At 41.4% G+C, this 167,673-nt stretch carries 164 protein-coding genes, 5 tRNA genes, 1 riboswitch and 1 other annotated feature (1 of these 171 cut by a window edge); of the genes, 71 read left to right on the forward strand and 98 right to left on the reverse strand.

Features of this window, described 5'->3' with window-relative positions; genetic code table 11:
- The 4 genes from arnC to btuC all read right to left on the reverse strand — a co-directional run.
- A protein-coding gene (gene arnC / locus PR766_RS12855) for an undecaprenyl-phosphate 4-deoxy-4-formamido-L-arabinose transferase (RefSeq protein ID WP_006659459.1) crosses the window boundary here: on the reverse strand, window positions 1–632 show its 5' portion. 361 nt of this gene lie to the left of the window's left edge; the window shows 632 of its 993 coding nt (coding positions 1–632); it begins with the start codon at window positions 630–632; its stop codon lies beyond the left edge, outside the window.
- Complete coding sequence (gene arnB / locus PR766_RS12860; RefSeq protein WP_006659458.1) at window positions 632–1,777, reverse strand: UDP-4-amino-4-deoxy-L-arabinose aminotransferase; 1,146 nt, start codon at window positions 1,775–1,777, stop codon at window positions 632–634. Before arnB ends, arnC begins: the two co-directional genes overlap by 1 nt.
- 125 nt (window positions 1,778–1,902) lie before the next feature.
- Window positions 1,903–2,670, reverse strand: coding sequence for a vitamin B12 ABC transporter ATP-binding protein BtuD (locus tag PR766_RS12865; protein ID WP_006659457.1), 768 nt, complete (start codon window positions 2,668–2,670; stop codon window positions 1,903–1,905).
- A gap of 1 nt (window position 2,671) precedes the next feature.
- A complete protein-coding gene (gene btuC / locus PR766_RS12870) occupies window positions 2,672–3,676 on the reverse strand; it encodes a vitamin B12 ABC transporter permease BtuC (RefSeq protein ID WP_154631212.1) in 1,005 nt (334 codons plus the stop codon).
- A 118-nt stretch (window positions 3,677–3,794) separates the two neighbouring features.
- Here btuC and PR766_RS12875 point away from each other — a divergent pair, with 118 nt between their 5' ends.
- Complete coding sequence (locus PR766_RS12875; RefSeq protein WP_154636478.1) at window positions 3,795–4,952, forward strand: RhoGAP domain-containing protein; 1,158 nt, start codon at window positions 3,795–3,797, stop codon at window positions 4,950–4,952.
- Between the two features lie 75 nt (window positions 4,953–5,027).
- Here the strand turns inward: PR766_RS12875 and ihfA are convergent, their stop codons facing one another.
- The 12 genes from ihfA to PR766_RS12935 form a co-directional block, all read right to left on the reverse strand.
- Window positions 5,028–5,324 carry an integration host factor subunit alpha gene (gene ihfA, locus PR766_RS12880; RefSeq protein ID WP_006659454.1) on the reverse strand — a complete coding sequence of 99 codons (297 nt, stop codon included), beginning with the start codon at window positions 5,322–5,324 and terminating at the stop codon, window positions 5,028–5,030.
- 4 nt (window positions 5,325–5,328) lie between these two features.
- Window positions 5,329–7,716, reverse strand: a complete 2,388-nt coding sequence (pheT, locus tag PR766_RS12885) for a phenylalanine--tRNA ligase subunit beta (protein WP_154636477.1) — start codon at window positions 7,714–7,716, stop codon at window positions 5,329–5,331.
- A 14-nt stretch (window positions 7,717–7,730) separates the two neighbouring features.
- On the reverse strand, window positions 7,731–8,714 hold the full coding sequence (pheS, locus tag PR766_RS12890; RefSeq protein WP_006659452.1) for a phenylalanine--tRNA ligase subunit alpha: 984 nt from the start codon (window positions 8,712–8,714) through the stop codon (window positions 7,731–7,733).
- A 115-nt stretch (window positions 8,715–8,829) separates the two neighbouring features.
- Window positions 8,830–8,960, reverse strand: a sequence feature (Phe leader region).
- Entirely contained in the window at window positions 8,910–8,954 is a 45-nt protein-coding gene (pheM, locus tag PR766_RS12895) for a pheST operon leader peptide PheM (RefSeq protein ID WP_126437459.1), read from the reverse strand. (Overlaps the previous feature by 45 nt.)
- Before the next feature lie 101 nt (window positions 8,961–9,061).
- Window positions 9,062–9,418 (reverse strand): 50S ribosomal protein L20, encoded by a 357-nt coding sequence (gene rplT / locus PR766_RS12900; RefSeq protein ID WP_006659451.1) that lies wholly within the window; start codon window positions 9,416–9,418, stop codon window positions 9,062–9,064.
- A gap of 45 nt (window positions 9,419–9,463) precedes the next feature.
- On the reverse strand, window positions 9,464–9,661 hold the full coding sequence (gene rpmI / locus PR766_RS12905) for a 50S ribosomal protein L35 (RefSeq protein WP_004263702.1): 198 nt from the start codon (window positions 9,659–9,661) through the stop codon (window positions 9,464–9,466).
- Between the two features lie 93 nt (window positions 9,662–9,754).
- On the reverse strand, window positions 9,755–10,294 hold the full coding sequence (gene infC / locus PR766_RS12910) for a translation initiation factor IF-3 (protein WP_071524939.1): 540 nt from the start codon (window positions 10,292–10,294) through the stop codon (window positions 9,755–9,757).
- A 284-nt stretch (window positions 10,295–10,578) separates the two neighbouring features.
- Window positions 10,579–11,121: a translation initiation factor IF-3 gene (gene infC, locus PR766_RS12915; RefSeq protein ID WP_071524940.1), complete on the reverse strand. Its 543-nt coding sequence runs from the start codon at window positions 11,119–11,121 to the stop codon at window positions 10,579–10,581.
- 3 nt (window positions 11,122–11,124) lie between these two features.
- Entirely contained in the window at window positions 11,125–13,053 is a 1,929-nt protein-coding gene (gene thrS, locus PR766_RS12920; RefSeq protein ID WP_154636476.1) for a threonine--tRNA ligase, read from the reverse strand.
- 472 nt (window positions 13,054–13,525) lie between these two features.
- Window positions 13,526–13,888, reverse strand: coding sequence for a hypothetical protein (locus tag PR766_RS12925; protein ID WP_006659447.1), 363 nt, complete (start codon window positions 13,886–13,888; stop codon window positions 13,526–13,528).
- Between the two features lie 184 nt (window positions 13,889–14,072).
- The gene (locus PR766_RS12930; RefSeq protein WP_006661973.1) at window positions 14,073–14,522 is read right to left on the reverse strand and encodes a methyltransferase family protein; all 450 of its coding nucleotides are present in this window, start codon (window positions 14,520–14,522) and stop codon (window positions 14,073–14,075) included.
- A gap of 103 nt (window positions 14,523–14,625) precedes the next feature.
- Window positions 14,626–15,024 (reverse strand): hypothetical protein, encoded by a 399-nt coding sequence (locus PR766_RS12935; protein ID WP_036960669.1) that lies wholly within the window; start codon window positions 15,022–15,024, stop codon window positions 14,626–14,628.
- 537 nt (window positions 15,025–15,561) lie between these two features.
- On the opposite strand from PR766_RS12935, the gene PR766_RS12940 reads away from it, so the two are divergent.
- Window positions 15,562–16,266, forward strand: a complete 705-nt coding sequence (locus PR766_RS12940; RefSeq protein ID WP_006661975.1) for a MarC family NAAT transporter — start codon at window positions 15,562–15,564, stop codon at window positions 16,264–16,266.
- Here the strand turns inward: PR766_RS12940 and PR766_RS12945 are convergent.
- Window positions 16,260–16,919 (reverse strand): transglycosylase SLT domain-containing protein, encoded by a 660-nt coding sequence (locus tag PR766_RS12945; protein ID WP_006661976.1) that lies wholly within the window; start codon window positions 16,917–16,919, stop codon window positions 16,260–16,262. The two genes, PR766_RS12940 and PR766_RS12945, sit on opposite strands and share 7 nt — an antisense overlap.
- A 371-nt stretch (window positions 16,920–17,290) precedes the next feature.
- Here PR766_RS12945 and PR766_RS12950 point away from each other — a divergent pair, with 371 nt between their 5' ends.
- From PR766_RS12950 to PR766_RS12970, 5 genes are all read left to right on the forward strand, one after another.
- Window positions 17,291–18,202 carry a metal ABC transporter substrate-binding protein gene (locus tag PR766_RS12950; RefSeq protein WP_154636475.1) on the forward strand — a complete coding sequence of 304 codons (912 nt, stop codon included), beginning with the start codon at window positions 17,291–17,293 and terminating at the stop codon, window positions 18,200–18,202.
- The gene (locus PR766_RS12955; RefSeq protein ID WP_006661977.1) at window positions 18,203–19,093 is read left to right on the forward strand and encodes a manganese/iron ABC transporter ATP-binding protein; all 891 of its coding nucleotides are present in this window, start codon (window positions 18,203–18,205) and stop codon (window positions 19,091–19,093) included.
- Window positions 19,090–19,980: a metal ABC transporter permease gene (locus tag PR766_RS12960; protein WP_006661978.1), complete on the forward strand. Its 891-nt coding sequence runs from the start codon at window positions 19,090–19,092 to the stop codon at window positions 19,978–19,980. Before PR766_RS12955 ends, PR766_RS12960 begins: the two co-directional genes overlap by 4 nt.
- Window positions 19,973–20,839, forward strand: a complete 867-nt coding sequence (locus PR766_RS12965; RefSeq protein ID WP_006659439.1) for a metal ABC transporter permease — start codon at window positions 19,973–19,975, stop codon at window positions 20,837–20,839. Before PR766_RS12960 ends, PR766_RS12965 begins: the two co-directional genes overlap by 8 nt.
- A 246-nt stretch (window positions 20,840–21,085) precedes the next feature.
- Complete coding sequence (locus tag PR766_RS12970) at window positions 21,086–21,955, forward strand: fructosamine kinase family protein (RefSeq protein ID WP_006661979.1); 870 nt, start codon at window positions 21,086–21,088, stop codon at window positions 21,953–21,955.
- A gap of 64 nt (window positions 21,956–22,019) precedes the next feature.
- Here PR766_RS12970 and PR766_RS12975 read toward each other — a convergent pair whose 3' ends face one another.
- A complete protein-coding gene (locus PR766_RS12975; protein ID WP_154636474.1) occupies window positions 22,020–22,559 on the reverse strand; it encodes a YniB family protein in 540 nt (179 codons plus the stop codon).
- Window positions 22,560–22,862: 303 nt separating this feature from the next.
- Between PR766_RS12975 and hxpB the strand changes: the two genes are divergently transcribed.
- From hxpB to PR766_RS13000, 5 genes are all read left to right on the forward strand, one after another.
- Window positions 22,863–23,528 (forward strand): hexitol phosphatase HxpB, encoded by a 666-nt coding sequence (gene hxpB, locus PR766_RS12980; protein WP_006661981.1) that lies wholly within the window; start codon window positions 22,863–22,865, stop codon window positions 23,526–23,528.
- A gap of 191 nt (window positions 23,529–23,719) precedes the next feature.
- Window positions 23,720–24,310, forward strand: coding sequence for a metal-dependent hydrolase (locus PR766_RS12985; RefSeq protein ID WP_036960653.1), 591 nt, complete (start codon window positions 23,720–23,722; stop codon window positions 24,308–24,310).
- Window positions 24,311–24,476: 166 nt separating this feature from the next.
- Window positions 24,477–25,868, forward strand: a complete 1,392-nt coding sequence (locus PR766_RS12990) for an L-cystine transporter (protein WP_006661983.1) — start codon at window positions 24,477–24,479, stop codon at window positions 25,866–25,868.
- Between the two features lie 251 nt (window positions 25,869–26,119).
- The gene (locus PR766_RS12995) at window positions 26,120–26,509 is read left to right on the forward strand and encodes a YkgJ family cysteine cluster protein (protein ID WP_006661985.1); all 390 of its coding nucleotides are present in this window, start codon (window positions 26,120–26,122) and stop codon (window positions 26,507–26,509) included.
- Between the two features lie 212 nt (window positions 26,510–26,721).
- The gene (locus PR766_RS13000; protein ID WP_154629803.1) at window positions 26,722–27,030 is read left to right on the forward strand and encodes a hypothetical protein; all 309 of its coding nucleotides are present in this window, start codon (window positions 26,722–26,724) and stop codon (window positions 27,028–27,030) included.
- A 154-nt stretch (window positions 27,031–27,184) separates the two neighbouring features.
- Here PR766_RS13000 and PR766_RS13005 read toward each other — a convergent pair whose 3' ends face one another.
- Complete coding sequence (locus PR766_RS13005; RefSeq protein WP_006661987.1) at window positions 27,185–27,508, reverse strand: AzlD domain-containing protein; 324 nt, start codon at window positions 27,506–27,508, stop codon at window positions 27,185–27,187.
- Window positions 27,508–28,179, reverse strand: coding sequence for an AzlC family ABC transporter permease (locus PR766_RS13010; protein WP_006659429.1), 672 nt, complete (start codon window positions 28,177–28,179; stop codon window positions 27,508–27,510). The genes PR766_RS13005 and PR766_RS13010 overlap by 1 nt, the downstream gene beginning before the upstream one ends.
- A gap of 72 nt (window positions 28,180–28,251) precedes the next feature.
- Here PR766_RS13010 and PR766_RS13015 point away from each other — a divergent pair, with 72 nt between their 5' ends.
- Window positions 28,252–28,821 (forward strand): helix-turn-helix domain-containing protein, encoded by a 570-nt coding sequence (locus tag PR766_RS13015; RefSeq protein WP_036965092.1) that lies wholly within the window; start codon window positions 28,252–28,254, stop codon window positions 28,819–28,821.
- A gap of 31 nt (window positions 28,822–28,852) precedes the next feature.
- Window positions 28,853–29,029, forward strand: coding sequence for a DUF2526 family protein (locus PR766_RS13020; RefSeq protein ID WP_006659427.1), 177 nt, complete (start codon window positions 28,853–28,855; stop codon window positions 29,027–29,029).
- A gap of 135 nt (window positions 29,030–29,164) precedes the next feature.
- On the opposite strand, the gene PR766_RS13025 is transcribed toward PR766_RS13020, so the two are convergent.
- From PR766_RS13025 to crcB, 3 genes are all read right to left on the reverse strand, one after another.
- The gene (locus tag PR766_RS13025) at window positions 29,165–30,349 is read right to left on the reverse strand and encodes a M20 family metallopeptidase (RefSeq protein ID WP_036965095.1); all 1,185 of its coding nucleotides are present in this window, start codon (window positions 30,347–30,349) and stop codon (window positions 29,165–29,167) included.
- A 57-nt stretch (window positions 30,350–30,406) separates the two neighbouring features.
- On the reverse strand, window positions 30,407–31,630 hold the full coding sequence (locus PR766_RS13030; protein WP_006659425.1) for a hypothetical protein: 1,224 nt from the start codon (window positions 31,628–31,630) through the stop codon (window positions 30,407–30,409).
- 596 nt (window positions 31,631–32,226) lie between these two features.
- Window positions 32,227–32,607: a fluoride efflux transporter CrcB gene (crcB, locus tag PR766_RS13035; protein WP_006659423.1), complete on the reverse strand. Its 381-nt coding sequence runs from the start codon at window positions 32,605–32,607 to the stop codon at window positions 32,227–32,229.
- A 109-nt stretch (window positions 32,608–32,716) separates the two neighbouring features.
- Window positions 32,717–32,785, reverse strand: a riboswitch (Fluoride riboswitch).
- Between the two features lie 144 nt (window positions 32,786–32,929).
- On the opposite strand from crcB, the gene fetA reads away from it, so the two are divergent.
- Window positions 32,930–33,583, forward strand: a complete 654-nt coding sequence (fetA, locus tag PR766_RS13040; RefSeq protein WP_006661989.1) for an iron efflux ABC transporter ATP-binding subunit FetA — start codon at window positions 32,930–32,932, stop codon at window positions 33,581–33,583.
- A 9-nt stretch (window positions 33,584–33,592) separates the two neighbouring features.
- The gene (gene fetB, locus PR766_RS13045; RefSeq protein ID WP_006661990.1) at window positions 33,593–34,378 is read left to right on the forward strand and encodes an iron efflux ABC transporter permease subunit FetB; all 786 of its coding nucleotides are present in this window, start codon (window positions 33,593–33,595) and stop codon (window positions 34,376–34,378) included.
- 43 nt (window positions 34,379–34,421) lie between these two features.
- On the opposite strand, the gene PR766_RS13050 is transcribed toward fetB, so the two are convergent.
- Window positions 34,422–35,465 carry a LacI family DNA-binding transcriptional regulator gene (locus tag PR766_RS13050; protein ID WP_230086846.1) on the reverse strand — a complete coding sequence of 348 codons (1,044 nt, stop codon included), beginning with the start codon at window positions 35,463–35,465 and terminating at the stop codon, window positions 34,422–34,424.
- A gap of 237 nt (window positions 35,466–35,702) precedes the next feature.
- Between PR766_RS13050 and PR766_RS13055 the strand changes: the two genes are divergently transcribed.
- The 3 genes from PR766_RS13055 to PR766_RS13065 all read left to right on the forward strand — a co-directional run bounded on the left by PR766_RS13055 (window position 35,703) and on the right by PR766_RS13065 (window position 38,883).
- Window positions 35,703–36,431, forward strand: a complete 729-nt coding sequence (locus tag PR766_RS13055; protein ID WP_006661992.1) for an SDR family oxidoreductase — start codon at window positions 35,703–35,705, stop codon at window positions 36,429–36,431.
- 35 nt (window positions 36,432–36,466) lie between these two features.
- Window positions 36,467–38,089: an FGGY-family carbohydrate kinase gene (locus tag PR766_RS13060; protein WP_154636473.1), complete on the forward strand. Its 1,623-nt coding sequence runs from the start codon at window positions 36,467–36,469 to the stop codon at window positions 38,087–38,089.
- Window positions 38,090–38,595: 506 nt separating this feature from the next.
- Window positions 38,596–38,883 carry a hypothetical protein gene (locus tag PR766_RS13065; RefSeq protein WP_154636472.1) on the forward strand — a complete coding sequence of 96 codons (288 nt, stop codon included), beginning with the start codon at window positions 38,596–38,598 and terminating at the stop codon, window positions 38,881–38,883.
- 54 nt (window positions 38,884–38,937) lie between these two features.
- Here the strand turns inward: PR766_RS13065 and PR766_RS13070 are convergent, their stop codons facing one another.
- Window positions 38,938–39,831, reverse strand: a complete 894-nt coding sequence (locus tag PR766_RS13070; protein ID WP_006661995.1) for an endonuclease/exonuclease/phosphatase family protein — start codon at window positions 39,829–39,831, stop codon at window positions 38,938–38,940.
- 221 nt (window positions 39,832–40,052) lie between these two features.
- Complete coding sequence (locus PR766_RS13075) at window positions 40,053–41,087, reverse strand: LacI family DNA-binding transcriptional regulator (RefSeq protein WP_006661996.1); 1,035 nt, start codon at window positions 41,085–41,087, stop codon at window positions 40,053–40,055.
- Window positions 41,088–41,323: 236 nt separating this feature from the next.
- Here PR766_RS13075 and PR766_RS13080 point away from each other — a divergent pair, with 236 nt between their 5' ends.
- From PR766_RS13080 to PR766_RS13090, 3 genes are read left to right on the forward strand one after another with little or no spacing between them, the layout of a single operon-like run.
- Entirely contained in the window at window positions 41,324–41,770 is a 447-nt protein-coding gene (locus tag PR766_RS13080) for a PTS sugar transporter subunit IIA (protein ID WP_006659413.1), read from the forward strand.
- A gap of 20 nt (window positions 41,771–41,790) precedes the next feature.
- Window positions 41,791–42,078 carry a PTS sugar transporter subunit IIB gene (locus PR766_RS13085; protein WP_006659412.1) on the forward strand — a complete coding sequence of 96 codons (288 nt, stop codon included), beginning with the start codon at window positions 41,791–41,793 and terminating at the stop codon, window positions 42,076–42,078.
- An 11-nt stretch (window positions 42,079–42,089) separates the two neighbouring features.
- Window positions 42,090–43,346: a PTS ascorbate transporter subunit IIC gene (locus PR766_RS13090; protein WP_006659411.1), complete on the forward strand. Its 1,257-nt coding sequence runs from the start codon at window positions 42,090–42,092 to the stop codon at window positions 43,344–43,346.
- Between the two features lie 86 nt (window positions 43,347–43,432).
- Here the strand turns inward: PR766_RS13090 and PR766_RS13095 are convergent, their stop codons facing one another.
- Together PR766_RS13095 and map are read right to left on the reverse strand one after the other, a co-directional pair.
- Window positions 43,433–44,239: a bestrophin-like domain gene (locus PR766_RS13095; RefSeq protein WP_006661997.1), complete on the reverse strand. Its 807-nt coding sequence runs from the start codon at window positions 44,237–44,239 to the stop codon at window positions 43,433–43,435.
- A 237-nt stretch (window positions 44,240–44,476) separates the two neighbouring features.
- Window positions 44,477–45,247, reverse strand: coding sequence for a type I methionyl aminopeptidase (map, locus tag PR766_RS13100; protein WP_006661998.1), 771 nt, complete (start codon window positions 45,245–45,247; stop codon window positions 44,477–44,479).
- Between the two features lie 280 nt (window positions 45,248–45,527).
- Between map and PR766_RS13105 the strand changes: the two genes are divergently transcribed.
- Window positions 45,528–45,947 carry a hypothetical protein gene (locus PR766_RS13105; protein WP_006659408.1) on the forward strand — a complete coding sequence of 140 codons (420 nt, stop codon included), beginning with the start codon at window positions 45,528–45,530 and terminating at the stop codon, window positions 45,945–45,947.
- A gap of 49 nt (window positions 45,948–45,996) precedes the next feature.
- Here PR766_RS13105 and PR766_RS13110 read toward each other — a convergent pair whose 3' ends face one another.
- The 16 genes from PR766_RS13110 to PR766_RS13185 all read right to left on the reverse strand — a co-directional run bounded on the left by PR766_RS13110 (window position 45,997) and on the right by PR766_RS13185 (window position 61,502).
- Window positions 45,997–47,208: a nicotinamide mononucleotide deamidase-related protein YfaY gene (locus PR766_RS13110; RefSeq protein ID WP_036965107.1), complete on the reverse strand. Its 1,212-nt coding sequence runs from the start codon at window positions 47,206–47,208 to the stop codon at window positions 45,997–45,999.
- Between the two features lie 132 nt (window positions 47,209–47,340).
- Window positions 47,341–48,540, reverse strand: coding sequence for an enoyl-ACP reductase FabV (gene fabV, locus PR766_RS13115; RefSeq protein ID WP_006659406.1), 1,200 nt, complete (start codon window positions 48,538–48,540; stop codon window positions 47,341–47,343).
- 98 nt (window positions 48,541–48,638) lie between these two features.
- On the reverse strand, window positions 48,639–48,797 hold the full coding sequence (locus PR766_RS13120; protein ID WP_036960633.1) for a hypothetical protein: 159 nt from the start codon (window positions 48,795–48,797) through the stop codon (window positions 48,639–48,641).
- 240 nt (window positions 48,798–49,037) lie between these two features.
- Window positions 49,038–49,124 (reverse strand) — tRNA-Leu (locus PR766_RS13125).
- A 103-nt stretch (window positions 49,125–49,227) separates the two neighbouring features.
- Window positions 49,228–49,314 (reverse strand) — tRNA-Leu (locus PR766_RS13130).
- 7 nt (window positions 49,315–49,321) lie between these two features.
- Window positions 49,322–49,395, reverse strand: a tRNA-Cys gene (locus tag PR766_RS13135).
- 25 nt (window positions 49,396–49,420) lie between these two features.
- A tRNA-Gly gene (locus PR766_RS13140) sits at window positions 49,421–49,496 on the reverse strand.
- A gap of 164 nt (window positions 49,497–49,660) precedes the next feature.
- Entirely contained in the window at window positions 49,661–50,209 is a 549-nt protein-coding gene (pgsA, locus tag PR766_RS13145; RefSeq protein WP_006657588.1) for a CDP-diacylglycerol--glycerol-3-phosphate 3-phosphatidyltransferase, read from the reverse strand.
- Between the two features lie 56 nt (window positions 50,210–50,265).
- Complete coding sequence (uvrC, locus tag PR766_RS13150) at window positions 50,266–52,098, reverse strand: excinuclease ABC subunit UvrC (RefSeq protein ID WP_006662001.1); 1,833 nt, start codon at window positions 52,096–52,098, stop codon at window positions 50,266–50,268.
- On the reverse strand, window positions 52,065–52,751 hold the full coding sequence (locus PR766_RS13155; RefSeq protein WP_006662002.1) for a LuxR C-terminal-related transcriptional regulator: 687 nt from the start codon (window positions 52,749–52,751) through the stop codon (window positions 52,065–52,067). Before PR766_RS13155 ends, uvrC begins: the two co-directional genes overlap by 34 nt.
- A 218-nt stretch (window positions 52,752–52,969) precedes the next feature.
- Window positions 52,970–54,202, reverse strand: a complete 1,233-nt coding sequence (gene pepT, locus PR766_RS13160) for a peptidase T (RefSeq protein WP_154636471.1) — start codon at window positions 54,200–54,202, stop codon at window positions 52,970–52,972.
- 16 nt (window positions 54,203–54,218) lie between these two features.
- Window positions 54,219–55,772, reverse strand: coding sequence for an AbgT family transporter (locus PR766_RS13165; RefSeq protein WP_006662004.1), 1,554 nt, complete (start codon window positions 55,770–55,772; stop codon window positions 54,219–54,221).
- Window positions 55,773–56,067: 295 nt separating this feature from the next.
- Entirely contained in the window at window positions 56,068–56,475 is a 408-nt protein-coding gene (gene psiE, locus PR766_RS13170) for a phosphate-starvation-inducible protein PsiE (RefSeq protein ID WP_006662005.1), read from the reverse strand.
- A 214-nt stretch (window positions 56,476–56,689) separates the two neighbouring features.
- Complete coding sequence (locus PR766_RS13175; RefSeq protein ID WP_154636470.1) at window positions 56,690–57,106, reverse strand: GFA family protein; 417 nt, start codon at window positions 57,104–57,106, stop codon at window positions 56,690–56,692.
- 101 nt (window positions 57,107–57,207) lie between these two features.
- Window positions 57,208–58,722 carry a DUF3999 family protein gene (locus tag PR766_RS13180; protein WP_224120688.1) on the reverse strand — a complete coding sequence of 505 codons (1,515 nt, stop codon included), beginning with the start codon at window positions 58,720–58,722 and terminating at the stop codon, window positions 57,208–57,210.
- A gap of 2 nt (window positions 58,723–58,724) precedes the next feature.
- Window positions 58,725–61,502 carry a DUF2339 domain-containing protein gene (locus PR766_RS13185; protein WP_230086845.1) on the reverse strand — a complete coding sequence of 926 codons (2,778 nt, stop codon included), beginning with the start codon at window positions 61,500–61,502 and terminating at the stop codon, window positions 58,725–58,727.
- Window positions 61,503–62,138: 636 nt separating this feature from the next.
- Here PR766_RS13185 and PR766_RS13190 point away from each other — a divergent pair.
- Both PR766_RS13190 and glpX read left to right on the forward strand, forming a co-directional pair.
- The gene (locus PR766_RS13190) at window positions 62,139–63,062 is read left to right on the forward strand and encodes an AEC family transporter (protein ID WP_006657579.1); all 924 of its coding nucleotides are present in this window, start codon (window positions 62,139–62,141) and stop codon (window positions 63,060–63,062) included.
- A 160-nt stretch (window positions 63,063–63,222) separates the two neighbouring features.
- The gene (gene glpX, locus PR766_RS13195) at window positions 63,223–64,200 is read left to right on the forward strand and encodes a class II fructose-bisphosphatase (RefSeq protein ID WP_179896533.1); all 978 of its coding nucleotides are present in this window, start codon (window positions 63,223–63,225) and stop codon (window positions 64,198–64,200) included.
- Between the two features lie 64 nt (window positions 64,201–64,264).
- Here glpX and dtpA read toward each other — a convergent pair whose 3' ends face one another.
- Window positions 64,265–65,734 carry a dipeptide/tripeptide permease DtpA gene (gene dtpA / locus PR766_RS13200; RefSeq protein ID WP_006657577.1) on the reverse strand — a complete coding sequence of 490 codons (1,470 nt, stop codon included), beginning with the start codon at window positions 65,732–65,734 and terminating at the stop codon, window positions 64,265–64,267.
- Window positions 65,735–66,750: 1,016 nt separating this feature from the next.
- Here dtpA and PR766_RS13205 point away from each other — a divergent pair.
- Window positions 66,751–67,812, forward strand: a complete 1,062-nt coding sequence (locus PR766_RS13205; protein WP_230086844.1) for an SEL1-like repeat protein — start codon at window positions 66,751–66,753, stop codon at window positions 67,810–67,812.
- A 42-nt stretch (window positions 67,813–67,854) separates the two neighbouring features.
- On the opposite strand, the gene PR766_RS13210 is transcribed toward PR766_RS13205, so the two are convergent.
- From PR766_RS13210 to dpiB, 3 genes are read right to left on the reverse strand one after another with little or no spacing between them, the layout of a single operon-like run.
- Window positions 67,855–68,337: a glutathione peroxidase gene (locus tag PR766_RS13210; protein WP_006657574.1), complete on the reverse strand. Its 483-nt coding sequence runs from the start codon at window positions 68,335–68,337 to the stop codon at window positions 67,855–67,857.
- A 45-nt stretch (window positions 68,338–68,382) separates the two neighbouring features.
- Window positions 68,383–69,066, reverse strand: coding sequence for a two-component response regulator DpiA (dpiA, locus tag PR766_RS13215; RefSeq protein ID WP_006657573.1), 684 nt, complete (start codon window positions 69,064–69,066; stop codon window positions 68,383–68,385).
- A complete protein-coding gene (dpiB, locus tag PR766_RS13220; RefSeq protein ID WP_154636468.1) occupies window positions 69,059–70,696 on the reverse strand; it encodes a sensor histidine kinase DpiB in 1,638 nt (545 codons plus the stop codon). The genes dpiA and dpiB overlap by 8 nt, the downstream gene beginning before the upstream one ends.
- Window positions 70,697–71,067: 371 nt before the next feature.
- Between dpiB and citC the strand changes: the two genes are divergently transcribed.
- The 8 genes from citC (at window position 71,068) to PR766_RS13260 (ending at window position 79,138) form a co-directional block, all read left to right on the forward strand.
- Entirely contained in the window at window positions 71,068–72,120 is a 1,053-nt protein-coding gene (citC, locus tag PR766_RS13225; protein WP_036965119.1) for a [citrate (pro-3S)-lyase] ligase, read from the forward strand.
- 19 nt (window positions 72,121–72,139) lie between these two features.
- Window positions 72,140–72,436, forward strand: coding sequence for a citrate lyase acyl carrier protein (gene citD / locus PR766_RS13230; protein WP_006657570.1), 297 nt, complete (start codon window positions 72,140–72,142; stop codon window positions 72,434–72,436).
- Window positions 72,436–73,332 (forward strand): citrate (pro-3S)-lyase subunit beta, encoded by an 897-nt coding sequence (gene citE, locus PR766_RS13235; RefSeq protein WP_006657569.1) that lies wholly within the window; start codon window positions 72,436–72,438, stop codon window positions 73,330–73,332. The genes citD and citE overlap by 1 nt, the downstream gene beginning before the upstream one ends.
- Window positions 73,333–73,343: 11 nt before the next feature.
- On the forward strand, window positions 73,344–74,870 hold the full coding sequence (gene citF, locus PR766_RS13240) for a citrate lyase subunit alpha (protein ID WP_036965122.1): 1,527 nt from the start codon (window positions 73,344–73,346) through the stop codon (window positions 74,868–74,870).
- Window positions 74,871–74,873: 3 nt separating this feature from the next.
- A complete protein-coding gene (citX, locus tag PR766_RS13245) occupies window positions 74,874–75,440 on the forward strand; it encodes a citrate lyase holo-[acyl-carrier protein] synthase (protein ID WP_154636467.1) in 567 nt (188 codons plus the stop codon).
- Window positions 75,400–76,290, forward strand: a complete 891-nt coding sequence (gene citG, locus PR766_RS13250; RefSeq protein ID WP_006662014.1) for a triphosphoribosyl-dephospho-CoA synthase CitG — start codon at window positions 75,400–75,402, stop codon at window positions 76,288–76,290. The genes citX and citG overlap by 41 nt, the downstream gene beginning before the upstream one ends.
- Window positions 76,291–76,564: 274 nt before the next feature.
- Window positions 76,565–77,998, forward strand: a complete 1,434-nt coding sequence (locus PR766_RS13255; protein ID WP_006662015.1) for an anion permease — start codon at window positions 76,565–76,567, stop codon at window positions 77,996–77,998.
- An 84-nt stretch (window positions 77,999–78,082) separates the two neighbouring features.
- Complete coding sequence (locus tag PR766_RS13260) at window positions 78,083–79,138, forward strand: 4-oxalomesaconate tautomerase (RefSeq protein ID WP_154636466.1); 1,056 nt, start codon at window positions 78,083–78,085, stop codon at window positions 79,136–79,138.
- Between the two features lie 44 nt (window positions 79,139–79,182).
- Here the strand turns inward: PR766_RS13260 and PR766_RS13265 are convergent, their stop codons facing one another.
- The 4 genes from PR766_RS13265 to PR766_RS13280 all read right to left on the reverse strand — a co-directional run bounded on the left by PR766_RS13265 (window position 79,183) and on the right by PR766_RS13280 (window position 83,689).
- Window positions 79,183–80,316 carry an AAA family ATPase gene (locus PR766_RS13265; RefSeq protein ID WP_036979148.1) on the reverse strand — a complete coding sequence of 378 codons (1,134 nt, stop codon included), beginning with the start codon at window positions 80,314–80,316 and terminating at the stop codon, window positions 79,183–79,185.
- On the reverse strand, window positions 80,313–81,023 hold the full coding sequence (locus PR766_RS13270; protein WP_036974739.1) for an RNA ligase family protein: 711 nt from the start codon (window positions 81,021–81,023) through the stop codon (window positions 80,313–80,315). Before PR766_RS13270 ends, PR766_RS13265 begins: the two co-directional genes overlap by 4 nt.
- A 219-nt stretch (window positions 81,024–81,242) precedes the next feature.
- The gene (locus PR766_RS13275; protein ID WP_036974708.1) at window positions 81,243–82,064 is read right to left on the reverse strand and encodes a VanW family protein; all 822 of its coding nucleotides are present in this window, start codon (window positions 82,062–82,064) and stop codon (window positions 81,243–81,245) included.
- 308 nt (window positions 82,065–82,372) lie between these two features.
- Entirely contained in the window at window positions 82,373–83,689 is a 1,317-nt protein-coding gene (locus tag PR766_RS13280; RefSeq protein WP_006662020.1) for a CitMHS family transporter, read from the reverse strand.
- A gap of 583 nt (window positions 83,690–84,272) precedes the next feature.
- Between PR766_RS13280 and PR766_RS13285 the strand changes: the two genes are divergently transcribed.
- Entirely contained in the window at window positions 84,273–85,364 is a 1,092-nt protein-coding gene (locus PR766_RS13285; protein ID WP_006657559.1) for an NADH:flavin oxidoreductase/NADH oxidase, read from the forward strand.
- A gap of 74 nt (window positions 85,365–85,438) precedes the next feature.
- Here the strand turns inward: PR766_RS13285 and PR766_RS13290 are convergent, their stop codons facing one another.
- Both PR766_RS13290 and PR766_RS13295 read right to left on the reverse strand, forming a co-directional pair.
- The gene (locus tag PR766_RS13290) at window positions 85,439–85,759 is read right to left on the reverse strand and encodes a hypothetical protein (RefSeq protein WP_006657558.1); all 321 of its coding nucleotides are present in this window, start codon (window positions 85,757–85,759) and stop codon (window positions 85,439–85,441) included.
- A 275-nt stretch (window positions 85,760–86,034) separates the two neighbouring features.
- A complete protein-coding gene (locus PR766_RS13295; RefSeq protein ID WP_006662021.1) occupies window positions 86,035–87,507 on the reverse strand; it encodes an anion permease in 1,473 nt (490 codons plus the stop codon).
- Window positions 87,508–88,209: 702 nt separating this feature from the next.
- Here PR766_RS13295 and cutA point away from each other — a divergent pair.
- Window positions 88,210–88,557: a divalent-cation tolerance protein CutA gene (gene cutA, locus PR766_RS13300; protein ID WP_006657556.1), complete on the forward strand. Its 348-nt coding sequence runs from the start codon at window positions 88,210–88,212 to the stop codon at window positions 88,555–88,557.
- Window positions 88,558–88,916: 359 nt separating this feature from the next.
- Window positions 88,917–89,261 (forward strand): carboxymuconolactone decarboxylase family protein, encoded by a 345-nt coding sequence (locus tag PR766_RS13305; protein WP_006662022.1) that lies wholly within the window; start codon window positions 88,917–88,919, stop codon window positions 89,259–89,261.
- Between the two features lie 51 nt (window positions 89,262–89,312).
- On the opposite strand, the gene betA is transcribed toward PR766_RS13305, so the two are convergent.
- The 3 genes from betA to betI are packed head-to-tail and all read right to left on the reverse strand — an operon-like array spanning window position 89,313 to window position 93,116.
- Complete coding sequence (gene betA / locus PR766_RS13310) at window positions 89,313–90,980, reverse strand: choline dehydrogenase (RefSeq protein ID WP_006662023.1); 1,668 nt, start codon at window positions 90,978–90,980, stop codon at window positions 89,313–89,315.
- Window positions 90,981–91,013: 33 nt separating this feature from the next.
- Window positions 91,014–92,492 (reverse strand): betaine-aldehyde dehydrogenase, encoded by a 1,479-nt coding sequence (gene betB / locus PR766_RS13315; protein ID WP_154636465.1) that lies wholly within the window; start codon window positions 92,490–92,492, stop codon window positions 91,014–91,016.
- A gap of 21 nt (window positions 92,493–92,513) precedes the next feature.
- Window positions 92,514–93,116 (reverse strand): transcriptional regulator BetI, encoded by a 603-nt coding sequence (betI, locus tag PR766_RS13320; RefSeq protein WP_006662025.1) that lies wholly within the window; start codon window positions 93,114–93,116, stop codon window positions 92,514–92,516.
- Window positions 93,117–93,325: 209 nt separating this feature from the next.
- Here betI and PR766_RS13325 point away from each other — a divergent pair, with 209 nt between their 5' ends.
- Entirely contained in the window at window positions 93,326–95,368 is a 2,043-nt protein-coding gene (locus PR766_RS13325) for a choline transporter (RefSeq protein ID WP_154636464.1), read from the forward strand.
- A 75-nt stretch (window positions 95,369–95,443) separates the two neighbouring features.
- Here PR766_RS13325 and PR766_RS13330 read toward each other — a convergent pair whose 3' ends face one another.
- Window positions 95,444–95,839 carry a hypothetical protein gene (locus PR766_RS13330; RefSeq protein ID WP_006657550.1) on the reverse strand — a complete coding sequence of 132 codons (396 nt, stop codon included), beginning with the start codon at window positions 95,837–95,839 and terminating at the stop codon, window positions 95,444–95,446.
- 271 nt (window positions 95,840–96,110) lie between these two features.
- On the opposite strand from PR766_RS13330, the gene PR766_RS13335 reads away from it, so the two are divergent.
- Window positions 96,111–96,551, forward strand: coding sequence for a GNAT family N-acetyltransferase (locus PR766_RS13335; protein ID WP_006662026.1), 441 nt, complete (start codon window positions 96,111–96,113; stop codon window positions 96,549–96,551).
- Window positions 96,552–96,773: 222 nt separating this feature from the next.
- On the opposite strand, the gene PR766_RS13340 is transcribed toward PR766_RS13335, so the two are convergent.
- Window positions 96,774–97,490, reverse strand: a complete 717-nt coding sequence (locus tag PR766_RS13340) for an RNA polymerase sigma factor FliA (protein WP_006662027.1) — start codon at window positions 97,488–97,490, stop codon at window positions 96,774–96,776.
- A gap of 433 nt (window positions 97,491–97,923) precedes the next feature.
- Window positions 97,924–99,069: a FliC/FljB family flagellin gene (locus PR766_RS13345; protein ID WP_036965147.1), complete on the reverse strand. Its 1,146-nt coding sequence runs from the start codon at window positions 99,067–99,069 to the stop codon at window positions 97,924–97,926.
- Between the two features lie 359 nt (window positions 99,070–99,428).
- Here PR766_RS13345 and fliD point away from each other — a divergent pair, with 359 nt between their 5' ends.
- The 3 genes from fliD to fliT are packed head-to-tail and all read left to right on the forward strand — an operon-like array spanning window position 99,429 to window position 101,647.
- Complete coding sequence (gene fliD, locus PR766_RS13350) at window positions 99,429–100,865, forward strand: flagellar filament capping protein FliD (protein ID WP_154636463.1); 1,437 nt, start codon at window positions 99,429–99,431, stop codon at window positions 100,863–100,865.
- A gap of 4 nt (window positions 100,866–100,869) precedes the next feature.
- Window positions 100,870–101,268: a flagellar export chaperone FliS gene (gene fliS / locus PR766_RS13355; protein ID WP_006657543.1), complete on the forward strand. Its 399-nt coding sequence runs from the start codon at window positions 100,870–100,872 to the stop codon at window positions 101,266–101,268.
- Window positions 101,258–101,647, forward strand: a complete 390-nt coding sequence (gene fliT, locus PR766_RS13360) for a flagellar protein FliT (RefSeq protein WP_006657542.1) — start codon at window positions 101,258–101,260, stop codon at window positions 101,645–101,647. Before fliS ends, fliT begins: the two co-directional genes overlap by 11 nt.
- A 145-nt stretch (window positions 101,648–101,792) precedes the next feature.
- On the opposite strand, the gene def is transcribed toward fliT, so the two are convergent.
- Entirely contained in the window at window positions 101,793–102,299 is a 507-nt protein-coding gene (gene def / locus PR766_RS13365) for a peptide deformylase (RefSeq protein ID WP_006657541.1), read from the reverse strand.
- Window positions 102,300–102,851: 552 nt separating this feature from the next.
- Between def and PR766_RS13370 the strand changes: the two genes are divergently transcribed.
- From PR766_RS13370 to PR766_RS13380, 3 genes are all read left to right on the forward strand, one after another.
- The gene (locus tag PR766_RS13370; RefSeq protein WP_006662031.1) at window positions 102,852–103,334 is read left to right on the forward strand and encodes a DUF4822 domain-containing protein; all 483 of its coding nucleotides are present in this window, start codon (window positions 102,852–102,854) and stop codon (window positions 103,332–103,334) included.
- A 285-nt stretch (window positions 103,335–103,619) separates the two neighbouring features.
- Window positions 103,620–104,636, forward strand: a complete 1,017-nt coding sequence (locus PR766_RS13375; RefSeq protein WP_230086843.1) for a YadA C-terminal domain-containing protein — start codon at window positions 103,620–103,622, stop codon at window positions 104,634–104,636.
- A gap of 268 nt (window positions 104,637–104,904) precedes the next feature.
- Window positions 104,905–105,369 carry a DUF1097 domain-containing protein gene (locus PR766_RS13380; RefSeq protein ID WP_006657537.1) on the forward strand — a complete coding sequence of 155 codons (465 nt, stop codon included), beginning with the start codon at window positions 104,905–104,907 and terminating at the stop codon, window positions 105,367–105,369.
- Between the two features lie 50 nt (window positions 105,370–105,419).
- Here PR766_RS13380 and PR766_RS13385 read toward each other — a convergent pair whose 3' ends face one another.
- The 6 genes from PR766_RS13385 to fliE form a co-directional block, all read right to left on the reverse strand.
- Window positions 105,420–105,779 (reverse strand): hypothetical protein, encoded by a 360-nt coding sequence (locus PR766_RS13385; RefSeq protein ID WP_154636462.1) that lies wholly within the window; start codon window positions 105,777–105,779, stop codon window positions 105,420–105,422.
- A 16-nt stretch (window positions 105,780–105,795) separates the two neighbouring features.
- Window positions 105,796–106,203: a hypothetical protein gene (locus PR766_RS13390; protein WP_006662040.1), complete on the reverse strand. Its 408-nt coding sequence runs from the start codon at window positions 106,201–106,203 to the stop codon at window positions 105,796–105,798.
- A 23-nt stretch (window positions 106,204–106,226) separates the two neighbouring features.
- Entirely contained in the window at window positions 106,227–106,640 is a 414-nt protein-coding gene (locus PR766_RS13395) for a hypothetical protein (protein ID WP_154636461.1), read from the reverse strand.
- Window positions 106,641–106,911: 271 nt separating this feature from the next.
- Entirely contained in the window at window positions 106,912–107,112 is a 201-nt protein-coding gene (locus PR766_RS13400) for a hypothetical protein (RefSeq protein ID WP_006657533.1), read from the reverse strand.
- A 48-nt stretch (window positions 107,113–107,160) separates the two neighbouring features.
- Window positions 107,161–107,367 carry a hypothetical protein gene (locus PR766_RS13405; RefSeq protein WP_154601755.1) on the reverse strand — a complete coding sequence of 69 codons (207 nt, stop codon included), beginning with the start codon at window positions 107,365–107,367 and terminating at the stop codon, window positions 107,161–107,163.
- A 61-nt stretch (window positions 107,368–107,428) separates the two neighbouring features.
- Window positions 107,429–107,740, reverse strand: coding sequence for a flagellar hook-basal body complex protein FliE (gene fliE, locus PR766_RS13410; RefSeq protein WP_006657532.1), 312 nt, complete (start codon window positions 107,738–107,740; stop codon window positions 107,429–107,431).
- A gap of 259 nt (window positions 107,741–107,999) precedes the next feature.
- Between fliE and fliF the strand changes: the two genes are divergently transcribed.
- The 13 genes from fliF to fliR all read left to right on the forward strand — a co-directional run bounded on the left by fliF (window position 108,000) and on the right by fliR (window position 119,003).
- Entirely contained in the window at window positions 108,000–109,691 is a 1,692-nt protein-coding gene (fliF, locus tag PR766_RS13415; RefSeq protein WP_036960582.1) for a flagellar basal-body MS-ring/collar protein FliF, read from the forward strand.
- Window positions 109,688–110,680, forward strand: coding sequence for a flagellar motor switch protein FliG (gene fliG / locus PR766_RS13420; RefSeq protein WP_006657530.1), 993 nt, complete (start codon window positions 109,688–109,690; stop codon window positions 110,678–110,680). The genes fliF and fliG overlap by 4 nt, the downstream gene beginning before the upstream one ends.
- A complete protein-coding gene (fliH, locus tag PR766_RS13425; RefSeq protein ID WP_006662044.1) occupies window positions 110,673–111,404 on the forward strand; it encodes a flagellar assembly protein FliH in 732 nt (243 codons plus the stop codon). Before fliG ends, fliH begins: the two co-directional genes overlap by 8 nt.
- Entirely contained in the window at window positions 111,401–112,765 is a 1,365-nt protein-coding gene (gene fliI / locus PR766_RS13430; protein ID WP_006657528.1) for a flagellar protein export ATPase FliI, read from the forward strand. Before fliH ends, fliI begins: the two co-directional genes overlap by 4 nt.
- Window positions 112,766–112,776: 11 nt before the next feature.
- Entirely contained in the window at window positions 112,777–113,220 is a 444-nt protein-coding gene (gene fliJ / locus PR766_RS13435) for a flagellar export protein FliJ (RefSeq protein ID WP_006657527.1), read from the forward strand.
- The gene (locus tag PR766_RS13440) at window positions 113,221–114,636 is read left to right on the forward strand and encodes a flagellar hook-length control protein FliK (protein ID WP_154636460.1); all 1,416 of its coding nucleotides are present in this window, start codon (window positions 113,221–113,223) and stop codon (window positions 114,634–114,636) included.
- Between the two features lie 162 nt (window positions 114,637–114,798).
- On the forward strand, window positions 114,799–115,284 hold the full coding sequence (fliL, locus tag PR766_RS13445) for a flagellar basal body-associated protein FliL (protein WP_006657525.1): 486 nt from the start codon (window positions 114,799–114,801) through the stop codon (window positions 115,282–115,284).
- 5 nt (window positions 115,285–115,289) lie between these two features.
- Window positions 115,290–116,297, forward strand: coding sequence for a flagellar motor switch protein FliM (gene fliM, locus PR766_RS13450; protein ID WP_154636459.1), 1,008 nt, complete (start codon window positions 115,290–115,292; stop codon window positions 116,295–116,297).
- Window positions 116,290–116,706, forward strand: coding sequence for a flagellar motor switch protein FliN (gene fliN, locus PR766_RS13455; RefSeq protein ID WP_154636458.1), 417 nt, complete (start codon window positions 116,290–116,292; stop codon window positions 116,704–116,706). Before fliM ends, fliN begins: the two co-directional genes overlap by 8 nt.
- A 1-nt stretch (window position 116,707) precedes the next feature.
- Window positions 116,708–117,187 carry a flagellar biosynthetic protein FliO gene (fliO, locus tag PR766_RS13460; protein WP_036960574.1) on the forward strand — a complete coding sequence of 160 codons (480 nt, stop codon included), beginning with the start codon at window positions 116,708–116,710 and terminating at the stop codon, window positions 117,185–117,187.
- Between the two features lie 12 nt (window positions 117,188–117,199).
- On the forward strand, window positions 117,200–117,943 hold the full coding sequence (fliP, locus tag PR766_RS13465) for a flagellar type III secretion system pore protein FliP (RefSeq protein ID WP_006657521.1): 744 nt from the start codon (window positions 117,200–117,202) through the stop codon (window positions 117,941–117,943).
- Window positions 117,944–117,951: 8 nt separating this feature from the next.
- On the forward strand, window positions 117,952–118,221 hold the full coding sequence (fliQ, locus tag PR766_RS13470; protein WP_006657520.1) for a flagellar biosynthesis protein FliQ: 270 nt from the start codon (window positions 117,952–117,954) through the stop codon (window positions 118,219–118,221).
- A 2-nt stretch (window positions 118,222–118,223) separates the two neighbouring features.
- A complete protein-coding gene (gene fliR / locus PR766_RS13475) occupies window positions 118,224–119,003 on the forward strand; it encodes a flagellar biosynthetic protein FliR (protein ID WP_006657519.1) in 780 nt (259 codons plus the stop codon).
- A gap of 389 nt (window positions 119,004–119,392) precedes the next feature.
- Here fliR and flgL read toward each other — a convergent pair whose 3' ends face one another.
- From flgL to flgB, 11 genes are all read right to left on the reverse strand, one after another.
- Window positions 119,393–120,328, reverse strand: coding sequence for a flagellar hook-associated protein FlgL (gene flgL / locus PR766_RS13480; protein WP_006662048.1), 936 nt, complete (start codon window positions 120,326–120,328; stop codon window positions 119,393–119,395).
- Window positions 120,329–120,377: 49 nt separating this feature from the next.
- Complete coding sequence (flgK, locus tag PR766_RS13485; protein WP_006657517.1) at window positions 120,378–122,018, reverse strand: flagellar hook-associated protein FlgK; 1,641 nt, start codon at window positions 122,016–122,018, stop codon at window positions 120,378–120,380.
- 140 nt (window positions 122,019–122,158) lie between these two features.
- The gene (gene flgJ, locus PR766_RS13490) at window positions 122,159–123,139 is read right to left on the reverse strand and encodes a flagellar assembly peptidoglycan hydrolase FlgJ (RefSeq protein WP_006657516.1); all 981 of its coding nucleotides are present in this window, start codon (window positions 123,137–123,139) and stop codon (window positions 122,159–122,161) included.
- Complete coding sequence (locus PR766_RS13495) at window positions 123,139–124,254, reverse strand: flagellar basal body P-ring protein FlgI (protein WP_006657515.1); 1,116 nt, start codon at window positions 124,252–124,254, stop codon at window positions 123,139–123,141. The genes flgJ and PR766_RS13495 overlap by 1 nt, the downstream gene beginning before the upstream one ends.
- A 35-nt stretch (window positions 124,255–124,289) precedes the next feature.
- Window positions 124,290–125,024, reverse strand: a complete 735-nt coding sequence (locus tag PR766_RS13500; RefSeq protein ID WP_036960776.1) for a flagellar basal body L-ring protein FlgH — start codon at window positions 125,022–125,024, stop codon at window positions 124,290–124,292.
- A gap of 81 nt (window positions 125,025–125,105) precedes the next feature.
- The gene (gene flgG, locus PR766_RS13505; protein ID WP_006657513.1) at window positions 125,106–125,888 is read right to left on the reverse strand and encodes a flagellar basal-body rod protein FlgG; all 783 of its coding nucleotides are present in this window, start codon (window positions 125,886–125,888) and stop codon (window positions 125,106–125,108) included.
- A gap of 19 nt (window positions 125,889–125,907) precedes the next feature.
- Window positions 125,908–126,663: a flagellar basal body rod protein FlgF gene (locus PR766_RS13510; protein ID WP_006657512.1), complete on the reverse strand. Its 756-nt coding sequence runs from the start codon at window positions 126,661–126,663 to the stop codon at window positions 125,908–125,910.
- 15 nt (window positions 126,664–126,678) lie between these two features.
- Window positions 126,679–127,947 (reverse strand): flagellar hook protein FlgE, encoded by a 1,269-nt coding sequence (flgE, locus tag PR766_RS13515; RefSeq protein ID WP_006657511.1) that lies wholly within the window; start codon window positions 127,945–127,947, stop codon window positions 126,679–126,681.
- A gap of 30 nt (window positions 127,948–127,977) precedes the next feature.
- Entirely contained in the window at window positions 127,978–128,844 is an 867-nt protein-coding gene (locus PR766_RS13520) for a flagellar hook assembly protein FlgD (RefSeq protein WP_006657510.1), read from the reverse strand.
- Between the two features lie 12 nt (window positions 128,845–128,856).
- Window positions 128,857–129,261, reverse strand: coding sequence for a flagellar basal body rod protein FlgC (gene flgC / locus PR766_RS13525; protein ID WP_006657509.1), 405 nt, complete (start codon window positions 129,259–129,261; stop codon window positions 128,857–128,859).
- A 5-nt stretch (window positions 129,262–129,266) separates the two neighbouring features.
- On the reverse strand, window positions 129,267–129,680 hold the full coding sequence (gene flgB / locus PR766_RS13530) for a flagellar basal body rod protein FlgB (RefSeq protein WP_006657508.1): 414 nt from the start codon (window positions 129,678–129,680) through the stop codon (window positions 129,267–129,269).
- A gap of 227 nt (window positions 129,681–129,907) precedes the next feature.
- On the opposite strand from flgB, the gene flgA reads away from it, so the two are divergent.
- The 3 genes from flgA (at window position 129,908) to PR766_RS13545 (ending at window position 131,579) form a co-directional block, all read left to right on the forward strand.
- Window positions 129,908–130,579: a flagellar basal body P-ring formation chaperone FlgA gene (gene flgA / locus PR766_RS13535; RefSeq protein ID WP_036960568.1), complete on the forward strand. Its 672-nt coding sequence runs from the start codon at window positions 129,908–129,910 to the stop codon at window positions 130,577–130,579.
- Window positions 130,580–130,824: 245 nt separating this feature from the next.
- Window positions 130,825–131,127: a flagellar biosynthesis anti-sigma factor FlgM gene (flgM, locus tag PR766_RS13540; protein WP_006657506.1), complete on the forward strand. Its 303-nt coding sequence runs from the start codon at window positions 130,825–130,827 to the stop codon at window positions 131,125–131,127.
- 11 nt (window positions 131,128–131,138) lie between these two features.
- A complete protein-coding gene (locus PR766_RS13545) occupies window positions 131,139–131,579 on the forward strand; it encodes a flagella synthesis protein FlgN (protein WP_006657505.1) in 441 nt (146 codons plus the stop codon).
- 421 nt (window positions 131,580–132,000) lie between these two features.
- Here the strand turns inward: PR766_RS13545 and flhA are convergent, their stop codons facing one another.
- Together flhA and flhB are read right to left on the reverse strand one after the other, a co-directional pair.
- Window positions 132,001–134,097 carry a flagellar biosynthesis protein FlhA gene (gene flhA, locus PR766_RS13550; RefSeq protein WP_036960566.1) on the reverse strand — a complete coding sequence of 699 codons (2,097 nt, stop codon included), beginning with the start codon at window positions 134,095–134,097 and terminating at the stop codon, window positions 132,001–132,003.
- Window positions 134,090–135,241 carry a flagellar biosynthesis protein FlhB gene (gene flhB / locus PR766_RS13555; RefSeq protein ID WP_006657502.1) on the reverse strand — a complete coding sequence of 384 codons (1,152 nt, stop codon included), beginning with the start codon at window positions 135,239–135,241 and terminating at the stop codon, window positions 134,090–134,092. The genes flhA and flhB overlap by 8 nt, the downstream gene beginning before the upstream one ends.
- A gap of 268 nt (window positions 135,242–135,509) precedes the next feature.
- Between flhB and yajD the strand changes: the two genes are divergently transcribed.
- The 3 genes from yajD (at window position 135,510) to PR766_RS18470 (ending at window position 136,735) form a co-directional block, all read left to right on the forward strand.
- A complete protein-coding gene (gene yajD, locus PR766_RS13560) occupies window positions 135,510–135,857 on the forward strand; it encodes an HNH nuclease YajD (RefSeq protein WP_006657500.1) in 348 nt (115 codons plus the stop codon).
- Window positions 135,858–136,287: 430 nt separating this feature from the next.
- Window positions 136,288–136,524, forward strand: coding sequence for a type II toxin-antitoxin system CcdA family antitoxin (locus tag PR766_RS13565; protein ID WP_036960564.1), 237 nt, complete (start codon window positions 136,288–136,290; stop codon window positions 136,522–136,524).
- A 127-nt stretch (window positions 136,525–136,651) separates the two neighbouring features.
- The gene (locus tag PR766_RS18470) at window positions 136,652–136,735 is read left to right on the forward strand and encodes a hypothetical protein (protein WP_409372359.1); all 84 of its coding nucleotides are present in this window, start codon (window positions 136,652–136,654) and stop codon (window positions 136,733–136,735) included.
- Between the two features lie 117 nt (window positions 136,736–136,852).
- Here PR766_RS18470 and PR766_RS13575 read toward each other — a convergent pair whose 3' ends face one another.
- The 12 genes from PR766_RS13575 to flhD all read right to left on the reverse strand — a co-directional run bounded on the left by PR766_RS13575 (window position 136,853) and on the right by flhD (window position 149,099).
- Entirely contained in the window at window positions 136,853–137,497 is a 645-nt protein-coding gene (locus tag PR766_RS13575; RefSeq protein WP_006662055.1) for a protein phosphatase CheZ, read from the reverse strand.
- A gap of 24 nt (window positions 137,498–137,521) precedes the next feature.
- Window positions 137,522–137,914, reverse strand: coding sequence for a chemotaxis response regulator CheY (gene cheY / locus PR766_RS13580; RefSeq protein ID WP_004909843.1), 393 nt, complete (start codon window positions 137,912–137,914; stop codon window positions 137,522–137,524).
- Window positions 137,915–137,955: 41 nt separating this feature from the next.
- Window positions 137,956–139,023, reverse strand: a complete 1,068-nt coding sequence (locus PR766_RS13585; RefSeq protein ID WP_036960557.1) for a protein-glutamate methylesterase/protein-glutamine glutaminase — start codon at window positions 139,021–139,023, stop codon at window positions 137,956–137,958.
- Window positions 139,020–139,859, reverse strand: a complete 840-nt coding sequence (locus PR766_RS13590) for a chemotaxis protein-glutamate O-methyltransferase (RefSeq protein WP_006657494.1) — start codon at window positions 139,857–139,859, stop codon at window positions 139,020–139,022. The genes PR766_RS13585 and PR766_RS13590 overlap by 4 nt, the downstream gene beginning before the upstream one ends.
- Window positions 139,860–139,970: 111 nt before the next feature.
- On the reverse strand, window positions 139,971–141,536 hold the full coding sequence (locus tag PR766_RS13595) for a methyl-accepting chemotaxis protein (RefSeq protein ID WP_006657493.1): 1,566 nt from the start codon (window positions 141,534–141,536) through the stop codon (window positions 139,971–139,973).
- A 111-nt stretch (window positions 141,537–141,647) separates the two neighbouring features.
- A complete protein-coding gene (locus PR766_RS13600; protein WP_006657492.1) occupies window positions 141,648–143,333 on the reverse strand; it encodes a methyl-accepting chemotaxis protein in 1,686 nt (561 codons plus the stop codon).
- Between the two features lie 111 nt (window positions 143,334–143,444).
- Window positions 143,445–143,942, reverse strand: coding sequence for a chemotaxis protein CheW (gene cheW, locus PR766_RS13605; RefSeq protein ID WP_006662059.1), 498 nt, complete (start codon window positions 143,940–143,942; stop codon window positions 143,445–143,447).
- A gap of 16 nt (window positions 143,943–143,958) precedes the next feature.
- Window positions 143,959–146,142, reverse strand: a complete 2,184-nt coding sequence (gene cheA, locus PR766_RS13610; protein ID WP_006662060.1) for a chemotaxis protein CheA — start codon at window positions 146,140–146,142, stop codon at window positions 143,959–143,961.
- 90 nt (window positions 146,143–146,232) lie between these two features.
- A complete protein-coding gene (gene motB / locus PR766_RS13615; protein ID WP_006657489.1) occupies window positions 146,233–147,171 on the reverse strand; it encodes a flagellar motor protein MotB in 939 nt (312 codons plus the stop codon).
- A gap of 6 nt (window positions 147,172–147,177) precedes the next feature.
- Window positions 147,178–148,065: a flagellar motor stator protein MotA gene (gene motA, locus PR766_RS13620; RefSeq protein WP_006662061.1), complete on the reverse strand. Its 888-nt coding sequence runs from the start codon at window positions 148,063–148,065 to the stop codon at window positions 147,178–147,180.
- A gap of 96 nt (window positions 148,066–148,161) precedes the next feature.
- Window positions 148,162–148,752 (reverse strand): flagellar transcriptional regulator FlhC, encoded by a 591-nt coding sequence (gene flhC / locus PR766_RS13625; protein WP_006657487.1) that lies wholly within the window; start codon window positions 148,750–148,752, stop codon window positions 148,162–148,164.
- On the reverse strand, window positions 148,749–149,099 hold the full coding sequence (gene flhD / locus PR766_RS13630; RefSeq protein ID WP_006657486.1) for a flagellar transcriptional regulator FlhD: 351 nt from the start codon (window positions 149,097–149,099) through the stop codon (window positions 148,749–148,751). Before flhD ends, flhC begins: the two co-directional genes overlap by 4 nt.
- A gap of 1,627 nt (window positions 149,100–150,726) precedes the next feature.
- Between flhD and PR766_RS13635 the strand changes: the two genes are divergently transcribed.
- On the forward strand, window positions 150,727–151,158 hold the full coding sequence (locus tag PR766_RS13635) for a hypothetical protein (RefSeq protein ID WP_036979119.1): 432 nt from the start codon (window positions 150,727–150,729) through the stop codon (window positions 151,156–151,158).
- A gap of 106 nt (window positions 151,159–151,264) precedes the next feature.
- Here PR766_RS13635 and PR766_RS13640 read toward each other — a convergent pair.
- Window positions 151,265–151,337, reverse strand: a tRNA-Lys gene (locus PR766_RS13640).
- Between the two features lie 255 nt (window positions 151,338–151,592).
- Here PR766_RS13640 and cycA point away from each other — a divergent pair.
- Window positions 151,593–152,993 carry a D-serine/D-alanine/glycine transporter gene (gene cycA / locus PR766_RS13645; protein WP_154636457.1) on the forward strand — a complete coding sequence of 467 codons (1,401 nt, stop codon included), beginning with the start codon at window positions 151,593–151,595 and terminating at the stop codon, window positions 152,991–152,993.
- Between the two features lie 97 nt (window positions 152,994–153,090).
- Here the strand turns inward: cycA and putP are convergent, their stop codons facing one another.
- On the reverse strand, window positions 153,091–154,575 hold the full coding sequence (putP, locus tag PR766_RS13650; protein WP_006657483.1) for a sodium/proline symporter PutP: 1,485 nt from the start codon (window positions 154,573–154,575) through the stop codon (window positions 153,091–153,093).
- Between the two features lie 502 nt (window positions 154,576–155,077).
- On the opposite strand from putP, the gene putA reads away from it, so the two are divergent.
- Window positions 155,078–159,061 carry a trifunctional transcriptional regulator/proline dehydrogenase/L-glutamate gamma-semialdehyde dehydrogenase gene (gene putA, locus PR766_RS13655; protein WP_006662065.1) on the forward strand — a complete coding sequence of 1,328 codons (3,984 nt, stop codon included), beginning with the start codon at window positions 155,078–155,080 and terminating at the stop codon, window positions 159,059–159,061.
- Between the two features lie 364 nt (window positions 159,062–159,425).
- Here the strand turns inward: putA and fliZ are convergent, their stop codons facing one another.
- Window positions 159,426–159,938, reverse strand: coding sequence for a flagella biosynthesis regulatory protein FliZ (gene fliZ / locus PR766_RS13660; RefSeq protein WP_006657480.1), 513 nt, complete (start codon window positions 159,936–159,938; stop codon window positions 159,426–159,428).
- 1,010 nt (window positions 159,939–160,948) lie between these two features.
- On the opposite strand from fliZ, the gene PR766_RS13665 reads away from it, so the two are divergent.
- The 3 genes from PR766_RS13665 (at window position 160,949) to PR766_RS13675 (ending at window position 162,293) form a co-directional block, all read left to right on the forward strand.
- Window positions 160,949–161,260, forward strand: a complete 312-nt coding sequence (locus PR766_RS13665) for a DUF5339 domain-containing protein (protein WP_036979117.1) — start codon at window positions 160,949–160,951, stop codon at window positions 161,258–161,260.
- 269 nt (window positions 161,261–161,529) lie between these two features.
- A complete protein-coding gene (locus PR766_RS13670) occupies window positions 161,530–161,775 on the forward strand; it encodes a hypothetical protein (RefSeq protein ID WP_154636456.1) in 246 nt (81 codons plus the stop codon).
- Between the two features lie 119 nt (window positions 161,776–161,894).
- A complete protein-coding gene (locus tag PR766_RS13675; RefSeq protein ID WP_154636134.1) occupies window positions 161,895–162,293 on the forward strand; it encodes a hypothetical protein in 399 nt (132 codons plus the stop codon).
- Between the two features lie 40 nt (window positions 162,294–162,333).
- Here PR766_RS13675 and mgtA read toward each other — a convergent pair whose 3' ends face one another.
- From mgtA to cspE, 3 genes are all read right to left on the reverse strand, one after another.
- Window positions 162,334–165,036, reverse strand: coding sequence for a magnesium-translocating P-type ATPase (gene mgtA / locus PR766_RS13680; RefSeq protein ID WP_006662067.1), 2,703 nt, complete (start codon window positions 165,034–165,036; stop codon window positions 162,334–162,336).
- 145 nt (window positions 165,037–165,181) lie between these two features.
- Entirely contained in the window at window positions 165,182–165,880 is a 699-nt protein-coding gene (locus tag PR766_RS13685) for an MgtC family protein (RefSeq protein ID WP_006662068.1), read from the reverse strand.
- A gap of 486 nt (window positions 165,881–166,366) precedes the next feature.
- Window positions 166,367–166,579 carry a transcription antiterminator/RNA stability regulator CspE gene (cspE, locus tag PR766_RS13690; protein ID WP_004909801.1) on the reverse strand — a complete coding sequence of 71 codons (213 nt, stop codon included), beginning with the start codon at window positions 166,577–166,579 and terminating at the stop codon, window positions 166,367–166,369.
- A gap of 480 nt (window positions 166,580–167,059) precedes the next feature.
- On the opposite strand from cspE, the gene PR766_RS13695 reads away from it, so the two are divergent.
- Entirely contained in the window at window positions 167,060–167,563 is a 504-nt protein-coding gene (locus PR766_RS13695; protein ID WP_006662069.1) for a YlaC family protein, read from the forward strand.
- Window positions 167,564–167,673 lie beyond the last annotated feature (110 nt).

Below are 167,673 nucleotides of genomic sequence, written 5' to 3' on the forward strand. Positions count from 1 at the left end.
CCAAACTCACGCTCAGCATGCGCTACATCAATTTCAATGGTTCTACGTGCAAAAGTATTCGCTAAAATAGGAATAAATGTACTGCGTTCATGACATTGGAGCATGGCTTCAATAATATGTCGACGATAAGCACGCAACATACAACCATAGTCACCCATTGAACGACCTGTTGCTTTGGTGATCATCGCATTGATCATTTTTGATGCAGTTTTACGGAACCAAGAGTCTTGACGATTCGCACGACGAGTGCCAACAACATCATAGCCTTGAGACGCGGTTTGCACTAAACGCGGGATTTCTTCCGGTGGGTTCTGTAAGTCGGCATCAAGAGTGATGACTAAGTCACCATCAGCTTGATTGAAACCCGCCATAATAGCAGAGTGTTGACCATAGTTACGGTTCAAAATGATCGCAATCACATGATTATCTGGATTTTCTGCGGCTTCCACCAGCATTTTTGCTGAACGATCGCTACTTCCATCATCAACCAAAATCAGTTCATAAGACTGAGTGAGTTGTTTACAGGATTTAATCGTACGTTCTAACAATTGAGGCAAACTTTGCTCTTCGTTATAAACAGGGATTACGACTGAGACTTTTTTAATCTCATCAAATTCATCAGCTAATGACACTATTTTGACTCCAAAAGGACTGTATTAATCGCACTCACTACCCGTTCAACATCGGCGTCAGTCATGTCTGGGAATAAAGGCAACGAGCAAAGTGTTGCGCTATTCCATGTTGATTCTGGTAATGACAGCTCTGGGTATTTTTCGCGGTAATATTTTTGTGTATGAGCTGCACGGAAATGTAAACCCGTACCAATATTATGCTCTTTTAACTTCTCCATAAATGTATCGCGGTCAATACCACAAACAGATTTATCAACACGCACCATAAATAAGTGGTTTGCATGCAAATGAGGGTATTCTGGCACAGATAACATCTGTAATGGAGAGTCTTTTAGTAATTCACGGTAACGAGCCGTTAATTCGGCTCTACGTTGATTTAAATACTCAACACGAGACAATTGTACGACAGCAATGGCAGCATGAATATCGGATAAGTTATACTTGAAGCCGGGCTCAACCACTTCCGCTTGCGGTTTTCGACCTTGCATCTGACGATCAAATGCATCCACACCTAAGCCGTGGAATTTCAATGCACGAACGCGCTGAGCAAGTGCATCATCATCTGTGGCGACTAAGCCACCTTCCGCACATGTCACGTTTTTAATCGCGTGGAATGAAAAAATGGCAGTCCCCTTTTCACCAATCCACTCATTCTTATAACGTGTTCCAACCGCATGAGCTGCATCTTCAATGAGGAAAACGCCCGCTTGTTGAGCAATAGCACGCAGTGCATCTAAATCGCAAGGCGCTCCCGCATAGTGCACAGGGATAATTGCCTTCGTTTTACTTGTTAAGGCTTTTTCTACTGCTTCTGGCTTAATCATTAAGGTATCACGATCAACATCAATCATGACAGGCGTTGCACCCAGCAACTCGATCATATTGATAGTGGAAACCCACGTTTGTGATGGCGTAATAACTTCATCGCCTGGACCTATGCCCAATGCCATTAAAACAACATGCATGCCAGCTGTCGCCGATGCAAGTGCAATTGCATGCTTGCAACCATAGCGCTTACAGAAATCTTCTTCTAATTGATGATTCTGTGGACCCGTGGTAATCCAGCCTGAACGCAGAACGTTTTCTACTGCCTTAACCTCTTCATCCCCGATTGCTGGTTTTGAAAACGGAAGGAAATTGCTCATATTGTTTGTAGCCTAATTTCATTATGAATAGGATATTCTAGTTAAATTTACTTTAACCGAACCTCAACACCAGTCATCATTACTGCAATAAATTGCCGTGATACGGGCAATAAGAACACGATTAGCTAATTAGTATGATTAATAATTTGCCATACTTTCTCCGATGAGCTTTGGCTGAGTTTTATATCAGCCATAAATACTTCTGACAAATGACTTTCTGTCATTACATCGTCAGGCTCACCTGCATAGATAATTGCACCTTTCTTAATCATCCAAATTCGACTTGCATTTTTATATGAATGACTAAGATTATGTCCACTCATTATAACTGTTCCTGCGCAATGACAAAAACATTTCACCCATTTATCTAGCATTCCTTGCTGAATAATATCTAAATTGTTTATTGGTTCATCAAATAAGATTATTTTTCCGCTCAAACAATCCTGATCCCAAACCTGCAAAAATACAGCAACAATCCGAATTCGCTGCCATTCTCCACCAGATAATTGATTAATTGGCTTAGACAATAATGACGTAAGTTGGAAATCAGAACATATTTCACTAAAAATAACCGGTGGAATTAATTTCTGTCCAATAAACAAGGTTAAGTATTGAAATACTTTTAGGCTTGGTAAAGTGCTTGCTTGCTGTGTTAAATAAGCTCGATACGTTGAAAGCGCTTGAACAGTATAATTTTCTAAATTCAGGTTATTGAGAAGAATCGTTCCTGTATAGGTGATGCAACCACTCAGAGCGGCTAACAATGTGCTTTTTCCTGCACCATTCGCACCTAAGAGGTGTATTTGCTCGCCAGCAGAAACACATTGGCTAATCCCAGATAACCGATGTTCCACCTTTAAATTTTGAGTTTCAATCACCCATGTTTTATTCATATCATTGCCGCCAAGCGTGATTTTTGACTAATAAATAGATAAAAACCGGTGCACCTAAAGTTGCCGTAATCACCCCTATCGGAATTTCCGCATTGTCTATCAATAACCGAGACAACAAATCTGCAATTAATAAACATAGCGCACCAGCAACTGCACAAGCGGGTAATAAAAAGCGGTTATCCGTTATACCGCTTAGCCTTAATATATGCGGGATAACCAACCCAATAAAACTAATGGCACCCGCCACTGCGACACTAAGCCCAATTAGTATTCCGGTAATGATAATTAATATTAACCGCCATCGATGAGTAGAAACACCCAATTGGTAAGATTGAATATCACCCAGTAATAAATAATTTAAAATTTTACCCTGTCGCATTGCCCAAAATAAGAAAGGAAGACAAGCAATAATTAACCCTATTTGACGCCAATCCACGCCGCTAAAGCTTCCCATCATCCAATACAACAATTGGCGTAAATCTAAATTGCTGCTCATATAAACCATCCACGTCATACAGGCACCACTGATCACGCCAAGAGCAACACCAACCAATAGTAGGCTAGTATTATTGATATTTTTACGGCGAGCAAAGTACAAAAGAATACCAGTAAGAATCAATGCCCCCGCTATTGCACTGAAGCTCAGAACCCAATAATTAACCACCCCTGATGAAATCAAGACGGTAAAAACCACAGCGACGCCAGCGCCATTACTGACCCCGAGTAAGCCCGGCTCTGCAAGAGGATTTTCGAATAACGCCTGCATGATCGCACCAGTAACCGCTAATGCAGCACCAATAATCACCACGGCAAACAATCTCGGCAATCGAATTTGCCAGACAAATAATTGTGCAGAATCATCCATCCATTGACTCGGCCAATACCAAACTTCTCCTGCACTGAGCGATAGTATAACAATGATAAAAAGACTCAGTAACAACAAAAAAATCAACCCCATATCAGATTGACATTGCTGTTTTTTTAATTTTTTCAAGGAAATAGTCATGACGTTTACAATAATTATTTCTTGTTAAAAAACAAGCGCGTTTTATATAAGAGAGAACATAAAAAAAAATTTAAACTACTGCCAATTTTTTACTCTTAACCACTATAAGGGGTTACACATGGCACAAACTACAGTTAACCATTCTTCCAAATCGCAACTTTCTACATATAACACAAAAGAGGTGGACCAAACTGGGGATAAGGCTAGCAGTCATTTTAAAACATCAATAAAGAAAGTAACTCAATTATTTGCTAGCTTTTTTTCTTTATTTTTTAGTAGCCAAAACAAACAAGCCAACCATAAAAAAACCGTTTCAGATGAACCCTTGGTTATGATTAGCCTTCCAAACAAGGATGCATTGTCACGCACAGTTTCCTTTACACATGAAACTTCCACAAAAAGCTTACCACATCAAGATGAAACTATATCTAAAGCGAGCTTAACTGGAAATCCTCGAGCCGATGCTGCAAAAGCTGCTGCACTACATAAAGTCGCGCAACATAAAGCCCAGCTAGCAGAAAAAACACGAAAAAACGAAACCACTAAATTGCAACAAAGGAATGTTGAGCTCATTAATAATGATGAGCGTCTTTCTGACATAGATAGAGAGAAAAACCGTACAATTAACCTGTTAGGTTGTGCGATTCTTAAACATCAGGAATATGCAACGAGTCAAGGAATCTTTCGTACTTCAGGTACCGAAACTGACATCAATAAACTCTTTAATAAGGTAAATGACCCAAAGAATGGCCATGAGCATCTGACACAACTAGAGCACTATCCTTTAACAACATTAACCAGTACGTTTAAAAAAATAGCTGGAGAATCGCTTAGAAAAAATAACAACATTGACTTCAAATCAGATATTTCATTTGGTGATTTACAAGCGTGTGCTGATGCAGTAAAAAACAAAGAGGATGTAACTCAACAAATTAAAAGTAACGAGCAATTAAAAAATAAGACCCCTTTGATTTTAAAAAACAGTGATAACAGGATCCACCGTGTGTTGAGCCGCTTGGCACCACCGCCATTAACATTACAACTTATTACTCGCTTTTGCGCTCTTATTTCCAATGATGAAGCACCCCATAAAATGTCCATCAGAAATTTAGCTATGATGTTCGCGCCACACTTAATTAACACAAGCAACGCCTCGCAACATAATAGCCAAAACGCTCTTGCTGAGCTCGAAAAAGAAGCTGCGGCAACTCAGCTAGCAGAAAATTATCTTGCTGCGTTAATCCATCAAGAAAAAAGTACATTTCATCGTCTTTAAAAAAATGTTTTTTACTTAAAAACAAAAGACCGCCTAGGCGGTCTTTTTTATTACTCTGCTATTCAGAGAATAGGATTACTCTTTTGGGGTTGCTCTTTCCACACGGCTTTTTAATTTTTGGCCAGGGCGGAAGGTGACAACACGGCGAGCAGTAATTGGAATATCTTCCCCAGTTTTAGGGTTACGACCGGGACGTTGATTTTTATCACGTAAATCAAAGTTACCGAATCCAGATAATTTAACTTGCTCACCATTTTCTAAGGAAAGGCGAACCTCTTCAAAGAAAGTTTCAACAAGGTCTTTCGCATCACGTTTGCTAACACCTAGCTTTTCAAACAAATTTTCTGACATTTCAGCTTTAGTAAGCGCCATAAGTTTAGTCCCTCAAGGAGGCTTGGAATCGCTGTTTTAACGCAGCAACACACAGATCAACGGTCGCGGTAATCTCTTCTTCTTCCATGGTACGCTGGGTATCTTGGAAGACGAGACTGATAGCGAGGCTCTTATAACCTTCTGCTATCCCCTCACCACAATACACATCAAATAAGTTTATGCCAACTATATGATTTATGCCAACTTTTTTACATTCTGCTAAAACTTCGGCAGCTGCTACATTTTCTGGCACAACCACAGCAATGTCACGACGGTTCGACGGATAACGCGAAATCGCTTTCGCTTCTGGAATAACACGCTGTGCGATTGCATCAGTACGAACTTCAAACACGACTGTTCTACCATTTAAATCGAGTTTACGTTCTAACTCTGGGTGAACAACACCAATAAAACCAATATGTTCATTTTCCAGATAAATCCCAGCACTTTGCCCAGGATGTAATGCTGGATGAGCTTCAGATTTAAATGTAATTTGATTTAGTTTTCCAGTCAATTCAAAAACAGCTTCAAGATCACCTTTTAAATCAAAGAAGTCAACAACTTGTTTATCTAATGACCAATGTTCATCAAATTTATTGCCCGTGATCACACCCGCCAGCATGTTTTCCTGACGGATCCCATATTCTGCTTGATTATCAGGTGTAAAGCGCAGACCAGTCTCAAATAAACGAATTCTATTTTGTTGACGATTTTGATTATAGACCACCGTTCCTAATAAACCAGTCAACAACGACAAACGCATAGCAGACATGTCGGCTGAAATTGGATTTGGCAGGCTCAGCACCTCTTCTTGAGGGTGTAACAAGCTTTGAACTTTAGGATCAACAAAGCTATACGTAATCGCTTCTTGATAACCACGGTCAACCAGCATCGCTTTAATGCGTTTCAGCGGTAAATCCGCTTCTTTATGATCCGTCATGATCAAATCAGCACGCAAAGGAACGTCAGGAATATTGTTATACCCATATACGCGAGCGACTTCTTCCACTAAATCTTCTTCGATTTGCATATCGAAGCGCCAGCTTGGAGCAACAACGTCCCAACAATCGTCTGAAACTTGTACTTGGCAACCTAAACGCTTCAAAATATCAGTGACGATATCATCCGCAATCACGTGACCAATTAAACGATCTAATTTTTTACGAGTCAGTTTAATATTTGCCGCTTTTGGTAAATGTGCTTCACTAGAAACATCAATGATTTCACCAACTTCACCGCCACAAATTTCCACGATCAACGCAGTTGCACGCTCCATTGCTTTAAATTGCAACTGTGAGTCAACACCGCGTTCAAAACGATGGGATGCGTCGGTGTGCAAACCATAATTACGTGCACGACCGGTAATCGCCAGTGGTTCGAAGAATGCGCACTCTAATAAAATATTTTTAGTTTCGGCGTTAACACCAGAATGCTCACCACCAAAAATCCCCGCGATACCCAGAGCTTGAGACTCATCGGCAATCACCAGAGTATCCGATTTCAAAGTAGCTTCAGTTCCATCTAGCAGAACCAGCTTCTCTTCATCTTTTGCCATACGGACAATGATAGAACCGTTTAAACGGTCTAAGTCGTAAGCATGTTGTGGTTGACCTAATTCCAGCAGAACATAGTTTGTAATATCCACAACTGCATCAATAGAACGAACACCGCCACGACGTAACTTTTCTTTCATCCACATTGGTGTCGGCGCGCTAACATCGATATTCTTGATAACACGACCTAAGAAACGTGGGCATGCCGCAGGCGCTTCAACACGGATAGGGAAAGTCTCTTTAATGGTGCTAGCAACCGGAGTGATCGCAGGTTCAACTAAATCTAATTTGTTGATCACCGCAACATCACGTGCCACACCTAAAATACTTAAACAGTCAGCACGGTTTGGAGTAATACTGATTTCAATTGCATGATCATCTAATTTTAGATACTCACGAATATCAGTACCAATAGCAGCATCTTGTGGCAATTCAATAATACCGCTGTGATCATCAGAAATACCCAGCTCAGAATAAGAGCACAGCATTCCTTCAGATGGCTCGCCACGTAATTTGGCTGCTTTAATTTTGAAATCGCCTGGCAATATCGCACCGACCGTTGCAACAGCAACACGTAAGCCTTGACGGCAATTTGGTGCACCACAAACGATATCTAATAAACGATCGCCACCTACGTTGACTTTGGTGACACGAAGTTTGTCGGCATTAGGATGCTGTCCGCATTCAACAACTTCCCCTACAACTACACCGTGAAATTGCCCTGCGACAGTTTCAACACCATCAACTTCCAGACCAGCCATCGTGATTTGGTCTGATAATTCTTCACTACTTACCGCCGGGTTCACCCATTCGCGTAACCATAGTTCACTGAATTTCATGAGATAGACCCGCCTTATTTAAACTGTTTGAGGAAACGAAGATCGTTTTCGAAAAATGCACGAAGGTCAGAAACGCCATAACGCAACATGGTTAAACGCTCCATTCCCATACCAAATGCAAATCCGGAGTAGACTTCAGGGTCAATACCAACATTGCGTAATACATTTGGATGCACCATACCGCAACCTAATACTTCCAACCATTTACCATTTTTACCCATCACGTCAACTTCAGCTGAAGGCTCTGTAAATGGGAAATAAGATGGACGGAAACGCACTTGAACCTCTTCTTCAAAGAAGTTGTTCAGGAAGTCATGAAGTGTGCCTTTTAAATTGGTAAAGCTAATGTCTTTATCAACAATCAGACCTTCAGTTTGATGGAACATTGGGGTATGAGTCTGGTCGTAGTCATTACGATAAACACGACCAGGTGCAATAATACGGATTGGTGGTTGCTGACCATTCATGGTACGAATTTGCACGCCTGACGTTTGAGTACGTAATAGACGTTTTGCATCAAACCAAAAAGTATCGTGGTCTGCACGCGCAGGGTGATGAGCAGGAATGTTTAGTGCATCAAAGTTATGATAGTCATCTTCGATTTCGGGTCCGGTCTCAACAGAGAAACCTAACTCACCAAAAAACTCTTCAATTCGCTGAATGGTACGAGTTACTGGGTGTAACCCGCCATTTTCCATACGGCGCCCTGGTAATGAAACGTCAATTTTTTCTGATGACAAGCGTGCATTCAGAATATCCGCTTGCATTGCATCTTTACGGGCGTTCAGTGCATCTTGAACTTGGACCTTAGCTTCATTAATCACAGCCCCTGCTGCTGGGCGTTCGTCCGCAGGCAGATCACGCAACGTTTTCATCTGGAGTGTGAAGTGGCCGCTTTTGCCTAAAAATTCAACACGCACTGACTCTAACGTCGCAACATCTTGTGCCTGTTCAATGGCTGCTTTTGCCTGTGCAACCAATTCAGCGAGATGTGGCATTGTTTCCCCTTTATGACCACTCGGTCTTTTGCTAGTTATTCACTAAATTTCACAAATCATATTTAATGAGATATGAATACTTGACTGATTTTACTGTATTTTCTGTTAAACCAAAAACAAAAAAGCCTCCTGACGGAGGCTTTAGCGTAACTTTTCGTTTCTATTCTACTCGCTATACGCAAAAGCCCCCGAGATTCAGGTGCTAAAGTAAAAAAAGAAACGAAAAATAACGTTGTTCATTAAAAGAGTCTCAATAAAAACAGACTTAAAGTATTAACACAAGCTAATTTTTAATACAAACAATATAAATGAAAAGAGGAAGTTTCCTTCCTCTTTTCAAGCAAACATTAAGCTAAAGCGCCTTTTGCTTTTTCAACTAAAGCAGTGAATGCTGCTTTATCGAAAACTGCGATGTCTGCTAAGATCTTACGGTCGATTTCAATTGAAGCTTTTTTCAAGCCATTGATGAAACGGCTGTAAGACAGACCGTTCTGACGAGCCGCAGCGTTAATACGCGCGATCCACAGTTGACGGAACTGACGTTTACGTTGACGGCGGTCACGGTAAGCGTATTGACCAGCTTTGATTACCGCTTGAAATGCTACGCGGTAAACACGAGAACGTGCACCATAGTAACCTTTCGCCTGCTTCATGATTTTTTTGTGACGTGCACGGGCGATTACACCACGTTTTGCGCGAGCCATAGCTATCTCCTATCGTCTTTATTCTTAATTAACTAAAATGTTTACTTATGCGTAAGGCAGGCAAGCAACTACCAGACCCAGATCGCCCTTAGATACCATACCTTTCGGACGTAAATGGCGTTTACGCTTAGTAGACTTTTTAGTCAGAATGTGACGAAGGTTTGCATGCTTGCGCTTAAAGCCACCGCCTGCAGTTTTTTTAAAGCGCTTTGCTGCGCCACGTACAGTTTTAATCTTTGGCATTTCTGTTATTTCCAACTTCGCATTGTGATTAACTACGAATTAATTAGGCGAATAATATTCACATTACTGTAAGATTATTACTTGATGGCCTAATTATTTCTTCTTCGGTGCCAGCACCATAATCATCTGACGTCCTTCAATTTTTGAAGGGAATGACTCCACTGACGCCAGCTCTTCCAAATCAGACTTAATGCGGTTAAGCACTTCCATACCGATTTGTTGGTGGGCCATTTCACGACCACGAAAACGTAGCGTTACTTTAGCCTTGTCACCATCTTCTAGAAAGCGTATCAGGTTGCGTAGTTTGACCTGATAATCACCTTCATCTGTACCAGGGCGGAATTTAATTTCCTTCACCTGAACAACTTTTTGTTTCTTTTTCTGTTCTTTTTGAGATTTGCTCTTCTCATAAAGGAATTTGCCGTAATCCATGATACGACAAACTGGCGGTTCAGCATTTGGGCTAATTTCAACGAGGTCAACGCCCGCTTCTTCAGCTTTTTCAAGCGCTTCACGTGCGCTCATAATGCCTAACTGTTCGCCGTCTAAACCGGTTAAACGGACTTCAGGAACACGGATTTCATCATTAATACGATTTGGTCGTGTTGATGGGATTCTTTTTCCGCCTTTAATACTTCATTCCTCCAACTGGATAAAGAGATTTGCTACATTCTCTAAAGCAAGCGTTCCGGTAATGTTTTCAATAACTTTTCACCAAAACGCGATATTCTTTTTGGGCTTTAACTCGAACAATGCGAGATTTTACAAAGCGATTCGACCGCGGATTTTACTGCTTATTGTGAGATTACTCAAGCAGATATTCAAATTTTTCGCGGTAAGTCATGTTAATGAGAGGATATCTTCATAAAAAAACGCGAGTGAGAGGCTATCCCCCACTCGCGTTCTTACATGACAACTTATTTATTTTTCTTCGGTGACATGACCATAATCATTTGTCGACCTTCAATACGTGAAGGGAATGATTCAACAATAGCCAGTTCTTCCAAATCAGCTTTAATGCGGTTAAGCATTTCCATACCGATTTGCTGGTGTGCCATTTCACGACCACGAAAACGTAGTGTGATTTTCGCTTTATCACCATCTTCTAAGAAACGAATGAGGCTACGCAATTTAACTTGGTAGTCTCCTTCATCAGTTCCCGGACGGAATTTAATTTCCTTCACTTGAACGACTTTTTGTTTCTTTTTCTGCTCTTTTTGAGACTTGCTCTTCTCATAAAGATACTTGCCGTAATCCATGATACGACAAACTGGTGGCTCTGCATTTGGGCTGATTTCAACTAAATCAACACCAGCTTCTTCCGCTTTAGCGAGTGCGTCACGCACACTCATCACACCGAGTTGTTCACCGTCAATGCCAGTAACACGGATTTCAGTTGCACGGATCTCTTCGTTAATACGATTCGGACGTGCTGTTGGGAGTTTTTTTCCGCCTTTAATACCTTATTCCTCCATCTGATTGAGCTGACGACTGCGAATTTCTTCCAGTAGTTTAGTCGTGAATTCGTTAACATCAAGGCTGCCTAAATCTTTACCACGACGGGTACGAACAGACACTTTACCTGATTCAACTTCTTTCTCACCACAAACCAACATGTAAGGAACACGACGCAGGGTGTGTTCGCGGATCTTAAAGCCGATTTTCTCGTTGCGTAAGTCCGCTTTCGCACGAATGCCAACACTTTGCAGTTTGCTTACTAATTCTTGAACATAGTCTGCTTGACTATCTGTAATGTTCATCACCACAACTTGTTGTGGCGCTAACCATGTTGGGAAAAAGCCCGCATATTCTTCTGTTAAAATACCGATGAAGCGCTCTAATGAACCTAGAACGGCACGGTGGATCATAACAGGCGTAATGCGTTCATTATTTTCGCCTACATATGAAGCATTTAGACGACCTGGTAAGAAGAAGTCTAATTGTACGGTACCGCATTGCCATGCACGGTCAAGGCAGTCATACAGTGTAAATTCGATTTTTGGACCATAGAATGCGCCTTCGCCTGGTTGGTATTCGAATTCAATACCTTTAGACTTCAGAGCATTCGCTAAATCCGCTTCTGCTGTATCCCACATATCGTCAGTACCGATACGTTTTTCAGGACGAGTAGACAGTTTTACAACGATTTTTTCAAAACCGAAAGTGCTGTAAACGTCATAAATCATTTCGATACAGCTTGTCACTTCACCCAGAATTTGATCTTCGGTACAGAAAATATGCGCATCATCTTGAGTAAAGCCACGTACACGCATTAAACCATGCAGCGCACCAGATGGTTCATTACGATGGCAACTACCAAACTCTGCCATACGCAGTGGTAAATCACGGTAAGATTTTAACCCTTGGTTAAAGATCTGTACGTGACCTGGGCAGTTCATTGGTTTTACACAATATTCACGGTTTTCAGATGACGTTGTGAACATCGCATCTTTGTAGTTTTCCCAGTGACCTGTTCTTTCCCACAGTACGCGGTCCATCATGAATGGACCTTTAACTTCTTGGTAGTTATAGGATTTTAGTTTGGTACGTACAAAAGTTTCCAGCTCACGGAAAATTGTCCAACCATCATTGTGCCAGAACGCCATACCCGGCGCTTCTTCCTGCATATGATATAAATCTAATTGCTTACCAATTTTACGGTGGTCACGTTTTGCCGCTTCTTCTAAGCGCAGCAGATAAGCAGCTAACTGCTTTTTGTCTGCCCATGCCGTGCCGTAAATACGTTGCAGCATTTTATTGTCGCTGTTTCCACGCCAGTATGCCCCTGCAACTTTTTGTAATTTAAAGTGATGGCAGAAACGCATATTAGGTACGTGCGGACCACGACACATATCAATGTATTCTTGGTGGTGATATAAGCCTGGGCGGTCATCTTGGCTAATGTTTTGATCCAAGATTTCAACTTTATAATCTTCGCCACGGCTTACAAATGTTTCACGAGCTTCGGCCCAAGAAACACGTTTTTTAACCACGTCATAATCTGTTTTGGCAAGCTCAAGCATACGCTTTTCTAGCTTGTCCAAATCTTCCTGGGTCAGCGTATAGTCAAGGTCAATATCATAATAGAAACCGTTGTCGATAACTGGACCGATTGCCATTTTGGTATTTGGCCACAATTGTTTAATTGCATGACCTAATAAGTGAGCACAAGAGTGACGAATGATCTCTAGACCTTCATCATCTTTACTCGTGATAATTGACAAGTTCGCATCGTGCTCGATCAGTTCACAAGCATCCACCAGCTCACCATTAACACGACCAGCAATACACGCTTTTGCAAGACCTGCACCGATATCGTGAGCCACATCCATGACAGAAACGGCATGGTCGAATTGACGCTGACTTCCATCAGGAAGAGTAATAACAGGCATTAAAAAATCCTTATCAGCAGTGGTGACCCACACGAAAGATCACTTGCTTGATTATTCCAAAGTTTATAAATCAATACGTTACTTACGATTTCTCACTTCACTATGCGAGATAGGCACACCGTTATGTACACATCATATAAGCCATTATGGATATAATTGATGACACAATTATGCACATCGCTAGCAACTCAACTCGTAATCATAACACAGACATATTTTATGGCGATAGCCAGTTGTTGATTATTATATCACTAAAATCACTGCGAATTTGGGTGACCAAACATCACATGATGAAGCGTTCGATAATGTACGGTTTAAGCGTATTGAGAACAGAAATACGTGAATAAGCTCGATGAAATCGACGTAGTTGAACAACGGCGCATAATGTGGGTCGCAAATTTCAATATTCGGTAGAAAGACAACAAAAAGGCTATCCGTTCATCAAGGGCGATAGCCTTAAACAAATGAAGGATTACCAACAACCGCGGTGATTACCACGTCCCCCCCACCCTCCATTACGGTAAGGTCGGTTGTATTGTTTGTCTTCTTCATTTCTGATTTTTAGTGATAGGTCATCAAGTTCTTTTACCAGTGCTTTCACTTTGGCATCATCATCACTAGCACCAGCATCATACAGCTTGTTCAATTCAACACGCTTATCATCAAAATCCTTCACTAGCTTAGTAAGCTCGTTATTCTGACGATAATTATTCTGGCTGTAATTATTTTGATATCGATGATCATAATTTCCATTGCAGTAAGGGCATGCTGCTGCAGATGCGGAATACAATAATATCGAAGAGACAATAGCGCCTAATAACACTTTTTTATTCACGGCAATAACCTCACAAGTTTATGGGTTATACCAGTTTATATACACCGTGGAATAAACGCCTTGAAATATGTCAAAATAATCAACTAAAGTTAAATATCATGAACCAGATCACCAAAAAAACCAAAATCAAAAGGTAAAAATACTTATAAATAATTAAATCTCAATATATTACACCAAAGAACTATCACAGCCAGCGACGAGTTTGCTGAGCATAAGACTGCCACTCATCTTTAAAGTGAGCCGACAAAAATTTCTCTTCTTCTGGAATGGTGTACAAATCCGTTATTAGCCAAAAGACCAAACCTGAAACCAAAAAATAAGGTGAATGTGAAAATAACGCCAAGCTTAAGCTCATTGAAGTAAAAGCAAGGTATAGCGGATTACGTGACAATCGATAAGGACCGCGAGTAATTAATGAAGAAGCTGGTGCCAGCGGATTAGGCGATGTTTTTTGCTGAAGAAAATAATATAAACTCGCGCCAATCCACCCGAAAGCCTCGAGAGCAACTAGAATACCAATAATTCCCATCCATCCAGAAAAGCTCCAATAAAAGCCTTCTTTGAGGTGTAGATAATAAGCAGCAAATCCGTTCAGTACTAACCAGTTAACAAATGGGAGTTTAAAAATGCGCATCACATATCCTAGATTGATATTCATATAACAAGCATATCATGGATAAAATGCTAAAAATTAGCGGTAACTATCAATAACGTTGTTCGGGTAAATACCTGCTCTTTTATGAACGGTACCCTAAAGAGAATACACTTTTTAATCCTTCAAGATTGGCATATTCTTGTTGGCATACTGAATTGCGCACATCACTAGGTAAATTATTTAATCTAGCTTGAATATTTGCAATTTGATCTTCTAATCCGTTCATTCCTTTCACTTCAACAACATCTGCATTTGCTTGCAAATAATCTGCAAAACTCCTTAAATTATTTTCTAAACTTTCGCATGCATTATTAGCCAATCCATTTTGAACCATAAAAGCGCTAACAGAGTCAGGTAATAATTGAGAAATCGATGGGAAAATAGATTGTTTCCATGTTTGAGGAAACAGAATCAATACTGCAGCAATAGCCAAAACAAGCAGCATCGATGAAGTGACTAATGGTGATAGTAACCGTCTCATTGGCTATCCTAATATTCTATTTAACATGAAAATTAGAATACACAATAAACCGTAAAGCAGTTTTTAAAATAAAAAAGAGTTTGTAAAGAATATTCCAATTATATTTCCAATAAATAGGATTATCATCTAACAATAATCTTTTAACGAATTTACATAACCTGTCAGTAAAACACATTGTACTGTATATACTCGATAACAAATGAACATAAACCCCCTCTAGCAAAATGCCCTTGACCTTTTTATCTCACATAAAAAGGTTTTTTTTTGCCCAAAATATTGAATATTTTTAATCCAGTCACGTAATCCTTTGTTATTCATTAACTAATTATACTTATTCACATCTGAATAGGGATGTTATCCACAGTTAATGTGAACAACTTTGTTGTCCTCTGAGTAAAAACATTACGTGATCCCACGTAAATAACGCTTTAGCCTTAAATTTTTAAATGAATATTCTTTAGACCTCACAAATTTGTAACAATCTTTGTTATAGTCCCAAGGAAGCAATTCTAGATTAATTGGAGGGCAGTTTTCGACATGCAAGATATTTTACAACTGTTTCAAGCTGTTGGTCTTGGGTTAGTGTTACTCCTTCCACTAGCTAACCCGCTAACTGCCATTGCTGTCATGCTAAGTATTTCATCCAATATGACCAAAGAGCAGCGAGATCATCAGTCACGACTTGCTGCAATCTATGTTTTTATTATCATGCTCGTCGCTTTTTATGCTGGTCAATTAGTCATGAGTACCTTTGGAATTTCAATTCCAGGGTTACGTATTGCTGGAGGGTTGATCGTTGTCTTTATTGGTTTTGGAATGTTGTTTCCCAACTCAGAAAATAGTGAAGATACCAACAATCCCCCTGCTGATGATTTAAGTGTTCCCAAAAAACGTCAAGGTAATCAAAATATTGCCTTCGTTCCTCTGGCAATGCCAAGCACCGCAGGACCCGGTACTATCGCCATTATTATTAGCTCAACCGCATCTTTGCAAGGAGATATTGGCTTTGCACCTTGGGTGATCATCGTTGCCCCGATTATTGTCTTTCTTATTACCAGTATGATTGTTTGGATTGGACTACGTGGTGCAACGTCAATTATGAAATGGCTAGGAAATAGTGGAATTGATGCGATAGGACGTGTAATGGGCTTTCTATTAATTTGTATGGGAGTGCAATTTGTTATCAACGGTATTGTTGAAATCATCGCGCAGCTCCCACACTTACTGGCTGAATATCAGTAATTCACCGCTAATGCGTTATACGCATTTTTGACTTTCCACAAATAACGTGGCGCTTGTGGTGCGGGGTGTTTAGATTGAACATGCTGATAAAATTCTTCTGGGGATAAGTTATTGATCATTGCAATCGCTTTTGACTTATCATTATCAAATGTTCGTAATAATGCCCCTGCGCCATTGACGTAAGCCACAACGGTTGCATAGTACATCGTTTGAGGATGGCTAATGCCCGCCAAGTGCTGCTCTTTGAGGATACGAATATAAGCGGTGCCAATATCAATATTTTTACGCGGATCTTTTAAATCGCTAGAACTTGGTTCACCCGCTCGCCCCTGAAAACGGTATGCATCGCGTCCTGCCGTAGATGCTTTAATTTGCATCAAACCAATCGCATTCGATTTGCTTACGACTTCTGGTCGGAAGTTAGATTCTACTTCAATAATCGCTCTAATCAGCGTTTCATCCACACTATAACGACTAGCAGATTCACGAATAAATTCATCATAAGGCGTTCGCGGGTAGCTAGTATTGGCTGCCGTGTTCGGCATTTGATTACGATTATCTAGCATTCTTGTTCTGTTCGCGGTTTTATTGGGATCACTTGAACAACCTGCCAATAGCAAAAGGACAAGCGCACTGCCGACCATTTTTTTCACTGTTATATCCTCTGCAAATTAAAACACCAAAAGAATAGCTAATCTTTAGAAAAATAATACATTTTTTACTTAACTTTTACTTCTGGACGTGTTTTAGTCATGTTAAATAATGATGTGAATTATCAACTCATAAACAACATAAATATCACTTTTGGCTTTTACGGGCATTTTTTATAATTGATATTGATAATCATTATCAATTGAGATATAAATATTATTCGCTAGAAAGACCATACACATTATAGCGTTAATACCCTTAATGTGAAAATGAAGGCTTATTCGAATCCCGTAATGCACTGAGTTAATTAAACAGGTGCTTTGTGAAAACATTTAGCCAATTAGTACAAGTGACCCAACGTTAGGACTTATTTATGAAAACATTTTTATTCCGATTATCTACGCCTTTGCGGACAGCACTCATCGCGCTTGCGGCTATTCTATTTGTCAGCCAACCCGCTTTAGCCAAGAAGTTTAAAGTGGTCACAACGTTTACTATTATACAAGACATTGCTCAAAATGTAGCCGGTGATGCCGCAATTGTCGAATCCATTACTAAACCTGGTGCAGAAATTCACGGTTACCAGCCGACGCCTAAAGATATTATGAAAGCCTATGATGCCGATCTTATCTTATGGAATGGAATGAATTTGGAAGTTTGGTTCCAACGTTTTTTTGAAAATCTTAAAGATGTCCCTGCGGTTGTGGTCACTGAAGGTATTGAACCAATGCCAATTCGTGAAGGGGAATATAAAGATAACCCAAACCCTCACGCATGGATGTCCCCTGCAAACGCACAGATTTATATCGAAAACATTCGTAAAGCATTCGTGAAATACGATCCCTCAAACGCAGAAACCTACAATGCGAATGCCAAAAAATATTCTCAAGAAATTGCAGCACTTGATGCGCCACTACGTGAACGTTTAAACCGTATTCCTGAAGATAAACGTTGGTTAGTCACCAGTGAAGGCGCATTTAGCTACCTAACCAAAGACTATGGTTTCAAAGAAGTCTACTTGTGGCCAATTAATGCTGAAGAGCAAGGGTCACCAATGCAAGTTAAAAAAGTCATTGATACTGTTCGTGAACACAATATTCCAGTTGTTTTCAGTGAAAGTACCATTTCAGATAAACCGGCTCTGCAAGTCAGTAAAGAAACAGGTGCAAAATACGGTGGCGTACTCTACGTTGACTCCCTGTCAACCGCCGAAGGTCCTGTACCAACTTACATTGACCTGTTGAACACGACCGTTGATACCATTGCAAAAGGATTTTCACAGTAAATGAGCCATACAAATCAGTTCGAGCATCCAACGCTAATTGTTGATGATGCAACAGTTACCTATAACAACGGTCATACTGCAATTTATGATGCTAGTTTTAATATTCATGGTGGTTCCATTTGCGCACTTGTTGGCGTGAATGGAAGTGGTAAGTCCACCCTGTTCAAAACCATTATGGGGTTAGTCACCCCATCTTCGGGTAGTGTGACCCTGAATAATCAACCCATTAAAGCGGCATTAAAAGAAAATATCATTGCTTACGTCCCCCAAACCGAAGAAGTCGACTGGAATTTCCCTGTCCTCGTATCTGATGTCGTGATGATGGGGCGATATGGCAAGATGGGGTTCTTTAGAATCCCTAAAAAGGAAGATAAAGATGCCGTTAAAATGGCATTAGAGCGCGTGGATCTAGCCGGTTTAGAAAATCGCCAAATTGGTGAGCTCTCTGGTGGGCAAAAAAAACGCGTATTTTTAGCCCGTGCGCTTGCCCAGCAAGGTAAAGTGTTATTACTCGATGAACCATTTACTGGTGTCGATGTAAAAACAGAAAACGCTATTATCGATTTGCTGCGTAGTCTGCGTGATGAAGGGCATTTAATTTTAGTTTCTACCCATAACTTGGGAAGCGTGCCTGAATTTTGTGACCATGTGATCTTAATTAACCGTACCGTGCTTGCCAGTGGTCCCACAGAAACGACCTTTACTCAACGCAATTTACAGCAAGCGTTTGGTGGCGTGCTGCGACACATTAACTTATCCGGTCAAGAGCTTCACGATGATGATGACCCTCGCTCTGTCACTGTTATTACGGATGACGAGCGCGCAGCTGTCTTCTATGGTCACGATCATGATGCACCGGTTAGAAAAAATCAGCCTAAGGAATCCGAATGATCGCGTTGTTACTGCAACCATTTGAGTACAACTTTATGGTTAAGGCAATTTGGGTCAGTGCCATCGTTGGTGCGGTGTGCGCTTTCTTATCGGCTTATTTGATGCTCAAAGGTTGGTCATTGATGGGAGATGCCCTCTCCCATTCCGTCGTACCCGGTGTAGCTGGCGCTTATGCACTAGGATTACCTTATGCCGCTGGCGCCTTTTTTACAGGGATCCTCGCGGCACTTGCGATGACGTTTGTTAAGCATCTCACTCGATTACGGGAAGATGCCGTTATTGGGTTTATATTTTCCACGTTCTTTGCCGCAGGGTTATTAATCGTTTCCTTGAATCCAACATCGGTCAATGTGCAAAGTATTATCTTCGGTAATATTTTGGGTATTGCGGACGCCGACGTGCTTCAAGTCGAAATCATCATCGCAATTTCATTTGTTGTTCTGATGTGTCTATGGAAAGATTTACTCGCAGTATTCTTTGATGAAAGCCATGCTCGTTCTATTGGTTTAAACCCACTACGCTTAAAAATTATTTTCTTCACCTTATTAAGTGCATGTACTGTTGCTGCTCTGCAAACGGTGGGGGCGATTCTCGTTATCGCGATGGTAGTCACTCCAGGTGCTACGGCTTATTTGCTCACAGACAAGTTTAAAACTTTGCTGATTATCTCAGTCTCTATTGGTACTGCAACAAGCGCGATTGGCGCTTACCTCAGCTACTTTTTAAACGGTGCAACAGGTGGGCTGATTGTGACATTCCAGACTGTCATTTTCCTACTGGCATTCTTCTTTGCACCCAAACATGGACTGATCGCCTCTCGCCGTAAAGCGCGTATCGAAGTGGCGGACCTGCATCAAAGCAAACAACAAGGAGCCACCCATGAATGATTTTATGGACTTACTCATGGCGCCTTTCGCATTTCCATTTATGCAAAAAGCCTTAATCACCGCGATTGTTACGGGTACTGTCTGCGCTATTTTATCCTGTTTTTTAGTGCTAAAAGGCTGGTCATTAATGGGTGACGCCATTTCCCATGCCGTGTTGCCTGGCATTATTATCGCGTCATTAATCGGTATCCCTCTGGCTATTGGGGCTTTTGTTTCTGGGTTATTCTGTGCTATTGCAACGGGTTACTTAAAAGAAAATAGCCGAATAAAAGAAGACACCGTCATGGGTATTGTTTTCTCTGGTATGTTTGCCATCGGCTTAGTAATGTTCGCAAAAATCGACACGGAGCAGCATCTCACACACATTTTATTCGGGGATATTTTAGGGATCACCGATGATGAGTTTAAGCAAATTTTGCTGTTTGCTGGGATAACCATTGCCATTATCTTACTCAAACGTAAAGACTTTATGCTTTACTGCTTCGACCCAAATCAAGCGCGAGTCATTGGGCTTCCTGTCAAATGGCTGCATTATGGCTTGCTCTCATTACTCGCCTTAACCATCGTGGCATCATTACAAGCTGTCGGGATCATTCTGGTGATTGCCATGCTGATTTCACCGGGAATTATCGCCTTTGTTCTATGTCGAAGTTTTGGTTGGATGTTAGTGATAGCGATTATCGCCTCCGTCACATCCAGTGTGCTGGGCACCATTGTCAGTTTTCATATCAATGCGACGACAGGCCCGACTATCGTGGTGATCCAAGCCGGTTATTTTGTTATCGCCTTAATCTACAGCAAGCTCGTCCTAGCCCGTCGAAAATCACGTATCACTCGCCAAGATTTGCATACGGCATAACCACAAAAAGCTGAATCGGGGTCTCACCTATTCAGCTTTTTACTCTACCTTATAGATTCCATATCAAAGAAACAGCCCCGTACACTCTCCTTCCCCGTAAGAATAGGCACTCATCCAATTTTTGATAAAAATCAGCCACAACCATTTTCTTGATATGGCGTAATTTTTAAACAATGATCACTGTTAATTCCTAAATTGTCGCTATAGTATGGTATGAGTGAAGACCAAATCACAGTGAGGTGGATCATGTGGCAAGCGATGAATCGTTTATTAATTGAACACTTTGGTGAAGCAGAGCTGCACAATAAAGTGATTCTTTCTGGTGGAGATATTCATAACACCTTAAGAATCGATTATGGTGAGCATACTGTGTTCGTGAAACAAAATCGCCGTGAGTTTCTCCCCCTCTTTAAACAAGAGGCAGAACAACTCGAAATGCTAGCGAAAAGCCAGACTGTGACCGTGCCGAAAGTCTACGGTTTAGGCAGTAATAAGCATAATAGCTTTCTTCTCCTCGAATATTTCCCATTAAAACATTTTGATAACACCAATGCGTGGCATTTTGGACAACAATTGGCTCGACTGCATCAATGGGAAGAGCAACCAAGTTATGGTTTTGATTTTGATACTATGCTCAGTACGACTGTTCAGCCAAATGGATGGGAAAAGCGTTGGAATGCATTCTTTGCAGAAAAACGTATTGGTCTTCAATTACAAATAGCGTCCGAAAAAGGCATGGTTTTTGGTGATATTCAAAAACTGGTTGATATTGTTAAACACCGTTTGTCCGGGCATCAGCCTCAACCTTCTTTATTACACGGTGATTTGTGGCCAGCAAACTGTGCCATCACCAACCAAATAGATGGCGTACTTTACGACCCTGCATGTTATTGGGGTGATCGGGAATGCGATATCGCCATGTTGCCATTGTATAAAGAAATTCCTATTCAAATTATTGATGGCTACCAAAGCGTTTGGCCGCTACCCGCAAGTTTCTTAGATAGGCAACCAATCTATCAACTCTATTTCTTACTCAATCAAGCCAATATGTTTGGCAATGAGCAAAGCTATCTGCATGCCCGCAATATTATTGATAATTTACTCGCAGATGAATAATCTAAACTCAGTGATGCGCTGCACGGGAATAAACCTGATGCAGCGCAGGATTATGATGGGAGAATTACCAATTCAGGAGCTTTAATGCAAAATAGATTACAATCCCTAAGACTATCGGCCAGAAATACATCAAAAAGAACTGTTTAAAAATAGTGTGTCGGGGAATGGTCACTTTAGATTCTAATTCTTCTTTTGTGACCTCACTGCCTTTAGCATTCTCTAGAATGACATGGTCTTCAATGCTTTCACGAATAAACTTAATTTGACGATACATGCGTAAGCCTGATGCGCTTAGTGCTAATCCCACAAAGATAAAAATAAAAATAACAAAAAATCCGATACAGCTACCAGAAAAACCTTGGCTTACTTCAGGAACTGGCGAATTATTCCAAAATACATTTAAAAATGGTGTGCTTTGTCGAGCCATTTCTGCCATCAATTTCACAAAATCATTAGCAACCGCATTGATCCCTTCACCTTGAATTCCTTTCAGAGCAGCGAGTTTAATTAATGATGCTAACGTAGAAATTAATGCTACAAAAAATACGATCCAGCCCAAAATACGTTTGCCAATCGCAAGAGAATTTGCCTTGTGGTAATTCATTACAACTATTCCTCAGAGTTTTTTTCTACGCTAATCATAGCCGATAATATTTGCTGGCTCCAAATTTCTATAAAAAAATGATAGTTAAAAATTGAGTTTCGGATTATTCAAAAATTTAATTGCATTCATATCACCCGCTAAATTCAAATTTTCAATAAAATCATGTGATAGCACATATATCTCTATAACCGAAAGTCATGGCTTGTTAGAATAGTTTTAGACACTAAATTGACTGTGATTAAAATGCAGCGACAGCCCCCATACCCTATTTTCAAATGGGTATCTAAATGAATGGAGTTTGCTATGTATCATAAATTACCTATCCAATCTGTTATCTTTGATATGGATGGTTTGCTGATTGACTCGGAACCTTTCTGGGAACAGGGAGAAGATGAAGTATTTGCAGAGTTAGGGGTTGATTTATCCATCAAGCACACGCTTCCAGATACCCTCGGTTTGCGTATCGACCACGTTGTTGAACTTTGGTATAACGCATCCCCTTGGCAAGGCTGCAGTTTAGAAGAGGCAAAACAGCGTATTATTGACAGAGTCATTGGCTTAGTCGAAGAGAAACGCCCATTGTTGCCCGGTGTCCAACATGCATTAGAGTTATGCCGTTCAATGGATTTAAAAATTGCGTTAGCATCAGCATCTCCGGATTACATGTTGGAGAAGGTACTGAATTTATTTGATATTCGCCATTATTTTTCTGCGGTTGTTTCCGCAGCAAAATTGCCTTTAAGCAAACCCCATCCTGAAGTTTATTTAAAAGCCGCAGCAGAATTATCGACAAAGCCTATTCACTGCGTTTCATTGGAAGATTCCTTTAATGGCATGATTGCAGCAAAAGCCGCAAGAATGCGCTCTATCGTGGTTCCTGATAACAAGCACTTCAATGACCCACGCTGGGGTTTGGCAGATGTCAAACTCGCTTCATTAAATGATTTACGTCCAGAAAATTTACGTTAATCTTAAATGAATTAGTGATGATTTCTTTCCCCTACATTATTTGCGTAGGGGAAATTTTGAAAAGTATAAAAATCTACGGTTATTAGCTAATAAATAAGAGTTTTTTTAACTCTCACCCTCTACCAAATTCCGCTCAAACCCATTATACTGCCCGCCTACTGTATAGATAAACAGATGGTATTTTATCCACCATGACTGCTGAAGGGCACCTGCTTTTTTCTGTCGCCTCACTCATAATGGCTCATAAACTGCAAATTACGCCAGAGTTCGCTCAGGGTGATTGGTTGCATATGGTGCCAGGCGTTTTGCTGGGTGCCTTATTGCCGGATATCGACCATCCATCATCCATTCTTGGGCGACTTTTTCGTATTATTTCTATTCCCATATCCAAGCTCTGCGGTCATCGAGGCTTTACGCATAGCCTTATTGCATGGCTAATTTTGCTGATTTCCAGCTATCAATGGTTACCCCATTATTGGGATTTACCCCCTGACCTTATCCAAGCGTTTTTACTTGGTTATATGAGCCATTTAATTGCCGATATGCTGACGCCATCCGGTGTCCCATTTTTATGGCCATTACCATTACGTTTCTGTTTTCCCGTTCTACGCGGTAAATCTAGTAAACGCGGAGAACGCTTTATTGCCGTGCTTTTGACCGTCTGTGCGGTGCTTATACCCGCAGGGCATCCAGCTGACTGGTTCCAGCAAATAGAAAGCGTACTAAATTATTTTAATAATCAGATAAATATACACTTACCGACAAAAACATCACTTTTGTAATATACTGTAAGTATAAATCAACCTAAATTATAACTTTTGATTATAAGTAATGACTAACTTCAACTGATATCATATAACCAGTTGTTAGAAGAAACGAAATCCTTATACCTATTAAGGATTAACAACAAGAATCATTATGTAAAATAATTACAATTTGGAGTGCGGAATGAATATTCCCCTGATTATCAATGTGCTCGTTTTCGTAGCACTTTTAATACTGTTAGCAAAACTCGGATCGAATGGTTGGAGCCTATCCAAAAAAGTCTTACTGGGTCTGGTATTCGGTGTTGCTTATGGTGTGGGACTGCACCTGGTGTATGGTTCTGGTCACCAAACGGTAAAAGACTCCATTCTTTGGTTTAATATCGTTGGTAATGGTTATGTTCAACTATTACAAATGGTGATTATGCCTCTGGTATTTGCCTCAATTCTGAGTGCAGTAGCTAGACTCCATAAGGCATCTTCTTTAGGGAAAATCAGCTTTTTAACCATTGGCACACTGCTGTTCACAACCGCTATCGCTGCTCTAATCGGTATCTTGATTGCTAACTTGTTCGGCTTAACTGCTGAAGGGTTAGTCCAAGGTCAATCTGAAACTGCACGTTTAGCTGCCATTGAAACAAATTACATTGGTAAAGTATCGGATTTAACCGTTCCGCAATTGATCCTGTCCTTTATCCCGAAAAACCCGTTTGCTGATTTAACAGGTGCAAGCCCAACATCTATTATTAGTGTGGTTATTTTTGCTGCATTCTTAGGAGTAGCGGCACTGCAACTGTTCAAAGATGATAAAGAACGTGGTGAAAAAGCATTAGCGGCTATCGATGTGATGCAGGCTTGGGCAATGAAATTAGTCCGCTTAGTCATGCGCTTAACGCCTTATGGTGTGATGGCACTGATGATCAAAGTGGTCGCAAGCTCGAATTTAGCTGACATCATTAATTTAGGTACCTTTGTGGTTGCATCATACGTGGCATTAGCCATTATGTTTGTGATTCACGGTGTCTTAATTGCGACAACCGGTTTAAATCCGATTAAATTCTTTAAGAAAGCAGGTCCTGTACTGACATTCGCCTTTACTAGCCGTTCGAGTGCTGCAAGTATTCCACTGAATATTGAAACGCAAACTCGCCGCTTTGGTGTACCAGAATCGATCGCCAGCTTCTCTGCGTCTTTCGGTGCAACTATCGGTCAAAACGGTTGTGCAGGTATCTACCCTGCCATGTTAGCGGTTATGGTGGCACCAACAATGGGTATCAATCCATTTGACCCACTGTGGATCGCGACTTTAGTCGGTATTGTGACTATCAGCTCTGCGGGTGTCGCAGGTGTGGGTGGTGGTGCAACGTTTGCTGCACTGATTGTACTGCCAGCGATGGGCTTACCTGTTACTTTAGTCGCGTTATTGATTTCAGTTGAGCCATTAATTGATATGGGTCGTACGGCACTGAACGTGAGTGGTTCAATGACTGCAGGTACCGTGACTAGCCAATTAATGGGCGAAACAGACAAATCCATTTTTAACCAAGAAGATGACGGTGATTTGAAACACGTTTAATCGTCCTTATCACCGAATACTCCCTGAAACCTGCCCGTTGAACGGCAGGTTTTTTTATAGTTATAACTCACTGAATTTTTTACTTTATTTTGACCTGATTGCAAATATTGGGCTTTTACTCTAAAAAATATTGCCAATACGTAGAGCTGCGTAACATAATAGCGGCTGAGCAACATTTTCTTAGGCTTCCTGCCTGTGTTGCGTCTCCCGTTTCCTACGGGAACTATCAACTTCATTGTTAGATTTTTTATATGACCAATATTATTCATATACTAAAAACTGATCCTTCAGATAACCCTTGTGTCAACTGTGGTGCTTGTTGCGCCTACTTTCGTGTCTCATTTTATTGGGCTGAAGCGGAAGCTGGCGGGGGCTCTGTACCTCAGCATTTGACAGAGCAAATCACCCCGTTTATGAGCTGCATGCAAGGCACAAACCAAAAACCAAATACCCGTTGTACGGCACTAACGGGTAACGTAGGTGAATGTGTGTCATGTTCCATCTATGAGCAGCGTCCGACTCCATGCCGAGAATTCGAACAATCATGGCATAACGGCATACACAATGAGGCCTGCGATCGTGCTCGTGCAGCCTATGGTTTACCCCCTCTTGAGCCTCAGCAACCACAAATTGCGTGCTAACCCCGTCAATGACCCAGAGATGTTCTGGGTTATCTTTATTCTTCTTTCGCTGTCATTCTTTTCATAAAATAACGGCATTATTTTCCATAAAATGTGTAAAGAAAGGATAAAACATGCAGGAAATATGGAGCTTTAGTCAAAGCAGGTAAAAGCCATTGCGAGCGAAACCTAATTGATGAATTATCCTCTCATCACGTAATGAGGAGATAGAAATGAACAAATTAAACCAAGGTTTACTCGCTGCTATTTTAATGTCTGTAGGCTTTGCCGCTGCTGCAGCCAATGTTGATATGAATAAATCACCACGCCATCACGGTGGCAATCACCATAATATGGTGTATAGCGTGACAGAACAAACCACCAAACCAAACGAAACCCTCAAAAAACTGGCGAACGATACACCTAAAATTGAAGATGGCAAACGTTACATGGTGAAGATGTCTGTCGTGGAAGTACCAGAGTTCAAGCCTGCACAGCCGATGCCGATGCCAGTACCGGCTACAGCACCCGCAGCAAAGTGACAAATGAATTACCCTAAACCATAGGCTATGCCTGTTACACTGATAATGCCAACCATTTGGCATTGTTATTTAAAAATCAGTATCTTACTTGCACACAATAACGTTTAGGTATATCCCTAATTTTGCCCCTAATGCCATAGGGGCTTTTTTTTGCTTAAAATAACCAACGCAATGCTGCCGTCATCAATGCTGCCGATAACACAATCACAATAAATGGCTTACGATACCAAGTGAGTATTCCTGCAACGGCCACACCAATAATTTTAGGAAAATCAGATAGTTCATCACCTGAGAAAACCGTTGCTGTCATCGCTACAGAAAATAAAATGACAATAGCTGCCGCCGAAAAGAGTGCTTTATTTTGCTCAGTGAGATTCACTCGACCTTTTAGCAAAGCCCCAGATGCACGCATCAAATACGTGCCAATTGCTAAAATAAGGATCCCACTCATCATCAACCATGAATGTTCCATCATCATTATTTCCTTATATAGATAACTAAACTCAACAGTGCGAGTAATACAGGAATACCCGCGGGTAACACTGGTGTTGTTACCATAGCGATAACCGCGCCGATTATGGCGGCTAATCTCAGGCGTTTATCTTTTAGCGCCGGCAAACTGAGCGCCAAAATAATGGCAGGAAACATTGCATCCATCCCAAGGGCATGAGTATCTTGGATAAAGCTCCCCAGGATTTCACCTATAATTACTCCGACAGGCCAGCAAATCAAAATACCTAACCCACATAGCCAGAATGCAGCTGTTTTCTCTTGCTGACTTTCTTGCGCCAAACCAAATACCACACTTTCATCATTCATAATGTGGTACCCCAGCAACGCTTTCGGTCCTTTTCCTGCTAGCTCACTCACAGCAAAACTAAATGGAATATGACGAGAATTGACCAATAAGCCCGCTAAAGCAGCGGATATCGGACTTCCCCCAGAAAAAACAACACCAATAAATAAAAACTCAGACGCGCCCGCTAAAACCAAAATAGACAATACCAGCGGAACCCACCAATCAAAGCCTTGTGAGTGAGCTAAAGCGCCATAAGATATCCCCACAATTAGGTCCGCAATACACACCAGTGCAATGTTTTTCACTGTGCTATTATGGAGAATAGAAAACTGAAATGTAGATTTCTGCATAGAACGACCGTTCGATATAAAAAACATTCGTTCATTATGTCGTTACATTAGGCTAAGTGCAATTAAAATAGGATGTTTACGTTGACCTTATTCACGCCCCCAATCGAATTAATTTCAAAATCCTTGGCTTGTGAAAGGCAAAAAAGTGGGATGTCTCTCTCCGAGCTTGCCCGTAAAGCGGGGATAGCTAAGTCCACATTATCCCAACTTGAAGCGGGCAGTGGTAATCCCAGTATTGAGACGTTATGGGCACTGTGTGTCGCCTTGGATATTCCATTTTCGCGTTTAATTGAGGAAAAGCGTGCAGCGGTAACGGTGATCCGCCACGGTGAAGGCACACCAGTTAGTGCAGAACATGCAAACTATTTGGCATACCTGCTCTCCTCTGCTCCAGTCAATTCCCAGCGAGATATTTATACGGTTGTCGCTCAACCCGGACGAGATCGTATTTCATCACCCCATATGCAGGGGGTCACTGAACACATTATTTTAATGTCAGGACGAGCCTTAGTCGGTCCTCTCGAGAATCCCGTAGAACTCAATGTCGGTGATTACATTCATTATCGTGGTGACGAGCCACATATCATGCGTGCACTTGAGCCAAACACCATGGCCGTCATGGTGATTGATAAACAGAATTGATTAACGAACGCTACGCTTAGGAGAATTTACCGTGGATTATTATCAAGATATAGCCAATAAAGTGGCATTACTGCTAGATGAAAACATCGTTCATAACATGAATGAAATGCTGATGCAGCTTTCTCATGATGAGCAGCTCACCCAAGAACAACGCTTTGAGTTACAACAACGTCTCAGAGAAGCTATTTTTGTTCATCATAATTCGTAATCAACATCATAATTCTGTATTTTGTATCAAAGCCGAAAGATCCCAGTTTATTGAGTAAAAAAAAAACCCGAACGATATTGCTTACCGTTCGGGTTATATTCAATATATCAACACTAGACTCATACAATCCCAGCCTTAGAATTTATCTTGCTGTAAATAAGACCATGCATACTGCGCATAAAGTTCCGCACCGGATGCCATGACGTCTTCATCGATGTTAAAACAACCGTGGTGATGTGCCCATTGAGTATCTTTTTCTGGGTTACCCGAACCTAATAGAGCGAAACATCCTGGGATATTTTCCATATAAAAGCTAAAATCCTCGCCACCTGGCGTCGGCTTTTCCGCCATTAAAGCCTGTTCACCGAATGCTTCCGCTATCACCGATTGCGCCAATAATGCACTACGCTCCTCATTAATAACAGGCAGTGTTCCGTAGATATAATCCACTTCTGCCGTTGCACCATACATTGCTGCTGTATGATCAGCATAACGGCGAATCGCAGCTTCAATGCGATTACGTGTTTCAATATCAAAACAACGTACCGTACCATCGAGCACCGCATTTTCGGCAATAACATTGAACCGTGTCCCAACATCCATTTTACCGATAGTCACCACCGCAGAATCTAAGGATGATGTTTCACGAGAAACGATAGCTTGCAAATTCATGACAAATGATGAGGCAACAATCGCGGCATCAACGGTAGCCTCAGGCATTGAACCATGCCCCCCGCGCCCTTTAAATTTCACGACCAATAAATCCGCAGAAGCAAAAGTGCCTCCCACATTACATGACACTTTTCCGGATGGTGTCGTTGACCAAATATGCATGCCGAACACGTTATCGACATTATCCACAGCCCCTTGTTTCACCATCGCTTTAGCGCCTTGCGCTATCTCCTCAGCAGGTTGAAAAATGAGGCGGATATTTCCTTTTAATTCATCACGAACTTCATACAATGCTTTAGCGGCGGTCAACAACATCGCCGTATGTGCGTCATGCCCGCAAGCATGCATTTTCCCTTCGTTTGTCGATTTATACTCAAGAGACTTATTCAACTCTTGCACAGGTAAGGCATCAATATCTGCACGTAAAGCGACTGTTTTTCCAGGCTTGCCGCCCTTAATGTCTGCAATAATCCCTGTTGGTTCAGTCAGCCGATATTCGATGCCTATTTTCCCTAGCTCTTCAGCAATTCGTTTTGTCGTTCTCACTTCCTCGAATGGCAATTCTGGATGAGCGTGAAGATCTCGTCGAAAAGCTATCATCCCTTCAGTGTGCTTTTTAATGGAAGCTGTAATGTTATTATTGACCATTTTCTGTCCTTATTTATTTTTTAACGCCTTATTATTATGCGTTTTTATATTCAGTTATTACGCCGCGACAGGCACGATATAAGCTACCATGATGCCCGCTAATACCACAGATACCATGGTGACAGAGATAAATCCGCCAACTAGCATCGGTCCTAACATGTGACTGGTTAAAATCTGACGCTCTTTTTCATCTTTGGTCAGCGCATTTATCGCTTCATTGGTAATGATATAATCTGCTGGGAATCCATATAGCGCAGTCAATGAAACCGCAAATGCCATCTCTTTTGATACCCCTAAAATTTTCCCTACAATCCACGATGCGATGAACATGCCCACCACAGCGGCAACAATCAACACCACCATTGGATAGACCAATCTCAGCAACATATCAGGCGTCGCGTGATTTAACGTATCAAAGATGAACAGCATCAATGCCATGATAGCGAAACCAAAACCGTTCGCTTTCTGTAACGGTTGCCTCTCCAAAAAGCCCATCGAAGACGCGATGACACCAAATAATAAGCACAGAACAAATGGGCTGATACTGACATAAGGCGCAGCAACCGTAGAAGCCAAATACGCTAAATAGCCCACTACCACTAATCGTAAAAATTGAAAATAGCTGGTGTTATAGTGACTTGGAATACGTTTAAACAATCGAGGCATTGCACTTTCTGACGCTAATGTTTTTACTTCAACATCATCCGCGCCATCAACGGCCAAAGACTCTTTCCATGCGCCACGGCGGTATTGCTCAAGCACTCGGCGCCCTTCACGTTTCAGCATAATTGCCGTTAATGGGTATCCCGCAAAGCCTTGCATCACATAAATTAAGATGGCAAATACAGATAAATCCACCAGTCCTGCTTCTGCCGCCCCTTTTGACATGATCAACGAAGAAACGATACCGCCCACTAATGGTGGAATTGCCACTAACACGGTATTTAAATCAAATAAAGCGAGACCTACGCCATAAATAAAAACGATAATTCCCAAAATACCAGATAACGAAATTAAGATAGTTTTCCATTGATGCAAAAGTTCTTTCAATGACAGCAATGTGCCCATGTTCGTAATTAACAAATACATCAACATGACAGCAACCACTTTAGGGATCCCTGCAATGCTAACAATATCTTTTGGGAAGAACGTCCAATAACCTAAAAGAAATAATACTGCGCACACAAATACCGATGGGATCCAAGCTTTTGTTCGTACCGCAATGGCATCTCCGATGTACAGTATCCCAACAATTAATAATAGAGCTAACATTTGTGACATGACTTTTCCCCGTATTTATTATTTTTATTTATTTCCGTTGTAGTTTTTTATAATTAAAATTTGGTTTTAATTAAACTTTGACATTCAAATGGCGAGTAAATTAAAACCAAACGATATATATCCATCCAACCCATTACAATTAAACAACAAATTCATCATATCACTGAAAAAATGGATGTATAGATTAAGTTACAGTGTAAGGATGAAAATACACTAATAGGGTATTACGAGTGACATAGTCATATATAAGGTTGGATAATTGAAAAACAGAAACATCACTTTGTGATAATCTGAGTTTTTGATGGGATATTTTAAAAAAGTTACTTTTACTAATAATTCATTCTTTTTCGTGACAAGGGAAATGCCAAATTTATATTCTGTTGCCCAGTAATATATTTTTATTCATTCACTATCTATTTGTCAGGTTTTCATGATAAAAGCAAATTGTTAGCCACGTTGGCAATATATTCTGCTTTATTTCACCCTTCCTCATTTTTTCTGAAAATAAAGATAAAAATAGCCTATTCGCATCCACAAATAGGCTATTAATTGAACACATCCAATGAATGAGAAATAAATCACTGCACCGATGTAGATTATCCTTGAGAAAGCATGTTATGACACAGCATACCCAATAAAGTGAAGAGCAACGCGCCGAGAACATGTATTGCAATGGTACTAAATGCGACCACTAGCTTCCCTTCTTGTAGCATCACCAACACTTCCAACGAAAACGTTGAAAAGGTAGTAAATGCCCCACAAAAACCCGTCACAATAAATAATTTGTATGCAGGATTAATATTCGCACTCGCAAAGTAAGAGACAGCAAAACCAATAATAAAGCCGCCCACTAAATTGACGAACACCGTACCAAAGGGGATATGAGGATGTAAATTATTGAGCTTCAAGCCGATTAGCCATCTTAACCAGCCACCTAACACTGAGCCCAAAGCAATAGAAATAAGAGATGCGTACATTGCTACTTTCCTTACAAGTCATATGGGAATAAATGCAAGGAAAAGCTCCCGCAGACATTTATGCCCTACATTCGGGCACATAATCCTACGTGCCCATTCAAATGAATAGGTTTACGTAGGCATCATCAGTCCACAAAAGGACGGTTAAACTAGGAGGAATGCCATCTCCTAACAAGACGTTACTTAAAATAATAAGGCAACTATTTTAGCCATGCAAATCTAATTTACCCAATCTGTTCCACATAACGCGGTGTCTATTTAGCCTAAATTGGCGCATAATATCCATAATCTCGATAATAGAATTAGATGGATTAGGTCATACATGGAAACAAAACACACCTTACTACAGCTCAAAAATATCGGTTTTCAGGTTGGTCAGAAGATAATTTTGGATAATGTGCAGATTGACCTATACCCTGGCGAATTTAAATTGATCACGGGTCCCTCAGGTTGTGGGAAAAGTACATTACTAAAAATTATCTCTTCTTTACTTCCTCCTAGCTATGGAGAGATCCTCTTTGCTGGGCAAAACATCAATACTATTTTGCCAGAAAAGTATCGCCAGCAAGTCTCCTATTGTACTCAGACACCCGCGTTATTTGGGAATACCGTCTATGACAATTTATTTTTTCCATATCAAATTCGTAACCAGTCATTTGATAAAAAAAAGATTTTAGATGATTTAAGCTATTTTTCACTGCCAGACTCAATCCTAGAAAAAGGAATTAACGAACTTTCTGGTGGAGAAAAACAGCGAGTTTCGCTGATCCGAAATTTGCAATTTCTGCCGCAAATCTTACTTCTGGATGAAATTACCAGTGCTTTAGATGAACAAAATAAAATCAAAGTCAATGAGCTAATTCATCAATTAGCGGTCAAGAATAATATTGCCATACTTTGGGTCACTCATGACCAAGATGAAATCGCCCATGCTGACGATATTATTACTCTTCCCGTACATCATAGCGAAAAATAGGAATTAACCGTGCATCAACCTACTATTTCTAATGAGTCGCTCGCTTTCTCTATCATGTTAGTCTTAGTGGCAATTTTTATTAGCCACAAAGAAAAGCTTTCTCTCGAAAAAGATATTATTTGGAGTACTTTCCGAGCTATTGTTCAGCTTTTAATTGCCGGATATATCCTCACATATATATTCCATATTGATCATAAAGCACTCACTGTTTTATTAGTGTTATTTATCTGCTTTAACGCTGCATGGAATGCAAAAAAACGCAGCAAATACCTCGACAAATTATTTATCACCGCATTAATTGCCATTACCTCAGGCACATTTTTAACCTTGTTGGTATTGATTATTACTGAAGCTATCGCCTTCACTCCAATGCAAGTGATCCCAATTACTGGCATGATTGCAGGAAACGCCATGATAGCCGTTGGTCTTTGCTTCAATAACTTGGGACAACGATTTAACACTCAACAGCAACAAATTCAAGAAATGCTGAGCCTCGGAGCAACGCCGAAAATTGCTTCAGCATCCATTATTCGTGAAAGTATTCGAGCATCATTAATCCCTACTGTGGATTCAGCCAAAACGGTTGGGATTGTTAGTCTACCGGGTATGATGTCAGGGCTAATTTTTGCAGGGGTTGACCCTTTGCAGGCAGTTAAATACCAAATTATGGTAACCTTCATGCTATTAGCGACAGCCAGTCTTTCTACCATTCTTGCTGGCTATTTAACCTATGTGAAGTTTTATAATCAACGCCATCAGCTGCGATTAGATACCTTGAATAAAAACACTCAATAATATCTTCGTCAGGCTTAATATCCACTTTAAGCCTGACTTTATTTTATGCTATTTTTCCTACCGTGATTGGCATCACTTCGATCAGTTTAGGCTGACTTTCCCCTGATTCTATCAATTGGAAAACGTGCGCTAACATGGCAGGAACATCCTGTTTAACCATATCAATATCATGACCTAGCAGTGCAACAAATGGATCCCAGTCAAAACATCCCATTAGCGGTTGATGCTTCTCCGTATAACCCTCTTGTATTAACCATCTCATCACACCTTCTAATGAAATGGTTGAGTTAACGAATAATCCGCACAGTGCTATTTTTTTAGTGTTATCAATAGATTGTTGATGTGAGAAATACGCAGACAACGCTCGCTCCGCTTTTTCAGGCGCATAACCACACGTCCAAATATGGTGGGAAGGAACATCAATATTTAATGCGTTATGAGCATCAATAAATCCTCGAATTCGTTCGAGAGTATTATGTTCATCTTCTCGCCCTCCCACAAAGACTAACGACTCCGATGAGGCTACTTTTTGGTGCCTTTTTCGTAAAATATTGAGCGTCAGTTGCTTTGCACCATGATAGTTATCTGAAATAACCGAAGGTGCCAGTGTACCGGGTAAGTCTAAATTTAATGTCGGAACGCCGGATGCATGACAAATTTGCGTAATTTTATCGGGATCTGTAGCCCCTGTAGAGATTAACCAATCCACTTGATAAGACAACATGGCCTTCGCGGCTTCCAACTCTAACTGGGGGTCCCTTCGTGTACACGTAATAATAGGAAACAAACCCCGCTCACGCGCCATTTCTTCAAAATGTTCCACAATCGAACCAAAATAACGGTTATCGTATTTGGGCACCAACATCCCAATAATTTTCGATTTATTACTACGTAATAAACTCGCTTGTTTATTAACTGAATAATTTTGTTCTTCTGCTAAGCGTATAATTTTTTCAGCCAATTTCGCGCTAATACGTCTTTTTTGCCAATTTCCATTCAATACTGCGCTAACGGCACTGGCTGAAACCCCTGCCAACTCTGCAAGGTCATAGATCGTCGTTTTCTTATTTTGTCTGATCTTGCTCACAAATTCATGCCTCCATTTTTTCCTAGCTTGACACCAAAGCGTAAAAGTCGCAATACTGCTCTATCGATTGAGCTTACATCGAAATTAACCTAGAATCGAGTTGATATGGCGTTTTGCCTGCATTCTCACTCAATGAATACACACCGCCAAATTCCCTCGTAACTGACTAAAATTAAATAATTTCTAATATTCAACCTACATCTCTATTGATTAACTAACTTATCCGGAGTGAACATCATGGCTATCTCATTAGAAAACAAAGTTGCCGCAATTACAGGTGCGGCTTCTGGTATTGGACTTGAGTGCGCACGTACCCTACTTAAAGCTGGCGCAAAAGTCGTTTTAATTGACCGAGCAGAAGAACGATTAAATCAGTTAGTTGCTGAATTAGGTGACAGTGCAATCCCGCTAGTCGTTGATTTAATGAAACCTGAACAAGTAGATGGCATGTTAGATGCTATTTTAGCAAAAGCGGGTCGCTTAGATATTTTCCATGCAAACGCAGGGGCTTATATTGGCGGTCCTGTTGCTGAAGGGGATCCTGATGTTTGGGATAAAGTGTTAAACCTCAATATCAATGCTGCATTTCGTAGTGTTCGCGCTGTTCTGCCTCACTTTATTGAACAAAAATCAGGGGACGTCCTGTTTACTAGCTCAATCGCAGGTATGGTACCCGTTATCTGGGAGCCGATTTACACGGCCTCTAAATTTGCAGTTCAAGCCTTTGTTCATTCGACTCGCCGCCAAGTTTCTCAATATAGTGTTCGTGTGGGTGCCGTATTACCGGGTCCAGTCGTGACGGCGTTACTCGATGATTGGCCAAAAGAAAAAATGGAAGAAGCATTAGCCAATGGCAGCTTAATGCAACCGATTGAAGTCGCTGAAGCCGTTTTATTCATGTTAACTCGCCCAAAAAATGTCACCATCCGTGATCTGGTCATTCTTCCTAACAGCGTTGACCTCTAATTTTACCGATAACAACACACATTGTGGGAGGACACATGAACAGCCCTACGCAAAACAAAAATGACGACGTCGTCATTGGGATTGATGTCGGTACAGGAAGTGCGCGAGCAGGTATTTTTGATATGTGCGGTAACATGCTCGCTTCCGCTAAACACGATATTACCCTCTACCGTGATAGCGCTAACTTTGCGGAACAATCCAGCAACGAAATTTGGATGGCGGTTTGCTATTGTGTGAAACAAGCTATGGCGGAAGCCAAAATGGATGCGAGACGGGTCGCAGGAATTGGATTTGATGCGACCTGTTCTCTGGTTGTTTTAGATAAAAACCAGCAACCTATTTCAGTCAGCCCAAGTGAAGATCCGGAGCGCAATATTATTGTTTGGATGGATCACCGAGCGACCGAGCAAGCCGAGCGCATCAATAGTTTACAGCATCCTGTCTTAAACTATGTCGGAGGTAAGATTTCGCCAGAAATGGAAACTCCAAAAATTCTTTGGCTGAAAGAAAATCGCCCCCAAACTTATGATGACGCGTGGCAATTTTTTGATTTGGCAGATTTCCTTACCTGGAAATCAACTGGTTCTTTAGCGCGTTCCACGTGTACGGTGACGTGTAAATGGACCTATCTTGCCCATGAACAGCGCTGGGATACTGACTATTTCCGCCAAATTGGTCTCACTGAACTCGCTGATGAAAATTTTGCTCGGATCGGTCAGGATATTGTTGAACCAGGTACACCAAATGGTCATGGTTTAACCGCGCAAGCCGCTGAAGAAATGGGATTATTAATCGGAACCCCCGTTGCCGCAGGAATGATTGATGCTCATGCAGGTGGCATTGGCACCGTCGGAGTAAATGGTGATGCCACCGCTAATATGGCCTATGTTTTCGGTACATCCTCATGCACGATGACGACAACACAAGAGCCGGTTTTTATTCCCGGCGTTTGGGGCCCATATTATTCCGCAATGGTACCGGGTATGTGGCTCAATGAAGGTGGACAAAGTGCTGCTGGTGCCGCCATTGACCAACTTCTCTCACTACACCCAATGGCAGCGCAAGCCAAAGCAATGGCTAAAGAGCAAGGTAAGCCATTACCAGTAATGCTAGCGGATAAGGTGTTAGAGAAGTCCAACAGCCCATCTCAAGCCGTTGAATTAGCGGAAGGCATTCATATTGTTCCTGAATTTTTAGGCAATCGAGCCCCCTTTGCAGACCCACATGCAAAAGCAATCATTGCGGGTTTAACGATGGATAATAGTTTTGATAATTTACTCGCCTTCTATACCGCAGGTGTCTGTAGTATTGGCTATGGCTTGCGACAGATTATTGAAGCTCAAGCCCAGTCAGGCGCAAAAATCCAAAATATCGCAATTAGTGGCGGTGCGGGTCAACATCCATTAATCCGTCAGCTACTTGCCGATGCCTGTGGAGTTCCCGTGATTTCTACACAAGCGAGTGAACCTGTATTATTAGGCTCTGCAATTCTAGGCGCTGTTGCTGGAGGCGTTTGTGAGAATGTTGCACAAGCCATGGCTCAATTCGCTAATATTGACCTAACCTATCAAGCAAATAAACAATTTAAATTACATCATGAAACCCGTTTTGCTTCTTTTAAACATTTACAACAATGTGCTAGAGAGCTAAAAGGTTAATATAATAATTTTTATACACAAAAAAGGGATAAATTAATTTATCCCTTTTTATTAACTATTCCTTATTTTTATTTCTCATTTAAACTTGGATATTTATTTAAAAATAAAAATACCTATCATTAATATTAAATAGAATTTAAAATAAATTAAAAATCAATTTAATATTCAATCCATTTTCTCGTCTAAGTCAGTGGAATACACCTAAAACATGCATTTATTAAGCATAAAGCAAAGCAGAGAACAACTTTTCCAAATAAATCATATCATTAAATATGCACCCAATATTCTTAAACACGATTGAAATCCATTAGTATTTGCAGGGATTAAATTATGATTTTCAAGCTTCAATATTCTTCCTTGGAAATAAATAGCTAACATAATGATATAATAAGAAATACTTTTTTAGGTTTAATTTAAAAACCAAAAACTAAAATTATCCGACTAATTTTGATAAAAGATTTATGGTAACTTGTGTATTATTCGAAAAAACAAAAATAGGACCCATCATGACAAATACACAACTACTATTACTCGCAACCAACAACGTCAAAAACAATACTGAACTTAGCCATTCTCAAGCGTCCTATGTTTATCAATATTATTATGCGAATGTTGCCAACAAATTCCTATCAGTTAAAGATTTCATGAAGGAATTCATGAAATTAACTAAGCCGGCTCTGGAGAGTGAACAGGATCTTCAAATACTGAGTTTACGTATTTACTCAGAAATTGAGAACTATTTAGGGGCGGCACAAACTCATTTTATTCAACGTCAAAAATTATTGCAAAAGTAAGCGATAAAGCACAAAACAGACCTCCCATCGAGGTCTGTTCATCATCAAATTAACTTATTGTTCTTGCAATTCAAGTTCTGCAATAACAGGCAGATGGTCACTGACTTTCGACCACTGAAAATCCTTGCTATCTGTCGGTATCGTCATGTTTTTGACATCCCATACTTGCCCTTTATAAGTAAAAATGTGGTCAATATCAATGGCAGGGTTAACCGCTGGCCATGTTCGATAATTTACCCCTTTTTTCTCAACGGGATTCCAAAAATAGCTAATTTCTTCAATCGGTTGTTCTTTCGCAGTTGAGTTAAAATCGCCAGCAAGGATTTTAATAGAGGCGGCGATATTATCAAAACCCGTCTCTGTATCACCAATGGTCGCATCTAAAATATGGCGAACTTGTCCAATACGAATGGTTGGATCTTTTTGCCAATCTAAGTGTGTTCCCATGATAATAATGGGTGAATCAAAACCAGGCTTAGTAATTTGTGATAATAACACGACACGCTGTTCTGCTCCCCCAGAGGGTAAATTGACGACTTGGGATTTTTCAATTTTATATTTTGATAAAATACCTACCCCATATTCACCACCATCAAAATCGAGCGCCTTACCAAACGCAAAATCCATCTTGTTAGCTTTGGCTATTTCCTCGAGTTGATTCACTTTTTTACTACGAGCAGTTTTATTATCAATTTCAGTTAATACAATTACATCCGCATCAATCTTAGCAATTGCTTTGCTGAGTTCATCTAAATTAGCCACATCCGCTGCCAGCTCATTCTTACCGATATTGTAGGTAGCAACTTTGATTGTTGGTTTATTAGCGGTATAGACCTTATTAGGCGTTCCCCCATTTTGCACCATTAATACTTCAGAGCCCGTTGTTGCAGCAGTAGCACCACAGGAAACTAAAATTGCGGCAGAAATTAATGTTTTTATTGGTTTCATCGTTTATTTATCCCCAGTAAAATGGCTACATTCAAGCTAAATAGATACCTATCTCTGCACAAAATCCGAGCATTCAAGATAGATACTTCTAAAAAGTAACACAGAAGAATAAATAAACCGTGACCTCTACAGCACTCTTATTTCGAGATTAAAAATAACTTTTAGCCTTTATGTAATTTTGTGACCCAAACCACACTGCCATACAACAAATAGATTATTTTCTAGCCACTTTGTCTTGCTTCAAATTTATACGGAAAAATAATCTCATCTTGCTCATTAATAAAATTCTCTTCCGCCTCACTTAGCCATTTTAATAATTTCTTTGCCGTTTCCCGTGCCATTTTACTGTAATCAATACGTACAGAAGTCAATGATGGATGAATATGATCACAATTCTCAGACCCTTCGACACAGGCGATTGCCAACATTTTAGGCACTTTGATTAATCGTCTTTGGCATTCAAACATCACCCCCAGCGCTATCATTTCATGGCTACAGATCACCGCTTCTAATTCAGGCTGGCGAGTTAACATTTCACTAATCGCTTGTCGCCCAAAATCCATTGTGGCGATATAAGGAGTGGTAATACTCTGTTCAGCACTTAAATTATGCTTTAACAACGTATTATTCCAGCCACTCAGTTGCTGGCTCTGCATTTTGCTATCCATTTGTGCACCAATATACCCAATACGTTGGTGACCTTTTTGTAGCAAGTAGTGAGTGAGAAAACTGACTGCTTCCCCCAAGTTATTTTTTATATTTAATGAAAAACGATGGGAAGAATCCCCTGTCACACTAATAACAGGGATAGGTAAATTATTTAGCGTATTTAGTGCACTCTCAGAATTCACCACACCAAAAATGACGAATGCCGCAGGGCTACTTTGTAATAACGTGAGTAAGACTTCAGACTCTTTTTTATGTTGATAATCATGGCTACCAATCACCACTTGGTAGTTATTTTTATTCAAGACTTCTTGTAATGCTTGCAGAAAAACTGAGCTCGCATTATCCCTCAATGAAGGGATTAATACCGCAATAGTGCGACTTTGACCTGATGCCAAAATACCTGCGGCAGAGTTAGGGATATAACCCAGCTCTTCAACCGCTTCATTGATCTTTTCCCTTAGTTTATCCGAAACTAATTCCGGTGTACGTAAGGCTCGTGATACCGTCATTGAGCCGACGCCCGCATATTTAGCAACGTCTTGTAGGGTGACTCTTCCTGTATTCTTTCTTTTTCGGGTTTTCTGCATGAAATTCTTTTGATTCATCTAAACTGATTATTCAACGGCGATAACTTACCACAGGTCTGATTTGTTAATTAACAGACAAATACACTAAAAATGATTTTATTAGGGATATTTAGCCAAAATGATAGCGCTATCACGAAAATGAACAATTCAACTAGATAGCGCTACCATAGATCACTACTATTCACTCAATTACTACAATATCTAACAATAATTCTTTTTTACCAGGAGCCAAACCAATGCTAACCACATTATTAACCCCAAATGTGATTCAGGTGGTTGAGAGCGCCAATGACTGGCGTGATGCGATAAAAATTGCCTGTAATCCGTTAATTAATAATAAGTTCATCGAACCTCGCTATATTGATGCCATCATTCAATCCCATGAAAAAATCGGTCCTTACTATGTATTGGGTCCGGGTATCGCAATGCCACATGCGCGTCCTGAAGATGGAGTAAATCAATTATCCCTTGGACTAACTGTCATCAAGCAAGGGGTTGAATTTGGCTCTGAAGGTAACGATCCAATTAAGTTATTGATTGTTCTTGCGGCAACCGATAGCAATAGCCATATTGGCGCTATCGCAAAACTCGCCGAACTTTTTGATAACCAAGAAGATATTGATAGCATCATGCAATCAGAAAACGTAGATGACATTCTTAACATCATCGCTAAATATGAATAATTGAGTCATAGGTAAATATTATGAAAATCACTGTTGTTTGTGGAAATGGTTTAGGTACAAGTCTGATGATGGAAATGAGCATCAAGACAATTTTAAAAGACCTGCAAGTTGCGGCTGATGTTGACCATGTTGATTTAGGCTCAGCAAAAGGTACCGTGAGTGATATTTTTGTCGGCACTACAGATATTGCAGAACAATTAGTTGCTCAGCAAGTTGGCGGCGAAATCGTTGCTCTGGAAAACATGATTGATAAAGTTGCGATGAAAGAACGTCTGAGCGTAGCTTTACAGAAACTCGGCGCGATGTAACCGGAGGCTTCATGGAATTCTTTCGTTTTCTGATGCAAGATGTGCTTTCAGAACCCGCCGTACTGGTTGGTCTGATTGCCTTAATTGGCTTAATTGCTCAAAAAAAACCTGTCACAGAATGCATTAAAGGCACCATCAAAACCATCATGGGTTTTGTGATTTTAGGTGCAGGTGCGGGTCTGGTTGTCAGTTCTTTAGGTGATTTCTCCGCTATTTTCCAACACGCATTTGGTATTAACGGTGTTGTACCAAACAACGAAGCTATCGTCTCTATTGCACAGAAAAGCTTCGGTCGTGAAATGGCAATGATTATGTTCTTTGCGATGTTAATCAATATCTTGATTGCTCGCCTGACCCCATGGAAATTTATATTCCTAACCGGTCACCATACTTTATTCATGTCTATGATGATTGCGGTAATCTTAGCTACCGCAGGTATGGAAGGAACGATGCTCGTTGCAGTCGGCTCACTGATTGTTGGTTTCTGTATGGTATTCTTCCCTGCCATTGCACATCCATATATGAAGAAAGTGACTGGCTCCGATGATGTTGCAATCGGTCACTTCTCCACAATTTCTTATGTATTAGCTGGCTTTATTGGTAGCAAATTTGGTAATAAAGAACATTCAACTGAAGATATGAATGTACCAAAAAGCTTACTGTTCCTGCGTGATACCCCCGTTGCAATTTCATTCACGATGTTCATTATCTTTATCATTACTTGTTTATTTGCAGGCAGTGATTTTGTTCGTGAAGTCAGTGGCGGTAAAAATTGGTTCATGTTCTCGTTGATGCAATCCATCACTTTCGCCGCAGGTGTTTATATCATCCTGCAAGGTGTACGTATGGTTATCGCGGAAATTGTTCCTGCATTTAAAGGAATTTCTGACAAACTGGTGCCAAATGCCAAACCAGCATTAGACTGTCCGGTTGTCTTCCCTTATGCACCAAATGCAGTATTAGTTGGCTTTTTAAGTAGCTTTGCGGCAGGTGTGTTAGGCATGTTTGTTCTGTATGCACTAAACATGACCGTGATTATTCCTGGCGTTGTTCCTCACTTCTTTGTAGGTGCAGCTGCGGGGGTATTTGGTAATGCGACAGGTGGACGTCGTGGTGCAATCCTCGGTGCCTTTGCTCAAGGCTTACTGATTACATTCTTACCTGTATTCTTACTGCCAGTCCTTGGTGATATCGGGATTGCCAATACCACCTTTAGTGATGCTGACTTCGGCGCTATCGGAATTCTATTAGGTATTATCGTTCGATAATTCATTAACCCTCTGGGGATACCTACTCAGAGGGTTTTTTCTATTTATACGACTTCAGTAATACGGACATTCCAATGGGGCTTAATTTACTTTCCCAGCCAAGCACCATCCTTAAATAAGAAATCTTGCAATAAAACTAAATCATCCGGCGTTACGTGGATCACCCCTTCTCCTGGAATATCAATTTCAGCAATCATAAATAATGCCAGTGTCGTCAATGATGGCAAAATCACAATTAACCAATTTTTTCCTTTTGTTCCACGAATATTGTAGCCAATCAAAATATTCGAACAGACCGCAAAAAAGATTAATAAAAACCATGCCGCATTCGGAATTTGGTGCCGCCAACTCGCCATCGTTTTTTGCTGTGACACATACAGATCACCAAAAGCAGATAAAACAGATGAAACCACTGGGTTCGGTGACGCTTGGGCTTGTTTAACGCCGATTTCCCAAAGTTGCCCTTGTTTTGTTAATGAAGCCATCCTCCATTGATTATTTTCATCGCTTACCCCTGACTTAAAAAACTCGATGCGCGCTTCAAGATATTGTTGAATAAGTAATGATGCCTCCGCTCGTTCATCACCGCTGAGTAATTGCGCGCGTTGATATGCATTACCAATCGCTATAGCTTCATTTTCTTCTGTTTGTTGGCGATTATTATAGCCATTGATTGAAATGGAGAGTACGAATCCAATTAATAACCCCAGCAATGATAGAATCGCTCCCAAAATAATTTTAGCTTCATCATCAGCCAGTTCCTCATGGGCACTGCGACGTTTAAAAATATACTTCCCAATATAAGCGGAAATAATTAATAAAATAAACGTAACGATAAATAAAAGAATGGAATCAATGGGGGAGTCATTAATTAACTCAGAGAGGTTAAACATACATAGCACCAGAAAAATTTATTTTCCGATATATAGCACAATCAAATGAGCAATATCCATGAAAATTACCTTTTAACTGGGAATTTTAGTAATAAGCTTCAGACTGCATATCAAATAACGATAACCCAAGATGAAATGGTATCAATAAATGAATAACCGTAGAATTTAACTAGCTAATTTAACTTAATAAAGAGAGTCGCCATATTCATGTTTAACTCGATATGGCGATGTGCTGTATTAACGCTCTTCTTCACGTAAAGTGAGAACTTCATAACCCGCTTTAGTGACTAGAATGGTATGCTCCGATTGAGCAGATAGCTTTTTATCTCGAGTCACCACGGTCCAACCATCTTTTTTGGTTTTGATTTTCATGCCACCTTGGTTAATCATTGGCTCAATCGTGAATGTCATACCTTCCTTCAGAACAACACCTCTGCCACGAGTCCCATAGTGCAATACTTGTGGATCTTCATGCATTTTACGACCAATACCATGCCCACAATATTCACGAACAACACTATAACCATTTGATTCTGCATGGTGCTGAATTGCAGAGCCAATATCACCCAATGTCGCTCCGGGCTTCACTTGCTTAATGCCTTCCCACATTGCATTATAGGTATCTTTCACTAATTTACGGGCAAGTGGAGAAGCCTCCGGCATCACATACATTTTGCTTGAGTCCGCAATAAACCCATTTTTCTCTAACGTAATATCCACGTTAATAATGTCTTTAGGTTTTAATATTTCATCTACTTTTGGCACACCATGGCAAACTACTTCATTAATTGATGTATTTAAAACATATTGATAACCATATTGCCCTTTACTGGCTGGGCGTGCTTGGAGTTCATTCACAATGTAGCTTTCAACTTTATCGTTAATTTCCATCGTCGAAATTCCAGGAACGATAAACGCATCCAACATTTTAAAAACGCTGGCGAGTAACCGCCCTGACTCCCGCATTAACGCTATCTCTTCAACATTTTTAATCGTAATATTATCCATTAAAATTTCCTTATACCGCTGTTCTTGCGTTTAGCATGTCGATCAATAACATGCTAAAAATCTCTCTTAACATAAATTGATTATGCTCATAATTTGTTATGATCATAACGTATCAACTCATCCCATTAAAGCAACTCCATAGAGAAAGGCACAAATCAGCATAAAATACGATTTGCTCACCTTAAGGGATTATCTTAGTTACAGTCTAAATAATTGCTGCTAGATTACTTATAAGGATATGCATTATTAATAATTTATTGATATCAACTTGAGAATACGAATGAAAAAATACTTACTCGGCATTAGTCTCGGTGCAAATATTATTTTGCTTGTTGCCTTAGTGACAGTTACCTTTATGCTATTTAATTTAAAAGCCAAAGTTGATACTGCCATTCAGCAAGTCAAGGACGGGGAATATATTGAATTAGCCAAAGAAAATATGTTACCTGATTCTTTAAAAAATCTTTCCCAAATTGATGTCACAGAGAAACCTTGTGATTATTTTTATCAAAACGTGGATGTATTTATCGAGTATTTAAAAGATAATCCGGACATTGCAGGTGCAGATATTTATGCCAATCAAATCACGGCATTGAAACGTAAGATTGAAAAAGCCCCCTCCGTCTTTCAAGATAAAGCGTGCGAGAAAGGTATTTCAGGTCTTAATTTTATGATTGAAACTATCTCGCCAAGTGAATAATCCTATAAGCCACTCTCGACCAAATAATCAGAAAGTGGCATACGGCTGATTATCTCAATGACATTTCGATAATGTCAGTTTGGTCAAGCCACTCATAATTTCCCATAATAGGGCGACTATCTAACCAACGAGATAGCATGTCCAGCATCAACATCACACTGACTTGTTGTTTCTCTAATTCTGAATGATGGCGAGGCAAATATTTCACGCGCTGCGCATAACTCCCCGTTGGCGTTGATAACGCTAATGACAAATCGCCATTATGGTATTCACCAATAACTAAACCGATTTCACTGTCGCTCTGTGTTGTATTATTTTTTGCAGTTTGGATTAAATTGGCTAAATTCAGATCACCCTCTACAGGCATGGCGATATTGCCGTCCATAATCGGTGCTCCAGCTGCATTCAATGTCCAGTAAAGCAGTCCTGCACTAAACTGCTCGTGAGTGACGACCGACAAGTGTTTCTGTTTCAGTTTTTTCCCCACAACAGCCCCAAGTCCCTCCGTACCTTCAAAGACTTTATTATCGCCGACGCCGGCTTTAATCACTTGCCAGACTTTTTCCATTTCATCACGTTGACTGGCAGGACCTGTCAATTTCAGCTCAATGATTGGCATTGATGAACGGTATCCGAGTACACACTCTTTCGGCAATTTTAGCGCATCAAATTGCCTTGCAAGGCTACTTTCACTGCGACCAAAGCTGGTTAATCGTAGACAGAGCGGAGGCTCCGGCAATATGAACTTTTGACGTAATCGCGGAATAATTTGCTCGTTGACCATCACTTTAAACTCGGAAGGAACACCCGGTGTGAAAAATAACCAGCAATCATTCAGATACAGTGAAAAGCCACAGGCAGTGCCGACTGGATTATCAATAAGTTCCGCATTTGCAGGCAACATTGCTTGCTTACGGTTAGTTACCGGCATTTCGCGACCTCGAGCGGTAAAATAGCGCTCCATCTCAGCAATCCATTCTGGGTGCTCTATCAATGAAACACCCGCTGCTTTTGCTGCAGCTAGGGCGCTAAGATCATCACTGGTCGGCCCTAAACCACCGTTCACAATAATCACATCCGCATGCAGACTGCGTTCAAGAAATGTTGTCACCAAGCTATCAAGGGAATCACCGACGGTAGTGCGACTATGGAGCGGTATACCTTGCTGAAAAAAACAATCTGCTAGCCAAGCTGCATTAGTATCAATAATTTGTCCATGCAGAACTTCATCGCCGGTACTTAACATCTCTACAATCAACATCCCAGAAACTCCCTTTTTAAGACTTTCTATAAAAAGCCAATTTGAACATTATGATCCTAGATAACAAAAAATAAAACCCCGAGCACCGGTTTACCAGTGCTCGGGGTTTTCAGGCAAATAGATAATTATCTATTAAACTAATTCTTTCACTTCAAAATTAGCTTCGCCGCTTAAATCTGCTTCGTAATCAACGCCATCTAAGCCAAAGCCGAACAAGCGTAAGAATTCCGCTTTATAGCCTTGATAGTCCGTTAATTCATTGATGTTGTTATCGTTCAGCTGCTTCCAGATTTGACGACACGTTTCTTGCACGTCATCACGCAGTTCCCAGTCATCTAAACGCAGACGGTTTTTCTCGTCGGTATCCGGCGCTTCGCCACTAAATAATTTAGTTGCAAACAGACGCTGAATTTGCTCGATACACCCTTCGTGAATACCCTTCTCTTTCATGATTTTGAACACAATAGAGATATACAACGGCATCACTGGAATTGCAGAGGATGCTTGGGTGACCACTGATTTAAGGACTGCAACGTGTGCTGAGCCGCCTTTCTGTGCCATTTTTTCGTTGATAGCATGAGCTGCACGATCTAAGTCTTCTTTTGCTTTACCTAAAGTACCGTGCCAGTAAATCGGCCACGTTAAATCAGTACCAATATAGGAGTAAGCAACGGATTGTGCATTATCAGCCAGAACACCCGCATCCGCTAACGCGTTCATCCACAATTCCCAATCTTGTCCACCCATGACTTTCACGGTGTCTTCGATTTCTTGCTCATTGGCAGGCTCAACAACTGCTTCGATCAGCACGTCTTTGTTGGTATCCAGCGCAACAGATTTGTACGGTTCGCCAATTGGTTTTAATGCTGAACGGACAATTTCTCCGGTTTCAGGCATTTTACGCACTGGAGAAGCCAGTGAATAAACCACTAAATCCACTTGACCTAAATCTTGTTTAATCAAGTCGATAACGGTTTGACGGCATTCATTAGAAAATGCATCACCGTTGATGCTTTTTGCATACAGACCCGCTTCCTTTGCTGCTTTGTCAAAACCAGCAGCATTGTACCAACCTGCGGAACCTGTTTTGCTCTCACTGCCCGGCTTTTCAAAAAATACGCCGATGGTCGCTGCACCGCTGCCAAAAGCCGCATTGATGCGTGAAGCAAGACCGTAACCAGTGGATGCACCAATTACCAGAACCTTTTTCGGTCCATTTTTCAGTTCACCACGAGATTTCACATAGGCAATTTGCTCACGAACATGGGCTTCGCAGCCTGCTGGATGAGCTGTAGTGCAGATAAAACCACGAATTTTAGGTTTGATAATCATAGTAATTTTTCTTGGTAGCTAACAATCGAACACTAATATACCTGATATTCATCTTATACTTAAGATGTATAGGCAAGAAACATAGTGAACAGACCAGTTTATTTAGGATCTTGGCTCTTTTCCTGCTGTTCTACTTGAGAAAAAGCGAGTATTTTCAACCAATCTGCAAGTAATGGCGTGGTTTTTACCGCATCGAGCATCGCACGTTCATGTTTTGTTAAGCGAACAACCACAATTTCAGTTTTCATATTCGACATCACCCTCTCCTTTTTCAAAACGCTGATATTGGCACAGTTCAAGGTGGGATAGGTCTGACTTACTTATTTTTACTTAGTCTTTCGGTAAATTGAGAAAAATGGGAGAAAAATGACAAAAATCTTATTGAGATATATACCATTGAAAATATGGAATTATTTTATCTTTAGATGCAAAAAAGCCACCTATAAGGTGGCTTTTTATTTTTCTAACTTGCCGATTATTATCCGCTAAGTTTTATATGGTGCCCAGGGCGGGACTTGAACCCGCACAGCCTAAAGGCCGAGGGATTTTAAATCCCTTGTGTCTACCGATTTCACCACCTGGGCTAAATTTTTAGTACTGCTTTACTACTTTCTAATCAGAAAGACTCGCTAACTGACCAGTTTGAATCTTAAAGTAAAATGGACCGATTGGTCCATTTACTGAATATGGTGCCCAGGGCGGGACTTGAACCCGCACAGCCTAAAGGCCGAGGGATTTTAAATCCCTTGTGTCTACCGATTTCACCACCTGGGCTAGAATTTGGAGGCGCGTCCCGGAGTCGAACCGAGCTACACGGATTTGCAATCCGGTGCATAACCGCTTTGCTAACGCGCCTTACACCCTAATCTCTTTCAAGATTTGGAGCGGGAAACGAGACTCGAACTCGCGACCCCGACCTTGGCAAGGTCGTGCTCTACCAACTGAGCTATTCCCGCTTAAGCTTCACTTTTCAGTTTCTGCTTTCAAACTGGCTGATTTACTTATTTATTTTCGTAAACCACGTTGCCGTTCGATGCGTTGCATTCTACTGATTTCACCTATCGAGTCAATACAATTATTGAAATAATTGGATCGTTCGCTGTTTTTTCAATCATTTCGATCACGCTTCGCTCAAATCGCCCCACGCAGCCTTTAAATATTGGAACATTGACCAAAAAGTCAGGATTGCAGCCACATATAAAAGTGCAATAGACAGATGTTCGATCAGCGGATTTGGACGCCATAATAAGCCGACTAATGACATCATTTGCGCCGTGGTTTTGAATTTACCAATCCAAGAAACTGCCACGCTGCTACGCTTACCAATTTCCGCCATCCATTCTCTCAATGACGAGATAATGATTTCACGGGCGATCATCGTTGCAGCAGGTAAAGTCACATACCAAACATCATAGCTTTCAGTGACTAAGACTAACGCCGTTGCAACCATAACTTTGTCTGCAACGGGATCCAGGAAGGCGCCAAATTTTGTGGTTTGCTTCCATAAACGCGCTAAGAATCCGTCAAACCAATCCGTCACAGCGGCGATCACGAAAATCAGCGCACAAGCAAATGGTCCCCAACTGACAGGAAGATAAAATGCTAATACAAAAAACGGTATCAGGATGACACGGAACAGGGTCAACCACGTTGGTATATTTAATTTCATCGCGCTCACTAACTCTTTGTCCAAGACCGATACCTTAGTATGTTGCCCTAAGATACCTACTGTTTCAATGCATTATAAATCTTTTCTGCCAGCGCGTATGAGATCGAGGGCACTTTTGCGATCTCTTCTACGCTCGCATTTCGCAAGGGTTGTAATCCCCCCATATACTTTAATAGCATTTGACGGCGCTTCGGTCCCACGCCTTCAATCGATTCCAGTGCACTCGTATTTTTAACTTTAGCTCGGCGTTGACGATGTCCTGTAATGGCATGATTATGGGATTCATCACGAATATGTTGGATCACATGCAGTGCTGGCGAGTCCGGAGGGAGCGCAAAGCCTTCACCTTCCGGTTTTAAAAACAGTGTTTCCAAGCCAGCTTTACGATCACTGCCTTTTGCAACACCAATTAATAAAGGATGGTTTTTATCCCAATCCACTTCAAGGGAATCAAACACATCTTTTGCCTGCCCTAACTGCCCTTTACCACCATCAATAAAGATAATATCGGGAACTTTGCTTTCATCCAGATGCTTGCCATAACGACGTGTAAGCACTTGGTGCATTGCTGCATAATCATCCCCTGGTGTGATCCCCGTAATATTGTATCGACGATACTCCGATTTCACAGGACCCGTTTTATCGAATACGACGCAAGACGCTACCGTTTGCTCTCCCATGGTGTGGGAAATATCGAAACATTCCATACGGGAGATATTGTCAATATTCACCACTTTTGAAAGTGCAGCCATACGCTGTTGAATCGTGGATTGCTGAGCCAACTTTGTCGATAACGCGATAGATGCATTTGTTCGCGCTAGCTTTAAATAGCGAGCACGAGTGCCGCGCGGTTGGCTTTGAATTTGGATTTTACGCCCCGCAATATCGGACAGTGACTCTGCCAGAAGTTCTTTCTCCGTTAGTGGGAAATCAAGCAAAATTTCCCCTGGCAATGTACGGTTCTCACTACCTTGTAAATAGAATTGCCCCAAGAAGGTTTGCACCACTTCTTCTAATAAAGTGCCCGCCGGAATTTTTGGATAATAGCTTCGGCTTCCCAGCACTTTTCCTTGGCGAATAAACAAGACATGAACACACGCTAAACCAGAGTCGAATGCGACACCTATCACATCAAGGTCATCATCGCCCCCAGACACATACTGCTCTTCAGTCACCGCGCGCACAGCTTGAATTTGATCTCGAAAACGAGCTGCATCTTCAAATCGTAGCTCTTGGCTGGCTTTTTCCATCCGTTCAACTAATCCTGTTAACACCTGCTTGTCCTTCCCTGTTAAAAAAAGACGCACATAGTTAACTTGCTGCTCATATTCTTCATCCGTGACCAACCCTTTCACGCACGGTCCTAAGCAGCGACCAATTTGATACTGTAAACAGGGTCTTGATCGATTTCGATAAACGCTATCTTCACATTGACGAATAGGAAATAGTTTTTGCATTAACGCTAAGGTTTCGCGTACTGCATAAGAGCTTGGAAACGGACCGAAATACTCACCTTTAGCGTGCTTAGCACCGCGATGGCTCGAGATTCTTGGGTGAGTTTCGCTACTCAAGAAAATATAAGGATAGGATTTATCATCTCTTAACAAAACGTTATAACGAGGCTGATAAAGCTTAATATAGTTATGCTCCAACAATAACGCTTCGGTTTCAGTATGGGTAACCGTCACATCAATCGAGGCGATATTCTTGACCAACTGTTCTGTTTTGCGGCTTCCGACATTTTCACGAAAGTAGCTTGATAATCTTTTTTTAAGATCTTTCGCTTTTCCTACATAAATCACGGTTCCCCCAGCGTCATACATACGATAGACACCGGGTTGATTCGTGACGGTTTTTAAGAAAACTTTTGGATCAAACTGTTGTTCCACCCTGATAAATCCTGTTTTGCGGTGATTAAACCATAACTAATTGCTATATGTGTTAATTCTACATCACTACTGATATTAAGTTTACCAAACATTCGATATCGATAGGTATTTACCGTTTTCGGACTTAAAGATAATGTATCCGCAATTTGTTTGACGGGTGTACCTCGAGTGATCATCAACATAATTTCTAACTCTCTTGCAGAAAGTAATTCATAGATATCCAATTGTTCACGCTGGTTTAACCGCTGCAAAGCAAGGTGTTGAGCGATATCTGGGGAAATGATTTTCTGCCGTGCATTTACAACCTGTATGGCTTCAATAAGCTCTTCTTCAGCAATGCTCGTACTTAAAATCCCAAAGATCCCAATGTCCAGCGCTTTCACAATAAAAGTATCATTATGACGGACATTATAGATAATCAGCCCTACATCAGGTTGAGTACGACGTATCGTTGTGAAGGCTTTTAGTGAGTCAAAATGGCAATGCTCTCGATTAACTAAAATGATATTGGCTCTATTCTGTCGGTTCCATGTGATCACAGGATCTATAGAAGGAAAAGCAGCGACAACTTTATAACGCGTATTTCGGGTTAAAATCGCCTCAATACCTCGAATGGAAATATTGCTATCATCAATAATTATTATATTAATCAAGTACCTCTCCTAATAATGGCAAGCATAATGAGAGGATAATAAAGGAAAAAAACAACTAGTCATATCTTCTTTTTTAAAGATTAAATTAAAACTATTAGATTGACTATTATTCAATGGTTGATATTTAATTCTTAAATAAATCACTATCAAAAAAATAGCCGCTGAATAATTAGCGACTATTTCTTCTAGCACTTTTACTTTTAAATAAAGGCGCTACCTCATTTTTGCCCAACTAAACGGCAAATGGTTTCAGAAACGAGATAACTTTTCTCAAATGACGTGATGGGTAAGAACTCAAAACGCGAATGGAAATTATGTGCACCTGTAAAGTAATTTGGTGTCACAATTCCACGAGCCGATAGTGCTGAACCATCAGTGCCCCCACGCATCGGAATGATGTTAGGCTCAATATTATGAATTTTTAACGCTTCAAGAATAATATCTACCGCAGTACGATCTTCACCAATTGAGTCACTGATATTGCTATACACGTCATCAATTTTGAATTCCACTTTTGCTCGAGGATGGCGCGCTCTAATCAGTTCAATGCTTTCAGCAATAAAACGTTTACGCGATTCAAAACTTGGGCGGTCAAAATCGCGGATAGCCATTTTGATCTTCGCTTCATTTGGATTGGCTGCTAAATCAGTAACATAGAAGTATCCTTCACGATGCTCAGTATGTTCTGGCGTATCAAAACGGTCAAAACAACCAATAAAATCATGAGCAACGCGAATTGGGTTTAACAAGACGTTTTTCGCTGACATTGGATGAGCAGTGATCCCTTTGATTTCCACTTCAATGGAAGCCGCATTAAAGGTTTCGAAAACAACTTCACCAAGAGCACAACAATCGATGGTATAGGCGAAATCCACTTTGAAGCGAGAAAGATCCATGATTTTTGAACCGCGAAGGCCAATTTCTTCATCTGGCACAAACGCAACATAAATATCACCACAGTCAAAATCTGTATTTTGCAGTTTATCCATCAGCTCCATGACAACAGTAATCGCCGCTTTATCATCTGCGCCGAGTACACTTGTTCCGTCACTGAAAATGATTTCATCCCCCACATAAGCTGTGGCTTCAGGATGTTCAGATGTTTTAAACCAGATATCTTCTTGCACATTCAAGCATAAATCCGCACCTTTATACGCCAAGGTTTGCGGTTTGATCACGGGGGATAAACCAACATCGACAGTATCTAAATGAGCGACAAAACCAATTTTAGGTGCATTAGGTTTATTGCCAGGACGCATCGCATAGAGGATGGCATGTTCATCAACATACACATCTTTTAAACCATAGCTTTCTAACTCTTTCGCCAGAAGATTCGCCAATTCACGCTGCCCTTCGGTACTCGGCACCACAGAACTCGCAGCATCACTTTGACTTTCAATCGCGACATAACGATAAAAACGCTCTTCTAACTTTTTACCTAATTCTTTCATTTTACATACCTTTTACTTATTGCGCAGGCTGCCATGTATAACCACTATCAAAACCAATTGGAATATCAAATGCCCAGAACAGGTATAACGTTGCTGTTAAGGTGATTAATAAACCGATGGTGAATGGGATCATCATTGAACATAACGTTCCGATTCCTGCATTTTTATAATATTTCTGGCAATACATTAAAATCAGAGGATAGAACGGAAACATTGGTGTACTCACGTTCATCGCAGAGTCACTCACACGGAATGCAGCTTGGGTTAATTCTGGCGAAATTCCGACTGCCATTAACATTGGAACCAATACCGGTGCCATAATAGCCCATTTAGACGTCGCCGAGGTGATCATAATATTTAGCACCGCGGTTAATAAAATAACGCCAAATACCGTCAATCCTGATGGCATATCTAAAGTCCGCAGTAATTCCGCCCCCGATAATGCCAATAATGTGCCTAAATTCGAGTGCTGGAATGAGTACAAGAATTGTGCGGCAAAGAACGCAAATACAATAAATGGAATCAATGACTTGGTAATGTTTTCCATCGCCTTAACGACATCCTTAGTCGAGGTGAAGGATCTCGTCATATAGCCATACACAATCCCCGGTAGTGCAAAAAAGATAAACAGCAGTGGCACCACAATCTGCATAATCGGGGCTTTTGGACTGGTTAAGCTGCCATCTGGACCACGCAATGGTGAATTTTCAGGCCATAATAGCGCAAATAAACCTAGCGCTAATGCGATGACGACTAACCCAGCAACGCGAAATGCACGGTGCTCTTGCGGTGTGATTTTACTCAAATCTTGTTCCGCATCCGTATCCACATCCGACTTTGTGATAGGCGCATTTTTATTTAGCCATGGCTCGACAATTTTCTCAGTAATAAACCAACAAGTGAAAATGACACCAAACGTGCCGCCTAGGCTAAAGAAATAGTTACACAATACGTTCACGCTGTAGCCTGGGGCTAGCATTTGTGCGGCATCTTGCGTAAAGCTTTGCATAATCGGGTCAATAATCGATGGCGTATAACTTGCCGTAAACCCGCCCGCTAAGCCCGCAAATGCTGCTGCGATACCCGCTAAAGGATGACGACCGCTGGCATAGAACATCATTGCAGCAACCGGCATTAAGATCACATAGGCTGAGTCAGAAGCTACGTGCGAAACGATCCCAACGAAAACAACAGTTGGCGTCAGCATTTTAGGCGATATTAAAGAAAGCATTTTTTTCAGTGCAGTGTTAATAAAACCACTACTTTCTGCAATCCCAATACCTAATGTGGCAACGATTGTTATTCCAAGAGGAGGGAAATTAATAAAATTTTTAACCGCTGATGTCACAAATAATATGATTTCTTCATACTGAAACATATTAATTACGGAAATTTTTTCTTTAGAAATAGGATGGTGATAACTGAAATCGACAAACGAGAGCAGATAAGATAAAAACCAACATATTACTAGGGCGTAAACAAATAGCATTGTCACATCTGGCATTACGTTACCAATGCGCTCAACACGATTTAAAAAACCCTTTTTCTTAGGTAGTGTTTTAGTTGTCATAGTTGCAAGTTACTTATGTTATTAGAATAGAAGCTTTATCACAGTAAATAACCCATTTAGAAAAGTAAAACACTTTCTTATTTTATTTTGGCAGAATGAAAAGCAACCAATCGCTCTAGTTAATTATGCTTATATTATTAGTTTTACTCTTAATCCAATTATCTGAAATTTTATTTTAGCTTATGCTTACTCTCGTTTTATATTACTTAAGTCATTTTTTTATTTAATTAACTTCACGCCAAAGGAAATGATTATTATTTCCCTTAGCGTGATTGATAAATTAATTTTAAGAATATTATTCTCGTTTCAGTTTTTCTGTATTAGCAATATAAAGTGCTATCACTAAAACCAAAATGGCGCCAGCATGCAGCAGAGTTGTCATCGGATCACTGTGGTCCACAATGATGAGGCGGATAATTGCAGTGATCCCAATATAGATAAAATAGCGTAGCGGGAAGTGATAACCAGACATAAAATACTTTATAATCAAAGCAATGAACTCAAAATAAAGAAAGTAAATCACGATACCTTCTAAAAGCTCATAGGCTTTAGCTTCTTGGCTTCCCCCAAACATTAAAGATGCCATTGTGAATGTTTCTTTAGCTAAAAAGAAAACCAACACAGCAGCCAGCACAATTAATCCCACATTAAGAACCCATTGTAATACCCATGCGATATTACTGGCATGACGCATTCCTTTCATACTATCCATTACATATTCCTCAAATTACTCTTTCTACGCTTTAAAAAGTTAAGTTATTTTTTATTTAACTTTTTAAGAGCATAAAATGTTAACGTTCGCTATATCAACTCAAATGGAATAGGCTAATTATAATTGAAATTTTTTATGCTGACATTACAAATGAATGTTTAAATCACCTTAAGATAAATAGCAGGTAATAATACCTGCCATTTGGCTAATCTTTTGGATTATTACTGTAGAGATTTAATATATCTTGTTCTGTTAACATTGGCGTCTTTTCAGCAAAATTATAATAATTTGGCTTACAATCTATATAAATTTGCGTGCCCATTTTGGCATTTTGGCTTTCTGCAAACAGTGCCGCTGAGATGTAATACGTTGACGGTGAATGTAAATGATAAAAAAGATGCGTACCGCACTGCTTACAAAATGCGCGCTCAGCCCATTCCGATGAAGCAAAACGCGTAATTAACGCATTTCCTTCAATTTTTGGCTCACCTTCATAACCGATGGTCATTCCCGGTCCACCATTCCATTTTTGGCACATGCCGCAATGACAAACATGGACGGTATCAATAGGGTGATAGATAGTCAGTTTCACAGAACCGCATAAGCATTGACCTTGAGGCATTGTTCTATCCTTTGTCGACGATGTTGAATTCAAAAATAACGCTAGATGACTGATAAAGTGCCATCTTCATCCCCGATGAGCTTGCTAGCAATCCGAGTTACTTAAAGCTCATCTGAATTACGCTTATTTGATGACCCCACTTCTTTCAATAAGTACCAACAAAAATAAAGTAACGCCAGAATTCCAACAACAAGTAATACCCATAACGTGATAGTCATCCAATTTACCCCTTCTTCTACGGGGTTATCTTGCACTTTTTTCTCCACACCACCGAGCTCTAATACCTTACCTGTCGTTGTTATTTCAGGGAAATTTTCCATCACCGCTTCGACACTTTCATGTTTACCAATAAGTTGTGTGTAGTTAACATTATCCGGTGTTGCTTGTTTATTTCCCCACACCAGTAGGTAAGGCGAAGCACCTTGTATATTCACAACGAGGTTAACGGCATCACGTAAGCCATATATTGTCGGCGGCAGCTCATCCCAACTTCCTTTTAATGCAGTAATTCTCAGTCCTTTAATTTGCATATTATGGATAATGAGATTCGGGTTACTCGCGTTGTCTCCCTCATTAATTTGATTAAAAACCATCACATCCGCTAACGGTTTCCATTCTTCATCACTGTTTGCGATGTATTCAATTTTTAGTGGCACAACTCGATTTGATTGTTGCAACTTAATACTAATTTCGTTCAACGGCTGAGGTGCTGGCAAACGGTAAATCACTTGCTCTCGCGTAATACCATCATTTGTTACTTCAAATAAGAAAGATTCCTGACGGTGGAAGGAATTCATCACATACTGAATTCCCGTGACCGATTGTAAAAGTGGGATTTCATTTTCTGGTGTACTCACTGTCACTAACATAAGATAGGGTGCAACAGGTCCCGTACTTTCCTCTCTCAATAATTCAATGGTATTGCTTGCCACAACCCCAGAGTCTAGCTTCAAGCTCATTACAGGTTGATTAGCGGCAATGTTCACCCAATTTTTTTTATCGGTGCTGAAATAGACGAACACTTTTGCTTGCCAATCTCGGTTACTTTGATCCCAACCTAAATTTAAATTCGACAAAACACCGGCTTCTTTAAGTTGATCACGCGTCAACAAATACGCTTGATAAGTGGTTTTTTCTTTTCTTTGCAGATTGGGTAATTCAATACGATTCGTTTTGCCAGGTTCGGTTTCCACCAATAAATATTGGCTATCAAATTGAGTGTTATCGCTAGAATTCACATTATCTGGACGCGTCACTAAACGTTGAAAATTAAAGTTCACATTCGTCGTCGCAATTGATTTATTAGTATCAAAAAACAACGCTGTCGGGATTTCATTTCCCGTCCCATTGAAGACACGAACATCTTGCAGAGTATCAGGGTAGGCAGACCCCATATAAGCCTCTGAAGGTAACTCTAACCAATAAAACGGACTGTTCCTGTCTGGAGTAGAAAGCTCTTTTCCTTGATAGAAGTCATAAGGGTTTACCTCTTCCAAGTTATCGGCTTTTGAGTCGTTGGCATAACTCCCAGATGAAAATAAGCATATCGAGGAAAAAAGTGTTAACCACCCACCTAATGTTGTTGCGTATTTCACTGCTACTTTCATACAGTTCATAACTATTTTTCCTGTATCTCAATGTCCATTTTATGCTTTGGTGGTAATGGAGAAAAATACCCTACAACCAAGATCAACACCGCGACGGCAATAAAAGAGACCGCACGGGAAATACCATCCTGCCCATACACGTCAATAAGAAAAAGTTTTGCTATGACGCACACAAAAATGGCAGCGCCGCCAAACCACCATACACGGCTTTTCTTCACAGCGGCAATCACCATACAAACGAGTGCCGCAATCCCCCAACTAATGGAAAGCACGGTTTGAACTAAACGCGAGTCAAATAAAATATGTCGGTTCCACGTAATATTGGCAAAATCCGCTGTTGCACGAAGAATGATACCGTTATACCAAAGAAGCGTTAGCCCGATGATCACCACCATGAGTCCGTTCACCACCCCCGTTTCAAGTGGTGTTACTTTTCTTAGCTTCTCCATAAAGCCTTTACGCATCAGCAACAGCGCAGCAATGCTAAATAGACCCGCTTCATCAAGCGGGTTGACTAATGGGACATAGCTCCAGAAGGTCAGTTTCCCATCCTCCAGGTTAGACCAAGAAGACAGTACCACCAGCACCGCCATAAGCGGCAATATGCTATACCAGTACAGCAGCCCTTTTCGTCGCATCGGTACAAATTTGTTATGTTGCAACCAATAGAGAACTAAGACCAATAAGGTCATCGACATGATGTAAATAAAGTAACCCAGCTCATGCATTCCCCATGGAAGATTCACCACAAACCAGTGAACTTGGGTTGCAACAAATCCAATAATTAACCATAAATTGGCAACGTGCATTCCGCGCCGAATATAGAGATTCTGAGTACGATAAGCATGCATCACAAATAGCACTGAGCTTCCAAGAATGACCGGCCAGATGAGTGAGCCTTCACCGCGCCCCATAGGATTATTTGCATCAATAAAATCTAATGCTAAATAGTAATATGCCACTGCCCATAGTAAGAACTGACATAGAACTAATGGGATCCAATTAATTTTTTGACCACCAAGACGCCAGCACCATGCTGAAATCAACACCAATGCCAAAATGATTAGACTTTCAACTTCGCTATTCCATGACAGCATACTGGTAAATTCAGGCACCCAAGCAAACCAGACTAATAAACCGAGGAATAAAAATAGGTAACTGAGAACAGTGAAATAACGTGTTTCTTTATGACGCACATGAAATAACCCGCCTGCAAAAAAGCAAACCGCGATTAAGCTTGGCATCATATAAATGACATTGTCACTCCAATAATAGTATGGGTAATCGCTTAATATCATTAATGCACTAATTGCAATAAGTAAGCAGGAAGTCATCGCCAATTTTTTGTGCCCTTGATTGAGCGCAAACCACAACATGGCAAAGCCTTGTAATGACCAGACAATCGTTGTCCATTCAAATGACAGAGCAAGGGGTACTGCTAACGTAACAAAGCTAGCACCAATAATAATATTGCCCAATGCCATATTTTTACCCACGGAACTAAAACGTTTATGGAGCCTGATACTTGCTATGAGATACAACAAACCGATGAGTAAAGAAATAAAGGCTGGCAATAATCCTATTCCACCCGAAATAGCAAATTGCAGCGAAATACTCATCAATGGCGGGAAGAATAATAAAGTATTATCGACGACTAGCTGTTTACTATGCTCAAAACGTAAAGCAAATAATTGAGTTAATACATTGAATACAATCAGGTTGGCAATGATAAATAGTTGGCAGGAGAGATAATTATCATAATTGTAATGTTCCATTCCCCATAATACTGCTACCCCATAAGTCATGAACATTCCGACTAGGTTTAATGGGCGCCATGCTTGCCAAAAGCTAATCACCAAAATACCTATCGATAGCATGAGGTAATAGGAGAATAGAACAATATGACTCCCGCCCCCAGAAGACAGTAATATTGGTGCTAAATATCCCCCTAGAGATGCCAAGACTGCCAAGCTAATAGTGCGTTGTAACAACGCTAAAGCAATACTTGCCGAACAGATAATGAGCATTGCCACAAATGCAAATCCATAAGGGATCATGGCATACAGCTTAAAGCCAGCAAAAACGGTTATGTATAAACACCCAATTGCTCCACCCTGTAAGATCAAGCCAAATAATGCTTTTTTCTTGCGTAGCCACCAACCAACACAGAGTAAAACTAAGCAGCCAGCGGCACTAAACACTAATCTTAATTCTGGAGATATAATCTCATTTTGCACGCTGTAATTGAGTAAATAAGCAACACCTAGAAATAATAATAAAATTCCGATTTTAGCAAGAGGATTCCCTGTCACTAGCCACGAAAAGAAATGTGCAAAGATTGATCTACTCTCTAATTCATTCTGTTCAGATGAAGCTTGGCTTGGTCTAGTTTTATCAAAACGATTTGGATTTATCGAGACTGGATGAACTGTATCAGGCTGTTTATGACTGGAAACTGACATCGGTTGAAAGAGAGGTTGAGCATCTTGAACTGGGGTTTCGGAAACATCGTTTTTATTATCTTCTGGCTCAAAATGTTCCAATTGAGAGGCATTACATTGCACTTCTACTGAAGTTAATGCGTCGTTGTCATCCATCGTATTTAACGCACTAACAGCTCCCCCTACATTGCCATGAGCTATTTTAGCTTCGAGTGAAGTGATCTTCTGGTTTAACTGGTGAATTTGGTATTGCATACGACCAGTACGATTAATCGCGATGATAGCGAGCACAGGGGCCACTATCACTAATGCAATTAAAACTAGTCCTAAGAGTATCCATGTATCCACAAATAGGTTTCCTTCTTTAATCCAATGCCAGCAACCCAAGATTAGTCAACCGGATCTTAGGGGATAACACGTTGCTCATATCTGAAACAAACTGTGTTTTCGTAAAATTTGTGGTAAAAAAACCAGCTAGTTAAACCGCTCTAGCTCATGATAAAAAACTCGACACACCATAACGCCTTATACACAATAAGTGCATTATAGAGTTTACATTATTCAATAATCGTCCTAGTTTAAAGATGAATATCTAAATTGCCAACCGTGGGTAACAAACTGTTACAAAATAACTCCTTTTAAGAGTATTCGCAGGTTAATCTATTCCGTCATTTTATTATTTTCTCATCATAAAATGATAGTACATTTTTAATGTTTTTTCCCCAGACAAACAAGCCATTAAATAATTATTTTCCCATAAGGCAAAATAACCCTTATTTTTATTAATAATTAATCAAATCCAATAATCTATTTTCGACTCATTATATTTATTATAAAAAATATGCAGATAATAGGTGTATTTTCGTATGATTATGTTATTAATTTATAGACAATTTACCAGGAAGTTATTTAACAAATAACGATTGTCTTTTATCGAGTATATTTAAATTCGCGCCTTGTTCTATATAACGCAAAGGAATAACTATGTTATTACATATAATACTTGAAGCCCTAAGTCCCATCATACTCGGTCTCGCCGTAGGGTGGTTATCGGGTAAATATGGTTTCGTGAAACGGGAATATTCGCAAGCGTTTGCGGACTTTGTTGTCAAAATCGCCTTACCTTTTGCGCTTTTCCTTGCTGCCGTCCAAGCCCCGCCATCTGTGCTACTAAACATTGATTATCTATTAGCGCTGGCAGTGGGATTAATTGCATCTTACGTAATTGGTTTTGTCGTCGGTAAACTCTTTTTCCGTCACAACAAAACTGACGCTGCGATGCAAGCCTTATCGGTATCATTCCCGGATATGGCGTACTGTGGACCACCGGTTTTACTGGCTACTGTTGGTTCATCCGGTTTAATTGCCATGGTACTTGGTAACTTAATTTATACCGTTATTATTATTCCATTTACCTTATTGATGATCAGTGGATCCGCAAAAGGTAATGGTGTCCTGAAATCTGTCGGTAAAGCCGTCATTCAGCCATTAGTTTTCTTACCTGTTTTAGGGGCTATTCTGGCTATTTGTGGCGTGAAATTACCTGAAATTCTGCAAAACTCTGTGAATGAACTCGGTAAAACTGCTGGTGGTGTTGCCCTCTTCTTCCTTGGTTTACTGCTTTCAGGTATTAAGCTGACAATCAGTAAAGAAATAATCTTTAACGTATTTGTCAAAAACTTTGTGCAAGCCGCGTTAATTCTTGGTACCGGTCTCGCATTAGGTTTACAAAGTGATTTATTAAAAGCTGCATTTATTATCGGTGTATTACCGACGGCAACCGCTGTTCCAGCACTTGCTATCAGTAATAAAGCCTACACTGAAACCTCCGCGGGAACGGTGTTACTGAGTACGATTGCTGCCTTAATCTCAATTATTGGCGGGATCACCATCGTTGAAATGCTGTAATTCTTTCTTGGCGGAGTTTACTCCGCCCTTCCCCTTCCCCATTCTCCCCCCTTCGCCAATAAAACGTTGATTTATTCATCGAAAAATTACCAAGTTGATCACAAAAAACGTATCATAGTCGCGATAATTTTTTAGTCCTAGGAACAACACAAAAATGAAAATTAGCGATGAACTCGCATCTGCAATCGCGTCCGTGACCGAAGTTGCTGCCATTGCCGCGTTTGAATGGGTAGGGAAACACGATAAAAATGCAGCTGATAACGCTGCTGTTGAAGCCATGAGAAACCGACTCAATGAAATTGATTTTCATGGAAAAATTGTGATTGGCGAAGGCGAAATTGACGAAGCTCCGATGCTGTACATTGGTGAACAAGTTGGCAAACAATCCGGCGAACATCATTTAGATATCGCAGTTGATCCCATTGACGGTACTCGCATGGTGGCATGTAATGAGCACAATGCGATTGCGGTCCTTGCCGCCGCACCTACCGGCACATTATTGCAAGCACCGGATATGTATATGGAAAAAATGGTTGTTGGTGCCGCAGCAAAAGGCACTGTTCACCTAAAAAATCCATTAGAGAAAAACCTAGAATTTTTATCTGCGGCATTGGATAAACCGATTTCAATGCTTAATATTGCTATTCTTGATAAACCTCGCCACCAACATATTATCAAAACTATCCGTAACTTTGGCGCCAATGTTATTACCATCCCTGATGGCGATGTACTTGCATCACTGCTAACAATCCTACCTGAACATCCTATTGATATGATGTATGGCATTGGCGGGGCACCAGAAGGCATTATTAGTGCTGCCATTGCACGCGCATTAGGTGGAGATATGCAAGCACGTCTTGTACCACGTAATAAAGCTAAAGAAGATACAGAAAAAAATAAGCTGTTAGCAGCGCAAGAAGCAATTCGTTGCCAACAGATGGGCATCGAAATTGGGGACATTTTAACGTTGGATATGATGGTGAATACGTCCGATGTCATTTTTGCTGCGACCGCAATCACCCCTACAGTGCTGATGAGTGGTATCTCAAATGACCTGCATAGCCACAGTGCGAGTACTCTTTTAGTCAACGGTAATAACCGTTCCATGAGATTAATTAATAATCGATATTTTAAATAATCATGCATTAAAAAAGGGCGATATCACCATCGCCCTTTTTCTATTTGATAACTAACAAAACAAATTAATGTTGTTCTTGCGTCATGCGGTTTAATAATGGCGCAGTAAATACCATTACAATGGCAATTGCTCCTGTCACCAGACCAATCTTCATAAATACATCGCTGTACACCGCGAGAGATTCAACTTTACTGGTGATTTCACCTTGTGGTGCTGCCGCCATGGAAGCCACATAACCTGCGATAAATGCCGCAGCAGAGTTAGTTAAGAACCATGCGCCCATGATAAAGCCCATCAGGCGCTGCGGAACTAATTGAGCCACCATCGCCAGACCCAGACCAGAAATCATCAGCTCACCAATACTTTGGAAGCCATAACAGATAACTAACCATTGAACAGACACAATACCCGCTTCATTCGCAAATTTTGCGCCGAGTGGCAGCACTAAGAATGCTGCTGAGCACAGTATCATACCGATAGCGAATTTGTGTGGCATCGGCAAGTTGTCACCCATTTTGTTATAGATTGCAGCTAAAATTGGACTACCAATCATAATCCATAATGGGTTTAACGCTTGATACTGAGCAGGCTCAATGGCTAAGCCAAAAACTTCATGCTCAACGTTATGTAACGCGAAGAAGTTTAGAGACGTCGGCATTTGGCTATAGAGAACGAAGAACACAATCGCTTCTAACATTAGGATCAATGCGACGCCCATACGGCGACGAGCAATGCCTTTTAGCGCCATCATTTCTTTGATAAAGATAACTAAAATACCCAGAGAAATCACCGCCAGTGCCGCACGCGCAATGCCTAAGTTGTGCAGTAACCAGTTTGAAATCGCAATCAGTGCAACTACACCGACGATAGTCATCAGTAATTTGGAGATGACAACAGGTGCAAAGTCTGGTTTTGAACCGTGGTCTGAAACCCATTTTTTGCACATGTAGAAGTTAATTAAGGTAATAATCAGCCCCACTACGCTGAGGGAGAATGCGACATCCCAGCCGTAATGTTTTGCTAACCATGGTGTTGCCAGCATTGAGAAGAATGAACCAATGTTAACCGACATATAGTACATGGTGAATGCACCGTCCAAACGTGGGTCATTTTTGTCATAACAGGTAGATAATAATGATGATGGGTTTGCTTTAAACAGACCGTTACCTACCGCGATGGTAGCAAGGCCGAGGTAAACCATCGACACATCATGCCCAGAGTATGCAACGAAGGCATAACCGACAATCAGTACTACCGTTCCAAGAACGATCGCACGCTTGGTACCCAGAACTTTATCGCCTAACCAGCCGCCAATGGCAACGAAGCCATAGACCAACGCAGAGAATGCCGCGAACAGCGTAATAGATTCCGCTTCCGACATACCAAGCACTTGGCTGAGATAAATTGGGAGGATCCCCTGAAGACCGTAGTAACCAAAACGTTCCCAGAGTTCGATAGAAAAGATGAGATAGAATGAACGAGGTTGCTTAAACGCGTTAAGACTGACTTCCTCTTTGTTATTTGTTGTGGACACAAGTTACCTCTAGTACAACCTGTACGTATGCAAAAAAACCACGGAGCGCTGTCTGCACCCTCGCATTGTTATGATCTCAAGAATTTAAGCTTTAGAAGATTCACTTTTGGTAGGTGGAGTATCAATCCCTGACCTCAAAACAAACAAAACTGTGTGCATATATTGTTTATGAATCACGAACATAAAATTCAATGAGTTAAAGCATATTTGATTATTTATTCAGCATTATGGCAAATATATGCCATCCAAAACAGAATAATCAATTAAGCAATATATGCTATTTATGCACCAAAACTAAAGAATTAGCTAGTATTAATTACTACATTCATAGATCGTTATCGTGATTAACTTCAATTTTTTACAAAAACATGAAATTTTTATCGCCCACTAAATAATCAGTTGTTTATCAAATGTTAAGCACATTGTTCTATGTTTAACCATTCCATTCCAAATAAACGCAATTAAATCTACACCATAAAGTTTTACGCATAGGTAAATGAGAATCTGCAAACATTGAATAGAAAATAAATTCATATATGTGATTATTTATATTTGTGACTATTTATAGTCTACTTATCATCCAAATAGCGGGATGAAATAAAACGAGGGTGTATTTTTATGCAAAGAAAGGGTGGGATAGTATTTCATGCAAAAAAAAAGCCCAGCGACTAAAACTGGGCATAATGCATTCTATTAAGGATCGTACAACTAATTCAAACTACACTACATAGATGCATTATTGCATTACTTCATGTAAAGAAATGAATATTGAGGGTAAATATATGAATGTTTACGCGAGCAAACAGTGATATACATGCTAATTGAGACCTGCGATAGACCTAAAAGGTTCATATTTTTTTGAATTATTTTTCATTTTTTTTATAACCTTATGATTTAAAATACTAAATAAATAAAGTATTTTTTCAAATAGCCATAATGGCGATTGCACTGCTAAAAACAACCCGCTAACCTACCTAATAGGAATAAATGGTTAAAATTCATCCCAAGGAAGTTTTGTGAGACAGTTTATTATCCCCTTCATTATCCTTTACTCACTGTCAATCAATGTGAGTTTCGCTAAGACAGAGGCGCCTATCGCCCCCTCTCCGGCTGTAGATGAAAAAACATTGACTGAGTTAGCCCATAGCGGACAAGCAGAAGCGCAATTTAATTTAGCGATATTTTACCAATCTCACGGTCAACTCGATAAAGCGGCTTATTGGTATAAACTGTCCGCCAGCCAACAGTTTACCAAAGCACAAATTAACCTCGCCCTGATGTACCAGCAAGGTGTTGGGATCGGCAAAAATGAAAAAGAGATGCTGCGCTGGATGGAAGCAGCAGCAAAAGCAGGTGATCCTATTGGTCAAATGAATATGGCGGAATACACTTTACAAGGTGTCCCCAATGTATTAGCGAAAAATCCGCAGCAAGCATTAATCTGGCTAGAAGCTGCCGCTGCACAACAGTTCCCCGCCGCACAGCTCACTTTAGCCTATTGGTATGAACAAGGTACTGCTGGCAATAAAGACCCACAAAAATCTCATGCAATTTATTTGGCTCTGGCTGAGAAAAACCATCCTCAAGCACTGTATATATTAGGTTACCAAGCAGCGACTGGCATGTATGAAAAAATCAATTACCCTCTCGCTTTTCAGTATTTTACTCGTTCCGCTGAGTTAGGCTTCTCCCCTGCACAAAATAGCCTAGGTATGCTGTATTTAGCGGGTCAAGGTACCAAGCGCGATACAGTATCTGCAATCAAATGGCTCACGCTCGCCGCTGAACAAGGCGAAGTTTCAGCTCAGTTCAACTTAGCGCTTATTTACGCACGAGGGGATGGGATTACCGCTAATCAAGCAAAAGCCTGCCAATGGTTTATCAAAGCTGCCAACCAGAATAGCCGTGATGCACAATATGCCAGCGGTGCCTGTTATCAATATGGTATGGGCGTACCACAAAATGATAATAAGGCATTATCTTGGTATCGACTCGCTGCAAAGCAAGGTGATGAGCGAGCTCAAAAGAAAGTGATAATTATGGAGAATGAATTACAAAATTCAGGGAAAGAAAAATAACTTCAGAAAATCTGCATAAAATAGGCTCGAATGACCGAACATTCAAATCTTAAGTGCGGCAACAATTGCCACTTCCATTTTTTCTGGAGTCGTGAACGGTGCAAAGCGCTTCAGCGGTTTACCGTCACGTCCAATGAGAAACTTCGTAAAGTTCCACTTGACCCGCCCACCTAGCAGACCGGGCAGCTCACGTTTCAGATAACGAAACACTGGGTGTGCTGCGCTTCCGTTAACGTCTACTTTCTCAAACATCGGAAAACTCACACCGTAATTAATGTAGCAGGTCTGTCCGATTTCCTCTGCCCCCCCAGGTTCCTGTTTCCCAAATTGGTTGCAGGGGAAACCGAGCACGACAAAACCCTGATCTGCATATTTCTTGTAGAGCGCTTCAAGACCGGCGTATTGTGGTGTAAAGCCACAATGGCTGGCCGTATTCACAACTAAAACCACCTTACTGGCGTACTCCTCCATAGAGATGCACTGCCCGCTAAGGCTTTTAGCGGTCAATTGATAAAAGGTCGTCATATAAGAATCCTCAAAGCAGAACAAATCGACATTACTACTTATTTCTTAACTCTGCTTACCGCGATAAATACGCTGCGGACGCCCCACCTTGCCGTACTCAATTTCTGCTTCAATTTTGTGCTGAGCTAAACAATATTCTAAATAGCGTCGCGCTGTTGTACGACTCAATTTTATCGTCTCAGCAATCGTTTCTGCCGTATATTCCGCATCGGGCGCGGCGAATAATGCGAGTACTTTATCCAGAGTCAATGCATCAATACCTGTCGGTAATTCTTCTTTACTTTCACCGCGTGCATAAGTATTAAACATATCATCTATCTGGCTTTGATTGGTTTTATTTGTCCCATGTAAAACAGATTTACGTTGAATATAACGGTCTAACGTTTGCCCTAAACGCTCATAAGCAACAGGTTTTACGAGATAATCAAACACACCAAGACGAATCGCTTCGGTAACCGTTTCCATATCACTGGCAGCCGTAGTGAACACAATATCAGCGCTGTTTCTTTCTTGAAGCAGCTCGTGAACTAAATCAATACCTTTCCCATCGGGTAAATAATTATCCAACAAAATCAAATCAGGCTTCATGTACTCAATCATTTTTCTTGCCTCAGCAAGATTGCCCGCAAGCCAGACTTTATCACAAGCAGGATAAGCTTTAATGTACTCAGCATGCATTTCAGCAAGGAGCAGTTCATCTTCGACAATGAGGATTTTTATCTTAACCATTTTGCGTCTTCACTTTCGGTATAAAAATAGAGAATACAGTACCATACGGTTGATTATCTTCAATGATCACCGCCCCATTACATCGATTAACATAGGAAGCCACTAAAAAAAGCCCTATGCCATGCCCCTCGACAGCATCCGTTTTTGTTGTTGTTCCACGCTCAAACCATTTATCCTGCAATTCGAGAGGAAAACCGCATCCTTGGTCAGCAACTTCAATCACAATCTCATTATTTTCATCTGAGATATATAATTCCACCTGCTTATTACCCACTTCATTCTTTAAGCTGGCTTCAAATGCATTATCCAATAAATTCCCTAAGACAGCACAGAATTCCGTGCTATTTAGTGAGCTAGGTAACTCATATAATCGGCAACCCGGTACAAAAATGAGTTGGAGTCCAAGTTCACGAGCGCGATGATATTTACCAAACAACAGTCCAGCGACTTGTTTATCTGCAAACTGTTCTCTCAATGAATCAATTAATTGCTGTCGAGACTCTGATTCACCTTTAATCAATGCCAAGGCTTGATCATACTCTTTCATTTGCAGCAAACCACTTAATGTGGAGATCCAGTTCAAATGCTCATGGCGCAGTGTGCGTAAATTATCCACATATTGGCGCACCTGTGAGAGCTGCACATTCAGTGACTCAATATCATTTTGGCTACGAAAACTGATCACGGCACCTGCAAGCAATTCACCATCCATAATCGCCACACGGCTGGCTATCACATTCAGCCCGTTAAATTCACACACAATATCGTGCTGATTTTTTGTTATCTCTTTGGTAAAAAAACTCGCGGGAGAGACGTAATCAGAAATTGGCTTACCAATTAATTGCTTTGCTGATTCACTCAGCGCTAACATTTTTCTGGCGTTATGATTGATATTGATAATTTTGCCATAGCGATCAACCGCAATAATCCCTTCAAATACCGCATCAAAAATACCTTTTTGCACCAAAACTAACTGAGTGATCTCTTCTGGCTCCATTCCCAGCATTTGCCGCTGAATTAATTTCGCAAATGCCCAAGAGAGAAACAGCAGAATGACCAATACCCCTAAAAATGTCGCAGATGTCTGTACAAAAATTTCGGCTAAAGAGGTGTCTATTTTTGTGGTGAGATAACCGATGGAAACAACCCCTATCACTTTGCCATTTTCATCAAAAATAGGTGTTTTCGCCCGAACAGCATTCCCCATAGAACCTTCGCCCTTAATAAAATAGCTTTCACCATTTTCTAATGCGCCAGGTTTATTCCATTGCATCGGGTAACCGATTTTTTCACTATTAGGATGATATAAACGAATGGAATGCTCATCACCAATCACGACATAGTCATAACTTGAATCTTGATTGAGCTTGTCGGCAATAATTTTTAGTTTAGGAATATCTTTATCTTTTACTGAACTCACAATGCCATCCAGAGAAGCGATCATCTTGGCTTGGCTCATAGCAAGTACACGAATGTTTGCCATCATGCGATTTTCGGTCGTATCTGTAAAATACTTACCTAATCCAAAAGTAAGCAAGACCGACGCCAGCAACAATAGAAGAAATACTCGCCCAGAGAATGAAAATATATTTCCTTTTTTAAATGGAATTTGTGAAAGCTCTGTTTTCATCTCATCTCTCTATAACTCGCTAAAAAGTAAAATTATTGTTACAGATAAATATCGCCATAATGAAGTTAAAATATAACTTAGTCGGGATAGTAATGCACATATTATTAATTAAACACATTAAAACCACTGAGTAAAGTTCATAACTCTGAATTAAAAACATTAAAACCATTAAACAAATACAAACTCATTTTAGAAACATGAAATAGGTCAAATATATTATATGCAGGCTATTTAATATAAATATTGAAAAGGATAATTAAATAAAAATTGAGAACTTAGCTAAATTTAGAAAAGCCAAAAATATTTATTTAATTAACTTTAACATTAGCAACATTTTTAATACATCTCTAAATGAGATGCAGGATACCATTATGTTCGACAGCATAACGTTTAACCAAGTAAAACGTCATGAGAACAGAAAACTCAATGATATCACTCAGTTTTTAAAAGAGAATGATTTAGACATTGATGCCAGCGTTGACGTCTTTATTACTATCACTCGTAATGAGAAGTTAATTGCCTGCGGTGGTCTCGCTAAAAATGTCATTAAATGCGTCGCCATTAGTGATGAAGTTCGCGGTGAAGGTTTAGCATTAAAACTTGCCACTGAACTGGTGAATCTTGCCTATGAAAATAATACAACTCATCTATTTATTTACACGAAATATCAAAATGAAGAGTTATTTCAACAGTGCGGATTTCACACCATTGCCACCGTGCCCAATGTCATGGTTTTAATGGAGAATAGTTGCTGTTACTTAAATCGCTATATTAAAAGTTTAAAAGCCCAGTACAAACCAGGAAAAAAAATTGGGGCTATCGTAATGAATGCCAACCCATTCACATTAGGGCATCGCTACTTAATTGAACAGGCCGCAAAGAATTGTGACTGGCTACATTTATTTGTGGTGAAGGAAGATACTTCCCGTTTTCCTTATAAAGTTCGCCTTAAATTAATTGAGGAAGGTACAAAAGGAATCGGTAATCTAACCATTCATAAAGGTTCAGAATATATTATTTCGAGAGCAACATTCCCTTGTTATTTTATTAAAGACATTACTGTTGCGAATAACTGTTATACCGAAATCGATATTAAGATTTTTCGCCAATATATTGCTCCGGCGTTGGGAATTACCCATCGTTTCGTTGGTTCAGAACCATTTTGCCAAGTCACTAATCAATATAACCAAGACATGCGCTACTGGCTAGAAACGGATGAATTGCCATTCCCACCTATTGAGTTGGTTGAATTTCCGCGAACAGTTATCGACGGCACGGCAGTCTCTGCCTCGCAAGTTCGAAAACTACTCGCTAAAAAAGATCTTGCGGCGATCAAGCCGATTGTGCCCCCTGCCACTTATCACTATTTGCAAGACATGCTGGCAGCACAGACACCGTCGCCCACTCCCGCACTACAAGCTTGAAATTAGTTATAGGTGAAATATGAAGATACTACACGCAGCAGTTGCCGGCACACTTGAATCCAGTGATGTCATGGTACGAATCGAGCCTCTCGAAGATACTCACGAGGTCTCACTACAAATCACCAGCAGTGTTGAAAAACAATTTGGTGATGCTATCAATGCTATCGTGATTGAAATGATTGAAAAATATGACATTCAAGGCGCTGAAATTGTGGTAGATGACAAAGGTGCATTGGAGTGCGTATTGCGCGCTCGCCTCGAAGCCTTGCTGGCTCGCGCCTGTGATCTTGATGCTCTGCCATGGGAGGATAAATAATGACGCCGGAAAGAAAAAGCCGTACCCGTAGAAGTATGCTGTTCGTTCCCGGCTCCAATGCTGCGATGCTCAGTAACTCTTTTATTTATAAAGCTGATGCGTTGATGTTTGACCTTGAAGACTCAGTCACCATTAGAGAAAAAGACACAGCACGTCGTTTGGTCTATCACACACTGCAACACCCGCTATATCAAGATATTGAAACTATCGTACGTGTTAATGCTCTCGACTCTGCTTATGGTGTCGCAGATCTTGAAGCGGTTGTTCGCGGTGGCGCTGATATTGTGCGCTTACCTAAAACAGATACCGCGCAAGATATTATTGATATTGAAAACGAAATACTGCGCATTGAAAAAAGCTGTGGCCGTGAAGAAGGTAGCACTGGATTATTAGCGGCTATCGAATCCCCAATGGGGATCACCCAAGTGGTGAATATTGCCCACGCTTCCCCAAGATTAATAGGCATCGCATTAGGTGCCGAGGACTATGTCCGCAATTTGCGCACCGAGCGGTCTCCAGACGGCATTGAACTCCTCTATGCTCGGTGCGCCATTTTACAAGCTGCGCGTTCTGCCGGTATTCAAGCCTTTGATACCGTCTATTCTGACGCCAACAATGAAGAAGGCTTCCTCAAAGAAGCCGCTCTCATTAAGCAGCTTGGTTTTGATGGCAAATCATTAATTAACCCAAGACAAATTGAGTTACTGCATAACTTGTATGCCCCAACCCAAAAAGAAGTCGACCATGCACAGCGTGTTGTGGACGCCGCTGATGCCGCAGAGCGAGAAGGCAAAGGCGTCGTTTCCCTCAACGGGAAAATGGTAGATAGCCCTGTTATTGAACGAGCCCGCTTAGTGTTATCGCGCGCGGCATTATCAGGCATTCGGGAAGAGTGAGGCAGAACATTATGACAACCAATACATTGCGTCAGGCTCGCGTATCAGCCTACTTAGCACCTAAAAATGATGAATTACTGCGCGAATTCAAAGATATCGGCAAAGTTCAGCAGCAAGTTCAAAAACCACGTAACCGCAAACTGTGCGATGACCTGCAAGTCGCCATTCGCCGCTCTGGGCTAAAAGATGGCATGACCATCTCTTTCCACCACGCTTTCCGTGGCGGTGACTTGACCATCAACATGGTGATGCAAGTGATTGCAGAAATGGGATTTCGCAACCTGACACTGGCATCCAGCTCACTCAGTGCTTGCCATTCCCCTTTAGTCGAACATATTCGCCATGGTGTCGTCACCAAAATTTATACTTCTGGATTACGCGGCCCATTAGCCGAAGCCATTTCTCGCGGAGAATTAGCTGAACCTGTACAAGTTCACTCCCATGGTGGACGTGCCAATCTAGTTCATAGCGGTGAATTAAAAATCGATGTCGCCTTTATCGGCGTACCTTCATGCGACGAATACGGTAATGCCAACGGCTACACAGGAAATGCGAGTTGTGGCTCACTCGGCTACGCCAAAATCGATGCGGAAACGGCCAAGAAAGTCGTCATGCTAACAGAAGAATTTCTCCCTTATCCACACAACCCATCGAGTATCAAACAGGATGAAGTGGACTATATCGTCAAAGTCAAACGTGTCGGTGATGCCGACAAAATAGGCGCCGATGCAACCCGTATGACATCCAATCCTCGTGAGCTACTGATTGCCCGCACAGCCGCAGATGTGATTGAAAAGTCAGGTTTCTTCAAGGAAGGCTTTTCACTGCAAACAGGGACTGGTGGGGCTTCTCTCGCAGTGACTCGCTTCCTCGAAGACAAAATGCGTCGCCACCATATCCATGCTGGTTTTGCGTTAGGTGGGATCACATCGACCATCGTGGATCTGCATGAAAAAGGCTTAATCAAAAAACTCCTTGATGTACAAAGCTTTGACCGAGCCGCCGCAGAGTCTCTCGCGCGTAACCCAAACCACATTGAAATCAGTGCTAACCAGTACGCCTGTTACGATTCTAAAGGTGCCTCTGTGGATATGCTGGATGTCGTCGTACTCAGCGCATTAGAGATAGATACACGTTTTAATGTCAATGTGTTAACTGGCTCCGATGGTGTGATCCGCGGGGCATCAGGCGGGCATAGTGATACCGCCGTTGCCGCAAAATTATCCATTATTGTCGCTCCATTAGTTCGTGGTCGCATCCCAACATTAGTGGACGAGGTTCTCACTTGCGTCACTCCGGGCTCCAGTGTCGATATTTTGGTCACCGACCACGGTATTGCCGTCAACCCTGCTCGCCCAGAGTTGAAGCAACAACTGGAAAGCCAAGGCATCAAAACCGTGTCTATCCAATGGTTACGTGAACGCGCCCAGCTCTTAACGGGTACGCCAAATCCGATCGAATTTACCGATAAAGTCGTGGCGGTTGTGCGCTATCGTGACGGTTCTGTGATTGATGTTGTGCATCAAGTGAAGGAGTAGAACATGTTTTACCCACTGCCTGATACCCAAGAGCAATTTGAAATTTCCTTACCTGACTTGCTGGCGAGCCGTGATGCCCGTCAGGCTCGTCAGCAAGAGTGGATTGGTCTCCATCAGGTAACCTTGATTTCATTTACTGTCGTTTTTCCGGGTCCAGTTAAAGACAGTCAACTGGTCAGAGACATTTTTAATCAAGGCTTAAATGCGCTTAAGCAAGTTGCTTCATGCAGGCAGTGGGTACTTTTATCACAACAATCATTCCCTCTCGTGACGGGACCGGAATGCTTAGTCGCTGTAGAGGCTGACGCCATTGAGGTCAAAAAAGCCTTAATGGATGCGGAAGAATTATCCCCTGTCGGTCGACTCTGGGACTTTGATGTTTTTGATAAAAACGGTGTGTTGTATTCCCGCAGCCAATTTAATTTACCCACTCGACGCTGCTTAATTTGTGACAATGAAGCCAAAGTGTGCGCGCGTCAGCGCAGCCACTCTCTTGATGAAATTTTGCACCGTATTAAGGAGTTAGCCTATGTTCCAGCAACTCATAGATCAACAAACTACGTTAAATGATGACGTCGTTAATCACTACAGCCAACTGGCTTGGCAAGCCATGCTAGCGGAAGTGAACTTAACGCCAAAACCAGGTTTAGTAGATAAATATAATACGGGTGCACATAAAGATATGGCACTAACTGATTTTCATTTAAGTGCCAACGCGATTGCCAAATTCTTTCCGCTCTTTTTACAGGCAGGTCACCAATACTGCCAATTGCCGATTAGCCAGCTTCTACGTCAAATTCGCGGCATCGGTATCGATTGTGAAAAAGCGATGTTTCATGCCACTCAGGGCGTGAATACTCATAAAGGCTCTATTTTTTCCTTAGGCTTAGTGCTCACGGCGATCGGTCGTTTATTAGGGTTACAGCAGCGAATTACGCCCAATGCAATCAGCCAAGTCGTTTCTAACATGTGCCAAGGATTAACCACTGAGCTGCAACAGCCCGCAGAACACCCAACAGCGGGACAACGTTTATTCCAAGAGTATGGATTCACAGGTGCCCGAGGTGAAGCAGAACACGGTTATCAATTGGTGATAACCCATGCTCTGCCCCATTATTTGAAACAGCTAGCTGATGGTAAACAGGCCGATATCGCCCTACTCGATACGCTAATTTTGCTGATGAGCCTCAATGATGATACCAACGTCGCCAATCGTGGAGGTATCGAGGGGCTCTGCTGGATAAAGCAGCAAGCAAATCGCCTGTTACATCAAGGTCTTCATGACGAAAAAGATTTAAATAAAGTCCAACAATTTGACCATCAATGTATTGAAAAAAATCTAAGCCCAGGTGGCAGCGCAGATTTGTTGATTCTAACGTGGTTTTTTGCGCGATTACCTTCTGATGTTTATTTAGCTTAATAAATAAAAACAATTTAAATACTCATTAACAAAGGAACCAACATCACAAAAAATTATTCATTAAAACCAGAGAAAATAATTTTTAAATACAACCTGATTTTGCATTTTCAATAATTAACAACGTTTCTGCAAATATACGGTCGCCAATAGTTTTATTAAAAATATAACACTATTCAAGATACCGCTATATCCAGAAATAGGTTTTCACACATTTTAAATATTCGTTTTATGTGATTTAAAAAATTTAAAGTTTATATTCTTGAAGGATTAGCCTATGCAAAAAGATAAAATATGGAAGCTATTAGTTCTTATAGCTATTCCTATAATCATAGCCTTAATACCGACGCCCGCCGGGCTACCGAGTATTGCATGGCTATTATTTGGTTTATACCTTGCCGCCATTGTGGGGCTGGTATTAAAACCTTATTCCGAGCCTGTGATCTTGTTAGCCACGATTGCTGCCAGTGCGGTGATCATCGGTGTAACAGGCACTAAAGACGTCAAAGTTGGCGAAGTTCTAAGTGGTTACTCATCCGGTACAACGTGGTTAGTTTTCGCCGCGTTCACCTTGAGTGCCGCGTTCGTCATAACCGGTTTGGGTAAGCGCCTCTCCTATATTCTTATTGGAAAATTAGGTGGCACCACTCTTGGACTGGGTTATGTCACCGCTATCCTTGACTTAATTATCGCGCCAGCAACGCCATCAAATACCGCCCGTGCGGGTGGAATTGTGTTTCCTATCATCAACAGTGTGGCGGTAGCGCTAGGCTCTGATCCTGAAAAAAGCCCACGTAAAGCCGGTCACTATTTGCTGGTAAACGTATACATGGTGACAAAAACCACCAGCTATATGTTCTTAACTGCAATGGCACCAAACGCGCTGGCATTAGCGATGATGACCGACATTATGGGTATCCATTTAAGTTGGGGTGGCTGGGCATTAGCCGCTGCTGTACCTGGCTTAATCATGTTGATCTTGACTCCGCTGATTATCTACAAACTGTATCCACCTGAGCTAAAAAAGGTGAACAACAAAGAGATCGCAGCAAAAGGGTTAGCAGATTTAGGTCCAATGACCGTGCGTGAAAAACTGCTCAGCATTATCTTTGTACTGGCGTTATCCGGCTGGATATTTGCAGATAAAATCGGTGTGAGCGCTTCAAGTGTCGCCATCGCGGTTATGGCATTAACGCTGATTCTCGGTGTAGTAACTTGGGACGATGTACTGAAGAACAAAGGCGGTTGGAACACCCTGATTTGGTACGGTGGTATTATCGGGATGTCCGGCGTACTGACCAAAGCGGGCTTCTTCAAATGGTTAGCAGATGTGATGAGCGAATATCTCTCCTTCGGTGATCAAGCGATGTTAGCGTTCTTTGTCATCATGTTTATCAGTGTCGCGATTCGTTACTTGTTCGCTTCTGGTGGTGCCTATGTCGCCGCAATGGTTCCTGTTTTCGCAACTGTCGGTATGGTTGCAGGTGCACCACCGATGTTGTTAGCTCTGGGTCTGCTGTTCTCTAACGCTTACGGTGGCAGCTTAACCCATTACGGAGGCGCGGCAGCTCCAATCGTCTTCGGTGCAGGGTACAACGACATTCGTTCTTGGTGGATCATTGGTGGGATTATCGCATTCTTAAGCTTATTAGTTCACATGACTATCGGTTTAGGTTGGTGGGAAATTCTGATCAATATGGGCTTAATCTAATCGCCCTTACCTAATAACACGGATGGAGTGCAATAAGCCGCACTCCATTTTTCTTACGAGCAATGCGTTCTAATAGGAAGTGTCATGAAACAGACTCCTTGTGTATTAATGCGGGGTGGCACATCAAAAGGCGTCTTTTTACTCGCTGATGATCTCCCAACCGATATTCAACAACGTGATGCATTGATTTTAGCCATTATGGGCTCCGGTCATCCGCTACAAATTGATGGCATTGGCGGTGGTAGCCCACAAACCAGTAAAGTCGCCATCATCAGTCCCTCAACCCACCCTAATGCCGATGTTGACTATCTTTTTGCTCAAGTCGCCATCACCGAAAAAATTGTCGATACTGCGCCAAATTGTGGAAATATTTTGTGTGCGGTAGGCTCATTTTCTCTCGAAAAAGGGTTAGTTCCCATTACCGGCGATGTGACCACCGTCAGAGTACGTAATGTGAATACCAATACGTTTATTAATGCCACCATCCAAACACCTAACGGACAAGTGGAATACGATGGCAATGCGACGATTGCAGGTGTTCCCGGTCATGCTGCACCTGTTGGGTTAACATTTCTAAACGCGAGCGGGACCAAAACAGGGAAATTATTTCCGACGGGTAACGTCATCGATATTATTGATGGTGTTGAAGTCACCTGCCTTGATATGGCGACCCCCGTGATCCTGATAGATGCTCCTCAGTTAAATAAAACGGGGTATGAAACTGCCGAACAACTTGAAAGCGATAGTGAGTTTATGCAAAAACTGGAGCATCTTCGCCGGCAAGCGGGCGAGATGATGGGCTTAGGTGACGTCAGTAAAAAAGTGATCCCAAAACCCATTTTAGTTTCCCCTGCAATTCATGGCGGCACCATTAATGTGCGTTACTTTATGCCTCATAAATGTCACGGTGCACTAGCCGTCACTGGGGCAATTGCGATTGCCACGGGTTGCATGATTTCAGGGACAGTTATTGAGCGTTACCTTCAAGGGAGAGTTAATATGCAGCAAATTGCCATTGAGCATTTAAGTGGCAAATTTGAGGTGGCATTAACCAACCCGACGGATAAACCAGAAGGAGTTCAAGCTTCGATTATTCGTACTGCAAGAAAATTATTTGAAGGAAAGGTCTTTGTGCCTTAATGGATACAGGTGCCTGCCTCTATCATAGAGGCAGGATATTAAAATCACTTCACAAACACATTCACAAATCCACCATTAATATAATAGGAAACCTGATGAGCTTCATCAGGGGTTGGGATCTCCAACTTCCCCGCCATTCTTTCCATTACATTCTCGGGTACGGCATATTTGCGTTGACGATTTTGTTGCTGCCACTGCTTATACGGCACTTCCAAATAAATCAAATGCACCTTCGCTTGGTAACGGGCAAACAGGCTGATCATACTTTCGCGCAGTGACGCACTGAGCGAGGTCGCATTCCAGATAAAATCCTGCTTACGACGTAAATAAACCTTCGCCTGCTCTTTAGCTTGCTGAGCCACCCAACCTTGGGCATTTTTATCGGCCGGACTGATTTTATGGACTCGACGAATTTCATCAAGGCAGACCATCGGCGTCTGTGGATAATGCTGTTGAATAAAATGGTCCTTTCCCATTCCCGGCAGACCGCACAACATAATCACCTCACTACCATCGTCATCAAAAGGCTGGTAATCCGGTGTACCACGCTGTGTGTGGAAATAGTGAAAACGCCCTGCCAATGAGGCAAATTCTTTGGGTTTATCCCAACAATGATGCTCGCGGCAAAAGAGTTCAAACAGCTCAATGCGTGCCAGTAAGTCAGCTTTATCTTCACATTCGCGCCCGATAGCATCTGCTTTGGCTAACATACACAACAAGGACATTTCGACCCGTAATGATGCAGCGTACAGTGCACGTTCCGGATCGGGCTTATCCATTAACCAAAGCGGCAAGCCATGAAAACGGACTAATGCCGCTATTTGTTCGCGAATCGCAAAAGGTGTTTCCACTTCGCGAAATAGGATATTCCGCGCAGATAGCTCGCCTTTTTTGGCATGCCCCGGTGAACGAATGCGCCCTTCTTCTTCTCGGGTGGTACTGCGCTTTTCCACATCGTGTAAGAGCGCCGCTGTCCAGACAATTTGCTGTTGCGCTTCAGGCAATTGCTGATATTCCGGCAAGTCTTCCAGCGCGGCTAATACCATTTTGGTATGGATAGCCACATCCCCTTCCGCATGGTGCAGTGCATCTTGGGGGACGCCATGCATATCGCGCACAAATTCAAACTGATCAGCAAGTTGTGACCATTCCCGTTGTTTTGTCAGTTGCCAACTCATTGGTCACCACCTTGCATCTCAAACGCCAATTTTGCACGCTGCCAATTACGTTTCCAGTGAATATCGGTTTTCACATGATTTTTACGCACATATTTAAAAACGTGCTGCATAAAATCATCCACGGCAAAGCCTTGGCGATTGCGCGTGACAATGCCTTCCATACTGCACGGTTTTCCAGTGTGGGTGTCCTGTGCAATAAATTGGCTATCTTCCCCTGCCGCGGCGATTAACCCACTGCGGTATTGCTGGGCAGTGAGGGTGTTGTCGATATTCAAATGAAGCTCTGGTACAGTCGGAAAATCAAACAGAGAAGCGTAAAACTTCACCTCATCCCAACTTAGCCAATAGTCTCCTTGGCGCACCGCAAACACATAAAAATAATCTTCGATATGTTGATATTCGATGGAATGCACTGCATACAGATTTTCACCAAACAATTCGATATCGCCCAAATCATCTTTAATTAATTGCCAACGCTGACGAATTTGCTGCGTCCATGCCGATTGTGTCGGAGCACCATGGGAACGAGCAAATACACCGTAACGATTCAAGCAATTATTTTCACCATCGAGTTTTTCAGTATGAACCAGTTGTTCAATATTTTGGATGTGCGCCCACCAATCGCTATTAATACGATCGTCGCTGGTGGTGCCCGGTGAGAACGGATAGTGATACGTTCTACCATACTTCCTTGATTGCATATTCATCATGCTTTCTCTACAGAAATAACAAAACACAACAAATCTTGTACAAGATTTGCCTCTGCGCTAATTGAGAAATCAAGAGTTGGTATTACATATCTAGTCCGCGAGACGGCCTCATTTTGGGTGTTTTATCAGAAAAACAGCAAGAAATAACTTAGTTGAGGGGATTCTAAACGAACTAATTAGGTAAAAGCCAGTAACATATTCCTAATTATGCTCGTATTAACCCACATCACTCAATTGAGATTCATCCAGTGGGTATTTCACCACCACTTTATTGCGGTACAAACAGCGGTCGCTAAGTGTGAGCGGCTCTTGCCCTTTCGTCGTGATTTGCTGCCAAATTTCATTATGGCGATAAATGACGCCATGCTCCCGAACAAACTGATGATTTTGTTGGTAAATATGATATTTATGTTCTCGTGGCGAAGAACACAATAGTTCCCCTTCAATTTGGTGCTCACCTATTTTAAAAACCAGCTGAAAGGTCGCTTGCGTTGGGTTATACAAAACAAGGTCGATATAGTTGTAAAAAATAGCAGCGCCTGAACCAAATGGCAGTACCCGCCCGTCATCCGGAAAAGGGTCAAAGCTGTGGTTTGCTCGTTCCACCACTTGTAGCGGCGAGTGCAGTGCCATCCAGTGGATTAAATTGCTCAATTGGCAAATTCCACCACCAATACCGCTGCGAGCCTCGCCATAGGAAAGCTCCATTCCTTCCACAAAACCTCGTTTAGCCGTAGGCTTACCCACCAAGCGGCAAAACGAAAAATATTCTCCCGGTGCGATGGTGACGCCGTTCATTGTTCCAACTGCAATCCCGAGGTTAATCACTTTATTATGTTGTAGCCGAAGGTCTGATTGCCCCAATTTGCGGATCAGCCGTGATGTGTGTTTATGGTAACGATATTCCAGTGGCTGCTCCGCAACATTACGCGTATATTTTCGCCCAGAGAATGCCCAATGCCAGCGTCTAAGTAGTCGTTTTTGATTCACGCGCAGCCAATACAAAATAGGATGGTAGGAAGAAAGTGGTCTGCGCATGTCGAGCCTTATCGATGTTAGATAAAAAAGGAATATTCACATAATTACCTCATCATCAATATAGTCACAGTCCGATAATCCATGTTCCACTTAGCCACTATTTTCTCTCACCGCTTTCTGTTTATTTTCCCTATCTTCTATCTTTCCCGATTTTAGGTTTTTCCTTAGCTTCCCCAAACATTGGCTCTATGGATTTTGTGCTGTAGCAAGGCGGCAAGTGTAGCTAATCCCTAGGAGCATACATAAGTATGTGACTAGGGTTAGTAAGCGAAGCCAACACCGCTACAGCGCAAAAGACGACGAGCGGATCAATAGAGACCTAAAACCCCACCAACGGCGAGTGTGAAAAAACTGAACACCCAAATCCATCCGAACGAATAACGCAAATGGCGCCCCATATCAATACCGGCTAACCCCATTGCCAACCACGCCGCTGGCGAGAATGGGCTCACGAACGTACCCGCGTTATTACCGATTGCCATGGCATACACCACCGCGGATGGGTCAACGCCTGCGGTCGCTGCAATCTGCTGAATAATGGGTAACAGTGCAAAATAGTAAGCGTCAGTGCTGGTGAAGATATCCATCGGAACGCCAAGAATACCCACAAAAATATGAATTTTTGATACCCATTCCGTTGGCAGAATTGATGTCAGATCCATCGCAATGGATTTCAACATGCCACCATCAGATAAAATACCTAAAAATGCCCCAGCGGCGAGAATAATTGCCACCATACCTAACGCCTGAGGTGCATGTAGGGAAAGCACCTTCATCTGCTCTTTGGGGTTTGGATAGTTAATTAATAATGCTAAAGAAAGCGCAATCATAAACACATATGGTGCTGAAAGTAGCCCGAACGCTAAACAAATAATCGCCCCGACAATCAATCCACCATTAATTAATGGCTTTTTAGGTTTATGGACAGTATCAGCCACATCTGCGATTTGCTCACTCTCACCTAACAGTGAATCCATTTGATACGGCGTAGTGCCATTTAACGCAGCCGTTGCAATACGACGCTTTTCACGCATTCCCATAATGATGGCAAATACCACTGCGCCACCCATACCAATCAATTGCACAGGAATTAAACCTTGCCATAGTGTAGAAGCATCAATGCCTGTTACCGCTGACGCACGGCCTAATGGCCCGCCCCACGGCACCATATTCATGATCCCCATACTTGCACACATCAGCAGTAACATTAGGTATGGACTCATACCTAATTGCCGATACAGCGGTAATAATGCAGGAATAATAATTAAAAATGTGGCGGCGCCAGAACCATCTAAGTGCACTACCCCCGCGATTAGTGTAGTCATGATACAGACGATAATCACATTACCACGAGTCATTTTGACCATCATGCGGATCAGCGGGTCAAAAATATGCAGATCTTTCATTAAACTGAAGAATAAAATGGCAAATAAGAACATAGCTGCCACTTTAGCGACTTTATTAATACCACTTTCAAAGAAGACGGATATTTCACCAATAGAATATCCCGCTAACAGGGCTCCAATAAAAGGAATACACGACATTGCAATAATTGGGCTAGCTTTGCCCATCATAAGTAAAGTGACGATTGTCACAATGATTAAAATACCAATAATCGTTAACACATTTACCGTCCTTTTTAGAATTATATTTTCACAGGCTAATACACGTTGCTGAAAATAAGCGAGCTGAACTCTCTACCGCTGTAATTTTATTTTCATCTCCACATTGGGTGTTTTATTGCTTATATAAATCTCTTATTTAGGTTGCAAGATGAAAATTGTGTTTTTGCTGGGATAATATCGATTTAGCGTTAATAAAAATCACTTAATAAAATAAAAATCCAGCGAGAAAATCTATTAACACCATAAAAACCATAAAGCACAATTAAATCAATCAATCTTTATTTATCATTAAGTTAGGGTAGGCATCGAGGGATAAAGGCGTATTTATCACGACTTGCGATAATCACCCTCATTTAAATGTCTTCACTGATTTATTTTCTTTGTCTATTAATAAAAAATTGCAAGTAGATATTTATGCTTTTTATTCTTTCTCTCAATATTTCCTCTGCTTTATTGCTTTTTGCTCTCTCTTATAACGAAAAAAATTATCGAATAACTAAATTTGCCGTTTTATCACAAGAATCAACAATCTTTTTTTGTATACTGTCAGAATTATCTTAAGCACTGTTATAAGGAAAGAAGAATGAGTTACCTATTTTCACCTGCAAATCTAGGTCAAGTTCAACTTGCTAACCGTATTGTTGTCCCACCTATGTGCCAATATTCTGCACATGATGGGCTAATCAGCCCTTGGCATCAGGCTCATTATATGAACCTAGCCTTATCCGGTGCCTCATTGGTGATCGTTGAAGCCAGTGCCGTGACTCCTTCAGGTCGGATTACGTACAAAGATTTAGGTCTGTGGAATGAACAACAAATGCGGGAATTTAAGACCCTGCTAACGAATATTAAAACCTTTGCTAATGCTAAATTTGGTATTCAAATTGCCCATGCAGGCAGAAAAGCAGCCTGTGCGCTTCCATGGGAAGGCGGTCAAAATTTAGCCCCCGACCATGAGTATGGTTGGCAAACTGTTGCACCATCTGCCCTTGCGTTCGGCGATAGTTACCCACCAAAAGCACTAACCGTAGATGAAATCCACGAAATCACTCAACAATTCGTGGATTCAGCTAAACGTGCCGAGCAAGCAGGCTTTGAGTTAATCGAAATTCATGCTGCCCATGGCTATTTATTGCATGAATTCTTATCGCCTATTGCTAACCAGCGACAAGATGAATATGGCGGTAGTTTTGCTAACCGTACTCGCTTTTTAGTGGATGTTTTTCGTGAAATACGTGCAGCAGTCAGTCCGCACATCGCCGTAGGCATTCGTATTTCAGCAACAGATTGGGTTGAGGGTGGCTGGGATCTTCCTCAATCGATTAAACTGACTGAAATATTAGAAGAATTTGGCTGTGATTATATTCACGTTTCGTCAGGTGGATTATCAGATAAGCAGCAAATTCCGGTGAGTCCAAACTATCAAGTACCACTCGCACAAGCGATTCATGAGCATACCGACATGCCAGTCATTGCGGTGGGTTTGATCACGGAGCCACATCAAGCAGAAGCGATTATTGCTACTGGGCAAGCAGACTTTATTGCCATTGGTCGAGGAATTTTGTATGAGCCTCGTTGGCCATGGCGTGCTGCCAGCGTGCTTAATGAACAAATTTCAGTCGCGCCACAATATTTACGTTGCGCACCGCACCAGTTTAAGCAGCTATTTAAATAAGCGCTGACTTAAAAATAATAAGACCACGGAAGTTTTCACCACCGTGGTCTTATTTCATGATTAAAGAGAATCAATTAACGCGCGTTAGTCGCACATTCTTGAACAAATGAAATCATAGTTTGTTGGAATTCAGGCGCAGCCGCAGGTGATTTTTGCAGCTCGCTGTCTAAACGTTTAAATTCTTTCAAACCATATTTTTCAACAGTTTTGTCATAAGCACAGCCACAGATTGCGCTGATAGCTTGTGCAGTTTCCGCATCAGATTCACCCGACGCTTTCACACAACTGTTCACGAACTCAGAGCGATACTCTGCAATTTCTTTTTTCTCGTCTGAACACGCTGACAACAATGCCATCATACCCGCCATACCCAATACTAATGCTGTCTTTTTCATTTTTAACCTATTTATCTTTGTCTATATCGGATTAACATTAAAACCCTACAACATACCTTACTATTAATCATAGCTGCTTTAATATGAAAAAGCTTGTGTCAATTAAATATTTAACGCAAAAATTAATATCAATGATTTCACTAATTTAAGGTTTAAATTTTATGATTTACTGAGAGATAAAATATAATTTCAAGCGTTGTCGAGAGAGGACAAAAAAGCCGGAAGATAATTCCGGCTTTTTGCTAATGGATATTTTTAATCAAAATTCAATGGAATTACCAATAACCTAGGAATTTCCACCAAATACTGCCTAAACTTATCCAAATAATTAAGTTAACAACACTCATGACAAAGCCCGCTTTCCACCACTCACCTAACGTCGCATAGCCTGAACCGAAAATAATCGGCGCTGTCCCTGTACCGTAGTGTGTTAACGACATCATTAAAGAAGAGGAGAATGCTAAGGTTAAACCGAGCAGCATTGGCGGTGCACCTAATGCCAGACCCGCAGCAAAGAAAGCACCAAACATAGCGGTAATGTGCGCAGTCGTGCTTGCGAAGAAATAGTGAGAATAGACATAAATGAGTACCAAAATTAAGGTACCCCAGACCCAGCTAATGCCCATACTATCGATAGAATTCCCTACCGTAATAGACATCCACTTGATCAAGCCTAATTTTCCTAAGAAGCTCGCCATCATTACGAGTGCAGCAAACCATACAACGGTATCCCACGCCCCTTTATTTTTTAGGACATCATCCCAGTTAATGACCCCAGTCCCTAGCAATACGCTCAACCCAATAAAAGCAGCAGTGGTTGCATTAACACTGAAAGATGGACCAAACAGCATTTCAGGTACCCCGGCCCACATCATTAATAACAGAATGAAGACCCCTAACGTGATCATTTCTGGCAATGAAATTGGTCCTAGTTGTTGTAAACGCTCCTTCGCGAAATTAGGTGCATCCGGTGTAGACGTAATTTCTGGTTTATACATAAAGTAGATAACCAGAGGCATTAAAATCAAAGAAACGATCGCAGGTACAAATGCCGCAATCGCCCACATTCCCCAAGTGAGTTCATTACCTTTTCCGGCTTCACTGACAATTAAACTTACAATCAATGGGTTAGGTGCAGTTGCAGTAATAAACATCGCAGATGTGATGGGGTTGATATTGTAGTTTACTAAAGAAAGATAACGCCCTATTTTCCCTGCTGTTCCATCATCCGCTTTAGAACCAAAGCTGTCTGAAATTGAACGCATAATTGGGTGAATAATACCCCCACCTCGCGCAGTATTACTTGGCGTGACAGGTGCAAGGATTGTTTCCGCAATTGCCAATGAGTAGGCAATTCCGATCGTTTTCTTACCAAAAAGTGAAATAACGTAATAACCAATACGTGCTCCCAATCCTGTTTTGTTCAAACTCATGGAAACCATAATCGATATACCAATCAACCAAATAAGGTCATTGGAAAAACCACTTAATGCATCCGCAATTGCGCCTTTCGTGGATTCAGGATTCGTTACGCCGGTCGCTGCAACTAATGAAATTGCGACGATTGACACTCCGCCAATCGGTAAGGCTTTACCAATAATGGCGGCGATTGTTCCAACAAATAGAGCTAATAAATGCCATGCATTAGGGTTAACGCCTTCTGGGACAGGAATGGCAAACCAGATAATTAACGTGATGGCGACAGCAATTAAGGTGGGTATCGGTTTTAACGGAGTCAGTTTATTCATAAGGGTATCCATACAGTTTTGAGATGGAATTACAGAGAAAGTGCAATGTATATTTTTTATTCTTAGCATTGATGTTAGCAAATAATCATTTGAAAATATTGATCGTTATCATTTGGTTACTGAGTTTCATATGAATTTCAAGTCATTATGTAACAAAATGTAATCAAAACTCACAAATAGCCACAGACTATTAATAGGAGTTATAAATGCAATACAGAACAAAAAACGAGTAATAATTGTGCATAAAAATACAATTAACTCATCCATCAGATTAAGGCTATTAAATATTAAAATATTTTCTAAATACTCAACTAATATACAAAAATTCAATAACTATTGATATTTATCCGTCTAAAAATTAATGCTGAATCGAATTCCTCATAATTAATCAAAAATAGCAATAAAGCCCCTTGTAAATGAATTTTTTTTCGTTTATCTGCATGGGGTAAAATCGAATAATCTATTTGACTAATAAAATTATTTATCTCAAATCTTAAGCTATTAGGAAAAATAGATAACTGGCGTATATACCGTCAATTCATTACCTAATAAGATTATCATTGTAAGTAATAGTCACTTCCACACTAATCACGCTATTTTTTATTTTCGTCAGCCTGTAGTTTCGCGAACCTGTGGGAAGTTAAACTAGAATGAATCTGAGGATTCATTTAATTACGCTTTTTATAAATAAAGGAGATTAAAATGACATTTAACGACACTCATTACAAGAGCATGCAACAACCATGCATCGTTTTATGTACGACGAATAGCCAAGAAAGCGCGATAAAAATTGCACAACATCTCTTAAATAGCCATATTGCGGCCTGTGTCTCTTTACTACCAGAAATGACATCAGTTTATTTGTGGAAAGGAAATGTGACGGAAGATAAAGAAATTTTATTACTGATAAAAAGTACTGTTGGTAATCAACAGGCACTATTTGATGCAATAAAAGAAATTCATCCCTATGAAATCCCTGAATTAATTAGATTAGACCCTAGCCAAGTTGAGGATAATTATTTGCAGTGGCTAGTTAATTCTGTTCGTTAATATTCATACTTACCATATTAGCGTACTTTTATATTCTTTTTTCATATAGCAAAATTTGATCATTTTTATTAGCTGGTCAGCTTTGGTAAATACGAAATTAGTGTTATATAAGTATTCTCGCTTAATATTTATTTTCCTCCTTCATTTGGAGGATTTTTTTGTCCCATCACTTCCACTAGCGTTAAATTTTATACACTCAATCCAATTATGAGTATTTCAATTCAATACACTAACTTTGGCAAAATAAAAGGTGTAAATCTTTTTTATGTCTTATTTAGAATATTCACCTTGCCCAATATCACCCAAATACTATATTAAAATATATATTATTAAATAACATAATGATCAAAGGGGAAATCATGTCAAAATTTACTGAAATCAACCAAAACACACATAAAACCATGCCCGAACTAGGACAACGTATCCCTGATGTGATAGCGCATTTTTCCAGCTTAATTGCCACCGCATCAAGGGAAGGCGCTCTCGATAAAAAAACCAAAGAACTCATTGCCATCGGCATCACGGTTGCAAGCCGCTGCGATGGCTGTGTTGCCTTCCACACAAAAGCCCTTGTAGACCTAGGTGTAACACAACAGGAACTTGCCGAAGCATTGGGCGTTGCTATCTTAATGGGAGGAGGTCCTTCTTTCATGTATGCAATACAGACATGGAATGCTTATAACGAATTTACGAATACGCTCTAAATCTGAGAATATATTCATGGATGAGGCTCATCCTCATCCATGAATAACGAGTTAACAGACTCTTGCCGGCTGATTATTGGCTTTATAGTAAGGTACGTAACTTGGCGTTAACCCTTCTTGACCACGAATTTTATCGGCAAGTTTTTCCGCTATCATAATCGTCGTCGCATTTAGGTTGCCGGTGATAATCAGCGGCATAATTGATGCATCAATCACCCGCAAATTTTCCAGCCCGTGCACACGCCCTTCACCATCAACAACTGCCATCTCATCTAAGCCCATTTTACAGGTCCCACAGGGGTGAAATGCGGTTTCAGCCCGTTCTCGCACAAAGGCATCTAACTGCTCATCAGTGACGATGTGCTTGCCCGGGCTGATTTCCTCGCCTCGATAGGGGTCTAAGGCAGGCTGAGCCATAATTTCACGGGTGATACGAATAGCCGCACGAAACTCTTCCCAATCCTGCTCACAAGACATGTAATTAAACAAAATACTAGGATGTTGATGTGGGTCTCGGGATTTTATCTGTACCCTCCCTCGGCTTGGTGAACGCATCGATCCCACATGGGCTTGAAAACCATGTTGATTCACCGCGTTGCTCCCATTGTAGTTAATCGCCACTGGCAGGAAGTGAAATTGGATATTTGGCCAAGCAAATTTTTCACTACTGCGGATAAAGCCTCCCGCTTCGAATTGGTTGCTCGCGCCGATCCCTGTCCCTTTAAATAACCATTCTGCCCCAATCATTGGCTGATTAAACCATTTCAGTGCTGGATACAAAGAGACTGGCTGCTTACATGCATATTGCAAGTACATTTCCAGATGGTCTTGCAGGTTCTCGCCAACCCCTTCCAGATAATGAATCGGTGAAATTGCCAATGTGTCTAAGACTGCTTTAGGACCCACGCCAGAACGCTGCAAAATTTGTGGAGAAGCAATTGCCCCTGCACATAACAAGACTTCTTTACGCGCTTTCGCCACATGCTCTTGCGGATGTTTTCCTCGATAATATTTCACGCCAATCGCTTTTTTACCCTCAAATTCAATGGTATCCGTCGTAGCATAAGTGACTATCGTCAGGTTTTTTCGGCTACGTGTCTGGTCCAAATAACCCCGAGCTGTACTTGCACGACGACCTTGTGGCGTCACTGTACGATCCATGGGACCAAACCCCTCTTGCTGATAACCATTTAAATCATCAGTTCGCGGATAACCAGCTTGAACCCCCGCTTCAACCATGGCATGAAATAGAACATTATTCGTGGATTTAGGCGTCGCCACACTCACAGGACCTTGGTCACCATGGTAGTCATTTGCACCAATATCTCGGGTTTCTGCTTTACGAAAATAGGGCAAGCAGTGCGCATAATCCCAATCTTCAAGCCCTGGAGCTTGTGCCCAGCTATCAAAATCCATGGCATTTCCACGAATGTAGCACATGCCATTTATTAGCGAAGAGCCGCCTAACCCTTTTCCTCGCCCACATTCCATGCGGCGATTGTTCATATAGGGTTCAGGCTCTGTCTCATAAGCCCAGTTATAGCGGCGCCCTTGTAAAGGGTAAGCTAATGCCGCTGGCATTTGCGTGCGAAAGTCGAACCGGTGGTCCGGTCCTCCTGCTTCAAGGAGCAGCACAGTAACATCAGGATCTTCTGTCAGGCGGGTAGCAAGAACGTTACCGGCTGAACCAGCACCGATAATAATGTAGTCATAGACCATTGTTATCTCCTCTGTTTCAGTCAAATTAAGTTATTAAAAAATAGAGGTAAACTCTCCGAGTTCTACTTGAATGGATTTAATTTGAGTATAATTTTGTAAGGTGACAAGCCCATTTTCACGCCCTACACCAGAGTGTTTATAACCTCCGACGGGCATTTGTGCGGGGGATTCCCCCCAAGTGTTGATCCAGCAAATTCCAGCGTCCAATTGGTGAATAACACGGTGTGCTCGCGCAAGATCTTGTGTCACTAATCCTGCTGCTAAACCATAAATCGAGTGATTCGCTCTTTCGATCACTTCCTCTTCAGTACGGTAAATAAGAATGCTCATCACTGGACCAAAGATTTCCTCTTGGGTAATTTGCATTTCATCAGTGCAGTCAGTAAAGACCGTCGGTGCCACATACGCACCATTGGCGAGTTCACCTATCGTTAAGCGTTCTCCACCACACAACACTGTCGCCCCTTCAGTTTTGCCAATCTCAATATAACGCAACACATTTTCCATATGCTTGAAGCTAACTAAAGGACCAAAGTTGGTACTTTCCTCTATCGGGGAGCCAATGCGTATACGTGCGACACGTTCCGCAATTTTGGTTTCAAATGCTGGTTTCAAATGTTCGGGAATAAATACTCGCGTTCCATTCGTGCACACTTGCCCTGAACTGTAGAAGTTCGCCATCATGGCAATATCAGCCGCTTTGTCTAAATCCGCATCATCAAAAATAATTAATGGGGATTTACCGCCAAGCTCCATTGTCACTTCTTTAAGACTTGAACTAGAAGCATTAGACATGACTTTTTTCCCTGTCGCGATCCCACCAGTAAACGATATTTTAGCAATATCAGGATGTTCGGTAAGCCATTGTCCAACCTCGCTTCCCATTCCCGTCACCACATTGAATACCCCTGCGGGCAAACCCGCTTCAGTATAAATTTCCGCCAGCTTTAGCGCTGTTAATGAAGTCATTTCACTCGGTTTAAATATCATCGCGTTACCCGCCGCCAGTGCTGGAGCGGATTTCCATAATGCGATTTGAATCGGATAATTCCATGCCCCAATACCCGCGACAACCCCCAGTGGTTCGCGGCGTGTATAGGCAAATGAAGTTTCACGTAATGGGATTTGCTGACCTTCTAATGCAGGAATCAAACCTGCATAGTATTCGAGGACATCTGCGCCCGTGACAATATCGACTGAACGTGTTTCTGAAAGTGGTTTCCCTGTATCGAGGGTTTCTAAGTATGCGAGTTCATCATTACGCTCACGTAAAATATCTACCGCGCGGCGCAAAATACGCGAACGTTCCATCGCAGCCATTGCTGCCCAAATTTTTTGCCCCTGCTTTGCACTCTCCACCGCCCAGTGAATGTCGTCTAGGCTTGCCGATTGCAAATGAGCAATTACGTCGCCATTGGCTGGGTTTATCGACTCAAACTGCCCACATTCCGGTTGTGAACTATCTACATATCCGCCATGAATATAAAGCTTATGAATGGGTGGAATCTGCATAGTATCTCCTTTGAAAAATAATTAGGTCGAATGTTCTCCTGCGCGAGCCAATTGCATATCAATATATTCGTTAGTGATGCTTAACGCTTCTTCAACGGGAAAAGGTCCATTGCTGAGTGCGCTGCGCAACCATAAGCCATCAATCAGGGCTGCTAGCCCTTTGGCTGCGTGACGTGCGGCAGATTTATTCAACACACGCCCAAACTCATAACTCAGGTTAGAATACAAACGACGGTCATTGACCTGCTGTAAACGGTTAAGATTCGGCTGATGCATACTGCTTGCCCAAAATGCCAACCACGTTTTCATCGCGGCTTCGCTAATTTGGGTTGTATCAAAGTTTCCTTCCACAATCGCTTGAATACGCGCCTTAGGATGTTCACCACTCAACATTCTTAATCGCATCGCGATACCAAAACCCAGTTGATACTGAATATGGCGCATTGTCGCCTCTAATAAACCGCTCTTATCACGGAAATAGTGACTAATAATGCCGGTGGAAACACCTGCTTTACGGGCGATCAGGACAAAGCTAGCTTCCTGCATTCCCACTTCGTTAATCACCGCTAAAGTGGCTTGAATTAACTGCTGTTTACGAATCGATTGAACGCCTATTTTCGGCATGGCATGAGAACCTAATAAAATCATTGAACTCCTTCATTAAACAATTTTTTAATTGAATGTTCAATCAATATTAAATACTATTTATAACAATTGGTTTACAAATAACTCAAGGAGACACCTGTGAAATTTTAAATCTTTGCTATTAATTCAATCTGTTAGCAAAGGATCTAATTTTAAATTTTCATCTAGATAAAACTGTGGAACTGCCAATGACAAACTCAAAAAGTCCAAAAAATGTGCAGAAAGATCAACTCAATCATGTTGTTTTTTTCACCTCCGCCGCCTTAATTTTGGCGTTTTCTTTTTTCACCATTCTGATGACTGACACCGCAAATCAATGGATTATTGCCACACTCGGTTGGGTATCAAAAACCTTCGGATGGTATTACTTACTCGCTGCCACCTTGTATATCGTCTTCGTTATTTTTATCGCGACCTCCCGCTTTGGAAATATCAAATTGGGACCCGAACAATCTAAGCCGGAATTTAGCTTACTCAGCTGGTCAGCCATGTTGTTTGCGGCAGGAATCGGTATCGACTTAATGTTTTTCTCTGTCGCCGAACCCGTGACGCAATATATGCTGCCCCCAACCGGTGAAGGTGAAACCCTTGAAGCGGCTCGTCAGTCGATGGTGTGGACTCTGTTTCACTATGGACTCACGGGCTGGTCAATGTACGCCTTGATGGGCATCGCGCTCGGTTACTTTAGTTATCGCTATAATTTGCCGTTAACCATCCGTTCTGCCCTATATCCGATTTTTGGTAATCGGATTAACGGACCGATTGGTCATACCGTAGATATTGCGGCGGTTCTCGGTACTATTTTTGGTATTGCCACCACCCTCGGCATTGGTGTGGTACAGCTCAATTACGGGTTAAAAGTGCTGTTTGACCTTCCCCAAGGGCTAACCGTGCAAGGCGGGCTGATTTTTCTTTCGGTGATCATGGCGGTGATTTCCGCCACATCGGGGGTCAATAAAGGGATCCGTATTCTCTCGGAACTCAACGTGTTGCTGGCCTTGGGACTGATCCTGTTTATTCTCTTTGTGGGGGATACGGAATTTTTGCTCAATGCGCTGGTACTCAACGTTGGGGATTATGTGAACCGTTTTATGGGCATGACCTTGAACAGTTTTGCGTTTGATAGACCGACCGACTGGATGAATAGTTGGACGCTATTTTTCTGGGCATGGTGGGTGGCTTGGTCGCCTTTTGTCGGGCTGTTTTTGGCGCGAATTTCCCGTGGTCGCACCATTCGACAGTTTGTGATTGGCACCCTAATCATCCCGTTCGTCTTCACGCTACTTTGGCTGTCAATCTTTGGCAACAGCGCCTTATATGAAATCATTCACGGTAATAAAGCGTTAGCCCAAACGGTATTAGAGGCGCCCGAAAAAGGATTTTATTCCCTACTTGAGTTATATCCAGGTTTTGGATTAACCGCTTCCGTCGCCACGATCACAGGATTACTTTTCTACGTAACCTCTGCCGATTCAGGCTCGTTAGTGCTCGGCAATTTCACGTCAAAACTGAGCGACATTAACCATGACTCGCCTAACTGGTTGCGAATTTTCTGGTCGGTAGCAATTGGCTTGTTAACCCTTGGCATGTTAATGACCGACGGAGTACCTGCCCTGCAAAATACCACCGTGATTATGGGGCTACCCTTTAGTTTTGTGATTTTCTTTATTATGGCTGGGCTTTATAAGTCATTGCGATTTGAAGATTATCGCCGCGCCAGTGCCATCAATACCAATGCCCCTGCGCCGCTGTACGGTAACGAACCGATTAAGTGGAAACAGCGTCTGGGACGTGTGATGAATTTCCCGGGAACCACCTACACGCAGCGGATGCTGGATTTGGTCTGTATTCCGGCGATGCAAGATGTGGCGAAAGAGTTGGAATTACGTGGAGCTAAAGTGGAATTTGCAATTCATCCTCTCGCAGAGGAAGAACGACTTAACCACTTAGAGTTAGTTGTCGATCTCGAGGAGGAGCAAAGTTTTATCTATCAAATTTGGCCTCGTCGCTACACAGTGCCAAGCTTTACGTACCGAGCTCGTTCAGGGAAATCCCACTATTACCGCCTTGAAACTTATTTATGGGAAGGGACGCAAGCGAACGACTTAATGGACTACACCAAAGAGCAGGTGATCAGCGATATTCTTGATCAGTATGAAAAACATTTGAATTTTATTCATTTAAGCCGCGAAGCACCGGGAGCCACATTGACCTTTCCTGAAGGGGGCTAAAGAATAGACTAGCATTTTAATTAACAACAAGGCGCTCAATGAGCGCCTTTTGCTTACCACAATACGGATGCGTGTTTATTCGTTTTTATATTTTTGTTCTAACATCGATTGAAACTCTCGTGGGTTGTCCATCCACGATAAATGCCCCGGACAGCCAACCGCACTTGGGTTGATATCACAAGGACGTATATGATTGAGGATGGATTTTTCATCTTCATCCCGCTGTTCTAATAACGATTGATAACTGCGGTCTTTCTGGGCAATTTTTAATTTTGGATCAAATTTGAATTTCTGCTCTTCCCGCAGTTGCTCGATTCCTTGGTAGCTTTCATTATATAGCCGATCAATGGGTGATTTTTCTTTAAATGACAAGTCGGTGGCAAAGCCCAAATGAGCAGAAAAAATAAGAAAAAAGACAACAATAACCTTTTTGAACATATGGATACCTACTGTAAATGCATAATTTGGCATTATATGCACTTACTACACATAGGAGTATAAAATATATTTTAAATTTTCAAATTTTATTAATTATCATTTAGTTAACTTAAATTGATTATAAAATCAATTGTTTGAATAACACCAATGACTATAGTTATTGTTTATGCCTGTTTTATTTATCACTCTCACTATTAAGCGCCACATTAATCCATCCCGCTACGCAAAAACAGACAGAAAAACAGGCAATTTTCTAAATTTCGAGCTAAACCTATAGTAGCGTTTTTATTTGAGAGGGAATGACATGGAGCCAGTGAATAACCACATCACCTATAAAGTGAACCATTCGATTTCGGTGGATGATTTTTTGAATTTATTGCAGCAGTCCCCACTGGATACGTTTGTGCCGACTGACGATGTCGCGTTGCTGGATTCGATGTTAAATAATGCAGATTTATTGATCAGTGCTTGGGTAGATGAAAAAGTGGTGGGTTTTGCTCGTTCGATTACGGACTTTAGTTTTTGCTGTTATATCTCTGAAATTGCGGTAGATACTCAGTATCTCCATCAAGGTGTCGGTAAGCATTTGCTGCGCCTAACCGCCGAGGAATTGCCCCCCGAGTGTCATTTAATTTTTCGCTCCACCCCCGACTCCCAAAACACCTACCCCAAACTCGGCTTCACTCCCTGCCCCAATACATGGCATATCTCCGCCAAAAGCTTTCTAGACAAAATGAAGTCCTAAAATACCGAGACTTTGTTTCACCCTTGTTTTTGCTTTGGTTTTGGTTTTGGTTTTGGTTTTTCCTTTGACCTTGACTTTTTCCTTTGACCTTACCCAACCATAGCTCTAAATAATTCGCGTTGTGGCAAGGCGGCGAATACGCTAAGCCCTAGGAGCATACACAAGTATGTGACTAGGGTTAGCTTATGAAGCCAATACAGTCACAGCGTGAAGTATGACGAGCTACGATCTCAACTTAGAGCGCAACCTCTTAATGGCTTGGCTGTGTAATTGACTAACCCTCGACTCCCCCACCTCTAAAACCGCACCAATCTCTTTCAAATTCAGCTCTTCTTGGTAATACAGCGTCAGGACCATTTTTTCGCGCTCTGGCAATTGATCTATCGCTGCCACAATTTGGTCTTTCAGGCTAGATTCCATCAATAAGCTTAATGGGTTGCCACCATCATCTTCATCCATTGATGGCTCACAGCTTTCCCCATGCACTTCGTGCCATTCATCGTAGGAGAATAGCTGGCTATTGTTGGTATCCAGCAGCACTTGGCGGTATTCCGACAGATCAATATCCAGCGCTTTGGCAATCTCAGGCTCTGTGGCACTGCGCCCAAGGCTTTGCTCAAGTTCACCAATGGCTTTGGTCATTTCACGGGCTTGGCGACGCACACTACGAGGAACCCAGTCACGGCTACGCAGTTCATCGAGCATAGATCCGCGGATCCGCTGTACGGCATAGGTGGCAAAAGAGGCACCTAATGAGGCGTCGAAACGTTCTAATGCGTGGAGTAGCCCGATGCCACCCGCTTGAATTAAGTCATCGATATCAACGCTGGCAGGAAGTCGGACTTGCAGTTTCAGGGCTTCATGGCGTATTAGAGGGTAATAACGCTCCCATAGGCTATTTTTATTAATGACACCTTCGGCAGTATATAAATCACTCACAACCTGAATCACCCTTCAAGTTTTAACTAAAGGTAGCCATTATCTGTGTTACGCGTAATTTCAATCCGCAGAGTAAGGCACTAAATCAGCCGTTATTCTTTTTATCCTAAATAAATTTGATGAAACCCGACATTTTTTGATTCTATTTTTTGCGTTTTCTTTTGGACTTGCCCTTGCCTTTGACCTTGTTTTTGACCTTGCCTTTGACCTTGCCTTTGACCTTGTTTTTGACCTTTGTTTTGACCTTAACAATGCCAAAGCGCGCCCTAAATAATTCGTGTTGCAGCTAGGCGGCAAGCTGGATTATCCCTAGGAGCATACTGAAGTATGTGACTAGGGTAATTTAGTGCAGCCAACAACGCTGCGGCGCGAAGTAGAACGGGCAAAAAAAAGACCAGCAAAGCTGGTCTTTAATAAACTATAAAAGTCTAAATTAACGTAACAGGCTCAGAACACCTTGTGGAACTTGGTTAGCTTGTGCTAACACTGCAGTACCTGCTTGTTGCAGAATCTGACCACGGCTCATGTTAGAAACTTCTGTCGCGAAATCAGCATCTTGGATACGGCTACGTGCTGCGCTCAGGTTGTTAACAGAGTTGTTCAGGTTGTTGATAGTCGATTGCAGACGGTTTTGGATAGCACCTAAGTCTGAACGGAAGCTATCAACTTGCGCTAATGCTTTGTCTAAAGTGTCTAATGGTTTCATTGCTGATAATTCTTTTTCAGTCATTTCAGCTTTACCATCAGTAAACTTAATTGTTGATGCCGCGCCAGCAGCACCATCAGTAACAGCGAATTCAGTCTCTACTGTATGCTCTTTGCCATCTGCGGTTTTACCAACTACGTATACTTTGTTACCGTCAGCTTCACCTTTATCATCAAGTTTCTGATAAACTTTAGCTTCAGTGAAAGAAGCATCAGCTCCTGCTACTTTGAATTTCATCGCCTTCAGTGCTGTCTCACTAGCACCGTCACCTACAGGTTTACCTACTGGTCCACCCATTTTATCAAAGTCAGATAAAGAAAGTTCTTTACCCATTGTTTTGCCTGCGCTCGCATCAAAATCAGCTAAGCCTAAAGTTGTGCTGTCTACTTTTTTCAGACCGATAGAGATAGTTTCTTTATCGTTAGTACCCACTTGAACACTCATGCTGGTGTCTTTAGTTAATACTTTTACGCCGTTGAACTGAGTTTGTTCAGAGATACGGTTGATCTCTTCCATACGCGCTTGAACTTCTTTATTGATAGACTCGATGTCGCTCTTAGAGTTAGTGCCGTTTTGTGCTTGAACAGTCAGTTCACGAACGCGTTGTAAGTTATCGTTGATTTCGTTAACTGCGCCTTCAGCGGTTTGTGCGATAGAGATACCGTCGTTTGCGTTACGTGCAGCCTGAGTTAAACCTTTAACGTTTGCAGTGAAACGGTTAGCGATTGCTTGACCCGCAGCGTCATCTTTTGCGCTGTTGATACGTGAACCAGAAGATAAACGCTCAATCGCAGTACCCAGTACGCCCTGTGAACGGTTTAAGTTGTTCTGAGTAGTCAGAGACAGAATGTTGGTATTGATAACCTGTGCCATAATGTATTGTCCTTTTTATCTTAATAGTCGATTAAGCACGCTGGCTTAACTCGGTAAATGTTGTCAGCAATAACATTATCGGCGGCACCCAAAACCCCTTTAGCCCTTTTTATAAAAATCTTTCATATTTCGAGGCTAAAGCCCGCTGGAGTCGGCTTTTTTTACACGAAAATTTTTATTAAATTCTTTTTTTATCGTTAATTTCCTCATCATTTTTATTCAATAAGCCTAATTACCTGCCTTTTACGGTTTAACTCCCCCCATTATTATTTCGCCGAATAGTCTAATATTTTTCCCCAATTCGCCGATAAAGGACTAAATACGAATTTATTTTCAGGGTTTATATTCAGGAGAGATTTATGGCAGGCATATCCACACTCGGTATCGGGGCTAACTTAGACTTAAATGTGCAAATGGATCAATTAGAGGCAATGGAAAGACGCCGTCTCGATCCGTTAACACAACAAAAAGCCAGCTATGATGCGCAAATCAGTGCATTTGGTAAGATGCAATCTTCATTAGAAAAACTGAAAAAAGCAGCGGAAGATCTTAAAAAATACGAAGATATCAGCACCACCAAAGTCAGTGGTGAATATAAAGCCTTTGACGTGAAAACCGACGGTAAAGCTATTGCAGGTGTACATGATGTTAAAGTCACCCAACTGGCAAAAGCGCAAACTATTGCGACAAAAGGCGTTGATGATAATAAAAAATTATTAGGTAACGGCGCAGCAGAACGTACCATTACAATCACTCAGCCGTCACAAAAAGAAGATAAAGATAAAATTGTTATCAAACTCGATAATGAACACACTTCATTGATCGAGCTCGCAGATGCGATTAATAAAACCGATAAAGGCGTTTCGGCTTCTGTTATTAAAGATAAAGATAACCAATATCATCTTGTTGTTACGTCTAAAAAAGCAGGAACCGATAATCGTATCTCCATCAATGTAGAGGGAGATGACAATCTTGCTGCTATGTTGAATGTGCAGTCTGAAATAGATAAAGATGGCAAGGTCACATTAAAGACAGACCCTACAACAGGCATGGATCCTAAAGTTGATCCACAAAACGCACAATTAATCATTGATGGTTTCGAATTAGAATCTCAAACCAACGAAGCCAAAGACCTATTCCCTGGTTTAACCCTGTCTTTAAAGAAAGAGAGTGAAGAGGGAAAATCAGAGCATTTAATTATCTCTGAAGATATTGAGCCTGCTAAAGCTAAAATTAAAGCGTGGGTGGATGCGTATAATGAATTCCAAACCTTAGCCAAAGAGCTTACTAAATATACCCCAACGGAAAAAGGGACAGCACCGGATAAAACCAATGGTCCATTAATTGGCGATTCTACCTTACGTGCAATTCAAAGCACCTTACGTACCCAAGTGCGTAGCCCACAAGATAGCGGTGAATTAAACCTGCTGAATAAAATGGGCATTAAGCAAAAACTGGACGGTACGTTAGAAATCGACAGTAAAAAACTTGATAATGCCCTGAAAGATAACCCATCGAGTGTGAAAGTATTCTTTGCCGGTGACGGCGAAAAAACTGGATTTGCTACCGAAAACTTTAATTTCTTAAAAGATACCTTAGATAGCAAAGAAGGTACGTTGCATAACGCCACAGATGGCGTACAGAAGAAAAAGAAAAGCATCGATAAACGTATCGAGCAAACCAATAAACAAATTGAAAACACCATGGATATTTATCGTCGTCAGTTCCAAAACCTCGATAAAATGATGAGTTCATTAAATAGCACCACTAATTCATTAGGCAGACTTTTAGGTTAACCGCATGTATCAACGTAAAGCCAATCAAGCCTATCAGCAGGTCAGTTTGGAGAGTGAAATCGCCAATGCGACCCCGTATCAACTGATCCAAATCCTGTTTAAAGGGGCCTTAAGTGCCCTTAAACGGGGAGAGATTTTTATGGAACAGGGGAACATTGCTGAAAAGGGTAAAGAAATCTCAAAAGCCATCGACATCATTGACACGGGATTGAAACAATCGCTAAATTACGAGGCTGGTGGCGAACTTGCCGAAAATTTAGCAAGTTTGTATGAATACATGACGCGGCAATTGCTCCGCGCCAACATAGAAAACAACGTGACTTATGTCCAAGAAGTTTACCAATTACTCTCCGATATCGCCTCTGCATGGCAACAAATCGGTGCAAATGTGGATGAAAGATAACCAGGTGGACAATAAAAATCCTATCTATTTACTTGAAATATATCGTAATGTCTTAATATTAAGTGAAAACTTAGTTTCGCTCGCACAGTCAGGGGAATGGGAGACATTAATCTCCCGAGAAACTGAATATGTCCTTGCCGTTGAGAATTTAACGGCTTTGACTCAAGAATATGAGCAGGAACAACCTATTACTGACGACTTTGTGCAGTTACTACACCAGATCATTGAAAACGAACGAGTGACAAAAGAATACTTACAAAATCATTTGAATTTTTTAAGTAAAGAAATCAAACAACTCGACCAACAAAAGGTATTGAATAATAGCTACGGCCAATTTGATCAACCCGATGCTCCAAGGGTTATTAAACCCCTTGAGTAACAGGTAAAGTGTCAGGCAGTTAACCTGACGCTTAACTTAATAGGACAACCCAATTGGCACAAAGCACGCAATAGCAGCTCCCCGAATCACACTTGTTGGGTCTCGGGAAGCCGTAAAATAGATGGGAATACTGCTGTTTTAATCTTTACTGCTGTTTTAATCTTTGCTGTTTTTTGAGCTTTTTCAACAACATATTGCGCTTTAACGTGGATAAGTGGTCAATAAACACTTTACCGTTTAAATGGTCAATTTCATGTTGCATGACAATAGCTAAAAACTCATCACTGTCGACAACAAACTCGTTGCCATCACGATCAAACGCCTTTACCTTCACACGCAAAAAGCGTGGAACATCTGCATACACATCTGGTACTGATAAACACCCCTCTTGATAGCTAGTCTCCCCTTCGCTCTCAATAATTTCAGGGTTGATAAATACCATTGGCTCATTACGTTCTTCCGAAATATCAATCACCATAATGGCTTTGGTTTCGGCGATTTGCGTTGCCGCCAGCCCGATACCATTATCAGTGCTGTACATGGTTTCAATTAAATCATCGACCAATGTTTGTACTGCTGCGAAATCCGTAACGGGACTGCACTGAATACGCAATCTTTCATCTGGAATTTCAATAATTTCTCTTACTGCCATAGCTAAAATCCTGTTGATTCAATTACTTTTACTCAAGTCTATGGAATTAGTATCGCCCTTTTTTTACGTATAAAAGATGCAAAAAATGGCAAAGTCACTTGAATATGAAAATTTCACAGAAAAATAACATGATCTGAGAAAAAACACACCTGAAATCACCAGAAAATTCACCGTGTAACCCCGTTCTACAGGCGGAACTTGAAATAATAGATGACGCTCCAGATAACCTGCATTAAATTGTATTTGTAAATTTTTCAGCACTAAAAATGATTTTGATCCCAAAACATAAATCTGAATTAACACTCGCAGGATAATTTAACTATTATTTTATTTCGACTTTCTATTAAATAGTTCCATTAACATAAAATTTACATGCAACAATTCTCAATCTATTTGATGATAAACATCACAGAGAATACATAAACCAACGTAAGCTTACATTTTTAATAATTAATCATAATTCTTATCTTTGCTTTTTCTGCTATTTAATTGATGATGAACCTCTGCTCGATTTTGTTACTCACATTTTTCATCTTAATAAATGGAGTTTTTATGAAATTAAAACCGATTATCGCTGCCCTAATTGTTCTGTCTACAACAGCGACTTTTACCGCACAAGCTAATTCCACAGCGCCCGTTGCAAAATCGGCGGTTAGTGCGAAGAAAATGAATGCTTACGAAGACATTATGATCGACAAAGTTTGGGTAACGACCCAAGCGTTAGATCAAGATAAAAAAGACGTGCCAGCAACTGATAAACAAGTGGCTAACTTCTTTGGACTCGCAGAATATTACCCAGACGGCACATTCAAAATGCTAACTCTGGAAGGTGCGCCAAAAATGCAAGGTGATTGGTCATTTAGCGAAGACGGTAAAAGCCGTTCACTGACCGCTAAAGATGACAAAGGTGAAGTATTATTCACTCGCGTGGTTGAGAACGTTACCGTTACACCTGAAGAGTATACTTACCGCATCTACCCATCACAGGATGATAAAACCAAATATTTTGATATCGTCCATAAAGTGAAAAAATAATTTTTTAGGGCATGTATAATTTTCTTATACATGCCTATTTCATGTTTAATAGAAAACCAATTATTCGAATAACAATTAATAATTAACAAGATTTAACCCTCGCTATTTCACATACCAATCCCATTGTATTAATTCAAGTCAAACACGATTTTTCCGAGTTAATTAAATTAAAAAACGGATTTTACCCACCTCTCTATATCAATTATTATTCTTCCTCCTATCATAAACATCGATTGATATTAATAATCGATATTTATTCTTTTTACGTTATATGGATATTTCGTTATGAAAAATAAACTACTTAGTACAGCAGGTGTCGCTATACTCTCATCATTATCCACCCAATCATTTGCAATTGCTAATAATTACCAAGACGCTATCAATGCACCGTATGATTATCCAGAGCATCGGCATGAAGATAACAGAAATATTCTTGATATCGAAAATAATAAAAAATTCAGTGAAAATATTAATAAATATATCGAAATAGCCGATACCATGACACCCGTTATTGATGTTATCTCTTACGCTATTGAAACAACGTCACCGCTCATAAAGAAAATACCTGAATTAAAAGAAAAAAAACCTACTCACTACGATTCTACTGCTTTTGACCTTCCATATATACCAAATGATCCTCTATCAAGTTTTCCACTAAATCACTTTAGTAACCTAGAAGGAAAAATAGCAGATCATGACCATGAAATCGGTTCATTAAATATGTCTATTAATAATTTAAACAAAAAAAATAATGATCAGGATAAGAGCAATAGTGAAAATAGAGCTGAAACAATAAATTCTATTCAAAACGTAAAGGATGATTTATCTAACGTAGAAAAAAAACTCAATGATAGTGAAATAAAAAATAAAAAATACGTTGATGATGCAGTATCTAAAAATGAAGCGATGGCAACTTTATTAATTAATGATGTCAACAAGCTGCATGAGGAAGACACACAACAACTGAATGTCGCTATCAAAAAGCTTGATAAGCAAAACACTCTGCACACACGACAGTTCAAACAAATCAATTCTCGATTTGAACAACTGGAAAGTAAAATCAACCAAACAGCTCGCGATGCAAATGCAGGTATTGCCTCCGTTGCCGCCATGACCAATATTCCTTATTCTACAGGTACACGTTTTAGTGCAGGCTTAGGGGTGGGGAACTTTAAAAATGGCAAAGCCATTGCAGCAGGCGCTCAATACCAAATTAAGCAAAATTTAAATGTCCGCAGTTCTGTTTCTTGGAATAATTCCGATAGTACCGTTATCGGTGCCGGTATTGCTTACGGCTGGTAATTCTTAACCCATAATTATCTTTATTCTTCTCGCCATATTTATTAGCATCAATGTAAATTGATGCTAATTTTTCTTTAACGATTAATTATCAATACCACTGTTTAATTTCTTACTATTAAATTTAAATCATTCAAAGCACTATTAGGCATACATTAAACCTTTTCTTCACATTTATTATTCATCATTTAATTGCAACACCTGACATCACTCTATACAATGCTCAGCTTTCTCAAATTCATTATCTTAACTTATTCATAAAGTCATTACTGTGAAACTACTTTTTTCTCTTTCATTAACGACCGCGATTCTTTCTGGATTATGGGCATGGGTAGCTGATGTCTTCGGGCTAATCAGTTGGGCGGGATTCTTAGGATGTACAGCGTATTTTGCCTATCCTAAAGATGGAATAAAAGGATTGCTTGTCACTGCATTAACTGCACTCAGTGGTGTAGCTTGGGGTTTGGTCATTATTCACAGTGATAAGTTCACTCATGACTTACCGAACTTTTCAGGCTATTTAGTCACCACGATTATCGCATTTGTCATGTGTTTTCAAGCTCATAAATCATGGCTTGCCTATATTCCAGGAACCTTTATTGGCGCCTGTGCAACATTTGCAGCGCAAGGCAATTGGCGCTTAACTATTCCATCACTTATTGTGGGTGTTTTATTTGGTTACGCTATGAAGCAAAGTGGTCTCTGGTTAGTCAAAAAACTGGATAAAGCCCCTTGACGCATAATGAGGGTATCCAAGTACCCTCTGGCGATAAAAATAAATTACGTTTATTTATAGGATATCGACGCTGCGCTAATTTTATTTGTTAAGCAGCCAGTTATTTTAATATTTGAGTTTGATAGGTATGCTGTATTCATGAGTTGGAACATTGCCTTACCATAATCATTTCCAACTGATTCTAATACAGATATCTCCTTGGTATTGGTATCACCATCTCGCAGCGTTATCGTGAAAAAGGCCCTTTTATTATTGACATCTTGTTCACCTAACGTGATAGTTGATATTCTTTTTTCTTTGTTTAGATACGTACTACAATTGTCTGAAAATACTTTGTTTATATTAATTTGATTTGCCATAGAAAAGCTTGAAATTAATAAGCAAGTTAGTAACGCTATTTTTTTCTTCATTAAACGAATCCTATTTTTAAAATTTATTGATTAAGTGATTTACACATCCGGTTGAATAAGAAAACATAGTATGAACTGATAGATCAGGAAGAATAGCCATATATACGAATCCATCATCATCGTAAGTTAGGTTACAAAGAAAATAGTCATTAGTTTTATATTTGTATCCGGATGCTGTTTCTACCTCAACAGTCCAGTAATCAAAGTGAGATAAAAAACCTGTCTCATATGGAAATGGATATCCCTGTTTACTTGTACTCATATTCTTCATCTTACTGTAATCCGCTGTAATATGACGCATTTCATGAGGATAGTCCGTAGAGTGTGTAACAGTCACTGATTTAAGTTCCTGTAAAGAACAGTTCATCACATAGAAATACCCAGTGTGGTCCGTTGAAAGTGCCTTTTCTGTTACGTTGTTCATTTGCCTCCAATTTTTTTAAAAAGTTAACTATGACAGCCACCTGATTCTGAAAATTTTATATATAATTTGAAGTTTTTAATCACATTAATAATAACAACACCATTGTCCCAATATCGGATGTTACATTCATTCTTTCTGTAGGATATTATTTTCCCCGTTGGTGTCTTAAAGTCTATATCCCAATAATCAGAATCACTGCCTGACATTACTTTATATATGAATTCACAACCAGAATCAGCCATTTCCAAATTTTGTAATCTATCAATTTTTTGCGTTGATTTCTTTCCTTTTAGCCCTGAATAATGACTTACCACAATAGAGTTAATTGTTTCTCCACTACTATTTAATATAAAGAACACGCCTTTTTTTGTAGTATCCTTATCACTTTCTTTATTAATGTCACTATTCTCAAATTCTTTATTAATTTCATTAATCATAAAATATTCACTATTATTTAATTTATAAAACAAATGCTAATTTAGTATATTATCTATTTACCTCATATTGAATGCGAAATGGTTATATTAAAATTAGCAAGAAGTGATAATAATAGAATGGCTGATTTTCAGAAATGTGAATAAAAATTATCAGCAATAGAAAAACGCATGATAGCCTTAGAAGAACAGCATAAAACAGAGGCAAGCTAAAAATCTATCCACTCAGCCCCATGATGGGCTGAGTGCTTTATACCCACTAAGTCAATACTGGTTATTTTTTACTAAATAAGAAGATACAAAGACCAAATAATGCAATGCATGCACTGCCTATAATGTAATTTCTTCTATCAAATGCCAATCCTATATCATTGATTATCTCACCATAAGCGGTTGGTATACTTGTATCCATGTTAAAAGAAAGTATACCCACAACGATACCTAGAAATAAAAGAACGATACCAAATGTTTTCATTCCATTCCTCCGTATAATTAGTCATCTTAACTAATTGTAGTCTGAGAATTAGAATAAAGGCGATACATACAGCACAACTAGGCGAGTTCGACCAACAAAAAATGCACCCAAATAGATGGACGCGGGCGCTAACCCTGCATTCATTGTCAAGACAATGGGATACACATCATCAAAGATGGACACATGGTGTAGATAGAGCGAGGATGACAGAAAATAACGTAAACTAAATTGATATTTTGAATAGAAATGCCCCATCACTGCCCCATAAAGGCAATGACAAGGCAGTTAATTCATAATATTCAAATAGATAAATACATTACACTGGCATCGACATAATTTCTTGATACGCCGATACTAGCTTGTTACGTACTTGAATACCCATTTGTAGGCTCAAACTCGATTTTTGCATATCCACCATCACGTCATTTAATGAAACATCGGGTTTTCCGAGGGTGAAATCTTGCACTTTTTGTGCAGATTGCACGCGGGTTTCATTGATTTGGTTCACTGATGCCACTAAATGATCGGCAAAGCCAACAGGCTCTACAACGGGTTTGGTGTTATAGGCAGCTTGGGTCGCCACAACATTTAATTGGGAAACAACCCCTTCAATAGCTTGAATAGTCATTCTGATCTCTTCGGTTAAGCTCGATTAATCAATAATTGAGCAAAAAATTGCCACTACGAATTTTAGTTTGCCTACCCTACCACACCGTTTTTTACTTGAAGCCGATAAATAACACCAAAATTATAGGCTGATTCCGTCATTAGATTGCATCAAGACAATAAATAATAGCAGCGTAAAAAAATGAGGTTACGAAGAGGGAAATAAGATTGTTTCACCAAACGTATATTCATCCGTTTAGTTTGCATAGCAGGGAATATTTATGAGTACCGCATCTAAAGATACGGGGGAGGCCAAAAAAGGTTTTGCCTCACTGATCGAAAGCATCAAAGCCGACCCTAAAATACCATTAATTATTGCCGGTGCTGCTGCGATATCTATTATTGTCGCCCTGCTCCTCTGGTTCCGTAGCCCTGACTATCGAGTGCTACTGAGTAACCTTAGTGCAAAAGATGGTGGCGACATCGTCAGCCAACTGACCCAGATGAACGTCCCTTATCAAATCGCGGATAACGGTAGCGCTATTCTAGTGCCTGCCGATAAAGTCCATGAATTACGTTTAAAACTGGCACAGTCAGGATTACCTAAAGGTGGTAATACTGGTTTTGAACTGCTTGATAAAGAACAATTTGGTATCAGCCAATTTAGTGAACAAATTAACTACCAACGAGCCCTCGAAGGGGAATTGTCTCGCACTATTGAATCCCTCAGCCCAGTTCAAAGCGCGCGAGTACATTTAGCGATCCCGAAGCCAACCTTATTTGTTCGCGAACAAAAACTCCCGACCGCATCGGTCACCGTTGGTTTATTACCGGGCAGAATGTTGGATGAAGGACAAATCAGCGCCATCGTCCACATGGTATCCAGCAGCGTAACGGGCTTAACTGCCGCAAACGTGATCATTGTTGACCAAACGGGTCGTTTGCTAACCAACAACGATAACAGCCAACAATCTGCAAACAGCGCACAAATCAAAATGACCAAAGAGATGGAAGCCCATCTCAAAGAGCGAATCGAAGATATCCTGTCCCCGTTAGTTGGTCGTGCCAATATCCATGCACAAGTCACCGCGCAAATGGATTTCTCGAAAGTTGAGCAAACGTCTGAAGAATATAAACCAAACCAAACACCTGACGCCGCGGCTGTCCGTTCACGTCAAAACAGCGAAAGTCTCCAAAATAATAATGGTGGTCCAAGCGGTGTACCGGGCGCATTATCTAACCAACCAGTAAGTGCACCAAGCGCACCTATCGATGGTAATAAAGAAAACACCGATGGGAAAACCGCAGGGAATACCCGTAATGGCACCCTCAATACCCAGCGTGATGAAACCACGAACTACGAAGTGGATCGCAAAATTAGCCACACTCAACGTCAAATTGGTGTCGTAGACCGATTGTCTGTTGCAGTGATCGTCAATTACCAATCCCAAGAAGGTGAAAAAGGTCCAGAAATGAAACCTTTACCACCTGAAATGCTGCAACAAATTGATGCGTTAACGCGTGAAGCCATGGGCTATTCCGCACAACGTGGCGACTCTATCAATATTACAAACTCCTTATTTACTGACGATACGCCAGTGATTGAAGAGCCATCGTTATTGAGCAGTCCACAAGTTATTAGCCAAGCTTTAGATTACGGCAAAATTGTGCTGATCGCGTTGATTGCTTGGTTTATGTGGCGCTTTGGTATCAAGCCTCAGTGGGTGAAATACCGCAAAACCCAACAAGCGCAAATCGATGCTGAAATGTCCATTGCTAATGCATCTCAAGTCAAAGCGCCGTTCGTGGTGGAAGAAGAAATTAGTGAAGATATGGACGAGAAAACCCGTCGCCGTCTCACTCGCCAACGTGTTAGCGCTGAAATTCAAAGCCAGCGTATTCGTGAAATGGCAGAGAAAGACCCTCAAGTCGTGGCAATGGTTATCCGTCAGTGGTTAGGAAAATCCCAATGAATTTAACTGGAACAGAAAAAAGCGCCGTGATGTTAATGACTCTCGGCGAAGATCAGGCGGCGGAAGTTTTTAAACACCTGAATCCAAAAGAAGTTCAGCAGCTGAGTATGGCCGTGTCTAACATGCGCCAAATCTCGAACAACGAACTGGCTGAAGTTTTGACTGAGTTTGAAGAGTCGGCAATTCAGTTTGCCGCTTTAAATATCAACACCAACGATTATCTGCGTTCTGTGTTGGTCAAAGCGCTTGGGGAAGAACGCGCAGCCAGTCTATTGGAAGATATTTTCGAGAAACAAGAGACAACCTCGGGTATCGAAAGCCTCAACTATATGGAACCACAAACGGTTGCCGATATTATTCGCGACGAGCATCCACAGATCATCGCAACTATTTTGGTTCACTTAAAACGCAACCTAGCTGCCGATGTTTTAGAATTATTCGAAGAGCGTCAGCGTAATGACATCATGCTGCGTATCGCAACATTCGGTGGTGTTCAACCGGCTGCATTAGCTGAGTTGACTGAAGTTCTGAATAACCTGCTAGACGGTCAGAACCTCAAGCGCAGCAAAATGGGTGGCATAAGAACTGCGGCAGAAATTATCAACCTGATGAAAAATCAGCAAGAAGAAAGCGTTATCGATGCTATGCGTGATTACGATGGTGAACTGGCTCAACGCATTATCGACGAAATGTTCCTGTTCGAAAATCTCATCGAAGTGGACAACCGCAGCATTCAGCGCATCCTGCAAGACGTGTCTACCGACTCGCTGGTTATTGCCCTCAAAGGCAGCAACCAAGCACTGCGCGACCACTTCCTCAACAATATGGCAGCGCGTGCAGCCGAAATTGTCCGCGACGATTTGGAATCTCGAGCGCCAGTACGTATGTCACAAGTGGAAACCGAGCAGAAGGCTATCCTGATGATCGTTCGTCGCTTAATGGAGAAAGGCGAAATCGCCATCGGTGGTGGAGACGACGTGTATGTCTAATTCCTCTAAAAATAACCAACAATGGCAACCTTGGCAGTTACGGGAGCTTAATCAGTGGGATCTAAACTCATCAGCCATCCCACCGTTAGGTGATGTTCCTGAGCCAAGCGTACCGAAAGTGCCCTGCTTAGAGCCTAAAGAAGTGCTCGAACAAATTAATTTGTTGGATAACATCAAAGAAGATGCTCAAAAAACAGGCTTCCAACAAGGTTTTGAAAAAGGTCAAAAAGAAGGATATCAAGCAGGTTTCACTGAAGGTTTGCGCGCGGGTGAACAGCAAGGTAGTGAGCAAGCTCTCGCAATTCAGCAACCCGTGATTGAAACATGGCAAAAATTACTGTCTGAGTTTCATTATTCACTGGATACCTTTGATACGGTAGTAACCACCAAGTTACTGCAAATTGCACTGACTGCGGCAAAGCAAGTGTTGGGGCAATCCACCGTATGTGATGGCACTGCATTATTAGAAGAAATTAGTCATTTATTACAGCAAAAACCGATTTTTGCGAGCCAACCTGAGCTGCACGTTAACCCGAATCACGTGGCATTAATTGAGCAACATTTAGGCTCACTGTTAGATCTTAATGGCTGGCGTTTAGTGGCCGACCCAAGCTTGCATATGGGTGGCTGCCGCGTTGTTGCTGAAGATGGTGAAATTGATATGACGGTAGCAACTCGCTGGCAAGAACTGTGCCGTCTGTATGCACCGGAGAGCTTGTCATGACCGCAAGATTAGGTCGCTGGATTGCCTCACTGGATGACTTAGAGTCACGCATGAAAGGCATTCCCATGGTGCGCCGTTATGGGCGCCTGACTAAAATAACGGGACTTGTGATGGAAGCCGAAGGCATTAAAATGCCTCTCGGTGCCACTTGCTATATCGAACGTATTATTAATGGTGGAACCGACGAAGTTGTCTGTGAAGTCGTTGGCTTCAACGGCAACCGCATGTTGTTGATGCCGTTATCTGACCTCGAAGGCATTTCCCCCGGGGCTCGAGTTTATGCTCAATCATCGGGTGATGATGGGCAAACTAGCCGACTATTACCGCTAGGAAATGAGCTACTGGGTCGCGTACTGGACGCCCAAGGTACGCCGCTTGATGGCAAAGGTCCGTTGGAAACCAAACAACGTGCGCCATTGATCACCCCGTCTATCAACCCACTTGAACGTACCCCCATCCACGATATTCTCGATGTCGGCGTCCGTGCAATTAACTCACTGTTAACGGTGGGACGCGGTCAACGTATGGGACTATTTGCAGGTTCTGGCGTTGGGAAAAGTGTGTTGCTCGGTATGATGGCGCGTTTCACTCAAGCTGACATTATTGTCGTCGGGCTTATCGGTGAACGTGGGCGTGAAGTTAAAGATTTTATTGAAAATATTTTAGGGGCTGATGGCTTACGTCGTGCCGTCGTTGTCGCTGCCCCTGCGGATGTCTCTCCATTATTGCGTATGCAAGGGGCATCTTATGCCACTCGCATTGCCGAATATTTTCGCGACCAAGGCAAAAGCGTTCTACTCATCATGGATTCACTGACCCGCTACAGTATGGCACAGCGTGAAATTGCCCTTGCTGTCGGTGAACCACCAGCAACCAAAGGCTATCCACCGTCGGTATTTGCTAAACTTCCCGCTCTCGTCGAACGCGCAGGGAATGGAAAAAATGGGGGGTCGATTACCGCATTTTATACCGTACTGACTGAAGGGGATGACCAGCAAGATCCTATCGCTGACTCCGCACGAGCCATTTTAGATGGGCATATCGTCTTGTCACGCTCCTTAGCTGAATCTGGGCACTACCCTGCCATTGATATCGAAGCCTCCATTAGCCGTGCAATGACCGAGCTGATAGAGAAGGATCACTACCGTAAAATCCAACGCTTTAAACAATTAACATCCAGCTACCAACGTAACCGAGATCTCATTAACGTCGGTGCTTACGCCATGGGCAGCGATCCTATGCTCGATACGGCGATTCAGTATTACCCAAGAATGTCGAAGTTTTTACAGCAAGATATTGATGAACGTTGTGATTATCAAACCGCTTGTGAACAACTGGCTCATGTTGTTCCCAATGAATAACGAGGAATGTGATGTCCAATAGTCATGCATTAACAACCCTACTGAGCTTAGCAGAAGAAGCTTCGGAGGAAGCGGCTAAAGTCCTTGCTCAAGTTCGCCAAACACATACCCAAATGGCGGAACAGTTGCACATGTTGGAAAATTATCAGTCAGAATATCGGCAGAAATTAAATCAAACATTGAACATAGGCATGGACTCGGACAAGTGGCAGAACTACCAGCAATTTCTCGTGACTTTAGAACTGACTATTGAACAACAGCAGCAACAGTTAACGCTCTGGGAACAACGTGTGAATGACGCTAATCGTCATTGGCAAGAAAAACAGCAACGAGTTAACGCATTCGATACGTTGATCCAACGTGCGGAGCACACGCAAAACCAACGTCAAAATCGCTTAGAGCAAAAACAAATGGATGAGTATGCTCAACGCGCGACTTTACGGAGAACCCAATAAATGGACGTCAATGCAAATATGCTGCCGGTCACCCCAGCAGCGAATTCCGCCAAAGAATCACCGCGGGATAAGCAAATTGATGAAAACCAAGCATCCGCTCTGCCGTTTCAGGCGATGCTTGAAAACCAGCAATCCCCCGAAAAAAATAGCGAAAATTCGCCAACACTCAATGGCAGTGCGAACGAAACGCCATTGAATCAACAAATCAGTGAGCAAAAACAATCTGAAGCAACGACTGTTGCCCCAGATAAACCTGCTCCTGAAACATTGGCAACAGATAAACCTGTTTCTGGTGAAGCGCAGCTGATTGAAAAACAGCAAGCAGAAAATACGTTGGCACAGCTTAATTTCCGTCGTGATCTCAATGCACAATCACCACTGCAAGCAGATCTTCTCACAGGTAAACAGGGTGACGAACAAGCGTTAGTCAATCAGTTAAAGCAAGCGATGGATGAACGTATTCAAGCTGCGACTCATCCTCAGATCAATGCTGATAAACCATCAGCCACTCCGTTTACCCAAACTTTGCAACAATTGAGTGATGTCGCGCGCAACGTAACCCCCTTTGATGACAAAACGTTAGCCGGTGCGCAATTGCAGCTTGCAGGTGAAGAGTCTGAGCTAACACTACCTTTAATGGGTAAAAAAGAGGTGGGTGAGCGTCGTGATCAGGCTCTATTTGCACTGGATAATCCACGCGCAATCCCAACCAAAGATCTGAATCAAGATGCGATGTCACTGGGTAAAAAAACACCGAGTACAGAATCACTGTCACAAATCGCCAATGCGACGGCTGAAAATACCCAGAATCTGCAAAACAGCGCTAAAGGGGCTTTCAATGTTCAAGCTGAAAGTGGCGCATTTAACAACACCGCGACACCTTCAGTAACCCATGTGGCAGGTATTATGGCGACACCATCTGCCACTCCAATTCCAACAACAGCGCCTGCGATGCCAACACCAACGATGAATTTGGCGGCCCCATTCGGCACTGAAGCTTGGCAACAACAACTTAGCCAACAAATGCTGTTTTTCTCTCGCCAAGGGGTTTCTCAAGCACAAATTCGCTTACACCCTGAAGAGTTAGGTTCCCTCAATGTGCATTTGCGTATTGAAGATAACCAAGCGGTGATGCACTTCGTTTCACCACACAGCCATGTTCGTGCTGCCATGGAAAGTATGATGCCCGTGCTAAGAAGTGCCTTACAGGAAAGTGGCATTCATTTAGCACAAGGTTCTGTTGGTCAAGATAGCTTTAGTGGTCAATCCGGCTCAGACCAACAATCACGCCAGCATGATGGGCAAATTCAACCCACTCATCCTTCGATGGGTGTCGTTGGGATCAGTGAATCCCATGCCAGCATGAGTGGAGTTAAATTGCCAACCCACCAAGGTGGGATTAACACCTTTGCCTAAGAAATAATCTAATGGTGGTAATTTTAGATCTAAAGCGTCGAGTTACCGCCTTTTTGTTTCGTTTTTCACTCCTTTAACTCTTCCCAATCTAGGGATAATGCTAGAGATCATAAAGTATAAAACTCCGTATGGGTTTGGCATTTACAACAGGAATTTTGCAACATGTCGTCTTCACGCAATGAATCTAAACGTTCGAACAAAGGGTTAATTCTGCTGTTTGCCCTCATCGCCTTAGCCGGTGCAGGTTTTGGTGGTTATAGCTGGTGGATGACAAAACAAGAGGCGTTGGATACAACCAACGGGGAAGAAAAACGCCCAAATATGCCTCAACCTATCTTTATGGAGTTAGAGCCTTTTACCGTTAACCTTCCTGGGTTAAACAACGCGGCTGATCGCGTGCTTTACATCCATATTACCTTACGTCTAGCGAATGAAAAATCGCGTAAGCAACTGCATGAATATCTGCCTGAAGTGCGTAGCCGTTTACTGTTATTGCTGTCAGAACAGCAAGCTAAGAACATGAGCACTCACGAGGGTAAGTTGCAATTAATGAAAGATATTAAGGGGACTCTCACCCCTACCCTGATCCCAGGGGACACTGATCAGGATATTTCCGACGTATTATTTACTACTTTTATTCTGCGGTAAGACCCATGAGCGATAATATTTTATCTCAGGCTGAAATTGATGCGCTGCTTAATGATGACGCGCCATCAAGCGACCAGCCGTCACCGGATATCCAAGGCAAAGACAACGTTCGCCCTTATGACCCGAATACCCAACGTCGGGTATTTCGCGAACGTATGCAATCCTTGGAAATTATTAATGAGCGTTTTGCCCGCCAATTCCGTATGGGGTTATTTAACATGTTGCGCCGTAGCCCTGACATTACGGTTGGCGCGATTAAAATCGAACCTTATCATGAATTTGCGCGTAACTTGCCAGTTCCAACTAACCTGAACTTGGTCCATATGCCGCCGCTACGCGGTACGGCACTGTTCACTTTCGAACCTGCGTTAGTGTATATCGCCGTCGATAACCTATTTGGGGGAGATGGGCGATTCCCCGTGCGCTCAGAAGGGAAAGAGTTTACCAACACCGAACAACGTATTATTAACCGTATGTTGAAACTAGCATTAGGCGCTTACCGTGATGCATGGAAGCCGATTGCTGATGTTGAAGTGGAATATGTACGTTCCGAAATCCAAGTGAAATTCACCAATATCACCACATCCCCGAACGATATCGTGGTTACCACACCATTCCTCGTTGAAATTGGTAACACCGTCGGTGAATTTAGTATCTGTATTCCGATTGCCATGATTGAGCCATTACGTGAGCGTTTAACCAACCCACCAATGGAGCAAGGGCATCAAGAAAATGAAGCGTGGGTAACCAATTTAGTCACGCAAGTAAAACGTTCAGAACTTGAACTGATTGCCAATTTGGTTGATATCCCGCTGCGTATTTCTCGCTTACTGCAACTGCAAAAAGGGGATGTACTCCCTATCGAGAAACCTGATCGTCTTATCGTCAATGTTGATGGCGTGCCAGTATTAACCAGTCAATACGGCACCCAAAACGGTCAGTATGCGCTGCGTGTGGAACATTTGATTAATCCTGTTTTAAACACTCTAGATGAGGAAAGTACCAATGAGTGAGGCGAAGAATTCTCTTGATGCATCAACCAACCACAATGAAGAGGATATGTGGGCTGAGGCGCTGGAACAGCAAAAACAAGCGGAATCCGCCTCCGCAGGTATGCAAAATTTCGATAGTTTAGACGGACAAAACCCGTTAAATCAGTTATCTGACGTTGACATGATTATGGATATTCCTGTCCGTCTGTCAGTGGAACTGGGCCGCACCAAAATGACCATCAAAAAACTGTTGAGCCTATCTCAAGGTTCTGTGGTTTCTTTAGATGGCTTAGCGGGTGAGCCTTTGGATATTCTGATTAACGGCTATTTAATTGCGCAAGGCGAAGTGGTGGTAGTCTCTGATAATTACGGTATTCGTATCACTGACATCATTACGCCTTCTGAACGTATGCGCCGCCTGAGCCGATAAAATGTCTGACGAAACGGCGCTATCCTCGCAAACACAACCGACTCAGATTGATTCGGCTCATACTCAAAAACCCTTTTTGACAAGCACAGTGAGCAGCGAGGGTAATTCAGCGCAAGCTATCAATCAAAATGATAGCTTAGCGCAGATATCAGGCGCACTTGGCGGGATAATATTACTTATCCTGCTAGGTGCGTGGTTGTTTAAAACATTCGGTTTTGGACGCAATCCACTTGCTAAACAGCAACTGATTAATGTTAAAGGTCGCTGTACCTTAGGTGGCAAAGAACGCGTCGTTGTGGTTGAAGTGAATGACGAATATTTAGTCCTGGGTGTCACATCACAATCTGTGAATTTGCTGCATCAATACCCCGCACCACAGGAAAACGACGTGGTGAACTTTGCCTCTGAGCCGTTAACGTTTCAGTCGATTTTCAAGAAAAAACAGGATGCCGCTAATACCGCGGTACCTGAAAAACAGTAGCCGGAAGCGCACATGTCACTGTTAAAACCCGCTGCCATTATCAGCGCCCTGTTACTAGCTTTACCACAATCAGCCTCCGCGGCATTACCTGCGGTGATCAGCCATACATTAGCCGATGGCGGTCAGTCTTGGTCGTTGCCGGTTCAAACTTTACTGTTTTTAACCCTGCTGGGTTTTATTCCTGCAATGCTACTGATGATGACCAGCTTTACGCGCATCATCATCGTATTAGGGTTATTGCGTAATGCCCTCGGGACACCGTCTGCACCCCCCAACCAAGTCTTATTAGGTTTAGCGCTATTCCTGACATTTTTTGTCATGTCACCCGTTGCAGACCAAGTTTATCGCGAAGCATATCAACCCTTTAGCGAAGATAAAATTAGCCTAGAAACGGCATTGGAAAAAGGCACCGCACCACTGCGCACCTTTATGCTAGGGCAAACCCGTGAATCCGATTTAGCGCTGTTTGCTCGCATCGCCAAAGTGGGTGATATTCAAGAAGCTAAAGATGTTCCTATGCGGATTTTAATTCCCGCGTTTATTACCAGTGAACTAAAAACAGCGTTCCAAATTGGTTTCACTATCTTTATCCCATTTTTAATTATCGACCTCGTGGTGGCCAGTGTATTGATGGCGCTGGGTATGATGATGGTGCCACCCGCAACAGTTTCGTTGCCATTTAAATTAATGTTATTTGTGTTGGTTGATGGCTGGCAATTGTTGCTAGGTTCTCTTTCTCAGAGCTTTTTTAATTAGGGACTCACATGACACCAGAATCTGTAATGGCAATGGGAACCGAGGCAATGAAAATTGCCTTAATGTTGGCAGCGCCTTTATTGTTAGCGGCGCTGGCAGCGGGCTTAATTATTAGCTTGCTTCAAGCGGCAACCCAAGTGAACGAAATGACCTTGTCATTTATTCCAAAGATTTTATCGGTAATTTCTGTCTTGATTATCGCAGGTCCATGGATGCTTAATTTGCTAACTGACTACATCCGAACGTTATTTAGCAATTTACCGTTTATTATTGGCTAATAATGTTAACCATCACCAGTGAAACATTAACCCTGTGGTTGAGCCAAGGCTTCTATCCTTTTGTACGCTTTTTGGCGTTATTCGGAACAGCCCCATTTTTCAACGAAAAACAGGCTATCAGCAAAGTTCGCATCGCCCTCGCCTTTTTTACCGTATTAGTGATTTCTCCGCAGTTGCCTATTACAACAATCCCATTATTTTCGGCGATGGGATTGTGGGTGACCGTTCAACAAATCGTGATCGGCGCCGCCATGGGATTGACTATGCAAATGGCATTTGCTGCCGTGCGACACGCAGGGGAAGTGATTGGTTTGCAAATGGGTTTATCATTCGCGACGTTCTTTGACCCCACAGGGGGTCCCAATATGCCTATCCTCGGACGGATTTTAAACTTAATCACATTACTTCTGTTTTTATCATTCGATGGGCATTTATGGCTGATTTATATTCTAACTAACTCATTTGAGCTGCTTCCCATTCAAACTACGCCACTCCATCGCGATGGTTTTTGGATCTTTTTGCAGTTTGCGAATACCATTTTTATCAATGGGTTGATGCTCGCCTTGCCCTTTATCACACTGTTTTTAATTCTGAACCTTTCGCTCGGCATTCTTAACCGAATGACTCCTCAGCTATCTGTGTTTGTGGTCGGTTTCCCCCTAACATTAACGATTGGTATCAGCATGTTAGGTCTGATTATTTCTATCCTTCCACGCTATACAGAACGCCTGATCCATCAAGCGTTTGAGCAGTTATCCCTGATATTTAACTTGTGGGTTTGAGTGAGCCCGATAATTTTGTCACTTTGAAGATTAAGGTCATACACAGGATCTTAATCATAATTTCGTACTGCATGGCGCTCTCCAATCTATTATTTTTTTCTACGCTGCCTATGCGGCAGTGAACTCTCACAGGTCAGTGATAACGAAAATCGCCACGATGAATCAACGTGCCCAACTGCCTTTTATTAAAAACAAAAAGCAAAGGTCAAATTCAGTTATCTCTAAAGAGGAAAGCGAAGATATGAATTGGAATATGAATATTTAAAAGTAAAACACTAAAGAGATTGGGCGAGAAAATAACGAGGAAGAAATAGCACGAACATAACGAGAAGAATGAAAAATCCGCACCCTGTACACATGCCACTGCCAAAGGGTGCGGTAAAAATCAATTAACGTCCGCCAAATAACGACATACTGTTGAGATCTTTAAAAATATCTTGAGAAGCTTGGAACATTGCCTTCTCTTTATAGTAATCCGTCGTTGCACCAGTCCAGTTAGTCTGTAACAACTCAGTCTTACGGGTTTCGTTCTGAATTGTGCGTGTATCCGCTAAGAAATCGAGTTTATCAATCTCTTGCAACTGTAAACCTTGTTTCGCTTCGATATTGGAAATTTGGTCCAATGCCGCTTTGATCCCACGGTTTGCAGTCTCCATACCTGCTTGCGCTTTGTCTAAATCCGCCTGTGGTGCATTCTCTTGTGGAATACGTAGCGCTTTAATACCTTCATTTAGCGCTTTAAACACATTCACCATACCTGCGCCATCTGTTTCAAACACTTGGGCACCGGTAAAATAGGTGGTCATTTCACGATCACTGGCTACGTTCTGAGTGATTGGCTTGTCACCACCGTGGTACAGCACTTCACCATCCGCATCGATTTCAAATGGCGCTTTGTCAGATTTAAAACCTGCAAAAATATAGCGACCGTTACCATCTGTAGAGTTGCCTAACGCAACCAGCTGCTCCTTTAAGCCAGTAATCTGATCCGCTAATGTATTTCTATCTTTATCACTCAGCGCACCTTGGTTAGATGCTTGGATAATGGAGGTATCGATCTGCGTCGTCACATCCGTCATCTGAGTCAAAATGCTCATTTGCAGCGTCATACCCGTTTTCGCAAAACCACGGCTAGTGACATACTGCTGATTGCGGTTTTCAGATTGGTTAATACGCACAGCTTGGGATGAGGCTTGCGGATCATCCGAAGGTTTATTGACTCGCTTGCCTGAAGCGAGTTGGCTACCTGCCGCCATCCAACGAGCCTCTGAATTATTCATATCTTGCAGGCGTTGGTGGAAAATCATATTCGTACTTAAACGCATCGCTTAAATCCTTATTAAATTCTGATTAAATCCAATGGCTATTAATCAATTAGAACGCACGCATTAATGCATTAAATAAATCATCAACGGTCTTCAATACCTGAGCATTGGCATTAAAGAATTGCTGGATTTTTTGCATCTGAATGCTCTCTTCATTCATGTTAACCCCTGAAATTTCTTGCTCTTGGCGGTAGAAACTTTCAGTCATTTTGTTTTGGGTTTCAGAATCGATTTGCGCTTGCTTAGTACGACTACCGACATCGTTAACCAATGTGGCGTAGAAGTCTGAGAATGTCGAACCACCATCAATCAGTTTTTGATCTTGCAGTTTAACTAACTCTTTGATGTTTTCATTGTCACCAGGACCGGCATCTTTGCTGCCCGCTTTTGCGAATTGCGCAGAATCTGTGACTAACGTTTGCATATTATTGATCACGCCATTCATCGGTTTAACGACGAAGGTATCCCCTTGATTCGGGTTGTTTGTCGTGATTTTTAGCTCAATACCTTCAAATTTCAATGAGCCAGGCGTGGAGGTATCAACCTTAACCTCAACACCGTCAGGCAAGCGAGTGACATTCCACTTTCCGCCATCGAAACGCATCTCATAGTTTTTACCTGTGACCTGGCTTACATCGCTGTAGCTCAAATCAAAATCAGTTTTACCCGTATTGAAGGTGTTGCTCACAACGGAGCCTTTACCAATCGCGAAAAAGTCTTTGCCCGTTTCACCATTGGAATCAAACCCTTTTTGGTGAATTTCATTAAACTTAGTCGCAAAAACTAACGCTAATTTATTGATTTTTTGATACGCAGGGTCGAGCACTTCTTGACGTGAACGTAAAACGCCACTGAGTTCTCCACCTTTAAAAGCTTCATCCGGGATTTCACGAACTTGGTCATTTGCACCGACGAAGCCAATGCTAAAACGGCTATCATCTTTCGATGAAGGCATCGCTTCCAGTCGGTTCGCTTTTTCGCCCGTAACCAGCGGTAATCCGTTGGCAAACGTCACGTTATAGTTACCATTTTGCTCAATGACTTTCACACCAATCACTGAGTTCACTTCGTTTACTAGACGATCACGCACGTCCAATAAGTCATTGGGTTCTGAACCACTGACAGAACGCACTCGTGCGATTTGCTGGTTTAATCCCGCAATTTTTTCTGCGTAGATGTTGATATCTTTCACCTTATTTTCAATTTGGCGGTTGATATCACGTTCCATCTCTTGCAGCTGTCTGTCAGCTTCTTTGAATTGAGAAACTAACGCGTTAGATTGCCCTAAAAATACATCAATCAGCGTTTTATCACTGGCATCGCTGCTCGCAGAGTCTAGAGCCGTAAAGAAACTGCCAATGCTACCGGACAAGTCTTCAATATCATTTGTCAGCAAGTCATCTACTTTATTGCAGTTTTTCACATACGCTTCATAATCGCCGCTACGTGCACGGGACTGGCTGTACTGCGCATTGACGAACTCATCAAACTCACGGCGAACATGGCTGAAATACGTGCCGTTACCAAAATAACCATTAGGTGTCATTGTACCGGGATTCTCCCCGAAAACAGCACTTTGGCGGTGATAGTAACCTACGCCAGCGTTTGCTAAGTTGTTAGAGATAACACTTAACCCGCCTTGCGCAGCGTTCACACCACTGAGCGCATTATTCATTACATTGTTCAGCATAAGCTTTTCCTATTCTTGGGACTGAGCGCGTTGATTGGCTGACTCAATCTCAGCGCTAGCCACTCAAAATTTTTTCACTTATTCATTTATCGGAAAGTTGGCGTAAATGTTTAGCGCAAACTTTGATTTATTGAGACTCTTTAGAAGATATCGTTTAAGTCAATGTTATAAGCCTGTATCGCCCGTGATGCTGAGGCATTGACAGGGCTTCCGGCACCCCGAATTTGGTTGATTAAGGTGATCAACTTATCGGAATATCCAGGGTCGGTTGCATACCCTGCTTTATGAAGGCGGCGGGCAGCGATTTCAGGGGTTGCCGCATGTTTTACATCTTTATAACGCGGGTTTTCCGTTAACAGGCTGATATAGTCGGATATCGCCTCTTCATAAGACGCATACACACGGAAATCATCACGCATTTTGATGGTTTTGCCGTTAATGACTTCCGTCGTCATGATGTTCGTGACGGGACCTTGCCAATTTTTACCCGCCTTAATACCAAATAAGTTATGGCTGGTTTTTCCATCAGCGGTCAAAATTTCACGTTTTCCCCAACCACTTTCAAGTGCCGCTTGTGCCAAAATCAAGAAATGCGAAATGCCACTTTTTTCACTGGCGTTTTTAGCGGGTTCAATTAATTGGTTGATGAAATTGCTACTGTTCAGTGACAAGGATTTGATTTTCTGGAATGGCGAGGCTAACGCATCCCCCATAGCAGGAGCGAAACGTCGCACCATTTGTTCTAGGGCGAAAGGTGGCAATGATTGCAAATCTTGTTCGTTAAGTGGCATAAACGCGCCTTGTGCCGGCGAGTTGGGTGCCTGATCACGCGTCAGTTGCTGATACATCATCTCCCCAAATCCCAGTCCTTTTTGAGCGAGGTCTTGGGCAATTTGTTGGTCATACATGCTGGTCATCATGCGCGTTTGATCACTCGAGAACATGCCGTCTTGTGGTAAAGCAGAGCGCATACTTTTGAGCATCATTTCCACAAATGTCGCCTCAAGCTGCTGCGTCACTTGACGCAGCCCTTGTTCTGGCGATTTGTTTAATTCGCCTTTTAAACTGGTTAACGACTGAACATCATACGCAGCCCCTTGTAATAACTGCATATCACTCATTAGATGATCTCCAATTTCGCACGTAAACAACCCGCGCTTTCCATCGCTTGCAGGATAGACATTAGGTCTGTTGGCGTGGCGCCTAACGTATTGAGCGCTTGGATCACTTGGTTAAGCTGAACACTGGCATTCACTTTTTGAAGTGCGCCACCTTGCTCTTTCACACCAATATTCGTGTTACGCGTGACCACAGTTTGCCCGCCCGCAAATGGAGTATCCGGTTGGTTAACTTGCGTTTGACGCTCAACCGTCACCGCTAAACTGCCGTGCGCAACTGCACAACTGTCTAATGTCACACTGCGATTAATGACTACAGAGCCTGTGCGTGAATTCAGAATAACTTTGGCTTCAGCCATTGGTGTGCGGACATTGAGCTCTTGTACTCGTGATAAAAAGCGCACTTGATCTGTATTATTTGCTGGCACTAATAATTGAACAGTACGGGAATCTAATGCACGCGCAGATCCCATTCCACCCAAGCGGTTAATCGCATCTGAAATATCTTGCGCTAAAGCAAAACTGTCCTCGTTGAGTTGCAGGTTGATAGCCCCACTTTGACCAAAGCTATTTGGGAGTTCGCGTTCAATCATCGCACCATCAGTAATACGACCACCATTCAACTGGTTAACTTTGACACTGCTACCGCCGGCACTTGCCCCCGCACCACCAACCAACACGTTACCTTGTGCCATGGCGTAAATCTGCCCATCAACCCCTTTTAACGGGGTCATCAACAAGGTTCCGCCGCGTAAGCTTTTTGCATTCCCCATCGAAGAAACCACCACATCCACTGATTGACCAGAACGACCAAATGGTGGCATTTTCGCGGTCACCATTACCGCGGCAACGTTTTTCAACTGCATGTTGGTCCCCGCTGGAACCGTAATCCCCATTTGGGACAGCATGTTATTTAAACTTTGCGTGGTGAATGGCGTCTGCATGGTTTGGTCACCCGTACCATCCAAACCCACAACTAAACCATATCCTATTAAGGGGTTATCTCTGACCCCTTGCACAGTAGTCAGATCTTTAATTCGCTCGCTATAGGCAGGAGCAACAAACAGGCTCCCGAAAAGGCAAACAAATGAAATGAGAACGAATAATTTGTTTTTCATTGAATTTTCTCGGCTATTAGCTAACGGATGTTCACTTAGTAAGGGGATACATTTAAGAAAAAGCGCTGTAGCCACCCCATCGTTTGGGACTCGTTGATATAGCCATCACCAACGTATTCAATCCGAGCATCAGCCACTTGAGTGGAGCTGACATTGTTATCGGCACCAATCGTGCGTGGATTCACCACGCCAGAGAATCGAATAGATTCTGTTCCCTGATTAATCGCAATACGTTTTTCACCCACTACGTGCAAATTGCCATTTGCCAATAATTGGTCAACGGTCACAGTGATTGTGCCTTTAAAGGTATTGTTAGCGTTTGCGCCACCTTTCCCGTTAAAGTCGCTGTTCCCTTTCACATCAATCTCAGTGTTACTCCCGCCTAACCAACCTTGCATAAACCCAGGCAGAATTGCTGCCAAGAAACCGGTTTTTCCGCTGCGGTTTGCATTTGCCGATGAGTTTTTACTCGCGCTGACGTTCTCTTGCAGGTTGATCGTTAAGATATCCCCGACATTACGCGGTCTTCTGTCTTCAAATAGCGGCTGGTAGCCATAGTAAGCAGGTTGAGCACTCTGAAAAATGGCACCATTAGGGGCTGGGGCTGTGGGTGCAGTAGGTACTGCACTGGTTTGCGTGTCCACCAGCGGGCGAGGCTTAATATGTGCACAGCCATTTAATGTGACCGCCACAGTGGCGATCAAACAGACGGATTTTGTGGTCTGTAACACTGTTTTTCTCTGCTTAGGAACAATACCGTTTTCAATCATCATGCTACTCTTTTGCTACTGGATACCCTTTGTCATCACGAAAAACCGCTTATAGATTTTTCCATAAGCGGTCATCCTTACTTACAGCTGTGTCAGACGTTGCAGCATTTGGTCAGATGCAGAAACCGCTTTGCTGTTAATTTCATATGCACGCTGAGTTTGGATCATGTTCACCAACTCTTCGGCAACGTTAACGTTTGAGGTTTCTAACATACCTTGATACAGCAGCCCTGCGCCGTTAGTTCCCGGCGCACTTTCATTCGGTGCGCCAGAACTTGCGGTTTCCATGTACAGGTTTTCACCCATACTTTCTAAGCCAGCATCGTTAATAAACGTGGTTAACGTTATTTGACCGATTTGCTGTGGCTGGTTATCACCATACACTGTCACAGAGACCGTACCATCACGCGCAATACTCAGGCTGTTGGCGTTTTCAGGGATCATGATTGCTGGTACGACTTGATAACCACTTGATGTCACTAACTGACCATCTTGGTTACGCTGCAACGCACCATCACGAGTATAGGCATCAGTACCATCTGGCATCTGAACGTGTAAAAAACCCTGACCTTTAATCGCGATATCTGTCGTGGTGCCCGTTTTATTCAAGTTACCTTGGCTATGAATACGAACAGTCGCCACAGGACGCGCACCCGTACCCATTTGTAAGCCTGACGGTAATGACGTTTGCTCTGAGCTCATCGCACCCGGTTGACGGATGTTTTGATACAGTAAATCTTCGAATACTGCGCGCTGACGTTTAAACCCATTAGTACTGACGTTCGCCAAGTTGTTAGAAATAACGTCAAGGTTGGTTTGTTGAGCATCAAGCCCCGTTTTGGCAATCCATAAAGAACGGATCATAGTAATTCCTTACTAACAATTAGCTGATAGTGAGTAGTTGATTAGCACGCTGCGCATTTTCATCTGCGCTGCGGATCACTTTCATTTGCATTTCAAAATGGCGAGCATTGGCAATCATGGATACCATGGCTTCTGCGGCATTGACGTTACTGCCTTCAATCACCCCAGAAGTCACAATGGCACGCTCACTCATGGGTAACCCATTACCGTTCGCCGCTTGCGCCTGCGGTGATAAATGGAATAATCCATCTTCACCACGCACTAAATCCTGAGCCTGCGCTTCAACCACTTTGAGGCGACCAATCTGCCCCAACATCGTTGGGGGATCCGTTGCCAGCAAGGCAGTAATGGTTCCATCGTTACCGATAGTTAATTCCGCATTCGGTGGCACGTTAATAGCACCGCCATCACCTTGCAAAACTCGCTCACCAATCATTAATTCACCGTCTGGCGAAATTTGAATGTTACCGTTACGGGTATACGCTTCTGTGCCATCACCTAATGCAACAGCCAAGAAGTGTTTATCATTCAACGCAACATCCATCGGTCGACCGGTATAGTTCAATTGACCTTGGCTCATATCCGCGCCGGGTGTTGATGCGACGACCAGTGTACGCGTCTGCTCAGTATCACCATGAATAGGCACAGCACGCATTGCCGACAGCTGAGCTTTAAAACCCGCGGTGGAAACGTTAGCTATGTTATTCGACACAATACTTTGGTTTTCAAGCGCATGACGCGCCCCGCCCATTGCGGTATAAATGACATGATCCATCGCCAGCCTCTAGGATTAACGTAAGTTAACCAGTGTTTGTAACATCTGGTCTTGAGTCTTAATGGTTTGGGCGTTGGACTGATAGTTACGCTGCATAACAATCATGCTGATCAGCTCTTGGCTCATGTCCACGTTTGACGACTCCAGTGCACCACTGGTTAATTTACCGAACTGACCCACGCCAGGGACGCCGTCCATTGGGTTACCGGACGCGTTAGATGCTGCCCACACGTTACCACCTTGAGAAACTAAACCATTCGGGTTCGCAAATGCGGATAAGGCAATTTGCCCTACGACACGTTTTTGTTGGTTGGAGTAGTTCGCAACGATCAAACCGTTATCTTCGATTTTGAAGGTGGTGTATTCACCCGCTGGGTAGCCATTCACATCGATAGCGCTGACAGAAGACTCACTGACTTTTTGTTGACGAGTTTTACCCAAATCAACTTTTAGTGTTCCATCATTGGCACCATTTAAACCTTTGAATGGGAAATCAAATGTTGTTGGTAATTGAACCGTTGTATCTGGATCGCCTGGGTTTGGACCTTTGACAACTTTTTCGGTCATTAACTTACCGTTACCGTCAAACTCTAATTCACCCAGTTTTTTCGCGACGGTTTCACTTGCATCTTTCGCATGTACTTCCCACTTGTTATCGTCTTTTTTCACAAAATAGACAGAAATTTCATGGGTGTTACCTTGGCTGTCATAGGCAGTCATGGTGGTACTGAAGTTATAGGTTGCGATATCGTCTGGGTTGTTTGGATCAAACGCTTTTGCTTTAACTTTATCTTCTGAGTTCAGGTTGATGGTGAGTTTTGCTAAATCTGATTGTTTCGCATCCATCATATCCGTTGGGATATTCATTCCGCCCGGAACACCGCCACTTTGTACAGTGACGTTACCTTTATCATCCACGCTCGCAGGGTAACCAGTCACCACCATGCCTTGGTTATTCACTAAGTTACCGCTTTTATCGCGCAGAAATTGACCATCACGGCTGTAATAAACATCACCATTCTGATCTTGAACACGGAAAAAACCGTTCCCCGAAATAGCAACGTCTGTCGCTCTATCGGTACGGGTAATGGGACCATCTTTGAAGTTTTGGGTGACGGCGGCGACGTTAACACCTAGTCCAACACCGGAGCCAGCAAACATATCAGCAAATGATGTTGTCGCCCCTTTAAAACCGTTAGTTGCGGAGTTGGCAATGTTGTTACCAATCGAGTCTAGCCCCGCTGATGCTGCATTTAAGCCACTGACTGCTTGTGAAAAAGACATATTTTCTCCATAAGTGTTTGGGGAATAAAATTAAGATGCGGGATACACTTTAAAGATGCTGCTGAGTGGCACACTTTGCCCTATTCCAACATCCAGTAATGGTGCATCTGAGCCAGGTGTGACACCATTGACACGGGTATAGCCGAGTTTGGTGACCTCAATTTCAGACCCCATCCTGACGGCTTTCACATCAAAGAAATATTTACCTTTCGGGTCAGCAACCACATTGCCGTTGTTATCACGTCCATCCCATGCCATATCGTAGATATCGGGTTTGACTTCTGAGTCATAGGTGATGGTACGAATAACGGTGCGGTTTTTGTCTCGAATGGTGATTTCAACGCTATCCGCCATCTTCGGTAAGAAGAAGCCAAATGGCGATGAAATATAATCAGTTTGTGGCTCTTCGGTGCCTTCACCGCCTTCATTACCGTCTGTCGCGCCAAAATTACTCAGCCCAAAGTTGGATGGGCTATTCGCGCTAATAACATCATCAGGTAACGGGTTAGCAGGCTTAGCCACATTGCTATTTTCGCCATTACTCTCTTTTTTCAGTGGGGCGAGAATAATTTCGTTACGCGGGATAAGTACCCCTTTCCCCACAAGCTGCGTTGCTTGTAATGATTGCCCAGACCCGATTTGTTGCGAAATTCCGGTCACGCTATCGCTGAGTTTATTCATGCTCTCAAGCGTCGCGATTTGAGCCAGTTGCCCCGTTAAATCCGCATTATCCATCGGTTTGGTTGGGTCTTGGTTCTGCATCTGTGTGACGATCATTTTCAAAAATGTGTCACGCATATCATCACTTTGACTTTTCTTTGGAACATTACTTGCCGCGGCAGCAGGTCCTGCTACCGAGTTATCCAAAGAATCATTCATTGAGGCAGAGATCCCCATTTCGCTTCTCCGTTACTGACCTAGCGTTAAGGTTTTCTGTAGCAATGTTTTCGCTGTATTCATGACTTCTAAGTTAGCTTGGTAGCTACGCGATGCTGAAATGGTGTTGATCATTTCACCCACGGTATCGACGTTAGGCATCTTCACATAACCCTTTTCATCTGCCAGAGGGTGTCCAGGTTTATATTCCATACGCGGAGGAGCAGGATCGTCGATTAACTCACTCACACGAACACCACCAACTTGGTTGCGACCTTGTGGCGCCATTTGGAAAACGACTTGCTTTGCGCGGTACGGTTCGCCATCAGGACCCACCACACTTTCCGCGTTCGCCATATTACTGGCGCTCACGTTTAAACGCTGAGATTGCGCCGTTAATGCAGAAGAGGAGATATCAAAAATACTGAGTAGACCCATAACCCTTACCCTTGTTGTAGAACGGCCAACATACTTTTGACTTGGCTATTGATGAATGTAAGATCGGCTTGATATTTCAATGTATTGTCAGCAAATTGGCTGCGTTCCACATCCATATCAACAGTGTTTCCATCCATTGAAGTTTGATAAGGCACCCGATATTTCAGATCCAAAGCAGCTGGTTTCATATCATGACCTTCGATATGCCCTTTGGCTGTTACAGCCAGAGAAATACCTTTTCCTTTCACCACACCTTTATCCATCGCTTGTTGCAGCTGACGATTAAAATCAATATCGCGCGCTTGGTAGCCTGGCGTATCCGCATTAGCAATGTTAGAAGCCAAAACAGTCTGCCTTGCTTCTCTTATGGACAAAGCCCGTTGCTGAAAAGCAAAGGTGGCATCTAATTTATCAATCATGGTTTCCTCAATGGATTTCAGTTAATTCTTAATTGGCTCGAGCAAAAATTAAGAATTTTTTAATTGCAGATTCTGTAAATACAAAAATTCGATGCTCATATTAGCTGCCAGAGAAAAAATCTAATGGCGGGATAAAGGCAAAATAATTGACCTATTTGCCTCATTCATTATTGATGAGATAGGTAAACTTCAAGGATGAAAAGATATGGAATGAGAGAGGGAACGGAATGAGAAACACGTTTTTTTCAATTAAATATATTCTAATTATCAGTATATTAAATCTATTTTCATTTTCTGTACAAGCCTCTCTTCCTCAGGATATTGACCAGTATTTTCGTAAAATTCATGGTAAACAAAATAACGTTTCCATTGAAATAAAAACCCCCATCGATAAATGGCCAAATTGTGATAAACCACAAATTGGCTTACCCAGTGGGGGACGTAATATGGGTAATGTTTCATTGCCAGTACAATGTGGTAAGAAAAAACAGTACTTACAGCTTACCGTCAATGTAACAGGGCAATACTATGTTGCTACTCGCAATATTCAACGTGGCGAAACCATTGAATTTGTGGATATTGGCACAAAAAAAGGGCTTATCCATCAATTACCGTCTGGTGCATCCACCGATAAGATGGCACTTCGCGGAACATTAGCACTTCGCAATATCACAGCAGGACAGACATTTACCAACTCAATGGTCAGACGCCCTTGGGCAATCAAGGCGGGTCAAACAGTCTATGTGTTCGCCACAGGGGATAATTTCTCTGTGAAATATGAAGGTCGAGCTATCAATAATGCCGTCATTGGCGAGAACATTCGAGTTCGACTCATCAACGGACAAGTGGTGAATGGTGAAGCGCAAGAGAATGGCAGTGTGCACGTTGCGCTAAACTAACTTAATTTACATTAAATCATTAAGTTACTGCATGATAAATTTCTGTTTTTACAACGAATTACAGGTATAATTTTTGTAATTCGTCTGAAGTAGTTGAGTACACAGTTAATTATTAGGGTTTATTCAGATAATTAAGTGAAATAACTTACATCACTGGTAATTTGAAATCGAACCGAATATTAAAGGTTCATTAATCTCTGCCGATAACTCTCTATATCAAAAATATCGGGAACAGGAAAAATACTATGGCTATTGAGCAAACATCTGCAATCTCTGCCTTGACTCAGGTAACCACTCGTGACCCACAGGAAACCGCTGCGCTAGTGCGTGAGAAAAAAGTCTCCGCTAACGAGACGGTCAAAGAGAGTACTTTCGCACCGAGTGAATTACAAAAAAAATTACTGCAACCCCAAGCTTCTGACATTGATGTCGCTAAGGTTGAAAAAATTAAGCAAGCCATCAAAGACGGCACTCTGACTATGGATGCAGGTAAAATTGCTGATGGCATTTTACGTGATGCGCACGAATGCATGCTTTCAATGAAATAAACTGAACGACTATGAACGACGAATTATTATTATTGCTAGAACAACAACTTGGCCATTTGCAGTCACTGGAAATCGTGATGAAAAATGAAGAGCTACTTTTGGGTTACCATCGTGTTCCTCCTTCCCCATTTCAGGAAACGACGGAGCAAAAGCGTTTTTTAGTTGCTGCTATTGGTCATGCTGAAAATCACCGTTTGCAACTTGAAGAGCAAGCGCAAATCACCGCGCCGTATGAAGGTAATCCAGCACTTAGCCACACTTGGGATGCGATTAAACATTTAACGACCATGTTAAAGGATTTAAACTACCGTAATCACCAAATGCTACAGCTGCACATTGAGCTCAATACACAGCGCTTAAATTTTGTGAAAAAGCATAATAATCAATCAACTTACGGTGCTGATGGCTTAGAATCTAAACGTCCTGCGTTAGGGAAGAAAATTTCTATTTAGATTCACCTCAAAGCTTATTCCCTCGCCCCTTATTGACTTATCTGATTAAATAATCAGAGCTTTTTGATTGATTAAATTTTGTCTTTCTTACTTTGCTCTTTGCTCCAACTTCACTCTCTATCCGCCCTATCTTTCTCATTCTTGAGCCTATTTGCGTCATTTCTTCAATGTGTTCACCATCCATTTATTCATCATAAATAGCTACCGTCATTGCCCTCAATGCCTCTAAATTCACCTTAGCGAGATTTGAAGCCATTCCTTATGGTTCAATGTACATTTATTAAATGCTTATTGAGTCTCTTTTATCTAAAACTGACAAACAAAAAAATAGGCAGTTAGTGAAGCGCTATAACGCTAATCTCACTAAACTGCCTATTGTGATGCTTATTAATACCTAATCGACTCGCAATCAGTCGAGTGTTTATGAGCCACTGATCATCGATGTCATTCTAATTTTACGGTGATCCGTCATCTCTAAGTTCGACATAACCACTAACTGTGGCAAGCTACGGCGCAAGAAGCGAGATAGAATTAATCGTAATGTATGGTTCACTAACAGCACCGTCGGTGCCCCCATGGCTTCTTGATGCGCCACGGCCTCTTCCGCTTGTGTCTGAATAAACTGAGCTAGGTTTGGCTCCAAACCACCACCATTCTTCGCGGCTTGTAGCAAGATTTGCTCTAACTTAGCATCCAAACCAATGACTTGAATTTCTTCTGCACTACCAAACCATTGCTGTGTAATCGCTCGTCCCAGTGCAATACGTACCTGAGATGTCAGGTAATCAGTGTCTTTCTGCTCACCATTTTCCCCTGCCATTTCAGCCAGAGTTTCAATGATGGTGCGCATATCACGGATCACCACATCTTCCATTAAGAGGTTTTGTAACACGCGGTGCAAAATAGTGAGTGAAATCGTGTCTGGAATCAGATCGTCTGCCAATTTCGGCATCTCTTTTTTCACGCGGTCAAACAACATCTGTGCTTCTTGGCGACCAAAGAGAGTGCTTGAATATTGCAGTAAGATTTGATTAAAGTGCGTCGCAACTGCCGTACTTGCAGACACCACAGTATAGCCTTGGATCTGAGCTTGTTCGCGTAAATCATCATCAATCCATACCGCAGGCAAGCCAAATGCAGGTTCCTTGGTCACATCACCTTGTAGTGTTCCTGCCGCATTACCTGGATCTATCGCTAAATTTCGTCCAGGTTGCGCTTCGCCACGCCCAACCTCAGCTCCTTTTATCAGGATTCGGTATTCACATGGAGAAAGTTCTAAGTTATCGCAAATATGTACCACTGGCGGTAAATAACCCACTTCTTGAGCAAACTTTTTACGGAGTCCACGCAGACGACCTAATAACTCGCCTTGCTGATCATTATCAACCAAAGGAATTAAACGATAACCGACTTCCATTGCCAACAAATCTTCCAGCTGTACATCATCCCATGTGGCTTCGACAACTTTGTTTGCTTCTTGGAAATGCTGAGCTTGACTGTCATCCATGGCTTTTTCAGGGCTACGAGATCGCTTAACCAAATACCATCCTAATGCAGCCAATGCTGCAGTAAACAGTAGGAATACAAAGTTTGGCATACCCGGAATAAGACCAATCAGCCCCAATACCCCAGCACTGAGCCACATGACTCTCGGGTTATTGAACAGTTGGGTCACCATCTGCTCACCAACATCTTCATCCGTTGCCACGCGAGTCACAATAACCCCCGCCGCGGTCGAAATGATCAAGGCTGGAATTTGTGCGACCAGACCATCACCGATAGTTAATAAGGTATACGCACTCGTCGCATCACCAAGGCTCATATGGTGCTGACCCACACCAATGATTAGACCACCAATGACGTTAATGACCATGATCATGATACCGGCGACGGCATCCCCACGGACGAATTTACTCGCACCATCCATTGAACCGTAAAAATCAGCCTCTTGGGTCACTTCTGCTCGGCGTTTTTTCGCTTCATCGTCATTGATAATTCCGGCATTTAAGTCAGCATCAATTGCCATCTGTTTACCCGGCATTCCATCAAGAACAAAACGTGCACCCACTTCCGCGATACGTCCCGCACCTTTGGTGATGACCATGAAGTTAATCAAAACTAAAATAATGAAAACGACAATACCGATGGCAAAGTTACCGCCAACAAGGAAATGACCAAACGCTTCGACCACTCGTCCCGCCGCATCAGGTCCAGTATGACCATCGAGTAAAATAATTCGCGTTGAGGCAATATTCAAAGAAAGACGTAACAACGTTGCGAACAGCAAAATGGTAGGAAATGCTGCAAAATCCAGTGTGCGTTTGGTAAACATCGCCACTAACAGCACCATAATAGAAAGTGCAATGTTAAAGGTGAATAATAAGTCGAGCAAAAATGCCGGCAATGGCAAAACCATCATCGACAAGATCAGTAAAATCAACACAGGTCCTGCGAGGATTTGCCACTGAGTTCCTTGTAAATTTTTCGGCAATTTTAATAGTGCAGCCAAATTAGCCATCGCGATTGTTATCTCCAGCAAAATCCAGCGTCGGTGGCACTGGTAAATTTTTCGGTTTCTTAGGTTTCAGGCCGCCCTCACGACGCCAACGGCGCAATTGGTAAACCCATGCTAAAACTTCTGCTACTGCTGCATACAAGGCAACAGGAATACTTTGCCCAATTTCCGCATGGCGGTACAAGGCACGCGCAAGCGGTGGTGCTTCAAGTTGTAAAATTCGGTGTTCTGCCCCTATTTCTTTAATACGCTGAGCAATTACGCCCGCCCCTTTCGCTAAAACTTTTGGCGCCCCCATTTTTTTGTCATCATATTTTAGGGCGACAGCATAGTGGGTTGGGTTAGTCACAATCACATCTGCACTTGGGACATCTGCCATCATTCGATTTCGAGCAATCGCCCGCTGTTGTTGACGAATTTTGGCTTTAATATGTGGATCACCTTCTTGCTGTTTAAACTCATCTTTAATTTCTTGGCGACTCATTCGCAACTTTTTCAAATGGGAGCGAAACTGATAAAACACATCAAATGCCACCATGGGAATTAACAGAAAGACAATTAAATACCCTGCAAAAATCACTTTCTCTAACGCATTTGCTAGTGCTGTAGTCGGAGGCTCCATCACCAAGTGCAGTAACGATGGCCAGCTTTGCCATAAAAAAATCGATGCCCCTAACCCCACAAAGACACATTTTAAAATCGCCTTAAATAATTCAGATAAGGCATTCATTGAAAAAATTCGTTTTAATCCTTTAATCGGATTTAGCTTTTTTAAATCGAACTTGATCAGCTTGCTGTTGAATAGCAGCCCACCGACCAGTGAAGACGCCGAAATTCCCACGAGTGCCAACCCACCAATAATGGGTAATAGTGCAAATAATGCCTCACTGACAACTCGCCCAAGGTAGCTAAGCATAAGCCCAGTATTTTGCAGGTAGTGCCCGTCAAAAATAAATCCTTGGCGCATAATTTGCCGTAGCTGCGTTGCTAAATGCCCACCACTCAGCCACAGTAAACTGACTCCTGCCAGCATCATCATGAGGGAGCTCAATTCTTTGGATCGAACAATTTGCCCGTCGTCTTTCGCTTTCTGCTTTTTATGGGGCGTGGGTTCTTCTGTTTTTTCTACATCACTTTCGTCGGACACGTAGCTTCCAAAAAATTAGCCTATACGCATAGTCGCTATAGCATGACAGAGTGTAAAAAAATCAATGGTGGAAAATAGACATACTTCGCAGGGGTTTTTGGGCTATTGGGCAATATGGCAGCAACTTTGCGAAGCGCTTCGCAATAAGATAAAGAAGAAGCCAAAGAGACGACTTAAAAAATCACGCGTTCTAATTCCCATGATGTAGAATGGAGTATATTGACAGCATGAATGCTAACCCTTCTATTTATAATAGGTAATATTTATTATGGCTCTGATCCCCAAGAACTATGCTCGCTTAGAAAGTGGCTACCGTGAGAAAGCACTAAAAATTTACCCGTGGATATGTGGGCGCTGCACACGGGAGTTCGTTTATTCAAATTTAAGAGAGTTAACGGTTCATCATATTGATCATGACCATACCAATAATCCTGAAGATGGCAGCAATTGGGAACTATTATGCTTGTTCTGCCATGATCATGAACACTCTAAATACACTGAAGCAGATCAATACGGTACCAATGTCGTGGCAGGAGAAGATGCCCAAAAAGATGTCGGTGAAGCCACCTATAACCCGTTTGCAGATTTAAAAGCGATGCTGAATAAAAAGAAATAGTTCCTATCGCCCGTTTCTATGCGCAGGTCTGAGTGGAACTCAGGCCTACCGCGGGCATCCTCATTGGTACATCTTGTTCCCCATACACCATCACGCTATCCAGCTATTTGCACGAAAATGCAATTTATGACCTCCCTTCTGCGAAGCGCTTCGTAAACCAACATAAACACATTCGATATGTCTGCATGCCCTGCATAAAACTGCATTGCGCTTTTCTTCTTGTCTCGTGTACAAAAAACAGCTTTGTCTACCCAACGAAGTCCATTGAAGCACTTTTCGATATTTAAAAAGGAAAATAGAGTGTCTGAATTTTTCGGTAAAGGGAGGTAAATTGATTTTTCGTTCAAAATATATGCTACATTTCCCCGTTTCTGAACACGGGTACTCGGGTGCCTGGTAAATGTAGCATGTATATCAAAAAAGAGTTGCGATGACGGTAACCAATAAAATGAAAAAAACGGTGAGTGTGACAGTCTCCCCTGAATTTTATGAACAAGCGAGAAAAGCCAACTTGAATTTCTCCCTCGTGTTATCCAATGCTTTACTAGCTGAACTTAAAAAACTTGAGGCGTTAAAATGGAAAGCGGATAACCAAGATGGTTTTCAGGAACTCAATAGGATCAGTAAAGAATATGGAATTTTTTCAGAGGAATATAAGGCGCTTTAATGCAATATTGTGTCTATCAAGCTAAAAAAGAGCTAACCAACTATCCTTATCTTTTGGATGTACAAAGTGACATTATTGATATTCCTTTGTACTTATGACTCATTTGATGTCAGCCATCTCTAAATCGATGTTAGGAAAAGAGATTATTTGCATTGAGTGCCAAAGAGATAAAATCAAAAGTGCGATAGATCTGCTGGTCGATGGATTTTGATTAAAAATCGCTAATAAAATAATGATGCACAACTACCCTAAATAATTTGAGCCATAGCAAGAAGGCAAACTCAGCCAATAATGCTATAGCTCAAAATATCATGAAGGAGCGAACGAATTAGAAGCCTAATTCATCTAACAGGTCATCCACTTGCGACTGTGATGCCATCACATTCACACCTTCTTTATTAATCTGAGGACCATTGAGCAGGCTTTCACTTTGAGTCTTCACTCGCATTTCTGGTGGTGTATTTTCCATCAGCAACGCTAATAGCTGTTTCTCTGCTTCTTCAACCACTTCCATCATTTTTTTGACGACTTGACCCGTTAAGTCTTGGAAGTCTTGCGCCATCATGATTTCTAGTAATTCAGCTTTAGTCACTTCGCTATCTTGAATAACTTGACCTAAAAAGGCTTGCGTAGATTCGCGCAACTCTGATGATACCTCACCAGAGGCGGCTTCTTCCCACTGCTGCTGCAACGCGATTGCATTTTTGTTCATGTCCACTTGCAACGGCTTGATAACATCAATGCCGTTGAGTGTTTTTTCTGCCGCTTGGGCTGTCATTTGGGCAATATAACGCAGGCGATCTTTACCGTCTGGAATACTTGCTACTGCCTGCTGAACACTTTTCTCAAGGCCCAACTCACGCATACTTTCCCGTAAGGTTCTCATGAGAGTACCAATGCGCGTAATGACGTGTTTTAAGTCTTCATTGCCAGTCCCATTACGGCTGCCATTCATTGTTACTTGTTCAATCATCACTGTCTCCTTTACCGCCCGCGATTATTGCAGCCCCATTTTTTCAAATACTTTATTTAATTTTTCTTCGAGGATAGCGGCGGTAAACGGTTTCACAACATAGCCGCTGGCACCAGCTTGTGCTGCCGCAATGATGTTCTCTTTCTTCGCTTCTGCCGTTACCATTAACACAGGGATATGTTTGAGTGCATCATCACCACGAATGGTTTTCAGCAGTTCTAAACCATCCATGTTTGGCATGTTCCAGTCAGCAACAACAAAGTCGATACTCCCAGCACGGATTTTTTCGAGGGCATCAACACCATCTTCCGCTTCTTCAATTTTGTTAAAACCAAGTTCTTTTAATAAGTTACGGACGATGCGACGCATAGTAGAAAAGTCATCGACAACCAGAAAACTCAGATCTTTAGCGGCCATAACCACTCCTTCAAAAATACAATGATAAAAAACTGCCACCACTACACGGTAACAGTAGAAAGTTTTGTTAATACGCTTGGCGCGATTTTTAGCAAGTCGAGTACTTCATCCGCTGCGTTCATTTCAATTGCTGCACGAGGCATGCCGAATACCACGCAACTACTCTCGTTCTGGGCATAAGTGAAAGCCCCTTGTTGGCGCAGATTGAGTAACCCTTTTGCTCCATCCATTCCCATGCCAGTTAGCAAAATGCCAATACATTTACGCCCGACATGTTTTGCAACCGAATCAAATAAAACATCGACAGAAGGACGGTGACGGTTAACGGGTTCACTTTGTTCTAATACGACTTGATAGCCTTTGCCTTTATCAGCAATCAACATATGCGAGTCGCCCGGCGCGATATACGCACAGCCTTTTTGGAGAATTTCATTGTGTTCCGCTTCTTTCACGGTAAGCGCGCACAATTTGTTCAAACGTTCAGCAAAAGAACGAGTAAAGCCTGCTGGCATATGCTGAGTGATCACCACGGGAGGACACTCTCTTGGCAGCATTTCTAAAAATTGACGAATCGCTTCTGTTCCGCCCGTTGAAGCACCTACCGCTATCACACGGTTATTGCATACATAAGGTGTTAGCGGTTTTGCCAGTGTTGCCGGTTCAGATGCTTTTTTCTCCGTACGGGCAAAGCGATTACGCTGCGACATTTTAGACATCGCTGCAGCACGAATTTTTTCACCGATCATGTCGCGGTAACTCATCATGGTTTCGCGAATACCAATCTGAGGTTTGGTGACAAAATCTACTGCCCCTAGCTCTAGGGCTTTCAGTGTTACTTCAGAGCCTTTGGACGTTAAGGTAGAAACCATCACAACGGGAATAGGATGCAAGCGCATTAATTTTTCTAAAAAATCAATGCCATCCATTCGCGGCATTTCAACATCGAGGGTGATAACATCTGGCTCCAGTTGCTTAATCAAATCACGAGCAACATACGGATCTGGCGCGGTATCGACCACCTCCATATCATTGTGGCTATTGATAATTTCACGCATCAACTGACGCATCAGAGCAGAGTCATCGACACACAATACTTTTATTTTTTTCATTGTCCTCTCCTCGCCGACGCTAAGCTGTAGACGGTCTGTCCATTGATCACAAACTGCTTAGTCAGTTGCGAAATATTTTCAGAGTGACCAATAAACAATAAACCATCTGGCTTGAGCAATGGCGCAAAGCGCTCTAGCAGTTTTATCTGCATTTCCTTGTCAAAATAAATCATGACGTTCCGGCAAAAAATCGCATCAAATCGATGCTGTAATTGCCAGTCGCCCTCAGTGAGATTTAAGTAACGAAACTCAATCATGTTGCTAAGTGCAGGTTTTACGCGGGCAAAACCTTCGTACTCCCCAACACCTTTCATGAAATAGCGCTGCCGTTGCAGAGCCGTCAGGGTTTTCAGCTCTTCGACTCGATAGATCCCTTGCTTCGCTTTTTCTAATACTTCCGTATCAATATCACTTGCAACAACCTTGCTATTGACTGCATTAGCGCCCAAAACATCGCTGATTGTCATGGCGATGGAATAAGGCTCTTCTCCCGTTGAGGAGGCCGCACACCAAATATTGACATTGCTATTGCGGCGACTTTTTAAAAAGTCAGTTAATGTCGCAAAATGATGAGGCTCACGAAAGAAAGCCGTTAAATTTGTGGTCAGTGCATTGACGAATGCTTGCCATTCCGCATTTAATGGTTCGCGTTCTAGCATTCGCAGGTAGTCAGAAAAATTGTCGATATTACAGTCACGTAAGCGCTTTAATAAGCGGTTATAGACCATATTTTTCTTATTCATCGTAAGGACTATTCCAGACTTTTTATGAATAAATCGACAAACCCGACCAAATTCGTCATCAGTCAAAGGTTCTATCTGTGGTACTAATAGCATCGTACTTGTCGTCCTATTCAATAAAAACCGGCGAGGCAGCCGAAAATGGCTGCCTAACTATCGTTGTCTATATTGCAACGTCATGCTTCACGCTCATGACGTAGCTGTCTATCACCGTCTAATACGAGTAGATTGCTCAGGTAACTCGAAAAACGCGACAGTATCGACCAAGTTATTCGCTTGATCTTCAAGTGCTGCGGTTGCACTGGTTGATTGCTCGACCAACGCGGCGTTTTGCTGTGTAACAGAATCCATTTGGCTAACCGCAATAGCGACTTGTTCAATACCACGGCTCTGCTCATTCGATGCAGAAGCAATGTTCCCCATTAATTCAGTGACCTGATTAACCGCTGCCACTAATTCATCCATGGTTTGCCCTGCTTCATTAACCAGCTGAGAGCCTTGATTTACACGCCCAACAGACTCATCGATTAATCCTTTAATTTCTTTCGCTGCCTCTGCACTACGTTGTGCTAACGCACGAACTTCACCTGCAACCACAGAGAATCCACGACCTTGTTCACCGGCACGCGCAGCTTCTACCGCCGCATTCAATGCAAGAATGTTGGTTTGGAATGCGATACCGTCAATAACACTAATAATGGCGCTAATTTTTTGGGAACTGTTAGAAATTGCCGTCATCGTGTCAATCACACCAACGGTGATTTCGCCACCTTTGGTTGCCGTACGTGAAGCACTTACCGCTAATTCACTGGCTTGACGTGCGTTATCCGCGTTCTGTTTAACCGTCGCAGTTAACTCTTCCATACTCGCAGCTGTTTCTTCTAATGACGCCGCTTGCTGTTCGGTTCTTGATGATAAATTATTATTGCCTAAAGCAATCTCACGAATACCCGTATACATTTGGTCTGTATTCGAGCGAATTGAGGTGACCGTTTTCGCTAATGACTGCTGCATCACTTTTAATTTTTCGAAAACATCACCAATCTCGTCACGGAAATTAATTTCAATATTCTGATTTAGTTTTCCTTCCGCAACGTGCATAAAGTGTTCACTCATGCTATTTAATGGCGAAATCACTTTACGTTTTAACCAAAGGTGCACGACAGCAATCACACAGAAAATGATGACAACCACCGTGAAAAATGAAGTCCAAGCGAATTGGTTATAAAATCTAGCGTCAGCAATTGATTCATTACTTTCAGTATTTAAAACAGAAAGATAACCATTAATAACACCAATCAGTTCGTCTTGATTTTGTTGAGCGGGTAAGTTGATATACGCGGCAACATCGTTATTATCCAGTGTGCCCCTCAGCGCTTTTAGCGTGACGACAAACGCATTGTATTTTTCTTCTAATGAGCCGAGATTTTCTTTTTCACTCAGCACTGGCTGAGTTTTAAATTCGTTATAGGATTTATTGGCTGCGACTAAATAGTTATCGAAAACACCACGGGTTTCTTCGATTAATGGAACGTGGTCACCGACTTTCATCAGTAAAGCAATTTGGGTCAGGCTATTACGTGCCTGCATTAAGTTTTTGCTGGTTTCTTCCAATAATGCGCGTTTTTTAGAACCCATATCGATGCGTTCTAGTGCATTTAATTCGCTGTTCACTATGCCGACAGAAACGCCGCTTGACGTTAACTGCATGCCACAAAACAGGATCAGGAGTAAGTATAAGCTCACTGAAATTCGGATATTCTTTCCTAACATATTTAATCCCCTACTTATGTCAGCCAAAAATTTGGCTCTTTTTAATTATCGAGCTTAAACATATAAAAACGCTGTGAGAGAAACTCTCACAGCGCCAGATCAGATTTAGCCTTAAAAGGTTTCCCAGTTATCGTCATCTTTATGATTTTTCGATGCGATTTTGGATAAATCTGGTGTTTTAACAATATTAGATACTGTTCTTGGTGCAGGTTGTGCGTTGCGTACTTTTGCTTGATCCATTGCAGGTAAACGGAAAATGGAGATCAACTGAGAAAGCTTAGCGACTTGCTCTTCCAGTACATTTGCAGCAACAGCAGATTGTTCCACCAGCGATGCGTTTTGTTGAGTGACTTTGTCCATCTCTTCAACTGCGATGCTCACTTGTGAAATGCCTTTGCTTTGTTCATCTGACGCGGTTGCGATGTGCGTCATGATGTCAGTAACACGAGTGACTGAGTCGACAATTTTTGTCATTGTTTCGCCAGCATTTTCTGCTTGACGAGCCCCTACGTCTGTTCTAGAAACAGAGTCTTCAATCAAGCCTTTGATCTCTTTTGCTGCATCTGCGCTGCGTTGAGCAAGACTACGAACTTCATCAGCAACCACCGCAAATCCACGACCATGTTCACCAGCACGCGCGGCTTCAACGGCAGCGTTCAGTGCAAGAATATTGGTTTGGAAAGCAATGCTGTCGATAACCGCGGTAATATCAGAGATTTTTTGCGAGCTATCTGCGATGTTGCGCATGGTATGAACCACGTTAGACACCACTTTGCCGCCTTCTTTTGCAATAACAGAGGCTTGGCTAGCGAACTCACTGGCTTGATGCGCGTACTCAGTGTTTTGTTTAACCGTCGCCGTCAGTTCACTCATACTTGCTGACGTTTCTTCTAAGCAAGCCACTTGCTGCTCGGTACGCGAAGATAAGTCATTGTTACCCGCTGCGATTTCAGTGGTACCCTGATAGATAGTTTCACTGCCATCCAGTACACCACGAACCGTGTTGATCAGCTCTTGTTGCATGTGTTGGGCACCACGCGCTAACTCACCAATTTCATTGTTCGCTGAGGTATCAATTTTTGGCGTTAAATCCCCTGAAGCGAACACTTTAATGCGCTCGATCAGTGTATTTAATGGCTCAGTGATCCCTTTACGTACATAGCGATAGCTAATCACGCTGATCACCGCTAACAGTACCGATAAAATAACCAGTAAATATAGAGATTGACGGTAATTGGATTCTGCATTCACCACTTCATTTTCAAAATCTGAAGAAATTTCACCAAAATAGAGACCAAACTGCTCTTCAAATTTGGCTTGTAACCCTGAGGTTCTATGCGCATAGAAGCCGTTTAAGTCCCCCTTCTCTGCATATTCCGCCAATTTGGTTAATGCAACACGGTAATCCTCGTAGGATTTCAGTAAGTTATCAAATAACCCCTTATCCACATCTGCGTTTGCCATCAACTTTCTGTAGCTGTCATACGCTTCATCGGCGGCTTTAAATTTACCTTTCGCTGAAGCAATAAGATCCGCAGCAGAAGCATCATCTTTAATGCTTAACTCTTCTAATAAATACGCGTTAATGGAGCGGTTTAAGTCAGAACGAGCTTGCAATAAGTTGACCCAGCTTTGAGTCAGAACGAGTCTTTGGCGTTGGAGAGAATTCAAATAATTAATACTGTCGCTGTTATCGCCGAGTTTGGTAAACATCAAACCACTCGATACCAGCTGCAATAAAATAAATACAAAAATAACGGACAAAAGTCCTGATACGATTTTAATTCGACTGTACATGGTGTTTTACTAACATAGTGTTGTTGTAGTTTGGATATCGGACAGTTGCTCAAAAACTTTAGTTAATCACTTACCATTTTTGAGCAAATTATCAGCGGATTTAACTGCGCATTATTCCGCGATGTTGTCGATTAACGCCATTTCTTCGCTGGTCAATAACTTTTCAATATCAACCAAAATCAACATGCGCTCCCCCACAGTACCTAACCCTGTTAGATACTGAGTCGATAACGTCACAGCGAAATCTGGCGGCGGTGCAATTTGTTCTTCATGTAGAACTAGCACATCAGAAACACCATCAACCACAATACCAACAACGCGATCTTTTAAGTTCACAACAATGACGACGGTATTGTCGTTGTAGACCACATTTTCATGGGAAAACTTAATACGTAGGTCGATAATTGGAATAATCACGCCACGTAAATTGGTTACACCTTTGATAAAATCTGGGGTGTTCGCAATCCGTGTCACTTGCTCATAACCGCGGATTTCTTGCACTTTTAAAATTTCGATGCCGTACTCTTCTTCACCAAGCGTAAAAATGAGGTAGCCTTCGCCATTCTTTTCTTCTTCAAGCTTATTTAAATCGTCATCTAACATAGACATAGTATATAACCTCTATTTAGTGCATTACTGGTTGAGAAACAGGCTGTTTCTTATTAATCAAAATGTTATTGTTCATTCTCTGCAATTCCGCGACATCTAAAATCAATGAAACAGAACCATCCCCCATAATGGTGGCAGCAGAAATGCCTGGAATTTTGCGATAGTTGCTTTCGATGTTTTTCACCACGACCTGCTGCTGACCAACCAATTTGTCAACTAACAAAGCAAAGCGATGTCCCGCGTTTTGAATGATTAACGCAATGCTGTTTGCCAAATTCGGCTCTGCGTGCTGAATGGAAAAGACGTGATGTAACTCGACCAGTGGTAAATACTCGCCACGCACTAACAACATTTTTTCTTCACCCGCAAGACGATAAATATCTTCTGGGCGTGGCTGTAATGTGCTGATAATCGCACTGAGTGGAACAATAAAGACATCGTCACCCACTTTGACGGACATGCCATCCAGAATGGCTAACGTCAGTGGCAGCAAAATACGAATGATGGTGCCCTTACCTTCGGTGAAGCCGATTTGTATGCGCCCACCCATATCTTGGATATTTCGTTTAACCACATCCATCCCTACGCCGCGACCTGAAACGTCTGTAACTACTTCAGCCGTTGAGAAGCCCGGTGCCATGATCAGCATAGCGACTTCATCGTTCGTCATGCCATCATGGACATTCATGCCTTGGGAGCGTGCTTTTGCCAGAATACGTTCACGGTTCAACCCTGCGCCATCATCCCGAACTTCGATACAGATATTGCCGCTTTGGTGAGCGGCTGAAAGTGTTAACGTTCCCGCTTCTGGCTTACCATTAGCTAAACGAACTTCAGGTTTTTCAATTCCATGGTCAAGGCTGTTACGTACAAGGTGGTTAAGTGGGTCAACAATTCGCTCAATGAGGCTCTTGTCTAATTCGGTTGAGCTACCTTCCACTTTAAGTTCAATTTTTTTGCCCAGTTTAGACGCGATATCACGCACCATACGTGGGAAACGGCTGAATACGTAGTCCATCGGCATCATACGAATCGACATTACCGACTCTTGTAATGCACGAGAATTACGCTCTAATTGAACAATAGAACTGAGTAAATCCGCATATTCGTTTTGATCGACCTGCTGACTATGCTGAGTCAACATCGACTGGATAATCACAAGCTCACCAACTAAGTTGATCAGTTGGTCCACTTTCTCAACCGCAACACGAATGCTGCTAGAATCCCCTTTTGGTTTCGCTGCAGCGGCTTTTTTAGCGGCAGCAGATGAAGCCGAGGCAGAAGATGAAACCGCTGCTGGAGCCATAGTCGGCGCAGGTGCTGATACAGCCACTTTCGCAACATCAACAGCGGGTACAGCCGGGTTTTCTACCATTGCCGCTAACTCTTCTACGGTTGCTTCCAGTTCTTCGAGGGTTGCCGCCACTTTACTTTTCTGGCCATTGCCTTGAGTTGCCTGTTGGCATTCTTCAAAACTTATTTCGCTATGTTGGATCTGTGATTCATCCACCACAAAACACAGCACACCGCAAATATCGTCAATATCAGTATTCGTGCCCAGCCATGCTTTTAAACTCGAATCACTTTTTTCTGATCCATACAAGCTACCAAATAGACCAAGCTCATCAGCCAGTACATCAACTTCAGTGGATTTCAGGGAATTCAACGTGATGATGAAATAGTGAGAAAACGCATTGTCCGTCAACGCAGCATGGGTTTGCATTCCCATTTCTGATGCAGAATCCGCTTCCTCAGTGCTGTCAGTATCGGCAACCGCGATAACCTCAGCGACCCGCTCTTCTTCGCTGACTTCTTCAACCGTATGCTCGACACTTTTAAGCACGTCGCAGATACGTTTAAAGGTTTCATCATCGGGTAATGAATCGTTTTTATAAGCATCTAACTGGGATGCCATCACATCTTTAGCATCTAAAAAAACATCGATAATGTCTGGCGTTAATGTCAGTTCATCGTGACGTGCCTTATCGAGCAAGTTTTCTAAGGTATGAGTGGTATTTTGCAGATGAGTGAAACCAAAGGTTGCTGCCCCACCTTTAATCGAGTGGGCACTGCGGAATATGGCATTGAGTTGCTCACTATCAGGGTCAATAGGGTCAAGCTCAAGTAAATGCTGTTCCATATCCCTAAGCAACTCGTCGGCTTCATCGAAAAATGTTTGATAAAACTCGGTAATATCCATGCTTTTTATCCAATTGCGCTTAAGTTTCACTTAACACTGACTGCCGGATAAATCCGGCAGTAGTGAGATTCGGGTTATTATGGGTTTATGTCATTGCTGCTTATCAGGTGATATCGCCACCTTCACAGTGACGACATCACTATTTGCCGGTATTGGCACATCTTGTGGGGCTTTTTTCAGCACGTCGTTAATCGGTGTCGCACCATCGTATTCATGTAAAATTTGATTTGTTTCATCTTCATTTAACACGATGATACTGATCCGCCGGTTGACGGGTGCTAAGCCATTCTCTTTATCTAAATGGATAGATGACGCCATCCCCACGACACGCAGAACTTTTCGCTCATCCATTCCCCCCATGATCAACTCACGACGAGAAGCATTTGCTCTATCCGATGAAAGTTCCCAGTTGCTGTAATACGCTTCACTTGCATACGGTAGATCATCCGTGTGTCCTGAAATACTGATACGGTTTGGTACATCATTAAGCAGTGGAGCAATTGCGCGCAAAATATCTCGCATATAAGGCTCAACCGTTGCTGAACCCACTTTGAACATTGGTCTATTAGCGCTATCAACAATTTGAATGCGTAAACCATCGTTGATCATGTCAATCAATAAATGCGGTTTTAATTCATTTAAGCGCGGGTCTTGTAAGATCGCTTGTTCGAGATTTTCTTTTAATTTTTCAAAGCGATAGTTTGCATCACCAGAGATGATGTTATTGGGTTCTGGCATCACATCACCATCACGGAAAATCGGATCTTTTCCACCACCCGGAATGGGGTTAGTGGCATCACCGCTTTTAGCGCCAGGGTTGATTGCTGTACTCAGTGGAGTACGAAAATATTCTGCGATTTTTGTTAACTCTTGAGGACTGGAAATGGAGATCAGCCACATAACCAGAAAGAACGCCATCATCGCCGTCATAAAGTCAGCATAAGCAATTTTCCATGCTCCACCGTGAGCATGTTGCTGATGACCGCCTTTTTTCTTGACGCGTATAATTTGAGGTCCGTTGGCTGCCATGAGTCATTACTCCTCGGTAGTTTCTGTTGCACGATTACCGATTTTCACTTCACGGACTTTGTCTTCCAGCTCCATGAATGACGGTCTATCTACGCTAAATAAAACTTTGCGTCCAAATTCAACTGCAATTTGTGGGGCATAACCTTGTAACGAAGAGAGGAAAGTGACTTTGATGCATTCCATCATTTTTAATTGCTCGCTACTGCGCTGACGGATTAAACTCGCCAGCGGCAAAATAAACCCATAAGCCACTAAAATACCAAGGAAAGTCCCTACCATTGCATGAGCAATCAGAGCACCTAATTCGCCAGCAGGACGGTCTGCGGCTGCGAGTGCATTGACCACCCCCAATACTGCCGCCACAATCCCAAACGCAGGCATAGATTCTCCCACCATGTTCAGTCCTGACGCCGGTACTTCATTTTCTTGGCGGAATGTTTCGAGCTCTTCATCCATTAGCGCTTCAATTTCATGAGCTTGTAGATTACTTGTCACCATCAAGCGCAAATAATCCACAATAAACATCATGGCTGTTTTATCTTTGAGAATGCGCGGATACAGAGCAAAGATTTCGCTCTCTTGTGGGTTCTCGATATCTTTTTCGAGCGCAAGAAGACCTTGTTGGCGAGATTTATTTAGAAGTTGAAATAACAAAGCCATCAAGTCCATCGACATGGCTTTGTTGTAAGAAGAACGACGGAAGAGTCCTGGTAATACTTTGCATAATGCAACGATGGCTTTACCACTGTTACCTACAACAAACGCGCCTAGACCAGCACCTAAAATAATAACAAATTCAGCTGGTTGGTACAGCGCGCCAAGATGACCACCGACCATGACATAGCCACCGATAACAGCAGCTGTAACAATGATATATCCGATGAGTATTAACACAGTATTCCCTTTCACTCCGTTAGTTAACAGATGGCAGTCAAAGGGAATATGAGGAAGGACAGGCAATCTACTTGCCTGTTAACCAAATTAATCCAATTACATTACCGCTTTGGTAATGCCATCTTGTCGATATTCCGTAATATCGGCGAGATGCTCGGAAAGTTTACGTTTTTTTATCGCTCGTGATGGTGGCTGGCACAAGCTACACGTAAAACTATTTTCAGGAATGTGTGCATAGGTGATAAATGAACCACTACAACAATTGCAATCGGAACATTGCAACATGCCACTTTCCACAAAACGCACTAGAGTCCAAGCGCGAGTTAATGCCAAAATCGGCTCATCACCCTCATTTGGTGAACATTGTTCGAGATAAAGTCGATATGCTTTCAGGATGGCATCAACCCCTTCACATTGACCTGTTTTTAGTAAAAATTGGTAGGCGTTATAAAACATGGAAGAATGAATATTTTGTTCCCATGTCATGAACCAATCTGTTGAGAAAGGGAGCATCCCTTTTGGTGGTGGGCAGCCTCTGAGCTCTTTGTATAAACGCACTAGACGTCCACGACTAATTTGAGTTTCGCTTTCTAACATTTGGAGACGAGCCCCAAGAGAAATTAATTCCATTGCCAAACGAATATCATTAGCTTCCTTGACAATACTTTTTTCAGCTACGCTACTCATCTTTTTCTCGCTATATCTGAATCGGACTCATTATGCGTTTGCAATAATCGAGTCGATAGAAGGATACCCGTATGAATTTGTTGCAATTCATCGACTCGAGATTCTCGGGTAAGTTTTTCAATGGTGTCACTATTTTCAAATCTAAACTGGCAGATTAGCTGATTTGTTTCCGCTAATTTAACCAATTGAGGTAATGAAAGTTCTGCTAAAGTGTTTGCCATTGAATCTGAAATCCCGAGTCTAAACATGGCAGTGGCTTTTTCCTGGGAGATAAGCTTTTGAGCTAAAAGCAAATATGAAAGATTAATATCGTATATATGCTTCAGAAAATCAGTGGTAGAGCTCATTTTTTTATACCTTTCGAATAATTATTAACATCTGTATGCACAAAGAACAAATATCAATTTGAGCCAAATGTGTTAGCCAAAATTTTAAATATGAAAATAATTAAAGCTGGATAGCGTAATCCGTTACTATCCCATGAGATCCGTTGAAATACCCAGTTTGGAGTATATAAACACATAGGTTCAAACTTAAATTAAATATATTTCCTGATTACCTACAACAATAACGAGTGGCTAAAAATTTAGCATTTTCAGTAAATCTCAGAATATACCGATTTCATTATTAGCCGTTAATTATTATGCACCACTAAATTAACTATTCAAGACACTTATGTTTCTTTTTGGTCTATCGGGATAATTATCCATCTATATATTAGCAATTCTTTATTACAACTATATCTTAACCCTACTTATCTCAAATATTCGCAACATTTAGATTCACCATAAGCGAAATACTAGTATTTTAAGCAAAAATCTCACACATATAAGGGGATTTATAAGCAATAAATACCAAGCATAACCAAAGAATCTACATATTGATCTAAATCAATATTCATCACTCCTGTAAAAAAGCCATTTCTTTAAATGGATTAGTAATATCGGTAACTTAGGAATAAAAATTAAGCATTATTTTTCAATGCCTTTAATCTAAATTGCCAACTTTAATCAAATTAATTCAATTGGTTCTTGGTTTGATTAAAGCTAAATTTGTCATACATATTATTATTCCAAAACAATTTTATATTAATTAAACTTAACTGTATTAATATTAGCCAATGGCAATAACATTAAAAAAACTAATTAAGTTCATTTTATATACAGCTAATACTATTAAAAATTTCTGATAAAAAGGACCTAGATTTTCACCGTCTATTGGCATATTAATATGCAAAAATGTTATTTTTGTATGACAAAATCATTTTAATTAAATTAACTTTTCAAACATTTGATTAACCTTTTTTGCTATTATTTTTTGCATAAAAAAATCAGTCTACAGCATTAGTTAGCGTACTGAGTTATTGATTAAAGGAAAAAATAGAAAAACTAATTGCCATTATGCTAGCGAATTTATTAGCAATATTATGCTCATCTAAATTAACCACTTTAAGGTGTAAATCCAAAATCATGACAGTATAAATATGACTTATGTAAATAAGTAATTTAACTTATTACTCCAATGGACATATCGCCGTTTATTCATCAGTTAGTAACAATTAATGATTATAACATTATGTTACTATATACTTTTATTTTAACAAATCACTTAACCACAATGACAAAATTACGTATAACTGCTTATTCGAATTTAGATTCAGATGCATTCTCAAATGTTTTATTTAAAAAATTATATGGTGACTAAAAGGAGAAATTTGGCATATTGATACTGAAGTTTGGCTGGATAAAATATTGTTAAAATTGCGAGTTGAATCACAAAGAGAAACAGGCATTACATGGTGTTTCATTATGAAACGAGTCTAGTTTTTCATCAAAACGTAAGCCTTGAAGAAAAAACGTTCAATTCATGTATTATCACCGTTCATTTTTCATTTTATTAACAGTCATCTTATTGCCTATCTTGTGAGGTTTTGTACTCTTTATTTTATAAAGAGACTTATTTTTGAGGTTAAATATGTTTAGTTACTTAGCAACAGTTGAATTTGTAGAAGATGAAGGTGTATACGAAATTAATTTTTGTGACTTCCCAGATATTCAAGGGGTCACTTATTGTGCAGAAGATGTCGAATTAGAAGCCCAAGAAACATTACTTAACGCATTTTCAGAACTGATCACATCAAGAAATCCGATACCGCTTCCCCATAATTCGGCACCAGATGCATTCATTGTTCATTTGCCTATATTAAGTTGCTTAAAAATAGCATTACATAATGCATTGATTGAAACACAAACTCCGCGCAGCAAAATGGCGCGAACACTTAATATAAATGCACAACAGATTGAGCGATTACTCGACCTCCAATATGCTTCAAAAATTGAGACATTAGAGCAAGCATTATATGTGGTGGGCTATGACGTGAAAGTGACTGTCAACAAATTATGCTAGCCATATAAAGAAATCAGTAACCCGCGGTACCCCACAAAAACAAAAAGCCACTTAATATATCTTATCGATAAAGTGGCTTTCAGCTGATATTACAGCGCTATTCAAATGGGTTGTTGGGGGTTCGAACCCCAGACCGAGCGATTAAGAGTCGCCTACTCTGCCAACTGAGCTAACAACCCGATGCATATTATTTAGCGCCTCATATTTGGCACAGTCAATATTATTCTGCTACTTTTATTGCTTAGGTTAATTTTTAGTTACTAATGTTAAAATAGAGAGGTAAATCGTTGGTAAAACCATCACTCTCCCTATCCTTTGTAAATTTTTTCTTACTCCAATTGAGATTTATGTCACAATATTTCGAGCAAACACCGCCACAAACTAAAAAAAATAGTGTGGGTTAACATCACAATGACTATCGGACAAATAATTGTATGGAAGAAAATGCAACAACAACCGCCTCTCGGCCATCATCTGACCGAAACCAACTAAAACGCAGTCTCAGCAACCGTCACATCCAATTAATTGCTATTGGTGGTGCAATTGGAACGGGACTATTTATGGGATCAGGGAAAACAATCTCTCTTGCGGGTCCCTCCATTATCTTCGTGTATATGATCATCGGCTTTGTGCTGTTTTTCGTTATGCGAGCGATGGGAGAATTACTTCTTTCTAACCTTGATTATAAATCGTTCAGTGATTTTTCTGCTGATTTAATCGGACCTTGGGCGGGCTTTTTTGTCGGCTGGACCTACTGGTTTTGCTGGGTGATTACGGGAATAGCCGATATTATCGCCATCACCTCGTATGTCAGTTTCTGGGTGCCTAATTTCCCTGAATGGGTCACTTCATTTATTTGCGTTGCCACCCTACTCACACTTAACTTGGTCTCCGTTCGACTGTTTGGTGAGCTGGAGTTCTGGTTTGCAATGATAAAAATTATCGCAATTGTGACATTGATCGCTGTAGGCGGTACGCTAATTGCCATGAATTTCCAATCACCAACGGGACATACTGCGTCCCTAAGTAACATTTGGAATGATGGTGGCATGTTCCCAATGGGACTTAGTGGCTTTTTTGCAGGATTCCAAATCGCAATTTTTGCCTTTGTGGGTATTGAATTAGTAGGAACAGCCGCAGCAGAAACCCGTGATCCAGAGAAATCACTGCCAAAAGCGATTAACGCTATTCCAATTCGCATCATAGCATTCTATGTACTATCCCTGATTGTCATTATGGCAGTTACGCCTTGGCGTACCATTTTGGCAGATAAAAGCCCTTTCGTAGAAATGTTTGTGCTGATAAGCCTACCTGCCGCAGCAAGTATCGTGAACTTTGTTGTGCTGACCTCTGCGGCGTCATCTGCGAATAGTGGCGTTTTCTCTACCAGCCGCATGCTGTTTGGGTTATCAAAAGAAGGTGATGCACCAAAACAATTTAGCCAATTATCGAAAAAAGCGGTCCCTGCTACAGGCTTAATTTTTACCTGTATCTGCCTAAGCTTTGGGATCGTGTTGATCTACTTCATCCCAGATATCATGCATGCATTTACGTTGGTGACAACCGTATCCGCCATTCTGTTTATGTTTATCTGGAGTATGATCTTATTAAGCTATTTGAATTTCCGTAAACATCGCCCAGAAAAACATGCCGCATCTCGCTATAAAATGCCTCTAGGTATTTTCATGTCGTGGGTAAGTTTAGCCTTTTTTGCATTCATGGTGGTCTTACTGGCATTCCAGCATGACACCCGACAAGCATTGATTGCGACACCGTTATGGTTTGCCATTCTATTTATCGGTTATCAAGTGGTAAAACGCCGTAAACCACGCTGATTATCCACTCGGTAAAATAAAAGGCTGGAAGGTTTCCCTTCCAGCCTTTTTATTATCAATAAAATATTAATCAAAAAATAAACGATTCAATCATCAATTACTTCTGATTATATTCGGCCTCCGCCTCATCAAAACGTGCTTGGGCAGCTGCACTTGGGGCTTTTGTAACTAAACTCACAACGATAATGGCAATAGAAGCAAAAATAAAGCCAGGGATGATTTCGTATAAACCTAACCACTTAAACTTCATCCAGACTAATACTGTTACCGCACCAATAATCATCCCCGCCAGAGCTCCCGTGCGAGTCATGCGTTTCCACATAACAGAGAGTAAAACGACTGGACCAAATGCAGCACCAAAGCCTGCCCATGCATTACTCACTAATCCTAGTACTTTGTTATTAGGATCTTGCGCAATATAGATAGCAATCGCAGCGACTAACAACACCATCCCACGCCCTACCCACACTAATTCTTTTTGGCTTGCTGACTTACGGAAGAATGGTTTGTATAAATCTTCTGTTAATGCACTCGCACACACTAATAACTGGCAACTTAACGTACTCATTACCGCGGCTAAAATTGCGGATAACAAGATACCAGCAACCCACGGATTAAATAGAAGCCCAGCCAATTCCATGAAAATACGTTCGTTATTTTTCATCACAGAGCCAGCTAATGCAGGATTATTTTCAAAATATGCAATCCCAAAGAAACCAACCGCAATCGTTCCACCTAAACATAATGTCATCCACGTCATACTAATACGGCGCGCGGAGCGAATAGTACGGTGAGAATCTGCCGCCATAAAACGTGCGAGGATATGAGGTTGTCCAAAGTAACCCAGTCCCCAACCCAACAATGATAGGATGGCAACAAAGTTCATTCCCTTAAACATATCAAGGTACTCAGGGTTTTTAGCTTTAATAACTTCAATCGATGTATCTAACCCACCCAGAGATAAAATAACCACAATTGGCGTTAAAATTAGGGCAAAAATCATCAATGATGCTTGTACGGTATCTGTCCAGCTAACAGCTAAGAAGCCCCCTAAGAAGGTATAAGCAATGGTCGCTAACGCTCCTAACCAAAGGGCTTTGTCGTAGCTTATGTTAAACGTACTTTCAAATAACAACCCACCCGCAACAACGCCAGATGCACAATAAATCGTAAAGAAAACTAAGATCACCACCGCAGAAATAATACGTAAAATCTTACTATTATCCTCAAAACGACTCGTAAAATAGTCAGGTAGCGTTAACGCATTATTGTTTTTCTCGGTTTGTACACGTAAGCGACCCGCCACAAATAGCCAGTTCAGGTATGCGCCTAAACATAAACCAATAGCAATCCAACTTTCAGAAATTCCTGCGAGGAAAATGGCGCCGGGTAAGCCCATCAATAACCACCCACTCATATCCGAAGCCCCTGCTGATAATGCGGTAACCACACTACCTAAACTTCGTCCTCCTAGAATGTAATCATCAAAATTTTTCGTTGAGCGATAGGCTAAATAGCCAATCAATAACATACCCGTGATATATACGATGAACATAATGATCATCGGAGTGCTTACAGTCATCCTGTCGTCTCCATAATGCGTCTATTTTAACGTTATCTTTATAATTTTCTTTGATAACTTTTAATCTCAAGGTGTTGCACTTAATTGCACAATTCGGCATTTTTGATGCACACCTTATCTATGTTGTGATTGTTTGTGTTGCAATAACTCTATAACTTTGCCACATCATGCTAGACAGACTCAGATGCATTTAACAAGAAATTAACTATTTTTCGTTCAATAAATAAAAGACACATCACAAATGTTAAACTTTTAAGTCAAATTCTTAATTAAGTGATTAACTTACCATCATCAGCCAATTATCTCTAATTAATTGATATAAAACAAAATTAATTAACACCAATAAATTGACATCATTAATTGCTGATAAAAATAAGAGTTGTTTCACATTTTCTTCACATGCCACATTAACAATGTTGCACAAAGTTGCACAAAGTTGCAACATCATCATAATGGTGTATAACTTTTGGTATTTAACACCTGTGAAAAGGAAGGAATTAAGATGAGTAGCACAACAACTATGGGTGTGAGACTTGATGAAGAAACTCGTGACCGCATTAAAGCAGCCGCTCAACGTCTTGATCGCACATCGCATTGGCTTATTAAGCAAGCTATATATAATTATTTAGAGCAACTCGATAACAACCAAATTATACCTGAATTATCAACGGTTTTGGATACAAAAGATCAGAATTTAAGTGATGATACTTCATCAGTTGAAACCCTTTATCAACCCTTCCTTGAATTTGCTGAACACATTTTACCTCAGTCAGTGAAGCGCTCCGCGATCACCTCCGCTTACCGTATTCCTGAGACCCAAGCCGTTCCTATGCTGTTACAACAAGCAGAACTGCCACCTGAACAAGCTGATGCAGCGCATAAATTGGCTTATTCCATCGCAGAAAAATTACGTAATCAAAAAAATGGCGTAGGTCGTTCCGGTATAGTTCAAGGCTTGCTCCAAGAGTTTTCGCTGTCTTCTCAAGAAGGCGTGGCATTAATGTGCCTAGCCGAAGCATTATTACGTATCCCCGATAAAGCGACTCGAGATGCCTTGATCCGTGACAAAATTAGCACGGGTAACTGGCAATCTCATGTTGGGCAAAGCAGTTCCATGTTTGTCAATGCGGCAACATGGGGACTGTTATTTACAGGAAAATTAGTTTCTACCCACAATGAAGCAAAATTGTCTTCATCGTTAAATCGCATCATAAGCAAAAGCGGCGAACCACTCGTACGAAAAGGCGTCGATATGGCGATGCGTTTAATGGGCGAGCAATTTGTGACGGGTGAAACTATCGCTCAAGCCCTTGCCAACGCACGTAAATTGGAAGATAAAGGTTTCCGCTATTCCTATGACATGCTAGGCGAAGCTGCGTTAACTGAAAAAGATGCTCAAGACTATATGGTCTCTTACCAACAAGCTATCCACGCGATTGGTAAAGCATCTAACGGGCGCGGGATCTATGAAGGGCCAGGAATTTCCATTAAATTATCCGCCCTGCATCCACGCTATAGCCGCGCCCAATATGCCCGTGTGATGGAAGAACTCTATCCACGTCTGCTATCTTTAGTGATGCAAGCTCACCAATACGATATTGGGATCAACATTGATGCAGAAGAAGCTGACCGCTTAGAGATCTCGCTAGATTTACTCGAAAAACTGTGTTTTGAGCCACAATTAGCAGGTTGGAACGGAATTGGTTTCGTCATTCAGGCTTACCAAAAACGTTGTCCATTTGTCATTGATTCTATTATTAATCTTGCTGAACGTAGCCAACGCCGATTAATGATCCGTCTGGTTAAAGGTGCTTATTGGGATAGCGAAATTAAGCGTGCACAAATTGATGGCTTAGAGGGTTACCCTGTTTATACGCGTAAGGTATATACCGATGTTTCGTACTTAGCTTGCGCGCGTAAATTACTTTCTGTACCAAATTTAATTTACCCTCAGTTTGCGACGCATAACGCACATACCTTATCAGCGATTTACCAAATTGCCGGTAAAAACTACTACCCTGGTCAATATGAGTTTCAATGCCTACATGGCATGGGCGAGCCATTATATGAACAAGTTGTTGGTAAAGTGGCAGACGGAAAACTCAATCGCCCTTGCCGTATTTATGCTCCCGTTGGAACGCACGAAACCTTACTGGCTTATTTAGTACGTCGTTTATTAGAAAATGGCGCAAATACCTCCTTTGTAAACCGAATTGCAGATGCAACTATCCCATTAGATGAGCTAGTCGCTGATCCAGTGAAAGACGTTCGTGAACTGTCTAAAGCGGAAGGACAAATTGGTTTACCTCACCCTAAAATCCCATTACCTCGTGATCTCTACGGCACTCGCCGCGTCAATTCAATGGGTTTAGATTTGTCTAACGAACACCGCTTAGCCTCACTGTCTAGCGCACTATTAAATGCGGCTACGCAAGAAAAAGTGGCAGAGCCTCTGCTTGGGGGTGAATTTATTGCCCAACAAGCACTGCCTGAAGCGGTTGCAATTATCAACCCAGCTTGCCATCGAGATATCGTGGGTAAAGTTCGTGAAGCGAATGAACAAGAAGCAGAGCATGCGCTTAATATTGCAACAGATGCTGGGGCAATTTGGTTTGCAACACCTCCCTCTGAGCGTGCAGCTATCCTCTTACGAGCTGCCGATATCATGGAACAACAGTTACAGCCATTATTGGATGTACTCGTGCGTGAAGCAGGAAAAACCTACACAAACGCCATTGCTGAAGTACGCGAAGCTGTCGATTTTCTAAATTATTATGCAACACAAGTCCGTGAAGACTTTGATAACAATACACACCGACCTCTCGGTCCTGTGGTGTGTATCAGCCCGTGGAACTTCCCGCTCGCTATCTTCTCTGGACAAATTGCGGCGGCGTTAGCGGCGGGTAACACTGTGCTGGCAAAACCTGCGGAACAAACACCATTAATCGGCGCCATTGCGGTCTCCATCATGCACCAAGCGGGTATTCCTCGTGATGTTTTACAATTTTTACCGGGCAAAGGGGAAACTATTGGCGCGAAATTAGTGGGTGATCAACGCGTTCGTGGCGTGATGTTCACGGGTTCCACGGAAGTGGCGGGTTTACTACAGCGTAATATTGCAGGTCGCTTAGATGTTCAAGGTCGCCCAACGCCATTAATCGCTGAAACCGGCGGCTTGAACGCAATGATTGTTGACTCTTCAGCGCTCACTGAACAAGTGGTGACCGATGTTGTGGCCTCAGCTTTTGATAGCGCGGGTCAGCGCTGCTCCGCTTTACGTATCCTTTGTGTTCAAGAAGATGTCGCTGACCGAACAATTCGTATGTTAAAAGGCGCAATGGAAGAGTGTCGTATGGGCAATCCAGAGCATATCTCAACCGATATTGGTCCGGTTATCGACAGTGAAGCCAAAGAGAATATTGAACAGCATATTCAGCAAATGCGCAGCAAAGGCAAAACGGTCTTCCAAGCAGTATTTACCAATAGTCAAGATCAACAAGAACAAGCTGAAGGAACTTACGTTAAACCAACGCTGATTGAACTCGATAACATTGGCGAACTGAAAAAAGAAATTTTCGGGCCAGTTCTGCATGTTGTTCGCTTCAAACGTGATGAGTTAGACCATTTAGTTGATCAGATCAATGCGGCGGGCTATGGGTTAACACTTGGGGTTCATACCCGTATTGATGAAACAATCAATCAAGTTGTTGCAAAAGCGAAAGTGGGTAACCTATACGTTAACCGTAATATGGTGGGTGCTGTTGTTGGAGTTCAACCGTTTGGTGGTGAAGGTCTTTCTGGTACAGGTCCAAAAGCAGGCGGTCCACTTTATCTATACCGTTTATTAAGTGAACGCCCTGAAAATGCAGTATGTCAAACGTTGGAACAACAAGACAACTACCTGCCTATGGATGCGAGTGCGCGTGCTGAGTTATTAGCACCATTTGAAGCATTCTCCGCTTGGGCTCAAAAACAACAAACAGGTATTGAACAAAATGTTATCGAGCAATTTGCTCGCTTAACACAAGCGGGAACATCGCGTTTATTACCCGGACCAACAGGTGAGAAAAATACATACACCCTACGTCCACGCGGCACTATTTTATGCCTTAGCGATAATGAACAAGATTGCTTAATCCAATTATCTGCAGTACTTGCCAGTGGCTGCCAAACATTGTGGGCAAATAGCGATTTACATCAGAAGATCTTTAAATCACTGCCAGAAAAAGTTCGCAAAACAATTTCGTTCACTAAAGATTGGCAAAATGCCGTTGAGCCAATTGAAGGTGTGATTTACCACGGAGACAGCGATCAATTGAAACATGTTTGCGAAGTTATTGCTAAACGTAAAGGACCTATTATCTCAGTTCAAGGCTTTGAGCGTGGCGAAACGAACTTATTAATTGAACGTTTGGTTCATGAGCGTTCTTTAAGTGTGAATACCGCCGCAGCAGGTGGAAATGCGAGCTTAATGACTATCGGATAATATACAAAAAGCCTGAGTTTCCAACAAACGTACATACGGTGCGGGAAAACTCAGGCTTTCACACTTAAATCTATTCATATATGCTCTTTTGTCGTCGTACTTTCCTAATATTCACTATAATTTTATTTATAAACTTATCTATTTATCTATAAATTTAATTAAATAGCTCCTATTAATTTTTATATTTCATTATTATATTTAATCATAACAGTTGGATAAATTTAATTCTAAAACTGTTTAGTTAATGATTTTTTTATTCTTAATTATTTAAAAATAAAAAAGGTGCCCTATTGGACACCTATTGGCTTATTTTAGTTTTAAAAACAATTGTATAACCAACTATTTTTATTAACTTAAAATATTTTTAGTTTTTTTCTGACTGCCAGCTTAAATATTGCTCATACTTACGTAGCGCAATATTGTAATTACTAAACGCTGAATCAGTCATTTTATCGCTCAACTCTTCTTGCACTTTACTTGCCGTAAAATTCTTCATTGAAAAGTTAGAGGATGATAGTAGCTCATCTAAGCGGCGTAGACGAACAACGTACTCGCGAACGGTGCTATGACTCATTTCTGTCTGTAGGAACAAATACTGTTTAAAAGACATAATATCGAAATAGTCTGTATTACTATTACAGAAAATCTCGCTACAAAAACGACAAAGTGCTGTAAATTGCCCTTGAAGTTCACCCCAAGCCGCTTCATCAACCAAATCGGTCATGTCAGCAATAGCTTCTTTATTTAAGATGCCATCATTGAAAACGAGGGAGATGCGATCAAGCGTTTTATTACAGTGCGCACAATGAGTTTGGCTGTGTTTAAAATCTTTAATATAACGACTTAAAGGCCGTTTCTTTACAATAGAAGCAGACATAATGGTAAAGCCCTGTGTGTAATTTAAAAATAAAAAGTAACAAGATAAATCCGGTTACATACATACCATGCCCATAGCATTAATGAATGTCTGCTATGTTGCATATCGAGATAAGCGTAATGCCTTATCTCATTTCCTTACTTTCCCTTTGTAAGGTGGATCCTTCTGGGAATGTAGTGTAAGAAAATTTATTTCCCTTTATCCGACGCATTCTAACCTGTCTAAAACACTTTGGCGAATTTCTTATGAGAGTAATTTTGCACGCAAATTTGACCTAGCGTCAACCAAATGAACCTAGTCGTTGTTAACCAAAATAGCAAAATTTTGCCTCTTAAAAGCCAAAAATCGAAAGGAGAGTACCCTTGGAGGCAGAGACTTTACCTGATAACCCCCTTTAGGTTCAAAGAAAATTTAATTTAAAAATCAATATTATATAGTGAAAAGCATTTTATTGATAAATTTGTGATACAGCTCACCTTTCACTTCTATAATCGCATTTTAAATGTACAGCAATTAATTCTATAAATATTCGATAGTCCAGCTTTATCAGTAAAGTGTAAATTATTTTTTACGCTAATTCTCAATTTTAATTATTTTTACTGTATATGAAAAAAAGTTATTAATATCACAATAAAAGTTATAAGGAGTTTAACTTTTCCGTATTTGATAATAGTTTTAGTTACTTTTACTTAACGTATTTTTTACATAACAATCAACTACTCAATAAGGTCTTTATGCTGTTAATCCATATCATGAGGTGATCTCAGGAATCACTACGTATTTTTACTCGTGGTTCTTCCTTATGTTTCATACACCACAATATTCGCTTAAGAAATTCACTAGATAATTATCATTACAAAAGTCATTTATAAAGCATAAATTTTTATATTAAAAATTAACCATATGAATTAATTATCAATTTCCTTTTTAGGATTTGTTACATTGATAAAAGAAGTTCCTCTTATATACTTAATTTGCTTTATATATAAATAATTTTAATAAGGTTGATTATGAAAAAGATGATTTTAGCTTGTGGACTGGGTTTATTGGCACTGACAATCACTGCGTGTTCAGAAGAAGAGAAAAAGGGTCAAGTTGCAGGCGCAACTGAAACTTGTAATGCTTACTTTGCTGAAGTTGATAGCTTAATTGCTAAAGCTTCTGAAAACCCACAAGCCAAAGCTCAATTAGATGCGATGAAAGACCAGTTAGAAGAAGGTAAAAAGCAAGTTGCCGCTTTACCTAAAGACCAACAAGATCAAGCATGCCAGCAAGGCATTGATGCTATGAAACAAATGAAAACAGCTTTAGGTCTGCAATAAGCCTTTCCTATTCTGTTATTTAAAGAGCCTAATTGGCTCTTTTTTATTGTCTAATATCGCTACTTTCTTATCAAACTGCTTTTTGCAAGTATATTTTATAGAATTCTCTTATATTATCCTCTTTATAACATATAAAAGGATTTATATATGCTTTCCGTACAAAAAATTGATTTAATAAATGAGGGTAAATTCATTACATTAAATATTAAAAACAAAACCCCATTCAATATAAAATTAAAAAAATCACTAATACTGAATTTTCATTTAATATGAATAATAGAGATCTAACTTTTGATAGAGTAATATTAATAAATAAAGTAGAGGGATTTATTTCTAATTTAAAATTAAAATCTAGTCAATGGATTTTGGATGAAACAAAACAAGTTATAGCAGGTTCAGTGTATAGAACAATGGATAACATATGCAAAACTTACACGAAATTAGGCATGGAATCTAAAATATCCTTATCAGATAAGGATAAGGCTCTTCTTCTTAAATTAATAAATAATAAATAATAAATAATAAATAATAAATAATAAATAATAAATAATAAATAATAAATAATAAATCCAATTTCAATGAGGAATTTTTAGATAGCAAAGCAATTCAAAGCTCCATTAGACCTATTATATCTATGGATGAAAACTTTTCAGAGAAAATAAAAAAATTTCTTGATGATTGTGAATTAATGGACCATAGTAACCGAAATGAAATAAAAAATTATATTGAAGAAATAATCTGTGAGGATATTTTCAATTATTTTTCCGAGGCTATACATGCAGCACCACTCTATAACATCGATATGAAAACAAAAAAAAACTTAGAAGCGATTTTCCCTATCAAGTTTGATGAATATAAAATTGATCTCAATAAATTAAAGCAAGTGACCACAGAAATAACGAAATATTTTTTAGACAACAATTTTCACAAAATAGTTAGAAGAGAAAAAAAAGAAAGCATAATCAATAGAAAAGAAAAACTCAATAACATAGAGATACCCTTTAAGGATACGTCTGAGCAAACTCATCTATGATTTTATAGAGGGAAGCCCCATAGCGGCTTCCCTCTCATTTTTACAACCAAGTCCCGAAGCGTTTAATATAAATGTGCTTCATTCCTTGAGCGACAAAACAGTAACTAACTAATGTCAACACTAACCAAGGGAAATATTCCATTGGTAAAGGCTGTAGACCAATCATAGTGCCAAAGGACGAGAATGGAATATAAAGTCCAAGCGCCATAATAATCCCTGTCGTCAATAATACAGGTAATGCCGCCGTACTCTGAATAAATGGAATTTTTTGTGTTCGTAGCATATGAACCACCAAGGTTTGCGATAATAATCCTTCAACAAACCAACCGGATTGAAATAGCGCTTCATGTGCCACGCTATTGGCTTGGAACACATACCACATCAACGCAAATGTTGTGATATCAAAAATAGAGGATGTTGGGCCAATCCAAATCATAAATCGTCCAATATTTTTTGCATCCCATTTACGCGGTCGTTTTAAAAATTCTTTGTCCATTTTGTCCCAAGGTAATGCTAATTGGGACATATCGTACAGCAAGTTTTGAACAAGTAAATGAATGGCTAACATGGGTAAGAAGGGAATAAATGCACTGGCAATCAATACGGAAAAGACATTTCCAAAGTTAGAGCTGGCGGTCATATTTAAATATTTAATAATATTCCCAAAGGTCTCCCTACCCTTAATAACCCCTTGCTCCAACACCATTAAATCTTTTTCTAGTAGGATAATATCCGCAGACTCTTTCGCAATATCGGTACCTGTATCCACAGAGATCCCAACATCCGCATCCCGTAAAGCCGGTGCATCGTTAATCCCATCCCCCAGAAAACCAACGGTATGTCCATTGGCTTGTAACAGTTTTAAAATTCGAGATTTTTGTAAAGGCGTTAATTTACAGAATACCGAAACTTGCTCAACTTTGACTTTCAAATCATCATCATTCATTGCCTCGACTTCAAGACCGGTCATGATTTCATCGATATTAAGCCCCACATCATGGCAAATTTTTTCCGTGATCACCGCATTATCACCCGTGAGAACTTTTACCATGACACCGTTTTCTCTTAACGCTGCGATGGCAGAAATAGCACTTTCTTTCGCGGGATCTAAAAACGTAAGAATGCCTCGTAATTCAAGCTGCTGCTCAGCTTGGGCTGATAACGGTAATGAAGCTTCAGCATCATTTAATGAGCGTGTTGCTAACAACAATACTCGAAAACCCTGTTTATTATAATCGCTGACCAACTCCGCAATCCTAGCTTTCGCGTGATCATCTAATAAAACAGAGTGCCCATCTTGCTGATAACTTTGGCAAACTGCCAACATTTCTTCAGCAGCCCCTTTGCAGATCAGTAACGCTTCTCCCTCCGGAGTTTTTACCGTCACAGAGAGTTTTCGGCGAATAAAGTCAAAGGGTAGCTCGTCAATTTTTTGGTAAGCTTTTAACTGCTCAACTTTATCATTGCCACGACCGCGCCGAATAATGGCTTGGTCCATCATGTTTTTAGCACCACTTTGATGGAAGCTGTTCAACCAAGCTAATTGTAAAATTCGGCTATCTTTTTGCCCATTACTGTCGAGATAATGCTCTAAAATAATACGATCTTGTGTCAATGTTCCTGTTTTGTCAGTACAGAGTACATCCATCGCACCAAAGTTTTGAATCGCATTGAGACGCTTAACAATAACCTTATGTTTAGACATGGCTATCGCGCCTTTTGCAAGGTTTGAGCTGACAATCATCGGCAACATTTCAGGCGTTAGACCGACCGCAACAGCCAGTGAAAATAGCGTTGCCTCAAACCAATCGCCTTTAGTGAACCCATTGATTAATAAAACAATTGGCACCATGACCAACATAAAGCGAATCAATAGCCAGCTAACACTATTCACTCCACGGTCGAAAGCCGTTTGCGCCCGAGTACCCACTATCGATTTTGCCAGTGAACCTAAGTAGGTTTTGCTTCCTGTCGCCACCACAATTCCCCTTGCAGTGCCACTAGTTACATTTGTACCCATCAAACAGATATTTGAAATTTCAAGAAGCTCATTCTCTGTAGGGGATGCAGGTTCCAAACTTTTCGCCGAAACATTCGCCAGCGTGTCATATTTTTCGACTGGAATAGATTCGCCAGTCAGAATTGCTTGGCTAATAAATAGATCACGAGATTCAACTAATTTCAAATCAGCTGGAACCATATCTCCCGCAGATAATAAAACAATATCTCCAGGAACTAAGCACTTGATTGGCACTTCCTTGCGGGTAGAGCGCCCTGTTCTATTATCACGACGAAATACCGTTGCGGTTGTTCGTACCAACGATTTCAAAGCTTCAGCGGCTTTATTAGTGCGATATTCTTGCCAAAAACGTAGCAACCCACTTAATACAACCATCGTCACAATAATGATAACGCCAGTTAAGTCAGTTTCTTCACCTTGACGTTTTGGGATCACGTAATCCGTAAAAAAGCTCACAATCGCAAGAATCATCAAAACAAAAATGAATGGGTTTTTAAAAGAAGTGAGTAATTGCTTCCAAGCTGGGGGCGCTTTTTCATGAGCAACTTCATTCTCGCCTTCAATGACTAAGCGATCTAAAGCCTCATTTTCAGAGAGACCTAAAAGGTTAGTTTGGTATTCATTGAGAACTTGCTCAATGTTTTTGCTCGCTTGTTCGCCAACAATGAATTTTTGGCGTGCGGGGGCTTTTGCGCCTTTGCGCGGATGCCTAATTTCAGTCATAACGTTATCTCTATGAGTACAGCTGTACTTTCAAAACGCTATCTGACTGAAAATATTGTATTTTAGCCAGATAGCTCCTGTTTATATCTCCAAGACGGAGGGTGATCGTCCATTTCGGCTCCTTTAATCAGTTTATTTTCGGCAATCAAGCGGGTAGCTCAGATGCCACTTTCCAATTGATGGCACTAACACTTTGTTCAAGGCTAATGCGGCATACCAATGCTTCAATCTCTTTTTGCTCCGCAGGGGTAGCAAGGAACTCTGCGCACACTTCCAGCTGTTCTGATTTCAATGTATCTGCACTACTCAGTGACTGTAGGCGAATATGCAATCCATTTATGGCTTGTAAAATCAACGTTCTAACCAGAATTTCATCACCTTGGTGACACATCACTCGAATTTTATAACGCTGTTCCACATCTAATGCTTGTTGTTGTGGCTGGCGATTAATTTTTGCTGCAGCCTCTCGCAATAAAATATTTGCACATAAAATCAATAAAGTAGCCATTATCGCTAGTGAATATTGCCCCAAACCGCATAACACGCCAATCCCTGCTGAGCACCACAATGTTGCTGCTGTATTCAGTCCTCTAATATTCATGCCTTCACGCATAATCACCCCTGCGCCTAAAAAACCAATTCCTGACACAATTTGTGCAGCAATTCGACCAGGGCTATCCGGTGAAGTGGTTACTGAACTCAAAATAAATACCGCCGCTCCCGTGGCAACTAATGCATTCGTGCGTAATCCCGCCATCCTTTGACGCCATTGGCGCTCAGCTCCAATTAATGCACCAAGGCACATAGCGGATAAAAGATTTAATATCTCGTGAGTGAAAAACATAATGATCCCTCCATCAAATAATGGATAACAATTAATGAGCATAATAAAAAGCCCATGCCAAAATACTGAATAAATAAATATTCAGTATTTAATGGCTATTGCCCGGAGGGAATAGAGAATAAATATAAACTGTCATGATACACACTCACTGCAACAGTGATCATTCCATCTAAAAATGAAATTTATTATATAAATCAGGGAGTATGAGTGATGAGATACATCAGATACCGCCTGCCATCGTGGCAAGCAGTTAATAGAAGAGATTATTAATTACTTGCCAATTAAATTAAGTTTTTATGACAACTCTGACTGTCCAAGTAATTTATCTCCAATAGGTTAATGTGCCCTGAGTATAGATGTGGCAAATTATTAAGTAAAGATTTAAATATTAATTATTTCTTTCGTATTAATTTATTAAATTCTGCACATACGAAAAAGCCCGTCCTTAAAAAGGACGGACTTTAGAAAATCAGTTAAGCAATTAGCTTAGATAGCAGTTACGTTAGCAGCTGCTGGGCCTTTTGCACCGTTTTCAATGGTGAATTCAACTTGCTGGCCTTCTGCCAGAGTTTTGAAACCATTGCCCTGAATGGCAGAGAAGTGGACGAAAACGTCTTTGCTACCATCAGCTGGAGTGATGAAACCGAAGCCTTTAGACTCGTTGAACCACTTAACTTGACCTTTCATTTTGTCGGACATTTGACTTTTTCCTATATAACATCAAAAAAACTTGCCTTTTGGCATATACGGGCCAGAGTCAACTATTTAATCAGGGAAACACTAAGATGAAGCGTCACGGTCAAAGGCTATCTGTGATAACTTTTTTCTTTAGAACACACTAACTCAGTACTCGTACATCAAATAGGACTGCTAAACAGGCCGATGCTCATTAACTCATGACTTTGAGATAATAGCAACTATTTTATACATGTAATCTCAAAAATATTGCCATTTTTTCGGGTACATCACTTTTGAGTAGGATTATGTTAACAAAAAAGCTGCATTTTATTGATATTTTAAAGATTTATTTAGACACAACCATCCCCTTTTCTTGAAAGAAGACGAAATAAACCTGAAATAATGACAATCCAGTTAAATATTTTTTTTAACTGATATATAACAATTCATTCCCTCCATGATACCCTCCTAGTATAGATATCTGACAGAGAGTCACTTACCATGGATATTATCAAACAAATACTTATCGACGACTTAAATACCATCAACCAACGTGAGCAACGTGATGGTAAACCTTACTTTAATAGCCAATTTCTCGCTAACCACCCTTATTTATGTATTGGGATGATTGCAGCCTATTTACCACTTGCTGTAATCTTATGGTATGCCCCCTACTTTGGGCCTTATTGGACTCTGGGAATAACCCTCTTATTTATTATACTGGCAAGTGTTCTGCTATTTGATATCAAACCGGTTTACCATTTTGAAGATATTGGCGTGTTAGATTTGCGCGTTTGCTATAACGGCGAATGGTTTGTCACTGAAACTGTATCGGAAGACGCGTTAAATAAAATGCTAGAATCGCCGGAAGTCAGCACGGCTAACAAACAGGAAATTTCTCGTTTGTTAGCATTAAAGGGGTCTATCTCCTTTTATGATATCTATCATATTGCCTATCCCGAAGTTTCTGCGCCAACACAAGTTACTTTAGCCGCTCAAAATTAAAACGTTATCAACAATATAGCGTAGTTTTTATTCGTAATGAGCAGCGAATGAGCAATTGAATTTATTTTCTATTTTTATCGTTGACAGGTCGAGGTGATATCGTTAATATT

The organism is Providencia sp. PROV208 (assembly GCF_028479465.1).
Taxonomy (GTDB): domain Bacteria; phylum Pseudomonadota; class Gammaproteobacteria; order Enterobacterales; family Enterobacteriaceae; genus Providencia; species Providencia alcalifaciens.

Excerpts from the sequence above, each read along its gene's own strand:
- arnB (WP_006659458.1), bottom strand. The coding sequence starts at position 1,777 with ATGAGCAATTTCCTTCCGTTTTCAAAACCAGCAATCGGGGATGAAGAG.
- PR766_RS12865 (WP_006659457.1), bottom strand. The coding sequence starts at position 2,670 with ATGAATAAAACATGGGTGATTGAAACTCAAAATTTAAAGGTGGAACAT.
- btuC (WP_154631212.1), bottom strand. The coding sequence starts at position 3,676 with ATGACTATTTCCTTGAAAAAATTAAAAAAACAGCAATGTCAATCTGAT.
- PR766_RS12875 (WP_154636478.1), top strand. The coding sequence starts at position 3,795 with ATGGCACAAACTACAGTTAACCATTCTTCCAAATCGCAACTTTCTACA.
- ihfA (WP_006659454.1), bottom strand. The coding sequence starts at position 5,324 with ATGGCGCTTACTAAAGCTGAAATGTCAGAAAATTTGTTTGAAAAGCTA.
- pheT (WP_154636477.1), bottom strand. The coding sequence starts at position 7,716 with ATGAAATTCAGTGAACTATGGTTACGCGAATGGGTGAACCCGGCGGTA.
- pheS (WP_006659452.1), bottom strand. The coding sequence starts at position 8,714 with ATGCCACATCTCGCTGAATTGGTTGCACAGGCAAAAGCAGCCATTGAA.
- rplT (WP_006659451.1), bottom strand. The coding sequence starts at position 9,418 with ATGGCTCGCGCAAAACGTGGTGTAATCGCCCGTGCACGTCACAAAAAA.
- rpmI (WP_004263702.1), bottom strand. The coding sequence starts at position 9,661 with ATGCCAAAGATTAAAACTGTACGTGGCGCAGCAAAGCGCTTTAAAAAA.
- thrS (WP_154636476.1), bottom strand. The coding sequence starts at position 13,053 with ATGCCTGTTATTACTCTTCCTGATGGAAGTCAGCGTCAATTCGACCAT.
- PR766_RS12930 (WP_006661973.1), bottom strand. The coding sequence starts at position 14,522 with ATGCGCATTTTTAAACTCCCATTTGTTAACTGGTTAGTACTGAACGGA.
- PR766_RS12935 (WP_036960669.1), bottom strand. The coding sequence starts at position 15,024 with ATGAGACGGTTACTATCACCATTAGTCACTTCATCGATGCTGCTTGTT.
- PR766_RS12940 (WP_006661975.1), top strand. The coding sequence starts at position 15,562 with ATGCAAGATATTTTACAACTGTTTCAAGCTGTTGGTCTTGGGTTAGTG.
- PR766_RS12950 (WP_154636475.1), top strand. The coding sequence starts at position 17,291 with ATGAAAACATTTTTATTCCGATTATCTACGCCTTTGCGGACAGCACTC.
- PR766_RS12955 (WP_006661977.1), top strand. The coding sequence starts at position 18,203 with ATGAGCCATACAAATCAGTTCGAGCATCCAACGCTAATTGTTGATGAT.
- PR766_RS12960 (WP_006661978.1), top strand. The coding sequence starts at position 19,090 with ATGATCGCGTTGTTACTGCAACCATTTGAGTACAACTTTATGGTTAAG.
- PR766_RS12965 (WP_006659439.1), top strand. The coding sequence starts at position 19,973 with ATGAATGATTTTATGGACTTACTCATGGCGCCTTTCGCATTTCCATTT.
- PR766_RS12970 (WP_006661979.1), top strand. The coding sequence starts at position 21,086 with ATGTGGCAAGCGATGAATCGTTTATTAATTGAACACTTTGGTGAAGCA.
- PR766_RS12975 (WP_154636474.1), bottom strand. The coding sequence starts at position 22,559 with ATGAATTACCACAAGGCAAATTCTCTTGCGATTGGCAAACGTATTTTG.
- hxpB (WP_006661981.1), top strand. The coding sequence starts at position 22,863 with ATGTATCATAAATTACCTATCCAATCTGTTATCTTTGATATGGATGGT.
- PR766_RS12985 (WP_036960653.1), top strand. The coding sequence starts at position 23,720 with ATGACTGCTGAAGGGCACCTGCTTTTTTCTGTCGCCTCACTCATAATG.
- PR766_RS12990 (WP_006661983.1), top strand. The coding sequence starts at position 24,477 with ATGAATATTCCCCTGATTATCAATGTGCTCGTTTTCGTAGCACTTTTA.
- PR766_RS12995 (WP_006661985.1), top strand. The coding sequence starts at position 26,120 with ATGACCAATATTATTCATATACTAAAAACTGATCCTTCAGATAACCCT.
- PR766_RS13000 (WP_154629803.1), top strand. The coding sequence starts at position 26,722 with ATGAACAAATTAAACCAAGGTTTACTCGCTGCTATTTTAATGTCTGTA.
- PR766_RS13005 (WP_006661987.1), bottom strand. The coding sequence starts at position 27,508 with ATGATGATGGAACATTCATGGTTGATGATGAGTGGGATCCTTATTTTA.
- PR766_RS13010 (WP_006659429.1), bottom strand. The coding sequence starts at position 28,179 with ATGCAGAAATCTACATTTCAGTTTTCTATTCTCCATAATAGCACAGTG.
- PR766_RS13015 (WP_036965092.1), top strand. The coding sequence starts at position 28,252 with ATGTTTACGTTGACCTTATTCACGCCCCCAATCGAATTAATTTCAAAA.
- PR766_RS13025 (WP_036965095.1), bottom strand. The coding sequence starts at position 30,349 with ATGGTCAATAATAACATTACAGCTTCCATTAAAAAGCACACTGAAGGG.
- PR766_RS13030 (WP_006659425.1), bottom strand. The coding sequence starts at position 31,630 with ATGTCACAAATGTTAGCTCTATTATTAATTGTTGGGATACTGTACATC.
- crcB (WP_006659423.1), bottom strand. The coding sequence starts at position 32,607 with ATGTACGCATCTCTTATTTCTATTGCTTTGGGCTCAGTGTTAGGTGGC.
- fetA (WP_006661989.1), top strand. The coding sequence starts at position 32,930 with ATGGAAACAAAACACACCTTACTACAGCTCAAAAATATCGGTTTTCAG.
- PR766_RS13055 (WP_006661992.1), top strand. The coding sequence starts at position 35,703 with ATGGCTATCTCATTAGAAAACAAAGTTGCCGCAATTACAGGTGCGGCT.
- PR766_RS13060 (WP_154636473.1), top strand. The coding sequence starts at position 36,467 with ATGAACAGCCCTACGCAAAACAAAAATGACGACGTCGTCATTGGGATT.
- PR766_RS13065 (WP_154636472.1), top strand. The coding sequence starts at position 38,596 with ATGACAAATACACAACTACTATTACTCGCAACCAACAACGTCAAAAAC.
- PR766_RS13070 (WP_006661995.1), bottom strand. The coding sequence starts at position 39,831 with ATGAAACCAATAAAAACATTAATTTCTGCCGCAATTTTAGTTTCCTGT.
- PR766_RS13075 (WP_006661996.1), bottom strand. The coding sequence starts at position 41,087 with ATGCAGAAAACCCGAAAAAGAAAGAATACAGGAAGAGTCACCCTACAA.
- PR766_RS13080 (WP_006659413.1), top strand. The coding sequence starts at position 41,324 with ATGCTAACCACATTATTAACCCCAAATGTGATTCAGGTGGTTGAGAGC.
- PR766_RS13085 (WP_006659412.1), top strand. The coding sequence starts at position 41,791 with ATGAAAATCACTGTTGTTTGTGGAAATGGTTTAGGTACAAGTCTGATG.
- PR766_RS13090 (WP_006659411.1), top strand. The coding sequence starts at position 42,090 with ATGGAATTCTTTCGTTTTCTGATGCAAGATGTGCTTTCAGAACCCGCC.
- PR766_RS13095 (WP_006661997.1), bottom strand. The coding sequence starts at position 44,239 with ATGTTTAACCTCTCTGAGTTAATTAATGACTCCCCCATTGATTCCATT.
- map (WP_006661998.1), bottom strand. The coding sequence starts at position 45,247 with ATGGATAATATTACGATTAAAAATGTTGAAGAGATAGCGTTAATGCGG.
- PR766_RS13105 (WP_006659408.1), top strand. The coding sequence starts at position 45,528 with ATGAAAAAATACTTACTCGGCATTAGTCTCGGTGCAAATATTATTTTG.
- PR766_RS13110 (WP_036965107.1), bottom strand. The coding sequence starts at position 47,208 with ATGTTGATTGTAGAGATGTTAAGTACCGGCGATGAAGTTCTGCATGGA.
- fabV (WP_006659406.1), bottom strand. The coding sequence starts at position 48,540 with ATGATTATCAAACCTAAAATTCGTGGTTTTATCTGCACTACAGCTCAT.
- PR766_RS13120 (WP_036960633.1), bottom strand. The coding sequence starts at position 48,797 with ATGTCGAATATGAAAACTGAAATTGTGGTTGTTCGCTTAACAAAACAT.
- pgsA (WP_006657588.1), bottom strand. The coding sequence starts at position 50,209 with ATGAAATTAAATATACCAACGTGGTTGACCCTGTTCCGTGTCATCCTG.
- pepT (WP_154636471.1), bottom strand. The coding sequence starts at position 54,202 with ATGAAAGAATTAGGTAAAAAGTTAGAAGAGCGTTTTTATCGTTATGTC.
- PR766_RS13165 (WP_006662004.1), bottom strand. The coding sequence starts at position 55,772 with ATGACAACTAAAACACTACCTAAGAAAAAGGGTTTTTTAAATCGTGTT.
- psiE (WP_006662005.1), bottom strand. The coding sequence starts at position 56,475 with ATGAAAGGAATGCGTCATGCCAGTAATATCGCATGGGTATTACAATGG.
- PR766_RS13175 (WP_154636470.1), bottom strand. The coding sequence starts at position 57,106 with ATGCCTCAAGGTCAATGCTTATGCGGTTCTGTGAAACTGACTATCTAT.
- PR766_RS13180 (WP_224120688.1), bottom strand. The coding sequence starts at position 58,722 with ATGAACTGTATGAAAGTAGCAGTGAAATACGCAACAACATTAGGTGGG.
- PR766_RS13190 (WP_006657579.1), top strand. The coding sequence starts at position 62,139 with ATGTTATTACATATAATACTTGAAGCCCTAAGTCCCATCATACTCGGT.
- PR766_RS13210 (WP_006657574.1), bottom strand. The coding sequence starts at position 68,337 with ATGACGACCTTTTATCAATTGACCGCTAAAAGCCTTAGCGGGCAGTGC.
- dpiA (WP_006657573.1), bottom strand. The coding sequence starts at position 69,066 with ATGGTTAAGATAAAAATCCTCATTGTCGAAGATGAACTGCTCCTTGCT.
- dpiB (WP_154636468.1), bottom strand. The coding sequence starts at position 70,696 with ATGAAAACAGAGCTTTCACAAATTCCATTTAAAAAAGGAAATATATTT.
- citC (WP_036965119.1), top strand. The coding sequence starts at position 71,068 with ATGTTCGACAGCATAACGTTTAACCAAGTAAAACGTCATGAGAACAGA.
- citD (WP_006657570.1), top strand. The coding sequence starts at position 72,140 with ATGAAGATACTACACGCAGCAGTTGCCGGCACACTTGAATCCAGTGAT.
- citE (WP_006657569.1), top strand. The coding sequence starts at position 72,436 with ATGACGCCGGAAAGAAAAAGCCGTACCCGTAGAAGTATGCTGTTCGTT.
- citF (WP_036965122.1), top strand. The coding sequence starts at position 73,344 with ATGACAACCAATACATTGCGTCAGGCTCGCGTATCAGCCTACTTAGCA.
- citX (WP_154636467.1), top strand. The coding sequence starts at position 74,874 with ATGTTTTACCCACTGCCTGATACCCAAGAGCAATTTGAAATTTCCTTA.
- citG (WP_006662014.1), top strand. The coding sequence starts at position 75,400 with ATGTTCCAGCAACTCATAGATCAACAAACTACGTTAAATGATGACGTC.
- PR766_RS13255 (WP_006662015.1), top strand. The coding sequence starts at position 76,565 with ATGCAAAAAGATAAAATATGGAAGCTATTAGTTCTTATAGCTATTCCT.
- PR766_RS13260 (WP_154636466.1), top strand. The coding sequence starts at position 78,083 with ATGAAACAGACTCCTTGTGTATTAATGCGGGGTGGCACATCAAAAGGC.
- PR766_RS13265 (WP_036979148.1), bottom strand. The coding sequence starts at position 80,316 with ATGAGTTGGCAACTGACAAAACAACGGGAATGGTCACAACTTGCTGAT.
- PR766_RS13270 (WP_036974739.1), bottom strand. The coding sequence starts at position 81,023 with ATGAATATGCAATCAAGGAAGTATGGTAGAACGTATCACTATCCGTTC.
- PR766_RS13275 (WP_036974708.1), bottom strand. The coding sequence starts at position 82,064 with ATGCGCAGACCACTTTCTTCCTACCATCCTATTTTGTATTGGCTGCGC.
- PR766_RS13285 (WP_006657559.1), top strand. The coding sequence starts at position 84,273 with ATGAGTTACCTATTTTCACCTGCAAATCTAGGTCAAGTTCAACTTGCT.
- PR766_RS13290 (WP_006657558.1), bottom strand. The coding sequence starts at position 85,759 with ATGAAAAAGACAGCATTAGTATTGGGTATGGCGGGTATGATGGCATTG.
- PR766_RS13295 (WP_006662021.1), bottom strand. The coding sequence starts at position 87,507 with ATGAATAAACTGACTCCGTTAAAACCGATACCCACCTTAATTGCTGTC.
- cutA (WP_006657556.1), top strand. The coding sequence starts at position 88,210 with ATGACATTTAACGACACTCATTACAAGAGCATGCAACAACCATGCATC.
- PR766_RS13305 (WP_006662022.1), top strand. The coding sequence starts at position 88,917 with ATGTCAAAATTTACTGAAATCAACCAAAACACACATAAAACCATGCCC.
- betA (WP_006662023.1), bottom strand. The coding sequence starts at position 90,980 with ATGGTCTATGACTACATTATTATCGGTGCTGGTTCAGCCGGTAACGTT.
- betB (WP_154636465.1), bottom strand. The coding sequence starts at position 92,492 with ATGCAGATTCCACCCATTCATAAGCTTTATATTCATGGCGGATATGTA.
- betI (WP_006662025.1), bottom strand. The coding sequence starts at position 93,116 with ATGCCGAAAATAGGCGTTCAATCGATTCGTAAACAGCAGTTAATTCAA.
- PR766_RS13325 (WP_154636464.1), top strand. The coding sequence starts at position 93,326 with ATGACAAACTCAAAAAGTCCAAAAAATGTGCAGAAAGATCAACTCAAT.
- PR766_RS13330 (WP_006657550.1), bottom strand. The coding sequence starts at position 95,839 with ATGCCAAATTATGCATTTACAGTAGGTATCCATATGTTCAAAAAGGTT.
- PR766_RS13335 (WP_006662026.1), top strand. The coding sequence starts at position 96,111 with ATGGAGCCAGTGAATAACCACATCACCTATAAAGTGAACCATTCGATT.
- PR766_RS13345 (WP_036965147.1), bottom strand. The coding sequence starts at position 99,069 with ATGGCACAGGTTATCAATACCAACATTCTGTCTCTGACTACTCAGAAC.
- fliD (WP_154636463.1), top strand. The coding sequence starts at position 99,429 with ATGGCAGGCATATCCACACTCGGTATCGGGGCTAACTTAGACTTAAAT.
- fliS (WP_006657543.1), top strand. The coding sequence starts at position 100,870 with ATGTATCAACGTAAAGCCAATCAAGCCTATCAGCAGGTCAGTTTGGAG.
- fliT (WP_006657542.1), top strand. The coding sequence starts at position 101,258 with ATGAAAGATAACCAGGTGGACAATAAAAATCCTATCTATTTACTTGAA.
- def (WP_006657541.1), bottom strand. The coding sequence starts at position 102,299 with ATGGCAGTAAGAGAAATTATTGAAATTCCAGATGAAAGATTGCGTATT.
- PR766_RS13370 (WP_006662031.1), top strand. The coding sequence starts at position 102,852 with ATGAAATTAAAACCGATTATCGCTGCCCTAATTGTTCTGTCTACAACA.
- PR766_RS13375 (WP_230086843.1), top strand. The coding sequence starts at position 103,620 with ATGAAAAATAAACTACTTAGTACAGCAGGTGTCGCTATACTCTCATCA.
- PR766_RS13385 (WP_154636462.1), bottom strand. The coding sequence starts at position 105,779 with ATGAAGAAAAAAATAGCGTTACTAACTTGCTTATTAATTTCAAGCTTT.
- PR766_RS13390 (WP_006662040.1), bottom strand. The coding sequence starts at position 106,203 with ATGAACAACGTAACAGAAAAGGCACTTTCAACGGACCACACTGGGTAT.
- PR766_RS13395 (WP_154636461.1), bottom strand. The coding sequence starts at position 106,640 with ATGATTAATGAAATTAATAAAGAATTTGAGAATAGTGACATTAATAAA.
- PR766_RS13400 (WP_006657533.1), bottom strand. The coding sequence starts at position 107,112 with ATGAAAACATTTGGTATCGTTCTTTTATTTCTAGGTATCGTTGTGGGT.
- PR766_RS13405 (WP_154601755.1), bottom strand. The coding sequence starts at position 107,367 with ATGGGGCATTTCTATTCAAAATATCAATTTAGTTTACGTTATTTTCTG.
- fliE (WP_006657532.1), bottom strand. The coding sequence starts at position 107,740 with ATGACTATTCAAGCTATTGAAGGGGTTGTTTCCCAATTAAATGTTGTG.
- fliF (WP_036960582.1), top strand. The coding sequence starts at position 108,000 with ATGAGTACCGCATCTAAAGATACGGGGGAGGCCAAAAAAGGTTTTGCC.
- fliG (WP_006657530.1), top strand. The coding sequence starts at position 109,688 with ATGAATTTAACTGGAACAGAAAAAAGCGCCGTGATGTTAATGACTCTC.
- fliH (WP_006662044.1), top strand. The coding sequence starts at position 110,673 with ATGTCTAATTCCTCTAAAAATAACCAACAATGGCAACCTTGGCAGTTA.
- fliI (WP_006657528.1), top strand. The coding sequence starts at position 111,401 with ATGACCGCAAGATTAGGTCGCTGGATTGCCTCACTGGATGACTTAGAG.
- fliJ (WP_006657527.1), top strand. The coding sequence starts at position 112,777 with ATGTCCAATAGTCATGCATTAACAACCCTACTGAGCTTAGCAGAAGAA.
- PR766_RS13440 (WP_154636460.1), top strand. The coding sequence starts at position 113,221 with ATGGACGTCAATGCAAATATGCTGCCGGTCACCCCAGCAGCGAATTCC.
- fliL (WP_006657525.1), top strand. The coding sequence starts at position 114,799 with ATGTCGTCTTCACGCAATGAATCTAAACGTTCGAACAAAGGGTTAATT.
- fliM (WP_154636459.1), top strand. The coding sequence starts at position 115,290 with ATGAGCGATAATATTTTATCTCAGGCTGAAATTGATGCGCTGCTTAAT.
- fliN (WP_154636458.1), top strand. The coding sequence starts at position 116,290 with ATGAGTGAGGCGAAGAATTCTCTTGATGCATCAACCAACCACAATGAA.
- fliO (WP_036960574.1), top strand. The coding sequence starts at position 116,708 with ATGTCTGACGAAACGGCGCTATCCTCGCAAACACAACCGACTCAGATT.
- fliP (WP_006657521.1), top strand. The coding sequence starts at position 117,200 with ATGTCACTGTTAAAACCCGCTGCCATTATCAGCGCCCTGTTACTAGCT.
- fliQ (WP_006657520.1), top strand. The coding sequence starts at position 117,952 with ATGACACCAGAATCTGTAATGGCAATGGGAACCGAGGCAATGAAAATT.
- fliR (WP_006657519.1), top strand. The coding sequence starts at position 118,224 with ATGTTAACCATCACCAGTGAAACATTAACCCTGTGGTTGAGCCAAGGC.
- flgL (WP_006662048.1), bottom strand. The coding sequence starts at position 120,328 with ATGCGTTTAAGTACGAATATGATTTTCCACCAACGCCTGCAAGATATG.
- flgK (WP_006657517.1), bottom strand. The coding sequence starts at position 122,018 with ATGCTGAACAATGTAATGAATAATGCGCTCAGTGGTGTGAACGCTGCG.
- flgJ (WP_006657516.1), bottom strand. The coding sequence starts at position 123,139 with ATGAGTGATATGCAGTTATTACAAGGGGCTGCGTATGATGTTCAGTCG.
- PR766_RS13495 (WP_006657515.1), bottom strand. The coding sequence starts at position 124,254 with ATGAAAAACAAATTATTCGTTCTCATTTCATTTGTTTGCCTTTTCGGG.
- PR766_RS13500 (WP_036960776.1), bottom strand. The coding sequence starts at position 125,024 with ATGATTGAAAACGGTATTGTTCCTAAGCAGAGAAAAACAGTGTTACAG.
- flgG (WP_006657513.1), bottom strand. The coding sequence starts at position 125,888 with ATGATCCGTTCTTTATGGATTGCCAAAACGGGGCTTGATGCTCAACAA.
- PR766_RS13510 (WP_006657512.1), bottom strand. The coding sequence starts at position 126,663 with ATGGATCATGTCATTTATACCGCAATGGGCGGGGCGCGTCATGCGCTT.
- flgE (WP_006657511.1), bottom strand. The coding sequence starts at position 127,947 with ATGTCTTTTTCACAAGCAGTCAGTGGCTTAAATGCAGCATCAGCGGGG.
- PR766_RS13520 (WP_006657510.1), bottom strand. The coding sequence starts at position 128,844 with ATGGGGATCTCTGCCTCAATGAATGATTCTTTGGATAACTCGGTAGCA.
- flgC (WP_006657509.1), bottom strand. The coding sequence starts at position 129,261 with ATGGGTCTACTCAGTATTTTTGATATCTCCTCTTCTGCATTAACGGCG.
- flgB (WP_006657508.1), bottom strand. The coding sequence starts at position 129,680 with ATGATTGATAAATTAGATGCCACCTTTGCTTTTCAGCAACGGGCTTTG.
- flgA (WP_036960568.1), top strand. The coding sequence starts at position 129,908 with ATGAGAAACACGTTTTTTTCAATTAAATATATTCTAATTATCAGTATA.
- flgM (WP_006657506.1), top strand. The coding sequence starts at position 130,825 with ATGGCTATTGAGCAAACATCTGCAATCTCTGCCTTGACTCAGGTAACC.
- PR766_RS13545 (WP_006657505.1), top strand. The coding sequence starts at position 131,139 with ATGAACGACGAATTATTATTATTGCTAGAACAACAACTTGGCCATTTG.
- flhA (WP_036960566.1), bottom strand. The coding sequence starts at position 134,097 with ATGGCTAATTTGGCTGCACTATTAAAATTGCCGAAAAATTTACAAGGA.
- yajD (WP_006657500.1), top strand. The coding sequence starts at position 135,510 with ATGGCTCTGATCCCCAAGAACTATGCTCGCTTAGAAAGTGGCTACCGT.
- PR766_RS13565 (WP_036960564.1), top strand. The coding sequence starts at position 136,288 with ATGACGGTAACCAATAAAATGAAAAAAACGGTGAGTGTGACAGTCTCC.
- PR766_RS18470 (WP_409372359.1), top strand. The coding sequence starts at position 136,652 with ATGTTAGGAAAAGAGATTATTTGCATTGAGTGCCAAAGAGATAAAATC.
- PR766_RS13575 (WP_006662055.1), bottom strand. The coding sequence starts at position 137,497 with ATGATTGAACAAGTAACAATGAATGGCAGCCGTAATGGGACTGGCAAT.
- cheY (WP_004909843.1), bottom strand. The coding sequence starts at position 137,914 with ATGGCCGCTAAAGATCTGAGTTTTCTGGTTGTCGATGACTTTTCTACT.
- PR766_RS13585 (WP_036960557.1), bottom strand. The coding sequence starts at position 139,023 with ATGAAAAAAATAAAAGTATTGTGTGTCGATGACTCTGCTCTGATGCGT.
- PR766_RS13590 (WP_006657494.1), bottom strand. The coding sequence starts at position 139,859 with ATGCTATTAGTACCACAGATAGAACCTTTGACTGATGACGAATTTGGT.
- PR766_RS13595 (WP_006657493.1), bottom strand. The coding sequence starts at position 141,536 with ATGTTAGGAAAGAATATCCGAATTTCAGTGAGCTTATACTTACTCCTG.
- PR766_RS13600 (WP_006657492.1), bottom strand. The coding sequence starts at position 143,333 with ATGTACAGTCGAATTAAAATCGTATCAGGACTTTTGTCCGTTATTTTT.
- cheW (WP_006662059.1), bottom strand. The coding sequence starts at position 143,942 with ATGTCTATGTTAGATGACGATTTAAATAAGCTTGAAGAAGAAAAGAAT.
- cheA (WP_006662060.1), bottom strand. The coding sequence starts at position 146,142 with ATGGATATTACCGAGTTTTATCAAACATTTTTCGATGAAGCCGACGAG.
- motB (WP_006657489.1), bottom strand. The coding sequence starts at position 147,171 with ATGGCAGCCAACGGACCTCAAATTATACGCGTCAAGAAAAAAGGCGGT.
- flhC (WP_006657487.1), bottom strand. The coding sequence starts at position 148,752 with ATGAGTAGCGTAGCTGAAAAAAGTATTGTCAAGGAAGCTAATGATATT.
- flhD (WP_006657486.1), bottom strand. The coding sequence starts at position 149,099 with ATGAGCTCTACCACTGATTTTCTGAAGCATATATACGATATTAATCTT.
- PR766_RS13635 (WP_036979119.1), top strand. The coding sequence starts at position 150,727 with ATGTTTAGTTACTTAGCAACAGTTGAATTTGTAGAAGATGAAGGTGTA.
- cycA (WP_154636457.1), top strand. The coding sequence starts at position 151,593 with ATGGAAGAAAATGCAACAACAACCGCCTCTCGGCCATCATCTGACCGA.
- putP (WP_006657483.1), bottom strand. The coding sequence starts at position 154,575 with ATGACTGTAAGCACTCCGATGATCATTATGTTCATCGTATATATCACG.
- putA (WP_006662065.1), top strand. The coding sequence starts at position 155,078 with ATGAGTAGCACAACAACTATGGGTGTGAGACTTGATGAAGAAACTCGT.
- fliZ (WP_006657480.1), bottom strand. The coding sequence starts at position 159,938 with ATGTCTGCTTCTATTGTAAAGAAACGGCCTTTAAGTCGTTATATTAAA.
- PR766_RS13665 (WP_036979117.1), top strand. The coding sequence starts at position 160,949 with ATGAAAAAGATGATTTTAGCTTGTGGACTGGGTTTATTGGCACTGACA.
- PR766_RS13670 (WP_154636456.1), top strand. The coding sequence starts at position 161,530 with ATGAATAATAGAGATCTAACTTTTGATAGAGTAATATTAATAAATAAA.
- PR766_RS13675 (WP_154636134.1), top strand. The coding sequence starts at position 161,895 with ATGGATGAAAACTTTTCAGAGAAAATAAAAAAATTTCTTGATGATTGT.
- mgtA (WP_006662067.1), bottom strand. The coding sequence starts at position 165,036 with ATGACTGAAATTAGGCATCCGCGCAAAGGCGCAAAAGCCCCCGCACGC.
- PR766_RS13685 (WP_006662068.1), bottom strand. The coding sequence starts at position 165,880 with ATGTTTTTCACTCACGAGATATTAAATCTTTTATCCGCTATGTGCCTT.
- cspE (WP_004909801.1), bottom strand. The coding sequence starts at position 166,579 with ATGTCCGACAAAATGAAAGGTCAAGTTAAGTGGTTCAACGAGTCTAAA.
- PR766_RS13695 (WP_006662069.1), top strand. The coding sequence starts at position 167,060 with ATGGATATTATCAAACAAATACTTATCGACGACTTAAATACCATCAAC.